Here is a 230143-nt window from a genome sequence, read left to right on the forward strand (position 1 = left end):
CGCGCGCCGGCCGCCTCGCCCGGCGCGGCCCGGAACGCGACCGCGCCGGCCCGGAACGCGACCGCGCCGGCCCGGAACGCGACCGCGCCGGCCTTATCGGCCGCGCCGGGCGGCCCTGGAGTCGCCGCCGAGGCGGGTCCCGCCGAACCCAACGCCGTCACTGTGATCTGCACGGCGAGCAACGCGCAGGCACCAAGCCACGCGGGCCCTCTAGTGCATGGATGCACACCCATATTGATCCTCTTCGCAGGGCGCCCCTCCGCCAAGAGGATCTATCCCACCTCCGGAAAGTGCTGACTCCACTACTCTGCGTGTTTTGGCGGGAAAATGGCGGCCATGCTGTGCGTCTGTGACCATGAAGGGCTCCGGGCCGTACAGTGGCCACGTGGTCGAATCGACGCCGAGAGCGCGTGGGGGCGAAAAGACCCGGGAGGTCATCGTCGAGACGGCGCTGCGCCTGTTCAGGGAGCGGGGATACGAGGCGACGACGATGCGGGCCATCGCGGCCGAGGCGGGCGTGTCCGTAGGGAATGCTTACTACTACTTTGCGTCTAAAGAGCAGTTGGTCCAGGCTTACTACGATCGGGCGCAGTGCGAGCATGAGGCGGCGTGCCGTGATCTTCTGGCCACGGAGCGGAGGTTCGCCGCGCGGCTCAGCGGGGTGCTCCGGGCGTGGGTCCAGGTGTCGGAGCCGTACCACGGGTTCGCGGTCAAGTTCTTCAAGCACGCCTCCGAGCCGAGCAACCCGCTCAGCCCGTTCAGCGGGGAGTCGACGCCTGCCCGGGAGGCGGCGATCGGGATCTACCGCCAAGTCGTGGAGGGGTCCGCCGACCGCATCGACGCCGAGCTTCGCGAGGAACTGCCCGAGCTGCTGTGGCTGTCCTCGCTCGGCGTGGTGCTGTTCTGGGTGCACGACACCTCGCCGGGCTGCGAGCGCACGTACCGGCTGATCGAGGTCATGGTGCCGCTGATCGACCGGCTGGTGGGCCTGTCCCACCTGCCCGGCCTGCGCGGGGTGACCAAGGACTTCATCACCGCGATGCGAGAGCTCCGGACCTGACGACCCGCCCAGGGCACGGATTCGGCGCGCCGTGGACGCGGTTGCGCATCGTCCGGCGGCGTTTCGGTGCGCCCCATACCGGCCGGTTGGTATGGTCGGCGAAGGAGGTGGACAGTGAAGCGTTGGGGCATCACGATCCCGTACTTCGATCGCACCATGGCCGAGTCCAAGGAGCTGGTGGCCGAGCTGCCCGGTCTTGGGTACACCGACGCCTGGACCGCCGAGGTCAGCGGCGCCGACGGGTTCGTCCCGCTGGCCCTGGCCGCCGACTGGGCCCCCGAGCTCCGCCTCGGCACCGCGATCATCCCGGTGTCGACGCGCGGCCCCGGCCTGCTGGCCATGTCGGCCGCGACGCTCGCCGACCTCGCGCCCGAGCGCTTCGTGCTCGGCATCGGCGCGTCGTCCCCGGCCATCGTGGAGCGCTGGAACGCCGGCGAGTTCGTCAAGCCGTACGGCAGGACGCGCGACACCCTGCGCTTCCTCAAGAAGGCCCTCACGGGGGAGAAGGTCACAGAGAAGTACGAGACCTTCGAGATCAAGGGCTTCCGGCTGGAACGCGCGCCCAAGGTGCCTCCGAAGATCGTGCTGGCCGCCCTGCGCCCGCGCATGCTCCACCTCGCGGCCGAGGAGGCCGACGGCGCGATCACCAATTGGCTCTCCCCGCAGGACGTGCCCAAGGTGCGGGCCGAGTTGCGTCCGGAGACCGAGCTGATCGCCCGCCTGTTCGTCTGCGTCAGCGAGGACGCCGAGATGGTCAGGAAGCTCGGGAAGCGCATGCTGGCGACGTACCTCACCGTGCCGGTGTACGCGGCCTTCCACGACTGGCTGGGCCGGGGGGAGACGCTGCGCCCCATGCACGAGGCGTGGGCCGCGGGGGACCGCAAGGCGGCGCTCGAGGCCATCCCCGACGAGGTCGTGGACGACCTGATCGTGCACGGTGACGCGGCGACCTGCCGGGCGCGGATCCAGGAGTACGTCGACAACGGCCTGACGACGCCGGTGCTGGCCCCGATCGGGGCCGGCGGGGTCTCGATCGCCCAGGCCGTCCGCGATCTCGCTCCGACCGCCTCCTGACGTTTCCCCCTATGGGGGCGGAACTCCGTGCCGCGCGCCGGGCGTTATCGGGGTGCGGGGCGGGGTAGTGGGAGCCCTCACGGAGTTCCCGCCGTGCGCTCGCGACCGCGGCACAGACGGAGGTGGCCATCATGAGCAAGGCTGGACGCGCGGCCGCGGCCTACCGCGCCTACCGGGAGGTCGGCCGGCCGGGCTCGGCGGGGTTGATGGCCCGCGTCAGGGCACTGCCCCGCATGATCGGCGGCGCTCTCCGCGGCGACTATCGCGAGCTGGGCAAGCGCAAGCTCGCCCTCATGGGGCTCGGCGTCCTGTACATCGTCTCGCCCATCGACGTGATCCCCGACTTCCTGCCGCTGATCGGCGTCACCGACGACTTCGGCGCGTTCCTTTGGCTCATGACCTCCCTCTTCGGCGAGAGCGGCCGCTACCTGGACTGGGAGCGCAAGCAGGTGCACGGCGAGGTGGCGCGACCTCGACCGGCATGAACGACTGTGCAGGGCAGGTAGGACCAGGGAAGGCAACTCCGACCCTGGCCCCGCCCGGAACCTACGACGCGCAAGCGGCGTAGCGGAAGCAGTGAGAACCCCACGGCGACGTGGGGGATCCCCGGCGTTCACGCCGAGGAGAAGGTCAATCCTCGCCTTCCCTGAGGAGCCAGGCCCGTGAGGGGAGCGGGTGGCCGAAGAGCCGGGCCGCGTTGCCGTAGGCCACCCTGCCGATGTCGGCGGGGGGCAGGCTGCCGAGGTTGCGGGCCAGAGCCTGCTGGACGTCGGGCCAGGTGGACTCCGAGCGGGGATAGCCGCTTTCGAGCAGGACGTGCTCCAGGCCGACGGCGAGGCGTACGCCGGACAGCGCGTAGTCGTCCAGGGTGCCGAAGTAGAAGTTGCGGCGGAGCACCTCGCTGGGCTTGAGGCCGCTGTCCCACGTCGCCTCGCCCGCCACCGGATGGTCCAGGGCGTAGTCGGCGCGCGCGGCGAGCATGGGGAGCCAGCCGACGCCGCCCTCGACGATGAGGATGCGCAGCTTGGGGAAGCGCAACGGCACGCCCGACCACAGCCAGTCGGCGCAGGCGAACATCGCGCTCGCCGGGATCATCGTGGTGATGGCCTCGATGGGCGTGTCGGGCGAGGGCACCGGCGACCACGACGAGGCGCCGGTGTGCAGGCAGATGACCGTGCCGGTCTCCTCGCAGGCGGCGAAGAACGGGTCCCAGTGGCCGGTGTGGATGGACGGCAGCCGCAGCCGGGTCGGGAACTCGGGGAACACGACCGCCTTGAAGCCGCGCGCGGCGTTGGCCCGGATCTCCTTGGCCGCGATCTCGGGATCGGGCAGCCAGGGGAGCTGGAGGGCGATCATGCGCTCGGGGTAGGTGCCGGCCCACACGTCGCAGTGCCAATCGTTCCACGCGCGGGTCAGGGCCAGGCCGAGGTCCTGGTCGCGGGTCTTGGCGAAGGCCATGCCCGACTGCACGGCGAGCATGCCGGGGAAGCTGAGCGCCGCCCAGACTCCGGCGATGTCCATGTCCTTGATGCGGGCCTCGATGTCGTGGCACCCGGGTCGCATCTCCTCGAAGCGCACCGGCTCGAGGGTCCACTGGTCGCGCGGCAGCCCCGCGCCGGCGTCCATGCCGGCGCATGAATAGGTGCCGCCGCCGTACCGCCACACCTGATGGCCGGCTTCGGTCTCCACGACCTTGGGGGCCATGTCGACGTACCTCTCCGGGAGCCGGCCCTCGAACAGATCCGGCGGTTCGATCAGGTGATCGTCGACGCTGATGATCACGTAATCTCGCCGCCTCGGCTCGGGGTCAGGGGGCAGCGATGAGTTCACAGGGAAAACCGTATGCCGCAGGAATAACACCAGACAAGCTGGGAGGTCTCCGGTTGGTATCCGTTCCCCCGCGGAGCGGCGTCCAGCGCCGTGAGCGGGCTTACTGGAAACCGTGACGATTCGGGCAAGTTGCCAGTCACGGGACGGTGACCTGCTCCTGAACGCCGGTGGCGGCTAATGGCCGGGGGCCGGGACGGCGCCGGGGTCGGGGGCCGCTTCGCGCTCCGCCTGGAGGTCGCGGGCCTCGCGGCGGATCAGCGTGATCCACCCTCCGATCGCGATGCCGATGAACAACCACCACTGCACGCTGTAGGCGAGGTTGAGGCCGCCGCCCCCGCCCAGGTCGGGGTCGGGGACCGGCTCGGGCGCCGCCGCCGCCGCGGGTCGCTGCTCGGTCAGCTCGACGTACCCCCCGAACAGCTTGTGCGGCACCGTCTGGGCGATCTTCGCGGTGTCGATCAGCAGTACCTGCCGGGGCGGCAGCCCGCTGCGCTCGGTGATGCCGGCGCTCTCCTCGGTCTCGGCCGGACGTAACCGTCCGGTGACAGTTACCTCACCGGTGCTCGGCGGGGGCACCTCCGGCGGCGTGTCGGCGGTCGGCCCCATCTTCACCCAGCCACGATTGACGATCACCGCGGTGCCGTCGGCGGTGACCAGCGGGGTCAGCACGAAGAACCCGGGCCGGCCGTTCTGCGGACGGCGGCGGACCAGCAGCTCGTGGGCGGCGTCGAAGCTGCCGGTGGCCGTGACGGTGCGGTACTTCACCGCGTCCGGCACCGTCGCGCCGGGCCGGTCGAGGCTCGCCAGCGGCACCGGCGCCGCGGCGAGGTTGCCGGTCGCCCGGTCGCTCGCCGTGGACCTCTCCTCGTAGCGCCCGAACTGCCACCGGCCCAGGAAGAGGAACGAGGGGATCAGCAGCAGGACCAGCAGGTGGAGTGCCAGCCAGCGCGGCGTCAGGAGGAACCGGTACACGCTTTCAGCCTAGGCAGGCCGGTGAGTGGTCCGGGACCCGGCCGTGGCCCTGGACCTGCCGGGTCGTCCCCGTCGCCCCGGGAATCCCTGCCCGGGTCGTCCCGCCGGTCCCCGCTCGCCGTCCAGGCCGCCGGAGGGGCGTGCGGGCGCTTGGCCCATGTGCGTCCTTGTGCGTGGTGAAGGAGTGGCCACCGGCTGATCATGATCTCGTGGAACCGCTCGCGGAGGGCGAAGGCATGCCGTACGGTCGGACGGGTCCGTCCACGGCACGTCGCTCTGTCCCTCAGGGAGCCGTCTCAGACATGACCGCGTCCACTCTCGCGTTGCCGTCCAGCGCGCCGCATCCGGTGCTGCCGAGGATCCCCGACCTGATCCGGCACGCGGCGCCTCGCGTGCTGGAGGGCATGATCCTCCCGGTGGCCGTGTTCTACGCCGGTCTGCTGGTGGCGGGGGTCAACGGCGGGCTGGCCATGGCCGTGACCTGGGTGTACGGCGGGGTCGCGCTGCGGTTGATCAGGCGTCAGAAGGTCCCCGGCACCGTGCTCCTCGCGATGCTGGCGATCACGGTACGGGCCGCGCTGGCGTTGGTCACCGGGGACGTGGTCATCTACTTCCTGCAGCCCACGCTCGGGGTCTACTGCGCGAGCCTGGCCTTCCTGACGACGGCCGCGGCGCCGCGGCCGCTGATCCAGCGGGTCACGACCGACCTCGTGCCGCTGCCGGACCATCTGGTGCACCATCCCCGGATGCGCAGGTTCTTCGTCCACCTGTCGCTGCTGTGGGGAACGGTCCAGTTCGTCAACGGGTCGCTGAGCCTGTGGCTGCTGTTCAGCGAATCGATCGAGACCTATCTGATCGTCAGGACCGCGGCGGTGGCCGTGCTCATGGTCTTCGCGGCACTGGCGTCACTGCTCGCCTTCAAGCGGGCGCTCCGGCTCGTGCAGGCTGCGCACAGGCACTGACGACCGACCGCAGGCGGGCGTGCGGACGGTTCCGGCCGCGCTAGCCGGCGAGGCGGGCGCCGGGGCCGAGCCGGGGTGTGACCTCGCGGGGCGAGGGCACCTCGTGGCCGTCCGCGCAGCGCAGGGCGATCTCGATGGGCGAGCCGCAGTCGCGATGGGTGAGGACGACCGGCGGGCCGTCGGGGTCCGCCTCGTACCGGTCGCCCCAGTGCATAAGGCTGACCATGATCGGATAGAGGTCGAGGCCCTTCTGGGTGAGGCGGTACTCGTCCCGGCGCCTGCTGCCCGGCTCGCGGTAGGGAACCTTGCGCAGCAGCCCTTCCTCCACCAGGCGTGCGAGGCGGGCGCTGAGCACCTGCCGGGGGGCGCCGGTGCCGGCCTGCATGTCGGCGAACCTGCGCACGCCGTTGAAGGCCTCCCTCAGCACGAGGAACGTCCACTTCTCGCCGACGACCGCGAGCGTGCGTTCGATCGAGCAGTTCTCCACCCGGAAGGGGTTTGGCTCGGTCATGGAGGCATCGTAGGCGCTCAATTTTGCTCCCTCCAACGCAGCTAAGTCTAGTTGACAGACTCAGGTGCTTACGCAAGTCTGAGTCTATGATTGGAACTCAGGGAGCGGCCATACCGGTGCTGCCGGCCGCCGCCCCGACCGCGCTTCGCTCGATCGCACCGCCCACTCGGGTGACCGGCGTCGTGATCCGGACCGCCCGGATGGACGACGAGGAGAGGGTGCGGGCCTTCGTCGAGGGGCTCTCCCGCGCGAGTCAGGCCCTGCGTTTCTTCACCGGGCTCTCGCGGCCGGGGAAAGGCCTGCTGCGAGCGATGATCGCCGTGGACGGCGCCCGTGACGTCCTGCTCGCGGTGGACGGCGACGAGCGGGTCATCGGCCACGCGATGAGCTTCACCGGAGCGGGAACGACCGAGATCGCGGTCGTCGTGGCCGACGAATGGCAGGGGGTAGGGCTCGGGTCCCGCCTGGTGCGCAGGCTGCTCCGGCGGGCCGCCGCGCGAGGCGCGGAGACCGTCAAGATGGACGTGATGGGGGAGAACCGCAAGGTCCTGTCCATCGTCAAGCGCTGGTGGCCGGACGCCGAGATGTGCGTGGCGTCGGGCGCCGTGGAGATCGCCGTTCCCATCGGCACGTTCGTGATGGCGTGACCCTGGCCAAGGTCGTTAAGATTGGTAGGTTCCGCAGTTTGCAGAACAAGGTTCTGTTGAGTCACCATTGACTTTGTGACGAGCGCGAAGAACGGGCGAGACGGCCGCACCAGGATCATCGACGGCGCGCTGCGCCGGTTCAGCCAGGACGGAGTCTCCGCCACCACGCTCGCCAGCCTCCGCGAGGAAAGCGGCGTCAGCGTCGGGAGCTTCTACCACCACTTCGCCAGCAAGGAACACGTATTCGGGGTGCTCTACTCCGAGATCCAGAGCTCCTACCAGCGGGCCTTCATCGACGAGCTGTACAGGCACGAGAGCGCCCAGGGTGGCATCGAGGCGATCGTCGCCATGCACATGGCGTGGTGCGGCGAGCATCCTGAGCAGGCCCGCATCCTGATCAGCGAACGCCCGCCCCGCCGGCAGGAGCCGGGCGGTCCCGAGGTGGGCGAGTCGCGGCGTACGTTCTTCCGGCAGGTGTCGGAGTGGTGGCGTCCCCACATGAAGGACGGCGTGCTGCGGCCCGTGCATCCCACCATGTGCTACGTCCTTTGGCTCGGCCCCGCCACGGAGATGTGCCGCCTGTGGTTCTCCGGCGTGCACCAGCCGACCGAGGAAGAGATCAAGGCGCTCTGCGAGGCCGCCTGGCAGAGCCTTCGCCTGACCTGACCCCTCCGTACGAACTGTGACCGTCAAGCCGGACGCCACCTCGGCGGCGGGCGTGGCCCACTGGCGGCGAGCCTGCGGGAAGGGCGGGCGTGGGCTGCATAGAGTGGGACACCCCGTTCCGCATGATCTCTGGTAGACGCCACAGGACGGGGAGCCGCCATGAACGTAGGTCTCGGCCTGCCCGCCGGCGACGTTGACGTCCTGGGGACATGGGCGCGCCTTGCCGAGGCGGGCCCGTTCACGACGCTCGGGCTGCTCGACCGCATCGTGTACGACAACCCCGAGCCGCTGGTGACCCTGGGGGTCCTCGCCGGAGCCACCTCGCGGATCCGGCTGATGACCGAGGTGCTGATCGCTCCGCTACGGCAGACCGCGCTGCTGGCCAAGCAGAGCGCGACGCTCGACCGGCTCTCCGGTGGCCGTCTCACCCTCGGCGTCGGGGTGGGCGTCCGGGAGGACGACTTCCGCGCGGCGCACGTCGAGTACCACCGCAGGGGTCGCCGCCTCGACGAGCAGATGAGGACCATGCGGCGCGTCTGGTCAGGCGAGGCGTACGGCGACGGGATCGGGCCGATAGGGCCCGCGCCGGCCCGCGAGGGTGGTCCCGAGGTGCTTTTCGGGGGTTTCGTCCCCGCGACCGCGGAGCGCGTCGCTCACAGTGGCGATGGGTTCCTCGGAGCGATGTTCACGTCCGAGGAGATGGGCCGGTTCTTCCGCACGGTGGAGAGAGCGTGGCAGGTCGCCGGCCGGTCCGGGCGTCCCCGGCTCGTCGCGCAGGCCAACGCCGCTCTCGGGCCGGACGCCGTCGTGGAGGAGGCCCGGCGGGCCATCCACGCGTACTACGACTTCGGCGGCTACCGGGAGAAGGTCCTGATGGGCATGCTCACCACGCCCGAGGCGATCAGGCACGCCGTCACCGCCTTCACGGACGTGGGCGCCGACGAGGTCATGCTCTACTGCTGGTCCCCCGACCCCACCCAGGTTGAGCGCATCGCCGACATCCTCCCCTGACCTCTTCCTGCCCCGGTCGCCGTTCCCTCTCTTCGGCGCGTTTCCGTTGTGCCGTCTCCGCATGCCCCAGACCTCGCCGACATGCGTGGACGGAGCGTCCTCCATCCGAAAGCAGAAATCGTCTTGACAAGAAAGTTTGTCGGTGAGACGGTACTCATATGCGCGAGATGACGGTGATCGCAGCCCGGACGGGCCGCGAACTCATCGGGGACCACCGTGCGGACGACCACCGATCACGAAGGAACGTGCGATGAATGCCACAGCCGAGATCACCGCCGGCCCGCGGGCCGGGCGGCGCGAATGGATCGGGCTAGCCGTGCTGGCCCTGCCGACCCTGCTGCTGTCGCTGGACATCAGCGTGCTCTACCTGGCGCTTCCCCACCTGAGCACGAGCCTCGGCGCCGACTCCACCCAGCAACTGTGGATCCTGGACATCTACTCGTTCATGCTGGCCGGATTCCTGGTCACCATGGGCACCCTCGGCGACCGGATCGGCCGCCGCAAGCTCCTGCTGGCCGGCGCGGCGGCCTTCGGCGTCGCCTCCATCCTGGCCGCGTACTCGGTCAACCCCCAGATGCTCATCGCCTCAAGGGCCCTGCTCGGCATCGCCGGAGCCTCGTTGATGCCCTCCACGATGGCGCTGATCCGCAACATGTTCGGCGACCCCAAGCAGATGGGCGCCGCGATCGGCATCTGGTTCGCCTGCTTCATGGGCGGCATGACCGTCGGCCCGCTGGTCGGTGGCCTGCTGCTGGAGCACTTCTGGTGGGGCTCGGCCTTCCTGCTCGGCGTCCCGGTCATGGTGCTGCTGCTCATCGTCGGCCCCCGCCTGCTGCCGGAATACCGTGACCCGAACCCCGGCCGTCTCGACCTGGCCAGCGTGGCGCTGTCGCTGGCCGCGATCCTGCCCGCCATCTACGGCCTGAAGGAACTGGCCCGCACCGGCGTCCACGCCGTGCCCGTCGCCGCCCTCATCGCCGGCATCGCCGTCGGCGCCGTGTTCGTCCTGCGCCAGCGCAAGCTCGCCAGCCCGCTGCTCGACCTGCGGCTGTTCGCCAACCGCTCCTTCAGCACCGCGATGGGCGTCATGCTCATGGGCGGCATCGTCATGGCCGGCACGACCCTGCTGTCCAGCCTCTACCTGCAGACCGTCCAGGGCCTCGGCCCGATGAACTCCGGCCTGTGGCTGCTCCCGCAGAACATCGCGATGGTCGTCGGCTCCATGACCGCCCCGGCCCTGGCCCGCAGGTTCCGCCCGGCCTACGTCATCGCCGCCGGCCTCCTGATCGCCGGCGCCGGCCTGGTCGCCCACACTCAGGTGCCGAGCGTCGACGGCCTGCCCCTGCTGGTCACCGGCCTGGTGCTGGCCTCCTTCGGCATCGCGTTCCCCATGTCGCTCACCATGAACCTGATCATGGGCTCCGTCGCCCCCGAGAAGGCCGGCTCGGCCGCCTCGATCAGCCAGACCAGCGGCGAGTTCGGGGTCGCCATGGGCGTCGCCGCCCTCGGCAGCCTCGGCACCTTCGTCTACCGCACCCAGCTCCCCGGCGAACTGCCCGCAGGCCTCCCCGCCGACGCCGCCGACACCGCGCACCAGAGCATCACCGCCGCGCTCGGCGCGGCCCACCAGCTCACCGGCCAGTTCGCCACCGACCTGGTCGACGCCGCCCGCACCGCCTTCACCAGCGGCCTGAACGTCGTCGCCGCCGTCGGCGCGACCATCTTCATCGCCCTGGCCGTCCTCTCGGTGGCCATCCTCCGCGACAGTGGCCGGCCCACCCCGCAGGCCACGCCCGCCGGGCAGGACGGAGAAGCCGAGCAGGCCGGAGACGCCGACCTGACCGCACAGCGCGGCGCGGACGCCCCCGTCCTGGTGAGCGTCGACTGATCCCTGCCCCTCCCAGCCCCCCAAGGTGGAGCCGGGTGGCCACGACACATCGTGGGCCACCCGGCTCCTTCCATGTGCGCGCGGGGGCTAGGTGAGCTGGCGCAGGCGGGTGGGGACGCGCCAGACCTCCTTGTCGAGCGAGATGTCCAGGCGCAGGTCCTGGCGGTGGCGGCGCAGGCCGGGGACGCGGAAGCGGTCGTGGACGTCGAAGCGCCCGCGGCGCGGGTAGCCGAAGCCGAGGGCGTCGGGCAGCACTCTGAGGTCGTCCCGGTTGCCGCAGCGGGGGCACGTCCACGCGACGAGATCCATGCCGCGGTTGTAGTCGTGGCAGGCGAGGAAGTACTCGTCCGGCCGGAACCGGGACTCGCATGCGAAGCATGGGATCAACATCAGATCCGCTCCTTGGAACATCTGGTGCGGGTGGCGTACGCCCTAGTCGTATCTGTACCCGCTTAACCCTGGCTTGCGAATAACTTGAGTTCCCGGTGCCCCAGGTGATCGGCTCCATGCCGCTCGCACGATGTTGATCGGAAGTTGATCCGACGTTGAACCCGGGGCGGGACTCTGTGGACGTAGGCACGGAGCTTGGGGGGTTCAAGATCTGTGCCTACGTCCGGCCGGTCGTCGACGTGAGGCGGCCGGCCGCGGCTAGGCGCCTTCCGGTGACCACCGGGCCCCCGGGCGTCTAGCGGCGGCAGACGGCCGGCCGGGCACCAGACAGCGTCCTGTCGCGCCCTCAATCAGCGATGTCGGGATATATGGTGATCAATCACGTATGGATGACGCGAATGGACGACGATCCCTTCTGCGGGGTACGTGAGCTAATCGCTGACCTGGTGGAGCTTCAGGAGCGCGCGCAGGTCGTCGGCCTCGGGGGAACCGAGCCGGGTGAAGATCTCCAGAGCCCGCTTGAGGCAGTCGCCGCTCCGCCGGACGCTGCCGAGCCCGGTGAGGGCCCGGCCTAGCACGGTCAGCGACAGCGCCTCCCCGTAGGGATGGCCGATCTCCTTGCTCAGCGTGAGCGCCTGCTCGGCGTGCCGGGCCGCGTCCTTGAAACGCCCGGCGGCGATGAACGTCTCGGCGAGCCGGCAGCACACCCGCTGCTCCCACACCTTCTGGTTACCGGCGCGGAAGAAGTCCAGGCACTCCGCGTGGTGCACGACCGCCTCGGTCAACCGGCCCACCCGGGACAGGACGATGCCGAGGTGGTAGCGCGCGCGGGCCATGCCGGCCTCGCTGCCCAGCTCGGTGAAGATGGCGAGCCCTCTCTGGGCGGCGTCGATCGCATCCTCGGGATGACCGAGCCCGAGATGGTCGCGGGCCGAGTAGCTGGCGACGAGGGCCTCTCCCGCCGCCGCGCCGATCTCCTGGTACACCTTGAGCGCGGAGTCGAACAGCGCCAGCGCGTCCTCGTGGCGGCGCTTGCGCCCGGCGACGACCGCGAGGCCGTTGTAGAGCTCGCCGGTGACGATGCGGTCACCGGTGGCGTCGGCCAGACCGAGGGCGGCGCGGAACTGCTCCTCGGCGTCGGCCAGCCGGTTGCCACCGAACATCACCCGCCCGAGGACGTACCTGCAGCGCAGCTCGCTGCTCCGGTCGCCGATGGCCTGCGCGGCGGCGAGCACCGCGCCTGTACGGCCGGCGAAGTCGCGGACGTAGGCCCCCGACTCCAGCAGCGGCTCCATGGCGACGAGCAGGTCGGCGGCGGGCAGCAGGGTCTCGGCCGTCGAGGCCGCGTCCGCGGTCTGGCCGATCGCGGCGAACAGGGCCTCGGCCTCGACGGTGAGCCACGTCACGGCCTCGTCGGCGTTCGTGAAGCTCCGGCCGGCGACGCCCGTGGACACCAGGTGCTCGGAGATCACGCTGCCCTCGTACGCGAGCCGGTGCGCCCCCTGGGCGGATGCCAGGTAGAACCCGATCAGCCGGCGCAGCGCGAGCGCCCCGGCCTCCGGGCTCTCGGTCGCCTCCGCCTGTTTGCGCGCGAAGAGCCGCAGCAGGTCGTGGAAGCGGTAGCGGCCGGGGGCCGGAGCCTCGAGGAGGCTGACGTCGACCAGCGACTCCAGCATGTCCTCGGTCTCGATCATGCTGAGAGAGAGCACGGCGGCGGCGGCCTGCACGCCGATGTCCGGGCCGTTCGGCAGCGAGAGCAGCCGGAACGCGCGGGCCTGCCCCGGGTCCAGGTGGCCGTAGCCCAGCGAGAAGGTGGCGTCCACGCCGAGGTGCCCGATGCGCATCTCGTCCAGGCGGCGGCGCTCGTCGGCGAGCCGGGGGACGAGCGAGGCCACCGTCCACGCCGGCCTGGCCGCGAGCCTGGCCGCCACGATGCGGACGGCCAGCGGCAGGAACCCGCAGATGGCGACCACGTCCATGGCGGCGGCGCGCTCGACCGCCACGCGCTCGGGGCCCGCGACCGCCGAGAACAGCGCGAGCGCCTCGTCCGGCTCCATGACCTCCAGGTCGAGCAGCCGGGCCGAGGGCAGGTCGGCCAGCTTGCCCCGGCCCGTGACGATCGCCGCGCACCCCGCCGTACCCGGCAGCAGGTGCTCCACCTGCTCGGCGTCGCGGGCGTTGTCGAGCAGGACGATCATCCGCCGGTCGGCGAGCAGCGAGCGGAACAGCGCGCCGCGCTCGGCGAGGCCGTCGGGGATGATGTCGACCGGGATGCCGAGGGCGCGCAGGAACGCCGCCAGCACCGACTCGGGGGCTGTCGGCTCCTCCCCGTATCCGCGCAGGTCGGCGTAGAGCTGGCCGTCGGGGAACACGTCGTGGAGCGAATGGGCCACGTGCACGGCCAGGGTCGTCTTGCCGACCCCGCCGATGCCGGAGACCGCGGCGACCGGCATGCCTTCGGTGCCGCTGGTGCTGGTCAGCAGCGTGCGCAGCCGGTTGACGACCTGCTTGCGGCCGGTGAAGTCGTTCACGGCGGCGGGGAGCTGCGCGGGACGGGGCATCTCCTGGAAGCCCTCGTACTCGGCCTCCGCCCCCTCGGTCCCCGGGAACGGCGTATCACCCGGCTGCCCGGCGGAGGCGCCGGCGTGCGGCTCGTTCCCCTGTTCGCGGCGGCTCGGGCGATCGCCCTCCTTCCGGGACGCCGTCGTGGCGGAGGAACGCCGGGCGGGCGGGCTCCAGGCGAGCCGGGGATCGGCGGCCAGAATGCGCTGGTGGAGGGAGGCCAGCTCGTGGCCGGGGTCGATGCCGAGCTCCTCGACGAGCGCGTGCCGGGTGTCGGTGAACACGGTCAGCGCCTCGGCCTGCCGTCCGCACCGGTAGTAGGCGAGCATGAGCTGGCCGCGCAGGCGCTCTCTGAGCGGGTGCTCGGCCGTGAGCGCGATCAGCTCGGGGATGACGTCGGCGTGCCGTCCGAGCTCGAGGTCCAGCTCCATGAGGGTCTCGAGGACGCCGATGCGGCGCTCGACGAGCCTGCCTCGCTGGCTCTCGACGTAGGGGCCGAGCGCTCCGGCGAGCGGCTCGCCCGACCACAGGGCGAGGGCCTCGCGTACGGCGTCGGCCGCGCCGGCGAGGTCGCCCGCCTTGCGCCGTGCCTCGGCGGCGGCGACGCCGCGCTCGAAGACGGTGAGGTCCAGGGCGTCCGGCGGCAGGCGGAGCGCGTACCCCCGGCCCACCGAGGTCAGCAACTCGGGACGCATGCGAGGGGAGCGGTCCGGCTCCAGCACGGCCCTTAGCCGGGAGACGTACGTGCGCAGTGCGCCCAGCGCCCGCGGCGGGGCGTCCTCGCCCCAGATCGCGTCGATCATCTCCATCGGAGTCACCGCACGGCCCTCGCGGAGCAGGAGCATGGCGAGGATCGATCGTTGGAGCGGCGTGCCGAGTTCCACCTCCCGGCCGGACAACCAAGCTTGGACCGGTCCGAGCACGGCGAAACGAAGGCCAGCCTCACTGCCTTGACCAGCCATCTTCCTGTTTCCCCACCCTTTAAGACAGTTTTCTTTTCAAATGATAGATCCCCACATGGTTTGGCCCCTATGCGGTCGGCTCGGCGTTAATCCACTCGTTGATTTCACGTTGATCTGGCGTTGAACGGCCGCGGCCATGCTGATGCCAAGTCGAGCGTGGCCCCTGACGGGGGCGGCCGCGCACGGCGTCGCCACCGCCGCCGGATCCGGATGCTGATCGGGTCCGGCAGGGGCGGCGGCTCAAGCGCCTTGCAGGCGAAGGTAAGACCGTTGTAAGCGTCCTGCAGGCGATTGGTTCTATCACTTGGACATAAGCCCCGGGCAGCAAGAAAACCGGGGAACCCCTCATTCAGGAGAACCACATGCGCCGCTCGATCCGCAACATCCTCGGTCTCGCCGCCGCCTCCGCCGTCATCGCGGTGGGTGTGCCGGCCATCGCCTCCTCGGCCTCCGCGGCGACCGCCACGAAGACCGCCTCCGCCTCCAGCTACGACTACGACGACTACTGGGGCTACTACTACTCCAAGTACTACGACGGCTCGCGCGCCAAGGCCAAGGGCCACGTCTGGGAGGACGAGGACGGCCGCTTCCACGTCGAGGGCAAGCTCTACGACAAGTACTCGCCGGGCTGGCTGTGCGGCTACGTCCAGGTCAAGTTCGAGAACGAGGACGGCGACGACTCGACGTACTGGGCCAAGAAGTGCGGCTCCAGCGGCTACCGCTCCTTCCACTTCGCCGAGGAGGACGTGGACAACATCCAGGTCCGCGTCTGCTACTACGACAACCACCACGGCACCAAGAAGTACTGCGGCCGCTGGAACTACGTGTACGAGACCGACAGCGAGTAGTGGTCCAAGCCGCTGAAGCGTCCGCGGGATGAGGTCGTGGGCCTCATCCGCGGCGATCCCGAGGCACGCCGGGGACGTGCCGCGGGAGTACCACAGGGGACGCCCCAGGAGGCGAACGGGGGAACGTCAGACCTTCTGGGGCGGTAACTCCGGGGCGATCCGGAGTTCGGGGGAAGTGCCGGGGAAACCCGGAAGCACGGGGGAAGTACCGGGACGACCTGAAGGCACTGGGGAAGTGCCGGGGCGACCCGGATGTACAGGGGGAAGTGCCGGGGAAACCCGGAAGCACGGGGGAACCTCGAAGTACACGGGGGAAACCGCGGGGGAAAACACACAGCCCGCCCGGCGGCCGCGAAGGCCGCCGGGCGGGCTGTGTGTTCCATGGGTTTCATCGAAGGAACAGGGAGCTCACGCCGCTTCCACGAGACCGAGCCTCGCGTGCATCCGTTCTCGGACCACGGGCCATTCGGTGCTCAGGATCGAGTAGTACGCGGTATCTCGGACCGTGTCGTCGGCGCCTCGGCTCTCCGCCCGCCGCACACCGTCGAGGTGTGCGCCGAGGGCCTCGATGGCGGCCCGGGATCGCAGATTGCGTACGTCGGCCTTGAGGGTGATGCGGTGGACCTGCCAGGTCTCGAAGGCGAGCGAGAGCAACAGGTACTTGCTCTCGCGGTTCACGCTGGTGCCCTGGGCCGATGCGGCCAGCCAGGTGTAACCGATGTCCGCCACGGACGGGACCTCGCCCACCACGCCTCGCGTGCCGGGAGGCCATGGCAAGGGTCCCTGCCAGTACTCCAGGTGCATGAGACGGGTGGCACCGACGATTCTGTCGGTGTGCAGCCACCGGATGGCGAAGGGCATGGTGCGGCCCTCCGCCTGCTCAGCCAGAGCCGCCTCGACGTACGAGGTCATCTCTTCCCGGCTTGCGGGAACCCGAGTGAAGGCGTAGGTGGAGCGGTCTTCACTCGCCGCGGCGACCAGGTCGTCGACCACCGCGAGGCTGAGTGGTTCCAGGCGCACGGAGCGCCCAGACAGGGTGACAAAAGCGGGCATGAGCACATGATGGGGTCTCTATGGCGGACTCTGCACCAAATCGTATGGAACATCTTGGTGAGCGTCCGGGAAAGCCGGGATCATGACGATAAAACCGCAGGTCAGCGACATGATTGCGGGGGTGGCCCGCTCGGCCGCGAAGGTAAAGGTTCGGTAATCTCGATCATGGGGTCACCGGAGCGAGCGTGGCGGGGATCCAGGCGGCGAATCGCCTCGTCTCGGTGAACGCCGCGAGGGCCTTTTCCAGGTGCCCGAGCGACGCGGCGACCCATGGCAGATCCAGCGGTCTGCGGCTCTCCAGCGTCGCCAGCCGCTGCTCCTCGTCCTCGCCGTACAGCAGGCTCGTGGCCACGCGGACGCGCAGGTTCCCGGGCAGGTCACCGAAGGCCGTCCCGGGCAGCACGCCCACGCCGTGCCGCTCGAGCAGTGCCGAGGCCACCTCGGCCGAGGTGGCGAACCGCCGGAGCGGCGCGAGGTCGGGATAGAGGTAGAAGCCGCCCTGCGGTGACGCCACGCCGGCGCCCGCCCTCGCGAATCGGTCGGCCACCGCCCGTGCCACGACGCCGTGCAGCCTCCTGCTCGCGGTCACGCGCTCGACGAGCTCCGGCGGCTCGGTGTAGGCGTACGCCGCGGCGTGCTGGACGGGGGCGGCCGGGCTGGACCAGATCTCGGACGCCACGGCGAGGAGCCGGTCCCGGAGCGCGTGCGAGGTCAGCCGTGCCACTCCGATCCGCCACCCGCCGAGCGCCAGGCTCTTGCTCAGGCCGCTGGTGACGATGGTGCGCTCGGGCGCGATGTCGGCCGGGCTCAGGAAGGGCGCGCCGGGGTCGTGGACCAGGTCCCGGTAGATCTCGTCGGAGATGATCGTCAGGTCGAGGTCGCGGGCGACCTGGACCAGGCGCCTGATGGTCTCCGGCGTCGCGAGCCTGCCGGTCGGGTTGTCCGGCAGCGTCACCATGATCGAGCCGACCGTACGTCCCTGGGCGCGGGCGTGCAGGACCGCTCCGGTCACCTGGTCCGGGTCCGGCGTCCCCCCCTCGCCGGGGGGCGCGGGAACCATGATCGGGTTGACGCCGGCGAGGCCGGCCTGGGCGGCGTAGCTGACCCAGCTCGGCATCGGCAGCACGATGTCGCCGGCCACCACCAGCAGCAGCGCGTACAAAAGCGGCTTGCTGCCGGGGCCGCAGACGACCATGTCGGGGTCGGTGGGCAGTCCGCGCCGCGCCCAGTAGCCGGCCGCCGCCTCACGGAGGTGGGCGGAGCCCGCGACGGGGCCGTAGCCGTTCTCTCCTGACGCCTCCGCGAGGCGCTCGCGCAGCGCCGGGTGGACGGGAAGCCCTGCCTCGCCGAAGGCGAGGTTCAGTATCCGTTCCCCGGCGCGGCGTCTTCGGGCAATGTCCTCATTAGCGGCCAGGGTGGCCGAAAGTGTGACGTTCATGGTCATAACCTCCTAGTACTGGGGGACCTGCCCAGCTTGCGGGGGTACACCCATCAGTACAAGCGAGGCTTTTCGGTGGTCACCGTAAGGAGATCTGATGCTCGACCTGCGGCGGCTGGCTTTACTCTGCGAGTTCGCCCGCAGAGGGAGTATCGCCGCGACCGCGACCGCGCTCGGCTACAGCGCCTCGGCGGTCTCCCAGCAGCTGGCGGCCCTTGAACGCGAGGCAGGCTCGGTTCTACTGGACCGTACTTCGCGCAGCGCGGAACTCACCGAGGCCGGGCATCGGCTGGTCGAGCACGCCCAGCGCATTCTCGCCATGGTGGAGGCCGCCGAATCGGACCTGTCCGCCCACGCCGCGACGCCGTCGGGCCGCGTCGTGGTGACGGCCTTCCCCACGGCCGCAGTCGCGTTCGCGCCCGTCCTCGCCAGGTCACTGCGCCGTCACACATCACTGTCCCTGCGGCTACGGCAGAGCCGCTCCGGTCGCGGCATGCGCGAGGTGCAGTCGGGTGCGGTGGACATCGCCCTCGTGGACGACTGGTACGGGGGCGTGCGCGTCCGCGGCGACGACGCGCTGCGCGTCTACCCGCTCCTGCAGGATCCCATCGTGCTCGTCGTGCCGCGCCGGCACCCGATGGCCGACCCGTCGGTCCCGGTGGACATGTGGGCCCTGCGCGACGAGTCGTGGATGGCGACCCCGGACGGCGAGCCGTCCCGGCTGGCCGTGGACAGGCTGCTCGCGGACGTCGGGGGCGCCCATCCCGTGCCCTGGGAGTTCGAAGGGCTCGGCACCATCCTCAGCCTGGTCGCCAAAGGCATCGGCATCGCGGCCGTGCCCGCGCTCGCGCTGGCCGCGGGCGTGCGCGGCGTCGCCGTGCGGGAGTTCCCCGGCGAGCCGGTCAGCCGGGAGGTGAAGGCCGTCGTCAGGTCGTCGAGCGTGAACCGCCCCTCGGTCGCGGCCACGCTGCGGGCGTTGCACGTGGCGGCTCGCTATCTCTCCGCCGACCTCGCACCGGTCCGGTTCTCCGCCGAGTGACCCGGGTGGGAGCGGCGGTGAACCGGACGCGGCGTCGGGTCGGGCCTGTCAGCAGTCGACGAGGTCGGGCTGCTGGTTCAGGATCTGGGCGCGAGCGGTGACGAACTCCGCGTGCGCCTTCTCGGCGGCAGGGTCGAAGACGGCGACGCGGTGGCAGTTCTGGAAGGCGAGTCGCACGCCGAAGTGACGCTCCAGCGCGCCACGCATCGCGTCGCTGGCCATGCATCGCAGGAGCTGGCCGCGAGCGGCCTCGTCCGGCGGCGGCGTGTGGTTGTCGGCGAACTCGGCGGCGCTCTCCTCGCGTTGCCGGACCAGCCCGGTGATCAGCGACCACGCGTAGGGCAGGGAGTCACGGACGCAGGCAAGGAACGCCTCGTCGTCGACATCGCCGGCGCGGGCCTGGTCGATGAGCTCGTTCGGAACGGTCAGCGACATGCTGGGTTCTCCTCTCCAGAGGGACGAATCCGACGTTAGGCGTCACGCCGGGCGGGCTCCAGGTGGCGGAAGGGGGACAGTCGCGTAGGCGCGGCCGGCCGCCGCCGTGCTGGGCACGTGGCCGTCGTGGCGCGTCATGCGGTCATCACAGGTCGTCGTGGGCGTCGTCCGCTGATCGCGCGGTCATCCGGCCGCGACCGTGGGGCGCTCGCCGAAGACGAAGTCGTGGTCGATCTGCTCGAGGAGGTCTTCGCCGGTGGCGCGGTTCGCCCACGCCCTGGCGTTGCGGATGTGGAACTCGATCGTCTGGCGGCCGAACTTCGCCCAGTCCTTCTCCTGGGCGCCCACGCGGCCCATGAGCACCGCGAGCGCCTCCTGGTTGGCCGGTTCCAGGTCGTCCAGGGTGAACGCGCGGCCCTGCTCCATGGCCCGGACGGCCGGCGAGTGCGCGAAGCACACCAGCAGGTCGTCGCCCACCTGCTCCTTGAGGAAGGCGATATCGGTCTCGGAGTGGATCTTGTTGCCGATCACCGCGATGGGGACGTCGAAGTCGCGGGCGTGGTCGCGGTACTGGCGGTAGACGCTGACTCCCTGCCGGGTGGGCTCGGCCACCAGGAAGGTCATGTCGAAGCGGGTGAACATGCCGGAGGCGAAGGAGTCGCCGCCCGCGGTCATGTCGACGATGACGTGCTCGTCGCGGCCGTCGACCAGGTGGTTGAGGAACAGCTCGACCGCACCGACCTTCGAGTGGTAGCAGGCGACGCCCAGGTCGTCCTCGCTGAAGGGGCCGGTGACCATGAGGTCGAACCCCTGGACGGGGGTGGCGAACCGCTCCGTGAAGAACGGGTCGGCGACCCCGACGAGCCGTGACCCCCGGCCGGGCGGAGTCGTCTTGACCATGGAGGCGGCGGAGGCGATCAGCGGGTTGTCCCCGCGGAGGTACTCCTTGATCTCGCCGATGTGGGCGCCCAGCGGCTCGGGCAGGGCCGACGGGTCGAGCCCGAGAACCAGCCCCAGGTGCTGGTTGATGTCGGCGTCGATAGCGACCACCGGACCGCCCTGCCGCGCGGCGTATCTGGCGAACAGGGACGACAGCGTGGTCTTGCCGCTGCCGCCCTTGCCGACGAAGGCGACTCTCATAGACGGGATCCAATCTGATTATGAAAACCATTGCAAGTACCGGAGGCCACATCATGCCACGAGCCCCGGCCCCGATCACCGGCCTTCACCAAGTCATGACCTCGTGCGAACACCCTCTGTCACAGCGGGTGGTTGAGGGTTTCCTCTGTCCGCAGGCGGGTGGCAGCTGGTCCCGTCTGTCCACGTAAGGGCGATTAATGGTCTCGTTCGTCCACAGGCAGGCGGATTGGGCACCGCGCGCCCCGCCGGTTGAGTAGGGTTCCTGTCGTCCTACGCATGTACAAGGGGGTGACACGGGTGGCGGCCACATCGACTCCGCCGGCGTCCGCAGAGCGCGCCGACGACAAGCTGCGCGCGTGGCTGCTACACGGCCTCCTCCGGTCCGACCGCAAGTCCGTCGGCCACCACGCAGAGCCCGCGCCGCACGAGCAGCACCGCTGGTGGCAGGTCATGTGCCTCACCGGCGTCGACTACTTCTCGACCCTCGGCTACCAGCCCGGCATCGCCGCGCTGGCCGCCGGCTCGCTGTCGCCCATCGCGACGTTGCTGCTCGTCGCGCTCACGCTGTTCGGCGCCCTGCCGACCTACCGGGCGGTGGCCGCCGAGAGCCCCAACGGCCTGGGGTCGCTCTCCATGCTCGAAGGGCTCCTGCCCGGGTGGCGGGGCAAGCTGCTGGTCCTGTTCCTGCTCGGGTTCGTCGCCACGGCGTTCGTCGTCACGATCACCCTCTCGGCGGCCGACGCGACGGCCCACCTCCTGCAGAACCCCTTCGTCCCCGACTTCTTCGAGGGATGGAAGGTCCCGATCACCCTGCTGCTCATCGCCCTGCTGGGCGTGGTGTTCCTGGGCGGCTTCAGCGAGGCCATCGGCCTGGCCGTCGTGCTCGTCGCGGTGTATCTCCTGCTCAACGTCGTCGTCGTGGTCACCGCCGTCGCGCAGGCGATCGCGCATCCCGCCATGGTGGGCGACTGGCGGCAGACGCTCCTCACCGAGCATCCAGGGCCGCTCGCCATGATCGGCGTCTCGCTGTTCGTGATGCCCAAGCTCGCGCTCGGCCTGTCGGGGTTCGAGACGGGCGTCGCGGTGATGCCACTGGTGAAGGGCGACCTGGCACAGCGCATCAAGGGCACCCGGCTGCTGCTCACCACCGCCGCGCTGATCATGAGCGTCTTCCTGATCGCCAGCAGCTTCGCGACCAGCGTGCTCATCCCGGCCGCGGAGTTCGAGGAGGGTGGCAAGGCCAGCGGGCGCGCCCTCGCCTACCTCGCCCACACCTACCTCGGCGACCTGTTCGGCACGGTCTACGACCTGAGCACGATGGCCATCCTCTGGTTCGCCGGCGCGTCGGCCATGGCGGGGCTGCTCAACATCGTGCCGCGCTACCTTCCCCGCTACGGCATGGCCCCCGACTGGACCCGGGCCGTCCGTCCGCTCGTGCTGGTGTTCACGGCCATCGCCTTCGCCATCACGATCTTCTTCAACGCGGGCGTCGAGGAGCAGGGCGGCGCGTACGCCACCGGCGTCCTGGCGCTGATCCTCTCCGCGGCGGTCGCGGTGACGCTGTCCTCCTGGCAGAAGCGCCGGCGCGGCAGGACCATCGGCTTCGGCGTGGTCGCGCTGATCCTCGCCTACACCGCGATCGCCAACATCATCGAGCGGCCCGACGGCTTGAAGATCGCGTTCTTCTTCGTCGTCGCCATCGTGGTCACCTCGCTCATCTCCCGGGCCACGCGCTCCACCGAGCTGCGCGTCAGCGCCATCGAGCTGGACGAGCAGGCGAAGAGCCTGCTCGAGGTGCCCGGCAAGATCCGCCTCATCGCCAACGAGCCCGACGCCCGGGACGAGCGAGAGTACGCCGAAAAGGACCACGAGACCCGGCGCAACCACCACCTACCCGACGACGAGCCCCTGCTCTTCCTCGAGGTGACCGTCGAGGACGCCTCGGAGTTCCACTCCGAGCTGCGGGTACGCGCCGAGGAGCGCCACGGGTACAAGATCCTGCAGGTGACGGGCTCGACGGTGCCGAACGCGATCGCGGCCGTGCTGCTGCACATCCGTGACGAGACGGGCAAGCTCCCGCACGTCTACTTCCACTGGTCGGAGGGCAACCCGATCGCCGCGCTCCTGCGCTACCTGGTCTTCGGCGGCGGCGACGTCGCGCCCCTCACCCGCGAGGTGCTCCGCCAGGCCGAGCCCGACGACACCCGCCGCCCGCCCGTCCACGTCGGCTGATCCGGCGCTCCGGCCCGTCCACGCCGGCTGATCCCGCCCTCCCGCACATCCCCTCGCCGGTGCCGGGCCGGTCGCGGGTTCGGCGGTGCCGGGCCGGTGCGCGGGTCAGGCGCGGCGGCCCGGGGGACGGTAGTACTTGACGATGGCGTCCATGGTGGGCCTGAGGCGGGGCCACTCCGTCCGGGTCGTCGTCCAGTCCAGGACGCTGATCTGGTCGCCGGTCACGATCATCCGCTGGATCTCGTGGTAGTGGACGCCCTTGACGGCCCACGAGTGGTAGCCCGGGCCGGTCCAGGTGCTCTCCCACTCGGCCACGACCTGTTGCTTCGCGGACGCCGGGGCGGTGGCGCCGTCGTGCTTGGCCGGCACCTTGGCGAGGCGGATCCTGCGGTACTTCCTGACCGACGTGGACAGGGACGCCTCGACCTCCCGCAGCAGGTCCAGCGGGTCCCTCCCACGCGCGTCGATGACCTCCACCCCGAAGTAGGCGGTGCCCGTGGGGGCCGCCCAGGTGAAGTAGTCCTCCTGGATGGTGAGCCGCCAGCCTCGCGGCACCGCGGCCCTCCAGCCGCGCTCGGCGTTGTACCACTTCAGCGGCAACCGGCTCGGAGCGGGCGAAGCGCTCGCGGTGGGACCGCCCGCGAGCGCGCTCGCCGTGGGAGCGCCAGTGGCGGAGGCGCGGGCCGGATCGGCGCTCGCCGTCTCGGACGGCCGCAGGACGGCCCAGCCGCCGATGGCACCGGCGATCACCACGGCCGCCGTCACGCCGGCCAGCAGCTTCGTCCGGCCGGCGCCTCCATGCCCGGCCGGAGCCGGCGCGGCGTCCGGGGACCGGAGCGGTTCGAGCAGGCGCTTGGCCTCCGAGGCGCTCATCCGCCTGGCGGGATCCTTGGCGAGCAGGCCGGAGAGGGCCGGGCGCAGCTCGTCGGGCACCCTGTCCAGCTCGGCGTCCTGGGTGAGGAGCGAGGCCAGCGGTCCGAGGGCGTTCTCGAAGGGCGGCCTGCCGACGACGGTGGCGAAAAGCGTCGCGCCCAGCGACCAGAGGTCACCCTCGGGGGCCGCGGGGACTCCGTCGAGGCGTTCCGGCGCGACGAACCCGGCCGATCCGACCGTGCCGCTGCGCTGGGCGTAGGGGTCGCCGAGGGAAGTGGCGATGCCGAAGTCGCTGAGCACCACCCGCCCGTCGTACCCGATGAGGATGTTCGCCGGCTTGACGTCGCGATGCACCACTCCGGCGGTGTGCGCGACGGACAGCGCCGTCAGGACCTCGCTCGCGATCGTGGCGGCCCGGGGCACCGAGAGCGGGCCCTCGCTGGCGAGCACCCGGTCCAGGGAGCGTGACGGGACGAGCTCCATGATGATCCAGGGATGGCCGTCCTCCTCGGCCACGTCGTAGACGGCCACGATGGTGCGATGGTTGAGCCGCGCGGCCGTGCGCGCCTCGCGGGAGGTCCGGTGGAGCATCTGGAGCCGCTGGCGGGAGTCGAGCCGGTGCGGGACCAGGACCTCCTTGACGGCGACCGGCCGGTCGAGGAGCGTGTCGTGCCCCTCCCACACCATGCCCATGCCGCCCTGACCCAGTGCTCGCACCAGCCGGTACCGCTTCACCACCAGTTGCCCAGGAGTTCCCATCCAAAATGCCCCTTCGCGGGCGATAGAGCGAGAAGTCAGCAGATGGGAAGTCTTCCACAGTTGCCGCCGTTAGCGCGCTCCAACGGCCGCGCCCCCGCCTGCGTGGCGGACCCGCCCGGCCGGCCGGGACGCTGGAGCAGGGACGTCCGGGCTCAGGCCGCCGCGGTGCGGAAGGGATCCGTCGCCGTCAGGACAGGGGCGGGAGGGAGCCTTCGGCGATGTGGGCGAGGGTGATCTCGGTCAGGGTCGCGTTCTCGAACGTGCGCAGGGCCGACCACACCTCGGCCAGCGGCCCGGCCACCCCCGGGAACCGCTCGCTGTGGGACGGGACGCCCTCGATCACCAGGATGACGTCGGCGAGCGTGATCTCCGTGGCCGGCCTCGCGAGCCAGTACCCCCCGTCGGGGCCCCGCTGGCTCTCGATGATCCCCGCGCGCCGCAACTGGAGCAGGATGTTATCCAGGAACCGGCGGGGAATGTCCTGGGAGCTCGCGATGCGCTCGGCGGGCACGGGGCCCGGGGGCGCGGCGGCGAGCTCCGCGGCGGCGCGCAGAGCGTACTGCGTCCTCGCGGAGATCCGCATCAGCCGACGCGCTGGTCGAGCCCCCAGCGCCGCCGGAGAGCATTGTCGGCCGCGCCGAAGCACATGTCCACGACGATGCCGATGACGAGGATCACGATCATCATCGCCATGAGGCCGGGCGCGTCGGACAGTTCACGGGCGTTGTCGAGCTGCTCGCCGATCGACGTCTGGTGCGCGATGATCACTAGAAGCTCTCCGGCCATCAGGGACCGCCACGCGAACGCCCAGCCCTGCTTCAGGCCGGACAGGAACGACGGCAGCGAGGCCGGCAGGATGACGTGCCGGTAGAGCGCCAGGCGCCGCAGGCCGAGGATGTGCCCGGCACGCAGCAGGATCGGTGGGGTGTAGTCGACGCCCGCGATCAGCCCGTTGGCGATGGACGGCGCCGCGCCGAGGACCACCACGAACAGGATCGCGCTCTCGCTCAGCTTGAACAGCAGGATCGCCAGCGGGAACCACGCGATGGACGGCATGGTCTGCAGGCCGGTGATCAGGGACCCGAACGCCGCACGCAGCGGGCGGACCCGGGACACGGCCGCGCCGATGACCAGGCCCACCAGTACCGCGATGGCGAATCCGGTGATCGCGCGGCGTATCGTCACCGCCACGGCGTCGTAGAACTCGGCCTCGCCGAGGCGGTTCCACAGCTCTCCGAGGACGGTGACGGGACCGGGGAAGACGTACTCCGGACGCCATCCGGTGAGCACCACCACCTCCCAGATCGCGAGGACCAGGAGGATGGCCGAGAACATCGGCCAGGTTCGCGCCCAGATCCTCGCGGCGACGCTCCGCCGCTCCCGGTGGGAGAGTTCCAGCGCGTCCAGGCCGGCGATGTGCTGGGAAAGATCAGCAGTCATGGTGATCCCTCACTTCCCGGTACCGGTCGCGCCTGGGCGCTGCGCCGGCTGGGCGTGGCGCAGCACCTCCTGGCGAAGCCTGTCGGTGATGGCGGAGGCCAGCCCGGCCACCTCCCCGGAGTCCGTACGGCGGGGGCGGGGCAGGGTGATCGGGTACTCCTCGATCACCGTGCCGGGCCTGCTGCTCAGCAGGACGACCCGGTCGCCGAGACGTACGGCCTCGCGCACGTTGTGGGTCACGAACAGCACGGACAGCTCGCGCTCCCGCCAGATCCGTTCCAGCTCGTCGTGGAGCAGGTCACGGGTCATGGCGTCCAGGGCGCCGAAGGGCTCGTCCATGAGCAGCACGTCGGCGTCCTGGGCGAGAGCTCTGGCGAGCGCGACCCGCTGGCGCATGCCGCCGGAGAGCTCGTGCGGGCGCTTGGCGCCCAGGCCGCCCAGGTGGACCATCTCCAGCAGCTCCGCCGCCCGCTCGCGGCGTTCCCTCCTGGTCGTGCTCTTGGCCGAGCTGGTCACCCGGAGCGCCAGCTCGATGTTGGCGGAGACCGTGAGCCATGGGAACAGCGCGGGCTCCTGGAACATCATCGCGATGCGCCCGGCGCCGGTGTCGATCTCGCCGGCGGTGGCGTGGTCGAGCCCCGCGACGAGATTGAGCATCGTGCTCTTGCCGCAGCCGGACGCGCCGAGCAGGCAGACGAACTCGCCCCTGTCCACCGACAGCGTCACACGGTCGAGGGCCAGGAGCTCCCTGCCGTACACCTTGGAAACCGCGTCCAGCCGGACCGCGGGCTCATGCCCGTCGGCCCGGCTGGGGCGCAGCTCCTGAGTCGGAGCCGTCACTTCATCTCCTCACCCGGCGTCCGGCCGGTCCGTGGCCGCGAGCGCCGTGTCGGCTCTTGTCCGATGTCTTCGGTCGAGCGGTGCCTGATCGGGGTGGGGTGCGCGCTCACTTGTCACTCACCGCCTGCTGGCCCTTGGCGGCCAGCACCTCGTTGAGGATCGTGAGGTCGTAGATGCCGTTCAGGTCCACCGGGTCCAGCAGCCCGATCTTCTGGGCGTGGTCCGCGCTGCCCACCAGCGAGGACGCGATCGGGTCGTTGGTGAAGGTGATGTTCTTGAACGCGCTGTCCAGGACTTCCTGCTTGAGCGGCTTGCCGGACAGGTCCTGGAGCTCGGCGTTGATCGCCTCCTTGGCGCCCGCGGGGTCGGACTGGATGTAGGCGTTGGACTCGACGTGGGCCTCGATCAGCTTCTTGACCAGGTCAGGGTGCTCCTTGAGGAACTGCTGCCTGACGATGAGGTGCGTGATCACGAACTGCTTGTTCGGCCAGAGGTCGGCCTCGTTGAGGAGGATCTTGCCCTTGCTCTCCGTCACCAGCCGGCTCGCGAAGGGTTCGGGGACCCAGGCGCCGTCGATGTCGCCGGTGGCGAAGGTCTGCAGGGTCTGGGCGTTGTCCTGCGGCACGATCGAGACGTCGCCGCCGCCCTTGGTGTCGGTCTTGAGGCCCTTCTCCTGAAGGTAGTAGCGGACCGCGACGTCCTGGGTGTTGCCGAGCTGAGGGGTCGCGATCTTCTTGCCCTTGAGGTCCTCGACGCTGTTGATGCCGTCCTTGACGACGAGGAACACGCCGCCGGACGCCGCGCCTGCGACGATCTTGATCGCCTGGCCCTTGGACTTGGACCAGGCGTTGATGGCCGGGTTGGGCCCGATGTAGGTGGCGTCGACGGCGTCGGAGAAGATCGCCTCGGTGGCCGCGGGGCCTGCGTTGAAGCTGGCGGTCTTCAGCGTGACGTTGCTGCCGAGCGCCTTGGCGAAGAAGCCCTTCTTGATGCCGACCAGTGCCGTGGCGTGCGTGATGTTCGGAAAGAAGCCGAGGCGTACCTCGGTCTTGGCCGCGCCGTCGCCGCCGCCGCTGGAGGACCCCCCGCCCCCTCCGCAGGCCGCCGCGAGGGCGGTCACCGCGACCGCGGCCGATACTGCCGCCATCCCTCGTAGCCTGCGAACCGTCATGGACACTCCCTAATTCCTACTTAATAAGTCGGTTAGGTGTATAAGACGATATTCGAAGCGTTGTGTCAAGCGGGGGTGATGGCATGGGCACGCGTCGTTACCGGTTCGTGTCCCTCGAAACGACGCCTCGGCCGGAGAGGCGGGGCGTTCTCAGCCGAGCGTGATGCGGTACGACCGGTCGGCGCCCGCCTGGAAGGCGGCGGTGTCGTCCTCGACGACGCAGGGGACGTCCGCGCGGCACCCGTTGAGGAACGCGGGATGGCGCAGCCGTACCTCCCCGTCGTGGCCGGCGACCAGCCGCACCTCGACCGGCGCGCCGTCCCGCCAGGTCGTGCCCACCGTGTGGCCGCCGCGGGCGCGCAGTCCGTCGAACGAGCCGCACGGCCAGGCGGACGGCAGCGCGGGCAGCACGTCGATCACTCCGGCGTGGCTCTGCAGCAGCATCTCGGCGATCCCGGCCGTCGTGCCGAGGTTGCCGTCGATCTGGAACGGCGGATGCGTGCTCCACAGGTTGGGATGCGTGCTGAGCCTGATCTGCTCGCCGAGCAGGTGGTGCGCCCGGTCCCCGTCGAGCAGGCGAGCCCAGAAATTGATCTTCCAGGCCCTGCTCCAGCCGGTCCCCCCGTCCCCGCGATGGTCCAGCGTGACCCGCGCGGCCTCACCGTACTCGGTGCACGGACGGATGCGGCGGCCCGGGTGCAGAGCGAAGAGCTGCGAGACGTGCCGGTGGGTGTCTTCGGGATCGTCCCAGTCCTCGCGCCACTCCTGCAGCTGCCCGAACGACCCGACGCGCAGGCCCTCGTCCAGCTCCCCGAGGGCCTTCAGGATGCGGTAGCCCGGGTCGAGGCCGAGGGACTCCGCGGCCTCGACGGTGTTGGCCAGCAGGTCCCACACGATCTGTTGCGAGATCGCCGCACCGGCGGAGAAGGGCCCGTGCTCGGGCGAGTGGCTCGGGGAGACGACCAGGCCGCCGTCCTCGGCCAGGTTGTCCAGCCAGAACTCCGCCGTCTCCCTGAGCAGCGGATACGCCTGATCGCGCAGGTAGCCGGCGTCGCAGCCGAACAGGTAGCGCTCGTAGACGTGCTGGGAGAGCCAGGCGGCCGCCTCGGGGAACCAGAAGGCGGTCGGCCAGTCGTGCACGCCGGTGAACCCGAACGGGTTGGTGTTGGAGTGGACCACCCAGCCTGACGCGCCGAACATGGTCTGGGCGGTGCCCCTGCCCGGCGCCCGCAGCCCGTCGACGAATCTCAGCAGCGGCCGGACGCACTCATCGAGCGCGGTGACCTCGGCCGGCCAGTAGTTCATCTGGACGTTGATGTTGGTGTGCCAGTCGCAGTCCCACGGCGGGGTGGGGCTGTCGTTCCACACGCCCTGCAGGTTGGCCGGCAGCGGCGAGTCCGGCCGCGACGACGCGATCAGCAGGTAGCGCCCGTAGGCGAACAGCAGCGTCTCCAGCGCCCGGTCGCCGGGGCCGCCCTCGCCGTACGCCGTCAGCGCCCGGTCCGTCGGTACCGGCGTTTCTTCCGGAACGTTTCCGCCTATATCGAGCTTTACGCGGTCGAAGAGCCGCCGGTGGTCGGCGACGTGCTCGGCGCGGAGCTCGGCGTAGCCTCGGGCGCACGCGCGGTCCACCCGCGAGGTGACCGGCTCGCGCGGGTCCGGGCCCCGGTAGTGCGGGTGCGCGCCGGCGTAGTCGGTGCCCGCCGAGAAGACCAGCGTCACCGCGTCGGCGCCGCGGACGGCCACCGCCCCGGCCTCGTCCGTGCGGCTGCCGCCTTCGGCGGTCACCTGGACCTGGCCCTCGTAGCGGAGCCCGTTGTCGTGCAGCGTTCCACGGACCGTCAGGCGGCCCTGAGCCACGCCGTACTCCGGCGAGGTCAGCGGACCGGCGGCCAGCCGTGCCGTGAGGGAGATCAGGCCCGGGCGGTCGGCGGACAGGCGTACGACCACCACCTGCGCGGGGTTGCTGGCGAAGTGCTCGCGGGTGAAGCGGACCCCGCCCGCCGTGTGGCGCACGGTCGCGATCGCCGTGGCCAGGTCCAGCTCCCGCCGGTAGTCCGAGACGTCCCGCCCCGGCGTGCCGTCGCTTCCGATGTCGAGCAGGAGGTCGCCGAAGGGCTGGTAGGCGCCGAACCCGGGGATGTGACCGTCCATGCCCGCGACGTTGCCGAGCAGCTCCGCCGCCTCGCGCGGCTCGACGCGGCCGTCCTGGGCGATGCGCCGCCTGACCTCGGCGAGGACGCCCGGCCGGGGAGCGGGCCAGTCGCCGGACCGGTACCCGCCGGGCCCGGCGTCCTTCGATCCGGGCCCGCCGGTCCACAGGGTGCTCTCGTTCAGTGCGACCCGCTCGGTCCCGAGCCGTCCGAAGATCATGGCGCCGAGCCTGCCGTTGCCGATCGGCAACGCCTGTCGTTCCCACGCGTCGTGCTCATCCGGCCCGTCCGCGGGGCGGTCGTACCACAGGCTCAGCATGTCTCCCCGATCAGCATGGTGATCAGACCGAATCCTAACGGGGCGCATCAGAATCAGTTACAAGATGCGTTAAGTGACGTTTGTCGCGTGGAGGGGGATGAGGTGGTGGCCGACGACGCGGAGGAACGCGAGCCCTGGTGGTGGGACCCTTCTCGCTCGTCATCGGCTTGGCCGTGCTTCGGCGCGCCGGTCGCCTCCGCCACCTTCTCCCTGATCAGCCGCCAGTCCGGGGCGGTGGTGTCGATGAGCGGCGGGACGAACTGGACGCTTTCTAGGCGGGCGTCCTTTATCTTCCTGGAAACGGAGATGAATGCTGGAAGCGATTCTTGGGGGATATCAGTGGATATGTAGTGCTTTGCCGCATCGGCGACCTGTTCGAAGCTCCTGAGCACCGTCATCGGGTCGGCCTGCTTGGCGACCGCGTCGAGCAGGCATTTCTGCCGGCCCATGCGCACATAGTCGTCACCGTCGGACCGGGAGCGGCCGAACCAGAGCGCCTCCGCGCCGCTCAGCCTCCGGGTGCCCGCCCGCAGGACACCGCCGCGCAGGCCGTACGGGATGTCCTGCTTGATGGTGACCGTGACCCCGCCCGTCGCGTCGATGATCCGCGCGAAGCCCCTCATGTCGGCCATCACGTAGTAGTCGATCGGGATGCCGAGGATGCCGCCGGCAGGGCGTACACCCACATCAGCGCGAGTCCGGTGGCCCGCCGTCCGGCACGGAGGTGGGCGAGCCCCCACACCAGGGCGGACCCGAGGGTGAACCACAGGGCCCCGCCCGGCCGCACGGGTCTCGGTCCGGCTCTCATCGGCACCACGCCCCCGAACTGTCGCCGTACCAGCTGATAACAGATTAGTAACGACGCGCGTGGGCGTGTTCCCCCGGGGCCGCGACACACCGGGGACGCAGCCGGCGACGGACGGCCCGCGGGCCGCCGGGAGGCCGTGCTCGGCCGCCGGCACGCGGGCCGGGCGAGGTCACCAGGTGACGGGGACCTCGAGGAAGCCGCCGGCCAGGCGGCCGGTCCGGACGGGCAGCGCCTCCGGGGCCACCGTCAGCTCCATCTTCGGGAACCTCTGGAACAGGGTGCCGAAGACCTCCCGCAGTTCGACGCGGGCGAGGTTCGCCCCGACGCAGTGGTGCTGGGCGTACCCGAAGGCGACATGGGGATCGGCGTTGTCGCGGTGCATGTCGAACACGTCCGGCTCGGGGAAGACGCTCTCGTCGCGGTTCGCCGCCGCGGGCACGATGACCACCGCCTCGCCGGCCCGGATCGTCACGTCGCCGACCTCGATGTCGCTCTTGGCGTACCGGACCAGGCCGTGGTCGGACGGCGAGGCCATGCGCAGGATCTCCTCCACCACGCCCGGCGCGAGGGATGGGTCCGCCGCCAGCGCGTCGCGCAGCGCGAGGTCGCGGAGCAGGAACACGACGCCGTAGTCGATGCGGTTGACCGTGGTCTCGTGCCCGGCGAACAGCAGGCCCGCCCCGAGCCGGGCGATCTCCGAGTCGTCCGCGTCCATGTGCGCGAGGTCGGAGAGCACATCCTCGGCCGGCCGGCTGCGCTTGCGGCGCACCAGCTCGAGGATGTAGCCGCTGAGCTCCTCCATCGCCGTCATCGACGCCGCCATGTCCGTCGTGCGTGACATGCCGTCCGACAGCCTGCGGAAGTGGTGGCGGTCCTCGAACGGCACGCCGAGCAGCTCGCAGATGACCAGCACGGGAAGCGGGAAGGAGAAGTGCTCGTGCAGGTCGACCGGCGGGGTCTTCCCGGCCATCTCGTCGAGGAGGCCGCTCACCAGCTCCCGCACGTGATCTGCCAGGGCGTTCATCCGGCGGGCGGAGAAAGCGGGCGCGAGGAGCTTGCGCATCCTCTGGTGCTGGTCCTTCTCGGTCGCGTAGTCGCCCATCGGGCCGCCGAGGAGCACCGAGCCGGACACCCGCGGCGCCGAGGCGGGGTCGGGGTGCGAGCGGCCGAGTCGGTCGTCGGCGAACATCCGCCGGACCTCCTCATAGCCGGTGACCAGCCATGCCTCGTCGCCGGCCGGGGTGCGTACCCGCGTGATGGGCGCATTCCGGCGAAGCTCGCGGTACTCCGGCGGCACGTCGAGGCTGTGATGTCGCGGAAACGGCATCTGGGGGAGATCGGACACGATGGTCGCCCCTCTCGTCGGTTCGCATCCCCATTGCGAACGGTCACCTCGACCGTCGCATCCGGGCCGCGTTCCCGCAATGCCCATTGTCAAGACTTGTCGCGACAGATAGTGACTCTGCGGAGTAGACGAGGGAGGGTCACCAGGCCGACGCCCCGCGGAAGGACGTCGGCAAAGGATGGTAGCCAAGGCGTTCCCGCGCCGCGGTGATGTCAAGCGTGCGCTCCACGGCGAGATGACCGACCGCGTACCGGGTGAGACGCGGCGGGCGAGGCCGTCCGGACGCGCGATAGGCCGCCTCGGCGATGCCCGCCAGCGGCCCCACCAGCGCGGCGGGCAAGTAGTACGGCCGCGCGTCGATCCCCCTCTCCGCGAGGATCGCGCGGAGCGCGTCGTCCAGGACGATCGGTTCGGCGTCCGTCACGTTGAACACGCCCGTCGCCATCGGGCCCGCCGCGGCCAGCAGGCAGGCCTGTGCCAGGTTGCCGACGGAGGTCAGGCTGATCCGCTGACGTCCGTCGCCGACGGCGTACAGGCGCCGCCCTCGCACCGCGCCGAGAACCCTGGGCAGCAGCGTCGGGTCCCCTTCGCCGTACACGGCGTGCGGCCGCAGGATCACCGCCGTGTCCCTGACCACGAGCTCGGCCAGCGCCTTCGACTCGCCGTAGGCGTTGACGTACCGCCCGGCCCGGTACTCGTGCTCGCGCGCCATCACGGTCGGGCGGAACGGGTCGTACACGCTCGCGGTGCTGACGTGGACGAACCGGGCGGCGGGGAAGGCCCGCCGCACCTGTGCCGTGCCGCCCACGTTGACCTCGATGATCTCCCGTTTCGGCCCCCAGTCGGTCACGCTGCCCGCGCAGTGCACCACCGCGTCCACCTCGGGCAGGTCACCCGGCACCGGCCCGGTGATGTCCCACGAGCGGTACGACACGGCGCCGCCGTCGCGAGCGGCGAGGGCCGTTGCCGGCCGGCGGCCGAAGGCGTGGACCTCCCAGCCCTGTGCCGCCGCGGCCCGGCAGACCGCGCCGCCGACGAACCCCGACGCTCCCGTCACCGCCACTCTCACCGCGCCACCGCCGTCTCGACACGCCCCATCGCCGCTCCCGGATTCACTTCGGCGTACGGGCGACCAGGTCGCGGAGCAGCGCGCGGTCGAGTTTGCCGGTGCGCCCGCCGCGCGGGAAGCCGTCGAGGACCTCGATCCGGTCGGGTAGCGCGCCCGCGTCGACGATCTCCGGAAGGGCCTTGCGCAGCCGTGCCTGGTCGAAGCCCTCGTCGGCGATCACGGCCAGTACGACCTCCTCGTCGTCGGTCTCCGGATCGGGGACGCCGATGATCGCGGCCTCCGCCACGCCGGGGAGCGCCGCCACCGCCGGCTCGTACAGACCTGGATAGATGTTCACCCCGTCCCTGAGGATCATGTCCTTCTTGCGGCCCAGGAGGACGAGCCGCCCGTCCTCGTCCACGCGGGCCAGGTCGCCCGTCGCCACCTCGGCCAGCGGCGGCTCGCCGAGGTATCCCTGGGCGAGCTGGGGTCCCGAGACGAACAGCTCGCCGTCGTCGCCGATGCGGACCTCGACGCCGGGCAGCGGCGTGCCGAGCAGGTCGCCTTCCTGGACGGCGAGCTTGTCCTCCGCCGAGGCGATCGCGATCGGCAGCGCCTCGGTCATGGCGTACACCGACCAGATCCCGGCGTGCGGGGCGGCGGCGCGGGCGCGCCGGAGCACGGCGGGCGGCGACGGAGCCGTGCCGAGGAGCAGGCAGCGCAGCGTCTCGGGCAGCGCGGGGCTCTCCCGGAGGATCCTGTCCAGCCGTACGGGCACGCAGAACGCGTGGGTGGCCCGGCGCTCGGCCAGCTCTTCGGCGAAGGGCCGCGAGCCGGGCAGCGACCAGGTGGCCCCCGCCATCAGCGCCGGCAGGCCCAGCATGAGCTGGTCGGTGTGCACGACGTCGCCGGGGGCCAGCGGGACCGCCGCGCGGAAGAGCGCCGACCCCTCCGCGAGCGACCCCCTGGTGTGCACGACTCCGCGTGGCCGTCCCGTCGTCCCGGACGTGAACGCGACGACCGCGGGCTGGTCGCGCTCGGCCCTCGTGCCCGGCTGAGACGGCTGTCCGGCCGTGCCGGGGTGCCCGGCCCCTCCGGCAGCCTTTCCCGCTCCGGGCAGGCGGGAGGGGCCGCGGCGCTCCAGGCCGGGCACGCGTACGGCGCCGCGGGGGACGCCGGGAAGCCACGGGCCTGAGTACAGGTGGCGCACCGGCCGGCCCGGGACGGGGGCGCGCAGATGCGGGAGGGTCAGCCCGCGACGCCGGGCGAGGGCGCGCAGCGGCCCGCTCAACGCGTAGACGAGGGAATCGGCGACCACCCAGGCCGGCCGGGTCAGGGCGAGCCGCCCGGCCACCACGTCGGGGGCCAGGCCGGGGTCGGCGAGGACGAGCATCCCTCCGGCGGCCACCGCGCCCAGGGCGAGCGTCACGGCGTCCGGACCTGGGCGTACGGCGAACAGCACGCCGTCGCCCGGCCGTAGCCCGGTCATGGCCGCGGCGACGGCGCCGACCCGGCGGGCCAGCTCACCGTAGGACAGCCTCCGGCCGCGCCCGTCGATGATCGCGACGCTGTCCGGCGCGCGCCCGGCGGCGTCGAGCACGCCGGCGATCACGTCGCTCATCCGGTGCCCGTCCTCTCCGGGCCGGCGGTTATCCACAGATGTGCATAAGTGGGGATCAGCACTCCTCGTGCGGCTCGCCGCCGCACCACGCGCACGTCGTGGGACAGCACCACCGCGGCCACGGCGCGGATCTCGGCCAGCGCCAGCGGGTATCCGACGCAGAAGTGCGGGCCGGCCCCGAACCAGATCCTCCGCAGCTCCGGAGGGTGCCGTGTCGCCAGGTCGAACGGGCCGTAGGCGCGGGCACAGTTGTGGGTCACGATCAGCACCCGGTCGCCGGGCCGTACGGGAACGCGGCCGACGCGGGCCGGGACGGCGACCGACCGCAGCATCACCGGTGTCGGGGTGGTGACCCGCATCGCCTCCTCGATCGCCCGGTCCAGGTCGCCGGGCCCGTCCAGCCGGGTTCCGGTGTCGTGCAACAGCGCGATGAGCCGCGGGACGAAGGTGGCGACCGTCTCGGTGCCGGTGAGGAAGAACGCGCCCGCCGCCCCGCGCGCCTCGGCGGCGGACAGGCCGAGGGAACGCATGCGTCCCATGACCGTCGTCTCCTCGCCACGCTCGTACGCGGCCTCGGCGATGTCGCCGATCCGGTCCAGCACCTGGCGGGCGGCGGCGATCTGCCGTTCGGAAAGCCCGCGCGAGCGCAGCGACACCATGGACACGATGCGCTCCCCGTCGGCGAACAGGGACCGCGCGTCGTCCGGCGAGACCTCTCCCATGCCGATCAACCGGCAGATGACCGCCCCGGCCATCAGCCGCATCTCGTCGACCAGGTCGACCGTCTCGCCGCCCGCCAGCCGCGCCGACAGATCCCGGAGCGGGACCTCCAGCACCTCGGCCACGAGCGAGGCGACCTGCGCCGGGGCGAACAGCGGGGCGAGCTTGCGGCGCAGCGCCGTGTGCGCGTCCCCTTCCATGTTGAGCAGCACGGACGGGCCGAGCACGGGCGTCCACAGGTCACCGGGGGAGCCGGGTCCGTCCTTGCGGAACCGCTCGTCCATGAGGACGGCGCGCGCGGTGGCGGCGTCGTTGACGACGACGCCGATCCCCGGCACCCGCACCACCGGGCCGAGCCGGGCGAGCAGCCGCATCAGCGGGTACACGAGGGGGTGGGCGGCCAGGTACAGGCGCGTCTCGTGGCCCGGGACCCGCCGGGCCGGCCGGGACGGGACGGTCAGGTGAGGGCTCACCGGACGTCGACGACGTCGGGGCGGTAGTGGTGGTCGGCGTACCAGGCCAGCGTGCCGGCCAGGCCGTACGCGCGCAGCCGCCGGACCGACCCGTACACGACCACGTCGCGGCGCGAGGCGTACGCGCCGGTGAGCCTGCGCACCCGGTTGACCAGGGCGCGGTCCTCGTGGACCTCCTCGATCGCCGTGCGCGGGAAGCCGCCCGAGCGCTCGTAGAGCGCGGCCGTGATGGCCACCGTGGCGCCCGGCATCATGACGTAGGGCCCGAGATAGGCCGCGTCGCGGTTGCCCGGCCGGAAGCGTCCGAACGCGGCGGCCACGCTCACCACGAACGGGATGAAGCGCCGCTCCCAGAACTTGAGCGGGAACTCGTCCGTGCGCGGCCTGAGCTTGCCGCCGACCATCTCCAGCCCGTCGCCGAAGCCCCGCCTGATCGCCCGCACCCAGTCGTGGCGCGGCACGCAGTCGGCGTCGGTCCTGGCGAGGTGGGTGGCCCCCTGGGCGATGGCGTGCCGCATCCCGGTGTCGGAGGCGGCGCCGGTGCCCTTGCGCGCCTCCTGGACGACCTCGATCCTCATCGAGGACGTGGCGGCGTAGGCCCTCACCACCTCGGCGGTTCCGTCCGTGCTCATGTTGTCGACGACGACCAGCGTGAAGGCCTGGTCGTCCTGGGCCTCCAGGCCGTGCAGGGTCGCCTCGATGCCCATCGCCTCGTTGTACGCGGGGACGATCACCCAGAGGTCCATGGAGTTCTCACCGTCCATCACAGGTCCGCGAAGAGCACGCCGAGGCTGATGCCGCCGCCGAGGCCGAGCAGCGCGACCCGGTCACCGGGGCGGGCGCCGCCGGCGGCGAGCTGGAGCGGCAGGGTGGCCGAGGCGCAGTTGCCGTGCTCGGGCAGCGTGACGACCAGCCGGTCCTCGGGGATGCCGAGTGCCTGGGTGAGGGCCGCGAGGTAGGGCAGCGCCACCTGGTGCACGGCTACGATCGAGAAGTCGTCCCAGGTCAGGCCGGTGCGCTTGAGCGCGTCGAGGAAGATGTCCGGGCCGATCAGCTCGAACGCCTCCTTCAGCCGCCGACCGTCGCCCCGGAAGTAGGAGTATTCGGGGTCGCGCGGGTGGGCGGAGCCGCCGCCGGGGAGCGTGCCGATCGCCCAGGCGGTGGAGTCCGCCGAGAAGTCGCGGTAGAAGATGCCGCGGTGCGGGTCGGCGGTGACCAGTACCGCCGCGCCCGCGTCCGACAGTGTGTACCCGGCGAAGGCGTCCACGAACTGCGCCCGGTCGGCGACCCGCCAGCGCACGGCGCGGGACGGCATCTCGCCCGTGCAGACGAGCACCTTGCGGTGGGCGCCGGTGCGGATCAGCGCGTCGGCGACCTGCAGCCCGTTGAGCAGGCTGTTGCAGGCGTTCTTGACGTCGAACACCGGGCACGACATCCCGAGCTTGGCGGCGACGATGTGCGCGGTCGCCGGCTCCACCATGTCCTGCGAGGCCGACGCGAAGATCAGCAGGTCGGCGTCGGCGTGGTCGAGCCGCCGCGCCGCCGCCACCGCTAGGTCGGACGCCTGCTGGTCGCCGGCCGCCACGTGCCGTCGCGCGATCCCGGTCATGCGCTGGATGATGCCGCGGGGAGGGACGTATCCCTCGATCCGCGTTTCCACGTCGTCGCTGGTCAGAACGCATTCGGGCAGATACGTCGCGACGCCCGATATACGGGCCTTCATCGCGCCCCTCCGTTGTGTCGAATTCCTCCCCGCTGTCGGCAATCTAGCGAACTTTGACCGTTCGTCCGCGTCCGTCTGCAGGCGGATCCTAGGCGGCCGGAATGAGGCCGGTGCCGACCGCCGCGATGACCACGGCGCCGAGGATCACCCGGTACACGATGAACGGCGTGAAGCGGTGCGTGCTGATGTACCGCAAGAACCAGGCGATCGCGGCGTAGCCGACGGCGAACGACACCAGGGTGGCGAGGATCGTGGGCCCCCAGGCCGGCGCCTGCCCCTCACCGATCTTGAACAGCTCCAGGACGCCCGACATGAGCACGGCCGGGATCGCGAGCAGGAACGAGTACTCCGCCGCCTCCTCGCGCCGGTAACCGAGGAGCAGGCCCGCGCCCGTCGTACCGCCGGAGCGGGAGACGCCCGGGATCAGCGCCAGCGACTGGGCCAGGCCGTACGTCAGGGCGTGCGGCAGGTTGAGGTTCTTGTCCAGGGTCAGCTCGTTGCGCGCCATCCGGTCGGCGACGGCCAGGAGCAGGCCGAAGACGATCAGGCACGCGCCCACCAGGCGCAGGTCGCGCAACGTGGTCTCGATCGACTCCTTGAACGCCAGGCCGAGCACGCCGATCGGGACGCTGCCCGCGATGACGTACCAGCCCATGCGCGCCGCGGAGTCCTGCCGCAGATCAGGGGTCCACAGGGCGCGCGTCCAGGTGGAGAGGATCTCCCAGATGCGCTTGCGGAAGTAGATGAGCACGGCCGTCTCCGTGCCGAGCTGGATCACCGCGGTGAAGGCGGCTCCCGGGTCCTGCCAGCCGAAGAAGGCGGACACCACCCTGATGTGCGCGCTGGAGGAGATGGGCAGGAACTCCGTGAGCCCCTGCACCAGACCCAGCACGAGCGCCTCGAACCAGCCGATCAATGAACACACCTTCCGGGGGAGGACCGCGCGCGATGCCGCCGGGGGGCGTGCGGCCGCACATCAGGTGAGGCTAGCGGACCCCGCGGTCCGGGCAGATCGGCCGAACGACCGAGCCGGACGTCGCGGCCACGCGAGAGCCGGACGTCGCGGCCACGCGAGAGGCGGACGTCGGCGGCCACGCGAGAGGCGGACGTCGGCGGCCACGCGAGAGCCGGACGTCGGCGGCCACGCGAGAGGCGGGCGCGGCCGAGGCGCGGCACCGGGGCGGTCCCGGGGCGGTCCCTGCGAGAGGCGGGGCGGCGCGGCCGTTCAGGCCGCGGTTAGGGAGTGCGTCAGCTCGCGGGCCAGCTCGGTCATGCCGCACTGGCGGACACCGTCGATCATCGTGCGCAGGTCGCCGGCGACGCGGATGGAGCGCACATCGGCGGCGAGCGCGACCGCCCGGCGGGCCTGCTCCGCGCCGGTGTCCCGGTCGCCCTCCCGGATGCGCAGCACGGCGAGGCGGGTGAGACAGCGCAACCCGGTGCGCGTACGGCTCTCGCCGAGGCGTTCCAGTGCCGCAGCGAGGCGGTCTCGCGCGCGTGCGTCGTCGCCGAGCTGGAACAGAGCCAGCCCGAGGGCGCTGTCGTGGTGGCCGGGGGAGACGGTGATGTGGCGCGCCCAGTCGGGGGCCACCGCGGGTTCGGCGCGGGCCAGCGCCTCCTCTGCCAGCCCGATGTGCCGCAGGCCGGCCGTCAGGTCGCCGGCGGCGGCGCAGTGGCGGGCCGCCACGGCGTGCACGTTGGCCCGTTCGGCGCTGGAGACGCGCTCGTCGCCGAGCGCCAGCCGCAGGATCTCGACGCCGTCACGGGGCCTGCCCAGGTCGGCGAAGGAGACCGACAGGTCGAGCATGGCGTGCGCCCGCAGGTCGCGGTCACCGCCGCGTGCCGCCGAGTCCAGGGCGAAGGTGAGGATCCTCGCGGCCCGCTCGAGCCGGCCCTGGTCGTAGGTGGCCCAGCCGAGCCGGTCGGCCAGCAGCCCGATGGCCGAGCAGAGCCGCTCACGCGTGGGTTCGGTCATCGGGCGGTCGTGGAGCTTCACCGCCCACTCGAGGGATCCGCGGGCCATCGCGATGGCCGCGTCGCCTCCCCGGGCGAGATCCATGCGCATGTACAGGTCGGCGGCGGCCTCGACGGCGCGCACCTCCGGTAAGCCGACCCTGGTGGGAGGGTCGGTCGCCAGGCCGTCGAGCAGGCGCGTCACAGGCTCGCCCGTGGCGACCCCCACGGAAGCCGCCGCGATGACTGAGAGTAGGCCCCTCCGTTTCATGTCATCGACGGTACCCATTTCCCAGGCGGGGTCATCCGCGGATCCGTTTGCCGCAAGAGGAAGGCCCACCGGACCCAGGGCGACCTCGTAATGGCGGACCAGGGCAGGGGTGACCTCACGGTCGCCACGCTCGACGCGGCTGAGGTGACCTGCGGAAACGCCCATCCTGAGCCCGAGCTGCCCCAGGCTGAGGCCGGCGCGCAGGCGGGCGGCGCGCAGATCCTCTCCGACGACCATGGCCACTCCCCGTGTTGCGGCAACGACGTGCGGCACCACGGCAACGGTGACACCGCGTTATCAGGCCCTCACACTGACCGTAGCGCGGATGTCACTCGCGCAGACCGATGACTCCATAACTGGCAGACCCATACGGGCGATACGTGTGCCTGAAGGGGTTTTGACGCGAACCGAGGTTCGGCCCAGTGCGACAGCTCACCACCCTCTCCGGCCGCCGGCCAGGCGGCCCGCCTCCGTTACCCGGGCGCCCGTACGAGGGGGCGGGGTGAGCCCGCCGCCGGCGGAGGCGCCCGGGTGGAGGGTGTTCCAGTCGGACACCGGCCGCTTCTGGGCGACGCGCCTGCGGTTCGACGACGCGGCCGAGGCCGCCGGCGTGTGGCGGACGGTGGACGCCGACGACGCCACCAGCCTCGCCGAGCTCATAGCCGAGCAGGAACAGCGCGCTCGATCGGCGGCCCAGGGCGCGTCCCGTCCCTGAACGCCGATCGAGCGGCCGGCCGTGCCGTCCGGTCATGGCGTGGACTCCGCCCGGCACCGGCAGGGCGTGGCCTTCTTCCGGCGCCGGCCCGGCGTGGACGCGCCGTGCAGGTCGGACGTCGGCGCGCGTCGCGCCGCTCAGACGTCCACGCGGGCCTCCGGGCGGTCCGGAAGCTCCCAGTGGGTGTGGTAGACGCCGTCGCGGTCGGTCCTGCGATAGGTGTGGGCGCCGAAGAAGTCGCGCTGCGCCTGGATCAGCGCGGCGGGAAGCCGCTCGGCGCGCAGCCCGTCGTAGTAGGCGAGCGAGCTGGCGAACCCGGGAGCCGGGATGCCGCGCCTGGTCGCGGTGACTGCCACGTCGCGCCACGCGTCCTGGGCGTCGCCCACCTCGGCGGCGAAGCGCGCGTCGGACAGCAGCGTGGGAGTGTTCGGGTCGGACTCGTAGGCCTCGCGGATGCGGTCCAGGAATCGGGCCCTGATGATGCACCCGCCACGCCAGATGGTCGCCATCGCCCCGAGGTCGATGTTCCAGCCGTACTCCGCGCTGCCCGCCTGGATCTCGTTGAACCCCTGCGCGTAGGCGACGACCTTCGACGCGTACAGGGCCTGCTCGACGTCGTCGGCGAAGGAGTGGTCCACTCCGCCGCCGGACGGCCCGGGCAGCGCGCGCGCCGCGTCGCGCATGTCGACGTGACCGGAGAGCGATCGGGCGAAGACCGCCTCGGCGATGCCGGTGACCGGGACCCCGAGGTCGAGGGCCGCCTGGACGGTCCAGCGGCCGGTGCCCTTCTGCTCGGCCCGGTCGAGCACCACGTCGACGTACGGCCGCCCGGTGGCGCGGTCCACGTGGGACAGCACGTCGGCGGTGATCTCGATGAGGTAGGACCCCAGCCGGCCGGCGTTCCAGGTGCGGAAGGTCTCGGCGACCTCGGCGGGCGACATCCCGGCGGCCTTGCGGAGCAGGTCGTAGGCCTCCGCGATGAGCTGCATGTCGGCGTACTCGATGCCGTTGTGGACCATCTTGACGAAGTGCCCGGCGCCGTCCGGCCCGACGTAGGTGCAGCAGGGGACGCCGTCGACCTTGGCGGCGATGTCCTCCAGGATCGGGCCGAGGGACTCGTACGCCTCGGGCGAGCCGCCCGGCATGATGCTCGGGCCTTCGAGAGCGCCCTGCTCGCCGCCGGAGATGCCGACGCCGACGAAGTGGATGCCGCGGTCCCGCAGGGCCTTCTCGCGGCGCCGGGTGTCGGCGAAGTGCGCGTTGCCTCCGTCGATCATGATGTCGCCGGGTTCGAGCAGGGGGGCGAACTCCTCGATCACGGCATCGGTCGAGGCGCCGGCCTTCACCATGATCACCATCTTGCGCGGCCGTGCCAGCGAGGCGACGAACGCCTCCGGCGTCTCCGCGGGGGTGAAGTCACCCTCGTGGCCGAACTCCTCGATCAGCGCTTTGGTCTTGGTGCTCGTCCGGTTGTGGACGGCGACGGGGTAGCCGTGCCTGGCGAAGTTGCGCGCCAGGTTGCGGCCCATGACCCCGAGTCCTGTGACACCGATGACCGCTTGCTGTGCCATGTGAGATCACTCTCCTTCTGATCCGGCAATACGCCGTTGAGGCCCACCCGGTTCGATGGACGGCGAGAGGAAACCTCCACGCGGACCATCTGGATAACCCGGAGACCTCCGGGATCAATTCCGGAGAAGCGGGCCGATCGGGCTGTCGTCCAGGTGGTACAGCAGGTCCTGGCAGTCCTTGTAGACGGCCTCGGCGCCCGCCTCCAGCAGGGATGCGGTGTCGATGCCGCCCGAGCGGACCCCGACGCATCCGACCTTCGCCTGGCGTGCGGCCAGCCCGTCCCACACGGTGTCCCCCAGCATGACCGCGTTCTCGGGCCGCAGGCCGCTCTTGTCCAGGGCCTCCTGTATCGGTTCGGGGTGGGGTTTGGACCTGTCGACGTCGCCCGCGTGGACCAGCGCCGAGACCACGTCCTGTGCGCCCGTCACGCCGATCAGGCGCTCGGCCTCGTCCTTGGGCGCGCTGGTCGCGACCACCACGAGCAGGCCGCGGTCGGCGACCGCGCGCAGCAGTTCCCCGGCCCCCGCCACCGGCCGCACTTCCTCGAGGCGGGGCTTGTACAGCCGCGCGTGCGTCTCGGAGATCGCCTCGGCCTCCTTCTCGGTCGCCCGAGGGAGCAAGTAGTCGATCAGAGCCTTATCGGCGCGTCCGATGGCCCCGTGGATGTCCACCATCAGCATGTCGTGCCCCTGCCGCCGGAACCCCTCCCACCAGGCGACGACGTGCAGGTAGTTCGTGTCGACCAAGGTTCCGTCGATATCGAAGATGACTCCGCGTCGCATCGTTCACCGTCCCTGTGTGACACCGGGCGCTCGCCCGTTCCCCGTGCCGCTCGACGCTCGCCAATCCGTGGCGGCAATCCCGCCTTCCGGATATCACCCCATGAAGCGAAGCAAGTGACACATGCCCGGTTCCGTACCCCGGACGGCGCGGATCCAACGGGCGGGCGGGAGCGAAGCGGGAAAACCGCTGCTCAGACCGTCAGGCGGCCGAGCAGGAGTCCTGCGTCGCGTCGATGCCCTTCAGGTCGTCCTCGGAGACCGGAGCGGCCTTCAGACCCTTCCAGTCGGAGCCGATCACCAGCACGAGCCGTGTGGTCGTGACGTTCGCCACCGCGGCGTTCCGCGACACCACGAGGTCGCCGGCGAGCGTCGGCACACGGGTCTGCCCGTCCGTGGCGTACCTGATCGTGGTCTTGGCGTACGGCTTGCGCTTGAGGTCGCCGACCTTCACGACGGTGTAGCCGCGCTGCTCGAGCGCGGCGGCGACCTGACCGCCCAGGCCGCTCCGGTTGGTGCCGTTCTGCACCACGATCTCGATCTTGGACTTCGGCACCTTGCCCTGGCGGCCGGTCTTGATGTTCGAGCCCTTGATCTTCGTGTCGGTCGCCACCAGCCGGAAGAGCTGCTTGGCCTGCGGCTGGACCCACTCGACGCGGCCGGGCTGGGTGAGGGAGTAGCGCCATGGCGTCGTGACGAAACGGATGTTCCCGGCGGCCAGCCCCTGAGCGCTGGACGCCAGGTCCTTCATGACGCTCACGGTGAGCTGCGGGTCGGTCGTGACGGACCTGGTGGCCGCGTCGAGGAAGTGGAACAGCTTGGCCGGGTCGGCCAGCGTGGCGCCGCTCATGGCCTTCTTGATCATCGAGGCGATGAACATCTGCTGCCGCTGGATGCGGCCGATGTCGGACCCGTCTCCCAGGCTGTAGCGGGCCCGCACGTAGCCGAGCGCCTGCTCGCCCTTGACGACCTGCTTGCCCGCCGCCAGGTGCAACATGGCCTTCTTGTCGTCGATCGCCTTGGGAACGCAGATCTCGACGCCGCCGAGCGCGTTCACCATGCTCTTGAACCCGGTGAAGTCGACCTTGGCGAAGTGGTCGATGTGGATCCCGGTGAGCGACTCGATCGTCCGCCACGTGCAGCCGATGCCGCCGAAGTTGAACGACTCGTTGATCATGCCGATGTGCGGGCGCTGGCCGGGCAGGCCGTTCTTGCGCGGGCACGCCGGGAGCTGTACCAGCGAGTCACGCGGGAAGCTGATGAGCATCGCGTTGCCGCGGTCGGGGGACATGTGCGCGAGGATGATCGTGTCCGTGCGCTCGCCCAGATCGCGGTGGCCGTACTTGGCGTTCGCGCCCGAACGCGTGTCCGACCCCACGATGAGGATGTTCAGCGCCTTGCTGACCTTGACGGGCCGGGTGCCGAGGTCCTTGGCGTCGACCTCGACGTGCCTGATGTTGCCGCTCAGTTTGGTGTACGCGCCGACCACCGTGGCGCCGGCCGCCAGGGAGACTCCCACCACCGCCGCGACCAGGCACCACAGCCACGCCGTCCACCGCCGTCCGGCGGTACGGGGCGGCCCGCCCGGAGGTTCGTCTACAGGCTGGACAGGGCGCACATCGACAAGCCCGCCGTTCATTGTCCCCACGGAATGGCCAGGGCTGGTGGCCACGGGCCACGCGCCGACTACAGGCGCCGGATCCACCCGCCCGGCAAGCCGCGAGCAAGTCTAGCGATCGGGGTGATATTTGTGGCCCTCTGTCGCAGTATTCGCAGGAAATCCTCATTTTTGCAGCTACATCATCTGTTACCTGGCCAGCTGCCTCGCTCGCCCGCCGCCCGCGAGGCGGCGCCCCAGACGCTGCGCCGGTCGTTCGACGAACCGGTGGCTCAGCGCGGCACAGCCGATCACGGCGGCGAAGAACGCCGCCTCCCATGCCAGCCGCTCGCCGAGGGTCATCCTCGAGGGATCCATGGTGATCCGCCGTACGACCTGTAGGACCAGAGGGTGCAGCAGGTAGACGGAGTAGCTCACCAGCCCGAGCCACGCCAGGGCGGCGGGGATGGCGCGGTGGCGCAGGGCCAGCCCGGCGGCGAAGGTGAGCCAGGCCCCGATGACGGCGGCGGACCAACTCCACTTGAAGGCCTCCTGCGCCGCCGGCGGCATGCCCCACCCCGGTCCGAGCCACACGGCCGCGGCGACCGAGAGGATGGGCACCAGGACGATCAGCCCGCGCCACCGCGCGGCGGGCCGGCGTTCCATGTGGTGCAGGGCGGTCCCGCCGAACATCGTCGCCACGATGACCAGGCTCTGCCACGCGCCCACTCTGCTGTTGAAGGTGAGGAGCACGAGCACGAGGACGGCGAGCGCCGCGGCGCCGTACCGTCGCAGGTCGCGGTCCCCGCTCAGCACGGCGGCCATCCCGCCGAGCAGGACGGCCGCGGCGGCCCAGACGACCGTTCCACCCAGGTTCCGCGAGAGCAGGCCCGCCGGTACGAACGCCCCGGCGGCGAGCGCGCACACCGCCAGCGTGATCGAGGCCCCGGCGCTGGCCCGGTGCACGCCGTACACGAACATCGCGGTCACCAGCAGGTAGAACGCCATCTCGTACGAGAGCGTCCAGAAGACGTTGACGACGCTCGGCACCTGGAACAGGTCCTGCAGCATCGTGAGGTGCGCCAGCGCGGCCGTCCACGGCTGCCCGGCGAGCTGGGCGGGCAGGACGGTGTAGACCCCGATGACCCCGAACATCGTGCCGGCCGCCGCGGCGAGCGCCCACAGCGGGTACAGGCGGAAGACCCGGGTGATCCAGAACGCGCGGACGCTGCCGCGCCGTTCCAGCGACATCGGCACCACATAACCGCTGACCAGGAAGAACACCAGCACCCCGTACTGCCCGAAGTCGAACCACGGGCTGATCGTGGCCCGGATCTCCGGCAGCAGCGGATCCAGCGAGTGCTCGAAGACCACGATCAGGGCGCCGAACCCGCGCAGGGCGTCCAGCCAGGACTGCCGGGCGCCTCGGGACGATCGTGCCGGCGGCGATGACGGGGGCCTCGTGCGGGTCGCGACGTGCATTCGGCCCGCGCTACCCCGGATAGCGGCGTCCTTAACCACCATGGCACCCTAATATGGCTATATGGGTGGTTTGTCATGGTTTCCTGAGTGAGCGCTGTGAGCCGGGACCGGAACCGGCGGGAGCCATCGGCACGCGGGTCAGCCGGAGGTCTCCTAGCGGGCGTGGTGCAAAAGGCCGGTGAGGACGTCCTCCAGGGTGACCACTCCGGCCACGGAACCGTCGTCGCCGACGATCGCCGCCAGCTGGGCCCGGCGCTTGCGCATCGTCGCCAGCACGTCTGCCAGCGTCGTCCTGGCGTTGAGGTGCGGCAGGTCGCGGGCCGGCAGCGGCCGGCCCGGCGCGTGGCCGTTGAGCGCGTCCAGGACGTGGAGGTAGCCGCACAGCCGCCCGTCCTCGCCGCGAACGGGGAAGCGTGAGTGGCCGTACCGGCCGGCGTACTGCTGGAGCTCGGCGGCCCCGGTCGTGGCGGGCACGCTCACGACCTCGTCGATCGGCACCATGACCGACGCCACCGGCCGCGCGTACAGGGCGAGGGTGGCGATCATGCGATCGTGCTCGTCCCGTTCCAGCAGCCGGTGCCGGTGCGACTCCCTGATGAGGGCGGGCATCTCCTCGGAGGTGTAGACCGACCGGATCTCCTCGGTGGGCGGGATCTTCAGCACCCACAGGACGGCCGCGGCGAGGGCGTTGACGGCCACCAGGAGGGGGCGGGTCGCGCGGGCGGCGATCCGCAGGGCCGGCACCAGCCACAGGGCCGCCTTGTCCGGCGCCGCGAGGGCGAGGTTCTTCGGCACCATCTCGCCGATGATCACGTGCGCGGAGACGACGACGATCAGGGCGAGGGCGAAGGCCGTCGGGTGGACCAGCCCGGCGGGAAGGCCCAGCGCGGCGAACAGCGGCTCCAGCGCGTGGGCGAGGACCGGCTCGCCGACGGCGCCGAGCGCCAGCGAGGCGAGGGTCACGCCGAGCTGCGCGGCGGCGAGCATCAGCGGGACGGAGTCCATGGCGGCCAGCACCGCGCGCGCCCGCCGGGAGCCCTCCTTGGCCAGCGGTTCGATCTGGGTGCGGCGAGCGGAGATCAGCGCGAACTCCGCGCCGACGAAGAACCCGTTCACTCCCAGCAGGAGCACGATGGCGAGGGCGTCCAGGAGGGTCATCGGCCCCTCCTGGCCGCGCCCGTGCCGGCGGGGCGCATCACGGGGTCTCCTCGTCGCCGCCCGGGGCGGTCAGTGTGATCTGCTCGATCCGGTGGCGGCGCATGCTGTCGACCCTGAGGGTCCAGCCGTCGACCACCACGCTGTCCCCCGGGTCGGGAAGGCGGCCGAGACGGCTGATCAGCAGGCCGGCGAGCGTCTCGTACGGCCCCTCCGGCATCTGGAAGCCGGTGCGCTCCTCGACCTCGTGGGCCCGCAGGAGCGCGGGGACCGCCACCGACTCCCCCGGACCGAGCAGGGCGGGCTCGGGCTCGGCCGAACCCTCCTCGGGGAGGTCGTACTCGTCGGCGATGTCCCCGATCAGTTCCTCGGCGAGGTCCTCCACGGTGACGATGCCGGCGAAACCGCCGTACTCGTCCACCACGACAGCCATCTCCCTGCGGGCCGAGAACAGGCGCTCCTGGACGGTCTCCAGGTCGAGCGTCTCGGGGACCAAGAGGGGAGGGCGCAGGATCGTCGCCACCTGCGTGCTCGCCCGCCCGGCCTCCGGCACGGCGAAGGCGTCGACCACGGAGGCGATGCCGACGATGTCGTCCAGCTCGCCGCCGGAGACCGGCAGCCGCAGGTGGCGCTCGCGCCGGGCCAGCGTCAGGAACTCGGCGACGGTGTCGCTGTCGGTCACCGTCACGCAGTCCATACGCGGGGTCATCGCCTCGGCCGCGGTCCGGTCCCCGAACCGGAGCGCGCGGCGCAGCATGGCCGCGGTGCCGGTCGGGAGGGTGCCCGCTTCGGCGGAGAGGCTCATCAGCAGGCTCAGCTCGTCGGGGGAGCGGGCCGAGGCCAGCTCGTCCTGCGGCTCGGCCCCGAGTGCGCGCACCAGGGCGTTCGCCACCGCGTTGCAGGCCTTGATCAGCGGGGCGAACACCGCTGAGAAGGCGCGTTGCGGGGGTGTGGACAGCCGGGCGATCGTCATCGGGCGGGACAGGGCCGCGTTCTTTGGCACCAGCTCACCGAGCACCATCTGGCTGACCGTGGCGATGAGCAGGCCGAGCAACGCCGAGACGCTCTGGCTCGCCGCGTCCGGCAGCCCCGGAACGTACTGGACAAGGGGACGGAGCAGGCTCGCGATGGCGGGCTCGGCGATGACGCCGAGCAGCAGTGAGGTGATCGTGATGCCGAGCTGGGCGCCGGAGAGCTGGAAGGAGAGCCGCTGGATGGCCGCCTGGATCCCCTGAGCTCCGCGGTCACCGGCCGAGGCGAGCCGTTGCACCTCGCTGCGCTCGACGGTGACCAGGGAGAACTCCGCCGCGACGAACACGCCGTTCGCGATGACCAGGGCCAGCGCGCCCAGCAGGTAGATCAGATTGACGATCACGGTGTCGCCCTCCCGTGAAGCCTGCTACTTCAGTAGATCAGACTCCACGTCATGTTCACCTGTCGGCGGGAACCGTACCGGGACGGCCCCTCGCTGGGAATGCCACAGCGATCATCCCTTCGGCCGGACGACGAACATGGGCCCCTGTGGCACCCACCCGGGCGGCGGGAGGGAGAGGGCGACCACGCCGGGTGTCAGCCGCCGTTGTGGATGACGTGGTCGGGCGTGACGCGCACGTTGATGCGCTGCTCCTCGGGATTCCTGAAGGGGTAGGAGTCCACGCCGAGGTACTTCTTGGCCAGGCGGTCGATCGTCTCGTCCGCGCCCTCCAGCTCGAACCGCGCCTTACCCGAGACGCTGACCAGGTGGTATCCGTTGTCCGGGTCGAGCAGGCTGATCGACACGCGGGGGTCCTCGCGCAGGTAGCGCTCCTTGGCCCGGCCCACGGCGGTGTTGAAGACGACGTCGTCCCCGTCCACGTCCACCCAGACCACCGTGCTGTGCAGCGAGCCGTCACCGCGGTGGGCCGTCACCCAGGCGTGGATGGGCCGGCGGAGCAGGGCGATGGCGTCGTCGTTCAGTTCGCTCATTGGTGGCTCCTCGAGATCTCAGGTCTACCGCTTCGCCACTGCCGAACAACACGGCGACCAACCTCATTCCGCGCTCCGCGAAGATCGATGACCTAGGCACGGAGACGCGCCGACCGGATACTACGCGCAAGAAGATCAAGGCAGCGGAACGGCGGGTCCGCGAGGCCTGTCCGGACGGACAAACGGGGGAGATACCACGAAGGGGAAGGTGGACGCCTGACCACCCGGCGGGCGTGACGGCGGGAGCGCCGAACGGCCCCGCGCCGGGCGGCCGGGCCGGACGGCCCAAGGAGGCACTGGTGCTCGGGAAGAAGCTCACCGAGGCGCGCTGGACGCACATCGCCCTGCCAAGCTGCGACCTCGACAAGGCCATCGAGTTCTACACGACCATGACCCCGCTGGTGGTGGTCTCGACGCACGAGGACAAGGACGGGCGCAACGCCTGGCTCTCCAACGACAAGCAGGTCGAGACGCCGTTCGTGCTCGTCCTCGTGGAGTTCGCGAAGGACCGGGGACGCGAGCAGCCGCAGCTCACGCCGTTCGCCCATCTCGGCATGGAGGTGCCGAACCGCGAGGACGTCGACGAGATCGCCCGGCGCGCGCGGGAGCTGGGCTGCCTGCACTGGGAGCCCATGCAGCTGCCGCCCCCGGTCGGCTACGTCTGCGCGCTGAAGGACCCGGACGGCAACGTCGTCGAGATCTCGCACGACCAGAAGGTCTACGAGGAGGTCCGCACGCTCTGGGCCGACTGACGCGCGACGTACCGGCCCCACCGGCGACGACCGGGTCGCCGGGACCAGATCCGCCGAACGGCGGACGTGTGCTGGGTGAAGCGGTTCACTAGAGCTGGATTCGTGATCAGCTCGTTCCTCGCACGTCGCCGTCCCGGCTTTCGGGGATGGCTCGATGAAGGAAAAGGGTGTCATGCACATCGTCCGTACGCCCCCGCGAGCGCGGGGCCCGACCCGCTAACCGGGTCGTTCCGGCAGGTCTGACACCGCACCCGAGGGGCATTAGTGCCTACCTCAGTCGGCAAGATCCGGAAACTTCTATAAGAGGTGATCGATACTGTGGTTCCGCCTACCACCGCGATCGCGGATGTACTGCAACTGCGGGGCCTCACCGGCTGGCTCAGCCCGCCGTTACGCCCCCTCCACCGATCTCCAGGACTCCTCGGACGGGCCCTCACCGTGCGGCTCGCCCCCGGCCCCGGGGAGAACGGCCTCGCCCCCCTGCGCTCGGTGATGGACGAGTGCCTGGAGGGCCGGGTCATCGTCGTGGCCGGCGCCCAGACGGCGGCCGGCGCGGTGTGGGACGAGATCCTCACCCGCGCCGCGCTCGCCCGAGGCGCGTGCGGCCTGCTGGTCGAGGGCGGCGTCCGTGACGTCAACGCCTACCGTGACCTCGGCCTGCCCGTGTGGGCGCTGTACGAGGCCACCGCCGGGCCCGGGCCGGACGTCCACGTCGCCGCCGTCGGCGGCGCCGTGGAGATCGCCGGCGTGACGGTGGACGAGAGCACCACCATCGTCATGGACGGCGCGGGGGTCGTCGCCCTTCCCTCGACCGACGTCTTCGCCGACTCCTACATGTACGCCGATGCCGAGGAGAACGTCGTCACGGCGCTGCGCGAGGGAGCCACCCTGGCCGAGGCCAGCCGCTACAAGGAGGACATCCTGACCAAACTACGCCGCCCCCTCTGAACCCCGCCCCGGCCCGTCTCGCCTGGACCGGCGTACCGGCCCCCCACCCGGGCGGGTACGCGTGGTCCGGGCGTACGGGCGGCGGAGGCCTGTTCGGCCCCCGCCGCCCGGACCGGTGCCCGATCAGTCCTTCTTGAAGGCGTCCTTGACGTTCTTGGCGGCGTCCTTCACGCGCTCCCCGGCCTGCTTCAGGCCGCCCTTGGCCATGTCGGCCTCACCCTCGGCACTGAGCTCCTCGTCCCCGGTGGCGTCTCCCACACCCTGCTTGACCTTGCCCTTGAGCTGCTCGGCCTTGTTCGAGATCTTGTCTTTAGCGCCCATGTTTCCGGCCCCCTCAACTATGGGTCTGTCCCCTACTGGCACCTGTCCGGTGCGGAGGCGGGTAAACGCGACCAAGGCCTCTCCATTCCCTCAAGCGGTGCCATATGCGGACAAAGTCGCCGCGCCTTAACGAAAGAACCTCCCCGTCACCGGGGATTGCGGAGATACTCGATCACGCGGGCTACAGCGGCAGTGCGTTTCCTGAAACATCACGCGGGCTACAGCGGCAGTGCGTTCTTGAAACGAGGAAACAGGAGAATGGCCTCTCCCCGGCGCTCGATCGTGTTCATGTTCGTGTTCGTCGGCATCGCGGCGGTCGCCGTGCTGTTCGTGGCGTCGTGGTTCGGCGGCGGCTGGCCGAGAGCCGGGATCCCCGGCCTGCCCTCTCCGGGGCTCCTCACCACCGTCGGCCTTCCCGTCGTCAGGGTCCTGCACGACATCTGCGCGGTCGCGACGGTGGGCACCCTGCTCACGGCGGTCGCGCTGGCCGGCGACCCGGCCTCCCGCAGGGAGATCACCCGCGCGGCCGGACCCTGGGCGCTCGCGTGGGCGGCCGCTGCGGCGCTCACCCAGATCCTCACCCTGTCGGACCTCCTCGGGCTGCCGGTAGGGGAAGCGCTGGAGTCGGGGTTCCTCCCTACCTACAGCATGGAAGTGCCCCAAGGGCAGGCATTCATGGTCGTGACGCTGCTCGCGCTGGTCATCGCGGCGGGGACCACGCTGCGCCTGGGCACCTGGGGCCGGGCCCTCCTGCTCGTCCTGGCTGTCTTCACCGTCCTGCCACCCGCGTACGTCGGGCACTCCGCGTCGGCCGCTGATCACAACATCGCCGTTTCCAGCCTGATGCTGCACATCGCCGGGGTGACGCTCTGGGTGGGCGGCCTGTTCGGGCTCGTCACCCACCTGCGCCGATCGGAGGGACCGGCCCTCGCGGTACGGAGGTTCAGCGCCATCGCGCTCTGCTGCTTCGTCGCCGTCGGAGCGTCTGGCCTGGTCAACGCCTGGATCCGGCTCGGCGGGCCCACCCAGCTCTGGGAGACACGCTACGGCCTTCTGATCCTCGCCAAGCTGGCCGCCCTCGCCCTCCTCGGAGGGTTCGGCTGGACCCACCGCCACCGCACAATAGCCACCCTGGACCCCGCCCCTGCGGTCCCTCCGCCCGCCGATCCGGGCCTCGCCCCCACCCTGGACCCCGCCCCTGCGGTGGCCTCGTCTGCTGCTCCGGAGTCCGTCCCTGCCCTTGACGCGGCGTCCGCGGTCCCTCCGCCCGCCGATCCGGACCTCACCCCCGCCCCGGACACCACCCCTGCCGTCCCCTCGCCCGCCGGCCCCGATCCTGCCCCGCTCCCTGCCCCCGGGTCCGGTATCGCCCTCCTCGGACGCGTTGCCGGTGCCGGGGCGTTCGTCCGGCTGGCGACGGCCGAGATCGCGGTGATGGCCTGCACGATCGCGCTGGCGGTCGGCCTGTCGCGTACCCCGCCGCCGCGCGCGGGAGCGCTGCACGACCAGCACCAGCTGCTCGGCTACACCCTGCCGCCGTTCGCGCCCTGGCGACTGATCACCGAGACCCGGCCCGATCCGATCGTGATCCTCGCGGTGGCCGGCGTGGCCATCGCCTACCTCGTCGGCGTCCGGCGGCTGGTCCGGCGCGGCGAGCCGTGGCCGGCCGGCCGTACCCTGGCCGCGATGGCGGGGCTCCTGATCCTGCTGTACGGCCTGGCGGGAGGCGTGTCCGCGTACGGCCCGGCGATGTTCTCCATGCACGCGCTGCAGTACGCCCTCATCGGCACCGTGGGCCCGGCCCTGCTCGCCCTCGGGGCCCCGCTGGTGCCGGTCCAGGAGGCCGCGCCGCTCGCCCAGCGGACGGCGAACGGCCCGGTCGCGCTCGGACTGAGCAACCCGCTCACCGCCACGGCCCTCTACGCCGTGCCCTATCTGCTGCTCTACGTCACCGGTCTGTTCCAGCCGGTCCAGTCGAGCCTCGCCGTACGACTGGCCTCGGTGACCGTCATGGCGGTGACCGGGACCTGGTTCTTCTGCGTCGCGCTCGGCCTCGATCCGCTGCCGAGGGCGATCAGCCCGGTGATCCGCACCCGCATGCTGGTGGGCGCGCTGGTCGTCCAGGCGTGGGTGGCGCTGGTGTTCATCGGGGGTCCCACGCAGGGCGAGGACTGGTACGGGGCCCTCGCCATCCCGTGGGCGCCCGACCGCGTGACCGACCAGCAGGCGGGGGCCGTACTGGGAGCGGGCCCGGCCGCCGTGACCATCGCGGCCCTGCTGGTCCTCATGGCCGTCTGGCGCCGCCGCGCCCGCCGCCGCGTCGCCACGCGTGACCCCGCCCCGCAGCCCTCCACGGCCCGCTCCTGAGTCTCCGCGCGGGCAGCTCTCGACCCTGCACGGCTCGCCCCCTGAGCTTCCGGGGGCTCGCCCGCGCCTGAGCCTCCACGGCTCGCCCCTGGCCCTCCAGGGGCCGCGCGCGACCCCCGAAGTGCCGGCCCACCGGGATCGTCGTGTCCGCCTAAAGTGGCACCATGACGTCGTCGCCGCCCCCCGGCCCGTCCCCAGACTCGACCGGCGGACCTCCTGCGGAGCTGGCGCGGCGCCTCGGTACCGGTGACGCGGTGGTGATCGGTCTCGGCTCCATGATCGGAGCCGGGGTCTTCGTCGCGTTCGGCCCGGCGGCCGCCGCGGCCGGCGCGGGACTCCTGCCGGCTCTCGCGGTGGCGGCGCTGGTCGCCTACTGCAACGCGACGTCCTCCGCGCGACTTGCCGCCCGCTATCCCGCCTCCGGCGGCACGTACGTGTACGGCCGCGAGCGGCTGGGCGACTTCTGGGGTTACCTCGCGGGGTGGGGCTTCGTGGTCGGCAAGACCGCCAGCTGTGCGGCGATGGCGCTGACCGTGGGCGCGTACGCCTGGCCAGGGCACGAGCACCTGGTGGCGGTGGCGGCCGTGGCCGCGATCACGGCGGTGGACTACGCGGGCGTGCAGAAGGCGGCGTGGCTGACCCGGATGATCGTCGCGACCGTCCTGACGGTGCTCGCGGTCGCCGTCGTGGCCTGCCTCACCGGTGGTACGGCCGCCGTGGCGTGGCCTGTCACCTCCACGGGGATGACGGCGGGCGGAGTGCTCCAGGCAGCGGGGCTGCTGTTCTTCGCCTTCGCTGGATATGCCCGCATCGCCACGCTCGGTGAGGAGGTCCGGGACCCGGCGAGGACCATCCCCAGGGCCATCCCCCTCGCCCTGGCGATCACGCTCGCCGCCTACGCGATCGTGGCCGTCGCCGTGCTCGCCGCGCTCGGCCCCGGGCAACTCGCCCGCTCCACCGCGCCCGTCGCCGACGCCGTCCGCGCGGCCGGGGCGGGGGGCCTGGTCCCGCTGGTGACGGTGGGGGCGGCGACGGCCGCGCTCGGGTCGCTGCTGGCGCTGATCCTCGGTGTCTCGCGCACCGTCCTGGCGATGGCCAGGGACGGGCACCTGCCGCGGGCCCTGGACGCCGTCCACCCGCGCCACCGCGTTCCGCACCGCGCCGAGCTGGCCGTCGGCGCGGTGGTGGCCGTCGTCGCCGCGACGGCCGACCTGCGGGGGGCGATCGGTTTCTCCTCGTTCGGTGTGCTCGTGTACTACGCGATCGCCAACGCCTCAGCCCTGACGCTCACCGCCGAGGAGGGTCGCCCGGCTCGGTTCGTGCCGATGGCCGGGCTGGCCGGCTGCCTGCTGCTGGCCTTCAGCCTTCCGCTGCCTTCGACGCTCGCCGGATGCGGGGTGCTCGCGGCCGGCGTGGTCGCCTGGCTCGTGCGGAGGGCGGCCGGGCCTCGCTGACGGCGGGCCCGGCTACAGGAGAGAGTCGCTCTAGAACAGCCAGTCGAGAAGGCCGCCGCTCTTCTCCTTGGTCTGCGTCGGGCTCGGAGCGGGCTGGGGGGGCTGCGTGGTGGGCGGGGGCGTCGGGGACGCGGTCGGCGACGCGGTGGGGTCGTCGTTCTGCACGCGAGGCTCCTGCGGCTCCTCAGGGCGGCTGGTCGACCTCGGGGTCGCCGGAGGCGACGAGTGGCGGGTGCGGGTCGGTGACGGCCGTGAAGTCGGCTCCTGCGTGACCCGCGACTGCGAGGACGTCGGTGTGGTGGTCGGCGTGGCGCTCGGGGACGCGGACGCCTCCTCCGTCTGCTCCGGCGTCTCGGCCGGCGCGGTCACCGGGCCGCTGGGGTCGGCGGTCGGGGCGTCGGTGAGAGCTCCCTGCTGTCCGGCCGGTGAGCAGTCGGCGGCAGCCGCGCACGCCGCCTCCGGCTTGGAACCGACCGAGGAGGAGACGATCCAGCCGCCCGCGACCGCCAGGACGACGATCGCGGCCATGGCGATGATCAGTCCCCTGTTCTTGTTGCCCTTCTCCTCCTCCAGGTCACCCGTCCAGCCGGATCCGAGGAAGCCCCGGTGCGCTTCGGTCTCGGGGTCGTGCGCGCCGTTGGGGTCCCAGGTCTCGTCGTCGGGCCGCGCGTAGCCCTCCGGCCGCTCGTAGTCGTCAGGGCCTTCGTAGCCCTCAGGGTGCTCCCCGGAAGCCTCGTAGCCCTCTGCGCGCTCATGGCCCTCCGGGCGTTCATAGCCCTCTGCGCGCTCGTGGCCTTCGGGCCGCTCGTAGTCCGGCCGCTCCAACTCCACGGAGTCGTCGTTCTGGGGAAGGACGGGCTCGTGTCCGGGCGTCCATCCGTCGGACAGCACATCGCCGCCCGGGCGCTCCGGTTCAGGGGTCCAGTCGATGTTGAAGGGACCGGTCTGCTTCAGAGGATCCTCGTCGTGGGATCTCGGGGTGCCGTCGCGGTCCATGCCGAACCTCTCTGCTCTAAATCCTTGCCGCAACTTCTTAGCAGCTCCGACAGCGGCTTGTCCGGAAACTTCACAGTTCTTCCAAGATTCGCAATCTTCCCATGAGTCACGTACGTCACAAACCGAAGATCGATCGCGATGCCGCAACGACTCCTGATAGGCCGTGCGAGCCGTGGGTAGAAGGTGCGCGCAGGGCCGGGATACCGCTCTGCCTCCAAGCGTCGTACGTTAGTGAAGAGCGGTCACTATGCGTGCGAACGCGCAGGTGAATGGCAGGGCCGAACGTCCCGCCGCGAGGCGTCGTAAGACCCTGTCGGGTCACTCGGCCGTGGCCGACCCTTGATGGAGGGTCCCTGACAGGGAGGTGCACCATGCGATCCTTGGCCAGGTGGACGATGCGCTGTGCTCGCCGATACCGGTTCGACCGTAACCCGTTACGCCGGCGCACCGACCGCATCGAGGCCATCGCCGTGCTGCTCACGCTGCTGGCCCTGCTCGCCGGCCTGTGGCCGGCCACCATCGCCGCTCGCATGGTCTACCAGCGCGGCGTCGTGGCCGAGCGCGAGGAACCGGCCCATCGTAGCCAGGTCACCGCGGTCCTGCTCGAGGACGCCGCCAGCACCAGCACGGTCTCCTCACAGGGCGCCGTCCTCGGCATCAAGGCGAAGGTCCGGTGGTACACCCCGGAGGGCCTGATGCGCACCGAAGTGACCTCCGTGCCCGCGCAGGCCAAGGCGGGCTCCGCGCTGGAGCTGTGGATCGACGCCTCAGGCCGTCCCACCACCGCCCCGCGCACGCACCCCCAGACGGTCGCCGACACGGCGGTCGCCGGGTTCGGCGTCATGGCCGGGGCCGCGGGCGTGCTCTTCCTGAACCTCGTGCTCATCCGGTGGATGCTCGACCGCCGCCGTTACGCCGAGTGGGACAGGGAATGGATCGGCGCCCATGATCGGTGGAGGCGCCCGCGGCAGCCCTGAAAGCCCGAATCCCCGCAGCCCGGAAACGGTGAGGGAATCATGAACCGACACGTTGTCGTGGGCGTCGATGGCTCGCCACCCGCACTGGAAGCGGTGCGCTATGCGGTCGACGACGCCATGCGGCGCGACCGGGCGTTGCGCATCGTCCACGTCATCGACCCCTGGGTGTTCGACCAGCCGATGGCCACGCCGCCCAGCTTCCACGACTCCCTCTGCGCGCACTCCGGCATCGTGCTGGCCCAGGCCGCCGAGACGGCCCGTGAGCGGGTGCCCGGGCTTCCCATCGAGACCGCGACGCTCACCGGCACCGTCCGGAAGGAACTGCTCGACGCGGCCAAGGAGGCCGAGGTGCTCGTGCTCGGCAGCCGCGGCCTCGGCGGGTTCCTCGGGCTGATCCTCGGCTCGGTGTCGATGGGCGTCGCCGGGCACGCCGACTGCCCGGTCGTCGTGGTCAGGCATGTGGGATCCGAGGCTCACGCTGAGATCGTCGTCGGGCATGACGGTTCACCGGAGTCGGAGGCCGCCCTGGAGTACGCCTTCGAGGAGGCCGGGTGCCGGGGAGCCAGGCTGCGCGCCATCTACGCGTGGCAGGCGGACGCCTTCCTGCCGATGTTCGCCAGCTACACACCCGACCAGGGACGGATGTACGACTTCGGCAAGCGGGCGGCACAGGAACAGCTGGCGCCATGGCGCGACAAGTTCCCGCAGGTGGAGGTGGCCGACTCCGTCGTACGCGCGCACCCCGTCGAGGTGCTGTGCCAGGCGTCCTCCGAGGCGGACCTGCTCGTCGTCGGTTCGCGGGGAAGGAGCGGCGTCGGCTCGGCCGTGCTCGGCTCGGTCAGTCACGGTGTGCTCCACCACGCCTACAGCCCGGTCGCCGTCGTGCGCTCGCGACCCTCCCGCCCGGCGGCGGACGGAGGTCAGGGCCGATGAGGCAGAACCTCCGTCTCGGTCACGTGGCCGGCATCCCGGTAGGCGCTCACTGGTCCACGGTGGCGATCGCCGCGCTGATCGGGGGGCTCCTCGCGGCCTCGGTGCTGCCGGAAGCGGTCCCGGGGCAGGGGGAGGCACGCTACTGGATCGTCGCCGTGGCCGCCTCGGTGGTGTTCCTCGGCTCCCTCCTGGGCCACGAACTGGCCCACGCCCTCGTCGCCCGCCGCCGGGGGATCACGGTCAAGTCGATAACGCTGTGGCTGCTCGGCGGCGTCACCGAATTCGACGGAGAGGCGAAGACCCCGAAAGACGAGTTCCTGATATCGGCGGCCGGCCCGCTCGCGAGCCTCGTCTTCTCGGTTTTCTTCTTCCTGGTGATCCTTCCCTTCGACGGCCCCGCCCTGGTGATCTCCGCCGTACGGTGGCTCGCCCTGATGAACGGCATGCTGGCCGTGTTCAACATGCTGCCCGGCGCTCCGCTGGACGGCGGCCGGGTGCTGCACGCCGCCCTGTGGCGCAGGCACGGCGACCGCGCACGCGCCGACCGGTCCGCCGCCAAGGCCGGCCAGGTGCTCGGCATGACGCTGATCGCGATCGGCGGCATGGAACTGATCCTCCTGGCCTGGACCGGAGGGCTGTGGATGATGCTGATCGGCTGGTTCCTGGTCAGCGCCGCCCGGAGCGAGGGCGTGGTCAGAGCCGCCCGCGAAGGGCTCCAAGGATGGCGGGTACGCGACGTGATGACGCCGTCGCCCGACATCGCCCCCGGCTGGCAGAACATCGACGACTTCATCGACACCGTCGCACTGCGCTCACGCCAGTTGGTGTTCCCGGTGGTGGACTTCGGCGGGCAGGCGACGGGCGTCCTGTCCCTGGAGGCGCTGACGGCGATGCCGCCGGAACAACGCCACGAACAGCGCGTCACGGCCGTGTCCCGCCCCCTTCCCCCCGATCACGTGCTCAGCCCCGACGACGACGCCACGCGCATCCTCGGGCTCTCGACGTTCTCCGGCGACCTGATGGCCGTGGTGGCGGACCCCGGCCATGTCGTCGGCATGGTCACCACCTCCGACCTGTCCCGAGCCCTCCAGCAAGCCATCCTCCGCACCACCTCGACCCACCCCCCAACCCCTCCAACCCACGACGACCACCCCTCACTTCCCTCCGCCGACCACTCCCCAACGCCCCACCAAGACCACGACCTCGGCATTCCAACCGCCCATCAGGAGGACCACGACGGCATTCCAGCGCCGCGCCAGGAGGACCACGACGGCGTCCCAGCGCCGCGCCAGGAGGACCACGACGGCATTCCAGCGCCGCGCCAGGAGGACCACGACGGCGTCCCAGCGCCGCGCCAAGGCGACCGTCTCGGTTTCCCGGAGCCAGATCAAGACCACCGTGACCGACCTCTTCGCGGCTGATGCCCTGACCGGAGATCTTCCGGCGAAGGACCGGTCGACTGGCGCCGGGTGTCCTGGCCGGCTTCACGTATTCGGCACCGGGACGGCGAGGAGAATCACTCCGCTCGTTGTGATGCTCCCGCATTGAGCACCGGGACGGCGCGGAGCACATCTCTCTGCCCGTTGTGGTGCTCGCGTATTCGGCGACGGGGCGGCGAGGGGTGGTGCGGTGGTGTCGGCGCCGGCGTACGGCGGCCGCCTCGGGAACGTGCGGCGGCGCCGCTCTAGCGCAGGTCGGCGAACCAGCGGCCGGCCTCGGTCCAGCATGCCGCGCGGGGGAAGCCGGAGCGGCGGGCAAGATCCGGCAGGTCGGAGGCCGAGACCGTGGCCCAGGTGAACCACCCTCCCGACGCCTGCCCCCTGCGCAGTCGCACCCGGTCGATGCGAGTGGCCGTCCTTGGTGGCGCCACCTCGGCGATCACCGAGCCACCTGGCCTGACCAGCTCTCGCACCCGCCGGAGCAGCGCCTCGGGGTCACCGCCGATCCCGATGTTGCCGTCGGCGAGCAGCACGGTCCGCCAACGTCCGCTTCCAGGCAGGTGGCCGAAGACGTCCCTGCAGAGGGCGAGCCCGCCCGCGTCCCGCGTGAGCCGCACGGCGTGCGGGGTGATGTCGATGCCGAGCGCCGGCATGCCGCGCCTGGTCAACTCGACGGTGAGCCGCCCCGGACCCGAACCGACGTCGAGCACGGGTGACAGACAGCGCGAGAGCATCGCCTCGTCACCCTCGATCGGCACAAGCCAGCGGGCCGAGTCCAGGGGCAGTCGTGTGCCGTCGGCATGCTCGATCTCCACGCTCTGCCCGGCCAGGGACGCGGCGTACAGCTCCCCGATCAACGCAGGGCCCCCAGGCGGTCCAGGGCGTCGGCGAACCCGGAGCCTGGAGCCGCCGCCGCCACCTCGGCCGCGTCCGCGGCGGTGTCCACATCGGTCAGGCGCGGCATCCGGGCCACGCTCAGCCCGGCCTCCCGCAACCGTGCCAGCTGGGCCGCTCCGGTGTGCGGCTCGGACATGGGAACCCCGAGCAGGAGGTCCGCCCGGGGAACACGCAGGCCCAGCAGCCAGAATCCGCCGTCGGTCGCCGGCCCGAACACGGCGTCACACGTGTCGAGCAGTGATAGGGCGCTGGACAGCATCTCCGCCGTGACCTGAGGGGTGTCCATGCCGACCAGCACGATGGGCTCCGGCAGCAGCCGGTGGGCGTCATCGAAGGCCGCCGCCAGCCGCTCGTCCAGCCCCTGCCCGCGTTGCGGCAGCACGGTGAACCCGGCCGGGACCCAGGGGCCCGGAGCTCCGTCGAGCGCCAGCACCCGGCCTGCCGCCGGGACCCGCGCCACCGCTCCGAGCGTGTCCGTGAGGGCTGCGGCGGCGAGGTCCGCGGCCTCCTCAGCCGTGTAGGGAGGGGTCAGCCTGGTCTTCACCCTCCCCGGCACCGGTTCCTTGGCGATCACCAGGACCTGGCCCCACCCCGGCCTCATCGCGCGCCACCCTCGTCCGCCATGACACCCGGCCTCACCGCGCGCCATCTTCTTCCGCCATGGTCACCCGGCTTGATCGGGGACAACAGGGTGGCACTCATCGCGCGCCGCCCTGTTCTGCCATGACACGCCGCATGTCGCCGATCGCGCGCAGCGTGCCCCGGACCGTGCCCGTCACCTTGGAACGCCCCGCGCGAGGAAGGTAGTCGACATCCACCTCGCCGAGCCGCCACCCCGCAGTGGCGGCGAGCAGCACCATCTCCAGTGGATAGCCGAACCGTCGGTCCGTCATGCCGAGCGCCACCAGGCCCTCGCGAGCTGCTGCTCGCATCGGTCCAAGGTCGTGCAGGCGGGCACCGGTCCTGCGTCGCAGCCTGCCCGCGAGTACGGCGTTACCGAGCCGCGCGTGCGCCGGCCATGTCGCGTCCGGCTGCGGCATCCGGCGGCCGAGGACCAGGTCCGCCTGCCCGCCGACGACCGGGCCGGTCACGCGGGGAAGCTGCCCGGGGTCGAGGGAGGCGTCACAGTCCATGAAGCAGACGATGTCGGCCGTCGCCGCGACCAGCCCGGCATGGCAGGCGGCGCCGAAACCCCGCCTGGGCTCGCTCACAACGCGTGCGCCGAGCCGGGCCGCCACCTCGGCCGACCTGTCGGTGGACCCGTTGTCGACCACGATCGGGCGGTAGCCGTCCGGCATGCGCCCGAGCACCCACGGCAGCGCCGACTCCTCGTCCAGGCAGGGGAGCACCACGTCGATCTCCATGCCTGCGACGGTAAATGCGCGAGCCCCACCCAACCCTTACAAGGTGATGACGTACCAGCCGCCGCCCGCTGCGGCTATGTGTCGCCCCTCATCGGACGCCGCTCGTCCCTCCGGATCGCCGATCGTCGATCTCTTACGAGGTTGTGACGTCTCTGTGGGGGCAGCCCGGTTCGCGCTTACGGTGAGCAACGTGACCCAGGAGCCGGCCCGCCAGAGGCGATCACGGTCCCCGTCCGGACGGGCGACCGACATCGCTACGGCAAGCGCCGGTGACCGGGGTGTCCGCGATAACGCGCCAGTTGGAGATCCGGTGGATACCGAGCGTGCGGTGGATACCGAGCGTGCGGTGGAGGCACGAGGTCCAGCGGGTACCGGGCATGCGGCCGATCCACGGCAGGCAGTGGATACAAGGCATGCGTTGGATGCGGGGGAATTACGGCATGCGCGGCGCTTTCTGGGTGTCTGGGCGGGGCTGATCGCGTTCGCCTTCGGGGTCGGCGGGATCCTTCACGCGTTCGGCGTGCTGACCATCGACCATCTGCCGCCGCTGCACGCACACTTCCGCGTGCTCACGATCACGCTGCTGCCCGCCGGCGCCTTCGCCGCCGTCGCGGTCGCCGCCTTGCCCCGCCTGGTCCTGCGCGGCGGTTTCGGCCGCGCGCTCCTCCTCGCGTACGGCTGCACGCTGGCCTGGACGGTGCTCCTTGCCGTCTCGGCCGACGGACTGGCGGCGCCGCTGGCCCGTCCGACCGAGTACCTCGCTGTCCTGCCCGCCGTCGGTGACGACCCGCTGGGCTGGCTGGCGTCGTTCACCGAGCGCCTTCCCGGCTATCCGACGCACGTACGGGGGCACCCGCCCCTTCCCGTGCTCGCACTGTGGGGCCTCGCACGGTTGGGCCTGGCCGGGCCGTTCGCCGCGTCCGTGCTGGTGGTCGCCGTCGCATGCTCGGCCACGGTGGCGATCGGGCTGGTGGTGCGGAACCTGGCGGGCGAGGGGGCCGCCCGCCAGGTCCTGCCTTATCTCGCGCTCGCGCCGTCGGCGGTGTGGATCGCCACCAGCATGGACGCGTTCTTCGCGGGCATCGGCGCCTGGGGCGTGGCGCTGCTCGTGCTCGCCGGTCAGCGGGCGGCCTCGCCCATCCCGCCCGGTGTGGCGCCCGGACGTCCGCCAAGTCCGCTCCGTGAGCCACCGCTGCCTCGCCGATCGCCTCGGCTGCCTCCTCCGCCTCCGCCGCCTGCGCGTCCTTCGCCGTCTCCGTCCCCTCCACCGTCTCCGTCCCCTTCATCGCCTGCGCCGGTGTTCCTGGGGGTGCTGTACGGGCTTGTGGCAGGGATCCTGCTGGGGGCCCTTCCCTATCTGAGCTACGGGCTGGTGCCGTACCTGCTGATCCCCGTGGCGGCCGCGATGGTGGCCCGCGTGCCTCGAGCGGCGGTGACGGCGGCGCTGGCCGGCGCGGCGGGGGTGTCGGCGGCCTTCGCGGCGGCCGGGTTCCTCTGGCCGGCGGGGGTACTCGCCACGCACGCCGAGTGGGCGGCCGATCCAGGCGCCGCCAGGCCGTACTGGTACTTCCTGGTCGCCAATATGGCCGTCCTCGCCCTGGTCACCGGCCCCGCTACCGCCGCCGGCCTCGCCCGCTTCGGCCCCGTGACGGTCGCCGCTCTGGCCCGGTTCAGTCCTGTGACGGCCGCCGGTTTGACCCGGTTCGGCCCGGTGACGGGTGCCGGGTCGCGGTGGTACGGATTGAAGGTGCTCGTCGGGACGGCGTTGGTCGCCGTGCTGGCGCTCGACGTGAGCGGAGTGACCCGTGGCGAGGTGGAGCGGATCTGGATTCCGTATGCCCTGTGGATCGGCCTGGCCGCGAGCCTGGCCGGCGGGCGCCGATGGCTCGCCGCTCAGGCTCTCATCGGGCTGCTGCTCCAGTCACTCGTACTTTCACCTTGGTGAACGGCCCTTCTCGCCGACCCGGCGCCGAACGCGTGAGCGCCCCACTGGGCGGGAGGAAGCGGCCCCGGCGTGGGGTGGCCGTGTGCGGAGGTCGGAGGTCTGGGCGGTGATTGGGGGGCCGGGTTAGGCGAGGGGGGTGGTGGCGAATTCTTTCATGCCTTCTGTGAAGCCGATGGTGGCGTGGAAGTGCAGGTCGCGGGCCGCGTGGGCGGGAGAGGCGACGACGTGGCGGACGTCGCCGAGGCGGTACTCGCCGGTGACGACCGGCTCGGGACCGCCCCGCTCGGCGGCCAGCGCGCGGGCCATCTCGCCGATCGTGTGGGGCTCGCCGCTCGCGATGTTGTACGCGGCCAGGGCGCCGGGAGGGGTACGGGCTTCGGCGGCGGCGAGGTTGGCCCGGGCGACGTCGCGCACGTGGACGAAGTCGCGGCGCTGGAGGCCGTCCTCGAACACTCGGGGCGCCCTGCCGGCCTCTAGGGCGGACCGGAAGATGGCCGCCACTCCTGAGTACGGCGTGTCCCTGGGCATTCTGGGCCCGTAGACGTTGTGGTAGCGCAGGGCGACCACCGTGCCGCCGGTTTCCCGTGCCCAGTTGGCGGCCAGATGTTCCTGCGCGAGTTTGGTGGAGGCGTACACGCTGCGTGGGTCCGGAGGGGCGTCCTCGCTGATCGTCGCGGAGGTCAGCTCGGCCCCGCACACCGGGCAGCGGGGTTCGAACACGCCGCCGGACAGGTCCTGCGCGGTTCGCGGACCGGGGCGGACGCGGCCGTGCTCGCCGCAGTCGTAGGCGCCCTCGCCGTACACCACCATGGAGGAGGCGAGCACGAGGCGGCCGACTCCGTGCCTGGCCATGGCGGCCAGGAGCACGGCGGTGCCGTACACGTTGACGGAGGCGTAGTCGGGCAGGTCCGCGACGTCGACCCCGAGCCCTACCTTGGCCGCCTGGTGCACGACCAGGTCCGCTCCGGCCAGCGGTCCGTCCAGTGCCTCGGGGGCGCGGATGTCGCCGGTCGTGCCGTCCGGCGTCCCGCGTAGATCGAGGCCGGTGACCTCGTGTCCGGCGGCGCCGAAGGCCTCCACGACATGACTTCCGATGAATCCGGCCGCGCCGGTGACCAGTGCCCTCACGCCGCCGAGGCTAGCCGCGCCCGGGCCGCCTCACCCGGTGCGCGGCAAGATGTTCGCGGGACGTAAGAACCAGTGCCCTCGTGCCGCCGGGGCTTGCCGCGTCCGGTGGGGTGGGCTCAGACTTCGCGGCATCGGAGGAGGAGCATGGCGGCGTCGTCGTGCAGGGGTGCGTCGACGTGGGCTACCAGGTCGAGCCGGAGTGCCTCGAGCGCGGCCTCGGGGTCGTCGTCCTTGAGCAGGAACGCCCGTTCGGCCAGCGGGTAGAAACGGCCCGCGCGGTCGCGGGCCTCGATCACCCCGTCGGTGTACAGCAGGATCTGGTCCCCCGGGTTGAACGTGACCTGGTGCGGGTTGGGGCCGTCCACCTCCAGGACGGCGAGGCCCAGCGGTGGCGCGGTGTCGTCGGGCTCGGCCAGGGTGATCTCGCCGTTGGCGTGCAGGATGAGCGGCGGAGGATGGCCGTAGTTGAGCAGCGTGAGCCGCCCGCAGGGATCGGCGTCGACGAGGATGGCCGTGACGAACTCCTCGCCCGACAGCCGCCGGTTGAGGGCCTTCTCCAGCCGCCCGCTGACGCCGCGCAGGTCGGGCTCGTCGTGGGCCGCTTCGCGGAAGGCTCCGAGGACCAGCGCGGCCGTCTCGACGGCCTCAAGGCCCTTGCCCTGCACGTCGCCCACGATCGCGCGGACCCCGCTCGGGCCGGTGACGACCTCGTACAGGTCGCCGCCGATGCGCGCCTCGGCGTTCGCGGAGGTGTAGGACACGGCGGCACGCAGGTGGCCGGCCCGCCGGGGGACCGGTCTGAGCAGCACCCGCTGCGCCACCTCGGCGACGGAGCGAACGGTCGCCAGCTCGCGCTCGCGGCGCTGCCGGCCGACCGTGGCGAGGATGCTCGCGGCCGTGACGCCGGTGATCGAGACCAGGCTCATGTTGCTCTGCCGGTTCCCGAGGAGGCCGTTGTACACGGCGAGGATCAGCGACAGGGCGAGCGCGACGATGCCGATCAGCACGGTGCGCCGGACGCCGCCGACCAGGCTGGCGAACGCGGGGCCGACCGCGAGCAGGGACAGGTAGCCGAGGTCGGGTCCGGTGAGGATGTCGACGGCGGCGACGACGCTCAAGGACGCGAGGGGCAGCGACCCCATGAGCCGCTGCGTTCTGCGGTTGACGGCGCTCATAGGCGGCGCTCCGCTGCCGTGACGGTTCGTTCTCGGTGAAGATCGCTCGTCACAGGATGCCTCCGCGGAATAGGTCCATTTCGGTGGTGTGCCGACCAGACTTCCCGGTGCTCCGCGGCCACTGTAACAAGGCGAGGATTCGGCGAACAGCGCGCCGAGCTTACGCCGCGGCCACAGCTGTGAGCGGCACGGACACGGGGTTGATGGTTCGCGACGGGTCTGGAAGCCGGAGAACCTCGCGACGGGCGGCGCCCGCGCGGGATCCGCTTACCGGAAGAATCTTGAGTTACTACGGAATGGGATGATTCCGACCATTTCCCGCTTATGCATGCAACCACCTCGACGACCTCGCAACAACAACGAACCGGACGCTCCTCGGCGTCTGAAAGCCGGACCGAGCCTGCACGAGCGCGAATCGGACCGGGAGGTCTCTGAAGGCCTCATGAATCGAACCTTACTCTGGGATCGGCCAACTGGGACCGATTCGATACAGGTCCTCGACTTTCCGTGCACGACCTACCTCAAAGCGCCCCGATAACTTCATCGGACGGAAAATCAAGATGAGGCGGATAATTGCGGAATGCCGTTTCTCTCCGCGTCTGAGGTGGGTACAGGAAGGCGTACGACGAAGCGCGCACCGCCGCCCCGGCGTCCGGGACCCATCACGGCCCGACCGGTGATCGCCGCGGCTCCGTCACGCTCCTGCTCAACGACCGCTGCGGCTCCGTCACCCTCCTGCTCGACGGCCGTCGCCGCTCTCTCGCCCTGCTCGCCGCTCGTCACGGCTTCGCCGCGCTCCGCCTCCGCGATCGTCACGGCTCCACCGTGCAGCACGGCTATCTCCCTGACGATCGCCAACCCCAGGCCCGAGCCGCCCGCGTCTCTCGCCCGTGCCCCATCGAGCCGGGTGAACCGGTCGAACACGGCTTCGCGGTCCTCGGAAGGGATGCCCGGCCCGTCGTCCCGGACCTCGAGCAGAGCGCTCCCCTCCTGCCTGGCGACGCGCACCTCGACGAACGACGCGGCGTGCCGCACGGCGTTGTCGACCAGGTTGGTGATCAGTCGGGCGAGGTGGGAACGGGAGCCCCGGACCACCACGTCGGGATCGATGGCGAGCCGCACCCGCACCCCGGCCCTGGGACGGAGCCGAAGGGATTCCTCCGCCGCCACCTGCCCAAGGTCCACCTCGTCGGCCCTCGGCGGCTCTCCCGCGTCCAGGGCGGCCAGCAGGAGCAGGTCGGCGGCCAGCGACTGCAACCGGTCCACGTCGGCGAGCGCCTCACCGGTCGTCTCGCCGGGCGGCGCCAGCTCCAGCCGGGTGCGCAGCGTCGCGATCGGGCTGCGCAGCTCGTGGGCGGCGTCGGCGACGAATCGCTTGTGCTGCTCGACGGCCTTCTCCAGCCGGTCGAGGGTGGCGTTGACGGTGCGGGCGAGGGAGGCGATCTCGTCTCGGGCCTCGGGTACGGGGACGCGCCGGTGCAGGTCGCGGGCCGTGATGTCGGCCAGCTTGGCCCGTATCCCGGACACCGGGACCAGAGCCTGGCCCACGAAGAACCACGTCATCCCCGCCACCAGCAGCAGCAGGGCGGGGATGCCGAAGATCAGCAGCTTGTACAGCACCGTGAGCGCCTCGCGCGCGGGCTCCAGCGAGCTGCGCGCGGTGACGGTCAGCGGCCCGGTGCCGGTCTCGACGGTGGCGCTGGCCGTCGTGTAGCCGTCGGACGTCCACGTACGGCTCGGCGCCTCGGCGGGACGGCCGACCTGCACGTCGGGATCGGCCAGCGCCTGTGACAGGCCTTTCTCCGACCCGGTGTACAAGGACTTCAGCGCCGGCGTGCCGGGTACCGACAGGACGCCGGTCTCGCCCTGGGCCGGGACCGAGAGGACGCCGGCCGCCGCCGCGGCACGCCGGGCGGCCTGCGCGGTCGCGCTCCGTTCCAGGTTGTCGCGGAGAACCATGGTGAGCGCGGCGGCGGCCCCGCCGAGCGCGACCGCGACGATGAGAGTGGCGGCGACGGTGGCGCGGAGCCGTAACGACCATCGCGGGCGCGGGTGGAGGCGCATCACCGGTGCCCGTCGAGCCGGTAGCCCGCGCCCCGTACGGTCACCAGCGACGAGCGGCCGAAGGGAGCGTCCACCTTGCGGCGCAGCGCGCTGATGTACACCTCGACGATGCTCGGATCGCCGTCGTAGGCGAAGTCCCACGCCTGCCGCAGCAGCTCGGCCTTGGACACCACCTCACCCGGCCGCCGGGCGAGGCTGTGCAGCACGGCGAATTCCTTAGGGGTGAGCGCGATGTCCACGCCCGCCCGGCTGCACCGCATCCCGGCGGGGTCGATCACCAGGTCGCCGACCGTCAGCGCGACCGGGCGCTCCCGGCCGCCCCGCCGTACGAGGGCGCGCAGCCGGGCGAGCAGCACGACATAGGAGAACGGCTTGGACAGGAAGTCGTCGGCCCCGGTGTCCAGCGCCTCCGCCTCGTCGTACTCGCCGTCCTTGGCGGTCAGCATCATGATCGGCGTCCAGTTCCCGGCGTCGCGCAGGCGGCGGCAGACCGCGTACCCGTTGAGCCGCGGCAGCATGACGTCGAGCACGATGGCGTCGTAGGCGTTCTCGGTCGCCATCCACAGGCCCTCTGTCCCGTCGTGGGCGAGGTCGACGGCGAAGCCCTCGCCCGACAGCCCGCTCTTCACGAGCGTGGCGAGCCGCCGCTCATCCTCCACCAGCAGCACACGCATGCCTCCAGCCTGCCGGAAGGACCTGAAGCGCAGCTTAAGATCATTTCGGGTGTCTTCAGGTTGGCTTCAGGTGGCCGTTGGCAGTGTCTCTCCCGTCCGACCGCCGTAGGTCGATCCGGCTGTGGTCGACCGGTCTGAAGGAGATACGAATGATCAGCAAGCGCATGGGTTCGGCGATCTCGGCCGCGGTGCTCGGGGTGGCCCTGGCCGCCACCCTCACCGCCGCCGCGAGCGCCGACGAGGCCCCCCGCAGCGGCGGGCGCCCCACCTCCGGCGTGACGACCTGTGAGAGTCCGGCCAGGATCGTGGAGAAGGACGGCAAGCTTCTGCTCGACGACGGCAAGGAGGTCAGGGAGCTGAAGGCAGACGACCGGGTGCGAGCCGTGCCGGCCATCCCGGCCGTGCCCCCCGGCAGCGCCGTTCCGGAGGGCACGGGCGTTCCGCACACGGAGAGCGTTCCGTCGACGGAGAAGGCTCCGCCCGCCGAGGACGCCCCCGAAGGGGAGAAGGGGCTGTCGGAGGACGCCGATCAGGGCGTGAAGGGGACCACCGAGCGTGGGACGCCCGCCGAGGGCGCGCACGGCCGCGTCACGGCCGTGTGCACAGCTGAGGCGCCGGCGCCCTCGAAGTAGGCAAGGCCATCCCGCCGGCTGCCCTGGACCCGTGGTCCTGGACGGCCGGCGCGGGCACCGGCGTCGCCATCAGGCGCGCTCGCGGGCGAGGTGCTGCACGATCAGGGGCGTTCGCGAGCGAGACGCTTCAGGATCACTTCAGGATCAGGGGCGTTCGCGGGCGACGTTCTTCACCTGGAGCTCGTCCAGAAGGGTCTGGGTCGCCGCGGCGACCGCCTCGACGGCCCGCTCGAAGGCCTCCGCGTTGCGCGCGGACGGCGCACGGAAGCCCGAGATCTTGCGGACGTACTGCAGTGCGGCGGCCTGCACGTCGTCATCGGTGACGTCGCTGGTGTAGGGCTCGCGAAGGGTCTTGATGCTCCGGCACATGACAGGACGGTACGTCATGGGCGCGCCGGGTGAGGAGTCGCGGCGGCGGCCCAGGGGTGACCCCATGGCAGGGCGTGCGCGTCGGCGCTCTGGCGTACGCCGCGGCGTGGTTCCGGGGGGTGACTGATCGCGGCAAAGTACCCTTCAAGCGGCGTTACCGGACATCCCGCGCCGGGGATGGGCAGTACATCTCTGACGACCGGAGGCCGCCATGGCGCAGAAGACGACCGCCGCCCGGAAGGGCGCGACGCGCGCTCCGATAAAGGTCGAGCGGCGGCCCGAGGTGACGTTGCCGCTGGTCGGCCGGGTGATCATGCCCCCGCCCGACCGGATCGCCTTCTATGTGGCGCTTGGCGCGCTGGCCGCCGTCGAGATCATCGAATGGCCCGTGGCGCTGATCATCGGATTCGGTCACTTCCTCGCCGAGCAGCATTTCTCCCGCGTCCTGCAGGCAGTGGGGGAGGCCGCCGAAGCCGCCTGATCGGGCGGAGGTGCATCCCTGAAGGGGCGGGGGTGGAAGCCGCCTGGCCGCCTTCTCCGGCCGTCAATACCTATGACGGTTCGGCATTTCCCAAACGACCGCAAAATTCTTGACCGTGCGGTCATTGCGAAAGGGAGCGCAAAAACCCCAGCAAGTCTCGATATTGGCTGAATGTCGGCGCTCTGTGGATCGGGTTGTGGTCCATCCGGCTCGGGTACATGGTTCTCGCCCGCCGAAATAGGACAAAAGGAGTCATATCAATGACTTTCAACCCTTTGGAACAGCAGGGAATCCCGCTGGACCAGCAACTCCGTAACTGGCGGGAACTCAACGTCCCCCAGCTCGACCCCGACCACTCCGATCCTTACGCCCGGTGCCGGGTCATCACCATGAACGGCATCGAGATGGAAGCGATCATGTTCAGCCACCACTTCGCGCGGCGCTGCCCCGACCTGGACGTGCGTCGCCAGCTCGCCGAAGTGCGCTATATCGAGCAGCAGCAGCAGAAGGCCGTGAACTGGCTGCTTCCAGGCCTGGCGTCGGTCCTCGAGACCACGATCGCCTACGAGCAGGTGGCCGTGGACCTGACCGCCTGGGTCGCCCGCATGGAGCCCGACCCCTACCTCAAGCAGTCGTTCGAGTTCGGCCTGCTCGAGGACTTCGACCACCTCTACAGGTACGCCAACCTGTACGAACTGATCGAGCACCGCAAGGCCGAGAAGATCGTCGACGCGCTGACCGAGGTCATGCCCGGCCGGCCCACTCCGCTGCACCACCGGCACCCGATCGACAACGTCCGCGAGCACTACGACAAGGACACGGCGAGCCCGCTCTCCAAGCTCCACACCCTGACGATCATGTCCGCCGAGCAGCAGACCATGAACTTCTACTGCAACGTCGGGCCCGAGTACATGGAGCAGATCGCCCGCCAGCTCTACCAGGAGATCGGGCTGATCGAGGAGGAGCACGTCACCCACTACGAGTCGCTGCTCGACCCGCACGAGACGTGGTGGGAACAGCTCGTGAACCACGAGTACAACGAGTGCTACATGTACTACTCCTTCATGGAGACCGAGACCGACGACCGGGTGAAGCCCATCTGGGAGCTCCACCTCGCGATGGAGCTGGAGCACCTGCGCATCGCCTGCGAGCTGATGCGCCGCCACGAAGGCCGCGATCCCGCCGAGATCCTCGCTCCGCGATTCCCGGCGCCGGTGACCTTCGAGCCCAACAAGAGCTACATCCGCGAGCTCATCGCCACGCAGCTCGACCTCACGACGCTGGGGACGGGGTACGTGCGCGAGGCGCACGAGCGGTTCCAGCGCTTCCAGGAGCGGCTGCACGGCGGTGAGACGCCGCCCAGCGACCAGGTGCTGGAGGAGACCATGGCGAAGTTCGGCCAGGACTACCGGATGGAGACCGACGGTCCGCACCCGGTGCCGAGCATGCGGCGCGCCTCCGGCAAATAGCGCCTCCGGCGAATAGACAGGCGGCGCGCCATCGCGGTGTCCACCGGAAGATGCCGTCATCGTCAGCGCATCCGGGCCATCGCGACTCGACCACCGCCGGTCGGGGGGGGGGCGCCCCCCCCCGGGGGGCCGCCCCCCCCGCCCCCGGTGGGGGGGGGGGCCCCCCCCCGGGGGGCCCCCCCCCCCCGACGCCGTATATGTGGCGGGCGAGCGTGCTCAGCCCTTGTTCTTGCCCATCGCCTGGCGGACGACGTCACGGACGCGATCCATCATCGCGGTCGGCGTCCCGACCAGCACGTTCTTCGTCGCCGACTCCACACCGGGGTGCGGATGCGTGGGGGCCAGCGCCTCGGCCGCCTTGACACCGAGCGCCATGGTGCGCCGCTCCGCCTCGCTGGTCTCCCTCACGAGCTGGGCGAACTCGTAGCGTTCCTCGGCGCGGGCGTGCTCCTCGACGGCTATGCGGAGCTTCTGCAGATGGGAGGGGAACGACGCGTCGTCGGTGCCCCGCTCCTCCATGAGCGAGAGCAGCTCCTTGGCCTCGTTCTCCTCGCGAAGCCGCTCGTCGACGATGGCGTCCCCGCCTTCGAGGGCGCGCCTGGCGTAGGGGTGGACGACCTCCTCCTCGGCGGTCTCGTGGATGGCCAGCAGCCGCACGAGCCTCTCGAACGCCTCCGCCCGCGCCCCGCCGGTGGCCTGCTCCACTTCGTCGAACAGGTCCCTGATGGCGGCGTGCTGGCGGAGCAGCAGTCCGACCACATCGCTCTCGTCCATCAGTTCCGGAAGCGTCCGGTTCTTGCCCTTGCTTTTCGCCATTGCGGTTCCCCTCGTGTTCTCGCCCTGGTGATGGCTCGGCTCACTTGGTGCTGTCGGCCAGGTCGACGAGCGCGGTGGCCGTGCGGAAGTACTTGTTGCGGCCCAGGTCGCCGACAGTGTTGATCTTGAAGGCTTCCTTGAGCAGCTTGGCGTCGCCTTCGCTGATGCCGGCCAGGGCGGACACGGGGGCCTTGACGAGTTCCGTGAGGCTCTTGTTCTCGTATTCCCTGTCGAGCAATTTGGACAGGTCAGCGGCTGTTGCCATGGATCCCCCTGTGATCTCGGTCTGGCGTGCCCGGACGGAGTGTCAGGCAATGAACACCTTCCCCATCGGTATGCACGACACGGACATCTACCGACAAGACACGGCAAAGACGTCATATGCCCTTTCGGGCAACGAGAGCGGGGGTACGGCCCCCGGCCGTACCCCCGCGTGATCGGATGTCCTGTACTCCGGGCCCGTGATCCCCGGGCCCGGAGCCGGCCGGTCACTCAGGTAGCGGTGCAGGTGTAGCCCGAGGGCACCGCGGTGTTGCCGCCGGCGCGGGTGCCCTGGAAGCCGAACGTGGTGCCGGCGTTCGGCGCCAGTGCCCCGTTGTAGCTCGCGTTCTTCGCGGTCACCGTCTGCCCGCTGGTGGAGAAGGTCGCATTCCACGACCCGGAGATGGTGTGACCCGAGGGCAGGGTGAAGGTCACCGTCCAGCCACTGATGGCCGAGCTACCGGTGTTGGTCACCGTCACCGGCTGGATCACATAACCGCCGCTCCACTGCCCCTGCGTGGTCGCCGTGACGCCGCACCCGCCGGTGCCGCCTCCGCCGCCGGCCGTGGTGGTGAAGGTGACCAGGCTGGAGTTGCCGGAGAGGTTGCCCGCGCCGTCACGGGCGCGCACGTACACCTGGTACTGCGTGCTCGCGCTCAGCCCGGTGAGGGTGATGGAGTTGGTGGTCGACTGGCCGAGTTGCGGGTCGGTGCTGCCCTGCTCGCGGTAGACGTTGTACCCGGTCAGGCCGGATCCGCCGGAGTCGGTCGAGGCGCTCCACGACAGGGTGGCGCCCGACGAGGTGATGCTGGACGCCGTCGGGGTGCCCGGAGTGGCCGGAGGCGTCGTGTCGGTGGGGTTGCCGCCGCCGCCGAAGATCGTCGCTTCCTTGGCCGTCTGCTTGATGCCGTTGGCGCCGTTGAAGATCCGTGTGCCCCAGGACGTGAGGCTGCCGGCGTTGAAGTTGGTGACCATGTCGAGGTACTCGACGCCGCCGCTGTTGCCGCTCCACGACCAGCCGAGGTAGCCGATGCCGCGCGACTGCGCCTGCGACATGATCGTGTCCTCGTCGGGGTCGCCGTCGGAGTGCATGTTGCCGAACTCGCCGACCACCAGCGGCAGCCCCGCGGTCTGGAAGGCGTTGAAGTAGCTGTTGATCTCGGCCGCCGTGTCGAAGACGCCGTACATGTGGATGGAGAACACGGTGTTGCGCTGGGTGTCGGCGTTGGCGACGCTGGCGGCGTTGTCGCGCATGGTGAACGCCCAATCCTGTCCCCAGTTGGGCGCGTCGACCATGATCAGGTGCTGGAAGCCGTTGCCGCGCAGCCGGCTGATCGCGTTGGAGGTCGCCTGGGTCCAGCCGCTGACGTTGTTGTTGCCGTACGGCTCGTTGCCGATGTTGAGGACGACGTAGTCCTCCTGGCCCACCAGGGCGCTCTTGACGCTGATCCAGTAGTTGACCGCGGCGTCCAGCGTGACGGCGCCGTCCTGTTCGCCGTAGCCGGTCGTGTCGTGGTCCTCAAGGATGCAGATCAACCGGTTCGCCTTGCACTGCGAGATGACGCTCGCCACGTCGCTCGCGCCGTTCGCCGTCCAGCGCCCGCCGCTCAGCACGATGCGCACCGCGTTGGCGCCGAGGGACTTGATGCCCGCCAGCGAGGAAGAGGTCTGGCCGGCGTACCAGGTGTGCGCGTGGCTCACACCACGCATGATGAAGTTGCTGCCGTTGGCCTCGACGAGGTTCCTGCCGCTTATGTGCAGCCCCACCGCGGCGCTCGCGGGCTGCACGGCGACGAGCATCGAGAGGAGGAGGGCGAGCAGAGAGAGGATCGCCGCCTCCGCCATCCGGAGTCGCTTTCTCATGGGTCACCTTTCTTGGGAGGTTATTAACCGGTTAAGTCATACGGCACAGATCGGCCTACGCGCGAAGAGGCCGGAAGCGGTGCGGGCGCCCCCCGGCGCCCGCACGCGGGGATGGTTCGAGAAAGGGGTTCGCGCCGTCAGGCGGCCGGGCCGCCGCCCGGGGGGTCTCGTCGGTTGGTGGGAGCGCTCCCATATTGGGTGCGCTTCACGGAGATGTACAGCACGTGTCGCCGATGGATCTCCGGGCGCCGTCCTCGCCCTCCGGGCGGCCCGCGGCACCCGAGCCCGGCCGGCCCCCGCGACGTCGCAAGACGCGACCGCGGCGCGGTGACGCGGCCCCGCCTCGGCCGTGAGGCGAGGGCGAACGAGTTGAAACTTTCAACCTCAGGCCGGCTGGACGGCCGGACCGAGGATCAGAGGAAGATGCTCGCGGGCACGGTCACTCCCAGGCTGGAGATCGGGCACAGGCGGTCCAGCCCCGCGGCGATCTCGGGCACCCGCTCCAGCGTGGCGCGCACGACCGGATCGGTGACCTTGAGGAAGGCCAGGTGGCGGATGGCGTGGGCGACCACGTTCGCCACGGTCAAGTCGTCCGGGGTCGGCGTGGCCGGCGCACCGCCCCTGGCCACACGCATGTAGGTCAACTCGGCGGCGGGCAGCTCCAGCCAGGGGTCAGGGCAGACGGCATACGTCAGCACGACCTGGCCGCTCGGGTCGTACCGCCAGCTCGTGGAGTGGACGGTCACGCTCGACTGCTCGGCGGCCACCCCGGACACGCGGCGGGCGGCCTGGTCGGGATTCTCCCCGGGCAGGGGCGTGGTGACCAGACGGCGATACGCCCAGCCACCGGAGGAGTTCGCCCGCAATGCCAAGGTCTCGACCGATACCGTCGTGGTGGTGACGATCTGATCTGTCAACATGCGCTTCCATCCCGTCCTCGGCCCACCCGGGGCTGCTCGCCAATTCGCCTATTGCAACGAGTATGCAGGAGCGGTCACCACGCATCGCATCTCTGCTATTGCCGTAAGCGCCGCTTGTATGCGTGGCTTGACTCGTGCCACATGAGGAGGCGAGTGCGATGCCGGACAGGCCGGGAGTACTGGTGCTCATGGGGTCGGGGGAGACCAGCCCGACCATGGTGGAGGTCCACCGCTCAGTCGTCCGGCGGCTGGGCCGCGGTCCACGGGCGCTGCTGCTCGACACGCCGTACGCGTTCCAGGAGAACGCGGCCGACATCTCCACCCGTGCCAAGCGCTACTTCGCCGGAAGCGTCGGCCTGGGCGTGGAGGTCGCCTCGGGCGCCGGCGCCCTGGTCCAGGCCGACTGGGTGTTCTCCGGACCGGGCAGCCCCACCTACGCGCTGGACCACTGGCGGGCGACCGAGGTCGGCGCCGCGCTACGGGCCAGGGTGCACGCCCGCAGCGGTGCCACGGTGCTGGCCTCGGCGGCCGCGTGCACGGCGGGGGTCGTGGCGGTGCCGGTCTACGAGATCTACAAGGTGGGCGCCGAACCGCACTGGCGTGACGGCATCGACCTGCTGTCGGTGCTGGGCCTGGACGTCGCGGTCATCCCCCATTACGACAACACCGAAGGTGGCACGCACGACACCCGCTATTGCTATCTGGGCGAGCGGCGGCTGGCGCGGATGGAGCGGGAGCTTCCCGAGGAGGTCGCCGTGCTCGGCATCGACGAGCACACGGCCGTCGTCATCGACCTGGTGGCCGAGACCGTCACGACCAGCGGGCGTGGCGCGCTGACGGTACGCCGCCAAGGGGCGCACACGGTGTTCCCCTCCGGGGCCGTGCTGAGCCTGGCCGAACTGCGTGAGCTGGCGAAGGGCGTCACGGGGTTCGTCCCAGCCGAACCGCTGACGCCCGTGGCCGTGCGGGACTCCTCCGGCCCGACGCTGGTCGAGTCCGTGCATGCGTGCCAGTCGCGGTTCGACTCCGCCGCCGGATGCGGCGACAGCGCCGCTCTGGCCGTGGCCGTGCTCGAACTGGAGGCCGAGATCGGCCGCTGGGCCGCGGACACCGAGGAGGACGAGGGCGGCGTGGAGCAGGCCCGGGCGGTGCTGCGCCACCTGGTCGCCCGGCTCGGTGGCATGGCCGACCTCCGCTCCGCCGAGGACCGGCTGGCCCCGCTGGTCGGCCCCCTGCTCGCGCTACGAGGGCGGCTGCGCGCCTCGGGCGCGTACGACACCGCGGACGCCGTGCGCGACGCGCTGACCGAAGGGGGCATCGTGGTCGAGGACACCCCGGACGGTCCCCGCTGGACCGTGCGCGCCTGACGGCGTAGCGCAGGGCGGAAGAGGAGCCGACTGGGCCACGACCCGCTCACGCAGTGCGTCGACCATGCGACTGACCGGGGTCTTCCAGGGCAGGGGGGACGCCCTCCGGCCCCGCCGTCCGCGCACGCTGCCCGGTTCGCTCGTGGTTCGACGTGCGTGCCGGGACCGGCGGGGCGGGCCAGGCGAGAATTGGCTCAGGTTGCGCAGGTGATATCGGTGGCGTCCGGGGTAGCGGAGGGGACATGCGATGGGGAGCGGTCGCGCCGCCGGTGGCGGTGGTCACGATAGTGGCGCTGGCGAGCCTGACGGGATGTGCCTCCGGCGAGGCGCCGACGGCCCAGCGGGCGGCGGAGCGCTTCTACAGCGCGGTGCACGCGGGGCAGGGCGAGGCGGCGTGCGGCCTGCTCACTCCGCGGGCGGCGGAGGACCTGCCTTTGGGTGGCGAGAGCTGTGCCGAGGCCGTCCTGCGGGCGCGGCTTCCCGCCGCGGACCGGCCCCGGCCGCAGGCGGCGCCGACGCAGGTGTGGGGGGACGAGGCACAGGTGCGGCTCTCGGGCGACACCGTCTTCCTGCACCGGTTCTCCCGCGGATGGCTGGTCAGAGCGGCCGGGTGCACGCCGCGTGGCGAGCAGCCGTACCGGTGCGAGGTGGGGAGTTGAGGGGATGCGGGTGTTGTTCGTGGCCACGATCGTGATCATCGTGATCGGGCTGGCCTACTTCATGACCATCGGGGTGCTGCGCAGATGAGGTCGACGCGATGAGACGCTTCCTGCGCGACAACGGGCTCAGCCTGTTCTTCCTCGTGGCGTTCCTGCTGGCACTGGGCGGCCAGTCCATCGCCGGCAACGCCGACTACAACGCCCGCCAGCTGACGGAGGGCGGCGCGCCCATCTCGTGGGTCTCCTACGTGACCTCCTCGGACTTCGCGGTCAACGTCGCGGAGAACTGGCAGTCGGAGTACCTGCAGTTCCTGCTGTACATCATGATCACGGTCTGGCTCGTGCAACGTGGCTCTCCGGAGTCCAAGAAGCCGGGCGAGCAGGGGCGCGAGAGCGACGAGGAGCAGAAGGTCGGCCCGCATGCCGAGCCGGACAGCCCGGCGTGGGCCAAGGCGACCGGCCTGCGGCGGACGCTGTTCGCCAACTCGCTCGGCCTGGTGATGGGCACGATCTTCGTCCTGTCGTGGCTCGCCCAGTCGGTCGCCGGTACGGCGAACTACAACTCCGAGCAACTGGCTCAGCTGCAGGACCCGGTGACCTGGCTGGGCTACGTCGGCTCGGCGGACTTCTGGAACCGCACGCTGCAGAACTGGCAGTCGGAGCTGCTCGCGGTGCTGTCCATGGTCGTGCTGTCCATCTACCTGCGCCAGCGCGGCTCACCGGAGTCCAAGCCGGTCGGGGTCCCGCACCAGGCGACGGGCATCGAAGGCTGAGGCCGCTCAGGCTTTCTGCTCGCGGGGGCGGACGACGGCGACGGGGCAGTGGGCGCCGTGCAGGACGCCGTGGCTGACCGAGCCCAGCAGCGCCCCGCCGAACCCGCCGAGCCCACGGGACCCGACCACGACGAGGTCGGCCTTCTCGGAGGCCTCCACCAGAGCCGGGGTGGGATGCCCGCAGATGGCCGACTCCACCAGCGGCACGTCGGGGTACTCGTCCCGCCAGGGCGCGAGCCACTGCTTGATCCTCTGCGCCCCGGCCTCGAAGATGTCGCGCGTCACATCGGCGTAGCCGGCGACGAACGGGGAGAACATCGGCATCGACCACGCGTACACCGCGTGTACGCGTGCCCCTCGGAGCCTGGCCTGGTCGAAGGCGTACCGCAGCGCGGCCTCCGAGTGCGGTGACCCGTCGACGCCCACGGCGATCTCGCCGAACCGCTCCTCGCGCGCGCCGCGCACGATCACGACGGGTCCGGCCGCGTGCCCGGCGAGCCCCGTGCCGACCGATCCGACGACCAGACCGGCGAAGCCGCCCATGCCCCGGCTGCCGAGCACCACCGTGTCGGAGTGCTCCGACTCGTGCCGGAGCCGTTCCACGACCGCGCCGGTGCTCAGCTCGGTGCTGACGGTCACGCCGGGCCGCCGCTCCCGGGCCTGTTCGGCGGCCTTCGCCAGCACGCCCTCGCAGTAGTCGGTCAGGGACTCGTTGAACCCCTCCACGCGGTGGAACGGGTACTCGTTGGCCCACGGTTCGCGAACGTGCACGATGCGCAGCGCGGATCCCTCACGCGCGGCGTCGTCGACCGCCCAGTCGACCGCCGCGAGCGCGGAGGCCGAGCCGTCGACCGCGACGGTGACAAGCCCGAACATGATCCTCCTTCGTCGTGCGGAATCGGCCGATCTCCGTCTACCGGTCTTCCCAGGAAGGAGTGTCGTCCTCGTCCCACTTCAGTTCGTCGATCACCTCTACCACGCCGTTGACCCGAAGGACCGACCGGGCGGCGATGTGCGCGTTGCTGCGCCGGTCCATCTGCCCGGCCAGCGTGACGACGCCCCGGTTCACCGTGACCTTGACGCGGGAGGCGTCCAGCCACAGGGAGCGGCGAAACCCGCTCGGCGGGGAGAGCCGCAAGTCCTTGATTCCGGGGTTGGAGGAGCGGTGAGGCCGGCGGCTTGACGACTCCCTAATAGGGATCTACTTCAGTTAGGGACTCTAACTGAAGGGCGGCGGCCCCCGGCCGCCGCCCTTTCCGCCATGTGCCGCCGGTCGGTCAGGACAGGCCCCAAGTGTCGGCGAACGACTCCATCTCGGCCTCCAGCAACGTGGCCGGCTGGTGGCCCATGCCGGTGAACTGACCCTGGACCTCCAGGTCGACGACGCCGTGCAGCCGGGCCCAGAGGGCGACCGTGCCAGCGAGGGCCGTGGCGGCGTCGCATCCGGGGGCGTAGGCGCGTACCCACTCGGCGACCGCCGGGGTGTCGTCGGCCCACTGCCGCATCTGCGCGGCGAGCCGATCGGCGGCGGGGCCGAGGCGCCCCTGCGCGACCACGGGCAGGAAGGGACCGAGCACGGCCCTCGCCCGGTCGACGGTCTCCGGCGGCGCCTCGTAGCCGGGCGACGGCGTGCCGGCGAGCAGTTGGTACAGGTGCGGTGCGGCCACCGCCCACTCGCGGTACGTGGCGGCCAGGGCGTGCAGCCGCTCGCGCGGCGGGCGTCCTGCCGTACGTTCGGCCGCCGCCCGCACCGCGGCGGCGGCGGCGTCGTAGCCGTCGCTGATCAGCTCGGTCAGCAGGTCGTCGCGGCTGCGGAAGTACTTGTACAGGGCCGGGCCGGTGACGCCCAGCTGCTTGGCGACGGCGTTGAGGCTGAGCGCGCCCGCTCCGCCGACCCCGATCTGGGCCAGCGCGGCCTCCTTGATCTCGGCACGCACCTGCTCCCGGTAGCGCTGGCGGGGTGTGCCGTCGCGGGTGGCCATGCGAATCATCCTCTCTGCAAGGTCGACATATCCTAGCTACGGTTATTGTCTATAACCATAGCTACGATGACTAACCAAGCAGGGAGATCGCATGGACATCGACATCGCCCGCGACGCACCCGTCATCGTCGAGCTGGAGACCACGGTCGACGCCGCACCGGCCATCGTGTGGGAGCCGCCGTGCCTGATCCGGGCGGCGCTTCAGGGAAGCGGTGTGTCGCGCGAGGCGATCACGAGGGTGTCGATGGCCTCGCGCGTGCCGGCGTCGGTGGCGACCGGACGGCGCACGCGGCCGGCCCGCGAGATGGTCAGCGGCTCGAGGCACCCGGCGATGGACTCCGGCGTGTAGAGGACGCGCGGGTCGCGCGGGCCGCCGACGCCCTCGTCGAGGTTGGTGACGTCATGCCCGACGATCATCAGCCGGCCGCCCGGCGCCACCGCTGTTACGGCCCGCCGCAGCATCTTGGCGAGATCGTCGGGCGGCAGGTGCATGTAGGCGATGAGCACCAGGTCGTGGGCGCCTGGTTCGGGGCTGTACTCCCGGAGGTCCGCCGTCACCCACTCCACGGCCACGCCGCGCTCGCCGGCCAGCCGCCCGGCCTTCTCCAGCCCGGTGGTGGAGAAGTCGACGCCGGTCGTCCGCCAGCCGCGCTCGGCGAGCCACACGGCGTTGCGCCCCTCACCGGTACCCAGGTCGAGCGCCCGGCCGGGCGTCAGCTCCGCGAGGTGCTCGACCACGAAACGGTTGGGCTGGGCGGTCCAGATCAACTCGCTCGTCTTGTAGCGCTGGTCCCACTCCGTCTTTTCCATGGCCGCATCCTCCCCGCAGATCCTATGCCCGGAAGAAAGTCCGGAAGAAAGTCCGGCGCCGTGTCGAACGCGTCGCGCGGGCGGACCCGGATCCTCGTCATCGACCCCGTGTGGCCGCTGCCGCCGGTCGGGCTGGGCGTCGTGTTCGCGCCGGTGACGGCCGCGCCACAAAATCGGTTGTCCTCCGCGGCGGCCGTCTGTTGTACTCCCGGCAACGGCAGGTCGGACGAGGAGGCGGAAGTGCGAGCAGCGTTCATGTTCATCCAGATGGAAATGACCACCTATCTGAAGGACATGGCGCTTCGTGCGAACGCTGAACTTGGGGATCCTGGCGCATGTAGACGCCGGTAAGACGAGCCTGACCGAGCGGCTGCTCTTCGCCGCCGGTGTCATCGACGAGATCGGCAGCGTCGATGACGGCAGCACCCAGACCGACTCGCTGGCGCTGGAGCGCCGGCGCGGCATCACCATCAAGTCCGCCGTCGTGTCGTTCGCCATCGACGACGTCACGGTGAACCTCATCGACACGCCCGGCCACCCCGACTTCATCGCCGAGGTGGAGCGGGTGCTGAGCGTGCTCGACGGCGCCGTCCTGGTCATCTCCGCCGTCGAGGGGGTGCAGGCGCAGACCCGCGTGCTGATGCGGACGCTGCAGCGGCTGAGCATTCCCACCCTCGTCTTCGTGAACAAGATCGACCGTGGTGGCGCCCGGTACGAGCACGTCCTGCGGAGCATCGCCGAGAAGCTGACACCGGCCGTCATCCCGATGGGGTCGGCGCAGGGTCTCGGCACGCGCGACGCCGGTTTCACCCCGTACGGGCCGGGTGACGCCGCCTTCACGGCCAGGCTGGCCGAACTGCTCGCCGACCACGACGACGCCTTCCTGGCCGCGTACATCGACGACCGGACGACGCTCTCCTACCGCCGGCTCCGCCGCGAGTTCGCGGCGCAGACCCGGCAGGCGCTGGTGCACCCGGTGTACTTCGGCTCGGCCATCACCGGCGCCGGCGTGGCGGCGTTGACCACCGGCATCAGGAAGCTGCTGCCGGTGGCCGCCGACGACGCGGACGGCCCGGTCTCCGGCACCGTGTTCAAGATCGAACGCGGGCCGTCCGGGGAGAAGATCGCCTACGTGCGCATGTTCTCGGGAACGGTGCGCGTCCGCGATCGGCTGCCGTTCGGCGGGGACGGCGAGGGCAAGATCACCGCGATCGGCGTCTTCGACCGCGGCTCGGCCGTCCAGCGCCCGTCGGTCGCCGCCGGCCAGATCGGCAAGGTCTGGGGGCTCGGCGACGTTCGCATCGGCGACCACATCGGCCGCCGGAGGAAAGAGGCCTCCGAGCACCGCCACTTCGCCCCGCCGACCCTGGAAACCGTCGTCGTCCCCTGCCGCCCTGCCGACAGAGGCGCCCTGCACGCCGCGCTCACCCAGCTCGCCGAGCAGGACCCCCTGATCGACCTGCGGCAGGACGACATCCGGCAGGAGGTCTCCGTCTCGCTCTACGGCGAGGTGCAGAAGGAGGTCATCCAGGCGACGCTGGCGGACGACTACGGCATCGACGTCACCTTCCGGGAGACGACGACCATCTGCGTCGAACGGCCCGTCGGCACGGGTGCGGCGTTCGAGATCAACGACAAGGAGCCGAATCCGTTCCTCGCGACCGTCGGGCTGCGCGTCGACCCCGCTCCGCTGGACACCGGCGTGGAGTTCCGGCTGGAGGTCGAGCTCGGGTCGATGCCGTTCACGTTCATCAAGGCGGTCGAGGAGACCGTCAGGGAGACCCTTCGCCAGGGCATCCACGGCTGGCAGGTCACCGACTGCACGGTCACCCTGACCCATTCCGGATACTGGCCGCGGCAGAGCCACTCCCACGCCGTCTTCGACAAGAGCATGTCCAGCACGGCCGGAGACTTCCGCAACCTGACCCCGCTGGTCCTGATGAGCGCGCTCGCGCGGGCCGGCACCAGGGTGTACGAGCCGATGCACCGTTTCCGCCTGGAGATCCCGGCGGACACGCTCGGAGCGGTCCTGCCCGCACTGGCACGGCTGCGCGCCGTCCCGCGCACAACGGAGATGCGAGGTCCGTCGTGCCTGCTGGAGGGCGAGATCCCGGCGGCCCGGGTGCACGAGCTGCAGCAACAGCTTCCTGGGCCGACCCGCGGTGAGGGGGTGCTGGAATCCGCCTTCGACCACTACCAGCCGGTCTCCGGCACGATCCCCGACCGGCGGCGGACCGACCACAACCCGCTCAACCGCAAGGAGTACCTGCTGCACGTCGTGCGGCAGGTCTGAGGGACACCGCCGATGCTTCCCTCATCCACGCGACGGGCCGTCCTGCGCTGCCTCCGCCCGGGACGCCGCTCCGCCATCGCCCTTGCCGCCGCCACCGCCGCGACGGTGCTCCCGCTGATGGCGCCGCAGATCACCGCCGGGGGAACCCGCTACGTGGACCTCGCGCCGGTCATTTCTCCCGCTGGAGGATGACCACCGGGATCGTCCTGCTGGTCTTCTTCTGGTATCCGGCGTAGGTGGGGAAGACCGACACCATCAGCTCCCACAGCCGCGGCTTCTCCTCGTCGGTGGCGACACGGGCCTGCGCGGCGAACTTGTCCGCGCCGACCTGGACGTCCACCTCGGGGTGCTCGAGCAGGTTGAGGTACCAGGCGGGGTGGTGGTCGGCGCCACCGTTCGACCCCACGACCACGTGGTCGTCGCCGTCCCGGCCATAGATCAACGCCGTACGGCGCAGCTTTCCGGACTTCCTGCCGCGCGTAGTGAGCAGCAGCGAGTCGTACCCGTTGAACTTGTGGCCGTCCTGGCCATCGGACTCCACGTACTTCTGGATGTGCTTGGCCACCCAGCCCGTGGGGCTGTCCACGACTTCTTCAGACTCCGGCGTTGTCAACAGACCTCCCGTGTGATCACCTGCGATCGGGGCCACGCTACCGCTGACCTGATCGCCACCGTCAAGCCCGGGCGCCGTGGATGTGACGCTCGCCCGGCCGGCGAAAGACGCGCACACGGCGAGCGGCCCCTGACCTCGGCGCCCTGGTCGCGATGGCCGTCATGTGGCACGGACAGACCGGTGGCTTTCACCATGCGACTCGAATCGCTGATCACGCCGTGACGGTTGTGGCTTTGGTGAATGCAGAGGTTCTCCCATCCTTCGCCGGGTAGATCTGGGACACGGCTGTCTTCTCGGGGCGCCGTTCACATCAATCACCATCTTCACCAGGGCGTGAGCCGCGTGTCCACAACCGTCGCTCCTCAATCGCCCGTTGGTCCGAACGCCAGGAGACCGTCATGATCAATCGAGGTAAGCCCACCAAGAGCGGACTGGTCGAACTCACCTTCACCGTGCCGGTGGCCGACTCGCCCGGGCAACTGTCGGTGGTCGGAGATTTCAACGGGTGGGATCCCTACGCCCATCCGATGCGGGCTGAAGACGGCGTTTACCAGGTGACGGCCATCGTCGGGGCGGGCGAGGCCGTCTGTTTCCGGTATCTGGCCGACGGCGGAGTGTGGTTCGACGACCCTGACGCCGACTATCACGACGAGCACGGCGGGCACCTCCTGGCCGCCGCTCCGAATGGTCAGGCGGAAAGCGCCCCCGGCCGCGACGCCGCGAAAACCGACGTGCGCGACGCCGCGAAATCCGACGTGCGCGACGCCGCGAAATCCGATGTGACAGTGCCCGCGCGCGATTCATCCCGCAACGGGGCGAAGGACTCCCGCAGTCCGGTCGACGCCTAGAAAGAACATCCCGCGCGTAGCGGCGGGCCCGTCAGCGCCACCGTGCCGGCCCGGGATGACCTCGGTCGGCGCAGTGATGGATGCGGCGCCGCCGACACCTGTGGAGATCATTCGAACCTGTGTACGACTCTGTGGATACTGTGGATAACTCCACCGGCCCCCGGGCGACTTGTCGCCATTGACAACTTGTCCGGGGTGACAGAAGTGACAGGCGAGGTGTCGCACCGCCACCGTAATATCGGCTTGAAAGCGCATCTAAGCCTTGCATCTCCCGCTCTTCTGGCCATCGCAGCCCAGAATCTGCATGATGAGCGTATGGCGGACGATGCGGCGACGGCGGGGCGGACGATGACCGGCGCTCAGGTCCGCCGCTGGGAGGAGGTGTTGCGCAACATCACCGAGATGCTCCCGGCCGGACCGGCGTGCGTCGTGGTGGATGGCGTCGACCAGCAGAGCCTGGACTTCACTGAGCGCCTTGCCGCCACCCTCCATGCCGCCGGGCGCCCCTGCGCCCGTCTATCCGAGACCGACCCGTCCGCCGGCGAGGACGCCTGGTACGCCGGCCGCACCGCGGAAACGGTCGCGCTCGCCCACGGCCCCCACTGGCGCGCCCACCCGCCGCAGAGCGGTTGGGACGTGGTGATCTGGCTGCGCGCCTCACCCGGCGGCCACGGATCCCGGGGGAACGCCGAGCCCGACGCGGACATCGTCGTCGACCTGCACGATCCGAACTGGCCGGTGATCCGCCATGTGGCGGCGCGGCTGGCCGACCCGTCCCGGTGGTACATCACCGAAAACCGGGCCTTCTTCGCCACCCGCGCCGCGAGCTGGGACACGAGATTCGGCGACGACCTCCCCGCGTACACCGCCGCCATCACCGATTCAGGAATTCCGCGAGATGGCGTCGTCCTCGACGTCGGCTGCGGCAACGGCCGTGCCCTGCCCGCTCTGCGCCAGGCCGTCGGTCCTCAGGGTGCCGTCATCGCGCTGGACCTGACTCCCGAGATGCTCGAACAAGCCCGCGTCAAAGGCCGCGCCGAGCACGCCGCCCTCGTCCTCGCCGACGCCGGCCGTCTGCCCCTCACCCACGCGTCCGTCGACGCGGTGTTCGCCGCCGGGCTCCTCATGCATCTTCCCGACACCGAACAAGGCCTGCGCGAACTGGCCCGGGTCACCCGCCCCGGCGGCCTGCTCGTGCTCTTCCACCCCTCCGGGCGCATCGCCCTCGCCGCCCGCCACGGCCGCACGCTGCGCCCTGACGAGCCGCTCGCGAAAGAACCCCTCCGCCGATCGATGCGCCGCACCGGGTGGAAGTTGACCACCTACGACGACCCGGCACACCGCTTTCTCGCCATCGGCACTCGCCGGTAGCCGTGGTCGGCCCTGACGAGACCGGCAGCCGCCACCTACTGAGACGCAAGTGCGATGGAATCCTCGTTGATCACGTTGCTGTTGCGATGAGCTACGGCTATTGAGGCCGGAATATGCGAAGGTATGGTGTTGTTGTGACGACTTTTCGGATCAGTGAGGCTGCCGCGTTGCTCGGGGTCAGCCCGGACACCGTCCGGCGGTGGGTCGACGCGGGCCGGCTGGCTGCCGACCGAGACGAGCACGGCCACCGCATGGTGAACGGCACCGATCTGGCGGCGTTCGCGCGCTCCCAGACCGAGGCCGAGGACGGCTCGGGCCATTCCTCGGCCCGTAACCGCTTCCGCGGGATCGTGACCGAGGTGATCAAGGACGCGGTGATGGCCCAGGTGGAGATCGCCGCCGGCCCCTTCCGAGTGGTCTCGCTGATGAGCCGCCAGGCCGCCGATGAGCTGGGCCTGGCGGTGGGGGTGGTGGCGGTCGCCGTGATCAAGTCCACCAACGTCGTCGTGGAGATCCCCGACCACGCTCGCATGGCGAGTCAGTAAGGAGCCCTCGTTGTCCAGGCGTGTCTCCCGGTGGGCCCTCGCGGTCCCCCTCGCGCTGACGCTGGCCGCCGGCCTGTCCGGTTGCGGTTCCAGCGACCAGGCCGGCTCGACCGCTTCTTCTCCGGGCTCCTCGGGCGCCGGGCCCACGACCCTGACGGTGTTCGCCGCCGCCTCGCTGACCGGGACCTTCACCGAGCTGGGCAAGACCTTCGAGGCCGCCCACCCGGGGACGTCGGTGAAGTTCAACTTCGGCTCCAGCGCCACCCTGGCCCAGCAGATCACCCAGGGCGCCCCAGCGGATGTGTTCGCCGCCGCCAGCCCCGCCACGATGAAGACCGTCACCGACGCCTCGCTGGCCGGTACCCCGACGACGTTCGTCCGCAACAAGCTCCAGATCGCCGTCCCCGCCGGCAACCCGGCCAAGGTGGACGAGCTCAAGGACCTGACCGACCCCAAGATCAAGGTCGCCCTGTGCGCCGCCCAGGTGCCCTGCGGCGCCGCGGCGGTCAAGGCCCTGGACGCGGCCGGGCTGAAGGTCACCCCGGTCACCTACGAGCAGGACGTCAAGGCCACCCTCACCAAGGTCGAGCTCGGCGAGGTCGACGCGGCTCTGGTGTACACCACCGACGTGCTCGCGGCCGGCGACAAGGTGAAGGGCATCGCCTTCCCCGAGGCCGACAAGGCGATCAACGACTACCCGATCGCCGCCCTGTCCAAGGCGCCGGCGGCGGAGCTGGCCGAGCAGTTCGTCGAACTGGTCCTGTCCCCCCAGGGCAAGGACGTGCTGACCAAGGCCGGCTTCCAAGCCCCCTGACCGACATGACACCGACCACGACATCGACGGGCCGGGGCGGCGCGCGGCGCGGCCCCGGCCCGGTGGGTGCCCTGGCGGGACGTACCCCATGGGTGCTGGTCCTGCCCGCCGTCCTCGGCATGGCCTTCCTGCTGCTGCCGCTGGCCGGCCTGCTGATCAAGGCCCCCTGGCCGACGCTTCCGGAGCGGCTGGCCGAGCCCCAGGTGCTGGAGGCGCTGCGCCTGTCACTCGTCACCGCGACCATCGCCACGCTGGTCTGCCTGCTGCTCGGCGTGCCACTCGCCTGGCTGCTGGCGCGGGTCGCCTTCCCCGGGCGGCGTGCGGTGCGCGCGCTGGTCACCGTCCCACTGGTGCTGCCTCCGGTGGTCGGCGGTGTCGCGCTGCTCCTCGTGCTGGGGCGGCGCGGCCTGGTCGGACAGTGGCTGGACGCCACGTTCGGTGTCACCTTGCCCTTCACCACCGCCGGCGTCGTGCTCGCCGAGGCGTTCGTCGCGATGCCGTTCCTGGTCATCAGCGTCGAGGGTGCGCTGCGCGCCGCCGACCTGCGGCTGGAGGAGGCGGCCGCCACGCTCGGCGCCTCCCGCTGGACCATCTTCCGCCGCGTCACCCTGCCCCTCGTCGCCCCGGGCGTCGTGGCCGGAGCCGTCCTTTGCTGGGCACGCGCACTGGGCGAGTTCGGCGCGACCATTACCTTCGCCGGCAACTTCCCCGGCCGGACTCAGACCATGCCGCTGGCCGTCTACCTCGCTCTGGAAACCGAACCCGAGGCCGCCATCGTGCTCAGCCTCCTGCTGCTCGCCGTCTCGGTCATCATCCTCGCCAGCCTGCGCGACAAGTGGGTGACCAGCCCGTGAGCCTGCACGCCCATCTGGTCGTCGCCCGCCCGCGCTTCCGTCTGGACATCGACCTCACCGTCGCACCTGGCCAGGTGGTCGCCCTGCTCGGTCCCAACGGCGCCGGCAAGACCACCGCCCTGCGCGCCCTGGCCGGACTCACCGGCCTGTCAGGCGGCCACATCACCCTGGACGGCGCCCCCCTGCACACCCTGGCGGCCGAGCGACGCCCGATCGGCATGGTCTTCCAGGACTACCTGCTGTTCCCGCACCTGTCAGCCCTGGACAACGTCGCATTCGGCCCGCGCTGCCACGGCGCGTCCAAGTCCGACGCGCGCCGCACGGCGGCCGCCTGGCTGGAGCGGGTCGGCCTCACCGAGCACGCGCGTGCCAGACCTCGGCAACTGTCGGGCGGGCAGGCCCAGCGTGTGGCCCTGGCCCGCGCCCTGGCCATTGAACCCCGCCTGCTGCTGCTCGATGAGCCATTGGCCGCCCTGGACGCCCGTACCCGGCTGGACGTCCGTGCCCAGCTGCGCCGCCACCTGGCCGCCTTCGACGGCGCCACCGTCCTGGTCACCCACGACCCGCTGGAGGCCATGGTGCTCGCCGACCACCTGGTGGTCATCGAGAACGGCGCCATCGTGCAACAGGGCACCCCCGCACAGGTCGCCCAGCGCCCGCGCACCGACTACGTCGCCCGCCTGGTCGGCCTCAACCTGTATCGCGGCATCGCCACCGGCCGGCAGGTCAAGATCGAGGACGTGCTGCTCAGCGTCGCCGAGCACCTCGACGGTCCCGCGTTCGTCGCCTTCCCACCCGCCGCCGTCGCGCTGTACCGGACCCGCCCGGACGGAACCCCGCGCAACCTGTGGCAGGCCCGCATCGAAGGCATCGAACGGCACGGCGACAACGTCCGCATCCATCTCGAAGGCCCGATCACCGCCTCCGCCGACATCACCCCCGCCGCCGTCGCCGAGCTGGACCTGACCCCCGGCCAGCGGATCTGGGCCGCGGTCAAGGCCACCGAGACGCACGCCTATCCCGCGTGAACGCGTCCACCTAGGCGAACTTCTTGCGCCAGGCCAGGGAGACGTAGACGAGGGCGACCAGGACGGGGACCTCGATGAGCGGGCCGACGACGCCGGAGAGGGCCTGGCCGGAGGTCACGCCGAAGGTGGCGATGGCGACCGCGATGGCCAGTTCGAAGTTGTTGCCGGACGCGGTGAAGGCCAAAGTGGCGGTGCGGTCGTAGGGCAGGCCGATGCCGCGGCCGATGGCGAAGGAGCCGCCCCACATCACGGCGAAGTACGCCAGCAGCGGCAGCGCGATGCGCGCCACGTCCGCGGGCCGGTTGGTGATCGTATTCCCCTGCAGGGCGAACAGGATGACGATGGTGAAGAGCAGCCCGTACAACGCGATCGGCCCGATCTTGGGCAGGAACGCCGTCTCGTACCAGGCGCGTCCCTTGACCTTCTCGCCCATGCGACGGGTCAGGTAACCGGCCAGCAGTGGGACGCCTAGGAAGACCAGCACGTTGATGACGATGTCGGCGACCGAGAAGTGCAGGTCGTCGGTCCGCAGGCCGAGCCATCCAGGCAGGATGTCGAGGTAGAACCAGCCGAGCAGGCCGAAGGCGAGGACCTGGAACACCGAGTTGAGCGCGACCAGCACGGCGGCGGCCTCCCGGTCACCGCAGGCGAGGTCGTTCCAGATGATCACCATCGCGATGCAGCGGGCCAGGCCGACGATGATCAGTCCGGTGCGATACTCGGGCAGGTCGGGAAGGAAGGTCCAGGCCAGCGCGAACATCAGCGCCGGACCGGCCACCCAGTTGAGGACGAGCGAGGTGATCATGAGGCGCCGGTCCCCGGTGACGGTGTCCAGGCGGTCATAACGGACCTTGGCCAGCACCGGGTACATCATGACCAGCAGGCCGAGCCCGATGGGCAGGGAGACCCCGCCGATCTCGACCTTGCTCAGTACGTCGTTGAGGCCGGGGAGGGCCCGCCCCAGGCCGAGTCCGGCGGCCATGGCGGCGATGATCCACACCGGCAGGAAGCGGTCCAGGGTGGACAGCTTGCCCACCAGGCCGCTTCGCGAGGCGGCGGCGGTCGATTCGGCGGTCACGCGCAGGGCCTTTTCTCTCGGTGGTGGCGGTGTGCCGGGCTTGGCCGGTGGCCCGCCTTTGACGCGATCAGGATAGCTCAATATATTTTGAGGCAATGAATGCTGACTGGTCTTCCTCGTTGCGTGGGCGGGCTCGCGTGCACGCCGCGCTCGGCGACCCGGCGCGGCTGTCGATCGTGGACCGGCTGATCCTCGGAGACGCTTCGCCAGGGGAGCTCGGCGGGTTGCTCGGGCTGCCCACCAACCTGCTCGCCCACCACGTGAAAACCCTGCAGGAGGCCGGCGTGGTGGAGCGGTGCCGCTCGGAGGGGGACCGGAGGCGGACCTACCTCCGACTGGTTCCCGGCCCGCTGCACGACCTGCTTCCGGCCCCGACGCGACAGGCTCCACGGGTCGTCTTCCTGTGCACGCACAATTCGGCGCGCTCCCAGCTGGCCGCCGCGCTGTGGGCGCGAAAGAGCTCGGTGCCGACGGCCTCGGCGGGCACCCGACCGGCCACCATGGTCCACCCGACGGCCGTCGCCGTCGCGCGCCGCCATGGGCTGAGGCTCGATGACGCCCGTCCCACCCATACGGACGAGGTCGTGCGGCCCGATGACCTGGTCATCGCGGTGTGCGACAACGCCCATGAGCAGCTCCGGCAAGACGATCATCTGCACTGGTCGGTACCCGACCCCGTCCGCGCCGGCACCGAGGACGCCTTCGAACGCGCCTTTGACGACATCGCCGGCCGGATCGACCGCCTGGTCCCGGCCGTTCACCCCCCACAGGAGTGACAACCGATGAGTGACAAGCCCAGCGTCCTGTTCGTCTGCGTGCACAACGCCGGACGCTCTCAGATGGCGGCCGGCTGGCTCGCCCACCTGGCCGGCGACCGCGTCGAGGTACGCTCCGCCGGGTCCGTCCCCGCGGACCGGATCAACCCCGTCGCCGTGGAGGCGATGCGCGAGGTCGGCGTCGACATCACCGGCGAGCTCCCCAAGGTCCTCACCGCCGATGCCGTCCAGGCCTCCGACGTGGTCATCACCATGGGCTGCGGCGACGCCTGCCCCATCTTCCCCGGCAAGCGGTACGAGGACTGGCGACTGGACGACCCGGCCGGCCAGGGCATCGAGGCCGTCCGCCCGATCCGCGACGAGATCCGCACCCGCGTAGAGAAGCTCATCGCCGAGCTCGCACCGGCGAATGCCGGACCGACCGCCTAGCGGACCGACCGCCTAGCGGACCGCGGCCTCGGTCATGGCAGGGGCCGCTAGAAGCGCGGAGAGCTGGTGCAGCCGCTCCCTCACCGGGCGGTAGTACACCCAAGTGCCGCGACGATCGTGATCCACCAGGCCTGCCTCACGCAGCAGCTTCAGGTGGTAGGAGATCGTAGGGGCCGCGACGTCGAACAGATCGGTGAGGTCGCACACGCACACTTCTCCATCGGGATGCGCGGCGATCAACGACAGGAGTCGCAAGCGGACCGGGTCGCCCAAGGCTTTGAACGTCTTGGCCATGTCGACCGCGTGCACGGGATCCAGCGGCAGAGACTCGAGCGGAGCGCAGCAGCCTTGCCGGGCCAAGGCGCGATCCGTGGCTTCCGACGCCAACCCTCTATTCGACATGCCTCTATTTTGACATCTGTCTAACTGCTGGACAACTCGTGGCGATGGTAGGTGAGAAGGGCGCTCGCGGCGGTGAAACAGCCCACGGCGACGGCCGCCATCACCGAGCCGTACCCGGCCGCCTGGGCGAGGGCGACCGCACCAAGCGGGGCGGTGGCCTTGGCGGTGATGGAGAAGAAGGCGATGCGTCCGGCGATGGTGGCGTAGGCGGTGGTGCCGTACCGGGCGGCGAGCAACTGCGGCCGGGTGATGGTGCCGACGCCGAAGCCCAGCCCGAACAGCAGCACGCACCCGACCGCTCCCGCCACGCTGCGACCCACCTGAGGCAACAGCAGCACGGCCAGACCTTGAGAAGGCGTAGTAGAGCACGCCGTATCCGATGGTCTGGGTGACGGCCAGCGCGGCGACGATCCGCCACCCCCTGCGGGAGCCCGGACGGCCGCCGCCTGCCGTAGCGGAGGCGGCGGCATGGGCAGGGACGCTCACACCGGCTCACCGTGGCATGAGATCAGGTGACGGTGTCCCTGCGGCATGATGAGGTCATTCCCCCTGGACGCGGTTCAACCGCAGCAGCCGCCGCCGTCGACGGTGACCAGGGGCAACGGAGTCGCGAGCAGGCCGCCGCCGATGCCGGTGGCCAGTCCGACGCGTGACTCCTGGGCCTCGGCCAGGTTGGCGGAGCAGACTCCCGTTTCGGGCAGCTCCAGCCGCACGTCCCGGGCGGCTTCCCAGTCGCCGGCCAGCGCCGCGGCCACCGAGCGGACCTGCTCGTAGCCGGTGGCCATCAAGAACGTGGGGGCGCGGCCGTAGCTCTTGACGCCGACCGCGTAGTAGCCGGACTCGGGGTGAGCCAGCTCATCCACACCGTGGGCGGGCACGGTGCCACACGAGTGCTGGTTGGGGTCGATCAGCGGTGCGAGGGTGCGGGTGGAGCCGAGGATCGGGTCCAGGTCCAGCCGCAGCTCGCCGGCGATGGAGTGGTCGGGGCGGTAGCCGGTGGCCGACACGATCCGATCGACGGTGATGGACCGCTCGGCTCCGGAGGGGTCGCGGCTTGTCACTTGGAGGCCGTTGGCGGTGGCGGTGATGCGGTGGGTGTAGAAGCCGGTGACCAGGTTGATCCGTCCCGACTCGACCAGGGCGTGCAGGCGGGTGCCCAGGGCGCCGCGGGCCGGCAGTGCGTCGGCGGCGCCCCCGCCGTAGGTCCGGGTGGCGCTGCCGGCCCGGATGGCCCAGGTGATCGGCGTGTCCGGCAGTTGTGCCAGGGCGAGCAGCGTGGTGGCGGCGGAGTGGCCCGCGCCGACGACCAGGGTGTGCCGGCCCTCATAGGTGCCGCGGCCGGCGCCCAGCACGTCGGGCAGCGCGTGGTCGACGAGCTTCGCCGCCTGGTCCTCACCGTGGGCGGGCAGGCCGCTCGCCCCGAGAACGTTGGGGGTGGCATAGGTGCCGGAGGCGTCGATGACGGCCCAGGCCTGCAGTTCCTCCCCGCTGTCCAGTCGGATGAGGAACGGCGCCTGCTCCCGCCCGTTGGTGCGGACCCGGTCGTAGCCGAGGCGGCTGATCGCGGTGACCTTCGTGCCGAGCCTGAGCCTGGGCGCGATCGCGGGATGGCCGGCGAGCGGGGTGAGGTAGCCCTCGATCAGCTCGGCGCCGGTCGGCAGCCAGTCCGAATCGGGGGCCGTCCAGCCGTCCGCTTCGAGGAGACGGCGAGCGGCGGCGTCGATGTCGTACCGCCAGGGGCTGAAGACGCGCACGTGTCCCCACTGGGCGACCGAGGCGCCGGCCTGGCGGCCGGCCTCCAGTACCAGGAAGTCCAGGCCGCGCTCGGCAAGGTGGGCGGCGGCGGCCAGCCCGACCGGGCCCGCGCCGATCACCACGACGGGCAGCGCGTGCGCGCCGGCCTGCGATGGAAAGGGCTCGATCTCCAGGCCCACCGGGCCGCAGCATCCGTCACTCATGGTCGCTTCTCCGCGCGGTCGTGTGTCGGTCCCGGGTCATCTCCGGGCTGTTTCGAACTTCATCTAAGCAAGCCCAGTGTCCCGCTCAACTTAGAGTGATGTCAAATTAGATGAGCTTCTAATTCGTGCGAGCGCCAGTTGCTTTCATTCTTGGTCCAGTGGCCGTCCAGGTAGCCGGGGCGGATCACCACGGCGGCACCGTGCGCCTCACCGTCACCCACGAAGACCTGCCGGCCGACCAGTACGAGGGCACCGCTCAGGGCTGGGCGAAGGTCCTCTCCAGCCTGAAGTCCCTGCTGGAGACGGGCCAGCCCCGCCCGATCTCGGTGCTGTGCTCCTGAGGCGAGGGCCGGCCCGCGTACGCTGCGCGGCCGGCCACTACAGACGACAAGCAGCTCACGAGAGAAGTGAAGATCACGATACCGCTGGAGTACTAGGAGATCGTCTGACTGCAGGCGCTCCGCGACGTTATGCGCCGCGGCCAACCATCTTGTAATGCAGCAGCACGTTGTCCGACTCATCCTGTCGCCGGGTGCTCATGAGCCGCAGCGGCGGGACCTGCCCGGCGCCGAAGGCCGAGGTACCCCCGCCGAGAACGGCGGCGCCGACCATGAGGTGCAACTCGTCGACGAGCCCGGCGACCAGCAGGTCGTTCCAGAGCGTCCGGCTCCCGAACATCAGGATGTCCTTGCCCGGCCGCTCCTTGAGCTCCGCGACGACCTTGTGCGCGTCCGCCCGTCGCACGATGGTCGTGGTGTCGGTCCACGGCGCCGTGTCCTCCTCGGTCAGGGAGTCGGACACGACGACCTTCCGCATCTCGTTGTTGCGCCGGCCGGTCTCACGGTGCAGGTCGGCCACGCCGGGGTTGTTGGCCACCGCCGGGGACACCCCGGGGTTCTCGGCCACCGCCGGCCAGTACCCCTTGAGCCCCATGTACGTCGTCGCACCAAGCAGCAGCGTGTCGGCGCCCCGCTGCCGCTCGAGGTTGTGCTCGTCGAAGAACCCGTCCATCGGCAGAGCCATGACGTTGCGGCCCGGCCCCTCGAAGTACCCGTCCAGCGACATGATGTTGGAAACGATCAGCTTGCGCATGGTGCGCCCCTCAGGTTGGTGTTCGAGCTGTCACCCCTTCAGAGACACCGGCGACGCCGGATTCATCGGTCCGGCGGAGAAAATTCCATGGGGACGGAGAAGCGGCGGAGCAGCTGGGGGTCGACGAAGCCGGCGATCCACGAGATCCGGCCGTCCCGAAGGCTCAGCACATTGACCGCGCCCAGCCGGAACCGCTCCCCGTCGTGCTGGTAGCACGCGAACGCGGGCTGCCCGTTCGCAGCGATCGGCACCAGCCGCCACGGCGTGGCGAACATCCGCTCGGCCAGAAACCGGCCGACATCCTCGCGACCGTCGAACCACGCGGGCAGAGGCGGCATTGTGAACCGGGCGTCCTCAGCCAGCAACTCGAGCAGCGCCGGGACGTCGGCCCGCTGCCACGCCGTCACGAACGCGTCCACCAACGCGCGGCGTCCGCCCGAACCCAGCGCAGCCAGCTCGGCTTGCTGGGTGCGCCGGGGCACCCGCTGCTCCAGAGCCGCCCGGGCGCGCTGCATCGCGCTATTCACCGACGCAGGCGTGGTATCGAGGATTTCGGCGACCTCCGCGGCGGTGAACCCGAGCACCTCACGAAGGATCAGCACCGCGCGCTGGGTACCCGGCAGGTGCTGCAGCGCGGCAACGAAGGCCAGTTCGACGCTCTCCCGGCGCAGGTACGCCGCCGCCGGGTCGGGCTCCTCCTCCGCGGGCAGATCGTCGGGCCACGGCTCAAGCCAGACCGGACCGGTCACCGGCTCCCCGAGGTCGCCGGTGTCGGAACGGGCCGGGCCGTGGTCGAACGACAGCATCCGGCGGGGTCGCGACGACAGCCGCAGGCAGGCGTTGGTCGCCACGCGGAAGAGCCAGGTCCGCAGCGAGCTCCGGCCCTCGAAGCGCACCAACGCCTCGGCGGAATCCTCCACGAGTATCAGCATGCCGCCTGACCTGCACGGATGAGATTTTCGGCAAGCGCAGCGCTCCTTGGCGGATGGACTCTCTAATCTCATCAAATAAATCAAATGCTCGTTTAAGAGGGTCAGGTGGGATGATCCCCCGGGTAACGGCGTGTCTGGGAAGCTGCGGAGGCCATCGGCCGGTTTCCGGCGACTCGTTCCGGGTGACTACATCGGTTCGGGGAGGATCTCGGTATCGAGGCCAGCCCCTCCACGACGCCCTAGAAGCGTATGAGGCGCTCCGCCTCCCGCCGGGCGGAGAATTCGCCGGGGACGTAAAGCGCGCCTCGTCTGGCATATCGGGGGTCGTCTTCGGATGCGAGTATAAGGATACCCATCGTCTTGTTGTCTCTGAGCTCAAAGGGCGTTCGCCTTGGCATAGCCGACGAGCGTGATCTTGCTGGCCGCTTCTTCAGCAGTGCGGCGTAGACAGCCAGGTGCTTGTTGCGGCTACACGCGCTTTAGTTCGAGGACGGGAATGATGCGGACCCCGGCGGTTTGGCGTTCGTACTCGGCAAAGCCTGGGAAGCGCCGCGCTTGCTCGGCGTAGATGCGGTCGCGTTCGACGCCGGTCAATTCGCGGACGGTCACCTGGTACGTCTCGGTTCCGCGTTCGACGCTGGCGTCGCTGGCGTCGCTGGCGGCGGTCAGGTTGTAATACCAGTCCGGGTTGGTGGGTGCTCCGCCCTTCGTCGCGAAGACGTAGGCGATGTCCGGCTCGGTGTCGTGCGGGAGGTACATCGTCGGAGTGACGTACTCGCTCCCGCTTCTGCGACCGCGGTGGTGCAGCAAGACCATGGGAGCGCCCTCGAAGATCCCGCCGACTCTGCCCTCGTTCGCTCGAAACTCTGCGATGGTCTTCGCGTTCCAATCGAGCGGTTCGTTCATATCGAACTCCTGTCGTTAGCGGTCCCGGGATAGGTCAGGCGAGATGCGCCGACAAGAACCGTCCGGCTCTGTCCAGTGCTGCGGCGGCTTCGTCGAGGATCGGGTGGTAGGCCTGGAAGACGTGGGGCACCCCGGGGACGATCTCGAGCGTGACCTCGACGTCGGCGAGCGCGGCCTGTCGCGCGAGGCGGGTGGCGTCGTCGAGGAGGACCTCGTGCGTTCCTGCCTGGATGATCAGGGGCGATAGTCCGGACAGGTCGGCGAATATGGGGCTGATGAGGCCGAGGGCGGCATCATTCCCCGAGACGTAGTCGGTGACTCTGGGTTGGAGCGCTTCTGGGCTGAGCAGCGGGTCGGCCTTGCGCTTGGTTTCCATGGTTATCCCGGCCAGGGTGAGATCGGCGTACGGTGACATGACGAAGGCCGCGGCCGGCAGCGGCAATCCGTGATCGCGGGCGTTGACCAGGGTGGCGACGGCGAGCCCGCCGCCCGCGGATTCTCCTGCGAAGGCGATGTCCGAAGGGTCCGTGCCGTTGTCCAGGAGGGCTCTGTAGGCGGCGAGAGCGTCGTCGACCGCCGCCGGATAGGGGTGCTCGGGGGCGAGCCGGTAGTCGACGGAGATGACCTTGGCGCTGGTCCGCCGGGCGACCTGCGAGGCCAGCTCGGCGGCGAGGAAGGCGTCCCCCAGCACGTACACGCCGCCGTGGAAGTACAGGACAGTGTGGCGAGGTTCGATTCCGTCGACTGTGACCTCGGCCGTTGGGACACCGCCCAGTACTGCCGCGGTCACGGTCACATCGGCGGGCAGGGGCTGCGCCGACAGCAACTCCCGGAGCTGTCGCCGCTGCTCGTTGACGTCACTCACGGCGGGAAAGGCTGACTGCCGCAGGATCGCGTCGAGGTTCTCTCGCTGTTCGTTGCTCACGGACGAATCTCCTCGTCGGTTGGGAGTTCCCAGCAGGGAGGTGCGCTGCGTGCTGATGCTTGCAGCCAGCCGGGTGAGGAGACGTCACCGGATCCCGGTGATTCGCTGGGACCGAGCAGGCAAGGCCCGGTCGGCGATGCTGAACGCCGTCTGGCGGTCCTGGTCCTCCCGCTGCCCTGAGGGGCCGCTGTGATCCCGTCCTGTGCTGCGTTGTCGAGTTGGGGCGAATCACCGGGATCCGGTGATGACCTCTCACTTTGCTGAAGGCGAGCCTTGGTTCGTCATGACGCTCGCAGGCCGCTGCGGACGTGCGGCCAGATCCTGGGGAGACACCGTGACATCACCTGCCTCCGGCGAAGACAACACCTTCGATCCATCCGGCGCCACTAACCCTCGCCTCGGCCTGGCTCTGATCGTCATTGCGACCGCTCAGCTCATGGTCGTGCTCGACTCCACCATCGTCAATGTGGCGTTGCCGCGTGTGCAGAGTGCGCTCGGCTTTTCCGGTAGCGGCCTGGAATGGGTGGTGAACGCCTACGCGGTCACCTTCGGTGGGCTGCTGCTGCTCGGCGGACGTGCCGGTGACATTCTCGGCCGGAGGCGAGTGTTCATCGTCGGGCTGCTGCTGTTCTCCATGGCGTCCCTGCTCGGTGGGTTCGCCACCAGCCAGTGGTGGCTGCTCACCGCCAGGGCACTACAGGGTGTCGGCGGCGCGGTGATCGCGCCGACCGCGCTGGCGTTGATCACTACGAACTTCCCCGGGGGCGCGGAACGCAACAGGGCGTTCGGTGTCTACGCGGCGATGGCCGGTGCTGGCAGCGCGGCGGGCCTGCTGCTGGGCGGTGTACTGACCACCTATGCGTCGTGGCGGTGGGTCATGTTCGTCAACGTCCCCATCGGGATCCTTGTGGCGGCCGCGGCGCCGCGCGTGCTGGCCGAATCGCCCCGCAGGCCGGGCCGGATCGACATGGCCGGCGGGGTCTCTGCCACCGGCGGAGTCGCGTTGCTCGTCTACGGCCTGTCCAAGGCCGCTGCTGGGCCCGAGGGGGTGTCGCACTGGGGTGACGTGCCGGTACTGGCGTCGCTGGTTGCCGCCGTCGCGCTGCTCGTGTCGTTCGTACTGATCGAGATGCGCAGTTCGCACCCGCTGCTGCCGATGCGGCTGCTGGCCGACCGTGACAGGTCGGGCGCCTACCTGATCATGCTGTGCGTCTCCACCGCGCTGTTCGGGCTGTTCTTCTTCCTCACCCTGTTCATGCAGAGCGTGCTCGGATACAGCGCGATCCGGTCGGGCATGGCCTACCTGCCGTTCGCCGTCGGGGTCGTGGCTGCGTCGGGGCTGGCCACGCCGCTGATGGCGCGGATCGGGGCCCGGCCGCTGATCCTGACAGGCGTCGCCGCGGTCGTGGTCGGGACGTTCTGGTTTTCCAGGTTGACCGAACAATCCGGCTATGCCGGGCAGCTGCTCGGCCCGCTGCTTGTGACCTCATTCGGGCTCGGCCTGGTGTTCGTCCCACTGTCGCTGGTCTCCCTGCACAACGTGGCCGAGCAGGACTCAGGCGTCGCCTCCAGCCTGCTCAACGCAGGCCAACAGATCGGCGGCGCGATGGGGCTCGCCCTGCTCGGCACGATCGCCTGGACAACCGTCGCCGACAGCGTCAGGACACAGGCCGCGGACGCCGCGAAGGCGGGCCGGCCACTGCCGAAGCCGGGCACCGCACCGCCTGCAGCCATCTACGATCACGCCCTGGCAGTCGGCTTCTCCCGTGGTTTCGAGGTTGCCGCAGGGGTCGCGCTGCTCGCCCTCCTCATCGCGATCGCCACCATCAGGCTCGGCCGCAAGGAACTTACCGGCGCCGCGCCGCTAGAGGTGGCACCAGAGCCCGCAGCGGAGCAGGAAGCGGCACCGCAGCTCGCAGCCCTTCAGCCCGAAGCTACGCAGCGTTATGAGGATCGAGTCGCTCTCGCTTCGGCGGTCCGTCCATGCCGGCTCTGCTAGCCAAGGCTCAGCAGAACTGAGGTTCGCACGCCGTTGACAGTGCGTGCGACGGCCCGATAGAGAGACAACAGGTGCCAGGGATGCGTGACCGGCGCCAGCGTGTCGGGCATTGATATCAAGGCAGGCCTGTGACGGTTGTTCCAACGACTCCCCGGCTGATCGACCGGCGTGATCTGCTCGCTGCCCTGGATCGCGCTGCGGCGAGCAAGGTGACGATCATCTCGGCCCCGGCCGGCAGCGGGAAGACGTCACTGCTGCGCGCCTGGGTCGGCCGAGCAGGCCGGCCGCATCGGCTCGCCCTCGTGCAGGTACAACGCGACCAGAACGATGCCCAGCAGTTCTGGCTGGCCCTGCTCGACGCGGTCCGTCGCGCCACCGGTGCGAACAGCGACGCGGAACTGTCAGCAGCGACACCTGACTTCAACGGGTACGCGATGGTCGACCGAGTGCTCTCGGAGCTCGCCGAAGCTCAGGGCGGTGTCACGCTGGTAGTTGATGATCTCCACGAGCTGCATCCGCCGGAGATCCCCGCTCAGCTCACCCGGCTGCTGACCAACCTTCCCCCGAACGTGCACGCGATCCTGGCCACGCGTCACGATGTGCGGCTGGGGCTTCACCGGCTGCGCCTGGCAGGCGAGCTCGCCGAGATCCGCGCGGTGCACCTGCGCTTTTCGGAGCGCGAGACCCGCGAGCTGCTCGAAGCGTCGGGCGTCGCGCTGTCCGCGGCAGGGACGGCGCTACTGCACCAGCGGACCGAGGGATGGGCCGCAGGCCTGCGACTCGCGGCCCTCTCCCTGATCGGCCACGCAGACCCGGAGCGGTTCGTCGCCGAGTTCTCAGGCAGCGACCGCACAGTCGCCGAGTATCTGCTCGCCGAGATGCTCGACCGCCAGCCGCCCGACGTCCAGAACCTGCTGCTGCGCACCTCCCTGCTCGACCGGGTCAACGGCGAGCTGGCCGACCTGCTGACCGGCCGCCCGGGCTCAGAGCAGATCCTGCTGGACCTCGAAGACACCAACGCCTTCGTCGAATCGTTCGACCCCGGACGCACCTGGTTCCGCTACCACCAGCTGTTCGCCGATCTGCTCCGGCTGGAAATGCGCCGTACGCTGCCCGCGGAAATACCCGCACTGCACCGGCGCGCCGCCGGATGGTTCAGTCGGCACGGCCAGGCGGCCGAGGCCATCCGGCACACCCAGGCCGCCGGTGACTGGCCGGAGGCGGCCCAACTACTCGCCGACCATGCATTCAACCTGACCCTCGACGGGCAGGCGCAGACCATGCAGGCACTGCTGCAGGCCTTTCCGCCGGGCGCGGACCACCCCGAGCTGGCCCTGGTGCACGCGATGGGTGACCTTGCTCATGGGCGCCTGGACGAGGCGGCCGCCCACCTGGTGGTCACCGAGACGTACGCCGAGACGACGCCACCAGGTCGCCAGCACAGCCTCCACGTGGCGATCGCGTCACTGAAGCTGTCGCTGGCCAGGCGGCGCGGTCATTTGGCCGGCGTCATCGAGCAGGTCCGGTTCCTGGCTTCCCCGCTCACGGGATGGTCCGACGAAGACCTCGCCTTGGGCAGTGACCTGCGAGCGGTGGCGCTGATGAATCTAGGGACCGCCGAGGCGTGGTCCCTAGGGGTGCCAGACGCTGAACGCCACCTCAGGGAAGCCGCCGCCCTGGCCCGGAGGATCGGTCGACCCTACCTGGAAGTCGGCTGCCTCGCGCAGCTCGGTTTCGCTTCCATCTTCCACGGTGCAGCCATGCCGAAGATGGAAGCGTTCGCCACGACACAGCGGCGCTGCCGCGAAGCGATCACGCTCGCTGAACGGTACGGCTGGGGCACAGAACCGGTCATCGCACCCGCACTGATGACGCTCACCAGCACGATGGTGTTTCTGGGTGAGTTCGACGAGGCCGACCGGTGGTTGCGGCGCACCGAACAGGCTGTCCAAACAGACACCGGGCCGGACATCAGGCTCCTGCTGCACCAGACGGTCGCGATACTGCACGCCTGTCGCGGCCGCCACCACGAGGCACTCGAAGAGTTCGGCGCGGCCGAAGACCTGGCATCGCAGATGGAGGGATCACAGGCGCTGGCGAGGCAGATGACTAGTTGGCTGCTCGCCACCCAAGCCCGCCTCGGACTGCTCGGTGAAGCCCGTGCCGCTCTCACAGCACTTGATGATGAGTGGACCAGCTCCGGCGAGATACGTAATGCCCGGGCGGTGATCTGCCTCGCGGAAGGCGATCCGGCCAGAGCCCTGGACGCGTTGCACGATGTGCTCGATGACACGGCACCCGTCCTTGGCTACGTCACGCTCGTTGAAGCGCACCTGCTCGCCGGGCTCGCCCATCGTGAGCTCGGCGACCAGCGCGCGGCGAACCAGGCGGCTGAACGTGCACTGGCCCTGGCGGATTCTGACCGGCTGGTCCTGCCCTTCGCGATGACCGGCTCGGCAGAGCTGCTCGAGGCGCTGCCCCGGCACCAGACCTCGCACGCCGCGCTGCTCGCCGACATCCTCGAGGTACTCCACGGCTCATCTTCGATGGCCAAAGAGCAGTCCTCGTTCCCGCCGGCGAAGAAGCTCAGCCCGGGCGAGCTCAGGGTGCTGCGGTACCTGGCGACCAACCTGTCCAGGCCCGAGATCGCCAACGAACTGTCCGTCTCGCTGAACACCGTCAACACGCATCTGCGCAGCGTCTACGCCAAGCTCCAGGTCCGTGACCGTTCCTCGGCCGTGCGGCGTGCCAGGGAACTGCGGCTACTTGCTGCTCGCCGCACTAGCTAGACCGACGGCCACCCGATCCCGGCGATCCGGGGTCACCTGCCAACACTCGACCATGGTGTCATGAACCCGGCACCCGCCCCGTACATGATCCGGATCAACGGGCACCTTGGCGCTACCGTGCTGTCGGCCTTTCCTGCGCTGGCGCCGCAGCATCACGGCGCGCACACCGTACTCACCGGCCTGCTGGATCGGTCTGCGCTCTACGGTGTGCTGGCCGAGATCGAAGCGCTCGGCCTGGATCTGCTCGAGATCCGAAGGCTCGCCCCGGAACGTAGATCATCGGAACCAGGTGACAGCCGCTAAGCGTGGCGGTCACCCCGCTCGCTGACCATCTCCTCACCTCGCAGAACACAGCGCTCCTGCTCATCGGCTACCAGCCCTCACAGACGGCAGTGGTAGCAGGACGGCCTGCAACGCCTCCTTCATGCCCGGTGAGCGTAACTCCCGATATCACTGGAATACGGTGACGACCTCTCACCGTCCCGGGGGTGAATCTGGTTACGCCGTGTTCGAGGCTCAGATGGGAGATCACAATGACGACCGACACCGAAGCGCTCGTGCGCCGCGCGTACCACTTGACGGAGGGTGATGTCCTGGACGTCCAGGGGTTCGTCGATCTGTTCGCCGAGGACGGTGTGTTCAACGGTATCGGCGGTGTGTCCGGGCAGGAGAGCTACCGTGGTGAGCAACTCGGCGACGTCGTTGTCTGGATGGGCAAACTATTCCCCGATGTTCACCGCGAGCTGCACCGGGTCAACGTGCTCGGGAACGTCGTCGCGATCGAGCTGTCGATCCAGGGGACTTTCCTCGGGCCGTTCGAGACGCCCGTCGGCGTCATCCAGCCCACGGGAGCCAAGCTCGACATCCCGACCGCCGACTTCTGGTACCTGAGCGACGGCAAGATCAAGATGTTCAACTGTCACATCGGCATGACCACCATGTTCGCGCAGCTAGGCGTACTGCCGGACTTCACCTCCGCAATAGCGGCGTCCGCGCCAGAACGATGAGCCCGACCGAGAAGCGTGCGGTGCGGGAGATAGGCCTGCTCTTCGTCGTGTTATCTCTCAGCTCAAGGGTTCCGGGTGGAACCCGGCGCCGGCATAGGGCTGGGCATCCAACTCAGGCGCGCCGGATCGGAATGCCTCGTTCGGCAGGCACGCATGGCTGGGTTCTCGCGACAAGCGGCATCTATGCCCAGGTCAGCATGCCCCTTCAGCGGCATGGCCTACAACGATGCCAACCAGCTCACCAGCCGAGCGGGCCAGACCCTCACCTACGGCGCTGGGTGTACGGCTGCATCGAGTGCGCCGAGTACTCCGAGTTGGGCGAGGATCACCGTTCCCGATGGGTAGCAATCGAAGCGCTTGATCTTGCCGTCTTCCAGTTCGAAGACGTCGCAGCAGGGTGCGTCCATCCGGTTCCCCGTCGGTTCGAGGGTTCCACCGGCTGTGCTCAACGGGCCGTTGTGGGTGCCCTGGAGAGCGAGCTGGACGATGACCAGGTCGCCAGTGACGTACACCTGGTGGAGCTCGCGGTGCATGTCGGGGAAGGCGCGGGCGAAGTTCTCCACCGGGAAGGCGCGGTCCCGGCCCCGGTAGGTGACGCCGATGGACTCGTCGGTGAAGGTGCCGTCCTCGGTGAAGGCGGCAAGCCAGCCCTCGCTGTCCTGGTCCTCGGCGATCTGGTAGGCGTTGCGGATGGTCTGTTCGTTGTCCACGGTCAGGTCCTTTCTGGTGAGGGGAAGTGTCGGGCTAGCTCGGTGCGGGCGGGATCGTCCAGGGCCACGCCGGGGGCTCCGAGGTTGTCGGCGAGGTGGGCGCGGCTGCGGGTTCCGGGGATGAGCAGGATGTTCGGGGAGAGGTCGAGCAGCCAGGCGAGTGCGAGCTGGACCGGGGTGGCGTGCAGCCGTTCGGCCATTGCGGTGAGCACAGGGTCGGCGAGCAGCCGGCTCCGGACGGGGCCGGGCAGGCCCAGCGGGGCAGTAAGGGATGAAGGCGATCCCGCGCCGGCTGCACTCGGCGAGCACGTCCGCCGAGTTCTGGTCGGCCAGGTTGAAGAGGTTCTGCACACAGACGATCTCTGTCTGGTCGACAGCGCGCAGCAGGTGGTGCAGGGAGACGTTGCTGAGCCCGACGCCGTCGATCAGCCCCTCATCCCGGGCCCTGGCCAGCGCCGTGAGCCGGGCGTCGAACCGCCCGTCAGGTGCCTCCGCCGGGTCCATCATGCGCAGGTTCACGGCGGCCAGCTGGTCCACGCCGAGAGCGGTGAGGTTCTCCTCGATCCCGTGGCGGAGCTGGTGCGGTTCGTCGTATCGCACCAGTGTGCCGCCGGAGGTGCGGCGCGCGGCCACTTTACTCACCAGCGCCAGCCCCTTCGGGTAGGGGTGCAGCGCCTCGTGGATGAGGGCGTTCACCGTGCCCGCGCCGTAGAACCGCGCGGTGTCGATGTGGTCGACCCCGGCCTCGATAGCGGCTCGCAGTACCTGGAGGGCCTCGTCCCGGTCCCGGGGCGGTCCGAAGACCCCGTCGCCGGCCAGTTGCATCGCGCCGTACCCGGCACGGTGCACCCGCCAGGGGCCGAGCGCGACGGTACCACCGAGACCGGGGCCTTTCGCGATCATCAGTCGTGGACCTGGGAGCCCGCGCCGAGGTCCAGGCGGATGGATTCGAGGATGATGAACGCCGTGCTGGCGGTGTAGACGTCGGCGGCGGCCAGCACTCCGGTGTATTTCTTGATGACGGGTGCGGCGGCGTAGTCGGCCTGCGCGGCCTGGTAGGTCTTGACCGCTGCCCAGGAGTTGTTGCCGTACTTGGCGAAGTAGGGGGTCGGGTCGACGGCCGTCAGGGCCTTGGTGACTCCCGCGATGATGTCGTTCACGTATTGCTGGTAGGTGACCATGTCGGCGCGGGTGCCGAGTTGGCCCATGTGGCCGCCGATGTAGTGCTTCCAGGGGTAGGTCATGGCTTTGGCGGGGGCGGCGATGGAGCCGGGGACGTCCTCGTTGAGGTTGAAGTTGTCGAAGGGCACCCAGCCGGGCAGGTTGATGTCGACCAGCATGAGGGTGTCGTGTTCTGGTAGGTGGATGTAGGTGTTGTCGGGGGTGTGGTTGGTGCCGTGCCATGCCAGGTCGATGCGCTCGCCGCCGACGTGCAGCGTGTGGCGCTTGTCGAAGGCGACGTCGGGCAGCGGCCGGGTCGGGTCGTTGTCGCGGGCCAGCAGCTTCTTGGTCTCGGCGTGGCCGACCCGTACGACGTGCTTGCCGAACAGTGACGAGGCCCCGAGGTGGTCGGCGTGGTGGTGGGAGTAGACGATGTGGGTGACCTTGTTGGAGACGCCGTTGGCGGAGGCGATCTGGTCGATGGCCCGCTGGAGGTTGCGCCCGATGGACGGCGGCGCGTCGAAGAGGACGACGCCTTCGCGGGTGGTGAGGAAGGCGGCCTGGTAGGTGCCGTCGGTGACCCAGTACAGGTTCTTCTCCACTCGTCCGACGTAGTAGCCCTGCGCGTTGAGGGCAGGGCCGAGCGCCGATGGTGGGATCGGTGCGTAGTCGGGCAGGGTGTCGGCTGACGCCGGGCCGGCCAGCGTGCTGCCTGCCACCGTGGCGAGGGCGGGCACGGCCGCGACGGCCGCTGACCGGGCCAGGAAGGAACGGCGGTTCGAGGGGTTGCCGAGCAGGGACATGACTCTCCTGGAGGTTGGCTGAGGGGATACGGGTCAGTCGGTCTCGGGTCGGCGGCTGAGCAGTGCCCAGCCCGAGGCGCAGACGCCGAGACCGACGAGGACGGCGAAGCCGAGCACGGTGTCGGGTGGGCTCGCACCTTGGTCGAGGGCGATACCGGCACCGATCACGGGGACCGAGAGCCCGATGAAGAGTGCGATGAGAAGGGCCGAGGTCATCGCCAGGCGGGCTTCGGGCGGGGCGGCCTCGAGAACGAGGGCGGTGGTGCCCTTGAAGACCGCTCCGGATCCGGCCCCGATCAGGGCGCCCCCGATCAGGAAGAGCGCCAGGTCGGGTGTCGGAAGGCGCTCGATCGGCTCGATCCCCTCGAGATCGGACAGCACCGCCGGGAGCGTAGGCGCGTTGAGGCCGAACTTGACGCCCACCGTCGACAGGACGATCGGCATGTTGAACGCCTTGGCGGTCCTCGCCAGCAGCCTGACATTCAGCTCGACCATCTCCGCGCTGGTCTCCGACCGGATGACCTCGAACATCTCGTTCTGGTAGTCGATCAGCACCAGCGCGCAGTCCTCGGCCTTCCAGACACCCAGATCCTTCGTCATCGACCCGTTCCCTCCTGTGGCGGCGTGCCTTACCCAGTGGCAAACAGCCTCTGACCGACCCAGGTGACTGGCCATCACCAGATCCTGGTGATTCAGATCGATCTGGTGAGTTCGATGAGGTCGAGCCCGAGCATCTCCATTTGGGAGAGGACGCCGTAGAGCGCGGAGCGGTCCAGCAGGCCGGTCAAGACGGTGTGGTCGGGCCGGTGCTCGGCGATCAGGGAGGGTGGGAACGCCGACAGGGCGGTGGCGCCGAGGCGGCCGGCTACGCGGATGGTGTACTGGGCCGGTTCTGCGTTCATACGAGCAGGGTCGGCGGGCGGTCGGTGATTGGGCCTCACCCAGATCGGGTGAACCTGGTGAGGAGTCGGCGTTCGCGCGCTCGTTTGACGGCTGAGGAGCGGCCGGTGGCCTGGAGCTTGGTGTAGATGTTGCGGAGGTGGGTGTTCACTGTGTTGACGGAAATGGAGAGTTCATTGGCGATCTCGGGACGGGAGAGGTTGGTCGGTAGGTAGCGCAGGACCCGCAGCTCTGCGGGGCTGAGCTCTGGGAGGGCCGCCGAAGACAGGGCCGGGGACGCTCCCCGGACGACGTCGAGAATGTCAGCGATGAGTGCTGTGTGAGCGAACCGGTGGTGCGGCAGCGACTCCAGGAGGTCACCCCCGCCGGTCATCACGAAGGGCAGAATCAGCCCCTCTGGTTCGGCGAGCGCCAGGGCGTGCTCAATGGACTGCCGGGTCAGTTCGGCGGCGCCGAGCCCAGAGTGGGCCAGTGCGGCGAGCAGGTGAGCCTCGACGACAGTGGCGATGTGGACGGCGGGCGCGCTCCGGTCGATGACCCTGGAGACCGCGGCCAGGGTCCCGACCAGTTCGCCCTCTGCCAAGCAGACGGCCGCCCGAGCGTTGCAGATCTCCGCAGAGTCGGCCAGTGGACCGCCGAGTGCTTCGAGAGCGTTGCGGGCTTCGGTGCAGAATCCGAGACGGGCCTGGGAGGCCAACAACCAGCCGGTTACGTATCCCGTCAACGCGTGCGGGTGAGACAGCTGTGACTGCAGGCGATGTGCGTCGGCGAACTCCTCCGCGGCTCGTTGGATGCGCCCTCGACCGGCCTGGAGCATTCCCTTCACAAGGTGGAGCAGCGTGCCGATGCCCGGTCCTTCGTCTGAGCCCAATGCCAGGTCGGCACGTCGCAGAGCGAGATCTGCGTCGTCGAACTCCCCCGTCCAGACCATCGAACAGGCCAGGGTGATCAGTGCTGGCGCGAGGATTGCCGCAGTACCCCAGCCATGCTCCTCGGCGAGGGCGATCGCTTCCTCGCAGCGCCTGCGGGAGTAGGTGAAATCAGGGAGCTTCGTCGCGAATCCGAGCTGGGCCAGACAGGCCACCTGCAGATAGGGCCGGCCGATCTTTCTGGCCAGGTCGGCGCCCTCCTGCAGATGACGAGCGCCATCGGAGATCCCCAGGGTCCAGGCCTCCGCCGTTCCCAGATTCATCAGGGCCATGACACGAAGTTCACTGCTCAGGGCGATGCCTCCGGGCGACGGGGAGTCGATGAATCGGGCATAGCGCATCACATCGGCGAGAACACCACGCCGCCGGGCGAGCGACAGGTTGAGTGAGGCGACCACAGTGGCGAGCCGACGCCGCCGGTCCTCAGGAGCCGTCGCCAGCCGGGCTTCGGTGATGGCCAGCTGAGCAGCCGCCTCGTCGAGACGTCCGTGGAAGAGGCTGACCATCGTGCGCACGACGCTCAGCTCCGGAAAGCTCGACCCAGTACGTAGGGGGAAGGCTTCCAATAGCGCCTGCATGGTTTCCTCCTGCCCGTCAAGCAACATGCCGAATGAGTAGTCGGCGAGCAGCACTGCGGCGTCCGCCCAGTCACCGGCGGCTTGCAGATGCCAGACGGCTTCGGTGATCTCCCCCTGGTCGGCGAGCCAGCCGGCAGTCCGGCGATGCAGGTTCTGCACTTCACCCGGCAGAATCCGGCGTAGTTCCAGCCGCAGGAGATCACCGAACAGGTGGTGGTAACGGAACCAGGTCCGGTCAGGATCGAGGGAGACGACGAACGCGTTGGCATCTTCCAGTCCCAGCAGGATCCGTTCTGCCCCGGTGCCCCCGGTCAACAGGTCAGCCAGCTCGCCGTTGACCCTGTGGAGGATCGAGGTCCGCAGCAGCAGATTCTGCACGTCCTCCGGCTGGTGGTCCAGCATCTCAGCGACCAGGTACTCCGCGACGGCCCGGTTGCTGCCAGTGAACTCGGCGACGAAGCGCTCCGGGTCTGGATGATCCGTCAGGGAGATCGCCGCCAGCCGCAAACCGGCGGCCCAGCCTTCGGTGCGTTCGTGCAGCTGGGCGACAGCGGCATCCGACAGGGTGATCCCCTCGGCGGCGAGCAGGGCCCGGGTCTCGGTCGCGTTGAAGCGCAGGTCGGCGGCCCGCAGCTCGGCGAGCCGCCCGGCCAGACGTAGTTGGTGGAGCCGGAGGGGAAGATCTCGACGGGTCGCGAGGACCGCGTGCACGTGCGGCGGAAGGTTGATCAGAAAATGGGTCAAGTGGAGGAAGGCCTCGGGCGTGGTCAGTTCGTGCAGGTCATCGATCACGAGGCAGACGCTGCCGGTCAGTTCGGCCAGTTCCGACAGGATACGGTCCGCGACGAGAGCGCCGCTGAAGTCCGGTGATGCGGTCAGCGGCTCGGCAGGGGTCGGCCTGTCCGACAGTTCCTGGACGGCGTCCAGCATCGCGAGCCAGAAGAGTTGGGCGCACTGCTTATCGCGCTGCACCTGGACGATCGCCAGTCGTTCACGATGCTCGAACCAGGCTTGCAAGAGCGATGACTTCCCGCTGCCGGCCGGTGCGGTGATGATCGTCACTCGCCTGGTGGCCGCCCGATCCAACGCGGCCACCAGAGCATCCCGAGCAATGAGTCGACGATGGAGCGGCTTTCCTGCGAGGGGTAGCACGATCAACTGCGTATCAAGCGCCTAGAACGGATGTCAACGGATGTCAACGGATCCACAATCACCGGGATCCGGCGATGAACGGTCACCAGACCCGGCGTGAACCTTGACCTGCGGCGTCAGCGAACGGAGCCACACCATTTCAGTCTCTCGCGAGACTTGGGGAGTGACTTAATCAGGGCGAGAACAAGATCTTTTAGACAGTGACTTTGACGGTGGCCGACCTCCGCGGTGATCTCACCGATGATGGTGGGTGGGCAAGGGTGACGGACCTCGATCGGATCGACCATCGCCAGCTACAAGAAGAACATCCGCCTGCACATCAAGCCGGCGCTCGCCGCCGTCCCCCTCTCCTCGTTGACGACGGCCCGGATCAACACGCTGTACCGGCTTGAGCGCCAGGGCCGCAGCGACCACAAGGCGGGCGATGGGCTGAGTCCGCGGACGGTGCGCTACATCCACACGATCCTCCGGGCCGCGCTTCAGGGTGCCGTCGACAGCGACCGCCTGGCGAAGAACCCCGCCGACCGAGCGAACCCGCCGACGGCGAAGCAGGCTAAGGCGCCGGAGATGCATCCGTGGACCGCCGGCCAGCTCCGGGCGTTCCTCGACTGGTCGAAGGAGGGCAGCCACCTTCACACCGCGTGGCATGTGCTGGCCATGACCGGTATGCGCCGCGGCGAGCTGCTCGCGCTGCGCTGGCGCGACGTCGACCCCGAGGCCGGCACCGTCCGGATCCGGCGGTCGGTGGGGGTCGTCAGGGTCAAGGGCGAGGGCATGCAGGTAAAGGAAGGGGACACCAAGACGGCGAAGCCCCGCGTCGTAGACCTCGACGAGGGGACGGCCGCGCTCCTGAAGGCGCACAAGCGGGAGCGCGGCGGCCTGGCCCTGGAGCTCGCGCGTGATGGGGCTCTGGTGTTCGGTGACATCGAGGGCCGGCACCGGCACCCAGAGCGCTTCTCCCGCACCTTCCGCGAGCATCTGGCGAGGTGCCGGAAGGAGCTCGGCGAGGAGCCGCGCCATCGGAGATCCGCCTGCACGATCTTCGGCATACGCACGCGACGCTCATGCTCGCCAAGGGGGTACCGCTCAAGGTGGTCAGTGAGCGGCTCGGCCACGCGAGCGCCACGGTGACCTTGACCGTCTACGCGCACGTGCTCCCGGGCAACCAGAAGGACGCGGCAGACACCTTCGCAGCCCTGGTTTCGGGGGTCTGAAACCATGATCGGTATCACCGCTGGTATCACGCGGGAGATCGGCCCGGAATAGAGAAAGTCCCGAGCCTGTGGCCTGCACAGAGTCGGGACTGATCTTGTGTCCGAGGGGCGACTCGAACCCTTCGCCTATCTTTTGGATTCTCAAGCGGACCCTTGGCTGCACCTCCCGTGAGCATCCGGCCTCATGCCGATCCCTCCGCGATCAATGAATGGGGCAAGCGTCGGTCACCGATCTTGCTTTGCTGGCAGCGCTGAGTCTTTGCGTGACGACCCGCGCGAGGGACCGAGGCCGAGTTGACGAAGATCATGGGTGTTAGTACCCTTTTACTAATCTAATAGGAAAAGGGTAGTGCAGTGATCAAGCTTCGCCTCGACCCAAGCTCTGGTGTGGCGACATATCTGCAACTAGTGCATCAGGTCAAACACGCCTTGCGGCTTGGTGTGCTCATGCCGGGCGATCGGCTGCCAACGATCAAAGAGGTCGTCAGCGACCTCGCGATCAATCCGAACACAGTGGCCAAGGCCTACCGCGAACTGGAACGCGAGGGCCTGGTCGTTGGCCGGCCGGGGTTGGGCACGTTCGTGCAGCGGTCCTTGGGCGGCGGATCCATGGCCGATCACACCCGGTTCCGCAGTGATCTCGCCCGGTGGGTGCACGGCTGCCGTGAAGCAGGGCTCGACCAAGAGGACATGGAGGCGCTGTTCACCTCGGTGCTCACTGACTCCCTTCGGGAGGAGACCGCATGACGGCGGACCGGATGGTAGGGATGTTCGGCGGCGGATCTGGTGAGTTCACCCCTCCCGTACAGAGCCCGACGGCTCTGGAGGCCATAGGGCTCGCCAAGCGGTATCGGGGCATGTGGGCGTTGCGCGACTGCTCGCTGTCTGTCCCCGCCGGCCGGGTGGTCGCGCTCGTCGGACCGAACGGCGCGGGCAAGTCCACGTTCCTGCACCTGGTCGCCGGTCTGATCGCCCCCACCCGGGGCAGCGTGCGTGTCTTCGGCGAACCGGTCGGGCAGCGGGCGGCGGCCCTCGCGCGGGTGGCGTTCCTGGCTCAGGACAAACCCCTCTATGACGGCTTCACCGTCGCTGAGATGCTCCGCTTCGGACACCATCTCAATCCGGGGTGGGACGACGCCCTCGCCCGGCAACGGCTGGCGGAGCTGGACATCCCGTTGAACCGCAAGGTCGGCAAGCTTTCCGGCGGTCAGCAGGCACAGGTCGCGCTGAGCGTCGCCGTGGCCAAGCGTCCGGATCTGCTGGTCATGGACGAGCCGCTGGCCAACCTCGATCCAGTGGCCCGGCACGATGTCATGCGCTCCCTGATGGCGGCAGTCGCCGAGACGCAGATGACCGTCGTGCTGTCCTCCCACGTGGTGTCCGACCTGACCAACGCCTGCGACTGGCTGGTGGTGCTCAACCGCGGCCAGGTCCAGATCAGCGGCGAGGTCGATGAGCTGCTCGCCACCCACCGGATGCTGTCCGGTCCGGCCGAGCTCGCCGACGGGGTGGCGGCCCGGATGCCGGTGATCAGCGACAGCCGCAGCGAACGGCAGGCCGACCTGCTGGCCCGCACCGGCCCGGGAACGCCGTTGCATGACCCGCGATGGAGCTCCTCCGGCGTGAACCTGGAGGAGCTGGTGCTGGCCTACCTGCGCCGCCCCGACACCACCTCACTGCCTCGTCCGACCCTGACCATTTCCTGACCGCTAAGGAGACATGGAAGTGTTGTGGCTTACCTGGCGGCAGCACCGCATGCAGGTGCTCCTCACCACGGCGCTGCTGGCCGTCCTCGGCGCAGTTCTGCTCATCAGCGGTCTGGGCGCCGCCGACTTTGCCGCCCAGAACGCTCCGGCGACCGACTGCGTGACGGACACGCCCGCATGCAGCGCTTACCTCGTGGCGATGAACGAGCGCATACGGCCGGTGGGTGAACTCCTCGGATGGCTTCCGCTGCTGGCCCCGGCGATGATCGGCGCCTTCTGGGGCGCTCCGCTGCTGGCCCGGGAGTTCGAGCACGGCACGCACCAACTGACCTGGACCCAGTCGGTGACGCGGCGCCGCTGGTTGGCGACCAAGATCGTCGGGCTCGGTGCCACGGTCACGCTCGGCGGGCTGGTGCTGGCTGGCATTGTCAACCCGTGGCTGGCCGCCTTCGACGTCCCCCCCTACAACATTGACCACCTCGACTTGAGATGGTTCCGCCTTGTCGGCATCGTGCCAGCGGCGTGGTGGCTGTCCGCGTTCGTGCTCGGCATGGCCACGGGCGCGCTGTTCCGGCGGACCCTGCCGGCGATGGCGGTGACCCTGGCGGTGTGCGCGTTAGCATTCTTTGGACTTCTTAGGGCGCCGTCCTTCTACGCGACGCCGGAGCGAGCAGTGCAGGCCACGGTCGCGGACGAGCTCGCGCCGGAGGGCTCCTTGGGGGTGAACGACTATTGGATTGACAGAAGTGGCGTGAAGTTCACCTCTCAGGAGAGAGCGCTCGCGCTCGCCGGCTCCTGTGGGACAGACGAGACGACCAAGAAGTACGCCAAGTGCGCTTTCGGCCACGGCTATCGACAGGTCGCCGAATTCCACCCCGCGAGCAGGTTCTGGCGGTTCCAATGGACCGAAGCGGGAATCCTGCTCATCCCCGCTCTCGTATTGGGCGGTGTCGCCGTCCGGCGCACCCTTCGGCCCCGCATCTGAAACCAATTATCGCCTTATCACGGTGACGGGACGGCCTGGCGCAGGACCGTCACCGCCTTCTGCAAGGCGTCCAGTAGAGGGCGAGCAGGGGATCATGCAGGACCGAGAGCAACGAGTTCTGCGTGGCGTAGGCCGGCCCGCTGCGGACTTGCCCGTCCTGATCAAACTGCCCGACTCTTCCTTGAGTAGATGCCCGAACGACAGCGCCCTTGCCGACTCGGCAGGTCAAAAGAGGGTGTCGCGCACCCGCAGCGGCCGGTAGCCAGTGGGGCCAAGCTGAGCCAGCTCGCCCTCGATGTCGACGTCGATGGACCCGAAGAAGTTGATGTTCTCGCTGTGCGCCGGGGATATGTGGGCCAGCACCTCATCGTCGACGCTCCGCCCGGTGGCGCGCATCGAGTCCACGGCCAGGCCGTAATACTCCGTCGTCCACGCGACTACGGAGTTGGTCACGAGCGTCAGGCACCACGCCTGCTCGGTCTGCTGCTCCAGGTGCCGCGCCCGGACGGTGCCCTCGTGGGCGTAGAGCAGATCGCGCTTCAAGACGTGCAGTGACTTCGCCTTTGTTCAGCTGCCGCGAGATCTTCCGCCGGTACGCCGGGTCAGCTAGGCCGTGTTCGGAGTTCCGATCTTTTAAGTCGCCGCAGCCGAATCCCGGAAGATCCACCTTTGTCGACCTGGCAGACGATCAGGAGCCATGATCTCTGCCGCCTACCAGCGGAGATTACTCCCGATACCGTCAGGCCAGCACCTCCCACTTGCGGAAACAGGATGGAAACTACTCAGCGGGTCTCAAGAGAGCTTCCGCAATCAGATAGCGCCGGATTCCGTTTGGTTTCACAGCGCAACAACGATCTACAAATTGTTACCTTGACGAGGTTCCGCTGTTCGAGCCCGCACAGGCGACCGTGCGGGGCTTGTCGCGTTCCGGGGATCACGACTCTGCGGTGAGGCGCTCTGCCTGGGCGCGGCCGACCGCGGCGGCCCGGGGGAGGTAGTCGGCGATCAGAGCCAGTTCAGCGTCGTCGTAGCGGTCGAGCACCTCGCCGAACGCCCTGCCCGGGATCTCCCAGGCCGAGCTGATCCGCGCGCGGGCCGACTGTTCGCTCCCCATAACATCACCCAGACGCTTGACGCCCTCGTCGCGGTCCAGGACGTACTGCCGCCACAGGCGCAGGGGATCGCCGCGGCCCGGCGGCAGATTGCCGAATGTGATCGCAAGCTCTCCCAGCACCGTGCCGCACTGGAGGCCGGCGCCGACCCCGCCGTGGTCGCCGGATGGATCCGTGAGGAACAGGCGCGCAAGGCCGAGGCCGAGAGCCGGCTGCGGCGGATGCCTGTGGCCCGACAGGGGCCGATAGAGCGCGACGAGCTGGCCGCTGTGATGCGCCGGCTCGGCGATATGGTGCATGTGCTCGCCCAGGCGGACCCGCTGCGGAAGGCCAAGGTGTACGCGACCTTGGGCCTGCGGCTGATCTATCACCCCAGCAAGCAAAAAGTCCTGGTCACGAACTCTCGTGACCAGGACCACATAGGCGACCGGTTTGTGTCCGAGGGGGGACTTGAACCCCCATGCCCCGTAAAGGGCACTAGCACCTCAAGCTAGCGCGTCTGCCTATTCCGCCACCCGGACAGGTGGTGCCTGCACGTTGGAACGTCTTCCCGCGTCGGCTGCACTAGGTTAGCAAACTTCGGGCACTGCTTCATACCGGGAATCGGCCCGACGGGGATCAGGCTATGCCGGAGATGCTGGTAGGTGTCCTCGGACGGCAGGATGGGTGATGTCAGCCTGTACTGAACCGAAGGAGCACGTATGACCGCGTTCAACGGCGAGGACGAGGTCGTCGAGCTGTGCCGCGACCTTATCCGCATCGACTCGACCAACGCTGGGGACAACGCGGGCCCGGGGGAACGGGCTGCGGCGGAGTATGTCGCCGGGAAGCTGGCCGAGGTGGGGCTGGAGCCGCGCATCCTGGAGAGCGACGACAAGCGGGCCAATGTGATCGCCCGCATCGAGGGTGAGGACCCGGGCCGGGGGGCTCTGCTGCTTCACGGGCACCTTGACGTCGTCCCCTTCGACGCCGGCGACTGGACCCATCACCCGCTGAGCGGGGAGATCGCCGACGGCTGCGTCTGGGGGCGGGGCGCGGTGGACATGAAGGACATGGACGCCATGATCCTTGCGGTCGTCCGCCAGCGGCTGAGCGAGGGGCGCAGGCCGCCGCGTGACGTGGTGCTGGCGTTCACGGCGGACGAGGAGGCCGGCGGCGAGTACGGCGCGCAGTGGCTGGCCACCGAGCACCGGAACCTGTTCGAGGGCTGCACCGAGGCGATCGGTGAGGTGGGCGGGTTCAGCGTCTCCGTCGGGGAGGCGAGGCGGCTGTATCTGATCGAGGCGGCGGAGAAGGGCATCGCCTGGATGAGGCTCGCCGCCGCCGGCCGGGCGGGGCACGGGTCGATGTTGAACAGCGAGAACGCCGTCACCGAGCTGGCCGAGGCCGTCGCCCGCATCGGGCGTTACGACTGGCCGGTACGGCTGACGCCCACGGTCCGGGCGTTCTTCAGCGAGGCCTTCGAGATCGAGCTGGAGGCGGACGACGCCGAGGCCGCGGTGGCGAAGCTCGGCCCGCTGGCCCGCATGATCGGTGCGACGCTGCGCAACACGGCGAACCCGACGATGCTGGACGCGGGGTACAAGGCCAACGTGATCCCGCAGACGGCGACGGCGCACGTGGACGGCCGCTTCCTGCCCGGGTACGAGGAGGAGTTCTTCGCCACGATCGACGAGCTGCTCGGGCCCAACGTGACCAGGGAGTTCGTCTACCACGACATCGCGGTCGAGACGGCCTTCGACGGGCCTCTCGTCAAGGCGATGGCGGGCGCCCTGCAGGCGGAGGACCCGGGGGCGCGGGCGGTGCCGTACACGCTGTCCGGGGGTACGGACCTCAAGGCGTTCAGCCGTCTGGGCATCCGCGGGTTCGGGTTCGCGCCGTTGAAGCTGCCCGCCGACCTGGACTTCTCCGGGATGTTCCATGGCATCGATGAGCGGGTACCGGTGGATTCGCTCCGGTTCGGAGTTCGGGTTCTTGACCGTTTCCTCGACTCCTGCTGACGTGTTCCGCGAAAAAGCGTTGCCTTAACTCCAAGTGCTGCTACGGTAACTTTCCGTTGAGGGGTTGGTCCCAGGGTCTGTCCTGCGAAAGCCGGGCGCTCGAGGAGTTCGGGGAGGTCACGTGGCACGCATGCCGGAAGGTAGGCGGAGGGCTGAGTCGCCCGCCGTCGCCGGGCGCGTGCCCGTGACCGTTTCAGGCGATCAGGCCCAGACGGGCGTGACGCGGGAAGGCCGGATGGCACGGTTCGTGGCCGGCTCCCGGTTCGGTCGTCTGCTGGCCATCGGCGGTCTGATCGCCGTCGGCTGGTTGCTGGGCGTGGTCTTCGGTACCGTCGGCGCCGCGCCCGCGGCCGCGGAGGCTCGCGTTCCGGCGGGTCACGTGGCTACGGCGAAGGTCGGCGACCTGGTCGAGAGCGCCCATACCGGAGCGGTGCGCCGTTCCGTCTCCACAACCCCTCATGTCGCCACCGGGCCGGCGTTGGCCGGCGGTTTCCCCACGGTGAGCGTCAACGCTCCGGCGGATGCCGGGGCCATGGCCGGAAGGACGGTCGACGGGCTCACCAGCCAGTCGAAGCCCGTTCATCCTCAACCATCCACCGCCGATCACTCGGCGGGGGCCAATGGGTTCGTGCCCAGGGGTGGTGGCTCCGGCCCGTCCGGGCCGAGTCTGGGGGACGTCGCGAGGTCCGTCTTCGACCTGCGGCTCATGGTCGCGCCCGCCGTCCTGGTGAGTGCGCCCACCCCTGTCGTCCGTACGGCAGCGGACGACCCTTCTTTCTCTCCCGACTGATCCCGCCTAGTGCCGGCCCTGACCTGAGCTGTCCGGCCGGTTGCGGAGCGTGCCGCCGATCTCTTCGTCGAGAAGCGACCTAGGCCGTCTCCGCGCGGGTGACACGTCGATTCCAGTCTCGCGATGGTCCCGGGCTCCACCGTGCGATCCGGCGATCCGCGTGATCCACCAGGTCGATCCATCGATTCGGGTGAATCCGCGCGATCCGGTGATCCGGATGATCCGCCGACTCGTGCGATGCGTTCGATCTCCGCGCCCTGCCGCCCCCGCGATCCACGCGGTGTGCGCAGTGTGTGCGGTCTCGTGTGGCACCGCCCCGTGCTCTTCGCGGTCTGTCAGGAACTACCCCCCAAAGAAACCAAGGAGCGATCTGTTATGCGAACGTGGGCGAAGGGCTCCGCTCCCGCAGCTCTGCTTGCGGTGGGCGTCATGGCTCTCGGTAGCGGCACGGCCGTTGCCGACACCTCCGGCACCGGTTCGGTGGGTGGCGGTAACCAGGTCAACCTGCCCATCACCATCCCCGTCGACATCAGCGGCAACGCGGTCGGCGTGATCGGCGAGTCGTCGGCCTCGTCCCGTGGCGGCTCGTCCGTCCAGGGCGGTTCCGGCTCCGCCGGCATCCAGGGCAGCACTTCAGGGCGCAACAGCGTGCTCGGCGGCAACCAGGTGAACGCCCCGATCACCGCCCCCATCAACGCGTGCGGCAACGCCGTCTCGCTGGTCGGGCGTTCCGACGCCGGCTGCCGGGGCGGGGCGACGGTCAAGAACGGCGGCGGCAGCGGCGGCGCGGGCGGCAACAGGACCGACGGCCGCAACAGCGTCCTCGGCGGCAACCAGGTGGTCGCCCCGATCACGGCCCCCATCAACGCGTGCGGCAACGCCGTGGCGATCTTCGGCGAGGCGACGGCAGGGTGCCGGGGCGGCGCGTCGGTCGTGAACGGCGGTGGACGCGGCGCGGGTGGCAACCGGACCTCTGGGCGTTCCTCCGTGCTCGGCGGCAACCAGGTGGTCGCCCCGATCACCGCGCCGATCAACATCTGCGGCAACTCGGTGGCCCTCATCGGAGAGGCGTTCTCCGGCTGCCGGGGCGGTGCCCATGTCAAGGGCGGCAACGGCGGCAACGGCTACAACGGCCACGGTTCCAAGGGTGGCTCGGGCGCCGGGCGTAACACGACCAGCGGGCGTCACAGCATCGGTGGCGGCAACCAGGTCGTCGCCCCGATCAACCTGCCGATCGAGGCCTGCGGCAACGCGGTGGGCAACGCCAGCGCGGGTTGCACGGGCGGCATCACCGCACGTCCGGCCGGGCGTGGCGGCGGCGCGGGCGGCAACAGGACCGACGGCCGCAACAGCGTCCTCGGCGGCAACCAGGTGGTGGCCCCGATCACCGCTCCCATCAACGTCTGCGGCAACGCGGTCGCCGTGATCGGCGAGGCCTTCGCGGGCTGCCGGGGCGGCGCGTCGGTGAAGGGCGGCGCCGGGCGCGGCGCGGGCGGCAACCGCACCGACGGGCGTCACAGCATTCTCGGCGGCAACCAGGTGGTGGCTCCGATCACCGCGCCGATCAACGTCTGCGGCAACGCGGTCGCCGTGCTGGGCGACGCCGCCGCGGGTTGCCTGGGCGGCGCGCGCGTCGGCGGCGGGCGGCAGGGCCACGTGGCTCACAGCTCCGGCCAGGTCTCGAGCACCAGGGCGTCGGGTCTCGGGCTGCTGCCCGACCTGCCTCTCGTCCCGGCCCTGCCGGGTCAGCGCGGGAACGTGACGCACCAGGCCGGCGGGCCGGAGAAGCCGGCCGCCCTGCCCGTGCTGCCGGCTCTGCCCGGTCAGGCCGGCGCCAAGAAGGGCCCGGCCGACGGGCCGCTGGACCAGGTCACCGGCATGGTGTCCAACAGCCCGGTCGGCGAGGCCGTGGCGAACACCCCTGTCGGCGGCGTCGTCGGCGGCCAGGCGACCCGCAACCTGCCGGTCAACACCGGCCTGATGAGCGCGGAGCAGCCGCTCGGCCTCACGGGGATGAACTCCGGTTCGCTGGCCGCTCTGCTGGCCGGTGCCCTGTTCGCCGCCTCGGCGACGCTGTTCGCGGGCACCCGCCGCCTTCGCTTCCGGCGGAAGTGATCACCTCATAGCGGCTCCGTCCGATCGCGGGACGGAGTGACAGACGCCTCGCCGCTTGCGAGGACGGCCGCGGTGCCGGGCCGTTGAGCCGGTTCGCGCGGCGAGGCACAGAAGCTTTGCCCGTTCCGGGGGCGCGGCCCGGAGCGGGCAAAGCCATGTCCGGAGGGGGGTTACAGTGGGCCGGACGGGGGTTACAGTGTGCTGGCCACTCGCAGGATCTTGCGGCGGAGCCGTACGTGCCGGCGGCCATCGGGATACAGCCGCAGGCGGTCCAGCTCCCAGTGTCCGTATTCAGCATGTTCTGTCAGCACTCGCCGGGCGGTTTCCCGTGTGGTCCCGCGCGGCAGATACAGGTCCAAATAGGAGTACTCGAGCACAGCGGTTAGTCTCCGAAGGGTGTGCAAGGGGACGCTGGCACTCTCTGGGCTCTATTCTGCGTCCTCGTGGGTATCGGGTCCAGGTAGGTGGAACACCGGTAAGTGACCGGGTAGTCCGACGGGGAGAGGTTTCCGACGACGGGTTACCTTCATGCCTGTGACGGATCACTCGGGCCGCCTCCCACGGTGGCCCGTCAGCGATCGGCAGGGGAATGACAGCGAACAGCGAGGTAGGAAGCAGCGTGCCAGCCAAGAACGGCAACGCCGGCGGAACCCGCCTGGTGATCGTGGAGTCGCCCGCCAAGGCGAAGACGATCGCCGGGTACCTCGGGCGCGGCTACATCGTGGAGTCCAGCATCGGCCATATTCGCGATTTGCCGGAAAAGGCCGACGACATCCCCGAGAAGTTCAAGGGCGAGGCATGGGCCCGTCTCGGGGTGAACGTGGACAACGAGTTCGAGCCGCTGTACGTCGTCAACCCGGACAAGAGGTCGCAGGTCTCCAAGCTCAAGCAGCTGCTCAAGGACGCCGACGAGCTCTACCTCGCCACTGACGAGGACCGCGAGGGAGAGGCCATCGCCTGGCACCTGCAGGAGGTGCTCAAGCCCAAGGTGCCCGTGCACCGCATGGTCTTCCACGAGATCACGCCGCAGGCGATCCAGGACGCGGTGTCCAACCCCCGCGCCCTGAACCTCCGGCTGGTCGACGCCCAGGAGACCCGGCGCATCCTCGACAGGCTCTACGGCTACGAGGTCAGCCCGGTCCTGTGGAAGAAGGTCAAGCCGCGCCTGTCGGCCGGCCGCGTGCAGTCGGTCGCCACCAGGCTGGTCGTGGAGCGCGAGCGCGAGCGCATCGCGTTCACCTCCGCCGACTACTGGGACCTGCGTGCGATCTTCGACGTGGGCCGCGACGAGGACCCGCGCAGCTTCGGCGCGACCCTGACCGGGGTGGACGGCCGGAAGGTCGCCCAGGGCCGTGACTTCGCCAGCACGGGCACGCTCAAGAACGCCGACGTCCTCCAACTGGACGAGCAGGCGGCCCGGGCCCTGGCGCAGCGCCTTTCGGACTCCCGCTACTCGGTCACCTCCGTCGAGAGCAAGCCGTACACGCGCAGGCCGTACGCGCCGTTCCGGACGACGACGTTGCAGCAGGAGGCGAGCCGCAAGCTCGGCTTCTCGGCGAAGTACACGATGCAGGTGGCCCAGAAGCTATACGAGAACGGCTTCATCACCTACATGCGTACCGACAGCACGACGCTGTCGGAGACCGCCCTGGCCGCCGCCAGGAGCCAGGCCGTGCGGCTGTACGGCCCCGAGTACGTCCCGGACAAGCCGAGGGTCTACCAGAGCAAGGTGAAGAACGCTCAGGAGGCCCACGAGGCGATCAGGCCCTCTGGGGACGAGTTCCGCACGCCCGGGGAGACCGGACTCTCCAGTGACATGTTCCGGCTGTACGAGCTGATCTGGCAGCGCACGGTGGCCTCGCAGATGAAGGACGCCGTCGGCGAGTCGGTCAGCGTCCGCATCGGCGGCACCTCCAGCACCGGTGAGAAGGTCGAGTTCAGCGCCTCCGGCCGCACGATCACCTTCTACGGCTTCCTCAAGGCGTACGTCGAGGGCGCGGACGATCCCTCGACCGACCGCGACGACTCGGTCAGCCGGCTGCCCAACCTGGGCCAGGGCGATCCGCTGACGGCGCTGGAGCTGGCAGCCGAGGGACACTCGACCCGCCCGCCGGCGAGGTTCACCGAGGCTTCGCTCGTCAAGGAGCTCGAAGACCGCGAGATCGGCCGCCCGTCAACGTACGCGTCGATCATCGGAACGATCCTCGACCGCGGGTATGTGTTCAAGAAGGGCACGGCGCTGGTGCCGTCCTTCCTGGCGTTCGCCGTGGTCAACCTGCTCGAGCAGCATTTCGGCAACCTGGTCGACTACGACTTCACGGCCGAGATGGAGAAGGTGCTCGACGACATCGCCAACGCCCGGGCCGAGCGGGTGCCCGAGCTGCGCCGGTTCTACTACGGCGAGCAGGGCGACGACGGCCTGAAGGAGCTGGTCAGCGACCTCGGCGAGATCGACGCGCGCGAGATCAGCTCGTTCTCGATCAAGGGCACGGACATCGTGATCCGCGTCGGGCGTTACGGACCGTACCTCGACCGTGACGGCGCGCGGGTCAACGTTCCAGAAGATCTCGCGCCCGACGAGCTCACGGCGGAGAAGGCCGAAGAGCTGTTCACGCAGCCGAGCGGCGAGCGTGAGCTGGGCGCCGATCCGGCCACCGGCCACATGATCGTGGCGAAGTCGGGGCGTTTCGGGCCGTACGTGACCGAGATCCTGCCAGAGGAGGAGCCGCCCGCCGAAGGCGCGAAGAAGAAGGCGAAGAAGGACGTCGCCAAGCCCCGCACGAGCTCGCTGCTCAAGTCGATGTCGCTGGACACGATCACGCTGGACGACGCGCTCAAGCTGCTGTCGCTGCCCCGCGTTCTCGGGGAGATCGACGGCGAGGAGGTCACCGCGCAGAACGGCAGGTTCGGCCCCTACATCAAGAAGGGGACGGACTCCCGCTCGCTGGCCTCCGAGGACGAGTTGTTCACGGTCACGATCGAGCAGGCCAAGGAGCTGTTCGCGCAGCCCAAGCAGCGTGGCAGGGGTCGTGCGGCCACCGCTCCGCCGCTGCGCGAGCTCGGCGTGGACCCGGTCTCCAAGCAGCCGGTCGTGGTCAAGGAGGGCCGTTTCGGGCCGTACGTGACCGACGGCGAGACCAACGCGTCCCTCCGCAAGGAGGACTCCGTGGAGCAGATCACGATCGAACGCGCCGCCGAGCTGCTCGCCGAGCGCCGCGCCCGTGGCCCGGCGCCGAAGCGGCCCCGCGCCAAGGCGGGAGCCAAGGCCGGCGCCAAGTCCTGATATTTCCGGCCACTACTCGGGGCGTCACGGACTGACGCCCCGAGCACGCCGCCAGGCGCCCACCGTCAGGCGAAGAGCGCGCGGCCCCAGTAGTCGCCGGCGTCGCGCAGGCCCGGCGGGCAGGCGAACAGGCCGCTGGAGATGTGCTTGATGTACTCGTTCAGCGTGTCCTTGCGCGCGAGCTCCATCTGGATGGGGACGAACTGCTTGCGCGGGTCGCGCTGGTAGGCGATGAAGAACAGCCCCGCGTCGAGCCGCCCGAGCCCGTCGGAGCCGTCCACGTAGTTGTAGCCCCGGCGCAGCAGGCGGGCTCCTCCGTGCGTGGTCGGGTGCGCGAGCCGGATGTGGGAGTCCATCGGGATCACCGGGGTGCCGTCGGCCTTCTTGCCGGCGAAGTCGATCTCGTCGAACTCGTGCTTCTTGCCCAGTGGCGCGCCCTCGCCCTTGTCCCGCCCGAAGATCTCCTGCTGTTCGGACAGCGACGTCCTGTCCCAGGTCTCGATGTTCATGCGGATCTTCCGGGTGACCAGGTAGCTGCCGCCGGACATCCAAGCGGGGCCGTCCGCGGCGGCGACCCACAGGTTGTCCCTGAGCATGGCGGCGTCCTCGAGCTTGAGGTTGTTGGTGCCGTCCTTGAAGCCCATCAGGTTGCGCGGGGTGGCCTGGCTGCGGGAGGTGGAGGACGTACGGCCGAAGCCGAGCTGCGACCAGCGGACAGACACCTTGCCGAAGCCGATGCGGGCCAGATTGCGCACCGCGTGCACGGCGACCTGCGGGTCGTGGGCGCACGCCTGGATGCAGATGTCGCCGCCGGAGATCTCCGGCCGCAGGTCGTCCAAAGGGAACTTCGGCAGGTCGGCGAGGGCGGCGGGCTTCTTGGCCGCGAGGCCGAACCGGTCGTCGAACAGCGATGCCCCGAAGCCGATGGTGATGGTCAGACCGGACGCGGGCAGGCCGAGCGCCTCACCGGTGTCGTCCGGCGGGGCCTCCACCGCGCCGCCGACGGCGCCGAAAGTCCCGGCGTCCTTGCCCTGGGTCATCCGCGCGGCCGCCGCCGTCCACTCCTGGAGCATCTCGACCAGTTCGTCGCGCTTCTTGGTGATCACGTCGAAGCTGACGAAGTGCAGGCGGTCCTGCGCGGGGGTGACGATGCCGGCCTGGTGCTCGCCGTAGAACGACACGGGGTCTGAGGTGGAGGCGGCCGCGGCGGGCGGCGTGCCGTCCATCACGGTGCGGGTCGCGAGCACTCCCGCGCCGGCGGCGGCGACGCCGGCCGCTCCGAGGCCGAGCAGCTTGCGGCGGTTGATCTGCGTCATCGGGCCACCACCGCGGCGACCTTGCTGATCGGCTCGGCAAGGGCGTTGATGGCGTCGGAGAGTTCCTTCAGATCGTCCTTGGACAGCTCGGTGTGCAGCTTCCAGCCGTCGCCGTCGCGGTGCTTGCCGAGGGTGTCCTCGGCGTGGGCGAACTTCTCGTCGAGCGTCTTGGCGAGGTCGGGGGCGCGCTCGTCGAGCACGGGGCGCAGCGCGGAGACGGCGGCCTGCGAGCCCTCGAGGTTGGCGGCGAAGTCCCACAGGTCGGTGTGCGAGTAGCGGTCCTCCTCGCCGGTGATCTTGCCGGTGGCGACCTCGTCGAGCAGCTCCTTGGCGCCGTTGGCGAGCTTGAGGGGCGGGACCTTCTCGGCGGAGGCCTTCTCGACGATCTTCTTCACGTCGGCCATCAGCTTGTCGGCGATCGGGCCGTCCTTGCTGATGTCCTTCGTGACCCAGAGGTCCTTCTCGATCTTGTGGAAGCCGGTCCACTCCTCGCCCTTGGCCAGGTCGCCCTCGCGGGCGTCGATGGCGGGGTCGAGGTCGCCGAAGCTCTCGGCGGCGGGCTCGATGCGCTCCCAGTACGTGCGCGCGATCGGGAACAGCGACTTGGCCTTGTCGATGTCGCCCGCCTTGACGGCGTCCACGAACTCCTGGGTCTTGACGAGCAGCGCGTCGGTCTGGCTCTTGACGTACCGCTGGTAGTCGGCGGTCGCCTTGGCGAGCTTGGCGTCTTCGCTGAGCGCGACGGCGTCGCCGGTGACCTTCAGCGGGTTGCGGATGCCCTTGCCGATCATGCCGGGCTTGCAGGCGGCCTCGTACACGCCGGCCGGCAACTCGATGAGGACGTCGCGGGTGAGGCCCGGGACGATGTTCTCCACCTCGCCCATCACCCGGTCGCCCGCGGCGTAGACGTAGAACTCGGTGACCTTGCTGCCGCCGTTGGTGACCGAGAACGTAGAGGTGCCGGCGGGGAGGGCGGCCGTGGAGACCTTGCACTCGGTGTCGGAGGCCGCGACGGTGATCTTTCCGGGCTTGCCCGATGCCTGGGCGGCCGTGTCGCCACCGCCGCTCGATGACGAGCATGCGGTGAGCCCCGCCAAGGCCAGCGCGCCGGCGGTGAGGACGAGGGCGGTACGCATGGTTCTCCAGTTCACGAGATCACGTTGAGCAAGGAAGGGGAGGTGGTCACGACGAAGCTGAGGCGGTGGTCGCGGACGGCGCGGGCTTTGGGCCCGGCCCCTTGCGAGCCGGCATGAGGAAGAGCGTCAGCACGGGCACGAGGTAGGCGACCCAGGCGATCGTCTCCAGGATGCTGGGCTCCGGAGTGAAGTTGAACATGCCGCTGAGCAGCGTGGTGTACCAGGCGTCGGGCGGGAGGGCGCCGGTCAGGTCGAACGCCGGGCCGGCCAGCACCTGCACCACGCCGGCCTCGATGAGGTCGTGGACGCCGTACTTGAAGATGCCCGCCGCCACCAGGATCAGCAGCAGCCCTGTCCAGGTGAAGAACTTGGTGAGGTTGATGCGCAGCGCGCTCGCGTACAGCCCCCAGCCGAGCACGACGGAGGTGGCCAGACCCAGGCAGATGCCGATCAACGGGGAGGCGCTGGTTGTCGCCCCCTGGGCGGCGGCGAAGAAGAGCAGCGCGGTCTCGAGGCCCTCGCGCGCGACCGCGAGGAAGGCCATCACGACGACGGCGGTGGCGCCGAGGTTGAGCGCCTCGCTCAGCTTGGCCCGCAGGTCACCGGACATGCGGCGGGCCGCCGTCCGCATCCAGAAGATCATGAAGGTGACGAACACCGTGGCGGCCAGCGAGGCGATCGCGTCGAAGAGTTCGTGCTGGCGCGAGTCGAGGTTGGCGGCGGTGAAGGTGAGCAGGGCGCCGAATCCGACGGACAGGGCGATGGCGGCGGCCACTCCGGCCCACACCAGCGGCAGCCGGTCCCGGCGGTCGCTCTTGACGAGGAAGGCGACAAGGATGGACACGACAAGGGTCGCCTCAAGCCCCTCTCGCAGACCGATGAGATAACTGGCGAACACTGGTGCTCCCTGACGCTTGCTTAGCCTTACCTAAATTAGGACAGACTTACCTTAGCGTTGGCAAGAGCATGACCCGCAGCCGGGCATCCTGTTCGCCTTGTTCCCTTGCCTTCGCGGTAAGCCGTTCCTGGGTTCCCGGGGTACGGTTCCCGGACTACCCTGCGAGAACGCGCGCACTGCGGCAAAGCTCCGGCTTCCCGGTGGCGGCCCCGCGGCCCCTTCGCCGTGGCCGCCCGCCAAAGCACGGCCTCGGGGTCCTTGTCGCCTTCTGGTGACAGTTGAGTGGCCGGTGAGTCGCGAGGGCCGTGCGTGCCGGCGCGGGCACGGGGCGTCCGCTGTTTCCGTCCGCTGAATCTCCGCCCGCTATAGCCGGATTGATCATCACTTTTCCCCATATGTTCCCTACGGGGTACGGCGCGGAGGTAATACGCTCAGGTAAGGAGCAGGCGGACGAATCCGTCTTGCGTTCGATCCACTCCGGCACAGCGAACAACCTGGATACGCTGACATCATGACCACCTCCGGCCGGTCCGCTACGCGTCGCAGACCCCCTCACGTGCTGGCGAACGCCCCCTTCCGCCGGCTGTGGTCGGCCATGGCGGTCTGCAGCCTGGGCGACTGGCTCAACATCATCGCGATCACGGCCTTCGCTGCGTACCTGACCCAAGGGTCGGGGTACAAGGCGCAGAGCCTGGCCATCGGCGGTGTCTTCGTCGTCAAGATGCTGCCCGCGATCCTGCTAGGCCCCCTCGCGGGCGCGTTCGCCGACCGGTTCGACCGGCGGCTCACCATGTTCCTGTCGGACCTGCTGCGCTTCGCGCTCGTGCTCTCGATCCCGCTGGTCGGCAGCTACCAGTGGATCATCATCGCGACGTTTCTCGTCGAGTGCGTGAACCTCTTCTGGGTGCCGGCCAAGGACGCCACCGTGCCCAACCTCGTCCCCAAGGAACGGCTGGAGGAGGCCAACCAGCTCAACCTGCTGGTGACGTACGGCACGGCCCCGGTCGCCGCGGCGCTGTTCGCCGTCCTGTCCGTGAGCGTCGAGATGCTCGGCAAGGCCGTCCCCAGTCTGGCCTGGGAGCCGGCCCATCCCGCGCTGATCGTCAACGCCGTCGCCTACCTCGTCTCCGCGTTCCTGATCTTCACCCTGAAGAGCATCCCCAAGGGGCACACCGCCACGGTCTCCGCGCCGTCGGTGTTCCGGCAGATCATCGACGGCTGGCGCTTCGTCGGCGCGAACCGCATGGTCCGCGGCCTGGTCATCGGGATGCTCGGCGCGTTCGCGGCGGGCGGCGCGGTCATCGGCGTGGCCAAGGTGTACGTCGTGGCGCTCGGCGGCGGGGACGCCGCGTACGGCACCGTCTTCGCCGCGGTCTTCATCGGTATGGCCCTCGGCATCTTCTTCGGCCCGCGCCTGCTGCGCGAGCTGTCGCGGCGGCGCCTGTTCGGGCTGGCCATCGTCACGGCGGGCGCCGTGCTCGCCGCCACCGCGCTGATCCACAACCTGGTGATCGTGGTCATGCTGGTCGTCGTGCTGGGCGCCTGCGCCGGCATCGCGTGGATCATCGGGTACACCCTGATCGGCCTGGAGGTCGAGGACGGCCTCCGCGGCCGCACGTTCTCCTTCCTGCAGTCCATGGCCAGGGTGACCCTCCTGCTCGTGGTCGCCGTCGCCCCGGCGCTCGCCGGCCTGTTCGGCGAGCACGTCATCTCGCTGGGCGCCGGCCTCGACTACCACTTCGACGGGCCCAACCTCGTCATGCTGATCGGGGCGGTGGTCGCGATCGTCGTCGGCGCGCTCGCGCTGCGCCACATGGACGACCGGCGCGACGTCCCCATCGCCTCCGACCTGATGGCCGCCCTCAAGGGTGAGCGGTTCGTCCCGGAGTCCACCGAGCAGTCGCGCGGCCTGTTCGTCGCCTTCGAGGGCGGCGAGGGGTCGGGCAAGACCACCCAGTCCCGGCTGATCGCCATCTGGCTGCGCGACCAGGGCTTCGACGTCGTGCAGACGCGCGAGCCGGGCTCGACCAAGGTCGGCATGCGGCTGCGGGCGATCCTGCTGGACTCCGCGCACCAGGGGCTGTCCGCACGCTCCGAGACGCTGCTGTACGCGGCCGACCGCGCGGAGCACGTGGAGAAGGTCATCAGGCCCGCTCTGTACCGGGGAGCGATGGTCGTCTGCGACCGGTACGTCGACTCCTCGCTCGCCTACCAGGGCGCCGGGCGCGAGCTGGAGCCGCAGGACGTCGCCAAGGTGAACTCCTGGGCCACCGGGGGGCTCGTCCCCGACCTCACCGTGCTGATCGACGTGCCGCCGTCGGTGGGGCTGGCCAGGTTCGCCTCGCCGGCCGACCGCATCGAGTCCGAGCCGGTGGAGTTCCACGAGCGGGTCCGCCGGGAGTTCCGGGCGCTCGCCGCCGCAGACCCCGACCGGTACCTCGTCGTGGACGGGCTCCGGACGCAGGAGGAGATCTCCCTTGTGATCCAGGATCGCGTCCGCGAGATCCTGCCCGACCCCGTCCCGCAGGAGACCGAGGCCATCACCGGCACGATGCCCGCGATCCGCGACTGACGTCCGGCCTCGGGTCCCCGGCGACGGGCCTCCAGGGGCAGGCCTCTGGGGGCGGGCCTCCGGTTACGGCCTTCGGTTACGGGCCTTCAGGGACGAGTCTTCGGGCGAGGGCATCCGCGGTTAGTCTGGCGTGCGTGACAGTCTTCGACGACCTGGTCGGCCAGGAGCAGGCGGCGGCCGTGCTGCGCCGCGCCGCGGCGGCCGGCGCCGAGGCCCTCGCCGGAGGGCGCGGGGCGGGCATGACGCACGCCTGGCTGTTCACCGGCCCCCCCGGGTCGGGGCGCTCCGAGGCGGCCCAGGCGTTCGCCGCGGCCCTGCTGTGCCCCGACCAGGGCTGCGGCCACTGCGACATGTGCCACCAGGTCGCCGTCGGTTCCCATCCCGACGTCGAGACGGTACGCCCGCAGGGGTTGTCGTACAGCGTCAAGCAGACGCGCGAGCTGGTGCTGCGGGCGTCGGGCGCCCCCACGCTGGGGCGGTGGCGGGTCATCCTGTTCGAGGACGCCGACCGTTCGACGGAGGCCGCCGCGAACGCCCTGCTCAAGGCCATCGAGGAGCCGCCGCCGCGTACGGTCTGGCTGCTGTGCTCGCCCTCCCCGGACGACATGGTGATCACGATCAGGTCCCGATGCCGCGTGGTCACCCTCCGCACCCCCTCGACGGCGGCCATCGCCCACGTGCTCGCCACGCGGGACGACGTGCCGGTCGAGATGGCGGAGTTCGCCGCGCGCGCCACCCAGGGGCACGTCGGCCGGGCGCGGCGGCTCGCCCTGGACGACGAGGTACGACGCCGGCGCGGGGCCGTCCTGTCGCTGCCGCGGACGCTGACCGGGGTCGGCGAGTGCGTCGACGCGGCGGAACGCCTGGTCAAGACCTCCTCCGAGGACGCCGACGAGGCGACCACGCACCTCAACGAGTCCGAGACCACCGAGCTGCGCAAGATCTACGGGGAGGGCTCGTCGGGGAAGGGCCTCAACAAGGGCCTGGTGCGCGGCGGCGCCGGAGCGATCAAGGACCTTGAGGACCGGCAGAAGTCCCGGGCGACGCGCATCAAGCGCGATTCCCTGGACGTGGCGCTTCTCGACCTGGTCGCCTTCTACCGCGACGTCCTGGCCGTGCAGTTCGGCGCCGAGGTGGAGCTGTCCGCCGAAGACCGCAGGGCCGACCTGACCGCGCTGGCGCGATCGAGCCCGCCCGAGGACACCCTGAGGCGCATCGACGCGATCATGCTGTGCCGGGAGCGGCTGGCGGCCAACGTCAACCCGCAGATCGCCATCGAGGCGATGACGCTCTCCTTGTGGCGCCCGCGCCTTTGAGGCTCCCGCACCGACATTCGTGACATTTTCCGCGTCGCTGCCGAGCAACCTGGAGAGAGCCGCCGCGTCTCTTGGACATGCAGGCTTCCGAAACCCCGGCGCGCACGTCCGGGCCCCGAGACGCCGATGACGCGATCACCGGGCTCTACGCCGAGCACGCCCTCGGGCTGACCCGGCTGGCCGTGGTGATGGTCGGGGACCGCGAGAGCGCCGAGGACGTGGTGCAGGAGGCCTTCCTCGGCCTTCACCGCCGGTACGGCGAGCTACGGGATCCGGCCAACGCGCTGGTGTACCTGCGCAGCGCCGTGCTCAACAACGCCCGCAGCGTGCTCAGGCGGCGGCGGCTGCCTTCGTGGTTCGCCGGAACCTACGAGCCGCCCGTCTGGTCGGCCGAGGCGGCCGCGCTACTCGGGGCCGAGCGCCGGGCCGTCCTGGAAGCGCTGCACCAGCTTCCCGCACGGCGGCGCGAGGCGCTCATCCTGCGTTACTACGCCGAGCTCTCCGAAGAGGAGACCGCCCAGGTCATGGGCGTCAGCCGCGGCACCGTCAAGTCCACCACAGCCCGGGCGCTGGACGCGCTCGGGCGCCTCCTGGGGGAGCGTCCGTGAACGACCGCATCATCCGCAGGCTGCGCGACGCCACCACCGCCGCCGGGAACACCGTCGAGCGGGCACCCGTCCTGCGGCTGGACGAGAGCCGTACCGAAGGCGCGAGCCGTACGAGAAAGGCGTGGATCGTGCCGGTCGCGGCGGCGGCGTCCGTGACGCTCGCGATCGCGGTGGGGGTGGCGGGCGTCAGATCGGGCGGGGACGGCGCGCGCGTGGCCGCTGCCGGGACCTCCACCCCGCCGAAGTTCCTCGTCACCGCCTCGGGCGATCGGCTCACCGTGCTCGCCGTGGACGGCGGGACGACGGCGAGCGTACCCCGGCCGTCCCCTGGCGAGCTCTTCGGCGCTGTTCAGGCCGCACAGGACAACCGGCTCTTCTACGCCACCACGCTGAGCAAAGGCTGCGTAGGGCGTTTCTACCGGCTCATGCTGGACGACTCCGGGCAGGTCGGCTCGTTCGGGGCGATCCCGCTCGTCACACCGGACGGCTTCCGGCCCACGTCCCTGGCGGTGAGCGGCGACGGCACCAAGCTGGCGTACGGGCTGGCGCGGTGCGACGTTCCGGACGCGGCCGGCCGGCTGGTGCTCGCGGACACCGCGACGGGCGAGAGCCGCACGTGGACCTCGGCGGAACCGCACGGCGTGATCAACGTGTCGATGAGCGCCGACGGGCGGTACATCGCCTACCAGCACCTGGGCGGCGTGCCGCGCTCCTTCCCCGGCACCGGCACGCCCCAGCCGGTGCCTCCAGGAACCGCCGGGCCCCGATCGGCGGAGCCGGCGATCCCGGAAACCTCCGAACCCTCGATGCTCACATCGGCGAAGCCCGTGACGCCTCCAGAGGCCGTACCGGCGACGGAGCTGCCGAGCGCGGGTACGGAGCCGATCCCGCCATCCCCGGCGGCCACGCCCAGCGATCCGGACGACTCCGCGGCGGGCCCCCTGGCCGTACCCGAGGTCACGCTGACGGCGACGACCGAGCCCGAGGTCACGCTGACGGCGACGGCCGGTTCAGAGGTCACGCTGACGGCGACGGCCGATCCCGAGCCCGGCGTCCCCGAATCGGTCACGGAGGACCCGGTCCTCCAATCGGCCACGGGTGACCCGCTCGTCGACACGGTCACGGTCGACCCGGGCTCGCCGGGACAGGTGGGCGGGTATCTCGAGATGCTTCCCGACTCGCCTGAGCTGTACCTGCTGGACGCCACGTCCGAAGGCGACACGCTCGACGCGAGCAGGAAGATCACACTCAAGACCACTCTGGACAGCGTCAGCGGGCCGGTACAGGGACTGCGCCTCAGCGCGGACGGATCCCGCGTCATCGCCTCGCTCGGCCAGGCCGCGGTGATGCTCACCGGCGGCCGGACCCAGGTCCCACCCTCACCGGCCGCGATCGTCGAGTTCGGCACGGCCGATGGTGAGCCGATGGACGTCGTCTACCGGGACGACAAGGGAGGCATGCTGCTCGTTGACGCCGATGGGGCCACCGAACGCTTCATCGTCCGGCGTGGCCCGGAACTGGGCGCGGTGAGCAAGGCGACCGGCTACCAGCGGATCGCCGACGACGAGACCGGCCTACCCCAGGCCGCCTGGTGAACCTGGGCGCTGTGACCTGGGGTGGGGGAGCCCCGAGGGTGACCAGGCTCTCTGAGACCGCCTGGTGAACCTGGGGCGCCATGACCCGGGATGCCGGAGACCGAGGGGTGACCTGGGCTCCCTGAGATCGTCTGGTGAAGCGGAGGCTGTCAGGACCTGTTCGGAAATGGGGGCGGGTGAGGCGCTGCCCTCCCCGGCTCAGGATTCCCACGGTCCGGCCTTGCCTCATGCCGCGCTTCGCCGGAACATCGGGACGATCCGGCTGACCCTGGCCCGGCGTAACGCCCCCGACTGGGTGCCCGTGGCGGTTCCCGCGGATCCCGGCCCCCACTAGCGGGCGGTCGCCGACATCGACGCCGCCCTGCGACCGATCCACATGGCCGTCACCGCACTGACGGCTGCGTCGGCTCCGATGACCCGCTGATTCCCCGGTGACAAAAGCAGCAGACGGAAACCTCGAACGTCTCTGTTACGTGGAAACCGAACTGGACGTGAACTCCCCGCGGCTCTCCCTCGCAGAGCCGTTGGCCCGAGAACGGGTCGACATCGCCGCGCTGTTCGTGGAACACCACCTGGGCCTCGTACGGCTCGCGCTGCTGATGCTGGGCGACCAGGCCAGTGCCGAGGACGTCGTGCAGGAGGCCTTCGAGCGGACCCACGCGGGACGCCGCCGCCTCCGTGACCCGGATCGCGCGCTCGCCTATATCCGGTCGGCCGTACTGAACGGTTGCCGTTCCGTGCTGCGCCGCCGCTCCACCGCGCTGCGCCGTCCCATGCCGTACGAGCCGTCCGTCTGGTCGGCGGAGAGCGCCGCGATGCTCGGCGAGGACCGCAGAGAGGTCCTGTTCGCCCTCCGTGACCTGCCGCGACGCCAGCGAGAGGCGCTGGTGCTCCGGTACTACGGCGGGCTGTCCGATCCGGAGATCGCCGGGACGATGGGGATCAGCGCGAGCACCGTCCGATCGACCGTTGCGCGCGGGCTGGCCGCCCTCGCACGAGAGCTGGGAGAGAACGCATGAGCCAGGACCGCGTGCTCGAGGAGCGCCCGCGCCGGGACCGCATGGTCGAGTACCGCCTGCGCCAGGCCCTGTCCGACGCCGTGAACACGGTCAACGCCGAGACCGTCCGTCCGCTGACCGAACCTCGGCGACCTAGCCACTCGCGGACGCCGTGGCTGGTCGCCGCATCCGTGCTCATGATCACCGTCCTGGGGGGCGCCCTGCACGGCAGTACCCAGTCCCCTGACGCCCCCGAGACGGAGGCGTTCATGAGCAACCTGCAACTGGCCGGCGTTCGGGCGACCGACCAGATCGCGATCTTCCTGTGCAAGGACGATGACCCCTTTATCCGATGCAGAGGGCAGAAAGCCGCCTCGGAGGTCGAGAAGCAGCGGATCCAGCACGCGGTGTCGCGCCTCGCCGGTGTGCGGTCGGTCCACTTCGAAGATCAGGCGACCGCGTACCTGAACTTCCGCAAGAAGAACACGGGTGATTCGGATCTTCTTCGCGCCGTGAAGCCCAGCGACATGCCCGAGTCCTTCCGCGTCATCCTCGAACCGGGAGCCGACCGGCGCGCTGTGCCGCAGGCGGTCGAGGATCTGCCCGGAGTGTCCAACATCGTCGACTCGACCTGTCCACACGATTGGCGGGAATGCTGACGACGTTGGACGGTATTGCCCATGGCCACCGGGGTGCGCGTAATGTGGGCCCGGAGCGCGTGGCTGTAAGCCGTACCGGCGAGGAGGCGGAGGCTTTCCGTGGGCATGATCATGGCAGTGAGCTTCACTCGCTACGGAAGGCTGTACTACCTCGATCCCGGCGGCCATACTCCCAAGGTCGGTGACAAGGTCCTGGTGCCGACGGACGCGGGCCCAGAGGTGGCCGAATGCGTGTGGGCGCCGCAGTGGGTCAGTGACGACATCGAAGGACTGCCCGTCTGCGCGGGCATGGCCGGCGACGAGCACCTCGACAGGGACGAGGGCAACCGCCGCCGGCGCGCCGAGGCGCGGAGCGTGTCCAAGCGGCTGATCAAGCGGCACGAGCTGCCCATGAAGATCGTCGGCGTCGACTACCTCGACGCCGAGAACGTCTACACCGTCTACTTCTCCGCTCCCCACCGCGTGGACTTCCGTGCGCTCGTCCGCGACCTCGCCCGCAACCTGCGGGCCCGGGTGGAACTGCGGCAGATCGGCCCGCGCGACGAGGCACGGCTGCAGGGCGGCATCGGCCCCTGCGGTCGTGACCTCTGCTGCGCGACCTTCCTCAAGGACTTCGAGCCGGTGTCGGTTCGCATGGCTAAGGACCAGGACCTTCCGGTCAATCCGCTGCGCATCGCGGGGGCCTGCGGTCGCCTGATGTGCTGCCTTAAATACGAGCACCCGCTGTACCAGGAGTTCCGGGCGTCGGCGCCGCGTGTGGGGCTCGCGGTGGACACCCCCGAAGGCGCGGGAACCGTCATCGGGCACAACGTGCCGTCCGATTCGGTCGTCGTGCGGTTGAACGACGGGGGACGCAGATGCGCCTGCTCACGCGCGAGCGTGTGCTCCCCGCGAAAGCAGCACGACGCGAGATACGGCGGGCAGGTAACCGTCGAGGAGTGAAAGCCCACGTGGGCGGGGTACAACCTAAGCGCCGCGCGGTTGATCAACCGGCCGGCGCTCAACACGGGGGACGGCCGGCAGGCGTTCTACAACGGGGGATAGGTGGTCGGCGCGATGATGCGCTCTACAGGCGCTAGCCGTACGGCTACCGCACTTCTCGCGGCGACGCTGTTCGCCTCGGCCTGCTCGGCAACGGGCGACGCGCGAAACCCCTCGGACGGATCGTCACCGGTTGATCCCCCCGCCGCCACGCAGGCCGTCGAAGCCGCCACCAAGGCGCCCTCGACCGCGCTTGAGCCCTTCTACACTCAGAAGATCGCGTGGAAGTCCTGTAAGGGGGGCTTCGAGTGCGGCAAGATCGAGGTCCCGTTGGACTACGCCGATCCTTCCGGCGAGCGCATCCAGATCAGCGTGATCAGGCTTCCGGCCACCGGGAGTAAGCGAATCGGCTCGATCCTGCTCAATCCGGGAGGCCCGGGAGGCTCCGGCATCGAGTACGCCCGCGCCGCCAAGACCGTCCTGACCCCCGCGGTCCTCTCGCGGTTCGACACCGTGGGCTTCGACCCGCGGGGAGTCGGCGAGTCCGCGCCGGTCCACTGCCTGTCCGGCCCCCAGCTCGACACGTTCATCGGGCTGGACGGCACGCCCGACGACGCCGGCGAAGTCGAGGCGCTGGCCAAGGGCGCCAAGCAGTTCGCGGAAGGATGCCAGGCCAAGTCCGGCAAGCTCCTCTCGCACGTGGGCACCGCCGACGCCGCCCGCGACATGGACGTCCTGCGGGCCGCTCTCGGCGACCAAGGGCTGACCTACCTGGGCAAGTCGTACGGCACCTACCTGGGCGCCGTCTACGCCGACCTGTTCCCGAAGAAGGTCCGCGCCCTGGTCCTGGACGGCGCCATCGACCCGGCCCTGCACCCGGTCCCCGCCGTCAACGCCGCCCAGGCGCGCGGCTTCGAAGTGGCGTTCCGCTCGTTCCTCGCCGACTGTTTCAACGCTGCCTCGTGCCCGTTCCCCACCAAGAACACCGACACGGCGCTGGCGCAGCTGTCGAACCTGCTCAAGACCACCGACCAGCATCCGCTGCGCAACAACACCGGCGACAGCCGCAAGATCGACGAATCCTGGACCACCCTCGGCATCGTCACCGCGCTGTACGACAAGCGCTCCTGGCCGGTGCTGCGGACCGCCCTCAGCCAGGCCTTCCGCGGCGACGGCACCACCTTGCTGCGGCTGGCCGACATCCTGATCGATCGCCGGCAGGACGGCACCTACTCCAACCAGACCGAGGCCAACATGGCCATCAACTGCGTCGACCACCCGTACCCGAAGAAGACCTCCGTCTACGAGGAGGCCGCCCGCGCCGCGCAAAAGGAGTCCCCGCACTTCGGGGCGTATGTGATGTGGGGCTCGCTCCCGTGTGAGTACTGGCCGGTCCAGCCGACGGGCACCGACAAGCCTCTGAAGGCCACCGGCGCGCCGCCCATCCTGGTCGTCGGCACCCAGCGCGACCCGGCAACGCCGTACGAGTGGGCGAAGTCCCTGGCCTCGGAGCTGTCGTCCGGCGTGCTGCTCAGCTACGACGGCGACGGACACACGGCCTACCGCACCGGCTCCACCTGCGTAGACGAAGCGGTCGACCGCTACCTCATCTCCCTGACCACCCCCAAGAACGGCACCCTCTGCCCCAAGGTCACCTAGCCCCAAGGCACCCGATGCTCCCAACGCCGAACCGGCCGTCCCCCCACGCCGACCCGGCCGTCCTCGCACGCCGACCCGGCCGTCCTCGTACGTCGAGCGGAGACTCCTCGGTGTACGAACGGACGATCTCCCACGTCAGACGGATGATCACCCAGCACCGGGAGGGCGTGAGCGAGAACGGCCGGAAACCTGTAGACTTCCACCACGCTGCGGGTTCACTCGCAGCACGCCGCCTTAGCTCAGTCGGCCAGAGCGACGCACTCGTAATGCGTAGGTCAAGGGTTCGATTCCCTTAGGCGGCTCCACAATGACCAGGGCGTTCTCCCGTTGAGAACGCCCTTGATCGTTTCTGGTTGCAGTTGAAGTTGCAGTTATCGCGAGTGGCCGTCTCCCCACAGCACCCCTGCGGGTGCCGATTATTCATCCGGCCAGGTCAAGCCACATGTTGGTACTCCCTAAGAATGCCGCCAAGTCGATCACGCCGGTGGACATCAAGGCAGGTGATCTCGGCCGGGACGGTGCTCGGATCAGGGAGAGATCGGAGCGGGGCCGCCTGAAGAAGAGTTCGGTGTGGCCGGTGTTCGTTGTAGAACGTCTCGAACTCTCGCAGGACATGCAGGAGATGGCGCTGGTTCCAGATCAAGATGCGGTCCAACAACTCGCGTCGGCAGGTCTGAATCCAGCGCTCCATGATCGAGTTCATTCGGGTATCCGAATGCCGGTCTTGACGACCCGCACTCCGGCATCGGCCAACACAGCGTCGAAGGCCGCGGTGAACTTGGCGTCACGGTCACGGATAAGGATGTGGGTGCCGAATATCGTGTCATAGGGTTGATCTGGGGTTTTGCTGTGCTCTATGGCTCGGCTCCGGCAGGATCGCAGGATGGCTCTGCGGCTGCTGTACTTGATCGTCTTACGGGTATTCGGCTGGATCGCGCTGCTCGCCCGATCACAGGCGTCTAAAGACGCAGAGATCCTGGTACTCCGACATCAACTCGCCGTGCTCAGACGCCAGGTCGCCGCTCCTCGACCATCATGGGCGGACCGGGCGATCCTTTCCGCGCTCGCGCGGCTCCTCCCCCGGCACCGCCGACACCACCTGTTCGTCACACCGCGGACGCTCCTGCGCTGGCATGCCGACCTGGTGAGACGACGTTGGACCTACCCCAAACACGGGCCGGGACGACCACCAATCCGACCCACCATCCGAGCCCTGGTGCTGCGCCTGGCCGCCGAGAACCCGGACTGGGGATACCGGCGCATCGCCGGACAGATCGCCGGTTTGGGCCGCAAGGTTTCCCCGGCCACCGTGTGGGCGATCCTGAAGAAGGCCGGCTTCGATCCAGCACCCCGGCGCAGCGGCCCGACCTGGGCCCAGTTCCTCAAAGCCCAAACATCCGGGATCTTGGCCTGCGACTTCTCTCACGTCGAGACGATCACGCTCGCGCGACTGTACTGCTTCGCCGTGGTCGAGCATGCCACCCGGCGGGTCCACGTGCTGGGTGTCACGGGGAACCCGACCGCCGCCTGGGTGACCCAGCAAGCCCGCAACCTGATACTCGACCTGGGCGATCGGACCGGCGACTTCCGATTCTTGATCAGAGACCGGGACAACAAGTTCACCACGCTGTTCGATGAGGTGTTCACGACCGAGGGCATCCGCGTCGTGCTCACTGCACCGCAGGCTCCACGGATGAACGCGATCATGGAGCGATGGGTGGGCAGCGCACGCCGCGAGCTTCTCGACCGGATCCTCATCATGAACGAACACCATCTGCGGGCAGTCCTCGGCGAGTACGAGACCTACTTCAATATGCGACGTCCGCACCGGGCCCTGACCCAGGCCAGCCCACTTCGAGCATTACCCGATCCCATCGACGCCGACATCAAGGTCACCCGACGAGACCGGCTCGGCGGCCTCATACACGAATACGCCCAGGTCGCATAAGGCGACACCATATTCGGCACCCACACGCGATTGACCTTGTACTTGGGGACAGGCGCCGGCGCGCCGGGAGTGCCCGGCTGGCACAGCGCTCCTGCACCTGCTCCGGCGGCTGGTCCTAGGCATGATCCCGACCATGACGGCGCCTCGCCTGGGGCGGTAGTGGGGTAGTGAAAGGCGCACTAAGGTCATTTCGTGCTGCCTCTCGCGTCTGCAGATCCGGGTCAGATCGACACCTTCCGGCTGAGCGGTGTACTCGGCCGAGGCGGGCAGGGGTCGGTGTATTTAGGGCAGGACGCCGCCGGGGCGAAGGTGGCGGTGAAGGTGCTGCATGCGCAGGTGGGGGATGCGGAGGCGCATCGGCGGTTCATGCGGGAGGCGGAGGCGGCGCGGCGGGTGGCGCCGTTCTGCACGGCTCGGGTGCTGGATGTCGGGGTCGCCGACGGCCGGCCGTACATCGTGAGCGAGTTCATCACCGGGCCCTCGCTGGAGCGGCTGGTGAGAGGCGAGGGGGTGCGGTTCGGCAGCGGGCTGGAACGGCTGGCGGTGGCCACCTTGACCGCGCTGGCCGCCATCCACCGGGCCGGGATCGTGCACCGGGACTTCAAGCCGAGCAATGTGATCATGGGGGCCGAGGGGCCGGTCGTGATTGACTTCGGGATCGCCAGGGCGCTGGATCAGACCGCCACCAGCAGTGTGATGGGGACCCCCGCGTTCATGGCGCCCGAGCAGTTCGCGGGCGGGGCGGTCGGGCCGGCGGTGGACCTGTTCAGCTGGGCCAGCACGATGGTGTTCGCGGCTACCGGGCAGCAGGCGTTCAAGGGGGACACGATGCCGGCCCTGATGCACGCCATCCTGACCACCGAGCCGGATTTGTCCGAGGTGCCGGAGGGGTTGCGGCCGCTGCTCGCGCGCTGTCTGGCCAAGGATCCGGCGGTGCGGCCCGGCGCCGAGGAACTGCTGGGCCTGCTGACGGGACAGGAGCCGGGGGCGGCGGCCGGATCGCGGACCGTGCCCGTGCCGGACCGCCCGGCGCCCCCGCCGTCCGGGACGTTGCTTCTGCCCAACCCGGGATCGCAGGCGCCGGGGAGCGGGGCTCGCTTCCATGCCCCGCAGTTGGTCGCCTCCGTGGTGGCGCTGGTCTTGATGGCCCCGCTCGCGCTGACCCTGTTCGCCCAGGGGCTGGACCTCCTCGCAGGGTGGGCCTTCGAGCGCAACGTGTATGTCCTGAGTCTGCCCGTCTGGATCATGATCAGCATGGGCTGCCTGATCCTGGCGATTCCCGCCTTCTGCGTGGCGGTGTGGCGCCACAGTGTGGCCTCGGCGATCAGCATGGCGCTCATGATCCCGCTGGCCCTGGTCTTCCTGTTCTGGGGGCTCGTCCTGAACACCGAGGACGACCTGCCCGGGGTGCTGCTCGCGATCGTCCCCGCCGTCCTGCTGGGCGTGGTGATCGCGGCGGCTGCGCTCCTGCTGTGGCGGCTGAACGCCTTCATCGCGGTGCTCGGCGGGATCGGCGGCCTGCTGATGTCGGTGGAGGCCGCCGGTCACTTCGTGGACCTGATGCCGGGGTCGGCGGGGCATACCTTCAAGGTCCTGCTGCTCGTGGTCATCCTGCTCACCAGGTTCACGCTCGGTGCCTGGCTCGCGCTGCTGGGCGTCATGCTCATACTGCGGGCCGTACAGAGCAGAAAGACATCAGGCCGCGAGCGCGGCTGATGACCGTTTTCCGGCCCGTACGGCTTGCGCCAGCACGAGCCCAGCGGCGGTCAGCGCCCACACCGCCATCGCCACCCGCCCGAGCGCCTCGGTGGCCAACGCGCCGACCCGGGGCCGAGTCGGCCACAGCTCGGCCAGCAGGCCCATGACGCCGCCGATCATCGCGGTCACTGCGACGATCCAACTCCAGCGCCTCTACTCTTTGAGCTCTTCTGCGACGGTCGCTCTGGGGCAATGTCCCAGCAGCGAGTACAGCAACAGGGTCACGCCGAGGCCCTCCTAATGAGTTCTAGGAGCAGGCCATCCGGCAGACTCCCTGATGGATAGCGGCCGCCGACGGGTGAGCACTCGGCCCTCCTGGACATTGAGTCCTTGACGAAGATCGCGCCCCCGCAGGTAGGTCGCGAGAGTTGATCGCTGCTGGGATGTCGTGCCTTCCCGTCGTGGGATGAGCACCGTTTCATTAGGTCGCCGATAGTTCTCCTGACGTTTCTGTCCCAGGAGATGCTTGACGGGTGTCACAGCACCACAGCGAGCTCGCCATGATCAAACTCTTGGCACCAGTAGGCGGCATCCCAGTATTGAAGTGACAGCAGCGCTGACAGCAACGTCACCGCACGAGTACCACCCACGGCAGCATCGAACGATCACGGCCGAGGCGTGCAGGGCAGACAGGGAGCAGGGTCGCGTGGCCTGGCGATACAGCTCTTGTTCTGCCGCAGGGGTCCGACATCGCCCGCCGTACGGCGGAGGCATCGGGCGGCTCCCTCACCCTCGGCGACTCCGAACTGGGCGGTGCGGAGGTGCGCCTTGTTTTAGGGATCGCTTAGCGCGGCCCTAGCATGATCGCCGCGATCGTTGAGGCATGAGACAGACAACGCGTTTCGCCGTCGTGAGCATCGCCACCGTCGCCGTCCTGACCGGCGGCACCGCCGTCGCCCTCGCGGCGGCCCCCGTCTCCATGTCCGCCCCCAGCTCAGTCTCCACGGCGGCCACCGCGAAGACCGCGACCACCGGGGCAGCCGCCCCCGCCTCCGCCGGTATCACCCGCGCGCAGGCCATCGCGATCGCCAAGCGGCGTGTCCCCGGCGCCCGGGTCACCGAGGTCGAGCGTGAATGGGAGCACGGCCACCGCACCTGGAAGGTCGAGCTCCACAAGGGCGGCCGGGAGTACAGGGTCTACGTGTCCATCAAGACAGGGAAGATCATCAAGTTCAGCAACCGCCACGACGACAGCGGCCACGGCGACGACGACCACGGCCACGGCCACGACGACTAACCCCACGGCAGGACTGGACGTCGTCCTCAAACAGCGTCTGGGCCGGGAGCGGATCCGCGGCCGCCGCGACCACCGCGGCGGCCGCGGACATCTCTTGGATCCCCAGCCCCAGCCCGACGCATGGAGTGCCGTCTGGCTCCGCTCGGGTCTTTCCCTTCCCGGGCGGAGGCAGCGTGGCGAAGCCGCCCGGTGATTCAGTCAGGAGTCTCGCACGCGTCTGTCACCCGCTCATTCGCTCTGCCAGAAAGTCCTGTCAGGTCTGCTTGCCCACATCGGCCCCCTCGAGAGACAGGTCCTCGCGGCCGGTCTCCGAACGATCTGGATCGACCACGGTAATTGGCCCGGCCAGGACCACGACGCGGATCACGTCGTCACCGACGTGATCGAGGCTATGGAAATCTTGCAGGAAGAGCGGTGATGAGCGGGTCAAGCCGCACCCGGTGGGTGGTTGCCGTACAGCAACCGATACAGCAACACCGCCTTACGCGATCACACGTCACCGGCCCGTACCTACCGCCTGAGCAGGCCGGGACACCGCTGACGAGACATCTGCCCTTCCCTACGGATCAGAAGGTGCGCCCCGGTCGAAGGTCAAGCATCTTGCTAGGAGTGTCCTGAAGATCTTGGTGGGTGGGCTGGTATGACCTGGCCCGTCCGCAGGTTATGGGGTGGTGGGTGTGAGCATCCAGGTGTTGTTGAGGTAGGCGAGTCCTAAGTTGACGAGGCGGCGGAGGTTGAGAGCGGCGGCGCGGTGGTGGAGCCAGCGGTCGTTGGCGTGGGTGCCGCGGTAGGGCAGGCGGCGGTTGCCGCGGGCTACCAGCCAGGCGACGGCGCGTTCGACCATGGGGCGCCAGCGTCGGTAGTCGTGTTGCCAGTCGGGGTCGGTGGTGGCTTGGTGGCGGGCGGCGGCTTGCAGATCGTGGTGGGGGCGGATGGTGAGGATGCGGCCGGTCTTGGCGGTGGTGCAGCGATCGTGGAGGGGGCAGGCGGCGCACAGGCCGGTGAAGGTTGCGCGTCGCTGCTGGTAGCGGCCTGCGGGTGCGGCTAAGAGAACGGTGTGTCCTGCGGGGCAGGTGACCGTGCCGGCGCCTGTGTCGATGTGGAAGTCGTCCAGGGTGAACCCGCCGGGGACGGCTGGCTTGAGCGCGGGTGGTTTGATCAGCAACTGGTGTCCGGCGGCTGTCAGGGCGGCGCGCAGGTCGGCGGTGGCGTAGGCGGCATCGGCCAGGATCTGCAGGGGGCCGTTCTCACCGGAGAGCAGTTCGGGGGTGAGGGCGGCTTCGTGGTGGTCGGCTCCGGCGCCGGGGCGCAGGGCCACCGCGGTGAACAGGCCGGTCTCCGGTTCGACGGCCAGGTGGGCCTTGTAGCCGTCCTGTCGCTGGTGTGCGCTCTTGTGGATGTGGCGGGCCTGGGGGTCGACGGTGGAGATGATCCGGTCCGGTGAGGTGCGGCGGGCGATCTGCCACCGTCCGTCGGTGCCGTCGGAGCCGTCGGCGGGCTCGACGTCTTGGCCGGCGATCAGTGCCAGCAGGCCGACCGCGCCGGCGCCGACCTGGTCCAGGTTCTGACCGGCCAGCTGGTCCAGCAGGGTGAGCGCGTCGGTGACCAGGCCGCTGACCAGAGCGGTCTTGGCCTCCTCATCGTCCCAGGCGATCTTCGGTTTGCCCGGATCGGTGTAATCGTGGGCGTGGCAGTGCGCTGCGACGATCGCGGCGGCCCCGTCCACCTGGCGGGTCACCCGGCGGATCGCGGCGATCAACTGGGTGATGGTGTCCTGGGTGGCGACCGCGTCGGTGAGCACTGTGGAGTCCAGCGCCCGCCGCATCCGGCCTGTCAGCGCCCCGGTCTGCTCGACCACAGCACGGACGATCTGGAAGATCCGGTCCGGATCCGACGAGCGGGCCAGGCGGCGCCGGAAATACGTTAACAGCGACGGATCGAACCCCTGGTCGTATAACCCCAGCCCGCAGGCGGCCTTCCAGCGCAGGTCGAACCGCAGCGCCGCCACCGCTTCGGTATCCGACAGCCCGTGCAGCGCTTGCAGCACCACCACCGTCGCCAGCAGATCCGGAGGCACCGACGGCCGCCCGCGATCGTCAAACTGTGGGAGGACGCCTGGGCGGAGTTCGTGCCCTTCCTCAACTTCGACACCGAGATCCGCCGGGTCATCTGCTCGACCAACGCGATCGAGTCGGTCAACGCCCGCATCCGCCGGGCGGTCAAAGCCCGAGGCCACTTCCCAACGAGCAGGCCGCACTCAAGTGCGTCTACATGGCCATCATGAGCCTGGACCCGACCGGGAAGGGCCGCAAACGCTGGATCACCCGCTGGAAAGCCGCCCTCAACGCCTTCGCCATCACCTTCGAAGGCCGCCTAACCCCGGCCCCTCGATAGAAAATCAAGATCGAGTTACACCGTTTACGTTTACTACTGGACACACCCCGTTGCTGCTGCGGACATCGATGGAGATGCGCAGCCGGTCTGCGAACGATCTGGATTGATCGGGGTACGTGGCGGGGCATGAGCATGGGGCGGATCATGTCGTTACTGACGTGCTTCAGGCGATGGAGATATTGCATGCCGAGCAGTGATCGAGCGGCCAGGCCGTAGTTCCGCGGGGGAGCGCTGTACTATACAGCAGCCGGTACAGCAACACCGCCTTACAGGATTATTCTCCACCAACTCGCATCCACCATCTGAGCAGGGCGAGATGCCGTTGACGAGGCATCTGCCCTTGACCCTACGGATCACCGACGTTGAAGCTCGACTCGCCATCCCGCCACAAACTGCCAAAGCAGTCGCTTGACATAGGAGCGTCAGAAGGTTGGGGGATCGAGTCCTCTCAACTGCGAGCTGCAGGAAGACCGCGAGACCAGGTCTGTGAACTTCTTACGCGCTCTGTTGAACGCGAAGGTGTTCGTCACGGTGAGGTAGGCCAGACGCAGCAGCACGACAGATCATCATGCCCCGGCAGCGCAGGCCTCGCGACTCCTGGATTCGAAGCATGTGCTCGCTGATCAGCGCTGTGATCTGCACGGATGAATTATCGGCACCCGCACCTGATCGGCAGTCCTTCGCCACGTGAGCGTGGGATCAGCATGTCTTTCGGAAGGGGAGGCCTACAACGTGGACTTGCCATTCCTGCTCGGTAAGCCCACGCCTGACGGTGGAGCATGCACGCTGAACTGGTTGCGTCACTGCGTCGCGTATCCGGGCGACATTCCAGAGGTGGATTGTGCCACCGCCGCCCACGACCAGGGTCCCGTCGTCACTGCTGAAGGTGATCGGGGAGTTGCTGCCCTCACTTGTCATGGTGGCCACCTGGTGGGGATTGGCGTGGTCGGTCACGTCCCATATGACCACAGAGGATCTCGGATCCACGACGGCGAGCAGGTGGCCGGTGTGGCTGAAAGCGGTTCCGAGCGCCAGACCCTCGCGGCCGACCGCGACCGCGACCCTCCGAGGGTTGGTGCGATCGGTGACGTCCCACAGCATGAGGGAGCCGTTCAAGTCACGGGCAGTGAGGGTTTCCCCGTCGGGCTTGAACGAGACGTCGTACATGTTCGGCAACGAGGCGAGCCACCTGGGCTTCACGGGGTTGGACACGTCGAAAAGGGTGGACAGATACCCCGTGTTCATGTCGTAGGTCGAGATCGCCAGGGTACGGTCGTCGCGGTTGAACGCCAAAGACCATGTTTGGCCTCCTGGAGCGGTCAACGGGGGTTTCACCAGTTTGGGGTTCGCGGGGTCTCTCACGTCCCAGATGGTGACGACGCCGGCGCGGTCTCCGGCGACCAGAGTATTGCCGTCCGAGCTGAGCACGATCGCATCGATCGGTTGCCGGGGGTACTCGGGAGAATCGGGGCCGTATAGCGGCGGCCCGAACGCGCGCGGGTTTCGCCTATCGGCGACGTTCCACAATATGACCGCACCGTCCTCGTCCCCGGAGGCGAGGATCCTGCGATGTGGGCTGAAGGCGAGCGATAGAACGGCATTCTTGTGACCATTGAGTAGAGAACCGGCGGGTCGGGGATGGTCGGGATCGGCGATGTCGTACAAGGCGATGACGTATGGCTCATGTGAGACGGCGGCCGACTCGTAGGTCACGGCCAGTAGGTCGCCGTCGGGGCTGGTTACCGCGATACTGCCGGTCAGAGTGGTTCTTTGCTTGTCGGTGGGGTCGGCTGCGTCCCAGAGAGTCACGCTTCCGTTCTGGCTACCGGTCGCCACTGTGCGGCCGTCCCGGCTGAACGCCACAGTCGCAACCCCTTCGTCGGATCTGTCATCGTCATACCCGGCCAGCGTTGTGATGATTCGAGGGCTGGATGGGGCCGTGACATCCCACAGAATGGCGGTCTTGTCCGCCGAGGCCGTCGCCAGCATTACGCCGCTCGGGCTGAACGCCAGCGATGTCACCTCGCCGGCGTGGCCGATCAGCGTGGCGACCTTTTTCGGCTGGCTGGGAGCCAGGTCCCACAGGTACGCGACCCCGTCCAGGCCTCCTCCCACCGCCAGGAAACGACCATTGGGGCTGAAGGCTACCGAGTGCTCGTTACCCGCCTCGTCGTCAAAGGGCCCTGCGCTGCGGTGCGGTGCGTCTAGATGGGTCACATCCCACAGCTCCAAGGCGTTATCCGAGGCGTTATCACAGCGCAGGGCTAGCATGCCGCTGCGCGGGCTGAACGTGACCGAACGCTCCTCCCAGGACCCTTCTTTGGCCCCGCAGTGGAGGGGACCACCTGTGTGACGGACCGATGGGATCCGTGTGATGTCCCAGAGATGGGCGCCGAAAACGCCAGCGGTGGCCAGGGTCTGGCCGTCTGGGCTGAAGGCGACAAACTCCACGTTCTGGTCGCTCTTCCACTTCCTGACATGGGTGGGGCGTGCCGGATCGGTGAGATCCCACAGGACGACGGTGCCGTCTTCGCTCCCCGCGGCCAGAAGGGGAGAGACCGGGGAGAACGCCGTAGACCGCAGACGGTTGCCCGCCTGTTCAGTGAGGCGGTTGATCTGCCGGGGGTGCGCGGGATCGGCGATGTCCCACAGAGTCACAGATCCGCCCTCGTTTGCGGCAGCCAGCGTGCGGCGGTCGGCGCTGAAAGCAACCGAGCGGACGTAGTCATCGGCCTGGGTGGTGAACCTGGACAGAAAGCGATCACGAGCGACCAGGTTCACTAATGCCGACTTGGCGCCAGTGTCAGCGGAAATGCTCGCGGCCGCGATGCCCAGACGTAGGGCCAGCTGAGGATTGCTGTCGCGAAGAACGGTGGCCTCTGCGGCGAGCGCACGCCCAGCGGCGATCCTGGCCTGGGCCTCCGCAACCGCGCTCTGCTGCCGCGCCTGCTGCCAGAGGACGGCCGTGGCAACGAGCAGGAGCGTCAGCACGAACGCCCCGCCGACAAGGAACCGGAAGCGGCGCCGGGCCGCCCGCTGCTCAGTCCGTTCACGCAGGTCGCTGACTTGGAGGAAGTCGAGGGTCGCCGGATCGAGCGATGCGGGTTCCGATTCCGCGGCCCAGTCGCGGGCTATGGACAGCCGACTGCCCCTGTACAGCTCGGCGGCGTCTCGGCCGCCCTGCTGCCAGGCTCGCGCGGCGTCCACAAGCCGCTGCCGGATAATCAGCCCAGCTCGGTCCGCCTCGATCCAGGTGCGCAGCTGGGGCCAACCGCGGATAAGCGCCTCGTGAGCGAGTGCGACGCTCTGGTGATCCACTGTGATCAGTCGCGCGCGCACAAAATGGTCAAGCACGTGCCCAAAGACGGCATAGTGCGGAGTGTCGGGCGGGGGACCCAGGTCGGCGAGGGAAACCGTCCGTCCGGTGTCCTCGGTTCCCTCGCCCAGGCGCACCAGTTGGGGTATCAACCGTCTGGCGATCTTTCGTTGATCCAGGTTCAGCTGGCCCAGCGCCGCATCGGCTGACCGGGCCAGGGACTGACTGATCCCGCCGGTCGCACGGTACCCTGCCAGGGTAAGGGTCCGGCCCTCGCGATGCTGCCATGTGGCCAGCAGAGTGTAGGAGAGTAGGGGAAGCGTACCGGCGGCTCCTCCGGAGCCGAGATCCTCCAAAATAAGATCGACGAGTCCGGTCTGCAGCGTCAGACCGGACTTCTCGGCCGGTTTCTCGATGGCCTCGCGCAGCTGTGCGGTGGTCATCGGGCTGACGATCACCGGGTGTTCGAGGGCAGTTATCAGTTCGGCGTGTATGGTGCAGTGGCCGGAGAAGTCGGCCCGCATCCCCAGAACGACGACAGCTTCCTGGGCCGCGCACACCGCGTGCAACGCCTGGACGAAGACTCGGCGCTGCTGCTCGTCGACCGGTGCCGTGAAGACCTCCTCGAACTGGTCCACCACGATGACCGGTCGGCTGGCGCGGTTCTCGGCGGTATGCCGGAGTATCTGCCGAAAGACACCGGGGTCGGCTTCCAGATGTCGGCGTACGTCGGCTGGGTGCGAGCCGTCCGCCGGGGCGAACCGCGCGGCCAGGGCGCGGACCGGATCTGCGCCCGGAGTCAGCCAGACCGCAGCTCCGGGAGTAGACACGTCCAGGTGGGCGATCAACCCGGCGCGCAGGAGCGATGATTTGCCCGAGCCGGACGGGCCGGTGACCAGCAGGGGCCCCTCCCGGTCCAGTTGATCGGTCACACGGTCGAGAAGGTTGGCAGTCAACTCCTCACGTCCGAAGAAGTCCGAGGAATCATCGGGCCCAAAGGCGGCCAGCCCCCGATATGGGCTGAACTCCCCCGGATCGGGGTTGGAATATGCGGCGTTGGGAGCAAATGGCGGCCTGTGCCCGTGGTCGGTGACGTGTCGATGGGGCTCAGGGAAACCCTGATCGGCCAGCGTCCGCGCCAGCGACCTGTGGACATCGTCCAGCGTCAACACACCGGGCGCGGTCGGATCACCGCTAACCAGCAGTCGAATCAAAGCGCCCGAGAAGGCGGTGTACGGCTCGCCCTGTGGAGCCCATGCCGCCTGGTCCCGACCGGTGGCCGCCAGCAGGTACATGCCGTGCCGAGCACCACGGAACATCTCCTCGGTATTCGCCCTCGCCACTCCCCCCGCGCGACCGGCGAAGCAACAGTCCAGCACGACCAGGGTGAACGGCGCCCTGGAGCCCTCCAGGACCCGGCCCACCTGCCAGTACGGCAGCGCTTGGTGAGCGGCGATCCCCTCGGTCAGATCCACGGTCGCGCGCGTGGCCAGATGCAGTTCATTTCGCGCGTCCACCAGGCCATGCCCCACGTAGTAGACGACCAGCACCTCTCGAGCCTGCCCGGCTGCCTCCACCAGTGCCTGGCCGAACTCGACCGGGCTGGCAGGGTCGATCAGCATGGTCAGATGAGCCTGATCGAGGCCGGTCTGCTCCACCAGGCAGCGGCCCAGATCACTCACCGTCGCAGCCACCGCGGGCACCGCCGACAGCCGGGAGCCGGCCGCATAGGTGCCCGATCCCACCAGCAACACCCGAGCGCCCGGCGACCCCAGCAGCAGCTCACCCGGCTCCATTGGTGTCCTCGGCGTTCTTGAGCACCTCGGCTAGGTGCGTGGTCAACGCGCGGGTCTGTGCCAGATCCAGGGACTTCACACCCTTGGCGCTGACCTCCGCCACCGCGTCACCGCGGGTGATCTTCACGGTCACCTCGCCACCGCGATTGCCCAGCCACGCGATCACCACCCCGGCCAGGGTGGCCAGCGCACCCCCGGCGCCAAAGGCGACCTGCAACATCTCCGGAACCGGACCGAGCGCCCCGGCGGCCGGCTCGGCCTCGACCAGGCCCACCCGTCCACGCAGCTCCGGTTCCTCCACCAGCCAGGACCGCAAATCACGCAACCCGTCCGCCGAATCACCGACTGTGACGGTAACCAGGATCTCCATCAGGCTCCAAGAGGCCAAGGACTCACGACACCATCGCCGGCCGTCATGCTCCCCGACACTTCATGAGCGCAGCCACCCACAAGCTTGGCCCAAGTCACCGAGATCAGCTAGGGCAGAAGTGGAGTTGGCCCGGTTTGGTGGACACCTGATTTCTGAGGAACCCTGTTCCCGAAAGGAACCCACTGTGCCGAATAACTATCCGCCGGAGTTTCACTGGCAGGCAGATGGTGGAGCTGGTGTGTGCGGGACGGTCGCGTGATCACGATGCTGCTCCTCCGCCTTGTGGGTGCCGATAATTCATCCGCCCAGGTCAAGCGGCATGGTGGTACTCCCTCAGAATGCCAATAGGTGCCGGAAACTCGACCATCGGTCGCGACCTGGGGTTTCTGTTCGGCGGACGAGAGGTATCCGAGACCGGCAGGATCGAGACTTGTGGCGGTCACATCCAGTTAAGTGGTGTACAGCAACACCGCCTTGCACGATCGCACTCCGTCGGACCGCATCCACCGTCGGATCAGGACGAGGAGCCACCAACAAAGGCTGTGCCCTTGCAATGAGGGGAACAGCACTGGATGACTCCCCCGCTGCGGAACATGTACGGAATGATCAAGAACAAGATGATCGGCAACTGTGTTGTTTCGGCAGGTCACGATAGCCATGCAGGGCGAGAAGCGATCGCACTCCTAAAGACCCCATGCCACTTCGTGACGCCCGCGGATAGGTGAAACTTGGGGTGCGTCGCCCGCTCGACGTCGTACTCGCTTGGACCTGCGAGGCTGTCCTACATAAAGACTGACGCTGGAGCCTGCCCGGTAGGTACCCCGGATTGCCGCTACGAGCGCGTGTCACAGCATCTCGATGTTGTCGCGGGCTCCGCGGGCGGCGCACCGTTGTCCATCTTCGGGGGACAGACCGCGGAGGCGCAATGGAGGTCGTCCATCCCCGGGCAGCCGGGATCGACGTGCACAAGAAGATCGTTTGGGTGGCGGTGCGGCTGCCCGGCGAGCACAAGCCGATCGTCAAGAAGTACCCGACGTTCTGGCGAGCGTTACAGAAGATGGCCGCCGACCTCGTCGAACTGGGCGTCACCGATGTGGCGATGAAGTCAACCGGCATGTACTGGTGGCCGGTCTACCACGCGCTGGCCCAGACCGGGCGGATCGAGGTGTGCGTGGCCAACGCCGAGCACCTCAAGAGCGTTCCGGGCCGCAAGACCGACATCCGCGACTGCCAATGGATCGCCGAACTGCACCAGTTCGGGCTGCTGCGGCCCAGCTTCATCCCGGCCCAGGAGGTGGCGGCACTGCGGGCCCGCACCCGCTACCGCAAGAAGCTGATCGAACAGCGGATGAGCGAGGGACAGCGGCTGGCCAAGGTGCTGGAGGACGCCGGGATCAAAATTGACTCGGTGGCCTCCACGCTGCTGGGCGTCTCGGCCCGGGACATGATCGAGGCGTTGATCGCCGGGGAGCGTGACCCGCGCGTGCTGGCCAACCTGGCGCGCGGGGTGCTGCGCGCCAAGCTCGATGATCTGGTCATGGCCTGCGACGGCCGTTTCACCGACACCCATGCGCAGATGTGCCGGCTGCACCTGGACGCCTACGACCACGCCACCGCCAGGATCGCCGAGCTGGACACTCTGGTCGCCCAGGCGGCCGCACCTTTCGAGCCGGTCATCGCCCGGCTGATGACCATCACCGGGATCGGACGGCGCACCTCGGAAGTGATCGTCGCCGAAACCGGCGGCGACATGTCCCGCTTCCCCACCCCCGAGCAGCTGGCCGCCTGGGCGGGCCTGGCCCCGGGCAACCGGGAATCGGCGGGCAAACGCAAGCGCGCCGGCACCCGCAAGGGCAACAAGCATCTCAAGGCCGCGATGGTGGAAGCGGCCTGGGCCACCGCCCGCACCCGCTCCAGGATGGGAGCCCGGCTGCGCCGTCTGACCCGCCGTTTCGGCAAGCAACACGCCAAGAAGGCCGCGGTCGCCGTCGCTCACACCCTGCTGCGGATCGCCTGGGCCGTGATGGCCAACAACGAGGATTACCGTGAGGACGGCGGCGACTTCTACGACCGGCGTGAGGCCCGGCACGCCCAGCACCTGGCCTCCCGCTACCAGAAAACCCTGGAACGCCTCGGCTACCAGGTCACCCTGATTCCGCCGGAGCCCGACCCGGCCAACAACCCCGTCTCCGACCCCCCGGAGGAATTAGCGGCTTGACACCCGGCAAGTCAGCAGCCGGTCACACCCTCACGACCGCGCCGTCGATCCCGCCTACCCACCTACTGTCCGCTGCCGCGCTGTGGCTGAGGCCCAAGTTTCGTCACAGCGGGTGCCTCTGGCTCATGGCGCGCCCGTCAAGACGGTCCTGTCGCGCGGGGCTCGACAAGCGCGTGTATCACGTTGGGCCTGTTGGTGATGACGCCGTCCACCCGGTCGGAGATGAGGCGGCGCATGATGTCGGGGTCGTCCACGGTGTAGGCGAAGACCTTCATGTGGTGACGATGGACGCCCTGGATGTACTCCGAGGTGAGCCGCTTGTACGGCGTGTCGATGTGGCTGGCGAACCCGGCGAGCTCCGGGATCTGGGCGGGGGTCGGCGTGCCGAGCAGGCCGATGGGCACTTCCGGGATTTCCTGGTGGAACTTTCGCATTGAGTCCCAATTGAATGACTGCACGACGAGCCGGCCGGGGCGCAGCCATGAGGGGTTCTGCCGCAGTTCGCGGGCGACGCGGGCCTCGATGCCCGGGGAGAGCCGGGGCGACTTGATCTCCAGCAGCAGGCCGAGCCGGCTTCCGTCCATCGCGCGCAGCGTTTCCGCGAGCGTGGGCACCCGTTCACCGCTGTATTTCCGGGCGAACCAGGAGCCCGCGTCCAGCTTCTGGATCTCGGCGAGGGTGAGGTCGCCGACCCGCCAGGGTGCCCGGTCCGGGAAGACCCTTGCGACGTTGGTGGTACGGGTGAGCGTCTTGTCGTGCATGACGACCAACTGGTGGTCCTTGGTCTCCCGGATGTCGAGCTCGAACATGTCGGCATGCTGCTGTTCCGCCAGCTTGAAGGCGGCGATGGTGTTCTCCGGGGCCTGCGCGGACGCCCCCCGGTGAGCGACATTGGTGATCGTGGACGTCGGTGCGGCGGTCGCAGTGGGCACAGCCGCTGTCAGGGCCACCAGCGTGGTCGTGATGGTGAGGCCGAGTCGTCGCAACATGGGTCTCCTCGGGCTTAGACAGACACCTTCGCCCAAATCTGACATTTATCCGCGACGAGTAGTTGACGCATGAGTAACCCATGAATGCCACATAAATGAGGATTTGATCTGCGGCTGGACATCAGGAACCGCCCTTGCGCAGCCAGCAGGTACCGGACACTCGCTCCTGGGTAAGGGTGAGCATCCGCCAAGCGCCCCGCCGGGGTAGCTGACCAATGCCTAGGCGTCCCCTCCAGCGACCTGCGCTGTAGTCGGGATTAATGAGGATTTCACCTGGCTGAACGGCTCCTTTCGCCTTCACAGTCAAGCCCCCCAGGCAGGCGACGCATCAGTTCAGCGGGCCATGAGCACGTATGTGCGTCAGCATTCGACCAAGGGGAACTTAAAAAGGCGGACTTTGGCCACTGATCGACGTCGCCCAGCTGCGGGAACTGCCTCGGCGAGCCGACCGCCGCCCTCATGCCGGCGACGCGCGCCGGGACCCACGGCTTGCGTGTGGCGCCGGAGTCGACGTGTGGCCCTGTTCGTGCTGAGCAACATCACGTGACCCGCGATGACCACGGTGAGATCACCGCGAGCGGGGGCAAGGCGTCGATCTTCCAACCCTGGTCGCTTGACCGGACTCGACTGGCACCCGTCGGCTACAAGTACCGGCTGCCCGAGGGCGACCAATAGTCCGAATCGTGAGGTGTGCATCTCCCGGCCTGTGGTGCGGGCAGGAGCTTCATGCGATGTGGGCGCCCGCTGGTGGTGTCCACACAGCCGGAAGTAGTTCTGTCGCCCTTTGGTAGGCGAGCTTGAGGGTGGCGTGTCGGACGGTCGCCGTTTCCCCGGTCTGGGCTATGAGTACTTCACGCAGCGGATGACGCGATTCGATGAGGTCGTTGTTGCGCTGTTCGAGCCATGGCATCCAGGTTTCGTGTGGTGCTCGGTCCTGCTTCGCCTGATTGCAGGGCTTGCATGACAGAACCAGGTTCCAGATGGCGTCGACATCGGGGCCGTTCCAACGGCGGGTAAGCAGCTTCCAGGGCAGGACATGCTCGACGACGGGCCCGGTTCTCGTGTCCTGCGCCATGACCTCGTTGCAGTAGGCGCAGCGGCCGTCTTGATATCCGCTGAGGGCGGCGACGACTCCGGTGACGCTCTTGCGGCGCTGCTTGGTCTGCAGTACCAGGTGCTGAGTGTCAGGGTCGTAGACCAGCGAGGGAGCGAGTACGGCGTCGGATATGCCGGTCTCCCACGCCGTCTCCACCAGCCGCCAACGGGCAGCGGTTTCGGCATCGAGATCCTGGGCGTGTACCGACCGGGCGAGTTCGAGTAGTTCATCGCGCAGCACCAGGCCTGGATGTCCAGCAGGGTCGCGCCGAAGGCGAACTTGTAGGTAGCCGAGTTGGCGCCGTACAACACGATGGCACGCCATACGCTCTCAGCGGTGACCACGCCACGTCGGTAATCCACATACGAAGTATCGGACAAAAAGGTGACATTTTGAGCCAGGAGCAGACGATCATCTACGGCAAGCTGGTCCGTGATCGGATCCCGGAGATCATCGAGGCCGACGGCCGGACGGCCAAGGTGCGCGTCCTTGATGAGTCGGAGCTGGTCTCCGCTCTGACAGCCAAGCTCGCCGAGGAGGCCGAAGAGCTGCGCCAAGCCGAGCCCGATGATCGCCTAGGGGAACTGGCTGACATCTACGAGGTGCTGGCCGCCCTCGCCGGAACACTCGGATCTCCGACGAGCAGGTCCAGGAGGCGGCACGCCACAAGCGGGCCAAACGGGGTGGCTTCAGCCGCCGACTGTGGCTTGACGGGGTGACGTCAGCTGAGTGAATCGTGCCGATCTTCGACGGCGACCGGGTTGGATGAAGTCACCTTCTGCACGATGTCGTTCAGCGCCAAGCCGCCGCGGGCGATGTCCGGGGCACCGCACACGATGCCTCGTGGGAACTACCGAACATAAATGGGTCTTGTCGGATAGCTGACGAGCGCTGACCTGTCGTTTACGACGAGTCTGTGCGATACGCGCAAGGTGGTGGATTCACCCCCCAGGAACAGCAGCGTCGCGAGCGGATACGGCTGGAAGCGGCCGAGATGTTCGCCAACGGGCAGAAGAACGCGGTGATCGCCCGCAAGCTGCGGGTCACTGAACGGTCGGTGGAACGATGGCGGCGTGCCTGGCGTGAAGGCGGCACCACGGCGCTGCACTCAGCAGGCCCGCCGGCGCTGCCCAAACTCAGTGCTGAGCAATTCGCGCGGCTGGAGACCGAGCTGGAACGCGGCCCGCTGGCGCATGGGTTCACCGACCAGCGCTGGACGTTGGCACGGATCAAGACGCTGATCGGGAAGATGTTCCACATCGGCTACACCGTGCCGGGAGTGTGGCTGCTGCTGCGGCGAAACGGCTGGTCATGTCAACGCCCGGTGCGGCGGGCGATCGAACGCCAGGAGCCGGCGATCGAGGTGTGGAAGAAGGAGATCTGGCCACAGGTGGAAGATCCGCGGCGGCCAAAGGCGCCTGGATCTGCTTCGAAGACGAAGCGGGCCAGGGCCTGAGGCCGCCTGCCGCCCGTAGCTGGGGCCCACGCGGGCGCACCCCGGTGGTGCACGTCCGCGGCGGCGGCACCGGGTATGTCTCCATCGCCGGGATCTGCTGCTACAAGCCAGGGCAGCGTTCCCGGCTGATCTACCGGCTGCATCTCTACCGCGGCCGCAAGGGCGAGTCCAAGAGCTTCGCCTGGACCGACTACCGCGACCTGCTCATCGCCGCACATCACCAGCTCGGCGCACCGATCGTGGTGGTCTGGGACAATCTCAATCGCCACCTGGTGCCGGGCATGAGAGCGTTCATCGACGAGCACGCCGAATGGCTGACCGTCTACCAGCTTCCCTCCTACGCCCCCGATCTCAACCCGGCCGAAGGCATCTGGTCGCTGCTCAAGCGTGGCGTGCTGGCCAACGTCGCCGTCGCCGGCCTGCCCCAGCTCGTCCGCGTCGTCAAGCGCGGTCTGAAGAAGATCCAGTACCGGCCACACCTGATCGACGGATGCCTCGCCGAGACCGGCCTGACCTTGACTTACACCCCACCCACACAACTCGACTTCACGAATTAAAGATCAGTAACCTGGCCTAAGATTATTAATGTATCTCCGCAGTCTGGCTACCAGATCTATGTTCAAGCATCCCAGGCCAAGGGTACAGGGATGTATCGTGTCTCTGATTCGGAGTATGTCAGCGCCGTAATCGATACAGTAGCCAGGATCCAGCGTCGGGAAATCGTCGGGTCGCCAGGTCAGCGGGATACAGCGAAGACCACTCAGCATATCAAGAGTGAAGTATGGCGGCGAGACCAAGGTAGGTGTGTGGAATGCGGATCGACTTCGTATCTCGAGTTCGATCACGTCATCCCGCGCAGTAAGGGTGGCGTTACGTCGGCAGGCAATTTGCAACTGCTGTGCCGTGCCTGCAATCTTCGCAAGAGTGACCGGATATAGATTCGCTGACGATCTGGCGCAGGTCGGTGACGGCAAGGGCGGACGACCCTGCTAACGCGGGTGCTAACAGCGTCCCGAGACGACGGTAGATGCCTGAAGGCACTGATCACGGTCAAAGGTGCTCTGACCAGGTTGGAAGAGGACCTTCCTGCCCTGAACGGTGTGCATGGTTAGTGAAGGTTCTGCACGAAGGTGCTGTAGGCCAACGTTGCGTCGTCGTGGGTCTTAAAGCGTGGCCAGCGTTGGCCGTGTGGGTCGCCGCGCTCGGCTGCGCGTACGTCCTCGATCAGGGCGGTGGGGCCTTGCGCACGGAGGACATTGAGGATGTCGGGCCAAGTGGCCAGGCGTCACATCTCCATGACGATGCTGGGCGCTGGCACGGCCCCCGCTTGGGCCCCTGTCTGGAACTGGATCACTCATCTCGACTACGGCGATGTCCCCACTGGGTGGCAAGTATTGGCACTGTAGGCACCCTGGTATTTGCGGCTACGACAATTCGTCAACAGAACAAGGCGCTTCAGATACAAATGACGCAACTCAATGCCGAACAAGAACGCGAAAATGAAAGGTGCCAAGAAGCAGCCCATGTCCGTCAACGTGAACAGGAAGCCCGTGCGCGACTGATCAGTGTCGAAGTCGGGGAGTTGGGGGTGTTCTCGGTCGAGCAGCAGCAACTGTTGGGGTTGATCAGGAAAAACCGTGAAGGTAGCGGAGTGGATGTCCTGCCCGCAGGATGGATCGCGGTCACCAACCATTCCTCTACCGGCGTCAGAGATGTCTGGGCGGGGCTGGGGGGCGTCCAACCCATCACATCTGGAAGGTGAGCAGCATTGGGCTGGAGCCGGAGGCGCGGACCTCGCTGCCTCTCCTGGCTGCTGGGGCGAAGGCATATTTCGTGCGCAGACAGTTCCCAGGGGGAGATTTCGCGAGTCTACCGGCCATGGTGAAGTTCACCGATGAGGACGGGCAGTGTTGGGAGCTCATCGGCGACAGAGAAGCACGTCGGATCGAAGATCCGAGGCCGTAGCGTGAGATTGCATCAAGGCGCGCAAAAGAGCTTGAAAGGTCGGGGTCTCATGGCGGAGCCGGGTCGGTGATCAGGCCGGTGTGAGCCATGAACGCGTCCAGCAGAGCGGGGCAGGTCGCGCTCCCCGGGAGTGTCCGGGACGGATTTCGGGACAAGGGCCGGCTGGTCCCCCGAGGGAGGACTTCGGCGCGCGGGGGGATCGTTTCCGTAGGGCGTTCAAGATCAACTCATGTGGGTTTCAGGCTCATGTGGGCTGCCCCCTAAATGGTTTGCCCGCAGATGGCGCGCACTGGGATGCTCGGCCGAGCAGGAACGGAGAGGAAACCGCAAAGTGGCCGTCACCGCATCCAGCAAGCCGTCCGAGTCCGAGCCGGAAGTCCGCACGGCGGCCGGCGTCCTCCGCGGCGGCCGGGAGGCGGGCCTGGCGGTCTTCCGCGGCATCCCGTTCGCCGAGCCGCCAGTCGGCGCCCTCCGTTTCGCCGCGCCGCAGCCGGTGTGCAGCTGGGACGGTGTGCGCCCCGCGGTCGCGTACGGCCCGCCGCCCCCGCAGTCCGGCGTGCTCGGGGTGTCCCAGGACACCGCCGGCGACGACTGGTTGACGCTCAACGTCTGGACACCGGAACCGGATCCGGCGTTAGGGCTCCCGGTGATGGTGTGGATCCCCGGCGGCGGTTACGCCATGGGAAACTCCAGCCTCCCGGAATACGACTCCGGGCACCTGGCCGGGAGCGGAGCCGTAGTCGTGACCCTCAACTACCGTCTCGGTATTGAGGGTTTCGCGCAGATCGACGGAGCCCCGGCCAACCGGGGACTGCTCGACCAGGTCGCGGCCTTGCAGTGGGTGCGGGACAACATCCGGACGTTCGGCGGCGACCCGGACCGGGTCACGGTCTTCGGGCAATCGGCGGGCGGCGGATCGGTCGCCGCGCTGCTCGCCATGCCGCGCGCCGCCGGGCTCTTCCGCCGGGCGGTCGCGCAGAGCGTGCCGGGGACGTTCTTCTCCCCCGAGCTGGCCGCCGACATCGCCGCCGCCTGCGCCGCCGAGCTGGGGGTACGGCCCACGGTGTCCGGCCTGTCGGTGGTGGCCCCGGCCCGGCTGCCCGCCGCGGGCGACGCGATCTTCGCCAAGACGGTCCAGTGGCGGGAGCGCTGGGGGCAGATCACACACCGGCCGATCCCGTTCGCACCGGTTGTCGACGGTGACGTCCTGCCGGTGACTCCTTGGCAGGCGCTGGCTGACGGCGCCGCCCGGGACGTCGGACTTCTCGTCGGGCATACTCGTGACGAGCACCGGTTGTTCAGCCTGATCGACGGCGTGCTCGGCCAGGTCACGCACGAGCAGACCGAGACCGCTCTGCACATGCTCGCCCCCGGCCCGGACGGCGCACGCCGATACCGGGAGGCATTCCCGGCTGCGGCCGATGAAGAGCTGTACGAACTGGTCAACGCGGACTGGCTGTTCCGCATGCCGAGCCTCCACCTTGCCGACGCGCAGATCGCCGGCGGCGGCCAGGCCCACCTCTACGAACTGACCTGGTCCGCCCCGGGATTGGGCGGTGCCCTCGGCGCCTGCCACGGCCTGGACGTGCCGCTCGTCTTCGGCAACCTGAGCAGCGGACAGCCCGCCATGCTGATCGGCGACCCGCCCTCCCCGGTGGCGGAGGAGCTGTCCGCGCAGATCCGCAGGGCGTGGACGGCGTTCGCCGCTCACGGCGACCCGGGCTGGCCTCCGTACGACGCCGACCACCGCCTCGCACAGCTCTTCGACACGCCGTCGATGGTCACCGCCTACCCGGAAGAGACCTCGCGGCTGCTGTGGCAGGACCACACCTTCCCGGCGCTCCCGCTGCTCGCGCGGTAAATGAAGCACGTCCACATGAACAAGACAGGCGATCTGTGGACGGCCAAACCCTGACCTGCGGGCAGAGAGCATGCAGCCACCCACCACCCCTCCCCCTGCAACCACAGGTGCCGATCCAGGAAGGTGTGGACCGGATCGTGGACCGAGAGAGCAGATCGCTACTGGGTTTGGGTGATTTGTGGAGGTAGGGGCGCGCAATCGGCGCAGGTAGATGCTGCAGGGCGCCTTCGCGTGCCCCTCGTACCTGATCAGGCTCGCAAGTACAAGGAAGCCGAGCGGCAGGACGTGCTCAAGGACCTGCTCGAGAAAGCCGTGGTCAAGTAAGTCGTCGCCCATTTCGGGGAGGCCCCGTGAGCCTCCCCGAAACAACGCCCGTCAGGTCGCCGCCAAGGCCTCCGTGGGTGCCAGGCGGGCCGCGCGGATCGCCGGATACAGGCCCGCGATCGCACCGATCACCACCGTCGCGCCGACGCCGCCCGCCAGCACCCACAGCGGCACGACCGTGGGCCACTTCTGCGTCGTGGCGTACATTCCGGTCACCAGATAGCCGAGCAGCGCACCGAACGCGCCGCCGAGCAGCGACAGGAGCAGCGACTCCGCGACGAACTGCGTACGGACCTGGCCCTTTGTGGCGCCCTGCGATCTGCGCAGGCCGATCTCCGAGCGCCTTTCCAGCACCGAGATCACCATCGTGTTGGCGACGCCGATCCCGCCCACGAGCAGCGCGACCGCGCCCAACCCGAGCAGCAATGCGTCAAAAGTCGCGTTCGTGGCCCGGCGCGCGGCCAGCGCGTCCGACGGCTTCGACACCTGCACCGCGCCCGGCGCCGACGGGTTGGCCGTGGGCGCGAGCACCGCACGCACCGCCTCCACCTGCGACTCCACCGACCGCGTGTAGACCGTCGTCGGATGCCCGTCAAAGCCCAGGTACGTCGTGGCCGCCGGCCATCCCATGAGCACCGCCGAGTCGAGCTCCGGCGCGAGCAGCACCTTCTGCAACACCCCGACCACGACCCACCACCGGCCGCCGATGTAGACGGCGGGCACGTTCCCGAGCCGCTCGGCCGCCGTCGCGCCGAGCACCACCGCCGGATACCGGTCGGTCGCCGCGTTGAGCCAGGCACCGTGGTCGAGCGTGCCGCCGACCGTCTTGAGCAGGTCGAGCTTGGCCGCGAGCACGGACAGGCCGCCGGACTGCGCCGCCGGGATCCGGTCGTTGCGATAGGCGTAGGTGTCACTGAGCACGCCGGTCGCGGTGACCGACTGCACCGGGCCGATCCACTTGATCATCGCGACCGACTCGTCGGGCAGCGTGGCCTGCTTGCCGAACATCGTTTTGCCGGGAGACACGGTCAGCATGTTGGTGCCGAGCTTCGCGAGTTCCTGGTCGAGGTCGGCGCGGCTGGAGGCGGAGATGCCGACCACCGCGGTCATCGCCGCGATGCCGATCGCGATGCCCAGCGCCGACAGCACGGCGCGCAGCGGGCGCGAGCGCAGGCCGTATCCGCCGAGCCGGGCCAGGTCCGACGGGCGCAGCCGGGCGGGCCGCAGCGAGCCTTTGGTCCGATTGTGGATGGTGGGCGAGGCGGTTGGGGCGGACATCTCAGATCACCTGCCCATCGCGCATCGGCACCTGCCGCGGCAGGCTGTCCGCGATTTCGCGGTCATGCGTGATGACCAGGATCGTCGTGCCCGCCTCGTTCAGCTCGCGCAGCAGTTTCATCACCCCGGCGCCGGAGACCGAGTCGAGGTTTCCGGTCGGCTCGTCCGCGAGCAGTAGCGGCGGGTCGCCCGCGACCGCGCGGGCGATGGCCACCCGCTGGCGCTCGCCGCCGGAGAGCTGGTAGGGGCGGTGGGTGAGCCGGTCGCCCAGGCCGACCCGCACCAGCGCGGCCTCGGCGCGCCGCTCGCGTTCCCGCTTGCCGACGCCGGTGTAGAGCAGGCCGTCGGCGACGTTGCCCAGCGCGTCCCGCCCCGGCGCGAGGTGGAACTGCTGGAAGACGAAGCCGATGCGCCGGGCGCGCAGCGCGGAGAGCTGCCGGTCGGACAGCGACGCCACGTCGTGCCCGTCGATTCGCACGGTGCCCTGCGACGGCCGGTCCAGCGTGCCGACCAGGTTCAGCATCGTGGACTTGCCCGAGCCCGACGGCCCGACGATCGCCAGCAGTTCGCCGTAGTCGACGACCAGGTCGACCGAGCGCAGCGCGGTGACCCCGCCGGGGTAGGTCTTGGTGACACCGGCGAGTTCGATCACCGGGTGGCCGACGAGGGTGTCCGGGGCGGTCACGACGGTTGCGAGGGGATTCACGACGGCATCGCCACTTTCGTGCCGGCCTGCAGCCCGTTCCCGGTGATCTCCACCTTGCCGTCGGCGAAGAGCCCGGTCTCCACCGCCACGATTCGCGTCGTGCTTCCGTCGACGACCTGCACCCCGTACCCGCCCTCGGCGAGCGCGAGTAGCGCAGCCACCGGAACGGCCAGCACGTTCGGCCGCTTGCCGGCGGTGAAAGCGACGGTGATGGCAGCCGTGCCCATGCTCTTGACCGCCGAGGTGAAGCGGATCGTCACCTGGATCTTGGTGGTGTCCGCTTCGCCGTTGTCGCCCTGGCTCACGACCGTGGCGAGCTTGATGATCTTGCCTGGGACGACCTTCCCGTTGGGAAGTGTGATCTGCACCGTGGCGCCCTGCTTGGCGAGCCGCCCCGAGCTCGTGTCCAGCCCGACCGTGGCCAGCGGCGAGGTGCCGGTGACCTTCTCCACGGTGGCGCCGGGCCCGACCACGGTCCCCACCTGCGTACTCAGCGAGTCCACGCGCACCGCGCCGGCGGCGTACACGATCTGGCTGGGATCCACCGTGCCGATCTTGGGCAGATCGAGATCGTCCTGCCAGTCTTTGACCGCGGAAGCGGTCGCCCAACTGTATGTCTTGTCGACGGTGAAGCCGCGGTAGCCGAGCGCCCGGAGGTTCTGCTCGAACTGCTTGACATCGGCGCCCTTGACGCCCGTCGAGAGCGTGCGATAGGCGGGGAGCGAGCCGTAGAGCAGGGTGACCGGCTTGTTGTCGAGGTGGAAGATCGCCTTGCCGCGGGTGATCGTCGCGCCCTCCGCGGGCAGCCCGGTCACGGTGCCGTTGCCGCGCGACGAGATCGTCGTGGTGTCGCCGTGGGCGAGCGTGCCGTCGCGGTTCTCCCGGTCGATCAGCGTTTGCTTGGTGATGTCGGCGGTGGACGCAGGCGTGCTATTGGCGGAGCTGGGGTTTTCCTCCGCCTCCGGCAGGTTGAAGACCGTGATCGCGGCGGCCACGGCACCGACCAAGAGCACACCGGCGACCACACCCACGGTGCGTCGTGCACCCATCAGGAGTTCCCACCGCTCTTCCGAGGCGGCAGGTACTTAGCGCACTCCTGCATCGCCTTCTGGAAGGCCGGGTCGTCGGGCTTGATACCAGAAACTTCGGAGTCGAACTTGATGGAGCCGTTCGCGTCGGGGTCGGGATACTTCGCGAATCCGTGGTCCCGTATGCACTGCGACACCTGCCGCAGCTTATTGAGATCCTCCGCGCTGATCTGTTGGCCTTGCCGGCCCTCCCAGGGGGAGTACGCCTTGCACGCCTCCTCCGCCTTATCAACCTTGCTCTGGTCGGCGCCGTCGGGGGCGTGCACCCCCAGATTGCCCTCGGCATCCGGGTCGGGGAACCACGTGAGGCCCTGATCCCGCATGCACTGCGAGAATTTCAGCGCCGAGGCCTGGTCGTTTCCCGCCGTCGCGCTGGCGCCGGCCTTGGGCGTGCCGGAGGTGGCGGTCGCCACCGTTGGGTCATCATGACGGGCGCAACCCGCCGTTCCCACGGCAAGCAGCAAAGCAACCGCGACAAGAGTTTGTCGCATCGTCTTCTTCGCCGGCGGCTTATTCGTATTCGTGGACATGCGTTATGTTCTACGCTTCGACCGGTCACACGACGGGCACAGAAAACGCTTAACCGCTATTACTCGGCTTTTCTGCAGCCGGGAAAAGCACCCTGATCGCGAGGCCGCCCTCCGGCCGGGCACGCACGGTCAGGTCCGCCGAGTGGGCAGCGGCGATCGACTGGACGATGGACAGCCCGAGGCCGTGATGACCGTCGTCGGCCGTCCGGTCGAGCCGCTGGAACGGGCTGAGAAGCTGGTCCACCATCTCCGGCGGGACGGGCCGCCCGGTGTTGGTCACCGACAGGAAGGAGCGCGCGCCCTCCGTGCCCGTCGCCACCTCCACCCGCCCGTCCGGGACGTTGTAACTCATCGCGTTGTCGACCAGGTTGGCCACCAGCCGCTCGACGAGGGCGGGGTCGCCGGTGACCCGGGCGGGCCGGACCTCCGCCGCGACGGCCAGGTCTTGTCGTCGCGCCTCCGGGTCGGCGGCCCGCAGCACGTCGCCGGTCAGCCTGGACAGGTCGACGCTCACCAGGCGGTCCAGGCCGCGCTCGCTGGTCGCCAGGACGAGCAGCGACTCGAGGAGCCGGGCCTGCTGCTCACTGACGGCCATCAATTGCTCGAACTGCCCGCGGAACGAGTCCGCCGTCGCGTCCGGGTCGATGACGGCTTCCTCCAGCAGGGCGTGTTCCAGCGTCAGCGGCGTACGCAACTCGTGTGCGGCGTTGGCGACGAACCGCTTGTGCGAGTCGAGTGCCGCATCCAACCGGCCGAGCAGCCCGTCGACGGTGTCCGCGAGATTCTTGAGCTCGTCGCGCGGCCCGGTGACGGCCAGCCGCTCGTGCACATTTCGCGCCGAGATGCGCTGGATGCTGGTTGTCATGGTCTGCAGCGGCCGCAGCACCCGCCCGGCCACCAGCCAGCCGAGCACGGCCGAGAGCACCGACATGAGGGCGAGCGCCACGCCCGACTGCACGAGCAACTGATGCATGATCTCCGCCTGCTGCCGGCGGGCCTGCTCCCGGACCGCCTCGGCGATGCGCCGCTCCGCCTCGGGCAGCTGGGCGTCCCCCGGCAAGGTCTCCCCCAGGTAGATGCTGACGCTCCGCCCACCGGACGGCGTCGTGCTGGTCGTGGACATCGCGACGTTCGGCCCGCTGTGCGCGAACAGAAGATAGGTGATGGCCAGCAGAACGGCGCCGGATAGCAGGAAGAGCACGCCGTACAGGAGGGTGAGCCGCAGCCGGACCCGCATGCCGGAAATCTTGGACTTCAGGCCCATGAGGATCCCATCCCGTTCAGATTCGATAGCCGGCCCGGGGAACGGTCTGAATGACGGGCGGCTCACCAAGCTTCGACCGGAGGCGGTTCATGGTCGCCTTCACCGTCGTCGTGAACGGGTCGGTGGCCTCGTCCCACACCCGTTCCAGGAGTTCCTCGGCGGAGACGACCCGGCCCTGCGCGGCGAGCAGGTATTCGAGGACGGCCAGCTCCTTGGGGTTGAGCGCCAGCCGCGCCCCGGCCCGGGTGGCGACCCGCTGGGCCGGGTCGAGCGCCAGGTCACCGCGCACCAGCACGGGCGGCACGGCGGGCTGGGAACGCCGGCCGAGCGCCCGGATGCGGGCCACCAACTCGGGATAGGCGAACGGCTTCGGCAGGTAGTCGTCCGCGCCGATGGTGAGGCCCTGCACCCGGTCGGCGATGGTGCCGGCCGCGGTCAGCATGAGCACCCGGGTGCGCAGCGGCTCCCGCATCAGCCGACGGCACACCTCGTCGCCGGAAACACCCGGCAAATCCCGGTCGAGGACCACCACGTCATAGTCGACCTCGACGGCGCGGTCGAGGGCCGTCGTCCCGTCATACGCCACGTCGACCGCCATGCCCTCGCGCCGCAGAACCCGTGCCACCGAATCGGCGAGCCGCACGTGATCCTCAACCACCAGGACCCTCATCCGTCTCTCTCCCGACCGCCCGTGTCCGCCTCCGATCCGGAACGCCAGCGTACGGGTGAGACGGTCACATGGTTGTCACAACGGCCCCCGGCATGGCGAACACCAGCTCTACGGTGGCGGGGCGCCCCTACAGGCACCGACCCTTGACGTCTACGAGGGCACAGAGATGACCTCGTGGCTGCGCGCCCGCGTTGGGGTGTGGAGTCGCACTCGGTCGGCGACTGCCTCCGCGTGGTGATGAGAGAACACTGCGAACACCGCCGCTTCGCGGTGCGCGACCTCGCGCTGCTCGAAGCGCGCTGAGTTCGGCAGTGCCGGAGCTCGCCACGACGCGAATGCAATATCGATTCAACAACGTCCTGACATGCCGCGCGCAGCGAACTCGTTGGTTCGCCTGCTGGTCAGACATCGACGGCCAGGCGGACCGTCACCATGTCGCCTAACTCAAGCCCTTCGGTCTTCCGCACCCACGCCTTCACCGGCACGAGGTACCGCCCATCTTTCGGGAACAGCGATGTCTTCCACCCGGTTCCCCCGACCTGCGCCGTGACCGGGATCATCCCCCAGCCGTAGGTCACGAGGGCAGAAGTCGCTTCCAGCTCACCGCACTCCTGTTCGGGAACGGTGATGAAGTGCCACGGTGCCGGGCCTTTCCAGAACCACATCTCGCCGCTGAACTCCAGGTTCGTTCGATCAGGATAGGAGCCGACCAGTTCCAGCAGAAGCGTTCACGCGGCCAGTTGACCGGCGATCGCGGCCGTGTTCGACATCCGCTCATGCCGCTGATCGGGGGGCAGGGGGTACGCACAGGTGCTCGACTCTGCCGATGAGCGTGTGGGCAGCCCAGGCGGCATTCACGCTGTGAGAAGTCGGGACGCGGCGCGCGGCGTCAGCGACGCGAACGCCGCGCCCACGGTGAGCTGAAGCTACTCGTTGCTGGCGGGCATTGGCGTCGCTCATTCCTCCACGTCGACGGTGGACAGCGGCACGGTGGCGGCGGACCGCAGTCTCGCGTGGATGGCGGTCCGGGCGCGCCGGTAGGCAACAGGGTCGTCGTGTAACAGCGATGTGGCGTTGGCCATCTCCAGCAGCGCGATCAACTCGAAGGCGAGCTGTTCGGCATCGGTCGTCTTCACGAGGTCGCCGAGTTGGCGTGCGTCCTCGATCGTGCGTGTCATCAGGCGGGTCCAGTCGAGGCCGGCGGCAGCTACCGCGTCGCGAACGGGGCCCGGGCGGGCATCGAACTCGGCGGCAACGGTGAAGAAGAAGCATCCGCCCGGGAACACCCGCCGCTGTGAGTAGTTCAGCCAGGTGTCGCACAGCCGCCACAGTCGATGCAGGCCCGGCGCGATGGCCATGGCGGGCTGGACCACCTCGTCCAGGTACACGGCGGACGCGGCGCGCAGGGTGGCGAGCTGAAGTTCCTCCTTGGAGCCGAAGTAGCCGAACAGCCCGCTCTTGCTCACGCCGAGGTCGGCGGCAAGCCGTCCGATCGACAGGCCCTCCAGGCCGTCCTTCGAGGCGATGTCCGCCGCGCGACGAAGGATCGTCGCGCGGGCACGCTCGTCACGTGGCCGACCCGCCATGCCGGAACCCTACCCTCGTTGATTCGCTCATTCAGCGTACGGACGTTCGGTTGATCGTAACTCAGCACGTGCTATCGTCCTTTTCAAGCACGAACGATCGTGCTTAAAATAGGGAAGGTTGATGGGGATGTCGGACGTCGAAAGGGGTCGCGTGCTGCGGACCTCATGGACACCGGGGCCGGACGTTGACGCCACCGGCGCCGTGCTCGTCGCGGTGACGGCGTTCCGCGCCGACCACGCGCGGGACCTGCCCGGGATCTACCGGGCCGGCATGCGCCTGCGCAGCGCCTGGCCGGACCTGGCAGGTGCGGTTGGCATGTGGTTGTGGACCAAACCGCTGAGGCGCCAGTGCGGTTCGGTGTCGGTCTGGCGAGACCAGGACGCGCTACGGCAGTTCGTGGCATTGCCCGACCACGTGGTGATCACGAAGCGGTACCGACGGCGTGGCCGTCTGACATCGACCACATGGGCGGCCGAGCGGTGCGAACCGTCAATCATCTGGCGGGAGGCCCGCGCGCACCTTACGGATCGGTGAGCCGCTGAGAGATCAGTCGCACCCTACTGGGGAGGACATCCGACTCTGCCGAGTGTCGTGCGTTTCGGCGTCCTGTTCGTGTGGGGTCGTGGCGGGTGCTGCCGAATACGTGGGCAGACGACATGGCCGGGCGTCGCTGGTGTGTTTCGGGATGGGCGGCGGTCACTTCCAGGCGTGCCGCAACCCGTCGACGAACGCGGCGAACTCGGCCCGCTGCTCATCGGTCATCGGGTCCTTCGGGATCGTGACCGCCTGGATCTTGCCGAACATGATGTACCAGACCTCGGGGGTCTCGATGGCGCGGCCGAGGCCGGCCCACCGAAACCGCGACTCGGCTAGCGGGTAGGTCACGGTGACCCACTCGTCGTCCAGAGTCACGTGAGACCCGTCCTTGATGACGTTGGACTGCGCACGCATTGACCAAGTCAACGTGATCGGTGCGATCGCGACCACGAACAGCAGGCCGAGGATCACGGCCAGGTAGGCGAGCGGCGTCGAGGGGTCCAGTGCCAGCAGGGCAAGGCCGAGGACGATCAGCACTCCGCCCAGGATGCGGATGAGTTTCATCTGTGGACGGAGGAGGAATTGGAGTGTTCGCCGTAGCCGTTTCTCGTCGTGGGGGACCCACATGGATATCTGCACCGTCGCATCCTAGATCGAGCGTCAATGGGTGCTGGCGGCCACGCCATCAGCCTGCTCGCGCTCGCGTGGCGGTGTCTCGCAGCGCCCGACGAACGTGCGGGGACTGTGGGGCGGCAGACTGCTTCATCGCTCCGGGGCGCCCACAGTCAGCGGAAGGACGTTTGGGCGTTACCGCATCAACTGCTGGTACGGCTCAGACGACCCCGCTTTCGTAGGCGAGCACCACCAACTGGACGCGGTCGCGGGCGCCGAGTTTGGCGAGTACGCGAGAGACGTGCGTCTTCACGGTGGCTTCGCCGAGGTAGAGCCTCGCCGCGATCTCGGTGTTGGACAGACCCGCGCCGACCAGTCGCCACACCTCGAGTTCGCGTGCCGTGAGCTCGGCGGCGCCGGATGGCATCGCCGCGGCAGGTGGGCGACGGACGTACGCCTCGATGAGGCGGCGGGTCACCGACGGGGCGAGCAGGGTGTCTCCTGCCGCGACCGCGCGGACGGCCGCCACGAGTTGGTCGTCGGGGATGTCTTTGACCAGGAAGCCCGCGGCGCCGGCGCGCAGCGCCTCGTACACGTACTCGTCCAGGTCGAACGTGGTCAGCATGACTACCTTCGAGGCCGACCCGGCCAACTCGCGGGCCGCGGCGAGGCCGTCGACGATCGGCATCCGGATGTCCATCAGGATCACGTCGGGCGTCAGCTCACGGGCCAGCTCGACTGCCATCCTGCCGTCCCGGGCTTGGCCGACTACTCCGATATCCGGTTCAGCCGACAGGATTGTGTGGAGGCCAGCGAGCACCATTGACTGGTCGTCGGCCAGGAGGACGCGGATCACGCCGCCTCCGGGGGAGCCGGACGATACGACCCTTCCGCCGAAGGGTCCCCGGCCGGGAGCGTTGCCCGTACGACGAATCCTCCGTCTGGAAGCGAACCCGCGGCGAGGCTGCCCTCGCGGGCGGCAACGCGTTCGGCCATGCCGCGCAGGCCGTGACCAGGCCCAGCCGGGGGGGCGGCCGCCATGCCGGCCTGCGGCGGACCATTGGTGACCTCCACGGTGATCGAGCCGCCATCTTCTCTCACGGTGACGGAAACGACGGCCCCCGGCGAATGGCGGGCCGCGTTGGTCAACGCCTCCTGTACGAGCCGGTAGGTCGTGTGGTCGATGGGCGCGGACACGTAGGTCTTCACGCGAAGCCCGCAGGTGCGGGCCCGGGAGACCAGGGCGTCGAGATTCGTACGCGGCTCCAATGGATCCTCCATCGCCAGCCACAGCACGAGCGGGCGGAGTTCTGAGACCACTTCGGCGACGGTCTGTCCGAGGACCCGGACGTGCTCGGCGGCCAGGTCGGGGGCGGTGTGCCACACGCGGCGCGCGGCCGTAGCCTGCAGCACGATGACCGTCAGGGCGTGCCCGGCCGCGTCGTGTAGCTCCCGGGCCAGTCGAGCCCGCTCGGCTCGTACCCGCTGCGCCACAAGCGCTGCCTGCTCGGCGCGCTCGCTCACCACCGCGTCCGCCTGCGCGGCGAGAGCGGTGGCGGCCGAGTGCAGTGCCACGCCGGCGGCCCAACAGCCCACCACGAGCGCATACAAGGGGACGACGACGCTGGCGTTCACATCGGCACCGCTGTCCACTATCGCCGCGCCGGTCGTGGCACCGAGGCACATCGCCAGGCCTGCCACCGCCCGTACGGACCGGCAGAGCAGACCGACGACCAGCGGAGCGATGAGCGTGCACGGCACCAGTGTCAGGCCGCCCAGCGGATCTGGGGGCAAGGCCACGGCCACGTAGGCGACCGTAGCGGCCGCACATACGGTCACCGCCCTCAACGGAGCCCGCCGTGACCACGCCAGCGGCAGGATGGTCGCCACCGTCAGGGCCGCCCCTGTGGGGAAACGAACAGCACTGCCCACAGTCGATGGATCCAGACCGACCGCCACGACCGCGTACACCGCGACGCCCACGCCGAGGAGGCGGTCGGCAAGAGCAGGGCCCAGCAGGCTGCGGCGAGCGAGCTCCGAACGGGGGTCCGGCTTGTCCACTTCGGGCAGAGCCGCCTGTACCCGGGCCCGAAGGACGGCCAGCGGCTCGATCGGCCGCAGACCTTCCGTGCCGCGGATGCGCAGGTCGCCGACGAGGCTACGCATGGCCCCCAACACCTCCCGCGCGATGCGTTCGACGTGGCCCACCTGATCCAGGGTGCGCGCCTGCCCGGCAGTGCGCAGCTCGTCGAGACCGCGCAGAACAACGAGCTCGATGTCCGAGGTGACGCGGTCGCGTTCCGCCGCGACCTGCGACGTCACGCGTTGCTCACCCAGCCGTTCCAACGTCTCAACGGAGTCGCGAAGCCGGCGCGCGAGATGGTGGCGCGTGCCTGCGAGGGTTCCCACGACGGTTGGAGCGAGAACGAGAAGGCCGACGAAGAAGGCGATGGCGGACCCGTGCGAGTAGCCCTGCGGGGGCCCGAGATATTGCGCCCCACACACCCCGGCGACCGCGGCGGCCAACCCGACGACCAGCTGACGGGGGGTGCCGTAAGCCGCGAGCGAGTAGGTGGCGATCATGATTGCGAGAAACGCGGGTGCTTCGCTCCCGGACGGTGCGGCCACCACCTCCACCAGCACCACCACGATCGCCGCCCCGAGCGCCGGCAGCGGCCGGCGGCGTCGCTGCGCCATCGCCATCAGTCCGGCGGACGCGACGACGGCCCCCACTCGCGATACCACGCCGGCCGGCCCCGTGACCGCCACGCCTGCCGCCATGGCGAGCGTCAGGGCGACGGCGAACCATGTGTCGGCACGGGTCGGGAGTTCCACAGATTTGACGATAGGTGCCCGGTCAGCTCAGTGCGTCAGCGCACCGGCGGAGAAATATGTCCGCCCGGGGGCGGACGCGATATCCGTTCGCGGCCTGACGCTTCACCGCCATCGCCCGCCTAGCGTCGACCTCCTCACCCGACCGAAGGAGACGACCATGTCGACACCGGCCGCGGCGGCCAAGGAACAAGGAACCCGTTCCCGGTCCGCCGTCATCATCGCGGAGATAGGGCTCATCTTCGGCACGCTCGCGGGCGCCGTCCTGGCCGCGATAGACCTGTTCGCGACCACCAGCGACACCACGTACACGTCCCCGATGGACTATGTCTTCACCGCCGACGGGTTCCCGTTTGTGCTCGGCCCGCTGCTCGCGATCACCGGGATCCATTCGATCCAGCGCCCTCGGGACGGTCTGGCCGGCCGGATCGGCTTCGCCGTCACGGCTGTTGGCCTGATCGGCTTCCTGCCGCCGTTGGTGGCGTCACTGGTCACGAAGCAGGCGGAAGCGCTGGGCCCCGTCTACTTCCTGTCCATGCTCACGTCGCTCATCGGAGTCATCGTGTTCGCGGTAGGCACCGTACGGGCCAGGGTGCTCCCCTGGTGGGCCGGCCCGGCCCTGGCGGTCACGTGGCTCGTCGGCGGACCGGTCGGAGAGGGTGGACCGATGGGCTTAAAGGGCTCCGCGCTGCTCCTCGCCGCCGTCCTCCTCACCATCGCGATCATCCTGCCCGGCCGCGCCGCCCGCGCCGCAGCCGCAATACCGTAGCCGGCACGGCCTCCCGATCCCGACCCCATCCGGTGTCCCGCCCGGATGGGGGCCCTCGATTCTTCCGAGACACATACGCCGTACCCCGTTCGGGACAGATAGACAATTCGGTGGCGAGGTCCCAACCGGGCAAGGGCAGGTCATACAGGGAAATGACCGCGAGGGATTCTGGCCCCCGTCACGACGTCCTGGCTGGGTTCACGCGGGTTGACTCCCTCGTCGGGACATCGTCAGCAACACATTCGGGATCGTCGGTTTTCACCGCGATCGGAGTGAAGGTGCTGGTCTCACCGGACGCGACCGGGGACGAGACGACCATCGTCACCACCGTTCCTGCGACCCAGCCCGTACCCGAACAGGCCTGACCAGACGCATCGCCGCCGCCGGGACCGCCAGCGCGGTTCACCGCGACCCCTGGACCCCTCGAATCTCGAAGCGCCGGCGGCGCCGACGACGCGAACGGTGGCGCATTTCTGGAGCAGCGCCGTCGACCCCAACAACGGCGTCACCTATGGCTACAACATGGCTGGGTCTGTCCCGCCGCCGGTGAATCCAATGGGTGAGGTAGGCGACGACGTCGGCGCTTGAAAAGACGTCGCAGTCGCCGACCCCACGCCTGCCATGGCACTGCTCCCGGTCGCCGCGGTGCCGATCGCGCCCGTCCGGGCCGCCGCACTCCTCCTGCCGGCCCGGCTGGGCCTTACTCCCGTGCCTCACCGCCCGGGCCGGGACGGGACCCCGGTCGGATGTGCCCGGGACAGGTCCCGATGGACCGTTGTGGCACTCGGCCGGATCCCGGCCGGTCACGAACGGAGCCTCCAATGACATCGCTCGACAGTCCGGTCCGCACCGCGTCGCCCGCGGCCTCCTGGAGCGTGGCGGCCCGCGTCGCCGGCGCGCTCACCCTGACTCTGTCCGGGCTGCTGTGGGCAGTCGCGGACCTCATCGAACCCGATCTGAACGGCGCGGACTCGCTGACCTGGACCGCTGCCCACCCCGGCCCAGCCGGGATCGCCATCACGGCCGACATGCTCGCCACGCCCTGCCTCCTCGGCGCCACCGCCGTCTGGCTGCTGCTGTCCCGGCGCCGATCCCCGCGGCTCGCGTGGGCCGGGGCAGTGCTGCTGGTCCTCGGGCTCACCGGGCAGGCCATGATCATGGGGGTCGGGCTGGTCGGCTACATGGTCGCCAGAAGCGGGGAGATCGACCCCGCGGTCTTCTCTGCGGTGGTAGGCGACGGCCCCGACCCCTCGCTGCCGGGAACGGTCTTCATGGCGATGTTCTTCGTGGGGGCCTTCGTCGGTATCGTCGTGATGATGGTGGCCGTCTGGCGCTCCCGCGCCCTCCCTCGGGCGGCCGCGGCACTGCTGGTCGCCTTCCAGTTGACCGAGCTGGTTAATCCGCCGTTCCCGAGCACGCTGATCGCGGCGGCGGGGTTGGTTTGGATGGCGGTGGCGCTGCTGCGCACGCCCGTGGCGGAGAGCATCGACGGCCGCGGCGGCGTGATGGAGCGGCGATGACCTTTACCGGCCCGGCGACCGTGGCGGTCTCGGCGGATAACGGCCGCCGGGGCGCCCGGTCCACGGCGGCCGTCGCCCTCGGCGTCGCCGCCGTGGTCGAGGTGCTGCTGTGGGTCGTCCTCGCGCGGGTGAACGGGCAGGCTCCGGCCAGGCTGGTCAGCGAGAACGAGGTGACCGGGGCCGCCGTGGCGGTGTCCTTCGGCGTCGTGGGGGCGGTGGTCGTGCGCAGCCGGCCGAACCACGCGCTCGGCTGGATCTTCGTCGCGGAGGGCCAGCTCCAGGGGCTGTGCGTGCTCGGCGCACAGTACGCGCAGCGGACGCCGCCGCTGCCGCTGGCGGGCGTGGCCGCCTTCCTCGGGGCCTACGTGTGGTTCCCCGGGATGCTGCTCGCGGCCGCGTTCATCATCCCCCTGTTCCCCGACGGCAGGGCCGCCTCGCCGAGGTGGCGTCCCCTGCTGTGGGTGGGAGGCGCCGCCGTCACGTGCGGCACGGTGGCCGTCGTCCTGTCGGGCGCGCCGATGCGGGACGAGTTCCCCCGGTGGACCGATCCTCTCGCCCTGCCGCGTGGGGCCGACGCGACGCTGGAGGCGGTGGTGGGGGCGTCGCTAGCTGTGGCGGTCGCCTGCGGTCTGGCGGGCGCGGTGGGACTGGTGCTGCGCCTGCGACGGGCTGAGGGGCCCGAGCGGCGGCGCATCGGCTGGTTCTTCGTCCCCTTCCTCGTCGGGCTGCTTGCCCAGCTGCCGCGGGACGACACCGGGTTGCTTCCCGCCGCGGCGTGGGGGTTCTTCCCCGTTGCGCTGGGCGTGGCGACGGTCCGCCACGGGCTGTTCGGGGCCGACCGCCTGCTCAGCCGCACTCTCGTCTACGTCGCGCTGACCGTCCTGGTCGCGGGGGTGTTCGGGCTGTTCGTCGGTCTGGCCTCGAACGTCCTCGGCGGTCAGGGCACCGGCGCAGTGGCCGCCGCCGTGGTGATCGCTCTCGGCTTGTCGCCCGCCCGGGCGCTGGTCCAGCGGGCGATCGACCGCCTCCTGTACGGGGGCAGCCGCGACCCCTACACCGTCATCACGGATCTGGGACGCCAGCTGTCGGCGGCGATCGCCCCCGACGAGGTGTTGGCGATCATCGTGCGGACGGTGGCGGCCGGCCTGCGCCTGCCGTACGCCGCGGTGACCCTCGAGGGGGAGGACCTCCCCGCCTCCCTGTACGGCGAGCCGTCCGCCGCCCTCGTCCACCTGCGGCTCCGGCACGCGGGGCAGGACGTGGGGCGGCTAACGATCGGGCTCCGTGAGGGGCAGCGCCGGCTCGACCCGGCCGACGAGCGTCTCCTGCACGACTTCGCCCGGCACGCGGGCGCCGCCGCCGACGGCGTCCGGCTCACCCGTGACCTGCGGCGCTCCCGGGACCGGGTGCTGGCGGCCCGGGAGGAGGAGAGGCACCGCATCCGGAGGGACCTGCACGACGGGCTCGGCCCGACGCTGGCCGGGGTCGCGCTCGGCCTGGGCGCGGCACGGAGGGCGGTCGGCGAGTCCGGCCCCGCCGAGCTGCTCGGACGTCTGGAGTCCGAGGTCGTCGGCGGCTTGGACGAGGTGCGCCGCATGGTCGCCGATCTGCGTCCGGCGGGGCTCGCGGACCTCGGCCTCGTCGCGGCCGTGCGGCGGCACGCGGATACGCTGTCGGCCCGGACGGGCGGTGCTCTGTCGATCACGGTCACGGCCCCGGAGGACCTGCCGTCGCTCGTCTCCGCGGTCGAGGTGGCGGCTTACCGCATCGTGCTGGAGGCGCTGACCAACGTGGCCCGGCACGCAGATGCCCAGGTGTGTGAGGTCGACGTGTTTACCGGTCCGGGCGTGCTCCGGCTGGCCGTACGGGACGACGGCGTGGGCATCGAGCGGAGCCGGCCGGGCCGGGGGATCGGGTTGCGGTCGATGGTGGAACGGGCGGCCGAGCTCGGTGGAACGTGCGAGGTCGGCCCCGCCGACGGCGGGGGCACGCTGGTCCTCGCGATGCTGAGGCTGGAGGGATGAGGTGACCGCCGAGGAGCCGATCAGGGTGCTCATCGCCGATGACCACCCGATGTTCCGGTACGGCCTGCGCGCGGCGCTCGCCGACGTGGACGGGCTGGTCGTCGCCGGTGAGGCGGCGGACGGCCGGGCCGCCGTCGAACTCGCCGCCGACTTAGGCGTGGACGTGGTGCTGATGGACCTCGACATGCCGGACACGAACGGCATCGAGGCGATCGGCGAGCTGCGGACGCGGCTCCCCGAGGTGGCGGTGCTGGTGCTCACGATGTTCGACAACGACGAGTCGCTTTTCACGGCGATGCGGGCGGGAGCGCGCGGCTACCTCGTGAAGGGCGCCGAGCAGGAGCAGATCGTCCGCGCGGTCAGGGCGGTCGTCCTGGGAGAGGTGATCTTTGGAAGCGGCGTCGCCGAGCGCGCCCTCGCCTACTTCGCCGCGGCCCCCGCCGGAGGCCGGGCCGCCCGGCCCCTGCCCGAGCTCACCGACCGGGAGATCGAAGTGCTGCGACTGGTCGCCGACGGGCTCAACAACAGCGAGATCGCCCGCCGCCTCTTCCTGAGCGAGAAGACGGTGCGCAACCACGTATCCAGCATCTTCGCGAAGTTACGGGTCGACGACCGGGCGCAGGCCATCGTACGGGCCCGGCGCGTGGGATTCGGCACCCCGGAACCCGGGGGCCCGGGGACGGTGTGAACCGGATCGCCGCCCCGGCCGGGGTGCGGGCTGTTCAGCAGTCCACGAGTTCGGGCTTCTGGTTCAGGATCTGGGCCGGGGCGTACGAACTCGGCGAGGGCGTCCGTCGTCGTTGGGTGGAACACGGCCACCCGGTGACAGTTCTGGAACGCCAGTCGTACGCCGCCGGGCTGCGCCTTCTCCCCGAAGCGGATGTTCTCGAAGCTGGTTCGGCGTGATGGAGTCGTGCGGGGTTATCCGGTGCCGAGCGCGCGGGAGAGCAGGGTGCGCCGATTGCGGGTTCCGGTCTTGCTGAAGATCGACTTCAAATGATCCTGCACGGTGTTCGCGCTCAGGAACATGCTGGTGGCGACGGCGCGGGTGTCGGCCCCTGTCGTCAAGTGCATCAGGAGCTCTGTCTCGCGCGTGGTCAGCCCGAAGGCCCGGGCGAACACAGCCGTCCGTTCGCCGGGCGAAGCCCCCTCGATTGTGACGGCGATCTGTGCGTCGGAGCGGCTGGCCGGGCCGAGACGTGCAGCGCGGAGCGTGAGCCACCGTCCCGCGGCAAGATGCACCCGAGCGCAGGGTGGCTGCAGGTCTATCCCCTCCTCGACCGCCACGAGTTGTGCTGCGACGTTGTAGGCGCTGGCCGGGACGGGTTCCATGCCCGCGTCCGGTGGCAGCATCCGCATCAGGTAGTCGTGTGTCTGCGGGGTTTGCTCGAGCACCTGCATGTCTGGAGCGAGCAGCAGGACAACCGGACCAGGACCCTGGGCGCCACCGGTGGCAGTGAACGTGCGTGCCTGGCACCGGCGCAGGTCCTCTGTCAGCCGCTCCGCGATGCCATCGAGGAATGTCAGCTCGGGACTGGTGAAAACGCCGCCGACGCGCCACAGGTCGAGGAAGCCCCAACAGCCGTACCGGTCTCGGAAGACCGTTGAGGCGATGTCGGAAACACCGTGAGCACACAACAGCTCGCGCCACACTAGGCTGTCCGCGGGCCTGACGAGTCGAGCCGTGGCGGCCAGACTCGTCCACCGGTTCGCCTCGGTCAGGTACTTGAGGCGGATCAACTGCGGCAGCGCCGGCATGAGCGTCGGTGGTATCGAGGCGAGCGGTTCCGTTCCGACGGACGTCTCCGGATCCGTCAGGGGCCAGACGTACGCGTCAAACGGCACGACGCGGCCGATCTCGATCAGGACTTGCGACCGTAGCGTTCGCGAGTCGGTCGCTACCCGGCTGATCCGCCGCACCCGCTCCACGGCCGCTGCATACACCACCGCACCAACATAAAGCCCCCAGACATCTGGGATAGGCGGCGCGCCCGGCCATCGTTAGCGTCAGTGTCATGCCGACCCTACGCATTGAACACCCGATCGTGGACTTCGCACTGTGGCGTCAAGCGTTCGACACCTTCGCAGAGGCCCGTAGTCAATCGAGAGTGTTGCGCCACCGCATCATGCGCCCCGTCGACGACGACCATTACGTCACGATCGACCTGGACTTCCTGACCACGGACGCCGCTCGAACCTTCCTGCAATTTCTGCAAACCACCGTGTGGTCCAACCCGCAGAACGCGCCGGCGCTCGCCGGTACCCCGAACACCAGGATCTTCCAACCGGTCGACGAAGACCGTTGAGCCAACGCGCTTCGGCCCCGTCGTGCCCTGTGGGCCTGCCGGCCCCGTGGGACCCTCCACGCCCGCCGGACCAGCTGGACCAGCTGGACCAGGCGGGCACCGCGCCGGAGGAGGTCAAGGTCCTGGGATGCGGCGGCCCACGAACTCAGGGCTGGAGCATGAGGGATGCGCAGTGTTCGGCGATCATCATCGCGGGGGCGTTGGTGTTGCCTCCGGTGATGGACGGCATGATCGAGGCGTCGGCGACGCGCAGGCCCTCGATGCCGCGCACCCGAAGTTCCGGATCGACCACCGCCCGCTCGTCGGCGCCCATCCGGCACGTGCCGACCGGGTGGTACACCGTCGTGGCGCGGTTCGGCAGCTCGGCGGCCAGGGCGGCCCGGTCCGGGTAGGCGGGGCCGGGGGACAGCTCGCCGGTCACGTCGGCAGAGATGATCTTGTTGGCCATCACGTCGCGGACGAGATCCATCCCGTCCAGGAGCAGCCTGCGGTCGTCCGGCTCGGCGAGGTAGGCGGGGTCGATGACCGGCGCGGCCGTGGGGTCGGCGGAGGCGAGCCGGAGGGTGCCCCGGCTCTTGGGGTAGATCAGCGTGGCCAGCAGGGTGAGGGACGGGCGCGGGTCGACCTTGTGCCGGATGGGCGCGTCCTGGTTGGGGCCGGGGTATCCCCATGGAAGCGCGTGGAGCTGGATGTCGGGGACATCGCCGGAGGCCATGGAGCTGCGGACGAAGCCGACGGCCTCGAAGACGCTGCGGCTCACCCAGGTGGTGCCGCTGCGCAGCGTCTCCCGGATCAGCCCTGCGGCGAAGTACGGCGCGGTGCCGCGGTTGCGGGCCGACTTCATGAGATACGTCATCGGCACGAACATGTGGTCGTGCAGGTTGTCCCCGACCGGCAGGTCGGCGACGACCTCGATGCCGTGCTCGCGCAGGTGCGCGGCTGGGCCGACGCCTGAGAGCATGAGGAGCTGCGCCGAGCCGAACGTGCCGGCCGCGAGTATCACCTCCTGGGCGGCCCGGGTCGTCCGGTGCCCCTCCTTGGTGATCACGTCCACCCCGGTGGCGCGGCCGTTCTCGAGCACGACGCGAGTGACCAGGCAGCCTGTCTCGATCTTGAGGTTCGGCAGGCCGTGGCCGTCCAGGTACCCGACCGACGAGCTGTAACGCAGCCCGCGGTGGGCGCTTTGCTGGAAGAGCGAGGCGCCTTCCTGGTACTCGCCGTTGTAGTCGTCGTTCTTCATGACGCCCGCGGTGTCGGCGAGGGCCTCGATGAAGGCCTGCGCGGCCGGGGTGATGTCCTTGGCCCGGGTCACCTGGATCGGGCCGCCGGATCCGCGCAGGTCGGTGCCGCCGTCCACCCAGTTCTCCATCCGCTTGAAGCTCGGCAGGACGTCGGCGTAACTCCAGCCCTCGCAGCCCTCGGCCGCCCAGTCGTCGTAGTTTTGGCGGTGGCCGCGCACGAACACCATCCCGTTGATCGACCCCGAGCCGCCGAGCACCCGCCCACGGGTCTGCGGGATCCTGCGGTTCAGCGCGGCGGCCTGCGGGCTGCTGTAGTAGCCCCAGTCCAGCCGCTTCTTCAGCTCGGGGATGTTGTGGAACACGGCGATCAGCCCGGGTTTGCGCACCAGCCTCGAGCGATCGGATCCGCCTGCTTCCAGCAGGACGACGCGGGCACCGGTGTCGGCGAGCCGCCTGGCCAGCACACATCCGGCACTCCCGGCCCCAACGATGACATAGTCGGCAGACTCATCCATGTGGCCCTCGCAAGCGACGACGAACGGCCACGCACACCGCAGCCAGAGCGAATGTACTCCACCAGCCAAACGCTTGGTCAAGACGTTGAACGCTATTGGAACGGGTGGGCCTTGGTCGATCAGCCCGATCGTGGGACGCGGCACCGCCTCGCCGGTCCTCCGCCCGGCACCCACACGCTTGAATCGCATGGAGGAAGTCTTCGAAGGGCGGGCCGCTGGTCAGGATAGGAACGTGAACGAAAGCGCGTGATCGTATTGTCGGGGAACATCCCCGATGTGAAGATCAGAAAATGCCGCGTTCAAGAGCCGTTCCGTCCGTGCTTGCCGTCGCCGCGTCCGCGCTGCTGATCAGTGGAAATGCCGAGGCGTCGGCGGATCCGCCGTTACCCTCGGCGATCTTTCGCGCCACGCACAACAGCTACTCGGGCAACGTCGACGGCGCCAAGAGCTCGATCGCCTACCAACTCGACCGCGGCATTCGCTTCATCGAACTCGACATACACGACAACGGTTACGCCACCTCGCACGACTACTCCATCGGCCACGACTCCCCCGGCAACCTGGTCGACCACACGGGAAACCCCCCGTCGAACCTCCTGCGCGACTGGCTCAACGTGATCAACACCTGGTCCGCGCAGCATCCCACCGCCGCACCGATCGTCGTCGCGCTCGACGTCAAAGACGACTTGACCGACAACACCTCGTACGCCGCAGGCAACCTGGCCGCGCTCAACCAGGAGCTCACTTCTGTCTTCGGCTCGCGGCTGTTCTGGGCCAAGGACTACCCGACGAGCCCACCGTCGGTGGACACTCTGCGCGGCCGGGTGCTCCCTCTGATCTCTGGCGACGGCAAGACCCGCACCGCGTACAAACGCGACGTCGGTTACCACCCGGCCGTCGCGATCAACGGCCGCGGCCAGGTCGTGGAGGTGAATGACTCGGGCGCGGGCGCGCTCTGGTACTGGACCGGCGCGTACGGTACCGACGGCCGCGTGACCTGGCTACGCCACGGCAAGTACGACACCGGCGTCACGCCGGCCGTCACGCTGAACGACAACGGCGACCTGGTCGAGGTCCACCAGTCCGAGAACGCCACCACGCTGTGGTACCGCGTCGGTCACCTCAATGCCGATGGCGAGATCACCTGGTCGCCCAGCCGCCAGTATGACGACGGCGTCCTGCCGACGGTCAGGTTCACCGACGCGGCAGGCACCCAGCTACGCGAGATACACCGCAGCCAGAGCGGCAGCCAGAACTGGAATTGGCGCGGCGTGCTCAACGCCGGCGCGATGACGGTCTCGTGGAGCGGCAACGCCAAGACCTCCGACGCCCGCTACGACACGGCCACCTCGACCAGCGGCGCGTCGCGCGTGCACGTGTGGAACGGCGCCGACGGCCCGACCCCGTCCCAGACCTTGCGGATGGACACCGACAGGTACACCGGCGACCGCATCCGCTACCAGCAGACCGCCTTCGACGAGTTCCAGCAGGGCGACAGCGCGGAGCTCCAGCAGGGCGCGCTGTTCTACGCGGCGCCCGCCGGCGAGTCCTCGTTCATCACCGCGGCACGGCAGGCGGGACGGCTCGTGCGCGGCTGGGATTTCGACTCAGTGAGCGACGCCACCAACCCGCTGGCCGACTATCCGGCGACCAACCACCCGTACGACACCTGGTACCAGGACCTCCTCACCCAATCCGGCGCTGTCGAGTGATCCGGTAGGCGCGGATCACGGTCGGTTCGACGGTGTTGCCCGAGTCGTCCGCCGACCTGGCTGGCAGCGACACGAAACCACGCTGCGGCGACGTCGGCGGATGACCTTCCACACGATCACGGCAGCGAGTACACCGCCGCCGACGACCTGCCCCCGGCCGCCGAAGCAGCAGCCAGGGCGGGACTTCAGCAGCCCATCGCCGTGTTGAAGAATCTCCACGGTTTCGGGGGCGTCATACGGTGGATGCGCCGACCCGGTACCCCAGCCGTCTGACCGCATACTCCCGACATTTTGCGAATACATGTCTTATTTGTGATGAGGTCATGGTCACACTCAGACGCGAACTTCCCCGCGCTGGCCGGGCTTATGAAGGCGGCACTGACCTCGGGCCCGCTGCCCGCGCCCAGCTCCCCGCCGGACGCGGTCATGCAGAACTCCGCCGCCGCCACTGCCGCGACCATGTGCAACGACGTGGAGTGGCCCGACTCGGTCCCGCTGCACCAGCGCTCGGTCTCACGATGTGAGGAACTCCGTCAGCCCTGGGGATGTATCTCGAAAGGCTACGAATTGCTTTTGCGCGAGATCGACCTTCTCGTGGCATTCAAGTGCGCCTTCTTCCCTTGCACGAAATTTTAGCAGGAGAATAGCCAATATGGCCGGCAGGGGCGGGTACAGTTGTTGTCGTATATCGCCCATTCTGGGCGAATCGACGAATCCGGGAGGCTGACATGAATGGACACCTACCGTATCGCGATTCCGGTCCGGCTGCCCGCATTGGGGGTGTACGCGGCTGGCAGGCGGACATTCTCCGCGGCGAGTCGTAGCTAAGTGAGCTGAGGTACTGCGGTGCGTATAGGCCGCAGTACCTCGACCTATGGCAGGCGGGGCGATACATCGGGGGGCGTTTATGGCGCGATTGTTCTACCCTGCCGCTTGGCGCAGCGATGTGGTGGAGGATCTGTCCGGATTCCTGGTTTCCGATCCCTACCGGTGGTTGGAAGACGGCAATGATGCGTGCGTGCGGGACTGGGCGGCGGCCCAGGATCGTCTCTTCCACGCGTATCGCGCCGGATGGCGTGAGAAGCAATCGTGGGCGTCTTTGATGGATCAGGTGTCATCCTTCGGCGTGTCGGAGCCTCCGATGGCGCGTGGTTCGGTCATGTTCCTTGCCGAGCAGCTCCGTGGGGATGAGCAACGGCGCCTGCTCGTCGTTGACGCCGAGGGCAACAGGCGGGTGCTGGTCGATCCGGTAGAGATCGATCCGTCCGGCCATACCGGGCTGTATTCCTGGTGGCCATCGCGCGAGGGCGAACGTGTGGCTGTCCAGATGGAGGTCGCCGAGCAGCCCGGCAGCGACATCATGGTGCTGGACGTGCGTACCGGCGAGGCGGTGGACGGGCCGTTGCCACGCGCCCGTAACACCTCGCTTGCCTGGCTGCCGGGAGGGGATGCGTTCTACTACGTCAGCCGTGTTCCTGATGAGGAACTGGCCCCCGGCGACATGCGTTTGCAGCGGCGGGTGAGGTTGCATCGGGTCGGTTCGCCCTGGCAGACCGACGCGGTGGTGCTCGGCGGCGACGATGCCCCAGACCACTATTACGGGCTCACGGTCAGCGCCGACGGCCGTTATCTGGCGATCACTGCGACGGTTGGGCCCGCCTCACACAACGACGTGTACGTGGCCGAGCTCATCGATCCGGAAGCCCCGCGTTTCATCAAGATCGTGGACGGACGCACCATACGCGCCCGTGTTCTCCCACGCTTCCTCACGGACGGCAATCTGCTGCTGGTCACCGACTACCAGGCCCCGTGTGGCCGCATCTGTATGGCGCACCGGCACGACACCGACCCGGCCGCATGGCGCGCGCTGGTAGCCGAAGATCCCCAGGCCCCCTTGGACGAGTGCCTGGTCCTGGACGACCCGGCACTTCCGCGGCCCCTCCTGCTGGTGGCACGCACCCGCCACGGCACCTCCACCCTGACACTGCACGACCTGGCCACTGGCCGGCTGCTCACCGGTCTGCCCCTTCCCGGCGCGGGCGTCGTGTCATCCCTGCGCACGAACATCCCACACGGACATCGCGCATGGTTCAGCTACTGTGACGCGACCACACCCCCCACCATCTATCGCTACGACGCCACCAGCGGGAGGACGGAACAAGAAACCGGCGCCACGATAGCTGGACATACTCCAGAGATCCGCAGCCGCAGCGTTGGCTATCACGCCGGCGACGGCACCGAGATCACGCTGTTCCTGTTCACCCCGGCTGAAGAACATCAGGGCCCCCGCCCCACCCTCCTTTACGGCTACGGCAGCTTCGGCATGCCGATGCGCCCATGGTTCTTCCCCATGGCAGCCGCGTGGGTCAGCGCCGGCGGCACCTACGCGGTCGCCTGTGTACGCGGAGGCGGCGAAGAAGGCCAACGCTGGCACGACGCCGGCCGCGGACCACACAAACACCGCGCGGTCAGCGACTTCAACGACGCCGCGACCTGGCTCATCAACACCGGTCGAACCACCCGCGACCAACTGGCGATCTTTGGCCAATCCGCCGGCGGCCTACTGGTCACCGCCGCCGCCACACAGCGACCAGATCTGTACGCCGCGGTCATCGCCGAAGGCCCGCTATGTGACATGGTGCGCTACGAACACTTCGGCCTGGGATGCACATGGACCGACGAATTCGGTACCGCCTCCCAATCCGAACAACTCCAATGGCTACTCACATACTCCCCCTACCACAACATCACGCCCGGAGCCCCCTATCCCGCATTCCTCCTCACCGGCGCGGTAACCGATCTGCAGACCGGAGAGGCCCACGTCACCAAAATGTGCGCGGCCCTCCAACATGCCACCAGCAGTGACCGGCCGATCCTCATGCGTCGAGAACCCGACACCGCCCACGCCGCCTTCCCCGCGAGCAAAGAACGGGCCTTGGCCGCGGACATCCTGGCCTTCGCCGGAAAATACACCGGTCTATCGCCGGAAAAGACAACCATGCGTCTTCACGAGACTGCCGCAGAACCACACTAGGCGACGAACGCGGCCCGCATGAGTGTGGCCATGTGGTCCGCGTATCCGTCGATGGACCAGTCGCAGTCGATCGTCAGGTTGTCGATGAGGTCGCTGGACATCAGCGCCCAGAGCATGTCGGTGGCACTGGCGATGGTCCATGAGCCCGCCAGCAGGCCCTCGCGGTGGAGCGCCTCGATGAGATGGCGGCAGATCCGGCGTTGGTCGCGGGCGACCACGTCCCAGTGCGCGGCGAAGTCGGGGTCGCTACGCCGTTGCCGTTGGATCGCTGTCGCGACCGCGCGGACCCGTGGGCGGATCCGGCCGAGGTGGGCCGCGAACTCGTCCAGCGCGGCGACTGGGTCCGGCGCGGCCAGCACCGGGCGGATGGAATCGTCTAGCCCCTCGGCCTCGTACACGTGGTCGTACAGCGCCACCAGTAGGTCGGCCCTGGTCGCGAAGTGGAGGTAGACCGAACGCCTCGACACCCCGGCCCGCTCGGCGGTGGCGCCCATCGTCAGTGCCGCCGGACCGTGCTCCTCCAGCAGCGCCCGGGCCGCGGCGAGCAGGGCGGCGCGCGTGCGTCGGCTGCGTGCGTTGGTCGGGACGGCGATAGGCCCGGTCACTGGCGACCTCCGTCGTTGTGTCACCCGGTTCGGGCGCCAACTATACGGGATGTATAGTTGAGCTAAAGTATACATAGCGTGTAGTTCCAGCGGCGTCGAAGTCGTCCGTGCACGGCATGAGCCGAGGAGACCGATGAGCGACCTTCAGGCCATCGCTGATCGCCTCGAGATCGAGGCGCTGCGCGGCGAGTTCACCGACGCGGGAATGATGCGCGACTACGACCGCTTCGCGTCGCTGTTACACAGGACGGCGCGTGGCGGATCCCTCACATCAACGTCCAGTTCGACAGCCGGGAGGAGATCCGCGCCGGGATCGAGCGGCTGCAGGGTCTCTGGGACTACTTCGTGCAAACCGTGCACCCGGGCACGATGACTACCTCTTTCCCCCTAGGAGCGACCAAGCGTGACAACCACGACCAAGCTCAGCGAGCTGACCGGCGACTACGTCCTCGACACCGCCCACACGCGGATCGGCTTCGTCGCCCGGCACACGATGGCCACCAAGGTGCGCGGGCAGTTCGACGAGTTCGAGGGCAGCGCGCGCCTGGACGGCGAGGACCCGTCGAAGTCGAGCACCGAGCTCACGATCCAGGCGAAGAGCATCCAGACCCGCAACCAGCGGCGCGACGAGCACCTGCGCAGCAAGTTCCTGGACACGGACAACCACCCGACCATCACCTTCACCTCGATCGGGGTGGAGCAGGTCGACGACACCAGCTTCAAGGTCACCGGTGACCTGACCATCCTCGGCGTGACCAAGCCGGTCACCGTGGACTTCGAGCTGACCGGCGCCGAGAACGATCCATGGGGCGACTTCCGGGTCGGCTTCGAGGGCAGCGTCACGATCGACCGCAAGGACTGGGGCGTGAACTGGAACGCCGCGACCGGGGTCCTGGTCAGCGAGAAGGTGACGCTGGAGTTCGACGTCGCCGCGATCCGGCGGTCCTGACCGATGGCCCGGTGGCGTCGGCCATGGCGGTAGCAGGATCTGGTAGGTGACCAGCAGGTCGTAGACCTCCTGGGTGACGCCGGCGGAGGTTCGGGCGCGCAGCACCCGGCCGGCGAGAATGCTGGATCTCAGTAGCTTCGGGGGACCTTTCTCTGGTCAGGTCGGCCTGTGCGCCGGGGGGCGGAAGACCGGGTACGTTCCCGCGCCGATGCACACGAAGCCGGCCGCCGCGGCGGCGATCTCCGGGGCGTTCCCGCCGAGAGTCCGCTGAGCGTCGGCGAGGGCTGCGGCGGGCGGGAGGCCCGCGGCCAGGCCTTCGTGGAACGCGACCATGACCGGGGTCGTCGTCGCGTCGGGTATCGGCAGCACCGAGGCGATGAGCTGGGAGGTGCCGCGGGCGAGAAACGCCACCGCGAGGCCCATCAGTTCGTCGCCGGTGTGCACCACGGAGCGACCGCTGTCGCAGGCCGCGAGCACCAGCGTGTGCGGCACCTTTGGAAGCCGTTCCACGTCGTAGACCATCAACGGTCCGTTCGCGAGCACGATGCCGGAGAACAGCGGGTTCTCGGCGGAAAGGTGCCCGTGCGCGGCGAGGTGCGCCAGCCCGGCGTTCGAAAGCGAGGCTAAGACCGCCTCGACCGATGCGTCGGCGCCGCTGAGCACGGTGCCGTCATGGATCGCCCCGACCGCTTTCGCCTCGGGACCCGCGGCTTGCAGCCGTGGGCCCGCTACCGCGGTCACCGGGCCGCCGGCGAACGAATCCGTCCCGTCGACCCGTGACCGGCGGGTCCACGCCAGGTGCCACAGCGTCGCGGACGGCGCCACGGTCACGGGCATTCCCGCGCAGGACGGCAGCAGGGACCACGGCAGGCTGTGCAGCGGACCGGTCGGCACCACGACAAGGGGGCGGTCCCCGACTTCGGTCAGCGGCCGGAGCAGCAGGGCGTCGAGGCGCGCGGCTGCGGTGTTCAGGAGCTCGGCGGCCGCCGCCAGCAGCGCGGGTCGGGCGGCCGGGCGGGCGTTTCGCCGCACGGCGAAGGTCAGCCGCTCTATCAAGTCGCCCACCTCGGCCATCGCCCCGAGGCGCCGGAGGCGCACGCGGCCGTCCACCACGGTGAGGACGTACAGGATGCTGCCCCGGCGGATGTACTCCACCAGCGCCCATCGGCCAAGTGCGGCGGCGAGGTCCCGTGGTGTGACCGGAGTCGGCGGTGTACCGCCCGGTGTGCCGCCAAGGTGGCGGCTGCGATCGCGGATTCGCCGTTCCAGTGCCGCCTGCCGGGCGAGCAACGGGGCGGGCGCCGCGGCTCGGTCGGCCAGGTCCCGCGTGATGGACCGCAACAGGGCCAGCAGCGAGGTCAGCTTCCGGTCGTCGGGCGGGCGGACCGGGGCGGCCAGCAGTTGACTGGCCCGAGCCCGCTCCGACCACTCCAGGAGGCCGTCGGGGCGGCCGACCTCGAAGGCCACCTCCAGCCCGAGCGCCACCAGGTCGGCCCGGTGCGCCGCGGCGTGCACCCGAAGGTCGGTGGCGCCCATGGCGGAGCCGTGTTCGTCCAGGACCCGCAGCCCTGTCCGGACGGCGGCGAGCACGCCGCGTGCGTCACCCGCCGTCCGCCGCTGAAGCGCCCGCGCATACCAGCCGCGAGCCCGGACGAGTGCTGGTCCGCGCGTCCGGGACGCCGCCGCGGCCCGGCTCAGGTAGTCCTTGCCCCGGTCCGTCGGCTGGGCGCGGCGCTCGGCGGTCACCTGGGCGGCCACGATCGCGGCGTCCAGCGCCGCCCCTGGCCAGCCCGCCGCGTCCAATGTCTCGACCATGACGTCGATGACCGCCGTCGAGAGGCGGGGCCGCCGGCCGTTGGCCCGCTGAGCGGACAGGACGGACAGGCGGGCGAGTTCGGTCCATTCCCGCCTCCCCTGGACACGGAACCGCCGCAGCGCCGCACGGGCCTGGAGCAGCGCGGCGGGCGGGTTGCCGGACAGGATCTCGGCCTGCGCCAGCAGCAACTGCACCTCGGGAACTTTGAGCGAGCGGCGCTCGCGCCGGTAGGAGTCGACGGCGCGAGCGGCGGCCGCCTTAGCCTCGGCGGTCAGCCCCACCGACAGCAGCAGTTCGGCTCGGTCCTGGTGCAGCGTGCCCAGTTGTGCACCGTACGAGCCGATGATGTGCTCGGCCCGGTCGAGGTGGCGGAGCGCGGCCGGGACGTCGCCGCGCAGCGTCTCCATCAGGCCGAGGTTGTTGGCGATGAGGCCGATGGTCAGCGGGCGACCCAGCTCTCGTGCCAGTGTCTCGGCCTCCAGCAGGTCGCGTTCGGCGGCGGCGAAGGCATGGCGGTCCGAGTGGACCAGGGCCCGGTTGATCAGCATCCGCTGCACGCCGAGAAGGTCGGCGTGGCGGCGAAGCACCTGGAGCGCTACCTCGAACTCGGCCAGCGCCTCGTCGAGGCGGCCGATCACGTGGAGCACGATCGCCCGTTGCGCGCGAGCGCGGGCGGCCGCGACACCGCGCAGGTCCGGCAGCGCGGCGTCGATCTCGCGCAGCGCGGCCTGGGGCCTGCCTCGTTGCAGGACCGCGAATGCGAGCTTGTACCGGGCTTCGGCGGTCAGGTCGGGGCGGCCCGCTCGGACGCCCCAGGCCGCGGCGCGGCTCAGATGGCGGATGGCGTTGTCGAGTTCGCCGACGTGCAGGAGCGCGTGCCCCCACGCACGTTCGGCCGTGGACGCCGCCGGCGCGTGTCGCGCCCGGGCGGCACGGTGCGTGGCCCGCTCGGCGCGCGGGAGCCCCGAAACCGGGTCACGGTCGACCGCGGCCAGCGCCGCGTCGGCCTCAGCCATGATCTCGTCGGGGACCCCGCACAGGACCTCGCCCGGAACAGCGGGGCGGCGTGGTGGAGCGTTCCGGCCGCCCCTTGCGTGCGGCGGCGTTTCGCGCGAAGGATGTATCACGGTCAGGCCCTTGTGGTTCCGTCTGAGCAAGTAGCGTTCCGGACGAGTCACGACCCCTGGAAGGACACTATCCAGATGCCAGTCGACCCAGGCGGCGCAACGCACCAATCAGACCAACTCATCGTCGACCTCCAGCACCTGGAGACCGTCGAGACCATGCTGCGTGACATCGGCATCCGGCACACCGATCTCGCCTCCGACGACCAGGACGATCTCCTGGGGCTGGCCCGCCTGCGCGAACTCAGGGACGTCGGCGGCGGCGCCCTGGAAGTCGAAGAGATTCTCGCCCTGCTGCGTCAGAAGGCGGCCGCCGACCGCGGCGGCTGGGAGCCGACGATCGGCAAGAACCGGGTCGTCGACGCGGTGATCGGGGTCGGGCACAAACCCATGTCCCTGGCGATCGGCGGGGTCGCCGTGAGCGGGCACAAGCCGATGGCCGGCGCGGAACCGGAACCAGTGGATGCCGCCGACATACCGCAGGTGCTCCTGAGCAGCCCTGACGCCGGGCGCGGTGTGCGGGTCGGTGTGGTCGACACTCCGCGCGCGCCCGCGGAGCCCGGCACGTTCGAGCACCCGGTGCCGTACCGGGCCGGGCACGCCGAGTTCGTGAGCAGCCTCATCCGCCGGGAGGCGCTCGCCGCGGAGATCTTCGTCGAGGGCGTCCTCGACGCCACCACCGGCCGGGCGGACTCCTGGGACACGGCGCGGGCGATGCTGCGTTTGGCGGCCACCCGTAAGTTGGACATCCTCAACCTTTCCTTCGGCTGCTACACGCTGTCCGGCGGGCCGCCGCTTGTCATCGCCCGCGCGATCGAGCGGCTCGGCCGGCAGGTGCTGGTCGTGGCCGCGGCGGGCAACCATGGCGCGCTCGACCACCTCACCGCCGGCCGCACGGGGCGCTCGGCCTGCTGGCCGGCCGCCATTCCGCCCGTCGTCGCGGTCGGCGCCGTGGACGACAGTGGGAGCAGCCCTCCGTGGAGCCCGGATCTTCCCTGGGTGACTTGCCTGGCTCCTGGGGTGGACGTCATCGGCTCGTATCTCAGGGGAGAAGTCGACGTCGATGGCAAGGTGCGTTCTTTCGACGGCCACGCCCGGTGGAGCGGCACCTCCTTCTCCGCCGCCTTGGTCACAGGCGCGGTCGCCGGCCGTACCGTCCCAGGCTCGGTGAGCCCGCAGCAGGCGCTGGCTCAGCTCCTGGCCGAGGGTGCTCTGGTGCGGCCGTACACGAAGGGGTGCTGATGCCTCATGCGTGACGATCCCGCGGTGGTCGACCTCGTTCTGCGCGCGCAAGCCGGTGATGCCGCGGCATGGGACGGCATCGTCGAACGCTACGCCCCACTGGTCTGGACGGTGTGCGGCAGATACGGTCTGACGGGCAGCGATGCGGACGACGTCGGTGGCGGCGTCTGGCTGCGACTCGTGGAGCGCCTGGACTCCCTGCGTGAACCGGCCGCACTCCCCGGCTGGCTCGTACGCACCACACAGCGCCAATGCCTGCAACTGCTGCGCGCCAGGAAGCAGCAGGTGCCCGTGAACGACCCCGAGCTGGGTGAGGGCGCGCCGGATGGCGAGGCAGGCGGCGTGGACACCGACATACTGGTGGCGGAGCGGCGGCATGCCCTGCGCATGGCCTTCGCCGAGTTACCGGTCCGTTGCCGGAGCCTGCTGGCCATGTTGTTCGCGGAGCCCCCGGCGTCGTACGCCGAGATCAGCGTCGCGCTCGATCTCCCGGTGGGGGCCGTCGGCCCCACCCGCGGGCGCTGCCTGGATCGTCTCCGCAGAAGCCGGGCCCTGGCCGCTCTCGAGCTGGCGTAGGGAATCGATGTCGAGGGGAGCGGCGGCGTGACGGACGTACCGAGCTGGTGGAGCGACGACGACCGGCTGATCGCGGAGCTGGGGCACGCGGTCCGTGAGGCCCGCGTGCCTGAATCCTTCGTTCGCGCGGGGAAGGGCGCCTTCACCTGGCGTACCGTCGACGCCGAGCTCGCCGAGCTGCGGCTCGACTCCTGGCTCTCGGCGTCGGAAGCGTCGGAACCCACGGGTCTACGCGACGAGCCGCCTGGGCGGCGGCACGGCGCCGGGCCGCGCACGCTGAGCTTCGCGGCCCGGGAACTGTCCATCGAGGTTGAGATCCATGCGGACGCCGTGCGCGGGCAACTGGTGCCCGCGCAGCCCGGAACGCTCCTCGTACGGGATGATGACGGCCCGGTCCGGGACGTCCCGGTCGACGATGTCGGCTGGTTCGTGATCGAGCCGGTCCCGGCCCGCCGCTTCCGGCTGCACGTACGGACCGCCGCCGGCTCCGCCGTGATCACCGATTGGATACACCCCCAGCCATAACCGCCGGCGGGAGCCGTGTCGCGGGCTCGCTCGGATCCGGCGTGAAATTCGTTGTATCACCGATCCGCTTTCTGCATCCGGTGTGTGACAAGACCCACCGCGTCAGGGATGACGCGCACCGGAGGGAGCGGCATCGTGAGCGATCCCGCGCGCGCCATGAGCAAGGACGACGCCTTCGCCGAACTGCTCGACCTGCAGTCGGGCGACGTGATCCGCCTGGAGGGGGAGGGCGGCCCGGCCGGAGTGAGCCTGGACGGCTGGGACGGTGAGCAACTCGCGGCCGGCAACGTCGCCGGAGTCGTCATCCGTTACCTGGAGTCGGGCACCGTCAAGTTCGGGCACCCCAGCGGCCCGACGGCACCCGACCGGCTGGACCCCCGCAACGCGCTCGCCCTGGTGCGGCTGTGCCAGTGGCTGAAAGCCACGTTCAACGTCGTCGAGCTCTACCACCTCGGCATCTCGGGCGGCGGCGTGGACAAGCAGGGGCGTCCGCGCACCGACTGCCACGGTCAGGGCCGCGCCATCGATTTCGTCGGCGTCAAGGCGGTCGCGGAGGACGGCGAGGAGTGGACCCTCACCGTCAGCGATGACTGGGGGACCGTGTCCACAGCCGCCACCCCCGGTGGTGACTGGCCGCCGGGCACCGGCTCCGGCACCTCCTACCGTCTGGACGACGACAACGCCGACCCGTTCGTGCGCGACTTCTGGCGCTCGGTCTACGAGTTCATCGCCTCGGAATGGCAGGACCGTTCCGACGGCCCGGACGGGTTGGACGCACCCACGTCCATCGGCGAGCGCAGCTTCATCATGCACCCCGACCACCCGGCGACCGCCCCCGGCACGGCGCACGGCCGCGAGGCGCACAAGAACCACCTGCACATGCAGATCGGCGTGACGGGGACGGCGACCTGACCATGCGGAACCTGACTTTCTGCGACATCCGGCTGCACCCCTCGACGGTGACGTCCACATTCGAGGAGGCCATGACCGGTGACATCATGCCCAAAGCGGGCGACCTGCCGCACCCGCCCGGCACCCTGTTCGTCCGCAGCCTGTACCGCGAGGCGGGCGACGGCTTCCCGCCGACCTACCGGTGTGTCGTGAACTCGATCCTGGTGAGCGATTCCGGATTCTTCGGCATGCGCCGCCGGGTCCAGCGGCTCGGCGCCGAAACGACGGACCCGCGGTTCCGGCTCGTCGCGGGCGTCCTGCCGGACGACGAGGCGGCCCTGGACGTGCTGCGGCCGGGGGATTCCCACTCGCTGGTGATGGTCACCATCCATCTTCCGCTGCGGATGATCCAGGAGGACTTCGAGAGGGAGCTTGTCCTCGCGCTCGAGGACGAAGTCGGCGTTCCTTCCCGGGTGAACAACGCCGACGCCGCGTTCTGGACGCGGGACGACAGCGTCGTGCCCGGCAGGACCGAGTACGTGGTCGCCGCGATCGGCGGCTTCGCCTCGCTGCAACTGCGGCCGGGGAACCGCGCGCGGATCGAGAAGGCGGGGGGCGCTCTCGTCGAGACACGCGGCTTCCACCACGTGGGGACGGTGTCGGGCGACGAACCGCCGTGCGATCGGAAGGTACGTTGATGCCGCTGAAGTCCTATGGTGTCCTGGCGGGCCGTGCCGTCGATCGGCGCCGCGAGGGAACGACCGACACCCCGCACTATCAGATCCATCTAATCGACGACGGCGGGACCGCCTACCGTGCCGCGGTCAACGTCCAGTCTCAACAAGCCCCGTCCGAGCTGCTGTATCTCGCCGACGAGGACTTCGGGCATCCCGTCACCTCGCTGCTCCCCGCCGCGGGCAGCGGCTGGACCGAACTGGCATCCCTGCCCGGCGGGGCATGTCTCGACTACATCCGGGGCAACCTCTTCGATCCCGCGATGATGCGCCCGCTGCCGCCGGATCTCTCTGGACCGGACAATGACCTGGCCGACAGGCTTGACCATTACCTGCAGCGCGCGATCAACGACGCGGACGCTGCGGTGTACATCTTCGGCGAGCGGTGGGGCCCCGAGGAAGGCAGCCCGGACAAGATATTCGGCTTCCGGACGGGTAACGGGGTTCACGACGTCCACATGAACCAAGGCAACAACGGACGGTTCCGGTCGGATGACGGGATCTGGCAGGACGGTGGCCTGCTCATTCATCTGCCGGCCGAGTCGCGGTGGGTCGCCGTCTTCTTCGCCTTCCAATCGCAGGCCTGGCACACCGACGACACCACCGGGCATGCCATCGACGCCGCACCACCGCGGTCGGCCACGGGTGAAGAACCCCTCCGTATCCTCGCGGCGCTGGTCAACCCGCTCGGCCCGGCACCCGAGCAGGAGACCGTCACCCTCCTCAACGCCTCACCCAACCAGATCGACCTTGACGGCTGGCACCTCGCAGACGAGCAGGAACGCAGACTCCCACTCACCGGAGCCCTCGGCCCCGGAGCAGTCCTTTCTCTGCCCGTCGGCAGCCGGCTTCAACTGGGCAACCATGGCGGCGCCATCACCCTCCTGGACGCTGCCGACCTAAAGATCCATGGCGTTTCCTATACCGAACAGCAGGCCGAACGCGAGGGATGGACGATCACCTTCTGACCCTCGGTCACATCCCTGGTCCGCACGGACAGTGCGCACCTTTCCACAGCCGACTCCTCGACGCGATGCTGGAGAAAAATCATGCCGTGGCCCAACGCCGACGATATGGAACCCGGAGACGTGATCAGCATTCTGGGTATCGATCACGTGTTTTATGAGGAGGAGATGCGCTCCGGCGGGACACCGTCGTGGAACAACAAGAATCCGGGAAACATCGTGCATTTCCATGGAGAGGCGGAGGGCTACGGCGCGTACCCCGGAAAACACAACGACATCTTCGCGATCTTCCCGTCGGAAGAGACGGGGTTCGAGGCGATCCGGCTGTTTCTGCGGAGGCGTCAGGACAAGACGATCCTGGAGATGATGCGGCTGTACGCTCCGGAAGGGCATGGGCCGAACAACCCGGAGGTCTATGCCGCACGGATAGCCGAGCGGCTCGGGGTCTTCGTCGACACGCCGGTGAGCACGCTCGATGACGATCAGCTGACCGGCTTCGCCGGCCGGATCCAGGAGATCGAGGGCTGGCGGCCCGGGCAGGTCAGCGGGCCCGACGACCTCCCCGAGGACGTCTCTCAGTGGCTGTTCGACTTTCCCGCACGCGCGGAGCGGGAGGCGGCGGACCAGCCTTTCGCCAAGGTGGGCACCCGGGCCGAGGGTGTGAAGAACATACAGCGTCGCCTGAACGAGCTGGGCTGGACGCCCGAGCTGGGGGTGGACGGCGTATTCGGCCAGGGCACCGATGCCGCGGTCAAGTGGTTCCAGAGCCAGAACGGACTGGGGCCGGACGGCATCGTCGGAAACAAAACGTGGCGCAGCCTGCTCGGGCTCTAGGGGAGTGTTTCATAAGTCCGCCCGGTCGCGTAGCAGGGCTGACTTATGAACCATGACCTGGCCGCTACCAGGAGGAAACATGAACGGGAAGAGTGACCTCGACATCGTATGCCGTCTGTTCACCGGCGTTTGGGGTGACCCGAACGGCGTCGTGCCCGACGGACTGGTTCATGAAGATTATTGGTCGAGTGAGCCGTCACTCGCCGGCTTGGGAATAGCGCCGGACGGGATGCTGGAGGCCCGGATCACCGGCATCGAAGCCCTGACAAAAGAGATCGCCCTCTATCGTGACCGCTTGAGCGACTTCACGCTCACCATGAAAGAAGTGTTCCCGGTGGCATCGACCGTTGCCGCGAGGGATGTCGCCATGTGGGAGGAGCGGAGGTTGGTCGGTGACGTCGTCGTCGTGTCGTGGACCGCCGGCGCGACGCACCCGACGGCCACGATCACCACCAGGGGCGGTCAGCAGATTGCGGCCCGGGTGGGGGGAGAAGGCGTCAGCGTCGTCCGCATCGTGGACGGCAGGATTCACTCGGCGAATAAGTACTGGGAAGGCGACGGCATTCTCCCCGAAATAGGCGGCTGAGATTTTCTCTCAGCACGGATTGTCGTAGTAGGGCAGTTGCCGAGTGGAGGAAATCATGAGTCCGCCGGGTACCGTTTCACTGTCCGTCGAACACGACGGTTCGGTGACCGCGATCGCGTTCAGTCCGGACAGCACGCGGTTCGCCAGCGGCGGGGAGGACTCGGTGGTGCGGGTGCGCACCATCGGCACCGGCCCGCCGCTGGACCTGCCCAGCAGCGGCTTCGTTTCCAGCATCGCGTTCAGCCCGGACGGTGCGAGGTTGGCGGTGGCCGACCTGGATCAGGTCTTCATGCGTGGCGCCGCGGACGGCGCGGTGATCTGGCAGGGGGCGGTCGCCGCGGGCAACTCGGTGAACTTCATCGCCTTCGGTGCGGAGGGGAAAAGCCTCGTCACCGCGACCGACACCGTTGTCGCGGTGCTCGACGTGGCGAGCGGGGTGCCTCGCCGGCACATCGCCGTCGACCGGCAGATCGCCGGAATCGACCTCAGCCGCGACGGCACCCGGGTCGCGGTGGCCATCGACGAACGGCACGGCGGCAACCACCGTTTCGCCGGGTCCGCTCGGGTGCTCGATCTGGCCACCGGTTCCGAGCTTGGGCGCCTGACGCCGGACAACGCGGTGTTCGCCGTGGCGTTCAGCCCGGACGGCTCCACCGTGCTGTGCTGCAGCGCCGATGACACCACGCGCATGTTCGAGGCGGTCGGCGGGATGCAGCTGTGGCCGGACAAGGAAGAGGCGGCCGAGGAGGTCGTCACCGCGCCGAACTGCCTGGCTTTCGACCCGGCGGGCCGGTGGGCCGTGGTCGGCGGCTCGGATGGATTCGCCCGAATATTAGAAGCCGAGTCCGGTGTGGAGAGCATTCGGGTGCCCAAGCTCGACCCCGGCGCCCCCGACCCCGGCCTCGGCGCCGTCACACATGTCGCGTTCAGCCCGAACGGTAAGTGGGCGGCCAGCGTGTGCATCGACGACCTGCTGCGCGTGTTCAACATCAAGTCCGGGGTGTACCGCTACGAACCGCGCGGCACCGGCGAAGTGCTGGCACTGCGGTTCAGCCCGGACGGCCGCTGGCTGGGGCTGGGCTACCGGGGTGGCGCGCTGGTCATCGACAACGGCGAACCAGGTGGAGGGTGATCCGGATGGACCCGCACGAACTCCTGCGCCAGATGAGCGACCAGCTCAAGGCGCTGGCCGAGGACGCGGTCGACGGCTTGGCGCGCCGGCCGGCCGAGCTCGGCGACGAGCCGTCGGCCGCAGGCACCGTGCTGGCCGGGCGGCTGCTCACCGCAGTGGATCGGCTACCGCCGGGCAACTCGCTGGTGGAACTGCTCCGCGAGATGGCCGGCGATCTCGAGGCCGGTTCGCCGGTGCGGCTGCACGGCTGGAGGAGGGCGCCCGGCGCGGCCGTCGGAGTCGCGCTGGTGTTGACCGACCCGGCCGACCCGGCCGCGCGCGCGGTCTTCGCCGTGACACCCGGCGGCCCGGTCTTCGACGTGGTGGTCACCAAGGGCGCGAACCTGGCCATGCCGCCGCGCACCACCGGCCCATGGACCGCCCAGGCCGATGTGGCCGCGCCGAACGGCTGGGACACCGCGTTCGGACCTGGCCTGGCGCCCGGCCCACCCCGCGGCCCCCCCCCGATCACCCTGCGGCGGTCCCGGCGGTTGGCGGGCGGGCTCGCCGACGGCCCCGGGATCAGCGTCAACGGCATCGCGATCAGCGTCACATCGAGCCCGGCGGCGCCTCTGTCAGTCGAGCTCGAGCTACACGAGCTCACCGCTGCCGTCCTGCCGGAGGCCCTGGCCAAACTGGTCGGCATCGCCGGGTCCAGCCCGATGACCACCGGTTCCGGGCCGGTCACCGTCACCGCCCGGGCGGACCGGGCCGGCGGGTTACGGTTCGCTCGCACCGGCACCGCGCGGATCGAGCTCCCGCTGCGGGTGAGCGGGCCCGGCATAAGCACCCGAGGCGCCGCCCTGGAGTTGACCGCCGAGGCCGGCGAGCTGCGGCTGGGCCTGTCGGTGTCGCTGGCGGCCAGCCTTCCCGGCCTGCCGCTGCGTGCCTCGCTGGACCGGGCCGGTATCGACCTGCCGGTGACGCTGTCCCCGAAACAGCGGCCGGGCCTCGACCCGGACCGGCTGCGAGAGCTGTTCCCGGACGGCGTGGGCGCCGCGCTCGCTCTGCCACCGGCGTCCGGCGGCGGCGTGCTGAGGCGCGACCAGGACCAGGGCTATGCCGGGTTGATCTCGATCGACCTGGGTGTGCTGCGGCTGCAGGCCACCGCGCTGTTCCGGCCGCCGGTCGGGAGTGCCCCGGCCACCTTCCTGGTGGTTCTGGCCGCCCACTTCCCGGATCCGGGACTGCAGCTGGGGCTCGGGTTCGCGCTGGACGCGGTCGGCGGGCTGGTCGGAGTCAACCGGCGCGTCGACGTCAACGAGTTGCAGCGGCTGGTCTGCGACGGCAACGCCGACCGGGTGCTGTTCCCGGACGATGCCGTGGCCCGGGCAGGGGAGATCATCGGGGCGCTGAGCTCGGCGTTCCCGGTGGCCCCCGGCCGGATGTTGCTCGGGCCGATGGTGCGCATCACCTGGTTCGGGCGGATGGTGTCGCTGTCCGGCGCGCTGGTGCTGGAGCTGCCCGCCCCGGTGCGCGCCGTGCTGGTAGGCCGGCTGCTGGTCGGGCTGCCCGACCCGGCGGTCCCGCTGATCCGGTTGCAGGCCAGCGTGCTCGGCCGGGTCGACCCGGGTGTGCCGATGGTCGAGTTGCTGGTCTCGCTGGCCGGGTCATGGATCGTCGGGCTGGCCGTGCGCGGCGAGATGTACCTGCTGGTGCGGGGTGGCCGGCAGCCGGAGTTCGTGCTGTCCGCCGGCGGGTTCCATCCCCGCTACAGCCGGCCGGCCGGGGTGCCCGCGTTGCGCAGACTGCAGGTCGACCTGGCCCCGGGCGCCGGATACGGGCTGCGCATGGAGGCATACTTCGCGCTCACCTCCAACGCGGTGATGTTCGGCGGGCAGGTGCAGCTGGAGGCCATGATCGCTGGGTGTGGCGTGCAGGGCTGGCTCGGGTTGGACGCGCTGTTCGTGTTCGAGCCGGCGTTCGCGTTCGCGGTGCGGGTCCGCGCCGGGGTGGCGGTGCGCGCGTTCGGCCGCCGGCTGGCCGGCGTGGCGCTGGACTTCACCCTGGAGGGGCCCGCGCCCTGGCACGCGTTCGGCACCGGCAGCATCTCGGTGCTGTTCTGGGACGTCGACCTGGACTTCGACATCCGCTGGGGTTCGCCGCCGGCGGTCGTGTCCCGGACCGGTCAGGATCCGGCCGGGCCGCTGCGCGAAGCCGTAGCCCAGGCGCGGGCGTGGGTGGCGGAGCGCCCGGCGGAGGAGCGGACCGCGCTGGCCTTCACCCCGGCGGCGACCGAGCGGCTGGCCACGGGCGCGATCGTGCACCCGGACGCCACGCTGCGGATGAGCCAGACGGTGGTACCGCTCGGCGTGCCGATCTCCCGGTTCCAGCGTCGGCCGGTGCCGGTGCAGACGTGGACGATCCAGGCGGTCACCGTCGGCACACCGCAACCGGCCGCCGTGCTGGCCTCGCTGCCCGAGCGGTTCGTACCCGGCGAGTTCTTCGACCTCACCGAGGATCAGCAGCTCACCCGGCCGGCCTTCGCCAGCCATGCCGGCGGGGTACGGGTCGGCACTGACGGAATCCGGCTCGGCGCCGGGCACCGGGTCGACGACGGCTACGAGACCGGCTACGAGCCGCCGCTACCGCAGCGGGAGTTCTCCCCCTGGGCGGGACACTTCCGCCGCGAGGCGGTGTACGCGGTGAGCGCTGCCGAGCGGCTGGAGCGGTGGCGGACATCCGAGGTGGCGGTACGGGTGCGGCGATCGACGCTGCGTGTGGCCGCCGCCGACAGCCTGCGCCCGCTGCTCGATGACGTACCCCTGATCAACGCCACCACCGACGCCTGGCAGGCGGTGCGCGCGCGGCTGGGAGACCCGCACGCACCCGTCCAACTGATCGAGAGCTGGGAGCTACCAGGATGAGCTGGAGTGAGGCATGAGCACGCGGTGGTTCTTCTCTGCGGCGCGGATCGGCGCCGGGGCGGCGGCCGGCGGCTCGACGCTGGCCACATCGGTGACGTTCATCCGGGAGATGAACGGTCAGCGTAAGGAAGAGCAGGCGGCCGGTCCGGCGCTGACCCTGGTCGGCACCGGCGACGTGCTCGGATTCGACCGGTCACTGGTGCTGCGCGAAGAACCGCCGCCCGGATCGGCCCCGGCGGCGGAGAACGTGCTGGCCGGCGTCGAGCTGGCACACGCCGACCTGCCGTGGCTGCTGTCCCCCGGGCAGGCGGCGACACCGTCCGGGCCGACCCCGCAGCCCTGGATCGTGCTGGTCGTGCTGGCCGAGGACGAGGCGGCCCCGCCTCGGGACGCGGACCCCCTGCCGGTGCTCACCGCCCCGGTGGCCGCGCTGCCGCCGCTCACCGAGCGGTGGGCGTGGGCGCACGTGGAAGCCCGCCTCGACGACGGCGTCACCGACATCGGCACCGCCCAGCGGCTCGCCGCGCAGGGGGTGCGCAGCCACTCGGCCGATGTGGTGGGCCGGCTGCTGTGCCCGCGCAAGCTCGACCCGAATCGGGGCTGGATCGCAGCCGTGGTGCCGGCCACGGCAGCCGGCGTCGCCTCCGGACTGAAGCGGAACCTGGCCGGACCGGGCACGGCGGACGCCTGGACGGCCGGCGCCGGCGGCACCATCGAGCTGCCCGTTTACCACTGGTGGAGCTTCCGTACCGGAGCGGCGGGCACCTTTGAGGAACTCGCCCGGCGGCTGCGGTTCCGGCCGGCCGCCGACGCCGGGCTGGGCACCCGGATCGTCGACGTCAGCCGGCCCTGGCCCGCCGAACCGCCCACCGGCCCGGCCACCGTGGCACTGGACGGCGCGCTGCGTGTGCCCGGATCAGCGGCGCCCGAGGCCTGGTCGGACCCCGCCGTGCAGGACCGGTTCCGCACGCTCGCCCGCGAACGCCTGAACGCCCCGGCGCGGCGCCGGCCGGCCGGCGGCCAACCGGTCGGAGACCGGGACACGGTGGCCATCGCGCCGCCGCTGTACGGCAGCCACCACACCGGCCGGCAGACCGTGCCCACCGACCCGCAGAGCTGGTTGAGCACGCTCAACCTAGAGGTCCGCCGCCGGGTCGCCGCCGCGCTCGGCGCCCGCTACGCGCAGCTGGAACAGGAGTTCCTGATGGCCCGGGCCTGGGAGCAGGTCGGCGAGATCCGGGAGGCGAACCGGTTGCTGGCCGCCACCGAGCTGGCCGCCGCGGCCGCCGAACAGGCCCAACGCAAGCACCTCGACGGACTGGACGTCGCCGAACTGGTCACCGCGATGGCACCGGTGAGCAGCCGGGTGCGCGTGTCCGCGGCGGTCTCCGGCCTGGTCGCAACCTCGACCACGCTGGCCACCGCGCTGGCCGTGTCCCCGGTGCCGACCGGGGCGGCCACCACCACATTCGCCCGGCTGACTCGCCGGGGCGGCGCGCTGGCCCGCCGAGCCGGCCGGATCGCGAGCGGCGACGACCCGAACGCGGTGGCGCCCACGCGGGTCATCGAACAGGGGCTGCGCGAGATGGGCGTGCTCGCCGACGACAACGCGCCCGGTACCGGCCTGCCGGGCGAGTTGCGCACCGCGGTCGGCCCGCTGCGGCTACAGCTGCAACGGATGATCGACCGGATCCCCACCGAGTCCTGGGCGCGGCGCACCGACGAGGACCCCCGCCCGCTGCGCCCGATCATGGCACACCCCAAGTTCATGGTGCCGATCGCCGAGGAACTGCTGGCCCGCTGGCCGGAATGGGCGATCCCCGGCATCGGCGCGCTGCCGCCGGATTCGGTGACCCTCCTGGAGACCAACCCGGAATTCGTCGCTGCCCTGCTGGTCGGGCTCAACCACGAGTTCAACCGGGAGCTGCTATGGCGGGAGTTCCCAACCGACCAGCGAGGCACCCCGTTCGCCCGGTTCTGGCCCAGCGACGGCACGGATGTCGACGAAATCGCTCGCTGGCCGGAGGACACCACGCTGGGCAGCCAGTTGCGCACCGACGCCGGAAGTAACCTGGCGCTACTCGTGCGCGGTGAGTTGCTGCGCCGATTCCCCGGCACCGCGCTGCTCGCGACGCGCGGCGAGGGCGGCAAACTGCCCGCCGCGTTCACCGGGCTGCCGGCCACCCCGCTGGCGCTGGACGAGTCGACCGTGCTCTACCTGTTCGCCGGCATCAACAAGCAGCGGGCGCTCGCCGAGGACTGGTTCTTCGTGTTCCGCGAGCCGATGCGCGGCACCCAGTTCGGTTTCGACACCGGCCCGCAGCCGGACCCGATGAAGACCTGGGCCGACCTCACCTGGAACGGGGTCACCAGGGACGCCGCCAGGTTCGTCCGCCTCGGCACCGCGCCCGCCACACCACGCGAGCTGCCGGCGGGCGACCCCCCGACATGGGGCCGGGACGCCGCCGACATGGCCCGCATCGCCTTCCAACAGCCGTTCCAGCTGGCCTTCCGTGCCACTGCGCTGCTGGGCGACTGACCGCCGCGCGACAAGAAGGAGGACACCGGGTATGAGCGAGCCATTCAGCGTCCGCGCCCAGCTCGACCGAACCCGTGCCGAGGCCGACACCGCACAGGCCCGCGCGGACGAGCAGCAGGCCGTGGTCCGGCGACTGCAGGATGCCATCCAAGCCGGCGACGAGCGCGCCACGTCCGAGCAGCTCACCACCGCCGCGGGCGTCCAGGCGGAGCTACGACGGGCGGCCGGCCAGCTGAACGGCTTCGTGAGCGGCGCCGAGGACGAACTGGCCCAGGCCCTGGACGCCGGCACCCGGCTGTTCGGCGACGACAACACCGACCCGATCGCGCTGCTGCCCGTGCGAGTGGAGACCATCTGGTGGGAACCGCGCACGCTCCGGGTCCGCGTGTACCCCGACGACATCCAGCTGTCCCGGTTCAACCCGGAGCTCACCCCGGACGAGGCGGACGCCGCCGCCGAGTATTGGCGGGACCCGAGCCAGGACGCCTGGCAGCGGCTGCTCCGCCGGATGCGTCCGGCGCGGGCCGCTTGGGCGGTGCGCGCCTGCCGCCCCGGCGCCCCGCCGCCGGTCGTACGCCCCGTCGACCAGCGCGAACGCCGGCAGCGCACGGTCGTGATGCCGAAGCGCTGGCGGTTCGTCGGCCTGGTCGACGGCCAGGTGGTGGTGGACAAGCTGGGCCGCCCCGTACCCGACCCGCTTCCGGCCGGGCTGCTGCGCGCCGAGGAGGAAGGCTGGGAGACCGACTGGTTCTCCGCGCTCAAGGCCGGCATGGCCGTCGAGCTGTCCTTCGCCGACGGCACCGACCACCTGGACGAGCTGCTGGTCGTCGGGGTGCGCGACGAGCCGGCGGCGGCCGGCGCCGCCCACCTGTCGGACCTGTTGCTCGGCCACGCGTTCGGCGGCGGGCTCGGCCTGCTGGCGCCCGGCACCCCGACCAACAACACGCCGCGCACTCGGTCCGGCTGGTCGTCGCAGCCGGCGTACCCGGGTCCAGACCTGCCGGCCGGTGAGCACCCGGTGGCGGATGCGTTGGCCGCCGCGCTCGGCCTGCCGGACGCCGGGCCGCTGCGCGGCCGCCCCGGTGCGAAGGACCCGGAACCGGCCGCCATCGCCGCGTTGTCCCTGCTCACCTGGCCGACCCTGGGCAAGGGGTTCGCCGAGGCTTCGGTGTCCCACCTCAACCTGGGTACTCGGCAGGTCCAGGCCACCGACCCGGCGCGGCCATGGCGCGCGATCCGGGACCACCTTGCCGAGCACGTCCGAAGTCGCGGCCCGCTGCCGATGCTGCGGGTCGGCCATCAGCCCTACGGGGTGCTGCCCGTCACCGCGCTGGGCGACTGGCGCGCCCGACGGGACCGCGATGTGGACGCCCTGCTCGTGCCATGGCTGCGCCGGCTGCGGGAACGCTGGCGCGCGGCACTGGACGAGGCCCCCATCCCGCGGGTGCGGCCGGACGAGCCGGTCGACCAGGTCGCGGTGGACGCCCTGCAGCGGCTGCCGGTGGCCACCGGGCTGGCCATGCGCCGGCTGAACGGCCCCGGGTTCGCCGTGCCCAGGACCCCGCGCGACCAACCACCCGCCGAGCTCGGCCTGCCCGGACTGCCCCCGGATGGAACCTTGCGCTGGACCACCCGTTCCGACGGCTGGACCGATCTCGGCTGGGGCCTGGACGAGGCGACCGGCGTGCCGGCATTCATGTCCAGGCTCACTCCGGACCCGGTCACCTTCCCGGCACGGGTGCTGGCCACCGCAGACTATCTACGGGCGGTGCGGGCGTTCCTGGCCGGCGAGCTGGACGCCGCGAGCTACCACCGCGACTGGCCGGTGGGGCTGTCCTCCGGCGGAGAGCCCCCTCGCCGGCGCGACACGCTGTTCGACCTGCCGGATGCGGCCGCACCGGCCCCGGGCAGGACGCCGCAGGACGACGGCGAAACACCGCCGGATGAGGGCGGGTCGCCGGAGGGCACCGACGAGCCACCTGACGTCAGCGAGGTGCTCACGGCGCTGCTGTACCTGCCCAACTGGGCGTTCATGGACGGCGACGACGGGGCGAACGACCCGCTGCGCCAGGCGCTGGCCGTGACCGGCGAGGTGGACCAGCTGGTGGCCGACGTGCTGGAAGGGCTGAACGAGAGGGACCACGAGGAGCGGGTCGCAGCCGCCGCCCACTTCTCGGACGCCCTGGCCGAGCTGGAAGCCGCGATGCGTGCCCTGGCCGCCGTCCCGGTGACGCGGTTGCCCGCGCTGCTGCTGGAGGTGATCGACATCTACTCGCACCGGCTGGACGCCTGGGTCACGTCGCTGGCCTCCCACCGGCTGGCCGAACAGCGGGCCTCCGGGGTCGACGGCGTTCGGTTCGGTTGTTACGGCTGGGTGGAGAACTTGCGACCGCCGGTGCCGAGGGAGCAAGTCGAGATCGAGCTGGACGACGAGAACGACACGGCCATCGTGTCGGACCAGGACGGCTACGTCCACGCACCGTCGCTGCAGCACGCGGCGACGGCGGCGGTGCTGCGCTCGGGATTTCTCGGACATCCCGGCGAGCAGACCTACGCGGTCAACCTCAACTCCAGGCGGGCCAGGATCGCCCGTTGGCTGCTCGGCGGAGTGCGCCGAGGACAGAGCCTCGGCGCGTTGCTCGGCTACCGGTTCGAGCGGGCGCTGCACGAGGCGAACCTGGACAGCGAGGTGGACGGATTCCGCCGCGCGTTCCCCATCCCGACGGTCGACGAGCCGGACGATCCCGATGGCGTCGATGGGCTGTGGGCGCACAGCACCCTGGCGATCGCCGCGCGTAACGTGGTGGACGGGATGGCGCTGGCCCGGGCCGGCGCGAACGCCCTGCGATTCGCCGGGAACCCCGGCGCCGTCGAGCCGATCCTGGCCGACCTGACAGACGCGCTGGACGCGGTGGGCGACCTGGTGCTGGCCGAGAGCGTGCACCAACTGGTCGGCGGCAGCCCACTGCGCGCTGGACTGGCCGCCGACACGCTTGGCCGGGGCGGCGACGTACCCGACGGTTGGCAGGTGCTGCGCACCCCGCACCGGGCTCAGGCGCTGACCCACCGGGTGGCCGCGCTGCTGCCTACCGAACCGGTCGGGCCGACCGGCTGGCCCGCCGACCCGGTCGCGGAGGTGACGCCGGCGGTGGAGTCGTGGGTTGCGCACCTACTCGGCCCCGCCGCAGGCTGGACGCTGACCGGTGAACTGGGCCCGAGTCGACCCGGCGACCACAATGGCGCGCGGGACGGTGGCGGCGCCCGGCCCTTCGAAATCCCCGCCGACCGCCTCGGGCTCGGCGCGCTGAGCACGGTGCTCGACGCGAGCAGCGCCGAACAGGACAGGCTGCGCCGCGCGGTGCGAGAAACCCTCGGGGCTGAGCCGGGCACGCTGGTGACCTTGGCCGGCGCCGGCTGGGCGGCGCTGCGCGGCACGGCGGCGCGGATCCGCTCGCTGCTGACCAGCGCGCAGCCCGTACTGCCGAGGCATCTGCCCGGCGAACCGGCGGATCACACGGTGGACATCGCGGACGCCCGGCGCCGGCTCGCCGCCTTCGCTGCCCACCCACTGGTCGCGTCTCATCCTGGCGCCGCCGCCCTGGCCGCCTGTGCGGCGGGCTCAGGGGATGCTGAATCCGGTGGGGTCGAAGGGTGGCTGTCCCAGGCGCGGGCCGCCCTGGCCGAGGTGCTCGGCGCGGACGTCCCGGTGTTGCCCAGGCTCGCCGGACCAGTGCCGGCAGCGCGGGAGGACGTCTCGGGCGCCGACGTCGAGGACTGGTTGCGGCGCAACGCGATGGTACGTCCGGTCGCCCGCACCCTGTACGAGACACTGGTGCCGGCCGGCGCCCGGGCCGGCCACGCGGAGCGGTTGTGCGCGGCGCAGGACCCGCCGACCGGAGCGGACGGCGCGCCCGATGCCTGGATCGGCGGTGTCTTCCCCACCGAACGGCGCCCGGCCGCTCGCGCCCAGCTCGTGTGGCACGCGCCGGCGCGACTGGGAGCGGACGTAGTGGGCGTGCTGCTCGATGAGTGGGTCGAACTGCTGCCCGGAGCGGACCGGTTCCGCCCCGCCGCACCGGCGCTGCCGACCGGCACACCGCCGGAGACCGAACTGACCGGCGTCGCGTTCCACTACGACCGGCCGGACGCGAAGGCCCCGCACACCGTGCTCATCGCGGTGCCCCCGGACCTGGACCGCGGCTGGACCTCCGACGGCCTGGTTCAGGTACTCAGGGAGACCCTGGAGCTGGCCAAGCTCAGGGCCGTCGACCTCGCCGACCTGCCGCTGCTGGACGACCTGATGCCCGCCATCCGGATCGCCCCGCACAGCGGGACCGGGCAACTGCTGGCCTCGATCGAAACCCGCCGTCCGGACACCGACCCGGACGGTCCGTTCCGACTGGAGCCCGGGCACCGTACCGGCGACGTCGAGTCCGGCCTGGCCGCCCGGGTGCACGACCCGCTGTGGCTGCTGACCCGGCAATGGCAGTTCGGTGAGTTCGCCGCCCAGGACGCCGGCTCGCCGGCGGTGGTCCGGATGTCCGGCGGCAGTGCGCCGATCGACGCCTGGCGCCCGGTCGGCGCGTCCGACTGGATACCTTATGACCCCCGCCGGGGCCCGCTGGACGCGCAGATCGAGGACGAGCCAGTGCGCGTCGACGAGCGGCTGCGCGCTGAGGGAGGCGCCCAACTGCTGCGCATGCTGGACGACGCCGGCCTGCGCGCCGCCGCCACCGAGGCACTCGCCCCGCACATCCTTCCGACCGGTGACGCGGATGGCGGCCTCGTCGACCTACTCGGCGGCCGGGTGCCGGACGCGGCGTCAGTGGCGGCGGCACTCGACGCGGGCACCTTTCACCCCGGGGCCGACCCGAGGCTCGGCGAGGTGGGCGGCCGCTGGCGGCGTTGGTGGGCGGATCAGCTGGCCGAGCGCGGACCTGACTGCTTTGACCCGCACCGGTTCGAGCACGCGGCCGAGCTGTCCAGCGGCGGCGCGGTGCTACGTGCCGAGGAATACCTGGGCGACGGGCTGGACTGGTACAGCGTCGACGTCGATCCCGAGTCGGCAGCCATGCCGCCCGGCCCGCGGCAGGTGTTCACCGATGAAGGCCTTCCCACGACAGTGCGCTACGGCGGAATGCCCGCCGACCGGTTCTGGGAGATGGAAGACGCGCAGGTCGACCTGGGCTCGGCGGAGGTGTCCACGCTCGACACCGGACGGCTGCTGCTGATCTCGTTCGCCACGGTCTACGGCAATGACTGGTTCCTGGTCCCCCTCGAGGCGCCGGTCGGCTCGCTGACCACGCTGGACCAGCTGTTGGTACGTGACGTGTTCGGCCGCCACCATCTGATCGAACGCGCCGGCCGGAGCGACTCGGCCTGGTCGATGTTCAGTCTGCACAGCCCCGACCCGGACCACCCGGCGGCGTCCGGGCTGCTGGTGCTGCCCTCCGAACGCGGCCAGATGGGGCAGCCACTGGAGCACATCGGACTGGCTCGCGACGAATTGGCCAACCTCGCCTGGGCCGTACAACACCACTACACCGATGGCCGGGGCGAGCCGGTGGATCGGCGGGACCGGTGGGCGCGGATCGCGCCCGATCCGATCCCGACCGGCGAGCTTCCGGCGTACGGCATGCAGACGGTCGTACCGGACTACTGGTTCCCGCTGGTCCCCGAGATGGTGCGGCCGTCGGTGATCCGGTTCCGGCTGGCCGGGCTCGACGCGCCCGGCCTGGCGTCGCACCCGCAGGGCCGGTTGATCAGTGAGGGGCTGTGGGTGCACGAAGAAGAGGTACCGCGCGACGGCGTGAGCCTGACCCGCCGTCCCGTGCTGGCCCGCTGGTTCGACGGGTCGTGGCACAGCTGGATTCGGCGGGAGAAGGCCCCAGGCGTCGGGGAGAGCTCCAGCGGGCTGGCCTTCGACACCGTGCGCCCTACCGAACCATGGCCGCAGTGACGCGAGCTGGACCGACTTCCTTGAAAGGCATCGTGAAATGATCAAGAGAATCCTCGCGGCAGCTGTGTCGGCGATCAGCGTCGTACTCGTCGTGTGGTGGACGACGGCCGTGTTCTCACCCACCGGTGTCTGGCCGCTGTCGGAGCAGCTCGCATGGCGCTTCACCCCTAGGTGGGCCGCACTCGCGTCGGCGCTGCTTGTGGCGGTGACGATGTGCGTCGTCCACATGGTGGCGGTGGGTGCCAAACCGCCCTCCAAACCCACCGAGGCTAACCTTCCGGGCGACATGGCCGAGCGCGCCGCCTCGATCAGCGACTTCCGGCGGGCCGGGTTGAAAGGCATGGTCATGGGATCGGATGGGCGGGCGTCGACGTCGAAGGTGCAGGTGGCGATCTGGAGTGTGGCCATCGTCTTCGGCCTGCTCATGTTGTTGCTCGCCGGTCGCACTCCCAACTGCCCCATCCCGGCGGGGACCGCCTATGCGGGCTCCTGTCCGGCGGACGTGATGGACGGAACTCCGTTCGCGAGGCTCCTCGGGAGCGATTTCCGGTGGGAGTATCTGCTTCTGCTCGGATGGCCGCTGTCAGTGGCGCTCATCAGGAAGAACCAGGTCCTAGGGGCCCTGGAGAGGATCAACAAGAGGATGCCTGCTGGAACGCCGGAGGCCGGGACGCCGCAGGCCGTGGACTCCGGCACCGCAGCCGCCACCAAGGCCCCGCCGGCCGATCCCCGTGAGGTCGGCCTGTTGGCCGGGCTCCGCCAGATAGTCACCGACGACGCCGGGCACGGGGCGCTACTGGACGTCCAGTATTTTGTCTTCACCCTCATCACTGTCGGCTACTTCCTGCTCCAGCTCATCACAAACCCTCGCGAAGGCCTCCCGGAGATCCCGGCCACCCTGCTCGTGCTGATGGGCCTCTCAGGCAGTGGCTACCTCTCCGGCGGGTTCATCGAACCGATCGGCAAGCCCGAGCCCGATTCCCAGCCCTCCACTGTCACGAACGCTTCCGCTTTGCGCCCATGATCTCGTCGTAGAGCGCAGACGGATGTGATGAATGTCGGCGAATCGTTTCGGGAGCGGCCGGCCGATCTATTTCGGTGTTGGCGCCGAGAGGCGTGCGGTGAGGTCGGCGACGCCTTCGCCGGACAGTTGCTGTAGCTCGGCGAGGCGTCCGGTGCAGATCAGGAGGATCGCGCTCATTGGGCCTTGGACCCCTGGCCCGTCGCCGACGGCCCAGGGCATGTCCGTGGCGGTCAACCGGAACCCTGTCACCTTCCGGGTGGCGGGAAGGGGCGGCGGCCAGCGCATGGACAACACCCGGCCGGCCGCGGCGGCTGCTGCGGCCGGTGGCATGTCATGGCGGCGGCCGAGGGGGATGGCGATGTCCTGCCCGTGGACGAGGATGTCGGTGAGCGTTTCCAGATGGGTGGCCCCGATGTTGTGACGCCGAGACCCGATCATGCCGCGGATCTGGGCGATGATCTGCCCGGTCGAGAGTGCGGCGGCGCGCCGGCAGGCCGCGTAGTGGATCGTGCGGTCAAGATTTCCGCGCCATTGGCCCATCATGCCGATCATGTCGGCCAGACCGAGCTGCTGCAGCGTCAGGTGCGCGGCGACGTCCCGAACCGTCCAGCCCGCGCACAGCGACGGCTGCCGCCACTTGTCGTCGGACAGGTCTTCCAACAGGTCGGCCAGGCTCGCTCGCTGCGCGTCGATCACTTGCCAGACTTGGTCGCGGTCCAGGACGACTGGATCTTGTGGCTGCTTGTCCCTCATGCCGGTGCCTCCGCTGGACGAGAACGGATGACGCTCGTGACGAGCGCCGATATTTGTTCGGATGGATCGAACGCCGGGTCTGGGATGGCGAGTTGGTGCAGGATGATGCCGGTCCAGTGGTTCATGATGATCGGCCCGTCGCGTTCGGGATCGGTGGAGCCGGCGATGCGCAGCCAGTTCATGAACCAGGCGTTGACCCGCGCGCCGGTGACCGTCAGTTGCGCCCGCAACGACGGACGGATGCCGGCCTCCACGAGGATCGCGTACCGGGCCAGCGTCAGCGTCCGCTGCGGCCCGGTGGCGGTCTGCGCGAAAACGGTGAGGGCGTGGGCCAGCTCCCGCGGCGTGGTGGGGTGCATCCTGACCGCGATTTCCTCCCAGTTGGCGCGCTCACGGGCGGCGAACCGCTCCACCACCGCGTCGAACAGCGCATCGCGAGTGCGGAAGTGGTTGGAGGTGGAGCCGGTCGGCAGCCCCGCGGCAGTGTCGATGGTGCGGTGGGTGAGCGCGTGGATCCCACGCTCGCCGAGCACGGCGATCGCGGCGTCGAGCAAGGTCTCGCGTCTGTTCGCCATACCAGGATACTACGGCAGTAGTCCAATTAACTACAATAGTTGTGCCTAGCACTACGATCGTCGTAGAGTCCGTCGTATGGACGTCGAGAGGCAGCCGGCGCGCGGGTACCGCGCGGATATCGCGTTCGACGGTGAGAAGGCGGTCCCGGGCGGCGCCCTGGTGCTCGTCCAGGACGGCGTCATCATCGGGGTGGAGCCGGGTCCCGCACTGGCGCCGGACGGTTTCGAGGTGACCTACCTGCCGGGAACCGCCCTGCTTCCCGGCCTCATCGACACTCATAGCCATCTCTGCGGCAACAATGAACCCGACGCGCTGGACCGGTTGCCCAGCCTGAGCCCCGACGAGCTCGACAACGCCGTGGAGGCGGCGCTCGCGGCACAGCTCGCCGCAGGCGTGACGGCGGTACGGGACCTCGGAGACCACCAGTGGGCTGTCGTCGACCGGCACCGGAGGCGGCCCCACGGGCCGACGGTGGTCGCCTCCGGGCCGCCCATCACCAGCCTGGGCGGCCACTGCGCGAGCATGGGCGGCGAGGCGAGCGGCGTCGAGGAACTGCGCCGGGCAGTTCGGGAACGCGCCGACCGCGGAGCCGACCTGGTGAAGATCATGACGAGTGGCGGCGTGCTGACGCCCACCACCGAGATCCGGGCCTGCCAGTTCAGCCTCGAAGAAGTGATGGCCGTCGTCGATGAGGCCCACCGGCTCGGCTTCCCCATCATCGCGCACGCGCACGCGCTCGCGGCGGTGGAACAGTGCGTCGCCGCGGGGGTCGACGGCATCGAGCACTGCAGCTGCCTCGGCGAGCAGGGCATGCACACGCCGCCGGAGCTCGCTGAGGCGATCGCCGCGGCCGGAATCATGGTCTGTCCGACGCTGGGCCACGAGCTTAGCCGGATGGCAGGGCCGCCGTCGCCGGCGATGGCGGCCCTGCTCAAGCGCAGCGGCGTCACCGTGGAGGACAGGCTGGTCCAGGTCGGAGAGCTGCATCGGGGCGGAGTTACCCTGATCAGCGGAGTCGACTCCGGCATCAACCCGGTCAAGGCGCACGGCGACCTCACGCTGGCGGTGATCGAGCTTGTCGCCTCCGGAGTTCCCCCAACGACCGCGCTCGCGTCGGCCACCAGCCTCGCCGCCCGGGCGTGCGGCCTGACGGACCGCACAGGCCGGCTGAGAATCGGGCTCGACGCCGACCTGCTCCTCGTCAACGGCGACCCGACCACCGACATCACCGCGATCCGCAACGCCCGCACCGTCATCTCCCGCGGCCGGGTCATCAACCCCGAACCGGCCACCTGACCTGCCGACGACCAGACGACCAGTCCTGACTCTGCGGGACGGGAAGGTCGTGCAGGGCACCGCCTTCTACGGCAGCCCCGCTCAGTCGGATCCGGTGGCAGGGCGTGTTCTGTCGTCAGGATGGGGCGAGACGTTGGATCTGGTCGCGGACGCGGTCGTCCAGGTCGGCCTGGAGCAGGCCGTTATTGATGGCGGGGACGCAGTCCATTGAGATCGTCACTGCGGCGGCCGGTCCTTCCGGATAGTCGAATATGAGCCGGATGCCGCGTTCGTGAGCGCCTCCTATCCCCTGGCAGGTGTTCTGGCTCGGCACGGTGTCCAGAGAGTTCAGCGTCTCGGCCAGCGCGCGGGCGACGTCCCTGCCGTGCCGTTTCCGGTAGGGCGGCCTTACGTAGGTGGCGTCCCTGCACACTGTGAGCCGGCCGGGTCGTCCTGGAACCATCAGCTCGTCTTGCCCCCGGCGGTCGCCGGGGCCCCGGCAGGGGTCGCCCGGAGGTACGGACCGCCAAGCTCCGTCCTTGTAGGCGGTGGTGAGGGCGGGCCCGGCGTACGAGCTGCTGCCGACCGTGCCGTTGGTGGTCCTCACGCAGTGGTTGACCTCCTCGGCGCTGCCCACCCACAGGGCGCGGCCGTCGGGGTAGGCGAACCGGATGAGGTAGTTGGTCATCGCTCCCCCCATCGCTGTACATGGACGGCCTACGTCGGCGGTGGTCACCGGGAGGTATGCGAGGTCGCGGGCCATCGCCGCCGTCTGATCCGTCAGCGTCCGCGAACCGGCCAGCCGCTCGCCACCCGGATGCGCGTTGTCCCCGGGATAGGCGCAGATGAGGGCCTTCACCGGCGAGCCGGGGACGAGCGACTCCTCCACGCCGTCGATGTCGGCGGCCGCGGGTACCCAGCCGCCGATGCCGTCGCCGCCCCAGCGTTCCGGGCAGGTGGACGGTACGGGCGGTGACTCGCTGACCGATCCCGAGAGCACCATAGCCGCTGTACACACCCCGGCCGCCGCGAGGCCGAGACCGATCAAAGAAAGCTTCACAGTTTCCTAGACGTCGATTCCTCTTCGATCGGTTCGCTCTTGCTGACACGGATGCCAACTGCGTGCCGATACGGTCGTAGACGTCGTGTCGTATCGGTTACCTGTTTCACCGGCGCGGGCCTGTCTGCCAGAGCAACCGGTGCACTGGAAACCTGAGCGTTTCGACGGTGTCGACATGACTGGCTGAGGCACCCACGTGTTCACTCGGGACCAGCCACCGCCCAGCCCGGCAGGCGATCTACGCGAGTTGTGCCGGAGATGGGTTCGAGTGCCGGACCGGCCGTACACTGATGTCCATGGGTCGGACAAGCGTCATGAGACATCGCCTGCGGCAGGCGGTCTTCGCGCTGTGCTCGACCATTGCGGGTCCGACAGGTGTCGGCCCGGCGACCGCAGCCGACGCGGAGGCGCCGGAAGCCGGTCACCGCGTGTTGCACGGCCGCGGCTAGCGATCTTCGCCGGCTCTCACCGGGGTCTGTCCCCGGCGCGCTCCTTTTCGAGAACCAAGTAGGACTCCGCCTACCAAGCTGAGCAGTCACATGTAGCTCGCATCGGAGTCCCATTCCCCGTAATCTTCCCGGTTTCCGGCAAGCCGTTGGCGCTGCCGGCCACGTGACCGGGCCAAATCCGTCTTCGAAGGAATCGCCGTGAGGCTGAGCGAACTACTGGCCGGGCACGACCACCAGGTGCTCCAGGGCGACCCGGAGACGCCGATCACCGCCGGTGCATGCTTCGACGTCGATCGGGTGACGCCGGGTTCACTGTTCATCGCGGTACCCGACCACCGCGAAGGCGGTCCCGATTCCATCGGACCGGCCCTCGCGCGCGGTGCGGTCGCGGTGATCGTGGACGGCGAGGCGCCGGCGCTTGTGGCATCGGCCGCGGGCGTATGTGTCGTCCAGGTGCTGGACACCCGTACGACGGCCGCGATCCTGACCTCCCGCTACTACGGCGAGCCGGGGCGACGGATGGACATGATCGCGGTCACCGGCACCAACGGGAAGACCTCGGTGTCGTACACGGTCGAGTCGGCGCTCCGGATCTCCGAGGGCGCGAGGGTGGGGGTCATCGGCACGTCCGGCAGCCGGATCGGCGACGAGCTGATCCCGATGCCGAGGTCGGTGCTGACCACACCGGAGTCACCGGACCTTCAGTACCTGCTGGGACGCATGCGCGATAGCGGGGTCGCGAGCGTGGTGATGGAGGCCACGTCGATGGCTCTGCTGACACACCGGGTGGACTGCTCCTTCATCGATGTCGGGGTCTTCACCAATCTGTCCCAGGACCATCTGGACGACCACGGGACGATGGAGAACTACCGGGACGCCAAGTTGCGCTTGTTCCAGGGGCTGTGCCGCCGCGCGGTGGTCAACGCCGACGACCCGGTGAGCGCCCGTATCCAGGCGCTCATGCCGGGCGCGGTGACCACGTACGCTCTCGACACCGAGGCGGACTATCGGGCCACCGACTTGACCGTGGACGCGCACGGCACGCGTTTCACCCTGCACCACGACGGCCGCAAGTACCCGGCGGCGATCCCCGTACCGGGCCGGTACTCGGTGGCCAACGCCCTGGCCACCGTGGCCGCCTGCCACGTCTTGGGACACGACCTGAACGGTCTGATCGCCGCGCTCGAGCGGATGCCGCCGATCCCCGGCCGGTTCGAACGCTTCGAGACCCCGGGCGGCACGTGCGTGATCGTCGACTACGCCCACTCCCCGGACTCTCTGGAGCAGGTCCTGACGACCATCCGAAGCTTTGCCTCCGGCCAGGTCATCACCGTCTTCGGGTGCGGTGGAGACCGTGACACCACCAAGCGAGCCGAGATGGGGGAGATCGCCGGAACCTACTCCGATCTGTGCGTCCTCACCTCCGACAACCCGCGCAACGAAGACCCCGAGGCGATCCTGGACCAGATCACCCCGGGCCTCGTGACCACCGGTAAACCGTTCAGACGCTTCGTCGACCGTCGCCAGGCGATCGCCTTCGCCCTGTCCGCCGCAGGACCGGACGACGTCGTGCTGGTCGCCGGAAAGGGGAGCGAGCCCCACCAGATCGTCGGCGAGAAGTTGCTCCCCTTCAGCGACATGGCCACGGTTCGTGAACTCGCCGGAACGTGACAGCCGCCGTCCTTGCCGTCCCGATTGGCGGGGCAGCCAGGTCGGCGTTCGCCTTGTTTCACGCGGTGGCGTCGCACCGGCGTGAGTCGGGCACCTCGTCCTGCGCTTTATGGGTGAAGGTCGCATATGGGGCTGGTGGGGAGGGCGATCCACCCTTCGGTGTGGGCCGCGCCGGCCTGCTCTGGGGTGGGGACGGTCACCAGCCCCTGATAGGAAGCGCGGGCCGTGAGCGCGGCGATGACGGCGTCTGCCGCGTCGTCGGAGTTCCGGCACATGCGTTCGTACGACCCAAGGTCCAGCCATGGTGCCGCCGCGTGGAGTTCGTCGATCAGGTGCCCGAGACCACCGAGATTCACTGAACGCTTGTAGCCGCGATGGGGCAGGTTCCAGCGCTTGAGCGATGCCGATGGGTAGACCTCCACTACGACGCCCTCCCCGCCGCGGTCGACCGGCCGGCCCTGCCGGGCGAGATCGGCGAGCAGGGCCGCGCAGCGCATGGCGGTGTGACCGATGCGGTCGGCGGAGACACTCAGGGGCGTAAGACCGGTGAGGTCATAGACGATCTGATCGGTGACCCGGAGTGCGAGATCCCTGCGCCAGGTACGGCCCATGGTGCCGGCGGGCACGTCGACGTGGCCGGAGCGGTGGGCTGCGATGAAATCGACGAACTTGTCCGGCCAGCCGAGTGGGCAGTCGATTCCGGCCTTGTCCGCGCTCTTGATCGCCTCAACGATCAGATCGTCGTCTGCCTGGATCTCGATCTCACGGACGTTCGCGCCGCCGGCGGACCATTCGACCCATGCCACCGCTGTTCGGATCGCCTCCGCCGCGAGATCGACGCCAATGGTGAGCACTCTCCCAAGGTAGCCGGTCGATCGGCCGCTGATTATTTGCGGCTTGTTCCGGCGCTGGCACAGCGGGACTCGTGTGGGTGACGGCGCCGATCTGGCCGACGCGTTCGCCTCATAGGGGCGACCCCCGCTGGGGGAAGGCGGCCACCAGGACGGTCGTGCGTGCCGTCCGGATGGTCCATCGCTCGTCGCTCGTCGCTCGTCGCTCGTCGCTCGTCGCTCGTCGCTCGTCCGCGGCGGCATGCGGTCGCCGGTCATCGTTCGCGGAGATCGAGGCCGCGCGGGGCGGCTCCGGTCGTCAGGGGGTGTAGATCTCCTGGAACTTCACGATCTTGCCCTTGTACACGGTGATCAGCCCCGGGTGCCGCCCGGCCTTCAGGAGGGAGATGGTGGCCTTCCTGGAACAGCGCTTGTTCCCCAAGCCCTGGCGGTTCACGGTCACATCCGTGCCCTTGCACGCGGTGGCGCCGTAGTACGCGAGCTTCGACGAGACAGGGGAGGCGTAGGCCGTGGCGTCGCCCTCGGGCGGGCCGGTGAACCATCCCTCCGTATTGCCGGTCTTGTCCTTCACCCACTTGATCGGCGTGTACTCGGCCACCCCCGCCTTGTAGTAGGTGACCCAGCCGCGCAGGATGCCGTCGTGCCGCGTGCTGATCCTCTTGGTGAAGTCGTGGTGCGGGTCGGCCTGGAAGGACGTCCCGAACAACTTGGGCTGCTTGAACTCCGGGATGGCGGCGGCGTCGGCGGCGACCGCTCCGGCGACCAGCGTGGCGGTGACCGTGGCGGCGACCGTGCCGGCCCGGAGGAGGGCGCCGAGAGATGCCGAGGACTTCTTGGAAGGTGTCATGACAGATGAGACTGTCCTGACCGGGATTTGGTTGGCGCATCCGATGTGATCATTCGCTGGGCCCCGTGGCCTGGGTGCGCTGGTTCTCCGCTGCCGATCTTCCTGGTTGTGGATCTACCTGGATATGGTGATCCACGACTGTTCCAGGGGGAGGGCGGGCGATGGCCACGGGTGGGGCTGAGGCGTCTCTCGGCAGCAGGTACGTGCTTATGGACGAGATCGGCGCCGGTGCGATGGGGACCGTCTGGCGAGCACGGAACCGGGACACCGGAGAGACGGTCGCGGTGAAGCTCCTGCGCGAGGGGCTCACCGGCGATCCGGATCTGGTCATGCGGTTCGTGCAGGAACGCAACGTGATGCGGAGCCTGCGTCACCCCAACATCGTCGCCGTGCGCGACTTCGTCATCGAGGGAGAGCGCCTCGCCCTCGTGATGGACCTGGTCGAGGGCGGGGATCTCCGTACCCTGCTCCAGCGGCACGGCACCCTGCCCCCGGCGGAAGCGGCCCGGCTGATGGCCCAGATCGCCGACGCGCTGGCGGCCGCGCACGCCCTGGGTGTCGTACACCGTGACATCAAGCCGGGGAACGTCCTGATCGACGGGGCCACCGGGCGGCTACGGCTGACGGATTTCGGCGTGGCGCGCATCGTCCACGGCCCTGGCCTGACCCAGACCACCTCCATCATCGGCACGCCTGCCTACCTGTCTCCCGAGGTGGCCGACGGCAGCGTTCCCACGCCGGCGGTGGACGTGTACGCCGTCGGCCTGATCCTTTACGAGCTGCTGGCCGGACGGCCGCCGTTCGTCGGCGACCACCCGATGGTCCTGCTCCGGCAGCACGCGACGGCCATGCCGCGGCGGTTGCCCGGGATGCCCGACGTCCTGTGGTCGGTGATCTCGGCCTGCGCCGCGAAGGATCCGGCCGCGCGCCCGCATGCCGGGGAGGTGGCGGCGGTGTTGCGCGAAGCGGCATCGTCGCTGGCAGCGCTGCCCGCCCTGCCTCGGGTCGCCAGGGAAGACCCTCCGTCCGTCACCGCCGAGCCTTTCCCTTCGGCGGGTTCCGCGATGGATTCCTCCTCTACGGGGCTGGTCGCCCGCCAGGGCGGGAGCTCCGGAACGGGCGGGCACCTCCCTGCCGGTGAGGCTGCCATGACCGGCGGCGCTTCCCCTACGCCCGATACTTCCCCCGCTCCCGAGGCTTTCCGTACCGGCGAGGGGTCCTCGGGCTCGACGCGGCGCCGGGGATCCCGGCGGCGGCTGGTCGTCATCGCGGGCACCACCATGGTCGTGGCGCTCAGCGCGGCGGCGGTGGCCATCGTGGCGCCATGGCGGGCCTCGACGGCCGGGGCCGCGGGGAATCCCGCCGCCGCGTCAACGGGACCGACCGACGGGCCGGTCGGCGGCGCCGGGACCGTGACCCCCACCCCGCCAAGCGCGAAGAAGGCTTCGCCCACGCCTTCACCGGAGACACGGCCGGCACGGAACCGCACCCCGGCGGCCGCCGTCTCCGAACCGCCCAAGCGGTCGAGCTCGCCGAAACCGCCGGCACGGCGCACCCAGACTCCCCGGCCCAAGCAATCGGTGACCGTGACGGCCGACCCGGAGGGGGACGACGACCGCACGACCGATCCCCCGCGCCAGGACTCGGCGCCGAACTGGCGATGCCGTTCGTGGATCTCCGTGGGCACCGGTACGGACACCGAGATGTCGCCCTGTACGGCCATGGTGGGCGATGTCTTCTACCTGCTGGGGCGGGTCAGAGGGGCAGCCTCGGTCCGTTCCGACATCCACGTCCAGCTGTACAACACCGACGCGGAGGACAACGTCTCCCAGCCGTTCATCTGCTCGGGTGTCTCCCCGCCGAACGACGGCGCGATCGTCACATGCGGCCCGTTCACCGCCACGGCTCCGCATGCCGGCGCCAAGCATGACGTCCGCCAACGATGGAGGAAGACGGGCACGGCCACGTACGGCGGTGGCGTGGAGAGCCCGTGGATCCTCTGGTAGCACCCGTCGAAGCTCACTGGCGGTGGTCTGCCTGCTTCGGTGGTCGCTCGGTCGGGAACCGGATCGTGCTCAGCAGGTGAGGGGCTGCGGTCCGGTGTGGGCTCGTTGCCCATTTTGGCGCGGAGGGCGGCGGATCTCTCGTGATCGGCCGGGCGCCGTCGACGGTCGCTCACGCGTCGCGGAGCCGTAGCAGGAGGCCACCGCCCAGAAGGGCCGCGGTGGCCCAGGCGGCGAGCACGCCGAGGCCCGCCCACGGGCTGAGAGGCAGGCTGGAGAGGTGGGTGGTGGTCTGGATGGCCAGGCCGGCGTTCGTCGGCGAGATCTGCCACAGGAGCCGCTGCCAGTCCGGATCGGAGATCATGTAGATGACGGTCGGGAGGAAGTACAGCAGCGCGAGCACGAGGCCGATGGATACGGCGGAGTCGCGTACAGCGGTGGCGACGCCGAGGCTGAGCAAGGCGATCAGCGCGAGGTAGAGGACCGAGCCGGCGGCCGCGCGGAGCGTCGGTCCGTCGGCCAGCGACAGGAGCGGGTGGCCGTGCGCGGGGGTGAAGCCGTTGCCCGGCAGGATGAGCCGCCCGGCCAGCACGGACGCGAGTACGGCGACGGTCCCTGCGGCCAGCGTCAGGCCGGCGAGGATGACCGCCTTGGCGGCGAGGACGGTGGTCCTGCGTGGCATCGCCGTGAGGGTGGTGCGGATCGTTCCGGTGCTGTACTCGCCGCTGATCGCCAGTACGGCCAGCATGGCGACGACCGCCTGGCCCAGCTGGATGCCGGTGAGACTGAGCTTGGCGGCGTCGTGGTCGCAGCCCGCCGTCGGGCAGGTCACCGCCGCGCTCGCCACTGCGCTCAGCGCCACGGTCAGCATGATGATCACGAATAGCAGCCGGCGGGTGCCCGCCAAGGTGCGCAGCTTCGTCCACTCCGCGTGCAGTTCCTGTCTCATGCGTCCCTCCGGCTCAGCAGGAAGGCGGCAAGGCCGAGGGCGAGCGCGGCGTAGCCGCAGGTGACGGCGAGGCCCGCCCACGGTGCCAGCGGGTAGTAGCCCATCTGGGGCGCGTAGTAGCCGAGCACGTGCGCGTACTCCGGGACGCTCTGCTGGATCGCGAACCCGGCGGCCGGGGTGAGCCGCAGCAGCCATTGCGCCCCGCTCAGGGGCAGGACGGAGGTGGTCGCGAGGACGTAGGGCAGGACGATCAGGACGATGGCGGTGACGACCGCCGCGACGCTGCGCCGGAACACCACCCCGAGTGCGAGGGCGAAGACGGCGGCGACGGCGAGGAACGCCGCCGTGCCGACCACCACGCGCAGTTCGGTGAGCGGCGACACCGGGAGGAGGGGGTTGCCGTTGGCGCGCAGCATCCGTGTGCCGACTTCGACCGTGACCGCGGCCGCGATCAGTCCGGTGACGAAGGTGACCATGGCGATCACGGTGGCCTTCGCCGCCAGCATCCGGCCTCGCCCCGGGGCGGCGATCAGGGTCGTGCGGATCAGGCCCCGCCGGTACTCGGCGGTGATGAACATCACCGCCATGACGATCACCACGATCAGCCCGCTGAGCGCGCCGGTGAGGGTGCGCTCGATGGCCATGCCCTCTGTGCCCGGTGCCATGTCGCCGACGCCGGTCACGGTGAACGTGCCACCGGACTCGACGACCCCGCCCGGATGGTGAGGCGTCCCGTCGACATCGCTGACGACTCCTACGTCATCGTGGCTCCATGGGCCGCCGGATACCGCGCCCTGCAGGTCGACCTGGTCCATGACGGCGGTGACCTCGGTGAAGCGCGCTGCCGCCGTGACCCCGCCGATGGCCGCCTGCCCCACCGTGAGGTCCCCCGGGGAGGTGGCGAAGAGCCCGACCCGCACCGTGGACGGCAGCCCGGCCAGGCGAGCCGTGCCCACCTTGGTCCAGTTCGTGCCATCGGCCGACTCGTAGCCGGTGAGCGTGTCGCCGGAGCGGGTCAGCCGCAGCCAGCGCGGGGACTCTTTCGAGACGCCGCCCGGGCGGCCGGCCACATCCTCGGTGAAGTTGTGCTGCATCCGCACCCCGTGGCTGCCGGTGACCATCAGCGCCGCGTAGGCCGACCCCTGCTTGGTGCTCTCCTTGATGAGGACACCGGCCTTCGCCCACGGCACGACTCCGCTGATGACGTTGCGAACCCCCGGGGTGACGTCGGGCTTGCGGATCTGGCCGGTCATGGTGTTCACGCGAGCCGTGATGCTGCCGTCGCCGGTCAGCGACTTGTGCACGAAGTAGAACCGGTCGTCCACGGCCTCACCGCCCGGCCCCACCGGAGTGACGGGACAGGCGACCTCGATCGGGCCTTTGCTGCACGAGGAGTGGCTGCCCGCCGCGAAGAGGACCCCGAGCAGGATGGTGACCAGCGCCGCGGCCGTCATGCCGATCATCCAGCCGCGGACCGTCCTGAACTTGGTCCATTCCGCACGCAGCAGTTGCGCGAAGCCGTCGCGGCCGGCTCGCAGGTCCGAGCGGTAGGGGGTGATGGTGGTCATCGTGCCGCCTCCTGCTCCGCGCCCGCGCGGAACTCGACCGCATCGCGGGTGAGGTCCAGGTAGGCCTCCTCGAGTGTCGCGCGGTGGGCCGCGACCTCGGAGAACGGCACCGCGTTCTGGCTGAGCAGCGTCACGATGCGCTCAGCGGCCAGTCCGGAGACGGTGAGGGTGTCGCGGTCGGTGGCGGCCACGGTGGCGCCGTCGTGTGCCAGCACCGTCATCGCCTCGGACCGGGCCGTGGTGCGCAGCGTGACCTGGCCGTCGGACGCGGTCGCGATCAGGTCGGCCACGCTGGTGTCCGCGATGACCCGGCCGCGGCCGACCACCACGATCTGGCCGGCGGTGTCCTCGAGTTCGCTCATCAGGTGGCTGGACACCAGGACGGCGCGGCCCTGCGTGGCCAGTGACCGCAGGAAGCCGCGGATCCACACGACGCCCTCGGGATCCAGGCCGTTGAACGGCTCATCCAGCATGAGCACCGGCGGGTCGCCCAGGAGCGCCGCGGCGATCCCGAGCCGCTGGCGCATGCCCAGGGAGTAGCCGCCGGCCTTCCGGCGGGCCGCGGACTCCAGCCCGAGCTGCTCGATCACCTCATCGACGCGCCTGGCGGTCAGGCCCTGGGAGTGGGCCAGCCACAGCAGGTGGTTGCGCCCGGTGCGGCTCGGCTGCAGCGCGCCGGCGTCCAGCAGCGCCCCGACGTGGTTCAGCGGGTGCCGCAGGCTCGTGTACGGTCGGCCGCCGACCAACGCGGTGCCCTCGTCGGCCGCGTCGAGGCCGAGGATCACCCGCATCGTGGTGGACTTGCCCGCGCCGTTGGGGCCGACGAAACCGGTGACCCGCCCCGGCGTCACGGTGAAGGACATCCCGTCCAGCGCCATGCTCTGGCCGAACCGCTTGCGCAGCCCGGCGACTTCGATGGTTGCTTCCATGCTCGGCAGATTAGGCAGCGGCCGGGGGTACGGTCGTCACTGTGCGGAGCCATCTTCGCCGTGGCTGGCGCGAGGGACGGCCCGTCGCTCGTACGAGGGATGCCAGGAACGCCGGACGGCCACGACAATGGCCTTCGTGGATCGAGCGGATGAGCGGCGCGGCCGATGGGCCGAGTGGGGGCGGCGGATCGCCGTGGCTCCGCACGTGTCCATGGTCGCCGGCGCACTGCTGACGACGCTCGCGGTGGCCGAGTCGATCGTGCAGGCCCGGGGCGGCCCGCTGGTCCATTCGATCGAGGGTGTCGCCAGTACGCCGGTGCGCGAGACGATCGCGCACACCTTGAGTGCGCCGACGCCGCCCGACAACACCGCCATCGCGCTGTACCTCTTCGTGCTCCCCCTGGTAGGCCTGGCCACCACGCTGCCGATCGCGCTGCTGTGGGCGCAGCGGACCGCGGCCGCCGTGCTCGTCTCCGCGTCGATCGTGCTGTCACTCGCGGCCTTCCAGACGCTGACCGTGGCGGGCCTGGCCGCGCAACTGGTCGCCGGGTACCGGCTCGGCCGTGGCGGCTCGCGGCTGACGGCCTTACTTCTCGCCGCGCCGTTCCCGGTGCTGGCACTGACCGATATGGTCGCGGGCCCCTCGACCTCGTATACGCCAGGCGGCGAGGCGCGGGTCCTCACCTTGATGCTGGCCTCCCTGGCCCCGGCGGCGGCCCTGGCCGGCATCGCACGGCGCGCGCACGGCGAGGCCCTGCGCAACACGGCCGCCCAGCAGGTCATCGCCGACAGCCTGCTGGAGCACACGGCGCGCGGCGAACGCGCGCGCATCGCCCGCGAGTTGCACGATGTCGTCGCCCACCACATTTCCATGGTGGCCGTGCAAGCGGAGACGGCCCGGCTGACCACCCCCGGGATGCCGGCCGCCGGCGCGGACCGGCTGTCCGCCATCGGCGACACCGCCCGGGCGGCGCTGACCGAGATGCGGCGGCTGCTCGGCGTGCTACGGGAGGACGCCAAGCCGGACGCCGCGGTCCGGCAGCCCCAGCCGGGCCTGAGCCTGCGGGAGCTCAACGAGCTGCTCGACGAGTCGCGGGACGCGTCAGGGACGGGTGTTCGTCTCATCCTCCGCGGCCCGCCGGTCACGCTCGACCCCGGCGTCGAGCTCGCGGCCTACCGCATCGTGCAGGAAGCTCTCACCAACGCCCGGCGGCACGCGCCGGGCGCCGCCGTCGACGTGGAACTGGACTACACCGGCGACGCCCTGCGGCTGCTCGTCCGCGACAACGGGCCCGGCCCGTCCACGGAGGTGCCCGCCGGCGGCCACGGGCTGTCCGGCATGCGAGAACGCGCCGCGGCCGTCGGCGGCGAGCTGCGTGCCGGACCTGCCGCCGCCGGCGGCTTCCTCGTCGAGGCGTGCCTGCCAGGAAAGGATGAGGCCGCCAGATGAGCGCCCAGCCCCCGGCGGTCCGGATCGTCGTCGCCGACGATCATCCGGTGGTCCGCACCGGATTCGCCGAACTGCTCGACACCCAACCGGACTTCGAGGTCGTCGCCACCGCCTCCGACGGGGCCGAGGCGGTACGGGTCTGCCGCGAACTGTCCCCCGACGTCGTCCTCATGGACGTCCGCATGCCCGTCATGGACGGCATCGAAGCCACCAGGCGGCTCGCCGGCTCCGTGACCACCGGGCCGCGCATCCTCATCTTGACGACCTTCGACCTGGACGAGTACGTCTACGACGCGCTTCGCGCCGGAGCCAGCGGATTCCTGCTCAAGGACGTCACCGCGGAGCGGCTCTTCGACGCGGTACGGGTCATCGCCGCCGGTGAAGCCCTGCTGGCCCCGGCGGTCACCCGCCGCCTCATCGGCGAGTTCGCCCTCCTGCACCCCAGGCCCGATGTCTCCTCGACGGCCGCGCTCGGCACCCTCACCCCGCGCGAGACACAGGTCCTGCGGCTCATCGCCGAGGGGCTGTCCAATCCGGAGATAGCGAGCCGGCTGACGGTCACAGAGGAGACCGTGAAGACGCACGTGAGCCGCGTGCTCGGCAAGCTCGGCCTGCGCGACAGGACACAGGCGGTCGTCACCGCGTACGAATCAGGCCTGGTCGTGCCGCGCTCCCGAGGGCCGAGATAGGCCTCCGGCAGCGCGGGACGCGCCGTTGCCCAGGGCACTAGTCGGGCCAGGTCCAGAGGGGTACTTCGCGCAGCGGGTGGAGCTGGTCGTCGGTTTCCGCGTGGGAGTTCTGGAAGGCGACGCGGGATCCGAACTCGACGTGGGAGCGGAGGGCTTCTCGGAAGGGCGGGTCGGCGGGCAGGCCGGCGGTGTCGGCGGCGGCCATGTAGAGCTCGACGAAGCGGCGTCGCTGTTCTTCTGTGATCTTGAGGCCGCGGTGGACCGCGATGAGGTGGGCGAATCCGCCCATGTCGGTGGTGAAGGTGTCGGGCCCACCGAAGGTCTCCGCGGTGAAGGCGGTGAGGTGGTCGACGTGGCCTGGGCGTCCATGGCCGAAGAGGGGCTGGAGCAGGGGATCGGCCAGGACGCTGGTGTAGAAGGTGTCGATGAAGCGGCGCAGCCCTTCCTGGCCGCCGGCGTGCTCGAAAAGGGTCTTCATGATTACATGATTACGTAAATGATCCCCGAAGTATGCCAGATGCCGCGAATGTCACGGCCGGGTCAGGGCGACGAGCAGGGCAGGGTGGTCGGTGTACCTCATGCTGGTCACCTCGGTGCGGGTGAAGCCCATGTTGGCGGCGAAGATGTGCTGGACGCTGCCGTCTCCCTTCCGGAAGAAGGGGGCCGAGTTGCAGTCCTGGACGTTGGGCCCGAACAGCGGAGCGTACTTGAGGTTGAAGTCGCCGGCCAGGAAGGTCGGTTTGCCGGCCGCCGCCCTGTCGCGCAGCATGGCGATCGCCGCTTTGCACTGCGCCATGGCGACGCTCCCGGTGGTCGACAGGTGGGTGCTGCAACCGACCAGGTCGGCGAACTCCGCGCACACGTAGACGCGCTTCTCCGATCCGCTGTCCTGGGTCGCGTACACGCCCGAGAAGGCGGTCCCCACGGTCGCCGAGCGGAAGATCAGGCCGTTGCCGTACTCGTCTCCGTTGGTGCAGCGCACCGGGGTCCCGTCGGGACGGCGGGCCGGCGCGAAGGTGCTGTAGCCGTTCCCCATGGCGCCCGTCAGTTGCGGCACGTCGTTCTTGCATATCTCGTTGAGCGAGACCACCTGGGGCTGCTTGGCGCTGATGACGTCACGCGCCTCCTGGAGGGTCGCGGCGCCGTTGTAGCAGGAGGTGTTCACGCCGCTGTGGCACAGATTGAGCTGCAGTACGCGGTACTCCTGCGCGGCGGCAGCAGGGGAGAGGTTCACCATTGAGCCGGTCGCGGCCAGCATGAGGACGAGGAGAAGACGGAGGGGCGGTAAGAGACGCATTGGCTCTCCTGACGGTGTGGTGTCTGGTTCTTCCTACGGTGAAGCCGGGGCGAATGACAAGAAGACCAGCCAGACGGTCACGACCATGATGACGATCAGTACGGTGAGGTCTCTTCTGGTGGGATGTCGAGAACCCGGGGACGGCTCCGACCTACTTGCGAGAGCGCGCCCACCGGGGCGCGCCGATCTCGGGGACCGCGACGATCCCGGCAGCGAGGCGACAGCCCTCCGCCGGGGTGGAGGGGTCCTCGGAGACGCACGGAGGAGGAGCGCGCCATGAGGAAGATCATCCACTGGGTGCACGCGTCCATCGACGGTTGCATCGAGGGCCCGAACGGTGAGTTCGACTGGCCGGTGCTCGGACCGGAGCTGTCGGCCTACTCCCAGAGCCTCAACGACCGGGTCGACACCTTCCTGTACGGGCGTGTGGTGTGGGAGATGATGTCCGGCTTCTGGCCGCACGCTGAGTCGATGTCGGACGACGAGCACGACCTCGCGTTCGCCCCCATCTGGAGGAAGACCCCGAAGATAGTCTTCTCGAGGACCCTGGAGAAGGCCGACTGGGACACTCGCGTGATCGGCGGGAACATCGCCGAAGAGGTGACGGCCCTCAAGCAGGCACCCGGTAAGGACCTGCTGCTGACCGGCGGTTCGAGCCTCGCGGCCGCCCTCACCGGACTGGGCCTGATCGACGAGTACCACATCGTCGTCCACCCGGTCGTCCTCGGCGGTGGTAAGCCGCTGTTCCCCGCGGCGAAGGATCGCCTCGCCATGCGGCTCGTCGACTCCCGGACCTTCGACTCCCGGACGGCGCTCCTCCGCTACGAGCGCGCCGAGCAGGTTCACTGACGACGCTCACCCTCCGGGCATGCGTCCGCCTCGGGCCTGTCGTGGCCCGAGGCGGACGGTGGCGCTGATGGCGCGTCAGGTTCTGGTGGCCGCGGCGCGGTACACGCAGACCAGCGCGGTGATTCCAGAAACGGCCAGCAGGCCGCACGGGATCAGGTAGACCAGGGTGGAGACGCTGAGGTCGAACGGCGCCAGACCTTCGATCGTACGCAGCAGGGCGATACCGAACAGGCCTGCGTACCCGGCGATCGCCATGACCACCAGCCACAGCTGCCGGCGCTGGGTCAGACCGGAGAACCCCAGGAGCCAGGCCAGCACCCCGAACACCTGGATCGCGTGCATGGGGACGGCGTGAGCGAACTTCATGGCTCCCGCCAGGCCGTACGTGCTCATCGACTGCGTGAGAGGGCTGGCGCCGTCCTCCACCAGGGACAGGCCGTGCACGATCATCCAGGCGCCGACGGCCTGCGCGGCCAGCAGCGCCACCATCCCCGACCGGAGCGCCCAGGCCATCGGCGCCGGCGCCGTCGTGCGGGCGAAGGCGGCGAGCGTCATGACGATGATGACCAGGATGGTGACGGCGATGGAGACCCCGCCACCGGTGAACAGCCTCTCGTCCAGCGGGGTCATGTCGTTGAAGTGCGAGGGGACCCCTCGGGCGTGCTGCAGCGAGACCCAGGCGACCTCCACGGAGGTCGAGGCGCACAACAGGATGGACACCGGCCAGCCGATCCACCGGCGCACCGGCAGGTAGGAGGCGACCACGCCCAGCGTGACGGTGGTCATGCCGAACGAGATGCCGAAGGTCGTGGGCTTGCGCCACGACAGCGGCCCGGACGCCGATCCGCCGACCACCGCCCAGATCACGGCGTGCGCCAGCCCTACGGCGATCAGCGCCACCCCGACGGCGTACGGCAGGCGCTGGTACCCCGGCGCCTCGGCCCAAAGGACCCGCAGCGAAGCCCGCATGCCACCGAGCAGTCCACGCATCCCAGCGGGAACGGAGGCGGGGGCGGGGACGGATCGCGGTCCGCGCGGCAGGTGCGGCGGCAGGGAGGGTGAGATCGTGCTGGACATCCGTGGCCTCCTGAGGGGCTCGATGGCGTTCGCGGGTTGAGCGGGTCGGTACGGATTCGCGGGTTGAGCGGGTCGGTAAGGATCGGGATGCCGGCACCCGAAACGTAGGCTCCGGCCCCGCTCGCACGGATCCCCCGCGCTCGCCAAACTCGGGCTCCCCCGCGGCGGTGAGCCGTCAGGTGGTATCCCTCTTCGGAGGGACATCGCCGCCCGCGCATGCCGCGCTCGCACCCGCCGGGCGAGGTGACATCGGCAGGTCCAGGGCGCCGCCGGCTGTGATCCCTCCTGTGGGGGAGGTCTCCCCAGGGCAGAGAACGGATACTGGGCGCCATGGGAACGCGCCGATCACCCAGCCCCATGGAGTGGGCGAGAGCTCACCCGCTGGTCGTGGACGGGTTGCTCGGCGTGCTGCTCGCCGCGGTGTCGCTGCTCGCGCTCGTGTTCCAGTCGCCTCGCGAGCATCTGCCTCCGCCGGGCCCCCTGGCCGTGGCGTTCGTCCTGGCGATCAACCTGCCGCTGGTCTGGCGCCGGCGCCACCCGTTCTGGATCAACCTGGCGATCGGCATGGCATCCGCGGTCTACGGGGCCACGCCGCTGCCGGACCTGGTGACCCCCGTGCCGCTCAGCGGCGTGGTCGCGATGTACACCATGGTCGCGTGGTGCGACCGTAGGAAGGCGGTGATCGTGGGCCTGATCGGCGGAATCGGCGTGCTGGTCGTCGCGTGGCTTCCGGCCACCGACACCGACCTGCTCGACTTCTCCTTCACCGTGCTGCTCCTCGCCGGGGCATGGGTGCTCGGCGACAGCGCCCGCATCCGCCGCGCCTACACCGCCGAGCTCGAGGCACGGACGGCCTGGCTGGCGCGCGAGCAGGACTTCGAGGCGCGGCGCGCCGTGACCGCGGAACGGGCGCGCATCGCCCGCGAGCTGCACGACGTGGTCGCGCATCACGTCAGCATGATGGTGGTGCAGGCCGAGGCCGGGCCGGTGGCGGCGGAGCGCGATGGGCCCGGGGCGGCACGGGCGTTCGACACGATCGCCGGCATCGGACGGCAGGCGCTGGTGGAGATGCGCCGCCTGCTGGGGGTGCTGCGCGAGGAGACCGGCGGGCAGGAGCCGAGCCTCGCGCCGCAGCCCGGCGTGGCGCAGCTTCCGGCCCTGGTCGAGCAGGTACGCCAGGCGGGCCTGGCGGCCGTGCTCGAGGTCGAGGGCGAGCCGGTCCCGCTGCCGGTGGGGGTCGACCTGTCGGTCTACCGGATCGTTCAGGAGGCGCTGACGAACGTGCTCAAGCACGCGGGCCCGGCACGCGTCCGGGTGCGGGTGCTGTACGGCGATGACGACCTGCGTTTCGAGGTACGCGACGACGGCCTCGGCACCAGGCACACCGCAGGCCCCGGGCACGCGGTCGGCACCGGGCACGCCGCGGGCAACGGGCACCTCGCGGGCACCGGGCACGCCGCCGGAAACGAAGCCACTGCCGGGTACGAAGCGCCTCCCGGGTACGAAGCGCCTGCCCGATATGCCGCGGCGGCCGGGTACGCCGAGCCGGTCGAGGGGAACGGCAAGCCCGGACACGGCCTCATCGGCATGCGGGAGAGGGTCCATCTGTTCGGCGGTGAGCTGACCGCCGGGCCGGACCCGGACGGGGGCTTCACCGTGGCGGCGCGGCTGCCGATCGGCGGTACGAGATGAGCATCAAGATCGTGGTCGCCGACGACCAGGAGCTGGTGCGTGCCGGCTTCCACATGATCCTGGACGCGCAGCCGGACATGGAGGTGATCGCCGAGGCGGCCGACGGCGCCGAGGCGGTCTCGGTCGCCCGCCGGCTGCGGCCGGACGTGGTGCTGATGGACATCCGCATGCCCCGGATGGACGGGCTGCGGGCGACCCGCGAGCTCGCCGGACCCGGTGTGACGTACCCGGTGAAGGTGCTGATGCTGACCACGTTCGACCTGGACGACTACGTCTACGAGGCGCTGCGGGCCGGCGCCAGCGGCTTCCTGCTGAAGGACCTGCGCCGCGACGACCTGGTCAACGCCGTGCGCGTGGTCGCCGCGGGCGAGGCGCTGCTCGCGCCTTCGATCACCAAGCGGCTCATCGGCGAGTTCGCCCGCCGCCCGCGCCCGCCGGACAGGACGCCGGCCGCGCTCGACACCCTCACCGCGAGGGAACGGGAGGTGCTGCACCTCATGGCCAAGGGGCAGTCCAACGCGGAGATCGCGGCCGGCCTGGTGATCGGCGAGCAGACGGTGAAGACCCACGTGAGCAATGTCCTGGCGAAGCTCTTCCTCCGCGACCGCATCCACGCGGTGATCCTCGCGTACGAGATAGGGCTGATCGAGCCCCGGACGCGGTGACACCGTCCCGCGAGGCGGCCGGGTCGGCTTGATCGAGCATGGGACGCGGTGACGCCGTCCTGGGGGCCGGCCCAGATTCGCTCGATCGAAATTCAGGCGTCGTGATGGCGTCAGGGTTGGCCGTGGCAGTGGGAATTGGCGTAGAACAGGCCGATGAGCAGTGAGACACTCACCGACCGGCTTGCCCGCGCCATCGAGCAGGAGCGGGTGCCTGACCTGCACGCCGTCGTCGCGCTCCACCACGGCCAGGTCGTCCTCGAGCACTATGGCGAGGGTGATGACTTCAGGCTGAACGAGCCCCTTGGCCACGTCCGCTTCACCCCCGACACGCTCCATGACATCCGCTCGGTCACCAAGAGCGTGGTCGGCCTGCTGTACGGCATCGCGCTGGCCGACGGCCGGGTGCCGGAGCCGCACGAGCCGCTGCTCCGGTACTTCCCCGAGTACCCCGACCTCGCCGAGGATCCGAGGCGGGCCGCGCTCACGGTCGAGCACGCGCTGACCATGACGCTCGGGCTGGAGTGGCACGAGGACGTTCCGTATACGAGTGCCGCCAACAGCGAGATCGCGATGGAGCTCGCCCCCGACCGCTATCGGTACATCCTGCGGCAGCCGATCGTGGAGGAGCCCGGCATCCGGTGGTCGTACTGCGGGGGAGCCTCGGCGCTGGTGGCGCGGCTGATCGAGAAGGGCACGGGGACGGCGCTGGAGGACTACGCGCGTGCCAGGCTGTTCGAGCCGCTGGGCATCACCGCCTGGGAGTGGTCGGCCGGCGAAGACGGGGTGGCCCTGGCCGCCTCCGGGCTGCGGCTCACCCCGCGCGGCCTGCTCGATGTCGGCCGGCTCGTGCTCGACGGGGGCCGCGGCATCGTACCCGCGCCGTGGCTGGCGACGGCGCTGCGCCCGCACGTGCGGATCGACGACGGCTTCCACTACGGCTACCAGTGGTACATGGGCGAC

The 230143-nt window shown here is 69.8% G+C and carries 203 protein-coding genes, 2 tRNA genes and 3 pseudogenes (1 of these 208 cut by a window edge); 102 read left to right on the plus strand and 106 right to left on the minus strand.

What is annotated here, in order from left to right:
* On the minus strand, positions 1 to 182 hold a 182-nt coding region (locus tag MYF83_RS09435; RefSeq protein ID WP_248959851.1), incomplete at its 3' end, for a hypothetical protein.
* Positions 183 to 355: 173 nt separating this feature from the next.
* Here MYF83_RS09435 and MYF83_RS09440 point away from each other — a divergent pair.
* The 3 genes from MYF83_RS09440 (at position 356) to MYF83_RS09450 (ending at position 2619) form a co-directional block, all read left to right on the plus strand.
* On the plus strand, positions 356 to 1060 hold the full coding sequence (locus tag MYF83_RS09440) for a TetR/AcrR family transcriptional regulator (RefSeq protein WP_248960048.1): 705 nt from the start codon (positions 356 to 358) through the stop codon (positions 1058 to 1060).
* A 114-nt stretch (positions 1061 to 1174) separates the two neighbouring features.
* Complete coding sequence (locus MYF83_RS09445) at positions 1175 to 2134, plus strand: LLM class F420-dependent oxidoreductase (protein ID WP_308201426.1); 960 nt, start codon at positions 1175 to 1177, stop codon at positions 2132 to 2134.
* 131 nt (positions 2135 to 2265) lie between these two features.
* Positions 2266 to 2619: a YkvA family protein gene (locus tag MYF83_RS09450; protein ID WP_248959852.1), complete on the plus strand. Its 354-nt coding sequence runs from the start codon at positions 2266 to 2268 to the stop codon at positions 2617 to 2619.
* Positions 2620 to 2764: 145 nt separating this feature from the next.
* On the opposite strand, the gene MYF83_RS09455 is transcribed toward MYF83_RS09450, so the two are convergent.
* Both MYF83_RS09455 and MYF83_RS09460 read right to left on the minus strand, forming a co-directional pair.
* Complete coding sequence (locus MYF83_RS09455) at positions 2765 to 3916, minus strand: amidohydrolase family protein (protein ID WP_248959853.1); 1152 nt, start codon at positions 3914 to 3916, stop codon at positions 2765 to 2767.
* A 222-nt stretch (positions 3917 to 4138) separates the two neighbouring features.
* Entirely contained in the window at positions 4139 to 4936 is a 798-nt protein-coding gene (locus MYF83_RS09460; protein ID WP_248959854.1) for an SURF1 family cytochrome oxidase biogenesis protein, read from the minus strand.
* 302 nt (positions 4937 to 5238) lie between these two features.
* Here MYF83_RS09460 and MYF83_RS09465 point away from each other — a divergent pair, with 302 nt between their 5' ends.
* Positions 5239 to 5898, plus strand: coding sequence for a VC0807 family protein (locus tag MYF83_RS09465; RefSeq protein WP_248959855.1), 660 nt, complete (start codon positions 5239 to 5241; stop codon positions 5896 to 5898).
* 40 nt (positions 5899 to 5938) lie between these two features.
* Here MYF83_RS09465 and MYF83_RS09470 read toward each other — a convergent pair whose 3' ends face one another.
* Positions 5939 to 6409, minus strand: coding sequence for a winged helix-turn-helix transcriptional regulator (locus MYF83_RS09470; protein ID WP_248959856.1), 471 nt, complete (start codon positions 6407 to 6409; stop codon positions 5939 to 5941).
* An 86-nt stretch (positions 6410 to 6495) separates the two neighbouring features.
* On the opposite strand from MYF83_RS09470, the gene MYF83_RS09475 reads away from it, so the two are divergent.
* From MYF83_RS09475 to MYF83_RS09490, 4 genes are all read left to right on the plus strand, one after another.
* Positions 6496 to 7056 carry a GNAT family N-acetyltransferase gene (locus tag MYF83_RS09475; RefSeq protein ID WP_248959857.1) on the plus strand — a complete coding sequence of 187 codons (561 nt, stop codon included), beginning with the start codon at positions 6496 to 6498 and terminating at the stop codon, positions 7054 to 7056.
* Between the two features lie 75 nt (positions 7057 to 7131).
* A complete protein-coding gene (locus tag MYF83_RS09480) occupies positions 7132 to 7722 on the plus strand; it encodes a TetR/AcrR family transcriptional regulator (RefSeq protein WP_248959858.1) in 591 nt (196 codons plus the stop codon).
* 159 nt (positions 7723 to 7881) lie between these two features.
* Positions 7882 to 8733, plus strand: a complete 852-nt coding sequence (locus MYF83_RS09485) for an LLM class flavin-dependent oxidoreductase (RefSeq protein ID WP_248959859.1) — start codon at positions 7882 to 7884, stop codon at positions 8731 to 8733.
* A 250-nt stretch (positions 8734 to 8983) separates the two neighbouring features.
* Positions 8984 to 10621 carry an MFS transporter gene (locus tag MYF83_RS09490; RefSeq protein ID WP_248959860.1) on the plus strand — a complete coding sequence of 546 codons (1638 nt, stop codon included), beginning with the start codon at positions 8984 to 8986 and terminating at the stop codon, positions 10619 to 10621.
* Between the two features lie 87 nt (positions 10622 to 10708).
* On the opposite strand, the gene MYF83_RS09495 is transcribed toward MYF83_RS09490, so the two are convergent.
* Together MYF83_RS09495 and MYF83_RS09500 are read right to left on the minus strand one after the other, a co-directional pair.
* Positions 10709 to 11011: a hypothetical protein gene (locus MYF83_RS09495; protein WP_248959861.1), complete on the minus strand. Its 303-nt coding sequence runs from the start codon at positions 11009 to 11011 to the stop codon at positions 10709 to 10711.
* Positions 11012 to 11442: 431 nt separating this feature from the next.
* Positions 11443 to 14472, minus strand: a complete 3030-nt coding sequence (locus MYF83_RS09500) for an AfsR/SARP family transcriptional regulator (RefSeq protein WP_248959862.1) — start codon at positions 14470 to 14472, stop codon at positions 11443 to 11445.
* A gap of 425 nt (positions 14473 to 14897) precedes the next feature.
* On the opposite strand from MYF83_RS09500, the gene MYF83_RS09505 reads away from it, so the two are divergent.
* Entirely contained in the window at positions 14898 to 15383 is a 486-nt protein-coding gene (locus MYF83_RS09505) for a hypothetical protein (RefSeq protein WP_248959863.1), read from the plus strand.
* Between the two features lie 408 nt (positions 15384 to 15791).
* Here MYF83_RS09505 and MYF83_RS09510 read toward each other — a convergent pair whose 3' ends face one another.
* Together MYF83_RS09510 and MYF83_RS09515 are read right to left on the minus strand one after the other, a co-directional pair.
* Positions 15792 to 16436, minus strand: a complete 645-nt coding sequence (locus tag MYF83_RS09510) for a GNAT family N-acetyltransferase (protein ID WP_248959864.1) — start codon at positions 16434 to 16436, stop codon at positions 15792 to 15794.
* Positions 16437 to 16599: 163 nt separating this feature from the next.
* Positions 16600 to 17874 carry a pyridoxal phosphate-dependent aminotransferase gene (locus MYF83_RS09515; protein WP_248959865.1) on the minus strand — a complete coding sequence of 425 codons (1275 nt, stop codon included), beginning with the start codon at positions 17872 to 17874 and terminating at the stop codon, positions 16600 to 16602.
* A 97-nt stretch (positions 17875 to 17971) separates the two neighbouring features.
* Between MYF83_RS09515 and MYF83_RS09520 the strand changes: the two genes are divergently transcribed.
* Positions 17972 to 18913: a LysR family transcriptional regulator gene (locus MYF83_RS09520; protein ID WP_248959866.1), complete on the plus strand. Its 942-nt coding sequence runs from the start codon at positions 17972 to 17974 to the stop codon at positions 18911 to 18913.
* Positions 18914 to 18961: 48 nt separating this feature from the next.
* Here the strand turns inward: MYF83_RS09520 and MYF83_RS09525 are convergent, their stop codons facing one another.
* Positions 18962 to 19348, minus strand: coding sequence for an SCO5389 family protein (locus tag MYF83_RS09525; RefSeq protein ID WP_248959867.1), 387 nt, complete (start codon positions 19346 to 19348; stop codon positions 18962 to 18964).
* A 183-nt stretch (positions 19349 to 19531) separates the two neighbouring features.
* Positions 19532 to 20488 carry an ATP-binding protein gene (locus MYF83_RS09530; RefSeq protein WP_248959868.1) on the minus strand — a complete coding sequence of 319 codons (957 nt, stop codon included), beginning with the start codon at positions 20486 to 20488 and terminating at the stop codon, positions 19532 to 19534.
* Between the two features lie 297 nt (positions 20489 to 20785).
* On the opposite strand from MYF83_RS09530, the gene MYF83_RS09535 reads away from it, so the two are divergent.
* Positions 20786 to 22720 carry an amino acid transporter gene (locus MYF83_RS09535; protein ID WP_248959869.1) on the plus strand — a complete coding sequence of 645 codons (1935 nt, stop codon included), beginning with the start codon at positions 20786 to 20788 and terminating at the stop codon, positions 22718 to 22720.
* A 105-nt stretch (positions 22721 to 22825) separates the two neighbouring features.
* Here the strand turns inward: MYF83_RS09535 and MYF83_RS09540 are convergent, their stop codons facing one another.
* The 15 genes from MYF83_RS09540 to MYF83_RS09610 form a co-directional block, all read right to left on the minus strand.
* A complete protein-coding gene (locus MYF83_RS09540) occupies positions 22826 to 24352 on the minus strand; it encodes a serine/threonine-protein kinase (protein ID WP_248959870.1) in 1527 nt (508 codons plus the stop codon).
* Between the two features lie 187 nt (positions 24353 to 24539).
* Positions 24540 to 24935: an RrF2 family transcriptional regulator gene (locus tag MYF83_RS09545; protein ID WP_248959871.1), complete on the minus strand. Its 396-nt coding sequence runs from the start codon at positions 24933 to 24935 to the stop codon at positions 24540 to 24542.
* Entirely contained in the window at positions 24935 to 25792 is an 858-nt protein-coding gene (locus MYF83_RS09550) for an ABC transporter permease (RefSeq protein WP_248959872.1), read from the minus strand. Before MYF83_RS09550 ends, MYF83_RS09545 begins: the two co-directional genes overlap by 1 nt.
* 9 nt (positions 25793 to 25801) lie before the next feature.
* The gene (locus tag MYF83_RS09555; RefSeq protein WP_248959873.1) at positions 25802 to 26632 is read right to left on the minus strand and encodes an ABC transporter ATP-binding protein; all 831 of its coding nucleotides are present in this window, start codon (positions 26630 to 26632) and stop codon (positions 25802 to 25804) included.
* Between the two features lie 106 nt (positions 26633 to 26738).
* Positions 26739 to 27803, minus strand: coding sequence for an ABC transporter substrate-binding protein (locus MYF83_RS09560; protein ID WP_248959874.1), 1065 nt, complete (start codon positions 27801 to 27803; stop codon positions 26739 to 26741).
* Between the two features lie 150 nt (positions 27804 to 27953).
* A complete protein-coding gene (locus MYF83_RS09565; protein ID WP_248959875.1) occupies positions 27954 to 30275 on the minus strand; it encodes a glycoside hydrolase family 95 protein in 2322 nt (773 codons plus the stop codon).
* Between the two features lie 53 nt (positions 30276 to 30328).
* The gene (locus MYF83_RS09570) at positions 30329 to 30961 is read right to left on the minus strand and encodes an LCP family protein (RefSeq protein WP_248959876.1); all 633 of its coding nucleotides are present in this window, start codon (positions 30959 to 30961) and stop codon (positions 30329 to 30331) included.
* A 291-nt stretch (positions 30962 to 31252) separates the two neighbouring features.
* The gene (locus MYF83_RS09575) at positions 31253 to 32428 is read right to left on the minus strand and encodes a cytochrome P450 (protein WP_248959877.1); all 1176 of its coding nucleotides are present in this window, start codon (positions 32426 to 32428) and stop codon (positions 31253 to 31255) included.
* A gap of 139 nt (positions 32429 to 32567) precedes the next feature.
* On the minus strand, positions 32568 to 33497 hold the full coding sequence (locus tag MYF83_RS09580; RefSeq protein ID WP_248959878.1) for an NAD-dependent epimerase/dehydratase family protein: 930 nt from the start codon (positions 33495 to 33497) through the stop codon (positions 32568 to 32570).
* A 43-nt stretch (positions 33498 to 33540) separates the two neighbouring features.
* Entirely contained in the window at positions 33541 to 35097 is a 1557-nt protein-coding gene (locus tag MYF83_RS09585) for a class I adenylate-forming enzyme family protein (protein ID WP_248959879.1), read from the minus strand.
* On the minus strand, positions 35094 to 36290 hold the full coding sequence (locus MYF83_RS09590) for a cytochrome P450 (protein WP_248959880.1): 1197 nt from the start codon (positions 36288 to 36290) through the stop codon (positions 35094 to 35096). Before MYF83_RS09590 ends, MYF83_RS09585 begins: the two co-directional genes overlap by 4 nt.
* The gene (locus MYF83_RS09595; protein ID WP_248959881.1) at positions 36287 to 37054 is read right to left on the minus strand and encodes a glycosyltransferase family 2 protein; all 768 of its coding nucleotides are present in this window, start codon (positions 37052 to 37054) and stop codon (positions 36287 to 36289) included. Before MYF83_RS09595 ends, MYF83_RS09590 begins: the two co-directional genes overlap by 4 nt.
* A complete protein-coding gene (locus MYF83_RS09600; protein WP_248959882.1) occupies positions 37054 to 38013 on the minus strand; it encodes a 3-oxoacyl-ACP synthase III family protein in 960 nt (319 codons plus the stop codon). The genes MYF83_RS09595 and MYF83_RS09600 overlap by 1 nt, the downstream gene beginning before the upstream one ends.
* A gap of 88 nt (positions 38014 to 38101) precedes the next feature.
* Entirely contained in the window at positions 38102 to 38938 is an 837-nt protein-coding gene (locus MYF83_RS09605; RefSeq protein ID WP_248959883.1) for an undecaprenyl-diphosphate phosphatase, read from the minus strand.
* 300 nt (positions 38939 to 39238) lie between these two features.
* Complete coding sequence (locus tag MYF83_RS09610) at positions 39239 to 40474, minus strand: helix-turn-helix domain-containing protein (RefSeq protein ID WP_504973743.1); 1236 nt, start codon at positions 40472 to 40474, stop codon at positions 39239 to 39241.
* 265 nt (positions 40475 to 40739) lie between these two features.
* On the opposite strand from MYF83_RS09610, the gene MYF83_RS09615 reads away from it, so the two are divergent.
* Complete coding sequence (locus MYF83_RS09615; protein WP_248959885.1) at positions 40740 to 40952, plus strand: hypothetical protein; 213 nt, start codon at positions 40740 to 40742, stop codon at positions 40950 to 40952.
* Positions 40953 to 41089: 137 nt separating this feature from the next.
* On the opposite strand, the gene gnd is transcribed toward MYF83_RS09615, so the two are convergent.
* The 7 genes from gnd to MYF83_RS09650 all read right to left on the minus strand — a co-directional run bounded on the left by gnd (position 41090) and on the right by MYF83_RS09650 (position 49502).
* Positions 41090 to 42523, minus strand: a complete 1434-nt coding sequence (gene gnd / locus MYF83_RS09620) for an NADP-dependent phosphogluconate dehydrogenase (RefSeq protein WP_248959886.1) — start codon at positions 42521 to 42523, stop codon at positions 41090 to 41092.
* 114 nt (positions 42524 to 42637) lie between these two features.
* Positions 42638 to 43306 (minus strand): HAD family hydrolase, encoded by a 669-nt coding sequence (locus tag MYF83_RS09625; RefSeq protein ID WP_248959887.1) that lies wholly within the window; start codon positions 43304 to 43306, stop codon positions 42638 to 42640.
* 199 nt (positions 43307 to 43505) lie between these two features.
* Positions 43506 to 44942: an LCP family protein gene (locus MYF83_RS09630; RefSeq protein ID WP_248959888.1), complete on the minus strand. Its 1437-nt coding sequence runs from the start codon at positions 44940 to 44942 to the stop codon at positions 43506 to 43508.
* A 168-nt stretch (positions 44943 to 45110) separates the two neighbouring features.
* On the minus strand, positions 45111 to 46382 hold the full coding sequence (locus tag MYF83_RS09635; protein ID WP_248959889.1) for an acyltransferase family protein: 1272 nt from the start codon (positions 46380 to 46382) through the stop codon (positions 45111 to 45113).
* A 153-nt stretch (positions 46383 to 46535) separates the two neighbouring features.
* Positions 46536 to 47540: a hemolysin family protein gene (locus tag MYF83_RS09640; RefSeq protein ID WP_248959890.1), complete on the minus strand. Its 1005-nt coding sequence runs from the start codon at positions 47538 to 47540 to the stop codon at positions 46536 to 46538.
* Between the two features lie 37 nt (positions 47541 to 47577).
* Positions 47578 to 48912, minus strand: a complete 1335-nt coding sequence (locus MYF83_RS09645; RefSeq protein ID WP_248959891.1) for a hemolysin family protein — start codon at positions 48910 to 48912, stop codon at positions 47578 to 47580.
* Between the two features lie 194 nt (positions 48913 to 49106).
* Entirely contained in the window at positions 49107 to 49502 is a 396-nt protein-coding gene (locus MYF83_RS09650) for a TIGR03618 family F420-dependent PPOX class oxidoreductase (RefSeq protein ID WP_248959892.1), read from the minus strand.
* A gap of 299 nt (positions 49503 to 49801) precedes the next feature.
* Here MYF83_RS09650 and MYF83_RS09655 point away from each other — a divergent pair, with 299 nt between their 5' ends.
* A complete protein-coding gene (locus MYF83_RS09655; RefSeq protein ID WP_248959893.1) occupies positions 49802 to 50254 on the plus strand; it encodes a VOC family protein in 453 nt (150 codons plus the stop codon).
* Between the two features lie 318 nt (positions 50255 to 50572).
* Positions 50573 to 51202 (plus strand): RraA family protein, encoded by a 630-nt coding sequence (locus tag MYF83_RS09660; protein WP_248959894.1) that lies wholly within the window; start codon positions 50573 to 50575, stop codon positions 51200 to 51202.
* Positions 51203 to 51325: 123 nt separating this feature from the next.
* Here MYF83_RS09660 and MYF83_RS09665 read toward each other — a convergent pair whose 3' ends face one another.
* Positions 51326 to 51523: a CsbD family protein gene (locus MYF83_RS09665; RefSeq protein WP_248959895.1), complete on the minus strand. Its 198-nt coding sequence runs from the start codon at positions 51521 to 51523 to the stop codon at positions 51326 to 51328.
* A gap of 258 nt (positions 51524 to 51781) precedes the next feature.
* Here MYF83_RS09665 and MYF83_RS09670 point away from each other — a divergent pair, with 258 nt between their 5' ends.
* Together MYF83_RS09670 and MYF83_RS09675 are read left to right on the plus strand one after the other, a co-directional pair.
* Complete coding sequence (locus MYF83_RS09670) at positions 51782 to 53890, plus strand: bifunctional copper resistance protein CopD/cytochrome c oxidase assembly protein (RefSeq protein ID WP_248959896.1); 2109 nt, start codon at positions 51782 to 51784, stop codon at positions 53888 to 53890.
* A gap of 164 nt (positions 53891 to 54054) precedes the next feature.
* Entirely contained in the window at positions 54055 to 55344 is a 1290-nt protein-coding gene (locus MYF83_RS09675; RefSeq protein WP_248959897.1) for an APC family permease, read from the plus strand.
* Positions 55345 to 55374: 30 nt separating this feature from the next.
* Here the strand turns inward: MYF83_RS09675 and MYF83_RS09680 are convergent, their stop codons facing one another.
* Positions 55375 to 56340 carry a hypothetical protein gene (locus MYF83_RS09680; protein WP_248959898.1) on the minus strand — a complete coding sequence of 322 codons (966 nt, stop codon included), beginning with the start codon at positions 56338 to 56340 and terminating at the stop codon, positions 55375 to 55377.
* Between the two features lie 371 nt (positions 56341 to 56711).
* Between MYF83_RS09680 and MYF83_RS09685 the strand changes: the two genes are divergently transcribed.
* The 3 genes from MYF83_RS09685 to MYF83_RS09695 are packed head-to-tail and all read left to right on the plus strand — an operon-like array spanning position 56712 to position 59671.
* Positions 56712 to 57317, plus strand: coding sequence for an Rv1733c family protein (locus tag MYF83_RS09685; protein ID WP_248959899.1), 606 nt, complete (start codon positions 56712 to 56714; stop codon positions 57315 to 57317).
* Between the two features lie 39 nt (positions 57318 to 57356).
* Positions 57357 to 58250, plus strand: a complete 894-nt coding sequence (locus MYF83_RS09690) for a universal stress protein (RefSeq protein WP_248959900.1) — start codon at positions 57357 to 57359, stop codon at positions 58248 to 58250.
* On the plus strand, positions 58247 to 59671 hold the full coding sequence (locus tag MYF83_RS09695) for a site-2 protease family protein (protein WP_248959901.1): 1425 nt from the start codon (positions 58247 to 58249) through the stop codon (positions 59669 to 59671). The genes MYF83_RS09690 and MYF83_RS09695 overlap by 4 nt, the downstream gene beginning before the upstream one ends.
* Before the next feature lie 263 nt (positions 59672 to 59934).
* On the opposite strand, the gene MYF83_RS09700 is transcribed toward MYF83_RS09695, so the two are convergent.
* The 3 genes from MYF83_RS09700 to MYF83_RS09710 form a co-directional block, all read right to left on the minus strand.
* Positions 59935 to 60546 carry a class I SAM-dependent methyltransferase gene (locus MYF83_RS09700; protein ID WP_248959902.1) on the minus strand — a complete coding sequence of 204 codons (612 nt, stop codon included), beginning with the start codon at positions 60544 to 60546 and terminating at the stop codon, positions 59935 to 59937.
* A complete protein-coding gene (locus MYF83_RS09705) occupies positions 60543 to 61187 on the minus strand; it encodes a TIGR04282 family arsenosugar biosynthesis glycosyltransferase (protein ID WP_248959903.1) in 645 nt (214 codons plus the stop codon). The genes MYF83_RS09700 and MYF83_RS09705 overlap by 4 nt, the downstream gene beginning before the upstream one ends.
* 97 nt (positions 61188 to 61284) lie before the next feature.
* Positions 61285 to 61938, minus strand: a complete 654-nt coding sequence (locus MYF83_RS09710) for a glycosyltransferase family 2 protein (protein WP_308201427.1) — start codon at positions 61936 to 61938, stop codon at positions 61285 to 61287.
* Between the two features lie 430 nt (positions 61939 to 62368).
* Here MYF83_RS09710 and MYF83_RS09715 point away from each other — a divergent pair, with 430 nt between their 5' ends.
* Positions 62369 to 63895 (plus strand): hypothetical protein, encoded by a 1527-nt coding sequence (locus tag MYF83_RS09715; RefSeq protein WP_248959905.1) that lies wholly within the window; start codon positions 62369 to 62371, stop codon positions 63893 to 63895.
* A 123-nt stretch (positions 63896 to 64018) separates the two neighbouring features.
* Here MYF83_RS09715 and MYF83_RS09720 read toward each other — a convergent pair whose 3' ends face one another.
* The 4 genes from MYF83_RS09720 to MYF83_RS09735 form a co-directional block, all read right to left on the minus strand.
* Positions 64019 to 65023 carry an NAD-dependent epimerase/dehydratase family protein gene (locus MYF83_RS09720; RefSeq protein ID WP_248959906.1) on the minus strand — a complete coding sequence of 335 codons (1005 nt, stop codon included), beginning with the start codon at positions 65021 to 65023 and terminating at the stop codon, positions 64019 to 64021.
* Between the two features lie 116 nt (positions 65024 to 65139).
* Entirely contained in the window at positions 65140 to 66198 is a 1059-nt protein-coding gene (locus tag MYF83_RS09725; RefSeq protein ID WP_248959907.1) for a PP2C family protein-serine/threonine phosphatase, read from the minus strand.
* Between the two features lie 555 nt (positions 66199 to 66753).
* On the minus strand, positions 66754 to 68262 hold the full coding sequence (locus MYF83_RS09730) for a sensor histidine kinase (RefSeq protein WP_248960050.1): 1509 nt from the start codon (positions 68260 to 68262) through the stop codon (positions 66754 to 66756).
* Entirely contained in the window at positions 68262 to 68936 is a 675-nt protein-coding gene (locus MYF83_RS09735) for a response regulator transcription factor (RefSeq protein WP_248959908.1), read from the minus strand. Before MYF83_RS09735 ends, MYF83_RS09730 begins: the two co-directional genes overlap by 1 nt.
* 149 nt (positions 68937 to 69085) lie before the next feature.
* On the opposite strand from MYF83_RS09735, the gene MYF83_RS09740 reads away from it, so the two are divergent.
* A complete protein-coding gene (locus tag MYF83_RS09740) occupies positions 69086 to 69568 on the plus strand; it encodes a hypothetical protein (RefSeq protein WP_248959909.1) in 483 nt (160 codons plus the stop codon).
* 144 nt (positions 69569 to 69712) lie between these two features.
* Here MYF83_RS09740 and MYF83_RS09745 read toward each other — a convergent pair whose 3' ends face one another.
* Positions 69713 to 69955 carry a DUF2277 domain-containing protein gene (locus MYF83_RS09745; protein ID WP_248959910.1) on the minus strand — a complete coding sequence of 81 codons (243 nt, stop codon included), beginning with the start codon at positions 69953 to 69955 and terminating at the stop codon, positions 69713 to 69715.
* A 193-nt stretch (positions 69956 to 70148) separates the two neighbouring features.
* Here MYF83_RS09745 and MYF83_RS09750 point away from each other — a divergent pair, with 193 nt between their 5' ends.
* Positions 70149 to 70418: a hypothetical protein gene (locus MYF83_RS09750; RefSeq protein WP_248959911.1), complete on the plus strand. Its 270-nt coding sequence runs from the start codon at positions 70149 to 70151 to the stop codon at positions 70416 to 70418.
* Between the two features lie 260 nt (positions 70419 to 70678).
* Positions 70679 to 71887, plus strand: coding sequence for a hypothetical protein (locus MYF83_RS09755; RefSeq protein ID WP_248959912.1), 1209 nt, complete (start codon positions 70679 to 70681; stop codon positions 71885 to 71887).
* 216 nt (positions 71888 to 72103) lie between these two features.
* On the opposite strand, the gene MYF83_RS09760 is transcribed toward MYF83_RS09755, so the two are convergent.
* The 4 genes from MYF83_RS09760 to MYF83_RS09775 form a co-directional block, all read right to left on the minus strand.
* Positions 72104 to 72703: a hemerythrin domain-containing protein gene (locus MYF83_RS09760; RefSeq protein ID WP_248959913.1), complete on the minus strand. Its 600-nt coding sequence runs from the start codon at positions 72701 to 72703 to the stop codon at positions 72104 to 72106.
* A gap of 40 nt (positions 72704 to 72743) precedes the next feature.
* On the minus strand, positions 72744 to 72968 hold the full coding sequence (locus MYF83_RS09765) for a hypothetical protein (RefSeq protein WP_248959914.1): 225 nt from the start codon (positions 72966 to 72968) through the stop codon (positions 72744 to 72746).
* Positions 72969 to 73195: 227 nt separating this feature from the next.
* The gene (locus tag MYF83_RS09770; RefSeq protein WP_248959915.1) at positions 73196 to 74827 is read right to left on the minus strand and encodes a cellulase family glycosylhydrolase; all 1632 of its coding nucleotides are present in this window, start codon (positions 74825 to 74827) and stop codon (positions 73196 to 73198) included.
* A gap of 413 nt (positions 74828 to 75240) precedes the next feature.
* Entirely contained in the window at positions 75241 to 75747 is a 507-nt protein-coding gene (locus MYF83_RS09775) for a hypothetical protein (protein ID WP_248959916.1), read from the minus strand.
* Between the two features lie 158 nt (positions 75748 to 75905).
* Here MYF83_RS09775 and MYF83_RS09780 point away from each other — a divergent pair, with 158 nt between their 5' ends.
* From MYF83_RS09780 to MYF83_RS09790, 3 genes are all read left to right on the plus strand, one after another.
* Positions 75906 to 77114 (plus strand): hypothetical protein, encoded by a 1209-nt coding sequence (locus MYF83_RS09780; RefSeq protein WP_248959917.1) that lies wholly within the window; start codon positions 75906 to 75908, stop codon positions 77112 to 77114.
* A 242-nt stretch (positions 77115 to 77356) separates the two neighbouring features.
* Positions 77357 to 77773 (plus strand): hypothetical protein, encoded by a 417-nt coding sequence (locus MYF83_RS09785; protein ID WP_248959918.1) that lies wholly within the window; start codon positions 77357 to 77359, stop codon positions 77771 to 77773.
* 98 nt (positions 77774 to 77871) lie between these two features.
* On the plus strand, positions 77872 to 78546 hold the full coding sequence (locus tag MYF83_RS09790) for a DUF6766 family protein (protein WP_248959919.1): 675 nt from the start codon (positions 77872 to 77874) through the stop codon (positions 78544 to 78546).
* A gap of 6 nt (positions 78547 to 78552) precedes the next feature.
* On the opposite strand, the gene MYF83_RS09795 is transcribed toward MYF83_RS09790, so the two are convergent.
* The 4 genes from MYF83_RS09795 to MYF83_RS09810 all read right to left on the minus strand — a co-directional run bounded on the left by MYF83_RS09795 (position 78553) and on the right by MYF83_RS09810 (position 81338).
* A complete protein-coding gene (locus MYF83_RS09795; protein WP_248959920.1) occupies positions 78553 to 79422 on the minus strand; it encodes a universal stress protein in 870 nt (289 codons plus the stop codon).
* 37 nt (positions 79423 to 79459) lie between these two features.
* The gene (locus tag MYF83_RS09800; protein ID WP_248959921.1) at positions 79460 to 79684 is read right to left on the minus strand and encodes a BON domain-containing protein; all 225 of its coding nucleotides are present in this window, start codon (positions 79682 to 79684) and stop codon (positions 79460 to 79462) included.
* Positions 79685 to 79823: 139 nt separating this feature from the next.
* The gene (locus tag MYF83_RS09805; protein WP_248959922.1) at positions 79824 to 80528 is read right to left on the minus strand and encodes a TetR/AcrR family transcriptional regulator; all 705 of its coding nucleotides are present in this window, start codon (positions 80526 to 80528) and stop codon (positions 79824 to 79826) included.
* A gap of 201 nt (positions 80529 to 80729) precedes the next feature.
* Entirely contained in the window at positions 80730 to 81338 is a 609-nt protein-coding gene (locus MYF83_RS09810; RefSeq protein WP_248959923.1) for a class I SAM-dependent methyltransferase, read from the minus strand.
* Positions 81339 to 81398: 60 nt separating this feature from the next.
* Here MYF83_RS09810 and MYF83_RS09815 point away from each other — a divergent pair, with 60 nt between their 5' ends.
* Genes MYF83_RS09815 through MYF83_RS09825 form a run of 3 tightly spaced genes read left to right on the plus strand, consistent with a single transcriptional unit; the run spans position 81399 to position 83823 of the window.
* A complete protein-coding gene (locus MYF83_RS09815) occupies positions 81399 to 81689 on the plus strand; it encodes a hypothetical protein (RefSeq protein WP_248959924.1) in 291 nt (96 codons plus the stop codon).
* The gene (locus MYF83_RS09820; RefSeq protein WP_248959925.1) at positions 81643 to 83631 is read left to right on the plus strand and encodes an elongation factor G; all 1989 of its coding nucleotides are present in this window, start codon (positions 81643 to 81645) and stop codon (positions 83629 to 83631) included. The genes MYF83_RS09815 and MYF83_RS09820 overlap by 47 nt, the downstream gene beginning before the upstream one ends.
* Before the next feature lie 12 nt (positions 83632 to 83643).
* A complete protein-coding gene (locus tag MYF83_RS09825) occupies positions 83644 to 83823 on the plus strand; it encodes a hypothetical protein (protein WP_248959926.1) in 180 nt (59 codons plus the stop codon).
* Here the strand turns inward: MYF83_RS09825 and MYF83_RS09830 are convergent.
* Positions 83801 to 84217: a nitroreductase family deazaflavin-dependent oxidoreductase gene (locus tag MYF83_RS09830; protein WP_248959927.1), complete on the minus strand. Its 417-nt coding sequence runs from the start codon at positions 84215 to 84217 to the stop codon at positions 83801 to 83803. The two genes, MYF83_RS09825 and MYF83_RS09830, sit on opposite strands and share 23 nt — an antisense overlap.
* 425 nt (positions 84218 to 84642) lie before the next feature.
* Here MYF83_RS09830 and MYF83_RS09835 point away from each other — a divergent pair, with 425 nt between their 5' ends.
* The 6 genes from MYF83_RS09835 (at position 84643) to MYF83_RS09860 (ending at position 89704) form a co-directional block, all read left to right on the plus strand.
* Positions 84643 to 85092 (plus strand): isoamylase early set domain-containing protein, encoded by a 450-nt coding sequence (locus MYF83_RS09835; protein ID WP_248959928.1) that lies wholly within the window; start codon positions 84643 to 84645, stop codon positions 85090 to 85092.
* A 315-nt stretch (positions 85093 to 85407) separates the two neighbouring features.
* Entirely contained in the window at positions 85408 to 86463 is a 1056-nt protein-coding gene (locus tag MYF83_RS09840; RefSeq protein WP_248959929.1) for a class I SAM-dependent methyltransferase, read from the plus strand.
* Positions 86464 to 86597: 134 nt separating this feature from the next.
* Positions 86598 to 87008 (plus strand): TOBE domain-containing protein, encoded by a 411-nt coding sequence (locus MYF83_RS09845; protein ID WP_248959930.1) that lies wholly within the window; start codon positions 86598 to 86600, stop codon positions 87006 to 87008.
* A gap of 10 nt (positions 87009 to 87018) precedes the next feature.
* Complete coding sequence (gene modA, locus MYF83_RS09850) at positions 87019 to 87822, plus strand: molybdate ABC transporter substrate-binding protein (protein WP_248959931.1); 804 nt, start codon at positions 87019 to 87021, stop codon at positions 87820 to 87822.
* A 5-nt stretch (positions 87823 to 87827) separates the two neighbouring features.
* A complete protein-coding gene (gene modB, locus MYF83_RS09855; RefSeq protein WP_248959932.1) occupies positions 87828 to 88676 on the plus strand; it encodes a molybdate ABC transporter permease subunit in 849 nt (282 codons plus the stop codon).
* Entirely contained in the window at positions 88673 to 89704 is a 1032-nt protein-coding gene (locus MYF83_RS09860) for an ABC transporter ATP-binding protein (protein WP_248959933.1), read from the plus strand. The genes modB and MYF83_RS09860 overlap by 4 nt, the downstream gene beginning before the upstream one ends.
* A gap of 10 nt (positions 89705 to 89714) precedes the next feature.
* Here MYF83_RS09860 and arsB read toward each other — a convergent pair whose 3' ends face one another.
* Positions 89715 to 90782, minus strand: coding sequence for an ACR3 family arsenite efflux transporter (arsB, locus tag MYF83_RS09865; protein WP_308201428.1), 1068 nt, complete (start codon positions 90780 to 90782; stop codon positions 89715 to 89717).
* Positions 90783 to 90919: 137 nt separating this feature from the next.
* Between arsB and MYF83_RS09870 the strand changes: the two genes are divergently transcribed.
* Entirely contained in the window at positions 90920 to 91558 is a 639-nt protein-coding gene (locus MYF83_RS09870) for an arsenate reductase/protein-tyrosine-phosphatase family protein (protein WP_248959934.1), read from the plus strand.
* 6 nt (positions 91559 to 91564) lie between these two features.
* On the plus strand, positions 91565 to 91987 hold the full coding sequence (locus MYF83_RS09875; RefSeq protein ID WP_248959935.1) for an arsenate reductase ArsC: 423 nt from the start codon (positions 91565 to 91567) through the stop codon (positions 91985 to 91987).
* Positions 91988 to 91999: 12 nt separating this feature from the next.
* Here MYF83_RS09875 and MYF83_RS09880 read toward each other — a convergent pair whose 3' ends face one another.
* The 3 genes from MYF83_RS09880 to MYF83_RS09890 all read right to left on the minus strand — a co-directional run bounded on the left by MYF83_RS09880 (position 92000) and on the right by MYF83_RS09890 (position 94347).
* Positions 92000 to 92296: an ArsR/SmtB family transcription factor gene (locus MYF83_RS09880; protein ID WP_308201429.1), complete on the minus strand. Its 297-nt coding sequence runs from the start codon at positions 92294 to 92296 to the stop codon at positions 92000 to 92002.
* 113 nt (positions 92297 to 92409) lie between these two features.
* The gene (locus tag MYF83_RS09885) at positions 92410 to 92727 is read right to left on the minus strand and encodes a hypothetical protein (protein WP_248959937.1); all 318 of its coding nucleotides are present in this window, start codon (positions 92725 to 92727) and stop codon (positions 92410 to 92412) included.
* Positions 92728 to 92949: 222 nt separating this feature from the next.
* Positions 92950 to 94347 (minus strand): FAD-dependent oxidoreductase, encoded by a 1398-nt coding sequence (locus MYF83_RS09890; RefSeq protein ID WP_248959938.1) that lies wholly within the window; start codon positions 94345 to 94347, stop codon positions 92950 to 92952.
* A gap of 158 nt (positions 94348 to 94505) precedes the next feature.
* On the opposite strand from MYF83_RS09890, the gene MYF83_RS09895 reads away from it, so the two are divergent.
* Positions 94506 to 94688, plus strand: coding sequence for an SRPBCC domain-containing protein (locus tag MYF83_RS09895; protein WP_248959939.1), 183 nt, complete (start codon positions 94506 to 94508; stop codon positions 94686 to 94688).
* A gap of 127 nt (positions 94689 to 94815) precedes the next feature.
* Here the strand turns inward: MYF83_RS09895 and MYF83_RS09900 are convergent, their stop codons facing one another.
* The 4 genes from MYF83_RS09900 to MYF83_RS09915 all read right to left on the minus strand — a co-directional run bounded on the left by MYF83_RS09900 (position 94816) and on the right by MYF83_RS09915 (position 98202).
* A complete protein-coding gene (locus tag MYF83_RS09900; protein WP_248959940.1) occupies positions 94816 to 95439 on the minus strand; it encodes a dihydrofolate reductase family protein in 624 nt (207 codons plus the stop codon).
* 62 nt (positions 95440 to 95501) lie between these two features.
* The gene (locus MYF83_RS09905; protein WP_248959941.1) at positions 95502 to 96359 is read right to left on the minus strand and encodes an RNA polymerase subunit sigma-70; all 858 of its coding nucleotides are present in this window, start codon (positions 96357 to 96359) and stop codon (positions 95502 to 95504) included.
* 480 nt (positions 96360 to 96839) lie between these two features.
* Entirely contained in the window at positions 96840 to 97277 is a 438-nt protein-coding gene (locus MYF83_RS09910; protein WP_248959942.1) for a nitroreductase family deazaflavin-dependent oxidoreductase, read from the minus strand.
* 34 nt (positions 97278 to 97311) lie between these two features.
* A complete protein-coding gene (locus tag MYF83_RS09915; protein WP_248959943.1) occupies positions 97312 to 98202 on the minus strand; it encodes an alpha/beta hydrolase in 891 nt (296 codons plus the stop codon).
* Between the two features lie 244 nt (positions 98203 to 98446).
* Between MYF83_RS09915 and MYF83_RS09920 the strand changes: the two genes are divergently transcribed.
* From MYF83_RS09920 to MYF83_RS09935, 4 genes are all read left to right on the plus strand, one after another.
* Positions 98447 to 100201 (plus strand): MFS transporter, encoded by a 1755-nt coding sequence (locus MYF83_RS09920; protein ID WP_248959944.1) that lies wholly within the window; start codon positions 98447 to 98449, stop codon positions 100199 to 100201.
* 128 nt (positions 100202 to 100329) lie between these two features.
* Positions 100330 to 102990, plus strand: coding sequence for a winged helix-turn-helix domain-containing protein (locus MYF83_RS43650; protein ID WP_248959945.1), 2661 nt, complete (start codon positions 100330 to 100332; stop codon positions 102988 to 102990).
* Between the two features lie 60 nt (positions 102991 to 103050).
* The gene (locus MYF83_RS09930; protein WP_248959946.1) at positions 103051 to 103293 is read left to right on the plus strand and encodes a DUF8691 family protein; all 243 of its coding nucleotides are present in this window, start codon (positions 103051 to 103053) and stop codon (positions 103291 to 103293) included.
* Between the two features lie 230 nt (positions 103294 to 103523).
* Positions 103524 to 103997 carry an ester cyclase gene (locus MYF83_RS09935; RefSeq protein WP_248959947.1) on the plus strand — a complete coding sequence of 158 codons (474 nt, stop codon included), beginning with the start codon at positions 103524 to 103526 and terminating at the stop codon, positions 103995 to 103997.
* A gap of 266 nt (positions 103998 to 104263) precedes the next feature.
* Here MYF83_RS09935 and MYF83_RS44765 read toward each other — a convergent pair whose 3' ends face one another.
* The 5 genes from MYF83_RS44765 to MYF83_RS09960 form a co-directional block, all read right to left on the minus strand.
* On the minus strand, positions 104264 to 105610 hold the full coding sequence (locus tag MYF83_RS44765) for an aldo/keto reductase (RefSeq protein WP_248959948.1): 1347 nt from the start codon (positions 105608 to 105610) through the stop codon (positions 104264 to 104266).
* Positions 105610 to 106671 carry an MBL fold metallo-hydrolase gene (locus MYF83_RS09945; RefSeq protein WP_248959949.1) on the minus strand — a complete coding sequence of 354 codons (1062 nt, stop codon included), beginning with the start codon at positions 106669 to 106671 and terminating at the stop codon, positions 105610 to 105612. Before MYF83_RS09945 ends, MYF83_RS44765 begins: the two co-directional genes overlap by 1 nt.
* Positions 106672 to 106704: 33 nt before the next feature.
* On the minus strand, positions 106705 to 107271 hold the full coding sequence (locus MYF83_RS09950; RefSeq protein WP_248959950.1) for an isochorismatase family protein: 567 nt from the start codon (positions 107269 to 107271) through the stop codon (positions 106705 to 106707).
* Positions 107272 to 107363: 92 nt separating this feature from the next.
* Positions 107364 to 107573, minus strand: coding sequence for a DUF8691 family protein (locus tag MYF83_RS09955; RefSeq protein WP_248959951.1), 210 nt, complete (start codon positions 107571 to 107573; stop codon positions 107364 to 107366).
* A 35-nt stretch (positions 107574 to 107608) separates the two neighbouring features.
* Positions 107609 to 110230 carry a winged helix-turn-helix domain-containing protein gene (locus MYF83_RS09960; protein WP_372500126.1) on the minus strand — a complete coding sequence of 874 codons (2622 nt, stop codon included), beginning with the start codon at positions 110228 to 110230 and terminating at the stop codon, positions 107609 to 107611.
* A gap of 354 nt (positions 110231 to 110584) precedes the next feature.
* Between MYF83_RS09960 and MYF83_RS09965 the strand changes: the two genes are divergently transcribed.
* From MYF83_RS09965 to MYF83_RS09980, 5 genes are all read left to right on the plus strand, one after another.
* The gene (locus MYF83_RS09965) at positions 110585 to 111361 is read left to right on the plus strand and encodes a tyrosine-type recombinase/integrase (RefSeq protein ID WP_279339340.1); all 777 of its coding nucleotides are present in this window, start codon (positions 110585 to 110587) and stop codon (positions 111359 to 111361) included.
* Positions 111295 to 111444, plus strand: a complete 150-nt coding sequence (locus tag MYF83_RS42515; RefSeq protein ID WP_279339341.1) for an integrase — start codon at positions 111295 to 111297, stop codon at positions 111442 to 111444. The genes MYF83_RS09965 and MYF83_RS42515 overlap by 67 nt, the downstream gene beginning before the upstream one ends.
* A gap of 354 nt (positions 111445 to 111798) precedes the next feature.
* The gene (locus MYF83_RS09970) at positions 111799 to 112191 is read left to right on the plus strand and encodes a GntR family transcriptional regulator (RefSeq protein WP_248959953.1); all 393 of its coding nucleotides are present in this window, start codon (positions 111799 to 111801) and stop codon (positions 112189 to 112191) included.
* The gene (locus MYF83_RS09975) at positions 112188 to 113150 is read left to right on the plus strand and encodes an ABC transporter ATP-binding protein (protein WP_248959954.1); all 963 of its coding nucleotides are present in this window, start codon (positions 112188 to 112190) and stop codon (positions 113148 to 113150) included. The genes MYF83_RS09970 and MYF83_RS09975 overlap by 4 nt, the downstream gene beginning before the upstream one ends.
* A gap of 13 nt (positions 113151 to 113163) precedes the next feature.
* On the plus strand, positions 113164 to 114135 hold the full coding sequence (locus MYF83_RS09980; protein ID WP_248959955.1) for an ABC transporter permease: 972 nt from the start codon (positions 113164 to 113166) through the stop codon (positions 114133 to 114135).
* Between the two features lie 225 nt (positions 114136 to 114360).
* On the opposite strand, the gene MYF83_RS09985 is transcribed toward MYF83_RS09980, so the two are convergent.
* The 3 genes from MYF83_RS09985 to MYF83_RS09995 all read right to left on the minus strand — a co-directional run bounded on the left by MYF83_RS09985 (position 114361) and on the right by MYF83_RS09995 (position 115768).
* Positions 114361 to 114678 carry a Tn3 family transposase gene (locus MYF83_RS09985; protein WP_248959956.1) on the minus strand — a complete coding sequence of 106 codons (318 nt, stop codon included), beginning with the start codon at positions 114676 to 114678 and terminating at the stop codon, positions 114361 to 114363.
* A 391-nt stretch (positions 114679 to 115069) separates the two neighbouring features.
* A complete protein-coding gene (locus MYF83_RS09990) occupies positions 115070 to 115546 on the minus strand; it encodes a hypothetical protein (protein ID WP_248959957.1) in 477 nt (158 codons plus the stop codon).
* A 136-nt stretch (positions 115547 to 115682) separates the two neighbouring features.
* Positions 115683 to 115768, minus strand: a tRNA-Leu gene (locus MYF83_RS09995).
* A 180-nt stretch (positions 115769 to 115948) separates the two neighbouring features.
* Between MYF83_RS09995 and MYF83_RS10000 the strand changes: the two genes are divergently transcribed.
* The 3 genes from MYF83_RS10000 (at position 115949) to MYF83_RS10010 (ending at position 120152) form a co-directional block, all read left to right on the plus strand.
* Positions 115949 to 117247, plus strand: a complete 1299-nt coding sequence (locus MYF83_RS10000) for a M20/M25/M40 family metallo-hydrolase (protein ID WP_248959958.1) — start codon at positions 115949 to 115951, stop codon at positions 117245 to 117247.
* A 235-nt stretch (positions 117248 to 117482) separates the two neighbouring features.
* Positions 117483 to 118037, plus strand: coding sequence for a hypothetical protein (locus MYF83_RS10005; RefSeq protein ID WP_248959959.1), 555 nt, complete (start codon positions 117483 to 117485; stop codon positions 118035 to 118037).
* Positions 118038 to 118466: 429 nt separating this feature from the next.
* Positions 118467 to 120152, plus strand: coding sequence for a chaplin family protein (locus tag MYF83_RS10010; protein WP_248959960.1), 1686 nt, complete (start codon positions 118467 to 118469; stop codon positions 120150 to 120152).
* Positions 120153 to 120343: 191 nt separating this feature from the next.
* Here the strand turns inward: MYF83_RS10010 and MYF83_RS10015 are convergent, their stop codons facing one another.
* The gene (locus tag MYF83_RS10015; protein WP_248959961.1) at positions 120344 to 120529 is read right to left on the minus strand and encodes a DUF5703 family protein; all 186 of its coding nucleotides are present in this window, start codon (positions 120527 to 120529) and stop codon (positions 120344 to 120346) included.
* Positions 120530 to 120771: 242 nt separating this feature from the next.
* Between MYF83_RS10015 and topA the strand changes: the two genes are divergently transcribed.
* Positions 120772 to 123435, plus strand: a complete 2664-nt coding sequence (gene topA, locus MYF83_RS10020; RefSeq protein ID WP_248959962.1) for a type I DNA topoisomerase — start codon at positions 120772 to 120774, stop codon at positions 123433 to 123435.
* A gap of 65 nt (positions 123436 to 123500) precedes the next feature.
* On the opposite strand, the gene efeB is transcribed toward topA, so the two are convergent.
* The 3 genes from efeB to efeU are packed head-to-tail and all read right to left on the minus strand — an operon-like array spanning position 123501 to position 126785.
* The gene (gene efeB / locus MYF83_RS10025) at positions 123501 to 124751 is read right to left on the minus strand and encodes an iron uptake transporter deferrochelatase/peroxidase subunit (protein WP_248959963.1); all 1251 of its coding nucleotides are present in this window, start codon (positions 124749 to 124751) and stop codon (positions 123501 to 123503) included.
* Positions 124748 to 125902, minus strand: coding sequence for an iron uptake system protein EfeO (gene efeO, locus MYF83_RS10030; protein ID WP_248959964.1), 1155 nt, complete (start codon positions 125900 to 125902; stop codon positions 124748 to 124750). Before efeO ends, efeB begins: the two co-directional genes overlap by 4 nt.
* Before the next feature lie 31 nt (positions 125903 to 125933).
* On the minus strand, positions 125934 to 126785 hold the full coding sequence (gene efeU / locus MYF83_RS10035; RefSeq protein WP_248959965.1) for an iron uptake transporter permease EfeU: 852 nt from the start codon (positions 126783 to 126785) through the stop codon (positions 125934 to 125936).
* A gap of 511 nt (positions 126786 to 127296) precedes the next feature.
* Between efeU and tmk the strand changes: the two genes are divergently transcribed.
* From tmk to MYF83_RS10080, 9 genes are all read left to right on the plus strand, one after another.
* Positions 127297 to 129357 (plus strand): dTMP kinase, encoded by a 2061-nt coding sequence (gene tmk / locus MYF83_RS10040; RefSeq protein ID WP_248959966.1) that lies wholly within the window; start codon positions 127297 to 127299, stop codon positions 129355 to 129357.
* 134 nt (positions 129358 to 129491) lie between these two features.
* Positions 129492 to 130673 (plus strand): DNA polymerase III subunit delta', encoded by a 1182-nt coding sequence (locus MYF83_RS10045; RefSeq protein WP_248959967.1) that lies wholly within the window; start codon positions 129492 to 129494, stop codon positions 130671 to 130673.
* A 77-nt stretch (positions 130674 to 130750) separates the two neighbouring features.
* Positions 130751 to 131281 (plus strand): SigE family RNA polymerase sigma factor, encoded by a 531-nt coding sequence (locus MYF83_RS10050; protein ID WP_248959968.1) that lies wholly within the window; start codon positions 130751 to 130753, stop codon positions 131279 to 131281.
* Positions 131278 to 132876 carry a WD40 repeat domain-containing protein gene (locus MYF83_RS10055; RefSeq protein WP_248959969.1) on the plus strand — a complete coding sequence of 533 codons (1599 nt, stop codon included), beginning with the start codon at positions 131278 to 131280 and terminating at the stop codon, positions 132874 to 132876. Before MYF83_RS10050 ends, MYF83_RS10055 begins: the two co-directional genes overlap by 4 nt.
* 473 nt (positions 132877 to 133349) lie before the next feature.
* The gene (locus tag MYF83_RS10060) at positions 133350 to 133895 is read left to right on the plus strand and encodes a SigE family RNA polymerase sigma factor (RefSeq protein ID WP_248959970.1); all 546 of its coding nucleotides are present in this window, start codon (positions 133350 to 133352) and stop codon (positions 133893 to 133895) included.
* Positions 133892 to 134533, plus strand: a complete 642-nt coding sequence (locus MYF83_RS10065) for a cell division protein FtsX (protein ID WP_248959971.1) — start codon at positions 133892 to 133894, stop codon at positions 134531 to 134533. The genes MYF83_RS10060 and MYF83_RS10065 overlap by 4 nt, the downstream gene beginning before the upstream one ends.
* 111 nt (positions 134534 to 134644) lie before the next feature.
* Positions 134645 to 135475, plus strand: a complete 831-nt coding sequence (locus MYF83_RS10070) for a PSP1 domain-containing protein (RefSeq protein WP_372500127.1) — start codon at positions 134645 to 134647, stop codon at positions 135473 to 135475.
* A gap of 114 nt (positions 135476 to 135589) precedes the next feature.
* Entirely contained in the window at positions 135590 to 137173 is a 1584-nt protein-coding gene (locus MYF83_RS10075; RefSeq protein ID WP_248959972.1) for an alpha/beta hydrolase, read from the plus strand.
* Between the two features lie 228 nt (positions 137174 to 137401).
* A tRNA-Thr gene (locus tag MYF83_RS10080) sits at positions 137402 to 137478 on the plus strand.
* Positions 137479 to 137606: 128 nt separating this feature from the next.
* On the opposite strand, the gene MYF83_RS10085 is transcribed toward MYF83_RS10080, so the two are convergent.
* A complete protein-coding gene (locus MYF83_RS10085) occupies positions 137607 to 137876 on the minus strand; it encodes an integrase core domain-containing protein (protein WP_248959973.1) in 270 nt (89 codons plus the stop codon).
* 180 nt (positions 137877 to 138056) lie between these two features.
* On the opposite strand from MYF83_RS10085, the gene MYF83_RS10090 reads away from it, so the two are divergent.
* Together MYF83_RS10090 and MYF83_RS10095 are read left to right on the plus strand one after the other, a co-directional pair.
* Entirely contained in the window at positions 138057 to 139121 is a 1065-nt protein-coding gene (locus MYF83_RS10090) for an integrase core domain-containing protein (RefSeq protein WP_279339343.1), read from the plus strand.
* 192 nt (positions 139122 to 139313) lie between these two features.
* A complete protein-coding gene (locus MYF83_RS10095; RefSeq protein ID WP_248959975.1) occupies positions 139314 to 140837 on the plus strand; it encodes a serine/threonine-protein kinase in 1524 nt (507 codons plus the stop codon).
* On the opposite strand, the gene MYF83_RS10100 is transcribed toward MYF83_RS10095, so the two are convergent.
* Positions 140817 to 141008 (minus strand): hypothetical protein, encoded by a 192-nt coding sequence (locus MYF83_RS10100; RefSeq protein WP_248959976.1) that lies wholly within the window; start codon positions 141006 to 141008, stop codon positions 140817 to 140819. The two genes, MYF83_RS10095 and MYF83_RS10100, sit on opposite strands and share 21 nt — an antisense overlap.
* A gap of 694 nt (positions 141009 to 141702) precedes the next feature.
* Between MYF83_RS10100 and MYF83_RS10105 the strand changes: the two genes are divergently transcribed.
* Positions 141703 to 142116: a PepSY domain-containing protein gene (locus MYF83_RS10105; RefSeq protein ID WP_248959977.1), complete on the plus strand. Its 414-nt coding sequence runs from the start codon at positions 141703 to 141705 to the stop codon at positions 142114 to 142116.
* A 253-nt stretch (positions 142117 to 142369) separates the two neighbouring features.
* On the opposite strand, the gene MYF83_RS10110 is transcribed toward MYF83_RS10105, so the two are convergent.
* Complete coding sequence (locus tag MYF83_RS10110) at positions 142370 to 142546, minus strand: hypothetical protein (RefSeq protein ID WP_248959978.1); 177 nt, start codon at positions 142544 to 142546, stop codon at positions 142370 to 142372.
* A 231-nt stretch (positions 142547 to 142777) separates the two neighbouring features.
* Positions 142778 to 144301 (minus strand): annotated as a pseudogene (locus MYF83_RS10115) (IS1182 family transposase); the annotation flags it as partial.
* Here MYF83_RS10115 and MYF83_RS10120 point away from each other — a divergent pair.
* Positions 144197 to 144510, plus strand: a pseudogene (locus MYF83_RS10120) (transposase); the annotation flags it as partial. The pseudogenes MYF83_RS10115 and MYF83_RS10120 overlap by 105 nt on opposite strands.
* A 699-nt stretch (positions 144511 to 145209) precedes the next feature.
* On the opposite strand, the gene MYF83_RS10125 reads toward MYF83_RS10120, so the two are convergent.
* Complete coding sequence (locus tag MYF83_RS10125) at positions 145210 to 149622, minus strand: caspase, EACC1-associated type (protein ID WP_248959979.1); 4413 nt, start codon at positions 149620 to 149622, stop codon at positions 145210 to 145212.
* The gene (locus MYF83_RS10130; protein WP_248959980.1) at positions 149609 to 149992 is read right to left on the minus strand and encodes an effector-associated constant component EACC1; all 384 of its coding nucleotides are present in this window, start codon (positions 149990 to 149992) and stop codon (positions 149609 to 149611) included. The genes MYF83_RS10125 and MYF83_RS10130 overlap by 14 nt, the downstream gene beginning before the upstream one ends.
* 925 nt (positions 149993 to 150917) lie before the next feature.
* On the opposite strand from MYF83_RS10130, the gene MYF83_RS10135 reads away from it, so the two are divergent.
* Complete coding sequence (locus MYF83_RS10135) at positions 150918 to 152210, plus strand: IS110 family RNA-guided transposase (RefSeq protein WP_248959981.1); 1293 nt, start codon at positions 150918 to 150920, stop codon at positions 152208 to 152210.
* 137 nt (positions 152211 to 152347) lie between these two features.
* Here MYF83_RS10135 and MYF83_RS10140 read toward each other — a convergent pair whose 3' ends face one another.
* Together MYF83_RS10140 and MYF83_RS10145 are read right to left on the minus strand one after the other, a co-directional pair.
* Positions 152348 to 153199 carry a glycerophosphodiester phosphodiesterase gene (locus tag MYF83_RS10140; protein WP_248959982.1) on the minus strand — a complete coding sequence of 284 codons (852 nt, stop codon included), beginning with the start codon at positions 153197 to 153199 and terminating at the stop codon, positions 152348 to 152350.
* Between the two features lie 724 nt (positions 153200 to 153923).
* Positions 153924 to 154535, minus strand: a complete 612-nt coding sequence (locus tag MYF83_RS10145; RefSeq protein WP_248959983.1) for an HNH endonuclease — start codon at positions 154533 to 154535, stop codon at positions 153924 to 153926.
* A 152-nt stretch (positions 154536 to 154687) separates the two neighbouring features.
* Between MYF83_RS10145 and MYF83_RS10150 the strand changes: the two genes are divergently transcribed.
* The 6 genes from MYF83_RS10150 (at position 154688) to MYF83_RS10170 (ending at position 159577) form a co-directional block, all read left to right on the plus strand.
* Positions 154688 to 155014 (plus strand): nucleoside triphosphate pyrophosphohydrolase, encoded by a 327-nt coding sequence (locus tag MYF83_RS10150; RefSeq protein WP_248959984.1) that lies wholly within the window; start codon positions 154688 to 154690, stop codon positions 155012 to 155014.
* Between the two features lie 197 nt (positions 155015 to 155211).
* Positions 155212 to 155751 (plus strand): helix-turn-helix domain-containing protein, encoded by a 540-nt coding sequence (locus tag MYF83_RS43655; protein WP_248959985.1) that lies wholly within the window; start codon positions 155212 to 155214, stop codon positions 155749 to 155751.
* On the plus strand, positions 155661 to 156308 hold the full coding sequence (locus MYF83_RS10160; protein ID WP_248959986.1) for a transposase: 648 nt from the start codon (positions 155661 to 155663) through the stop codon (positions 156306 to 156308). The genes MYF83_RS43655 and MYF83_RS10160 overlap by 91 nt, the downstream gene beginning before the upstream one ends.
* Before the next feature lie 90 nt (positions 156309 to 156398).
* Entirely contained in the window at positions 156399 to 156689 is a 291-nt protein-coding gene (locus tag MYF83_RS44230; protein ID WP_372500121.1) for an HNH endonuclease, read from the plus strand.
* A gap of 446 nt (positions 156690 to 157135) precedes the next feature.
* A complete protein-coding gene (locus MYF83_RS10165) occupies positions 157136 to 157513 on the plus strand; it encodes a hypothetical protein (RefSeq protein ID WP_248959987.1) in 378 nt (125 codons plus the stop codon).
* Between the two features lie 534 nt (positions 157514 to 158047).
* Positions 158048 to 159577 carry a carboxylesterase/lipase family protein gene (locus MYF83_RS10170; protein WP_248959988.1) on the plus strand — a complete coding sequence of 510 codons (1530 nt, stop codon included), beginning with the start codon at positions 158048 to 158050 and terminating at the stop codon, positions 159575 to 159577.
* Positions 159578 to 159952: 375 nt separating this feature from the next.
* Here the strand turns inward: MYF83_RS10170 and MYF83_RS10175 are convergent, their stop codons facing one another.
* From MYF83_RS10175 to MYF83_RS10210, 8 genes are all read right to left on the minus strand, one after another.
* Positions 159953 to 161179 carry an ABC transporter permease gene (locus MYF83_RS10175; protein WP_248959989.1) on the minus strand — a complete coding sequence of 409 codons (1227 nt, stop codon included), beginning with the start codon at positions 161177 to 161179 and terminating at the stop codon, positions 159953 to 159955.
* 1 nt (position 161180) lies between these two features.
* Positions 161181 to 161885 carry an ABC transporter ATP-binding protein gene (locus tag MYF83_RS10180; RefSeq protein WP_372500122.1) on the minus strand — a complete coding sequence of 235 codons (705 nt, stop codon included), beginning with the start codon at positions 161883 to 161885 and terminating at the stop codon, positions 161181 to 161183.
* Positions 161882 to 162934, minus strand: coding sequence for a peptidoglycan-binding protein (locus MYF83_RS10185; RefSeq protein WP_248959990.1), 1053 nt, complete (start codon positions 162932 to 162934; stop codon positions 161882 to 161884). The genes MYF83_RS10180 and MYF83_RS10185 overlap by 4 nt, the downstream gene beginning before the upstream one ends.
* On the minus strand, positions 162934 to 163503 hold the full coding sequence (locus MYF83_RS10190) for a hypothetical protein (protein ID WP_248959991.1): 570 nt from the start codon (positions 163501 to 163503) through the stop codon (positions 162934 to 162936). The genes MYF83_RS10185 and MYF83_RS10190 overlap by 1 nt, the downstream gene beginning before the upstream one ends.
* 49 nt (positions 163504 to 163552) lie before the next feature.
* Positions 163553 to 164767 (minus strand): sensor histidine kinase, encoded by a 1215-nt coding sequence (locus MYF83_RS10195; protein WP_248959992.1) that lies wholly within the window; start codon positions 164765 to 164767, stop codon positions 163553 to 163555.
* A 16-nt stretch (positions 164768 to 164783) separates the two neighbouring features.
* Positions 164784 to 165437, minus strand: a complete 654-nt coding sequence (locus MYF83_RS10200) for a response regulator transcription factor (protein ID WP_248959993.1) — start codon at positions 165435 to 165437, stop codon at positions 164784 to 164786.
* A 401-nt stretch (positions 165438 to 165838) separates the two neighbouring features.
* A complete protein-coding gene (locus MYF83_RS10205) occupies positions 165839 to 166102 on the minus strand; it encodes a DUF1905 domain-containing protein (protein WP_248959994.1) in 264 nt (87 codons plus the stop codon).
* A 291-nt stretch (positions 166103 to 166393) separates the two neighbouring features.
* Complete coding sequence (locus MYF83_RS10210) at positions 166394 to 167023, minus strand: TetR/AcrR family transcriptional regulator (RefSeq protein ID WP_248959995.1); 630 nt, start codon at positions 167021 to 167023, stop codon at positions 166394 to 166396.
* A 127-nt stretch (positions 167024 to 167150) separates the two neighbouring features.
* Here MYF83_RS10210 and MYF83_RS10215 point away from each other — a divergent pair, with 127 nt between their 5' ends.
* The gene (locus MYF83_RS10215; protein ID WP_248959996.1) at positions 167151 to 167558 is read left to right on the plus strand and encodes a hypothetical protein; all 408 of its coding nucleotides are present in this window, start codon (positions 167151 to 167153) and stop codon (positions 167556 to 167558) included.
* Positions 167559 to 167720: 162 nt separating this feature from the next.
* Here MYF83_RS10215 and MYF83_RS10220 read toward each other — a convergent pair whose 3' ends face one another.
* The 3 genes from MYF83_RS10220 to MYF83_RS43660 all read right to left on the minus strand — a co-directional run bounded on the left by MYF83_RS10220 (position 167721) and on the right by MYF83_RS43660 (position 171008).
* Complete coding sequence (locus MYF83_RS10220) at positions 167721 to 168125, minus strand: YcxB family protein (RefSeq protein ID WP_248959997.1); 405 nt, start codon at positions 168123 to 168125, stop codon at positions 167721 to 167723.
* 268 nt (positions 168126 to 168393) lie between these two features.
* The gene (locus tag MYF83_RS10225) at positions 168394 to 169029 is read right to left on the minus strand and encodes a response regulator (RefSeq protein WP_248959998.1); all 636 of its coding nucleotides are present in this window, start codon (positions 169027 to 169029) and stop codon (positions 168394 to 168396) included.
* The gene (locus tag MYF83_RS43660; RefSeq protein ID WP_248959999.1) at positions 169026 to 171008 is read right to left on the minus strand and encodes a sensor histidine kinase; all 1983 of its coding nucleotides are present in this window, start codon (positions 171006 to 171008) and stop codon (positions 169026 to 169028) included. The genes MYF83_RS10225 and MYF83_RS43660 overlap by 4 nt, the downstream gene beginning before the upstream one ends.
* Positions 171009 to 171165: 157 nt before the next feature.
* On the opposite strand from MYF83_RS43660, the gene MYF83_RS10235 reads away from it, so the two are divergent.
* The 4 genes from MYF83_RS10235 to MYF83_RS10250 all read left to right on the plus strand — a co-directional run bounded on the left by MYF83_RS10235 (position 171166) and on the right by MYF83_RS10250 (position 176006).
* Complete coding sequence (locus tag MYF83_RS10235) at positions 171166 to 171774, plus strand: hypothetical protein (RefSeq protein WP_248960000.1); 609 nt, start codon at positions 171166 to 171168, stop codon at positions 171772 to 171774.
* 821 nt (positions 171775 to 172595) lie between these two features.
* Positions 172596 to 173294: a hypothetical protein gene (locus MYF83_RS10240; RefSeq protein ID WP_248960001.1), complete on the plus strand. Its 699-nt coding sequence runs from the start codon at positions 172596 to 172598 to the stop codon at positions 173292 to 173294.
* Entirely contained in the window at positions 173291 to 175318 is a 2028-nt protein-coding gene (locus MYF83_RS10245) for a sensor histidine kinase (RefSeq protein ID WP_248960002.1), read from the plus strand. The genes MYF83_RS10240 and MYF83_RS10245 overlap by 4 nt, the downstream gene beginning before the upstream one ends.
* Position 175319: 1 nt before the next feature.
* Positions 175320 to 176006, plus strand: a complete 687-nt coding sequence (locus MYF83_RS10250; RefSeq protein ID WP_248960003.1) for a response regulator — start codon at positions 175320 to 175322, stop codon at positions 176004 to 176006.
* 34 nt (positions 176007 to 176040) lie between these two features.
* Here the strand turns inward: MYF83_RS10250 and MYF83_RS44235 are convergent.
* Both MYF83_RS44235 and MYF83_RS43665 read right to left on the minus strand, forming a co-directional pair.
* Positions 176041 to 176170: pseudogene (locus MYF83_RS44235) on the minus strand (SCO5389 family protein); the annotation flags it as partial.
* Between the two features lie 69 nt (positions 176171 to 176239).
* Positions 176240 to 177265 (minus strand): helix-turn-helix transcriptional regulator, encoded by a 1026-nt coding sequence (locus tag MYF83_RS43665; protein ID WP_248960004.1) that lies wholly within the window; start codon positions 177263 to 177265, stop codon positions 176240 to 176242.
* A 98-nt stretch (positions 177266 to 177363) separates the two neighbouring features.
* Between MYF83_RS43665 and MYF83_RS10265 the strand changes: the two genes are divergently transcribed.
* A complete protein-coding gene (locus tag MYF83_RS10265; RefSeq protein WP_248960005.1) occupies positions 177364 to 177624 on the plus strand; it encodes a hypothetical protein in 261 nt (86 codons plus the stop codon).
* Between the two features lie 145 nt (positions 177625 to 177769).
* On the opposite strand, the gene MYF83_RS10275 is transcribed toward MYF83_RS10265, so the two are convergent.
* A complete protein-coding gene (locus MYF83_RS10275) occupies positions 177770 to 179380 on the minus strand; it encodes a GMC family oxidoreductase (protein ID WP_248960006.1) in 1611 nt (536 codons plus the stop codon).
* Between the two features lie 290 nt (positions 179381 to 179670).
* Between MYF83_RS10275 and MYF83_RS10280 the strand changes: the two genes are divergently transcribed.
* Positions 179671 to 181092 (plus strand): PI-PLC domain-containing protein, encoded by a 1422-nt coding sequence (locus tag MYF83_RS10280; RefSeq protein WP_248960007.1) that lies wholly within the window; start codon positions 179671 to 179673, stop codon positions 181090 to 181092.
* A 907-nt stretch (positions 181093 to 181999) separates the two neighbouring features.
* A complete protein-coding gene (locus tag MYF83_RS10285; protein WP_248960008.1) occupies positions 182000 to 184126 on the plus strand; it encodes a prolyl oligopeptidase family serine peptidase in 2127 nt (708 codons plus the stop codon).
* On the opposite strand, the gene MYF83_RS10290 is transcribed toward MYF83_RS10285, so the two are convergent.
* Complete coding sequence (locus MYF83_RS10290) at positions 184123 to 184731, minus strand: TetR/AcrR family transcriptional regulator (protein ID WP_248960009.1); 609 nt, start codon at positions 184729 to 184731, stop codon at positions 184123 to 184125. The two genes, MYF83_RS10285 and MYF83_RS10290, sit on opposite strands and share 4 nt — an antisense overlap.
* A 403-nt stretch (positions 184732 to 185134) precedes the next feature.
* Between MYF83_RS10290 and MYF83_RS10295 the strand changes: the two genes are divergently transcribed.
* Positions 185135 to 185680, plus strand: a complete 546-nt coding sequence (locus MYF83_RS10295; protein ID WP_248960010.1) for a YceI family protein — start codon at positions 185135 to 185137, stop codon at positions 185678 to 185680.
* A 156-nt stretch (positions 185681 to 185836) separates the two neighbouring features.
* Here the strand turns inward: MYF83_RS10295 and MYF83_RS10300 are convergent, their stop codons facing one another.
* Positions 185837 to 188512, minus strand: coding sequence for a CHAT domain-containing protein (locus MYF83_RS10300; protein WP_248960011.1), 2676 nt, complete (start codon positions 188510 to 188512; stop codon positions 185837 to 185839).
* A gap of 186 nt (positions 188513 to 188698) precedes the next feature.
* On the opposite strand from MYF83_RS10300, the gene MYF83_RS10305 reads away from it, so the two are divergent.
* The 13 genes from MYF83_RS10305 to MYF83_RS10365 all read left to right on the plus strand — a co-directional run bounded on the left by MYF83_RS10305 (position 188699) and on the right by MYF83_RS10365 (position 208533).
* Positions 188699 to 189862, plus strand: a complete 1164-nt coding sequence (locus MYF83_RS10305; protein WP_248960012.1) for a S8/S53 family peptidase — start codon at positions 188699 to 188701, stop codon at positions 189860 to 189862.
* Positions 189863 to 189868: 6 nt separating this feature from the next.
* The gene (locus MYF83_RS10310; protein WP_248960013.1) at positions 189869 to 190438 is read left to right on the plus strand and encodes an RNA polymerase sigma factor; all 570 of its coding nucleotides are present in this window, start codon (positions 189869 to 189871) and stop codon (positions 190436 to 190438) included.
* 27 nt (positions 190439 to 190465) lie between these two features.
* Positions 190466 to 190963 (plus strand): hypothetical protein, encoded by a 498-nt coding sequence (locus tag MYF83_RS10315; protein ID WP_248960014.1) that lies wholly within the window; start codon positions 190466 to 190468, stop codon positions 190961 to 190963.
* A 135-nt stretch (positions 190964 to 191098) separates the two neighbouring features.
* Positions 191099 to 191875 carry a hypothetical protein gene (locus MYF83_RS10320; protein ID WP_248960015.1) on the plus strand — a complete coding sequence of 259 codons (777 nt, stop codon included), beginning with the start codon at positions 191099 to 191101 and terminating at the stop codon, positions 191873 to 191875.
* 2 nt (positions 191876 to 191877) lie between these two features.
* Positions 191878 to 192552, plus strand: a complete 675-nt coding sequence (locus MYF83_RS10325; protein WP_248960016.1) for a hypothetical protein — start codon at positions 191878 to 191880, stop codon at positions 192550 to 192552.
* Entirely contained in the window at positions 192552 to 193556 is a 1005-nt protein-coding gene (locus MYF83_RS10330) for a DUF2278 family protein (protein WP_248960017.1), read from the plus strand. The genes MYF83_RS10325 and MYF83_RS10330 overlap by 1 nt, the downstream gene beginning before the upstream one ends.
* An 81-nt stretch (positions 193557 to 193637) precedes the next feature.
* On the plus strand, positions 193638 to 194387 hold the full coding sequence (locus MYF83_RS10335) for a peptidoglycan-binding protein (RefSeq protein WP_248960018.1): 750 nt from the start codon (positions 193638 to 193640) through the stop codon (positions 194385 to 194387).
* Positions 194388 to 194466: 79 nt separating this feature from the next.
* On the plus strand, positions 194467 to 194973 hold the full coding sequence (locus tag MYF83_RS10340; RefSeq protein WP_248960019.1) for a nuclear transport factor 2-like protein: 507 nt from the start codon (positions 194467 to 194469) through the stop codon (positions 194971 to 194973).
* Between the two features lie 55 nt (positions 194974 to 195028).
* Complete coding sequence (locus MYF83_RS10345; RefSeq protein ID WP_248960020.1) at positions 195029 to 196105, plus strand: WD40 repeat domain-containing protein; 1077 nt, start codon at positions 195029 to 195031, stop codon at positions 196103 to 196105.
* Between the two features lie 5 nt (positions 196106 to 196110).
* Complete coding sequence (locus tag MYF83_RS10350; RefSeq protein ID WP_248960021.1) at positions 196111 to 199011, plus strand: DUF6603 domain-containing protein; 2901 nt, start codon at positions 196111 to 196113, stop codon at positions 199009 to 199011.
* Between the two features lie 13 nt (positions 199012 to 199024).
* Positions 199025 to 201550 carry an amino acid adenylation domain-containing protein gene (locus tag MYF83_RS10355; protein WP_248960022.1) on the plus strand — a complete coding sequence of 842 codons (2526 nt, stop codon included), beginning with the start codon at positions 199025 to 199027 and terminating at the stop codon, positions 201548 to 201550.
* 31 nt (positions 201551 to 201581) lie between these two features.
* A complete protein-coding gene (locus tag MYF83_RS10360; RefSeq protein WP_248960023.1) occupies positions 201582 to 207509 on the plus strand; it encodes a hypothetical protein in 5928 nt (1975 codons plus the stop codon).
* Between the two features lie 37 nt (positions 207510 to 207546).
* Positions 207547 to 208533: a hypothetical protein gene (locus MYF83_RS10365; protein WP_248960024.1), complete on the plus strand. Its 987-nt coding sequence runs from the start codon at positions 207547 to 207549 to the stop codon at positions 208531 to 208533.
* A gap of 66 nt (positions 208534 to 208599) precedes the next feature.
* Here MYF83_RS10365 and MYF83_RS10370 read toward each other — a convergent pair whose 3' ends face one another.
* Both MYF83_RS10370 and MYF83_RS10375 read right to left on the minus strand, forming a co-directional pair.
* Positions 208600 to 209229: a maleylpyruvate isomerase family mycothiol-dependent enzyme gene (locus MYF83_RS10370; protein ID WP_248960025.1), complete on the minus strand. Its 630-nt coding sequence runs from the start codon at positions 209227 to 209229 to the stop codon at positions 208600 to 208602.
* 53 nt (positions 209230 to 209282) lie between these two features.
* Entirely contained in the window at positions 209283 to 209840 is a 558-nt protein-coding gene (locus tag MYF83_RS10375; protein ID WP_248960026.1) for a TetR/AcrR family transcriptional regulator, read from the minus strand.
* 97 nt (positions 209841 to 209937) lie between these two features.
* Here MYF83_RS10375 and MYF83_RS10380 point away from each other — a divergent pair, with 97 nt between their 5' ends.
* Complete coding sequence (locus MYF83_RS10380; RefSeq protein ID WP_248960027.1) at positions 209938 to 211158, plus strand: amidohydrolase family protein; 1221 nt, start codon at positions 209938 to 209940, stop codon at positions 211156 to 211158.
* Between the two features lie 115 nt (positions 211159 to 211273).
* Here the strand turns inward: MYF83_RS10380 and MYF83_RS10385 are convergent, their stop codons facing one another.
* Positions 211274 to 212197, minus strand: coding sequence for a hypothetical protein (locus MYF83_RS10385; RefSeq protein WP_248960028.1), 924 nt, complete (start codon positions 212195 to 212197; stop codon positions 211274 to 211276).
* A gap of 647 nt (positions 212198 to 212844) precedes the next feature.
* Between MYF83_RS10385 and MYF83_RS10390 the strand changes: the two genes are divergently transcribed.
* A complete protein-coding gene (locus MYF83_RS10390) occupies positions 212845 to 214317 on the plus strand; it encodes a UDP-N-acetylmuramoyl-L-alanyl-D-glutamate--2,6-diaminopimelate ligase (protein ID WP_248960029.1) in 1473 nt (490 codons plus the stop codon).
* Positions 214318 to 214424: 107 nt separating this feature from the next.
* On the opposite strand, the gene MYF83_RS10395 is transcribed toward MYF83_RS10390, so the two are convergent.
* Together MYF83_RS10395 and MYF83_RS10400 are read right to left on the minus strand one after the other, a co-directional pair.
* Positions 214425 to 215426: a DUF429 domain-containing protein gene (locus MYF83_RS10395; RefSeq protein ID WP_248960030.1), complete on the minus strand. Its 1002-nt coding sequence runs from the start codon at positions 215424 to 215426 to the stop codon at positions 214425 to 214427.
* A gap of 40 nt (positions 215427 to 215466) precedes the next feature.
* Complete coding sequence (locus MYF83_RS10400; protein WP_248960031.1) at positions 215467 to 216015, minus strand: hypothetical protein; 549 nt, start codon at positions 216013 to 216015, stop codon at positions 215467 to 215469.
* 209 nt (positions 216016 to 216224) lie between these two features.
* Between MYF83_RS10400 and MYF83_RS10405 the strand changes: the two genes are divergently transcribed.
* Positions 216225 to 218021: a serine/threonine-protein kinase gene (locus tag MYF83_RS10405; protein ID WP_248960032.1), complete on the plus strand. Its 1797-nt coding sequence runs from the start codon at positions 216225 to 216227 to the stop codon at positions 218019 to 218021.
* A 169-nt stretch (positions 218022 to 218190) separates the two neighbouring features.
* Here MYF83_RS10405 and MYF83_RS10410 read toward each other — a convergent pair whose 3' ends face one another.
* The 3 genes from MYF83_RS10410 to MYF83_RS10420 are packed head-to-tail and all read right to left on the minus strand — an operon-like array spanning position 218191 to position 221464.
* On the minus strand, positions 218191 to 218967 hold the full coding sequence (locus MYF83_RS10410) for an ABC transporter permease (protein ID WP_248960033.1): 777 nt from the start codon (positions 218965 to 218967) through the stop codon (positions 218191 to 218193).
* Positions 218964 to 220535 (minus strand): DUF1349 domain-containing protein, encoded by a 1572-nt coding sequence (locus MYF83_RS10415; protein WP_248960034.1) that lies wholly within the window; start codon positions 220533 to 220535, stop codon positions 218964 to 218966. Before MYF83_RS10415 ends, MYF83_RS10410 begins: the two co-directional genes overlap by 4 nt.
* A complete protein-coding gene (locus MYF83_RS10420; RefSeq protein ID WP_248960035.1) occupies positions 220532 to 221464 on the minus strand; it encodes an ATP-binding cassette domain-containing protein in 933 nt (310 codons plus the stop codon). The genes MYF83_RS10415 and MYF83_RS10420 overlap by 4 nt, the downstream gene beginning before the upstream one ends.
* Before the next feature lie 136 nt (positions 221465 to 221600).
* Between MYF83_RS10420 and MYF83_RS43670 the strand changes: the two genes are divergently transcribed.
* The gene (locus MYF83_RS43670; RefSeq protein ID WP_248960036.1) at positions 221601 to 222914 is read left to right on the plus strand and encodes a sensor histidine kinase; all 1314 of its coding nucleotides are present in this window, start codon (positions 221601 to 221603) and stop codon (positions 222912 to 222914) included.
* On the plus strand, positions 222911 to 223603 hold the full coding sequence (locus MYF83_RS10430) for a response regulator (protein ID WP_248960037.1): 693 nt from the start codon (positions 222911 to 222913) through the stop codon (positions 223601 to 223603). The genes MYF83_RS43670 and MYF83_RS10430 overlap by 4 nt, the downstream gene beginning before the upstream one ends.
* A gap of 37 nt (positions 223604 to 223640) precedes the next feature.
* Here the strand turns inward: MYF83_RS10430 and MYF83_RS10435 are convergent, their stop codons facing one another.
* Both MYF83_RS10435 and MYF83_RS10440 read right to left on the minus strand, forming a co-directional pair.
* Positions 223641 to 224081 (minus strand): group II truncated hemoglobin, encoded by a 441-nt coding sequence (locus tag MYF83_RS10435; RefSeq protein ID WP_248960038.1) that lies wholly within the window; start codon positions 224079 to 224081, stop codon positions 223641 to 223643.
* Between the two features lie 51 nt (positions 224082 to 224132).
* Complete coding sequence (locus MYF83_RS10440; protein WP_248960039.1) at positions 224133 to 224900, minus strand: endonuclease/exonuclease/phosphatase family protein; 768 nt, start codon at positions 224898 to 224900, stop codon at positions 224133 to 224135.
* Between the two features lie 276 nt (positions 224901 to 225176).
* Between MYF83_RS10440 and MYF83_RS10445 the strand changes: the two genes are divergently transcribed.
* Entirely contained in the window at positions 225177 to 225749 is a 573-nt protein-coding gene (locus tag MYF83_RS10445; RefSeq protein ID WP_248960040.1) for a dihydrofolate reductase family protein, read from the plus strand.
* Positions 225750 to 225824: 75 nt separating this feature from the next.
* Here the strand turns inward: MYF83_RS10445 and MYF83_RS10450 are convergent, their stop codons facing one another.
* On the minus strand, positions 225825 to 226826 hold the full coding sequence (locus MYF83_RS10450) for a hypothetical protein (protein WP_248960041.1): 1002 nt from the start codon (positions 226824 to 226826) through the stop codon (positions 225825 to 225827).
* 330 nt (positions 226827 to 227156) lie between these two features.
* Between MYF83_RS10450 and MYF83_RS10455 the strand changes: the two genes are divergently transcribed.
* The 3 genes from MYF83_RS10455 to MYF83_RS10465 form a co-directional block, all read left to right on the plus strand.
* The gene (locus tag MYF83_RS10455) at positions 227157 to 228518 is read left to right on the plus strand and encodes a sensor histidine kinase (protein WP_248960042.1); all 1362 of its coding nucleotides are present in this window, start codon (positions 227157 to 227159) and stop codon (positions 228516 to 228518) included.
* On the plus strand, positions 228515 to 229183 hold the full coding sequence (locus MYF83_RS10460) for a response regulator transcription factor (protein ID WP_248960043.1): 669 nt from the start codon (positions 228515 to 228517) through the stop codon (positions 229181 to 229183). The genes MYF83_RS10455 and MYF83_RS10460 overlap by 4 nt, the downstream gene beginning before the upstream one ends.
* A gap of 153 nt (positions 229184 to 229336) precedes the next feature.
* Positions 229337 to 230143: the 5' portion of a serine hydrolase domain-containing protein gene (locus MYF83_RS10465; RefSeq protein ID WP_248960044.1), read on the plus strand. The gene runs 159 nt beyond the window's last position; 807 of the gene's 966 nt are visible here — the first part of the coding sequence; its start codon is at positions 229337 to 229339; its stop codon lies off the right edge, out of view.

The sequence above is a fragment of the Sphaerisporangium perillae genome, assembly GCF_023276435.1.
In the GTDB taxonomy this organism is placed as follows: domain Bacteria; phylum Actinomycetota; class Actinomycetes; order Streptosporangiales; family Streptosporangiaceae; genus Sphaerisporangium; species Sphaerisporangium perillae.

Excerpts from the sequence above, each read along its gene's own strand:
- MYF83_RS09440 (WP_248960048.1), top strand. The coding sequence starts at position 356 with ATGAAGGGCTCCGGGCCGTACAGTGGCCACGTGGTCGAATCGACGCCG.
- MYF83_RS09450 (WP_248959852.1), top strand. The coding sequence starts at position 2,266 with ATGAGCAAGGCTGGACGCGCGGCCGCGGCCTACCGCGCCTACCGGGAG.
- MYF83_RS09465 (WP_248959855.1), top strand. The coding sequence starts at position 5,239 with ATGACCGCGTCCACTCTCGCGTTGCCGTCCAGCGCGCCGCATCCGGTG.
- MYF83_RS09470 (WP_248959856.1), bottom strand. The coding sequence starts at position 6,409 with ATGACCGAGCCAAACCCCTTCCGGGTGGAGAACTGCTCGATCGAACGC.
- MYF83_RS09475 (WP_248959857.1), top strand. The coding sequence starts at position 6,496 with ATGATTGGAACTCAGGGAGCGGCCATACCGGTGCTGCCGGCCGCCGCC.
- MYF83_RS09485 (WP_248959859.1), top strand. The coding sequence starts at position 7,882 with ATGAACGTAGGTCTCGGCCTGCCCGCCGGCGACGTTGACGTCCTGGGG.
- MYF83_RS09490 (WP_248959860.1), top strand. The coding sequence starts at position 8,984 with ATGAATGCCACAGCCGAGATCACCGCCGGCCCGCGGGCCGGGCGGCGC.
- MYF83_RS09495 (WP_248959861.1), bottom strand. The coding sequence starts at position 11,011 with ATGTTGATCCCATGCTTCGCATGCGAGTCCCGGTTCCGGCCGGACGAG.
- MYF83_RS09505 (WP_248959863.1), top strand. The coding sequence starts at position 14,898 with ATGCGCCGCTCGATCCGCAACATCCTCGGTCTCGCCGCCGCCTCCGCC.
- MYF83_RS09510 (WP_248959864.1), bottom strand. The coding sequence starts at position 16,436 with ATGCCCGCTTTTGTCACCCTGTCTGGGCGCTCCGTGCGCCTGGAACCA.
- MYF83_RS09515 (WP_248959865.1), bottom strand. The coding sequence starts at position 17,874 with ATGAACGTCACACTTTCGGCCACCCTGGCCGCTAATGAGGACATTGCC.
- MYF83_RS09520 (WP_248959866.1), top strand. The coding sequence starts at position 17,972 with ATGCTCGACCTGCGGCGGCTGGCTTTACTCTGCGAGTTCGCCCGCAGA.
- MYF83_RS09525 (WP_248959867.1), bottom strand. The coding sequence starts at position 19,348 with ATGTCGCTGACCGTTCCGAACGAGCTCATCGACCAGGCCCGCGCCGGC.
- MYF83_RS09530 (WP_248959868.1), bottom strand. The coding sequence starts at position 20,488 with ATGAGAGTCGCCTTCGTCGGCAAGGGCGGCAGCGGCAAGACCACGCTG.
- MYF83_RS09540 (WP_248959870.1), bottom strand. The coding sequence starts at position 24,352 with ATGGGAACTCCTGGGCAACTGGTGGTGAAGCGGTACCGGCTGGTGCGA.
- MYF83_RS09545 (WP_248959871.1), bottom strand. The coding sequence starts at position 24,935 with ATGCGGATCTCCGCGAGGACGCAGTACGCTCTGCGCGCCGCCGCGGAG.
- MYF83_RS09550 (WP_248959872.1), bottom strand. The coding sequence starts at position 25,792 with ATGACTGCTGATCTTTCCCAGCACATCGCCGGCCTGGACGCGCTGGAA.
- MYF83_RS09560 (WP_248959874.1), bottom strand. The coding sequence starts at position 27,803 with ATGACGGTTCGCAGGCTACGAGGGATGGCGGCAGTATCGGCCGCGGTC.
- MYF83_RS09565 (WP_248959875.1), bottom strand. The coding sequence starts at position 30,275 with ATGCTGAGCCTGTGGTACGACCGCCCCGCGGACGGGCCGGATGAGCAC.
- MYF83_RS09585 (WP_248959879.1), bottom strand. The coding sequence starts at position 35,097 with ATGAGCGACGTGATCGCCGGCGTGCTCGACGCCGCCGGGCGCGCGCCG.
- MYF83_RS09595 (WP_248959881.1), bottom strand. The coding sequence starts at position 37,054 with ATGGACGGTGAGAACTCCATGGACCTCTGGGTGATCGTCCCCGCGTAC.
- MYF83_RS09600 (WP_248959882.1), bottom strand. The coding sequence starts at position 38,013 with ATGAAGGCCCGTATATCGGGCGTCGCGACGTATCTGCCCGAATGCGTT.
- MYF83_RS09610 (WP_504973743.1), bottom strand. The coding sequence starts at position 40,474 with ATGGTCGTCGGAGAGGATCTGCGCGCCGCCCGCCTGCGCGCCGGCCTC.
- gnd (WP_248959886.1), bottom strand. The coding sequence starts at position 42,523 with ATGGCACAGCAAGCGGTCATCGGTGTCACAGGACTCGGGGTCATGGGC.
- MYF83_RS09625 (WP_248959887.1), bottom strand. The coding sequence starts at position 43,306 with ATGCGACGCGGAGTCATCTTCGATATCGACGGAACCTTGGTCGACACG.
- MYF83_RS09630 (WP_248959888.1), bottom strand. The coding sequence starts at position 44,942 with ATGAACGGCGGGCTTGTCGATGTGCGCCCTGTCCAGCCTGTAGACGAA.
- MYF83_RS09635 (WP_248959889.1), bottom strand. The coding sequence starts at position 46,382 with ATGCACGTCGCGACCCGCACGAGGCCCCCGTCATCGCCGCCGGCACGA.
- MYF83_RS09640 (WP_248959890.1), bottom strand. The coding sequence starts at position 47,540 with ATGACCCTCCTGGACGCCCTCGCCATCGTGCTCCTGCTGGGAGTGAAC.
- MYF83_RS09650 (WP_248959892.1), bottom strand. The coding sequence starts at position 49,502 with ATGAGCGAACTGAACGACGACGCCATCGCCCTGCTCCGCCGGCCCATC.
- MYF83_RS09665 (WP_248959895.1), bottom strand. The coding sequence starts at position 51,523 with ATGGGCGCTAAAGACAAGATCTCGAACAAGGCCGAGCAGCTCAAGGGC.
- MYF83_RS09670 (WP_248959896.1), top strand. The coding sequence starts at position 51,782 with ATGGCCTCTCCCCGGCGCTCGATCGTGTTCATGTTCGTGTTCGTCGGC.
- MYF83_RS09675 (WP_248959897.1), top strand. The coding sequence starts at position 54,055 with ATGACGTCGTCGCCGCCCCCCGGCCCGTCCCCAGACTCGACCGGCGGA.
- MYF83_RS09680 (WP_248959898.1), bottom strand. The coding sequence starts at position 56,340 with ATGGACCGCGACGGCACCCCGAGATCCCACGACGAGGATCCTCTGAAG.
- MYF83_RS09685 (WP_248959899.1), top strand. The coding sequence starts at position 56,712 with ATGCGATCCTTGGCCAGGTGGACGATGCGCTGTGCTCGCCGATACCGG.
- MYF83_RS09690 (WP_248959900.1), top strand. The coding sequence starts at position 57,357 with ATGAACCGACACGTTGTCGTGGGCGTCGATGGCTCGCCACCCGCACTG.
- MYF83_RS09695 (WP_248959901.1), top strand. The coding sequence starts at position 58,247 with ATGAGGCAGAACCTCCGTCTCGGTCACGTGGCCGGCATCCCGGTAGGC.
- MYF83_RS09705 (WP_248959903.1), bottom strand. The coding sequence starts at position 61,187 with ATGAGGCCGGGGTGGGGCCAGGTCCTGGTGATCGCCAAGGAACCGGTG.
- MYF83_RS09725 (WP_248959907.1), bottom strand. The coding sequence starts at position 66,198 with ATGAGCGCCGTCAACCGCAGAACGCAGCGGCTCATGGGGTCGCTGCCC.
- MYF83_RS09730 (WP_248960050.1), bottom strand. The coding sequence starts at position 68,262 with ATGCGCCTCCACCCGCGCCCGCGATGGTCGTTACGGCTCCGCGCCACC.
- MYF83_RS09735 (WP_248959908.1), bottom strand. The coding sequence starts at position 68,936 with ATGCGTGTGCTGCTGGTGGAGGATGAGCGGCGGCTCGCCACGCTCGTG.
- MYF83_RS09740 (WP_248959909.1), top strand. The coding sequence starts at position 69,086 with ATGATCAGCAAGCGCATGGGTTCGGCGATCTCGGCCGCGGTGCTCGGG.
- MYF83_RS09745 (WP_248959910.1), bottom strand. The coding sequence starts at position 69,955 with ATGACGTACCGTCCTGTCATGTGCCGGAGCATCAAGACCCTTCGCGAG.
- MYF83_RS09750 (WP_248959911.1), top strand. The coding sequence starts at position 70,149 with ATGGCGCAGAAGACGACCGCCGCCCGGAAGGGCGCGACGCGCGCTCCG.
- MYF83_RS09755 (WP_248959912.1), top strand. The coding sequence starts at position 70,679 with ATGACTTTCAACCCTTTGGAACAGCAGGGAATCCCGCTGGACCAGCAA.
- MYF83_RS09760 (WP_248959913.1), bottom strand. The coding sequence starts at position 72,703 with ATGGCGAAAAGCAAGGGCAAGAACCGGACGCTTCCGGAACTGATGGAC.
- MYF83_RS09765 (WP_248959914.1), bottom strand. The coding sequence starts at position 72,968 with ATGGCAACAGCCGCTGACCTGTCCAAATTGCTCGACAGGGAATACGAG.
- MYF83_RS09770 (WP_248959915.1), bottom strand. The coding sequence starts at position 74,827 with ATGAGAAAGCGACTCCGGATGGCGGAGGCGGCGATCCTCTCTCTGCTC.
- MYF83_RS09775 (WP_248959916.1), bottom strand. The coding sequence starts at position 75,747 with ATGTTGACAGATCAGATCGTCACCACCACGACGGTATCGGTCGAGACC.
- MYF83_RS09780 (WP_248959917.1), top strand. The coding sequence starts at position 75,906 with ATGCCGGACAGGCCGGGAGTACTGGTGCTCATGGGGTCGGGGGAGACC.
- MYF83_RS09785 (WP_248959918.1), top strand. The coding sequence starts at position 77,357 with ATGCGATGGGGAGCGGTCGCGCCGCCGGTGGCGGTGGTCACGATAGTG.
- MYF83_RS09790 (WP_248959919.1), top strand. The coding sequence starts at position 77,872 with ATGAGACGCTTCCTGCGCGACAACGGGCTCAGCCTGTTCTTCCTCGTG.
- MYF83_RS09795 (WP_248959920.1), bottom strand. The coding sequence starts at position 79,422 with ATGTTCGGGCTTGTCACCGTCGCGGTCGACGGCTCGGCCTCCGCGCTC.
- MYF83_RS09805 (WP_248959922.1), bottom strand. The coding sequence starts at position 80,528 with ATGGCCACCCGCGACGGCACACCCCGCCAGCGCTACCGGGAGCAGGTG.
- MYF83_RS09810 (WP_248959923.1), bottom strand. The coding sequence starts at position 81,338 with ATGGAAAAGACGGAGTGGGACCAGCGCTACAAGACGAGCGAGTTGATC.
- MYF83_RS09825 (WP_248959926.1), top strand. The coding sequence starts at position 83,644 with ATGCTTCCCTCATCCACGCGACGGGCCGTCCTGCGCTGCCTCCGCCCG.
- MYF83_RS09835 (WP_248959928.1), top strand. The coding sequence starts at position 84,643 with ATGATCAATCGAGGTAAGCCCACCAAGAGCGGACTGGTCGAACTCACC.
- MYF83_RS09840 (WP_248959929.1), top strand. The coding sequence starts at position 85,408 with ATGGCGGACGATGCGGCGACGGCGGGGCGGACGATGACCGGCGCTCAG.
- modB (WP_248959932.1), top strand. The coding sequence starts at position 87,828 with ATGACACCGACCACGACATCGACGGGCCGGGGCGGCGCGCGGCGCGGC.
- MYF83_RS09875 (WP_248959935.1), top strand. The coding sequence starts at position 91,565 with ATGAGTGACAAGCCCAGCGTCCTGTTCGTCTGCGTGCACAACGCCGGA.
- MYF83_RS09890 (WP_248959938.1), bottom strand. The coding sequence starts at position 94,347 with ATGAGTGACGGATGCTGCGGCCCGGTGGGCCTGGAGATCGAGCCCTTT.
- MYF83_RS09900 (WP_248959940.1), bottom strand. The coding sequence starts at position 95,439 with ATGCGCAAGCTGATCGTTTCCAACATCATGTCGCTGGACGGGTACTTC.
- MYF83_RS09910 (WP_248959942.1), bottom strand. The coding sequence starts at position 97,277 with ATGAACGAACCGCTCGATTGGAACGCGAAGACCATCGCAGAGTTTCGA.
- MYF83_RS09920 (WP_248959944.1), top strand. The coding sequence starts at position 98,447 with ATGACCTCTCACTTTGCTGAAGGCGAGCCTTGGTTCGTCATGACGCTC.
- MYF83_RS09930 (WP_248959946.1), top strand. The coding sequence starts at position 103,051 with ATGAACCCGGCACCCGCCCCGTACATGATCCGGATCAACGGGCACCTT.
- MYF83_RS09935 (WP_248959947.1), top strand. The coding sequence starts at position 103,524 with ATGACGACCGACACCGAAGCGCTCGTGCGCCGCGCGTACCACTTGACG.
- MYF83_RS44765 (WP_248959948.1), bottom strand. The coding sequence starts at position 105,610 with ATGATCGCGAAAGGCCCCGGTCTCGGTGGTACCGTCGCGCTCGGCCCC.
- MYF83_RS09945 (WP_248959949.1), bottom strand. The coding sequence starts at position 106,671 with ATGTCCCTGCTCGGCAACCCCTCGAACCGCCGTTCCTTCCTGGCCCGG.
- MYF83_RS09950 (WP_248959950.1), bottom strand. The coding sequence starts at position 107,271 with ATGACGAAGGATCTGGGTGTCTGGAAGGCCGAGGACTGCGCGCTGGTG.
- MYF83_RS09955 (WP_248959951.1), bottom strand. The coding sequence starts at position 107,573 with ATGAACGCAGAACCGGCCCAGTACACCATCCGCGTAGCCGGCCGCCTC.
- MYF83_RS42515 (WP_279339341.1), top strand. The coding sequence starts at position 111,295 with ATGCTCGCCAAGGGGGTACCGCTCAAGGTGGTCAGTGAGCGGCTCGGC.
- MYF83_RS09975 (WP_248959954.1), top strand. The coding sequence starts at position 112,188 with ATGACGGCGGACCGGATGGTAGGGATGTTCGGCGGCGGATCTGGTGAG.
- MYF83_RS09980 (WP_248959955.1), top strand. The coding sequence starts at position 113,164 with ATGGAAGTGTTGTGGCTTACCTGGCGGCAGCACCGCATGCAGGTGCTC.
- MYF83_RS09990 (WP_248959957.1), bottom strand. The coding sequence starts at position 115,546 with ATGCACCATATCGCCGAGCCGGCGCATCACAGCGGCCAGCTCGTCGCG.
- MYF83_RS10000 (WP_248959958.1), top strand. The coding sequence starts at position 115,949 with ATGACCGCGTTCAACGGCGAGGACGAGGTCGTCGAGCTGTGCCGCGAC.
- MYF83_RS10005 (WP_248959959.1), top strand. The coding sequence starts at position 117,483 with ATGGCACGGTTCGTGGCCGGCTCCCGGTTCGGTCGTCTGCTGGCCATC.
- MYF83_RS10010 (WP_248959960.1), top strand. The coding sequence starts at position 118,467 with ATGGCTCTCGGTAGCGGCACGGCCGTTGCCGACACCTCCGGCACCGGT.
- efeB (WP_248959963.1), bottom strand. The coding sequence starts at position 124,751 with ATGACGCAGATCAACCGCCGCAAGCTGCTCGGCCTCGGAGCGGCCGGC.
- tmk (WP_248959966.1), top strand. The coding sequence starts at position 127,297 with ATGACCACCTCCGGCCGGTCCGCTACGCGTCGCAGACCCCCTCACGTG.
- MYF83_RS10050 (WP_248959968.1), top strand. The coding sequence starts at position 130,751 with ATGCAGGCTTCCGAAACCCCGGCGCGCACGTCCGGGCCCCGAGACGCC.
- MYF83_RS10065 (WP_248959971.1), top strand. The coding sequence starts at position 133,892 with ATGAGCCAGGACCGCGTGCTCGAGGAGCGCCCGCGCCGGGACCGCATG.
- MYF83_RS10070 (WP_372500127.1), top strand. The coding sequence starts at position 134,645 with ATGGCAGTGAGCTTCACTCGCTACGGAAGGCTGTACTACCTCGATCCC.
- MYF83_RS10075 (WP_248959972.1), top strand. The coding sequence starts at position 135,590 with ATGATGCGCTCTACAGGCGCTAGCCGTACGGCTACCGCACTTCTCGCG.
- MYF83_RS10085 (WP_248959973.1), bottom strand. The coding sequence starts at position 137,876 with ATGAACTCGATCATGGAGCGCTGGATTCAGACCTGCCGACGCGAGTTG.
- MYF83_RS10090 (WP_279339343.1), top strand. The coding sequence starts at position 138,057 with ATGGCTCTGCGGCTGCTGTACTTGATCGTCTTACGGGTATTCGGCTGG.
- MYF83_RS10105 (WP_248959977.1), top strand. The coding sequence starts at position 141,703 with ATGAGACAGACAACGCGTTTCGCCGTCGTGAGCATCGCCACCGTCGCC.
- MYF83_RS10125 (WP_248959979.1), bottom strand. The coding sequence starts at position 149,622 with ATGGAGCCGGGTGAGCTGCTGCTGGGGTCGCCGGGCGCTCGGGTGTTG.
- MYF83_RS10130 (WP_248959980.1), bottom strand. The coding sequence starts at position 149,992 with ATGGAGATCCTGGTTACCGTCACAGTCGGTGATTCGGCGGACGGGTTG.
- MYF83_RS10135 (WP_248959981.1), top strand. The coding sequence starts at position 150,918 with ATGGAGGTCGTCCATCCCCGGGCAGCCGGGATCGACGTGCACAAGAAG.
- MYF83_RS10140 (WP_248959982.1), bottom strand. The coding sequence starts at position 153,199 with ATGTTGCGACGACTCGGCCTCACCATCACGACCACGCTGGTGGCCCTG.
- MYF83_RS44230 (WP_372500121.1), top strand. The coding sequence starts at position 156,399 with ATGTATCGTGTCTCTGATTCGGAGTATGTCAGCGCCGTAATCGATACA.
- MYF83_RS10175 (WP_248959989.1), bottom strand. The coding sequence starts at position 161,179 with ATGTCCGCCCCAACCGCCTCGCCCACCATCCACAATCGGACCAAAGGC.
- MYF83_RS10185 (WP_248959990.1), bottom strand. The coding sequence starts at position 162,934 with ATGGGTGCACGACGCACCGTGGGTGTGGTCGCCGGTGTGCTCTTGGTC.
- MYF83_RS10190 (WP_248959991.1), bottom strand. The coding sequence starts at position 163,503 with ATGTCCACGAATACGAATAAGCCGCCGGCGAAGAAGACGATGCGACAA.
- MYF83_RS10195 (WP_248959992.1), bottom strand. The coding sequence starts at position 164,767 with ATGGGCCTGAAGTCCAAGATTTCCGGCATGCGGGTCCGGCTGCGGCTC.
- MYF83_RS10200 (WP_248959993.1), bottom strand. The coding sequence starts at position 165,437 with ATGAGGGTCCTGGTGGTTGAGGATCACGTGCGGCTCGCCGATTCGGTG.
- MYF83_RS10205 (WP_248959994.1), bottom strand. The coding sequence starts at position 166,102 with ATGTGGTTCTGGAAAGGCCCGGCACCGTGGCACTTCATCACCGTTCCC.
- MYF83_RS10210 (WP_248959995.1), bottom strand. The coding sequence starts at position 167,023 with ATGGCGGGTCGGCCACGTGACGAGCGTGCCCGCGCGACGATCCTTCGT.
- MYF83_RS10215 (WP_248959996.1), top strand. The coding sequence starts at position 167,151 with ATGTCGGACGTCGAAAGGGGTCGCGTGCTGCGGACCTCATGGACACCG.
- MYF83_RS10220 (WP_248959997.1), bottom strand. The coding sequence starts at position 168,125 with ATGAAACTCATCCGCATCCTGGGCGGAGTGCTGATCGTCCTCGGCCTT.
- MYF83_RS10235 (WP_248960000.1), top strand. The coding sequence starts at position 171,166 with ATGTCGACACCGGCCGCGGCGGCCAAGGAACAAGGAACCCGTTCCCGG.
- MYF83_RS10240 (WP_248960001.1), top strand. The coding sequence starts at position 172,596 with ATGACATCGCTCGACAGTCCGGTCCGCACCGCGTCGCCCGCGGCCTCC.
- MYF83_RS10245 (WP_248960002.1), top strand. The coding sequence starts at position 173,291 with ATGACCTTTACCGGCCCGGCGACCGTGGCGGTCTCGGCGGATAACGGC.
- MYF83_RS10275 (WP_248960006.1), bottom strand. The coding sequence starts at position 179,380 with ATGGATGAGTCTGCCGACTATGTCATCGTTGGGGCCGGGAGTGCCGGA.
- MYF83_RS10280 (WP_248960007.1), top strand. The coding sequence starts at position 179,671 with ATGCCGCGTTCAAGAGCCGTTCCGTCCGTGCTTGCCGTCGCCGCGTCC.
- MYF83_RS10285 (WP_248960008.1), top strand. The coding sequence starts at position 182,000 with ATGGCGCGATTGTTCTACCCTGCCGCTTGGCGCAGCGATGTGGTGGAG.
- MYF83_RS10300 (WP_248960011.1), bottom strand. The coding sequence starts at position 188,512 with ATGGCTGAGGCCGACGCGGCGCTGGCCGCGGTCGACCGTGACCCGGTT.
- MYF83_RS10305 (WP_248960012.1), top strand. The coding sequence starts at position 188,699 with ATGCCAGTCGACCCAGGCGGCGCAACGCACCAATCAGACCAACTCATC.
- MYF83_RS10310 (WP_248960013.1), top strand. The coding sequence starts at position 189,869 with ATGCGTGACGATCCCGCGGTGGTCGACCTCGTTCTGCGCGCGCAAGCC.
- MYF83_RS10325 (WP_248960016.1), top strand. The coding sequence starts at position 191,878 with ATGCGGAACCTGACTTTCTGCGACATCCGGCTGCACCCCTCGACGGTG.
- MYF83_RS10330 (WP_248960017.1), top strand. The coding sequence starts at position 192,552 with ATGCCGCTGAAGTCCTATGGTGTCCTGGCGGGCCGTGCCGTCGATCGG.
- MYF83_RS10335 (WP_248960018.1), top strand. The coding sequence starts at position 193,638 with ATGCCGTGGCCCAACGCCGACGATATGGAACCCGGAGACGTGATCAGC.
- MYF83_RS10340 (WP_248960019.1), top strand. The coding sequence starts at position 194,467 with ATGAACGGGAAGAGTGACCTCGACATCGTATGCCGTCTGTTCACCGGC.
- MYF83_RS10345 (WP_248960020.1), top strand. The coding sequence starts at position 195,029 with ATGAGTCCGCCGGGTACCGTTTCACTGTCCGTCGAACACGACGGTTCG.
- MYF83_RS10350 (WP_248960021.1), top strand. The coding sequence starts at position 196,111 with ATGGACCCGCACGAACTCCTGCGCCAGATGAGCGACCAGCTCAAGGCG.
- MYF83_RS10355 (WP_248960022.1), top strand. The coding sequence starts at position 199,025 with ATGAGCACGCGGTGGTTCTTCTCTGCGGCGCGGATCGGCGCCGGGGCG.
- MYF83_RS10360 (WP_248960023.1), top strand. The coding sequence starts at position 201,582 with ATGAGCGAGCCATTCAGCGTCCGCGCCCAGCTCGACCGAACCCGTGCC.
- MYF83_RS10365 (WP_248960024.1), top strand. The coding sequence starts at position 207,547 with ATGATCAAGAGAATCCTCGCGGCAGCTGTGTCGGCGATCAGCGTCGTA.
- MYF83_RS10380 (WP_248960027.1), top strand. The coding sequence starts at position 209,938 with ATGGACGTCGAGAGGCAGCCGGCGCGCGGGTACCGCGCGGATATCGCG.
- MYF83_RS10395 (WP_248960030.1), bottom strand. The coding sequence starts at position 215,426 with ATGACCGGCGACCGCATGCCGCCGCGGACGAGCGACGAGCGACGAGCG.
- MYF83_RS10400 (WP_248960031.1), bottom strand. The coding sequence starts at position 216,015 with ATGACACCTTCCAAGAAGTCCTCGGCATCTCTCGGCGCCCTCCTCCGG.
- MYF83_RS10405 (WP_248960032.1), top strand. The coding sequence starts at position 216,225 with ATGGACGAGATCGGCGCCGGTGCGATGGGGACCGTCTGGCGAGCACGG.
- MYF83_RS10410 (WP_248960033.1), bottom strand. The coding sequence starts at position 218,967 with ATGAGACAGGAACTGCACGCGGAGTGGACGAAGCTGCGCACCTTGGCG.
- MYF83_RS10415 (WP_248960034.1), bottom strand. The coding sequence starts at position 220,535 with ATGACCACCATCACCCCCTACCGCTCGGACCTGCGAGCCGGCCGCGAC.
- MYF83_RS10420 (WP_248960035.1), bottom strand. The coding sequence starts at position 221,464 with ATGGAAGCAACCATCGAAGTCGCCGGGCTGCGCAAGCGGTTCGGCCAG.
- MYF83_RS10430 (WP_248960037.1), top strand. The coding sequence starts at position 222,911 with ATGAGCGCCCAGCCCCCGGCGGTCCGGATCGTCGTCGCCGACGATCAT.
- MYF83_RS10435 (WP_248960038.1), bottom strand. The coding sequence starts at position 224,081 with ATGAAGACCCTTTTCGAGCACGCCGGCGGCCAGGAAGGGCTGCGCCGC.
- MYF83_RS10440 (WP_248960039.1), bottom strand. The coding sequence starts at position 224,900 with ATGCGTCTCTTACCGCCCCTCCGTCTTCTCCTCGTCCTCATGCTGGCC.
- MYF83_RS10445 (WP_248960040.1), top strand. The coding sequence starts at position 225,177 with ATGAGGAAGATCATCCACTGGGTGCACGCGTCCATCGACGGTTGCATC.
- MYF83_RS10450 (WP_248960041.1), bottom strand. The coding sequence starts at position 226,826 with ATGTCCAGCACGATCTCACCCTCCCTGCCGCCGCACCTGCCGCGCGGA.
- MYF83_RS10455 (WP_248960042.1), top strand. The coding sequence starts at position 227,157 with ATGGGAACGCGCCGATCACCCAGCCCCATGGAGTGGGCGAGAGCTCAC.
- MYF83_RS10460 (WP_248960043.1), top strand. The coding sequence starts at position 228,515 with ATGAGCATCAAGATCGTGGTCGCCGACGACCAGGAGCTGGTGCGTGCC.